Origin of the sequence: Gaetbulibacter saemankumensis DSM 17032, from assembly GCF_000425645.1 — a bacterium.
GTDB lineage: Bacteria > Bacteroidota > Bacteroidia > Flavobacteriales > Flavobacteriaceae > Gaetbulibacter > Gaetbulibacter saemankumensis.
Genome location: NZ_AUDV01000008.1, coordinates 1 through 180,997, shown reverse-complemented (window position 1 = coordinate 180,997; position 180,997 = coordinate 1). Strand labels below are relative to the sequence as shown.

The 180,997-nt window shown below is 34.2% G+C and carries 154 protein-coding genes and 2 other RNA genes; 87 read left to right on the top strand and 69 right to left on the bottom strand.

Translation table 11 applies throughout. The features are described 5' to 3' along the window. The 6 genes from H611_RS0106535 to H611_RS14055 form a co-directional block, all read left to right on the top strand. Window positions 1-502: MaoC/PaaZ C-terminal domain-containing protein (locus H611_RS0106535; RefSeq protein ID WP_211223795.1), on the top strand; the 502-nt coding region annotated here is incomplete at its 5' end. Between the two features lie 32 nt (window positions 503-534). Further along, on the top strand, window positions 535-2,118 hold the full coding sequence (locus H611_RS0106530) for an AMP-binding protein (protein ID WP_157515061.1): 1,584 nt from the start codon (window positions 535-537) through the stop codon (window positions 2,116-2,118). A 74-nt stretch (window positions 2,119-2,192) separates the two neighbouring features. Then, window positions 2,193-2,969, top strand: coding sequence for an enoyl-CoA hydratase-related protein (locus H611_RS0106525; RefSeq protein ID WP_027137600.1), 777 nt, complete (start codon window positions 2,193-2,195; stop codon window positions 2,967-2,969). A gap of 106 nt (window positions 2,970-3,075) precedes the next feature. After that, window positions 3,076-3,834: an enoyl-CoA hydratase/isomerase family protein gene (locus H611_RS0106520; protein WP_027137599.1), complete on the top strand. Its 759-nt coding sequence runs from the start codon at window positions 3,076-3,078 to the stop codon at window positions 3,832-3,834. Between the two features lie 156 nt (window positions 3,835-3,990). Continuing rightward, entirely contained in the window at window positions 3,991-4,620 is a 630-nt protein-coding gene (locus H611_RS0106515; RefSeq protein ID WP_084158154.1) for a MarC family protein, read from the top strand. Between the two features lie 240 nt (window positions 4,621-4,860). After that, window positions 4,861-6,156 (top strand): carbohydrate porin, encoded by a 1,296-nt coding sequence (locus H611_RS14055; protein ID WP_051238750.1) that lies wholly within the window; start codon window positions 4,861-4,863, stop codon window positions 6,154-6,156. 129 nt (window positions 6,157-6,285) lie between these two features. On the opposite strand, the gene H611_RS0106505 is transcribed toward H611_RS14055, so the two are convergent. Then, on the bottom strand, window positions 6,286-10,299 hold the full coding sequence (locus H611_RS0106505; RefSeq protein ID WP_027137597.1) for a hybrid sensor histidine kinase/response regulator transcription factor: 4,014 nt from the start codon (window positions 10,297-10,299) through the stop codon (window positions 6,286-6,288). 632 nt (window positions 10,300-10,931) lie between these two features. Here H611_RS0106505 and H611_RS0106500 point away from each other — a divergent pair. The 20 genes from H611_RS0106500 (at window position 10,932) to H611_RS0106405 (ending at window position 46,581) form a co-directional block, all read left to right on the top strand. Next, window positions 10,932-12,290: a Gfo/Idh/MocA family protein gene (locus tag H611_RS0106500; protein ID WP_027137596.1), complete on the top strand. Its 1,359-nt coding sequence runs from the start codon at window positions 10,932-10,934 to the stop codon at window positions 12,288-12,290. A gap of 148 nt (window positions 12,291-12,438) precedes the next feature. Continuing rightward, complete coding sequence (locus tag H611_RS0106495; RefSeq protein ID WP_027137595.1) at window positions 12,439-15,384, top strand: SusC/RagA family TonB-linked outer membrane protein; 2,946 nt, start codon at window positions 12,439-12,441, stop codon at window positions 15,382-15,384. A gap of 18 nt (window positions 15,385-15,402) precedes the next feature. Then, the gene (locus H611_RS0106490) at window positions 15,403-17,061 is read left to right on the top strand and encodes a RagB/SusD family nutrient uptake outer membrane protein (RefSeq protein ID WP_027137594.1); all 1,659 of its coding nucleotides are present in this window, start codon (window positions 15,403-15,405) and stop codon (window positions 17,059-17,061) included. Between the two features lie 70 nt (window positions 17,062-17,131). Next, window positions 17,132-17,698: a discoidin domain-containing protein gene (locus tag H611_RS0106485; protein ID WP_027137593.1), complete on the top strand. Its 567-nt coding sequence runs from the start codon at window positions 17,132-17,134 to the stop codon at window positions 17,696-17,698. An 82-nt stretch (window positions 17,699-17,780) separates the two neighbouring features. Further along, window positions 17,781-19,577, top strand: coding sequence for a DUF3472 domain-containing protein (locus tag H611_RS14050; protein ID WP_084158152.1), 1,797 nt, complete (start codon window positions 17,781-17,783; stop codon window positions 19,575-19,577). 266 nt (window positions 19,578-19,843) lie between these two features. Then, window positions 19,844-22,648 carry a helix-turn-helix and ligand-binding sensor domain-containing protein gene (locus tag H611_RS0106475; protein WP_027137592.1) on the top strand — a complete coding sequence of 935 codons (2,805 nt, stop codon included), beginning with the start codon at window positions 19,844-19,846 and terminating at the stop codon, window positions 22,646-22,648. A 224-nt stretch (window positions 22,649-22,872) separates the two neighbouring features. Beyond that, entirely contained in the window at window positions 22,873-25,890 is a 3,018-nt protein-coding gene (locus tag H611_RS0106470) for a SusC/RagA family TonB-linked outer membrane protein (protein WP_027137591.1), read from the top strand. A 15-nt stretch (window positions 25,891-25,905) separates the two neighbouring features. Continuing rightward, window positions 25,906-27,450, top strand: coding sequence for a RagB/SusD family nutrient uptake outer membrane protein (locus H611_RS0106465; RefSeq protein ID WP_027137590.1), 1,545 nt, complete (start codon window positions 25,906-25,908; stop codon window positions 27,448-27,450). Between the two features lie 20 nt (window positions 27,451-27,470). Next, on the top strand, window positions 27,471-28,547 hold the full coding sequence (locus tag H611_RS0106460; RefSeq protein ID WP_027137589.1) for a LamG domain-containing protein: 1,077 nt from the start codon (window positions 27,471-27,473) through the stop codon (window positions 28,545-28,547). Window positions 28,548-28,680: 133 nt separating this feature from the next. Then, on the top strand, window positions 28,681-30,048 hold the full coding sequence (locus H611_RS0106455; protein WP_245574777.1) for a glucoamylase family protein: 1,368 nt from the start codon (window positions 28,681-28,683) through the stop codon (window positions 30,046-30,048). Window positions 30,049-30,057: 9 nt separating this feature from the next. Next, window positions 30,058-31,416, top strand: coding sequence for a glucoamylase family protein (locus H611_RS0106450; protein ID WP_027137587.1), 1,359 nt, complete (start codon window positions 30,058-30,060; stop codon window positions 31,414-31,416). 23 nt (window positions 31,417-31,439) lie between these two features. Continuing rightward, window positions 31,440-32,240, top strand: a complete 801-nt coding sequence (locus tag H611_RS0106445) for a carboxylesterase family protein (protein ID WP_027137586.1) — start codon at window positions 31,440-31,442, stop codon at window positions 32,238-32,240. Then, the gene (gene bglX / locus H611_RS0106440) at window positions 32,237-34,555 is read left to right on the top strand and encodes a beta-glucosidase BglX (RefSeq protein ID WP_027137585.1); all 2,319 of its coding nucleotides are present in this window, start codon (window positions 32,237-32,239) and stop codon (window positions 34,553-34,555) included. Before H611_RS0106445 ends, bglX begins: the two co-directional genes overlap by 4 nt. A gap of 213 nt (window positions 34,556-34,768) precedes the next feature. Then, a complete protein-coding gene (locus H611_RS0106435) occupies window positions 34,769-37,003 on the top strand; it encodes a glycoside hydrolase family 3 N-terminal domain-containing protein (RefSeq protein ID WP_027137584.1) in 2,235 nt (744 codons plus the stop codon). Then, window positions 36,996-39,614: a glycoside hydrolase family 2 gene (locus H611_RS0106430; RefSeq protein ID WP_051238748.1), complete on the top strand. Its 2,619-nt coding sequence runs from the start codon at window positions 36,996-36,998 to the stop codon at window positions 39,612-39,614. Before H611_RS0106435 ends, H611_RS0106430 begins: the two co-directional genes overlap by 8 nt. Beyond that, the gene (locus H611_RS0106425) at window positions 39,615-40,502 is read left to right on the top strand and encodes an alpha/beta hydrolase (RefSeq protein WP_027137582.1); all 888 of its coding nucleotides are present in this window, start codon (window positions 39,615-39,617) and stop codon (window positions 40,500-40,502) included. It begins immediately after the preceding gene. After that, window positions 40,499-42,199 carry a sulfatase family protein gene (locus tag H611_RS0106420; protein ID WP_051238747.1) on the top strand — a complete coding sequence of 567 codons (1,701 nt, stop codon included), beginning with the start codon at window positions 40,499-40,501 and terminating at the stop codon, window positions 42,197-42,199. The genes H611_RS0106425 and H611_RS0106420 overlap by 4 nt, the downstream gene beginning before the upstream one ends. Further along, window positions 42,200-44,038 (top strand): family 43 glycosylhydrolase, encoded by a 1,839-nt coding sequence (locus H611_RS0106415; protein WP_027137580.1) that lies wholly within the window; start codon window positions 42,200-42,202, stop codon window positions 44,036-44,038. 22 nt (window positions 44,039-44,060) lie between these two features. Continuing rightward, window positions 44,061-45,746 carry a sulfatase family protein gene (locus H611_RS0106410; RefSeq protein ID WP_169515984.1) on the top strand — a complete coding sequence of 562 codons (1,686 nt, stop codon included), beginning with the start codon at window positions 44,061-44,063 and terminating at the stop codon, window positions 45,744-45,746. Between the two features lies 1 nt (window position 45,747). After that, window positions 45,748-46,581, top strand: coding sequence for an endonuclease/exonuclease/phosphatase family protein (locus tag H611_RS0106405; protein ID WP_027137578.1), 834 nt, complete (start codon window positions 45,748-45,750; stop codon window positions 46,579-46,581). Between the two features lie 12 nt (window positions 46,582-46,593). On the opposite strand, the gene H611_RS0106400 is transcribed toward H611_RS0106405, so the two are convergent. Next, entirely contained in the window at window positions 46,594-47,058 is a 465-nt protein-coding gene (locus tag H611_RS0106400) for an Lrp/AsnC family transcriptional regulator (RefSeq protein ID WP_211223794.1), read from the bottom strand. 168 nt (window positions 47,059-47,226) lie between these two features. Here H611_RS0106400 and H611_RS0106395 point away from each other — a divergent pair, with 168 nt between their 5' ends. Together H611_RS0106395 and kbl are read left to right on the top strand one after the other, a co-directional pair. Further along, a complete protein-coding gene (locus tag H611_RS0106395; RefSeq protein ID WP_027137576.1) occupies window positions 47,227-48,183 on the top strand; it encodes an NAD-dependent epimerase/dehydratase family protein in 957 nt (318 codons plus the stop codon). A gap of 16 nt (window positions 48,184-48,199) precedes the next feature. Then, entirely contained in the window at window positions 48,200-49,387 is a 1,188-nt protein-coding gene (kbl, locus tag H611_RS0106390; RefSeq protein WP_027137575.1) for a glycine C-acetyltransferase, read from the top strand. 21 nt (window positions 49,388-49,408) lie between these two features. Here the strand turns inward: kbl and cydB are convergent, their stop codons facing one another. From cydB to H611_RS0106350, 8 genes are all read right to left on the bottom strand, one after another. Then, window positions 49,409-50,485, bottom strand: a complete 1,077-nt coding sequence (cydB, locus tag H611_RS0106385) for a cytochrome d ubiquinol oxidase subunit II (RefSeq protein ID WP_027137574.1) — start codon at window positions 50,483-50,485, stop codon at window positions 49,409-49,411. A 3-nt stretch (window positions 50,486-50,488) separates the two neighbouring features. After that, on the bottom strand, window positions 50,489-51,820 hold the full coding sequence (locus H611_RS0106380) for a cytochrome ubiquinol oxidase subunit I (RefSeq protein ID WP_027137573.1): 1,332 nt from the start codon (window positions 51,818-51,820) through the stop codon (window positions 50,489-50,491). Between the two features lie 190 nt (window positions 51,821-52,010). Beyond that, window positions 52,011-53,129, bottom strand: coding sequence for a DNA polymerase III subunit beta (gene dnaN, locus H611_RS0106375; protein WP_027137572.1), 1,119 nt, complete (start codon window positions 53,127-53,129; stop codon window positions 52,011-52,013). Window positions 53,130-53,301: 172 nt separating this feature from the next. Further along, window positions 53,302-54,969, bottom strand: coding sequence for a gliding motility-associated ABC transporter substrate-binding protein GldG (gldG, locus tag H611_RS0106370; RefSeq protein WP_027137571.1), 1,668 nt, complete (start codon window positions 54,967-54,969; stop codon window positions 53,302-53,304). After that, window positions 54,962-55,447 carry a hypothetical protein gene (locus tag H611_RS0106365; protein WP_027137570.1) on the bottom strand — a complete coding sequence of 162 codons (486 nt, stop codon included), beginning with the start codon at window positions 55,445-55,447 and terminating at the stop codon, window positions 54,962-54,964. The genes gldG and H611_RS0106365 overlap by 8 nt, the downstream gene beginning before the upstream one ends. Next, a complete protein-coding gene (gene gldF, locus H611_RS0106360; RefSeq protein ID WP_027137569.1) occupies window positions 55,444-56,163 on the bottom strand; it encodes a gliding motility-associated ABC transporter permease subunit GldF in 720 nt (239 codons plus the stop codon). The genes H611_RS0106365 and gldF overlap by 4 nt, the downstream gene beginning before the upstream one ends. A 29-nt stretch (window positions 56,164-56,192) precedes the next feature. Further along, window positions 56,193-56,489 carry a putative quinol monooxygenase gene (locus H611_RS0106355; protein WP_027137568.1) on the bottom strand — a complete coding sequence of 99 codons (297 nt, stop codon included), beginning with the start codon at window positions 56,487-56,489 and terminating at the stop codon, window positions 56,193-56,195. Between the two features lie 10 nt (window positions 56,490-56,499). Continuing rightward, window positions 56,500-57,363, bottom strand: a complete 864-nt coding sequence (locus H611_RS0106350) for an SAM hydrolase/SAM-dependent halogenase family protein (protein WP_027137567.1) — start codon at window positions 57,361-57,363, stop codon at window positions 56,500-56,502. A 241-nt stretch (window positions 57,364-57,604) separates the two neighbouring features. Here H611_RS0106350 and H611_RS0106345 point away from each other — a divergent pair, with 241 nt between their 5' ends. Further along, window positions 57,605-58,558, top strand: coding sequence for a PhoH family protein (locus H611_RS0106345; RefSeq protein ID WP_027137566.1), 954 nt, complete (start codon window positions 57,605-57,607; stop codon window positions 58,556-58,558). Window positions 58,559-58,757: 199 nt separating this feature from the next. After that, window positions 58,758-59,708 carry a phosphoribosylaminoimidazolesuccinocarboxamide synthase gene (locus H611_RS0106340; protein WP_027137565.1) on the top strand — a complete coding sequence of 317 codons (951 nt, stop codon included), beginning with the start codon at window positions 58,758-58,760 and terminating at the stop codon, window positions 59,706-59,708. Window positions 59,709-59,775: 67 nt separating this feature from the next. Here the strand turns inward: H611_RS0106340 and H611_RS0106335 are convergent, their stop codons facing one another. From H611_RS0106335 to H611_RS0106320, 4 genes are all read right to left on the bottom strand, one after another. Next, entirely contained in the window at window positions 59,776-60,072 is a 297-nt protein-coding gene (locus tag H611_RS0106335; protein ID WP_027137564.1) for a chaperone modulator CbpM, read from the bottom strand. A gap of 1 nt (window position 60,073) precedes the next feature. Next, window positions 60,074-60,976 (bottom strand): DnaJ C-terminal domain-containing protein, encoded by a 903-nt coding sequence (locus H611_RS0106330; protein WP_027137563.1) that lies wholly within the window; start codon window positions 60,974-60,976, stop codon window positions 60,074-60,076. Between the two features lie 166 nt (window positions 60,977-61,142). Next, on the bottom strand, window positions 61,143-61,934 hold the full coding sequence (locus H611_RS0106325; protein ID WP_027137562.1) for a carbonic anhydrase: 792 nt from the start codon (window positions 61,932-61,934) through the stop codon (window positions 61,143-61,145). A 137-nt stretch (window positions 61,935-62,071) separates the two neighbouring features. Next, a complete protein-coding gene (locus tag H611_RS0106320) occupies window positions 62,072-63,160 on the bottom strand; it encodes a heparan-alpha-glucosaminide N-acetyltransferase domain-containing protein (RefSeq protein WP_027137561.1) in 1,089 nt (362 codons plus the stop codon). A gap of 258 nt (window positions 63,161-63,418) precedes the next feature. Here H611_RS0106320 and H611_RS0106315 point away from each other — a divergent pair, with 258 nt between their 5' ends. From H611_RS0106315 to acs, 3 genes are all read left to right on the top strand, one after another. Beyond that, on the top strand, window positions 63,419-63,673 hold the full coding sequence (locus H611_RS0106315) for a DUF4212 domain-containing protein (protein ID WP_027137560.1): 255 nt from the start codon (window positions 63,419-63,421) through the stop codon (window positions 63,671-63,673). Next, window positions 63,663-65,390 (top strand): sodium:solute symporter family protein, encoded by a 1,728-nt coding sequence (locus tag H611_RS0106310; protein ID WP_394330424.1) that lies wholly within the window; start codon window positions 63,663-63,665, stop codon window positions 65,388-65,390. Before H611_RS0106315 ends, H611_RS0106310 begins: the two co-directional genes overlap by 11 nt. 132 nt (window positions 65,391-65,522) lie before the next feature. After that, window positions 65,523-67,430, top strand: coding sequence for an acetate--CoA ligase (gene acs, locus H611_RS0106305; protein ID WP_027137558.1), 1,908 nt, complete (start codon window positions 65,523-65,525; stop codon window positions 67,428-67,430). Between the two features lie 7 nt (window positions 67,431-67,437). On the opposite strand, the gene H611_RS0106300 is transcribed toward acs, so the two are convergent. The 3 genes from H611_RS0106300 to H611_RS0106290 are packed head-to-tail and all read right to left on the bottom strand — an operon-like array spanning window position 67,438 to window position 70,654. Further along, a complete protein-coding gene (locus tag H611_RS0106300) occupies window positions 67,438-68,100 on the bottom strand; it encodes a 3'-5' exonuclease (protein WP_027137557.1) in 663 nt (220 codons plus the stop codon). 1 nt (window position 68,101) lies between these two features. Further along, window positions 68,102-70,021 carry a DUF294 nucleotidyltransferase-like domain-containing protein gene (locus H611_RS0106295; RefSeq protein WP_027137556.1) on the bottom strand — a complete coding sequence of 640 codons (1,920 nt, stop codon included), beginning with the start codon at window positions 70,019-70,021 and terminating at the stop codon, window positions 68,102-68,104. 18 nt (window positions 70,022-70,039) lie between these two features. Beyond that, window positions 70,040-70,654, bottom strand: coding sequence for a fumarylacetoacetate hydrolase family protein (locus H611_RS0106290; protein ID WP_027137555.1), 615 nt, complete (start codon window positions 70,652-70,654; stop codon window positions 70,040-70,042). A 140-nt stretch (window positions 70,655-70,794) separates the two neighbouring features. Between H611_RS0106290 and ahr the strand changes: the two genes are divergently transcribed. From ahr to H611_RS0106275, 3 genes are all read left to right on the top strand, one after another. Continuing rightward, window positions 70,795-71,802: an NADPH-dependent aldehyde reductase Ahr gene (ahr, locus tag H611_RS0106285; protein ID WP_035483577.1), complete on the top strand. Its 1,008-nt coding sequence runs from the start codon at window positions 70,795-70,797 to the stop codon at window positions 71,800-71,802. 116 nt (window positions 71,803-71,918) lie between these two features. Further along, on the top strand, window positions 71,919-73,691 hold the full coding sequence (locus H611_RS0106280; protein ID WP_027137553.1) for an ABC transporter ATP-binding protein: 1,773 nt from the start codon (window positions 71,919-71,921) through the stop codon (window positions 73,689-73,691). Window positions 73,692-73,702: 11 nt separating this feature from the next. Continuing rightward, window positions 73,703-74,221 carry a DinB family protein gene (locus tag H611_RS0106275; RefSeq protein ID WP_027137552.1) on the top strand — a complete coding sequence of 173 codons (519 nt, stop codon included), beginning with the start codon at window positions 73,703-73,705 and terminating at the stop codon, window positions 74,219-74,221. 7 nt (window positions 74,222-74,228) lie between these two features. On the opposite strand, the gene H611_RS0106270 is transcribed toward H611_RS0106275, so the two are convergent. Beyond that, on the bottom strand, window positions 74,229-75,437 hold the full coding sequence (locus H611_RS0106270) for a multidrug effflux MFS transporter (protein ID WP_027137551.1): 1,209 nt from the start codon (window positions 75,435-75,437) through the stop codon (window positions 74,229-74,231). Between the two features lie 98 nt (window positions 75,438-75,535). Between H611_RS0106270 and H611_RS0106265 the strand changes: the two genes are divergently transcribed. The 3 genes from H611_RS0106265 to H611_RS0106255 all read left to right on the top strand — a co-directional run bounded on the left by H611_RS0106265 (window position 75,536) and on the right by H611_RS0106255 (window position 77,167). Next, window positions 75,536-76,120, top strand: coding sequence for a Crp/Fnr family transcriptional regulator (locus H611_RS0106265; RefSeq protein ID WP_027137550.1), 585 nt, complete (start codon window positions 75,536-75,538; stop codon window positions 76,118-76,120). A gap of 97 nt (window positions 76,121-76,217) precedes the next feature. Next, window positions 76,218-76,571: a nuclear transport factor 2 family protein gene (locus tag H611_RS0106260; protein WP_027137549.1), complete on the top strand. Its 354-nt coding sequence runs from the start codon at window positions 76,218-76,220 to the stop codon at window positions 76,569-76,571. A 17-nt stretch (window positions 76,572-76,588) separates the two neighbouring features. Continuing rightward, window positions 76,589-77,167: a YceI family protein gene (locus tag H611_RS0106255; protein ID WP_027137548.1), complete on the top strand. Its 579-nt coding sequence runs from the start codon at window positions 76,589-76,591 to the stop codon at window positions 77,165-77,167. A gap of 100 nt (window positions 77,168-77,267) precedes the next feature. Here the strand turns inward: H611_RS0106255 and H611_RS0106250 are convergent, their stop codons facing one another. From H611_RS0106250 to H611_RS0106225, 6 genes are all read right to left on the bottom strand, one after another. Further along, on the bottom strand, window positions 77,268-78,809 hold the full coding sequence (locus H611_RS0106250; RefSeq protein ID WP_027137547.1) for an acyl-CoA carboxylase subunit beta: 1,542 nt from the start codon (window positions 78,807-78,809) through the stop codon (window positions 77,268-77,270). A 6-nt stretch (window positions 78,810-78,815) separates the two neighbouring features. Continuing rightward, a complete protein-coding gene (accC, locus tag H611_RS0106245) occupies window positions 78,816-80,258 on the bottom strand; it encodes an acetyl-CoA carboxylase biotin carboxylase subunit (RefSeq protein ID WP_027137546.1) in 1,443 nt (480 codons plus the stop codon). A gap of 2 nt (window positions 80,259-80,260) precedes the next feature. Continuing rightward, window positions 80,261-80,743 carry an acetyl-CoA carboxylase biotin carboxyl carrier protein subunit gene (locus H611_RS0106240; protein WP_027137545.1) on the bottom strand — a complete coding sequence of 161 codons (483 nt, stop codon included), beginning with the start codon at window positions 80,741-80,743 and terminating at the stop codon, window positions 80,261-80,263. A gap of 86 nt (window positions 80,744-80,829) precedes the next feature. After that, window positions 80,830-81,504, bottom strand: coding sequence for a PrsW family intramembrane metalloprotease (locus H611_RS0106235; RefSeq protein WP_027137544.1), 675 nt, complete (start codon window positions 81,502-81,504; stop codon window positions 80,830-80,832). A gap of 19 nt (window positions 81,505-81,523) precedes the next feature. Beyond that, on the bottom strand, window positions 81,524-82,075 hold the full coding sequence (locus H611_RS0106230; RefSeq protein ID WP_027137543.1) for an NUDIX hydrolase: 552 nt from the start codon (window positions 82,073-82,075) through the stop codon (window positions 81,524-81,526). Between the two features lie 40 nt (window positions 82,076-82,115). Then, window positions 82,116-83,198 carry a M42 family metallopeptidase gene (locus tag H611_RS0106225; protein WP_035483555.1) on the bottom strand — a complete coding sequence of 361 codons (1,083 nt, stop codon included), beginning with the start codon at window positions 83,196-83,198 and terminating at the stop codon, window positions 82,116-82,118. A 206-nt stretch (window positions 83,199-83,404) separates the two neighbouring features. On the opposite strand from H611_RS0106225, the gene H611_RS0106220 reads away from it, so the two are divergent. The 3 genes from H611_RS0106220 to H611_RS0106210 are packed head-to-tail and all read left to right on the top strand — an operon-like array spanning window position 83,405 to window position 85,243. Beyond that, a complete protein-coding gene (locus tag H611_RS0106220) occupies window positions 83,405-84,082 on the top strand; it encodes a DUF4294 domain-containing protein (protein ID WP_027137541.1) in 678 nt (225 codons plus the stop codon). 2 nt (window positions 84,083-84,084) lie between these two features. Further along, entirely contained in the window at window positions 84,085-84,711 is a 627-nt protein-coding gene (gene trhA / locus H611_RS0106215) for a PAQR family membrane homeostasis protein TrhA (protein WP_027137540.1), read from the top strand. Between the two features lie 31 nt (window positions 84,712-84,742). Beyond that, entirely contained in the window at window positions 84,743-85,243 is a 501-nt protein-coding gene (locus tag H611_RS0106210; protein ID WP_051238746.1) for a GNAT family N-acetyltransferase, read from the top strand. Here the strand turns inward: H611_RS0106210 and H611_RS0106205 are convergent. From H611_RS0106205 to H611_RS0106195, 3 genes are read right to left on the bottom strand one after another with little or no spacing between them, the layout of a single operon-like run. Continuing rightward, window positions 85,240-85,668 (bottom strand): DUF4268 domain-containing protein, encoded by a 429-nt coding sequence (locus H611_RS0106205; protein WP_027137538.1) that lies wholly within the window; start codon window positions 85,666-85,668, stop codon window positions 85,240-85,242. The genes H611_RS0106210 and H611_RS0106205 overlap by 4 nt on opposite strands. A gap of 6 nt (window positions 85,669-85,674) precedes the next feature. Next, a complete protein-coding gene (locus H611_RS0106200) occupies window positions 85,675-86,349 on the bottom strand; it encodes a ZIP family metal transporter (protein ID WP_027137537.1) in 675 nt (224 codons plus the stop codon). A gap of 34 nt (window positions 86,350-86,383) precedes the next feature. Next, window positions 86,384-87,115 (bottom strand): class I SAM-dependent methyltransferase, encoded by a 732-nt coding sequence (locus H611_RS0106195; protein ID WP_027137536.1) that lies wholly within the window; start codon window positions 87,113-87,115, stop codon window positions 86,384-86,386. A 214-nt stretch (window positions 87,116-87,329) separates the two neighbouring features. Between H611_RS0106195 and H611_RS0106190 the strand changes: the two genes are divergently transcribed. Then, window positions 87,330-88,487: a THUMP domain-containing class I SAM-dependent RNA methyltransferase gene (locus H611_RS0106190; protein ID WP_027137535.1), complete on the top strand. Its 1,158-nt coding sequence runs from the start codon at window positions 87,330-87,332 to the stop codon at window positions 88,485-88,487. 24 nt (window positions 88,488-88,511) lie between these two features. On the opposite strand, the gene H611_RS0106185 is transcribed toward H611_RS0106190, so the two are convergent. From H611_RS0106185 to rlmD, 3 genes are read right to left on the bottom strand one after another with little or no spacing between them, the layout of a single operon-like run. Further along, a complete protein-coding gene (locus tag H611_RS0106185; RefSeq protein WP_027137534.1) occupies window positions 88,512-89,261 on the bottom strand; it encodes a DUF6048 family protein in 750 nt (249 codons plus the stop codon). Next, on the bottom strand, window positions 89,227-89,772 hold the full coding sequence (locus H611_RS14045) for a DUF6452 family protein (protein ID WP_051238745.1): 546 nt from the start codon (window positions 89,770-89,772) through the stop codon (window positions 89,227-89,229). Before H611_RS14045 ends, H611_RS0106185 begins: the two co-directional genes overlap by 35 nt. A gap of 47 nt (window positions 89,773-89,819) precedes the next feature. Further along, window positions 89,820-91,232 carry a 23S rRNA (uracil(1939)-C(5))-methyltransferase RlmD gene (gene rlmD / locus H611_RS0106175; RefSeq protein ID WP_027137533.1) on the bottom strand — a complete coding sequence of 471 codons (1,413 nt, stop codon included), beginning with the start codon at window positions 91,230-91,232 and terminating at the stop codon, window positions 89,820-89,822. 214 nt (window positions 91,233-91,446) lie between these two features. Between rlmD and rocD the strand changes: the two genes are divergently transcribed. Further along, window positions 91,447-92,691, top strand: a complete 1,245-nt coding sequence (gene rocD / locus H611_RS0106170; protein ID WP_027137532.1) for an ornithine--oxo-acid transaminase — start codon at window positions 91,447-91,449, stop codon at window positions 92,689-92,691. Window positions 92,692-92,741: 50 nt separating this feature from the next. Here the strand turns inward: rocD and H611_RS0106165 are convergent, their stop codons facing one another. Together H611_RS0106165 and H611_RS0106160 are read right to left on the bottom strand one after the other, a co-directional pair. Beyond that, on the bottom strand, window positions 92,742-93,074 hold the full coding sequence (locus H611_RS0106165; RefSeq protein WP_035483552.1) for a CCC motif membrane protein: 333 nt from the start codon (window positions 93,072-93,074) through the stop codon (window positions 92,742-92,744). An 11-nt stretch (window positions 93,075-93,085) separates the two neighbouring features. Then, the gene (locus tag H611_RS0106160; protein ID WP_394330425.1) at window positions 93,086-93,307 is read right to left on the bottom strand and encodes a DUF2752 domain-containing protein; all 222 of its coding nucleotides are present in this window, start codon (window positions 93,305-93,307) and stop codon (window positions 93,086-93,088) included. A gap of 195 nt (window positions 93,308-93,502) precedes the next feature. Between H611_RS0106160 and H611_RS0106155 the strand changes: the two genes are divergently transcribed. Both H611_RS0106155 and H611_RS0106150 read left to right on the top strand, forming a co-directional pair. Beyond that, on the top strand, window positions 93,503-93,694 hold the full coding sequence (locus H611_RS0106155) for a hypothetical protein (RefSeq protein ID WP_027137529.1): 192 nt from the start codon (window positions 93,503-93,505) through the stop codon (window positions 93,692-93,694). Window positions 93,695-93,697: 3 nt separating this feature from the next. After that, window positions 93,698-94,261, top strand: coding sequence for a Smr/MutS family protein (locus H611_RS0106150; RefSeq protein ID WP_027137528.1), 564 nt, complete (start codon window positions 93,698-93,700; stop codon window positions 94,259-94,261). Here H611_RS0106150 and H611_RS0106145 read toward each other — a convergent pair. Beyond that, on the bottom strand, window positions 94,258-95,175 hold the full coding sequence (locus H611_RS0106145) for a hypothetical protein (RefSeq protein ID WP_027137527.1): 918 nt from the start codon (window positions 95,173-95,175) through the stop codon (window positions 94,258-94,260). The genes H611_RS0106150 and H611_RS0106145 overlap by 4 nt on opposite strands. Window positions 95,176-95,278: 103 nt before the next feature. On the opposite strand from H611_RS0106145, the gene H611_RS0106140 reads away from it, so the two are divergent. Further along, window positions 95,279-96,418: a cysteine desulfurase family protein gene (locus H611_RS0106140; protein ID WP_027137526.1), complete on the top strand. Its 1,140-nt coding sequence runs from the start codon at window positions 95,279-95,281 to the stop codon at window positions 96,416-96,418. Here the strand turns inward: H611_RS0106140 and H611_RS0106135 are convergent. After that, a complete protein-coding gene (locus H611_RS0106135) occupies window positions 96,415-97,113 on the bottom strand; it encodes a T9SS type A sorting domain-containing protein (protein WP_027137525.1) in 699 nt (232 codons plus the stop codon). The two genes, H611_RS0106140 and H611_RS0106135, sit on opposite strands and share 4 nt — an antisense overlap. A 168-nt stretch (window positions 97,114-97,281) precedes the next feature. Between H611_RS0106135 and H611_RS0106130 the strand changes: the two genes are divergently transcribed. Continuing rightward, on the top strand, window positions 97,282-98,031 hold the full coding sequence (locus H611_RS0106130) for a hypothetical protein (protein ID WP_027137524.1): 750 nt from the start codon (window positions 97,282-97,284) through the stop codon (window positions 98,029-98,031). Between the two features lie 69 nt (window positions 98,032-98,100). Here H611_RS0106130 and H611_RS0106125 read toward each other — a convergent pair whose 3' ends face one another. The 3 genes from H611_RS0106125 to H611_RS0106115 form a co-directional block, all read right to left on the bottom strand. Continuing rightward, window positions 98,101-99,735 (bottom strand): OprO/OprP family phosphate-selective porin, encoded by a 1,635-nt coding sequence (locus tag H611_RS0106125; protein ID WP_027137523.1) that lies wholly within the window; start codon window positions 99,733-99,735, stop codon window positions 98,101-98,103. A gap of 75 nt (window positions 99,736-99,810) precedes the next feature. Beyond that, on the bottom strand, window positions 99,811-102,273 hold the full coding sequence (locus H611_RS0106120) for a TonB-dependent receptor plug domain-containing protein (protein ID WP_051238751.1): 2,463 nt from the start codon (window positions 102,271-102,273) through the stop codon (window positions 99,811-99,813). A gap of 10 nt (window positions 102,274-102,283) precedes the next feature. Further along, complete coding sequence (locus H611_RS0106115) at window positions 102,284-103,972, bottom strand: M23 family metallopeptidase (protein WP_027137521.1); 1,689 nt, start codon at window positions 103,970-103,972, stop codon at window positions 102,284-102,286. Between the two features lie 176 nt (window positions 103,973-104,148). Here H611_RS0106115 and H611_RS0106110 point away from each other — a divergent pair, with 176 nt between their 5' ends. The 4 genes from H611_RS0106110 (at window position 104,149) to rny (ending at window position 106,544) form a co-directional block, all read left to right on the top strand. Continuing rightward, entirely contained in the window at window positions 104,149-104,439 is a 291-nt protein-coding gene (locus tag H611_RS0106110; protein ID WP_027137520.1) for a hypothetical protein, read from the top strand. A 15-nt stretch (window positions 104,440-104,454) separates the two neighbouring features. Beyond that, window positions 104,455-104,748, top strand: a complete 294-nt coding sequence (locus H611_RS0106105) for a cell division protein ZapA (RefSeq protein WP_027137519.1) — start codon at window positions 104,455-104,457, stop codon at window positions 104,746-104,748. 55 nt (window positions 104,749-104,803) lie between these two features. Next, a non-coding RNA gene (ssrS, locus tag H611_RS14645) (6S RNA) lies at window positions 104,804-104,910 on the top strand. 59 nt (window positions 104,911-104,969) lie between these two features. Then, on the top strand, window positions 104,970-106,544 hold the full coding sequence (gene rny, locus H611_RS0106100) for a ribonuclease Y (protein ID WP_027137518.1): 1,575 nt from the start codon (window positions 104,970-104,972) through the stop codon (window positions 106,542-106,544). Between the two features lie 54 nt (window positions 106,545-106,598). On the opposite strand, the gene xerD is transcribed toward rny, so the two are convergent. Then, complete coding sequence (xerD, locus tag H611_RS0106095; protein WP_027137517.1) at window positions 106,599-107,495, bottom strand: site-specific tyrosine recombinase XerD; 897 nt, start codon at window positions 107,493-107,495, stop codon at window positions 106,599-106,601. Window positions 107,496-107,665: 170 nt separating this feature from the next. Between xerD and H611_RS0106090 the strand changes: the two genes are divergently transcribed. Together H611_RS0106090 and aroQ are read left to right on the top strand one after the other, a co-directional pair. Beyond that, window positions 107,666-108,271 carry a porin family protein gene (locus H611_RS0106090; protein ID WP_027137516.1) on the top strand — a complete coding sequence of 202 codons (606 nt, stop codon included), beginning with the start codon at window positions 107,666-107,668 and terminating at the stop codon, window positions 108,269-108,271. Between the two features lie 82 nt (window positions 108,272-108,353). Then, a complete protein-coding gene (gene aroQ, locus H611_RS0106085; RefSeq protein ID WP_027137515.1) occupies window positions 108,354-108,770 on the top strand; it encodes a type II 3-dehydroquinate dehydratase in 417 nt (138 codons plus the stop codon). 119 nt (window positions 108,771-108,889) lie between these two features. On the opposite strand, the gene lpdA is transcribed toward aroQ, so the two are convergent. Then, entirely contained in the window at window positions 108,890-110,266 is a 1,377-nt protein-coding gene (gene lpdA, locus H611_RS0106080; protein ID WP_035483547.1) for a dihydrolipoyl dehydrogenase, read from the bottom strand. 114 nt (window positions 110,267-110,380) lie between these two features. Here lpdA and H611_RS0106075 point away from each other — a divergent pair, with 114 nt between their 5' ends. Then, complete coding sequence (locus tag H611_RS0106075) at window positions 110,381-111,661, top strand: NAD(P)/FAD-dependent oxidoreductase (RefSeq protein WP_027137513.1); 1,281 nt, start codon at window positions 110,381-110,383, stop codon at window positions 111,659-111,661. A 98-nt stretch (window positions 111,662-111,759) separates the two neighbouring features. Continuing rightward, window positions 111,760-112,686: a nuclear transport factor 2 family protein gene (locus H611_RS0106070; protein WP_027137512.1), complete on the top strand. Its 927-nt coding sequence runs from the start codon at window positions 111,760-111,762 to the stop codon at window positions 112,684-112,686. A 70-nt stretch (window positions 112,687-112,756) separates the two neighbouring features. Here the strand turns inward: H611_RS0106070 and H611_RS0106065 are convergent, their stop codons facing one another. The 5 genes from H611_RS0106065 to H611_RS0106045 all read right to left on the bottom strand — a co-directional run bounded on the left by H611_RS0106065 (window position 112,757) and on the right by H611_RS0106045 (window position 116,982). Further along, on the bottom strand, window positions 112,757-113,014 hold the full coding sequence (locus H611_RS0106065) for a DUF6952 family protein (protein WP_027137511.1): 258 nt from the start codon (window positions 113,012-113,014) through the stop codon (window positions 112,757-112,759). A gap of 28 nt (window positions 113,015-113,042) precedes the next feature. Continuing rightward, window positions 113,043-113,351, bottom strand: coding sequence for a thioredoxin family protein (locus H611_RS0106060; protein ID WP_027137510.1), 309 nt, complete (start codon window positions 113,349-113,351; stop codon window positions 113,043-113,045). A 64-nt stretch (window positions 113,352-113,415) separates the two neighbouring features. After that, a complete protein-coding gene (locus H611_RS0106055) occupies window positions 113,416-114,054 on the bottom strand; it encodes a peroxiredoxin (protein ID WP_027137509.1) in 639 nt (212 codons plus the stop codon). Between the two features lie 140 nt (window positions 114,055-114,194). Beyond that, complete coding sequence (gene nhaC / locus H611_RS0106050) at window positions 114,195-115,664, bottom strand: Na+/H+ antiporter NhaC (protein ID WP_027137508.1); 1,470 nt, start codon at window positions 115,662-115,664, stop codon at window positions 114,195-114,197. Window positions 115,665-115,761: 97 nt separating this feature from the next. After that, the gene (locus H611_RS0106045; RefSeq protein WP_027137507.1) at window positions 115,762-116,982 is read right to left on the bottom strand and encodes an aminotransferase class I/II-fold pyridoxal phosphate-dependent enzyme; all 1,221 of its coding nucleotides are present in this window, start codon (window positions 116,980-116,982) and stop codon (window positions 115,762-115,764) included. A 158-nt stretch (window positions 116,983-117,140) separates the two neighbouring features. On the opposite strand from H611_RS0106045, the gene H611_RS0106040 reads away from it, so the two are divergent. Together H611_RS0106040 and H611_RS0106035 are read left to right on the top strand one after the other, a co-directional pair. Next, window positions 117,141-117,599, top strand: a complete 459-nt coding sequence (locus H611_RS0106040) for an Lrp/AsnC family transcriptional regulator (RefSeq protein WP_027137506.1) — start codon at window positions 117,141-117,143, stop codon at window positions 117,597-117,599. A gap of 1 nt (window position 117,600) precedes the next feature. Further along, window positions 117,601-118,227 (top strand): CPBP family intramembrane glutamic endopeptidase, encoded by a 627-nt coding sequence (locus H611_RS0106035; RefSeq protein WP_027137505.1) that lies wholly within the window; start codon window positions 117,601-117,603, stop codon window positions 118,225-118,227. Between the two features lie 10 nt (window positions 118,228-118,237). Here the strand turns inward: H611_RS0106035 and H611_RS0106030 are convergent, their stop codons facing one another. After that, window positions 118,238-118,939, bottom strand: a complete 702-nt coding sequence (locus H611_RS0106030; RefSeq protein WP_027137504.1) for an RluA family pseudouridine synthase — start codon at window positions 118,937-118,939, stop codon at window positions 118,238-118,240. Window positions 118,940-118,975: 36 nt separating this feature from the next. Beyond that, on the bottom strand, window positions 118,976-119,794 hold the full coding sequence (panB, locus tag H611_RS0106025; protein WP_027137503.1) for a 3-methyl-2-oxobutanoate hydroxymethyltransferase: 819 nt from the start codon (window positions 119,792-119,794) through the stop codon (window positions 118,976-118,978). A 167-nt stretch (window positions 119,795-119,961) separates the two neighbouring features. On the opposite strand from panB, the gene H611_RS0106020 reads away from it, so the two are divergent. Further along, window positions 119,962-120,423 carry a nuclear transport factor 2 family protein gene (locus tag H611_RS0106020; protein WP_027137502.1) on the top strand — a complete coding sequence of 154 codons (462 nt, stop codon included), beginning with the start codon at window positions 119,962-119,964 and terminating at the stop codon, window positions 120,421-120,423. A gap of 2 nt (window positions 120,424-120,425) precedes the next feature. Here the strand turns inward: H611_RS0106020 and H611_RS0106015 are convergent, their stop codons facing one another. The 3 genes from H611_RS0106015 to H611_RS0106005 all read right to left on the bottom strand — a co-directional run bounded on the left by H611_RS0106015 (window position 120,426) and on the right by H611_RS0106005 (window position 123,755). Next, window positions 120,426-121,847, bottom strand: a complete 1,422-nt coding sequence (locus H611_RS0106015; RefSeq protein ID WP_027137501.1) for an L-serine ammonia-lyase — start codon at window positions 121,845-121,847, stop codon at window positions 120,426-120,428. 206 nt (window positions 121,848-122,053) lie between these two features. Continuing rightward, complete coding sequence (locus H611_RS0106010) at window positions 122,054-122,545, bottom strand: hypothetical protein (RefSeq protein ID WP_027137500.1); 492 nt, start codon at window positions 122,543-122,545, stop codon at window positions 122,054-122,056. A 124-nt stretch (window positions 122,546-122,669) separates the two neighbouring features. Beyond that, window positions 122,670-123,755 (bottom strand): BamA/TamA family outer membrane protein, encoded by a 1,086-nt coding sequence (locus H611_RS0106005; protein ID WP_027137499.1) that lies wholly within the window; start codon window positions 123,753-123,755, stop codon window positions 122,670-122,672. 205 nt (window positions 123,756-123,960) lie between these two features. Between H611_RS0106005 and dnaK the strand changes: the two genes are divergently transcribed. Continuing rightward, window positions 123,961-125,868, top strand: coding sequence for a molecular chaperone DnaK (gene dnaK / locus H611_RS0106000; protein ID WP_027137498.1), 1,908 nt, complete (start codon window positions 123,961-123,963; stop codon window positions 125,866-125,868). Between the two features lie 87 nt (window positions 125,869-125,955). Here the strand turns inward: dnaK and H611_RS0105995 are convergent, their stop codons facing one another. Both H611_RS0105995 and H611_RS14040 read right to left on the bottom strand, forming a co-directional pair. After that, complete coding sequence (locus H611_RS0105995; protein ID WP_027137497.1) at window positions 125,956-126,504, bottom strand: hypothetical protein; 549 nt, start codon at window positions 126,502-126,504, stop codon at window positions 125,956-125,958. Window positions 126,505-126,651: 147 nt separating this feature from the next. Further along, on the bottom strand, window positions 126,652-127,353 hold the full coding sequence (locus H611_RS14040; protein ID WP_051238743.1) for a Crp/Fnr family transcriptional regulator: 702 nt from the start codon (window positions 127,351-127,353) through the stop codon (window positions 126,652-126,654). 167 nt (window positions 127,354-127,520) lie between these two features. Between H611_RS14040 and H611_RS0105985 the strand changes: the two genes are divergently transcribed. From H611_RS0105985 to H611_RS0105975, 3 genes are all read left to right on the top strand, one after another. Further along, window positions 127,521-128,750, top strand: a complete 1,230-nt coding sequence (locus H611_RS0105985) for a class I SAM-dependent rRNA methyltransferase (protein ID WP_027137496.1) — start codon at window positions 127,521-127,523, stop codon at window positions 128,748-128,750. 54 nt (window positions 128,751-128,804) lie between these two features. Then, entirely contained in the window at window positions 128,805-129,752 is a 948-nt protein-coding gene (locus tag H611_RS0105980) for an NAD(P)H-dependent flavin oxidoreductase (RefSeq protein WP_027137495.1), read from the top strand. 144 nt (window positions 129,753-129,896) lie between these two features. Beyond that, on the top strand, window positions 129,897-131,324 hold the full coding sequence (locus H611_RS0105975; RefSeq protein ID WP_027137494.1) for a fasciclin domain-containing protein: 1,428 nt from the start codon (window positions 129,897-129,899) through the stop codon (window positions 131,322-131,324). Between the two features lie 196 nt (window positions 131,325-131,520). Here the strand turns inward: H611_RS0105975 and H611_RS14750 are convergent, their stop codons facing one another. Then, entirely contained in the window at window positions 131,521-131,688 is a 168-nt protein-coding gene (locus H611_RS14750) for a hypothetical protein (protein WP_157515060.1), read from the bottom strand. Window positions 131,689-131,796: 108 nt separating this feature from the next. On the opposite strand from H611_RS14750, the gene H611_RS0105960 reads away from it, so the two are divergent. From H611_RS0105960 to H611_RS0105945, 4 genes are read left to right on the top strand one after another with little or no spacing between them, the layout of a single operon-like run. Next, window positions 131,797-132,219 (top strand): PaaI family thioesterase, encoded by a 423-nt coding sequence (locus H611_RS0105960; protein WP_027137493.1) that lies wholly within the window; start codon window positions 131,797-131,799, stop codon window positions 132,217-132,219. Between the two features lie 2 nt (window positions 132,220-132,221). After that, window positions 132,222-133,343 carry a chorismate-binding protein gene (locus tag H611_RS0105955; RefSeq protein ID WP_027137492.1) on the top strand — a complete coding sequence of 374 codons (1,122 nt, stop codon included), beginning with the start codon at window positions 132,222-132,224 and terminating at the stop codon, window positions 133,341-133,343. 51 nt (window positions 133,344-133,394) lie between these two features. Continuing rightward, entirely contained in the window at window positions 133,395-135,155 is a 1,761-nt protein-coding gene (gene menD / locus H611_RS0105950; protein WP_027137491.1) for a 2-succinyl-5-enolpyruvyl-6-hydroxy-3-cyclohexene-1-carboxylate synthase, read from the top strand. Window positions 135,156-135,192: 37 nt separating this feature from the next. Beyond that, entirely contained in the window at window positions 135,193-136,023 is an 831-nt protein-coding gene (locus H611_RS0105945; protein ID WP_027137490.1) for a CvfB family protein, read from the top strand. A gap of 279 nt (window positions 136,024-136,302) precedes the next feature. Here H611_RS0105945 and H611_RS14970 read toward each other — a convergent pair whose 3' ends face one another. Beyond that, window positions 136,303-136,431, bottom strand: coding sequence for a hypothetical protein (locus tag H611_RS14970; RefSeq protein ID WP_262486400.1), 129 nt, complete (start codon window positions 136,429-136,431; stop codon window positions 136,303-136,305). Between the two features lie 176 nt (window positions 136,432-136,607). Here H611_RS14970 and mnmE point away from each other — a divergent pair, with 176 nt between their 5' ends. Both mnmE and H611_RS0105930 read left to right on the top strand, forming a co-directional pair. Continuing rightward, a complete protein-coding gene (mnmE, locus tag H611_RS0105935) occupies window positions 136,608-138,005 on the top strand; it encodes a tRNA uridine-5-carboxymethylaminomethyl(34) synthesis GTPase MnmE (protein ID WP_027137489.1) in 1,398 nt (465 codons plus the stop codon). Between the two features lie 25 nt (window positions 138,006-138,030). Then, complete coding sequence (locus tag H611_RS0105930; RefSeq protein ID WP_027137488.1) at window positions 138,031-138,387, top strand: hypothetical protein; 357 nt, start codon at window positions 138,031-138,033, stop codon at window positions 138,385-138,387. Between the two features lie 20 nt (window positions 138,388-138,407). Here the strand turns inward: H611_RS0105930 and H611_RS0105925 are convergent, their stop codons facing one another. Next, window positions 138,408-139,442 carry a glutaminyl-peptide cyclotransferase gene (locus H611_RS0105925; RefSeq protein ID WP_027137487.1) on the bottom strand — a complete coding sequence of 345 codons (1,035 nt, stop codon included), beginning with the start codon at window positions 139,440-139,442 and terminating at the stop codon, window positions 138,408-138,410. A gap of 89 nt (window positions 139,443-139,531) precedes the next feature. Between H611_RS0105925 and ffs the strand changes: the two genes are divergently transcribed. Both ffs and H611_RS0105920 read left to right on the top strand, forming a co-directional pair. Next, an RNA gene (ffs, locus tag H611_RS14640) (signal recognition particle sRNA small type) lies at window positions 139,532-139,630 on the top strand. Between the two features lie 69 nt (window positions 139,631-139,699). Then, the gene (locus tag H611_RS0105920; RefSeq protein ID WP_027137486.1) at window positions 139,700-140,503 is read left to right on the top strand and encodes an SDR family oxidoreductase; all 804 of its coding nucleotides are present in this window, start codon (window positions 139,700-139,702) and stop codon (window positions 140,501-140,503) included. Between the two features lie 4 nt (window positions 140,504-140,507). Here the strand turns inward: H611_RS0105920 and H611_RS0105915 are convergent, their stop codons facing one another. Then, window positions 140,508-141,929, bottom strand: coding sequence for a TlpA family protein disulfide reductase (locus H611_RS0105915; RefSeq protein ID WP_027137485.1), 1,422 nt, complete (start codon window positions 141,927-141,929; stop codon window positions 140,508-140,510). Between the two features lie 259 nt (window positions 141,930-142,188). Here H611_RS0105915 and H611_RS0105910 point away from each other — a divergent pair, with 259 nt between their 5' ends. Continuing rightward, window positions 142,189-143,814, top strand: a complete 1,626-nt coding sequence (locus H611_RS0105910) for an ABC-F family ATP-binding cassette domain-containing protein (RefSeq protein WP_027137484.1) — start codon at window positions 142,189-142,191, stop codon at window positions 143,812-143,814. A gap of 68 nt (window positions 143,815-143,882) precedes the next feature. On the opposite strand, the gene H611_RS0105905 is transcribed toward H611_RS0105910, so the two are convergent. The 8 genes from H611_RS0105905 to H611_RS0105870 all read right to left on the bottom strand — a co-directional run bounded on the left by H611_RS0105905 (window position 143,883) and on the right by H611_RS0105870 (window position 157,027). Then, window positions 143,883-144,119, bottom strand: coding sequence for a hypothetical protein (locus tag H611_RS0105905; protein ID WP_027137483.1), 237 nt, complete (start codon window positions 144,117-144,119; stop codon window positions 143,883-143,885). 229 nt (window positions 144,120-144,348) lie between these two features. Then, a complete protein-coding gene (gene pheT, locus H611_RS0105900; RefSeq protein ID WP_027137482.1) occupies window positions 144,349-146,772 on the bottom strand; it encodes a phenylalanine--tRNA ligase subunit beta in 2,424 nt (807 codons plus the stop codon). A 111-nt stretch (window positions 146,773-146,883) separates the two neighbouring features. After that, window positions 146,884-147,363 (bottom strand): hypothetical protein, encoded by a 480-nt coding sequence (locus tag H611_RS0105895; RefSeq protein ID WP_027137481.1) that lies wholly within the window; start codon window positions 147,361-147,363, stop codon window positions 146,884-146,886. 85 nt (window positions 147,364-147,448) lie between these two features. Further along, window positions 147,449-149,860, bottom strand: a complete 2,412-nt coding sequence (locus tag H611_RS0105890; RefSeq protein WP_027137480.1) for an alpha-ketoacid dehydrogenase subunit alpha/beta — start codon at window positions 149,858-149,860, stop codon at window positions 147,449-147,451. 189 nt (window positions 149,861-150,049) lie between these two features. Beyond that, the gene (locus tag H611_RS0105885; RefSeq protein ID WP_157515059.1) at window positions 150,050-152,899 is read right to left on the bottom strand and encodes a gluzincin family metallopeptidase; all 2,850 of its coding nucleotides are present in this window, start codon (window positions 152,897-152,899) and stop codon (window positions 150,050-150,052) included. A gap of 76 nt (window positions 152,900-152,975) precedes the next feature. Further along, window positions 152,976-153,665: an LOG family protein gene (locus H611_RS0105880; protein ID WP_027137478.1), complete on the bottom strand. Its 690-nt coding sequence runs from the start codon at window positions 153,663-153,665 to the stop codon at window positions 152,976-152,978. 29 nt (window positions 153,666-153,694) lie between these two features. Further along, the gene (gene uvrA, locus H611_RS0105875) at window positions 153,695-156,526 is read right to left on the bottom strand and encodes an excinuclease ABC subunit UvrA (protein ID WP_027137477.1); all 2,832 of its coding nucleotides are present in this window, start codon (window positions 156,524-156,526) and stop codon (window positions 153,695-153,697) included. Window positions 156,527-156,661: 135 nt separating this feature from the next. Further along, window positions 156,662-157,027, bottom strand: a complete 366-nt coding sequence (locus H611_RS0105870; RefSeq protein ID WP_027137476.1) for a hypothetical protein — start codon at window positions 157,025-157,027, stop codon at window positions 156,662-156,664. A gap of 408 nt (window positions 157,028-157,435) precedes the next feature. Here H611_RS0105870 and H611_RS0105865 point away from each other — a divergent pair, with 408 nt between their 5' ends. Then, the gene (locus tag H611_RS0105865) at window positions 157,436-157,960 is read left to right on the top strand and encodes a hypothetical protein (RefSeq protein WP_027137475.1); all 525 of its coding nucleotides are present in this window, start codon (window positions 157,436-157,438) and stop codon (window positions 157,958-157,960) included. A 7-nt stretch (window positions 157,961-157,967) separates the two neighbouring features. Here the strand turns inward: H611_RS0105865 and H611_RS0105860 are convergent, their stop codons facing one another. Then, window positions 157,968-158,684 carry a hypothetical protein gene (locus H611_RS0105860; RefSeq protein ID WP_027137474.1) on the bottom strand — a complete coding sequence of 239 codons (717 nt, stop codon included), beginning with the start codon at window positions 158,682-158,684 and terminating at the stop codon, window positions 157,968-157,970. A gap of 170 nt (window positions 158,685-158,854) precedes the next feature. Continuing rightward, window positions 158,855-159,457, bottom strand: a complete 603-nt coding sequence (locus tag H611_RS0105855; RefSeq protein WP_027137473.1) for an acyl carrier protein phosphodiesterase — start codon at window positions 159,455-159,457, stop codon at window positions 158,855-158,857. 77 nt (window positions 159,458-159,534) lie between these two features. Between H611_RS0105855 and glmM the strand changes: the two genes are divergently transcribed. After that, complete coding sequence (gene glmM, locus H611_RS0105850) at window positions 159,535-160,923, top strand: phosphoglucosamine mutase (protein WP_027137472.1); 1,389 nt, start codon at window positions 159,535-159,537, stop codon at window positions 160,921-160,923. A 77-nt stretch (window positions 160,924-161,000) separates the two neighbouring features. Here the strand turns inward: glmM and H611_RS0105845 are convergent, their stop codons facing one another. Beyond that, the gene (locus tag H611_RS0105845) at window positions 161,001-161,885 is read right to left on the bottom strand and encodes a lysophospholipid acyltransferase family protein (protein ID WP_027137471.1); all 885 of its coding nucleotides are present in this window, start codon (window positions 161,883-161,885) and stop codon (window positions 161,001-161,003) included. A gap of 62 nt (window positions 161,886-161,947) precedes the next feature. Here H611_RS0105845 and H611_RS0105840 point away from each other — a divergent pair, with 62 nt between their 5' ends. The 13 genes from H611_RS0105840 (at window position 161,948) to H611_RS0105780 (ending at window position 174,435) form a co-directional block, all read left to right on the top strand. Further along, window positions 161,948-162,598 (top strand): rhomboid family intramembrane serine protease, encoded by a 651-nt coding sequence (locus H611_RS0105840; RefSeq protein ID WP_027137470.1) that lies wholly within the window; start codon window positions 161,948-161,950, stop codon window positions 162,596-162,598. 178 nt (window positions 162,599-162,776) lie between these two features. Then, window positions 162,777-165,227, top strand: coding sequence for an endopeptidase La (gene lon / locus H611_RS0105835; protein WP_027137469.1), 2,451 nt, complete (start codon window positions 162,777-162,779; stop codon window positions 165,225-165,227). Between the two features lie 106 nt (window positions 165,228-165,333). Then, complete coding sequence (gene porQ / locus H611_RS0105830; protein WP_027137468.1) at window positions 165,334-166,353, top strand: type IX secretion system protein PorQ; 1,020 nt, start codon at window positions 165,334-165,336, stop codon at window positions 166,351-166,353. Continuing rightward, window positions 166,354-167,052, top strand: coding sequence for a (d)CMP kinase (cmk, locus tag H611_RS0105825; protein WP_027137467.1), 699 nt, complete (start codon window positions 166,354-166,356; stop codon window positions 167,050-167,052). Window positions 167,053-167,286: 234 nt separating this feature from the next. Continuing rightward, window positions 167,287-169,119 (top strand): 30S ribosomal protein S1, encoded by a 1,833-nt coding sequence (gene rpsA / locus H611_RS0105820; protein WP_027137466.1) that lies wholly within the window; start codon window positions 167,287-167,289, stop codon window positions 169,117-169,119. Window positions 169,120-169,373: 254 nt separating this feature from the next. Further along, window positions 169,374-169,751 (top strand): hypothetical protein, encoded by a 378-nt coding sequence (locus tag H611_RS0105815; protein WP_027137465.1) that lies wholly within the window; start codon window positions 169,374-169,376, stop codon window positions 169,749-169,751. Between the two features lie 96 nt (window positions 169,752-169,847). Next, window positions 169,848-170,120 (top strand): T9SS type A sorting domain-containing protein, encoded by a 273-nt coding sequence (locus tag H611_RS0105810; RefSeq protein ID WP_027137464.1) that lies wholly within the window; start codon window positions 169,848-169,850, stop codon window positions 170,118-170,120. Window positions 170,121-170,286: 166 nt separating this feature from the next. Next, window positions 170,287-170,826: a bifunctional pyr operon transcriptional regulator/uracil phosphoribosyltransferase PyrR gene (gene pyrR, locus H611_RS0105805; protein ID WP_027137463.1), complete on the top strand. Its 540-nt coding sequence runs from the start codon at window positions 170,287-170,289 to the stop codon at window positions 170,824-170,826. A 7-nt stretch (window positions 170,827-170,833) separates the two neighbouring features. After that, the gene (locus H611_RS0105800) at window positions 170,834-171,763 is read left to right on the top strand and encodes an aspartate carbamoyltransferase catalytic subunit (protein ID WP_027137462.1); all 930 of its coding nucleotides are present in this window, start codon (window positions 170,834-170,836) and stop codon (window positions 171,761-171,763) included. 5 nt (window positions 171,764-171,768) lie between these two features. After that, window positions 171,769-172,101, top strand: coding sequence for a hypothetical protein (locus H611_RS0105795; protein ID WP_027137461.1), 333 nt, complete (start codon window positions 171,769-171,771; stop codon window positions 172,099-172,101). Between the two features lie 98 nt (window positions 172,102-172,199). Next, complete coding sequence (locus H611_RS0105790) at window positions 172,200-173,105, top strand: ribonuclease Z (RefSeq protein WP_027137460.1); 906 nt, start codon at window positions 172,200-172,202, stop codon at window positions 173,103-173,105. 22 nt (window positions 173,106-173,127) lie between these two features. Then, complete coding sequence (gene pdxH / locus H611_RS0105785; RefSeq protein ID WP_027137459.1) at window positions 173,128-173,775, top strand: pyridoxamine 5'-phosphate oxidase; 648 nt, start codon at window positions 173,128-173,130, stop codon at window positions 173,773-173,775. Window positions 173,776-173,940: 165 nt separating this feature from the next. Next, window positions 173,941-174,435 carry a CAP domain-containing protein gene (locus H611_RS0105780; RefSeq protein ID WP_027137458.1) on the top strand — a complete coding sequence of 165 codons (495 nt, stop codon included), beginning with the start codon at window positions 173,941-173,943 and terminating at the stop codon, window positions 174,433-174,435. 463 nt (window positions 174,436-174,898) lie between these two features. Here the strand turns inward: H611_RS0105780 and H611_RS0105775 are convergent, their stop codons facing one another. From H611_RS0105775 to H611_RS14485, 3 genes are all read right to left on the bottom strand, one after another. Next, a complete protein-coding gene (locus H611_RS0105775; RefSeq protein WP_035483540.1) occupies window positions 174,899-176,815 on the bottom strand; it encodes an OmpA family protein in 1,917 nt (638 codons plus the stop codon). A 15-nt stretch (window positions 176,816-176,830) separates the two neighbouring features. Beyond that, the gene (locus tag H611_RS0105770; protein ID WP_027137456.1) at window positions 176,831-177,751 is read right to left on the bottom strand and encodes a PorP/SprF family type IX secretion system membrane protein; all 921 of its coding nucleotides are present in this window, start codon (window positions 177,749-177,751) and stop codon (window positions 176,831-176,833) included. 13 nt (window positions 177,752-177,764) lie between these two features. Continuing rightward, window positions 177,765-180,997 (bottom strand): gliding motility-associated C-terminal domain-containing protein (locus tag H611_RS14485; protein ID WP_027137455.1); only part of this gene is annotated, 3,233 nt, incomplete at its 5' end.

Here is a 180,997-nt window from a genome sequence, read left to right as displayed (position 1 = left end):
GAGGCCTTTTAGAATAATTAATAACTTAAATAAAAATAAAATGAGTACAGAATCAAAATTTTACGAAGATTTCGAAATAGGTGAGTCTTATATGACAGCCGCAAGAACTATTACAGAAACCGATATTGTTGTACATGCGATGCATTCAGGCGATTGGCAACCGCATCATACGAATGAAGAGTTTGCTAAAGAACAGCCATTTAAGCACCGTATAGCCCATGGTAATTTAACGTTTTGTGTAAGTACCGGATTAATTTTTCAGGCAGGAAAACCAAATCCAAATATCATGGCTTATGGATATAACAAAATCCGTTATCCACATCCAGTTTTTGCAGGTGATACCATTAAAACGGAAGTAAAAATCGCTGATAAACAGCCACACCCTAAGCACAAAACGCACGGATTGTTAACTCAGACTGAAACAACAACAAATCAGCGAGGTGAAACCGTGGCTTTTGTGGAGCATATCCTGTATGCTACCAGAAGAAACCCTGCTGAATAATAAAAAAGTTCTAAACCTATAAAACATCGAATTTGAAAGAGAAACATAATTATACCAAACTTGATGCATTTTATGGTATGGATGTTATCTGGCTGCTTAATCAATGGGTTGAGAAGCAGCCAGATAAAACATTTATTATCTGGGCTCCTTTTGAAGAAGAAGAACAAAAATGGAGCTATGTCGAACTTGCCAATTACTCTAAAAAATTTGCGGCAGGATTGCATGCACGAGGGGTTAAGGCTGGCGATTTTGTGCTTATTCATTCAGATAATTCTCCTTATTTTCTTACGGCCTGGTTTGGCTGTGCCTATGTGGGGGCTGTTCCCGTGACTATAAATACCCGGTCGGTAGCCGATAATGTCAGGTATTTTTCTGAAGAAATGAAACCCTCATATATCATTACGCAACCAGGATATGCTAAAATGGTTCGTGAGGCCTGTGGTGATGAGATAAAAATGATTATTACGGGCGAACAAACTAGTAATGATCTTGTCAAAGACTTGGATTTTGAGCCCTTTAAAAATATTTTTTCTGATGAACCTTTTGAAGCGTTACCACCAGATCCAAAGAAGAATTTTGCGGTACAGTTCACTTCTGGAACTACCTCCCGTCCTAAACCAACGGTATGGACAAATGCAAATGCCCTTTGGGGAGGGAAATCAATGGCTATAAACCTGCGTTTACGTCGTGATGATATTACATTAATTTACATGCCGCTGTTTCATGCTAATGCACAGATTACTTTACTTTCTGCATTGTGGTCTGGAGGAACAGTTGTAGTGCATCCTAAATTTTCAGCATCACGTTTTTGGGATACCTGTGCTAAATACGGTGTGACTTGGGTATCTATGATTCCTTTTGCCTTCAAGGCATTAAAGGGAAGACCGGTACCAGAACACAAAGTACGTGTTTTAATGGGACTGGAGCGTTTACCTGAAGCCGAGAAAGAATTTGGCGTTCAAACTATGGCGCTTTGGGGCATGACAGAAACAGTATCATCATGCATTGTAACAGATGCAGACCAACCCGGACCTGCTGGTAGTATTGGAAGACCTTCTCCTTTTTATGATGTCGAAGTACGCAAGAGAGATGGTTCCTTAGCTGGAGTTGGAGAAGAAGGTTTATTGTTTATAAGAGGAGAAAGAGGGGTTTCTCTCTTTAAAGAATATTATAAACACCCAGAAGACACTAAAAACGCCTTTGATGACAGCGGTGCCTTAGATACCGGAGATGTGGTTCGTATTGATGAGAATGGGTGGATGTACTTCGTAAACAGAGATAAAGACATGCTTCGTGTTGGCGGAGAGAATGTTGCTGCTCTGGAAATTGAAACTGTAATAAATAAAACAGGATTTACCATGGAATGTGCTGTAGTCGCCCAAAAGCATTACATGTTAGGGGATGTGCCTGCTGCCTTTGTTTCATTAAATGATGCTGGAAAAAGTCTTAGCGAGAATGAGGTCGTCGAAAGGATTATGACCCGTTGCCAAGAAGATCTGGCAGATTTTAAAGTACCTAGGTCAATACATATTGTTGAAGACTTTCCACGTTCCACATTAGATAGAATTGCTAAACAAAAGCTTAGGGATAGACTACCTACAATTGAATCAGATTAGTTTCAAGGAAGCACTGTAGCAACTAATAAATCAAAAAAATAATAAAGTAAAAAATAATAAACTAAAAGTGTATTATGAAAGAATATAAGTATATGAAAACTGAGCGTAAAGGAAATGTTGGAATTGTTACTTTCAATCGTCCTGAAGCCTTAAATGCGCTTAACGAGCAGGTAGAAACAGAAGTTACAGATGCTTTAATGGCATTCGATAATGATGATAGTATTGGTTGTATGATTCTTGCAGGTGGCGATAAGGCCTTTTGTGCTGGTGCAGACCTAAAATGGATTGCATCTCAGGATTTTGAAAGCGCTTATCTTACAGATTTGGCTGCGTACATGGATAAGGTTGCGGAACTACGCAAACCTGTAATAGCCGCCGTAAGAGGATATGCCTTTGGTGGTGGTACAGAAATATCGCTAATGTGTGATATTATTATAGCAGACACTACAGCAAAGTTTGGCTTAACAGAAGTTACTCTGGGTGTTATTCCTGGAGGTGGTGGTCCGGCACGTTTATCTCATGCTGTTGGGAAAGCTAAAGCCATGTATTATGTTTTAACAGGTAAAGCCTTTTCAGCCGAAGAAGCGGAACGTATTGGTATGATTACAAAGGTTGTTGAAGAGGGTAAGTTGTTAGATGAAGCTCTTAAGATAGCAACATCGATTGCTAACAATCCCAGATTGGCTGTTTTAGCAGGTAAAGAGGCCGTAAATCAGGAAGCAGAAACACCTCTAATTCCAGGACTAAAAGTAGCGCGACGTCTTTTCCACGGCTTGTTTAGTACACCAGATCAAAACGAAGGAATGGTTGCCTTTGCCGAAAAACGTAAACCTAATTATAAAAAATACTAAAAATACAAATACAACTCCGGTTTAGCGTTAGTCTTTCAGTATATCTCAATACATATTTGAGACTTTATACAAACAAGAATAAATTAATTAATTAAAACGAATAAAAATGGAAAAAGTAATAGTAGAAAAAAAGGGCGGTATCATGTACGTAAAGATCAATCGTCCAGATGTATTAAATGCCTGTGACGGAGACACCTATAACGCGATAGCAGATGCCTGGGAAGAACTGGAAAACGATCCTACTTTACGCGTAGGTATAGTTAGCGGATCAGGTCGTGCTTTTTGTGTGGGTACCGATGTTAAATGGGTAAAATCACCAGAAGCAGATGGCTATGTAGATCGTTTGTATCCACGTATGTTAACCCTTACTAAACCTATTATTACCGCAGTACACGGACATTGTAATGGAGGCGGTTTAGAACAAGCCTTGGCTGCCGATATTCGCGTATGTACTGAAGATGCTCATTTTGGATCAGGTGAAGTAAGACTGGGATGGATTCCAGGAGGTTATGGAACGCAGCGTTTACCTCGTGTTGTGCCTTTAGGAAGTGCTTTAGAGTTACTTTATACGGGTGGTCGTATTGATGCCAAAGAAGCATATCGCATTGGTCTGGTAAACCATGTGGTTTCTACCGAAGAAGAATTAATGGCTAAATGTGAAGAAATAGCAGGCGAGATTTTAAAGAGTGCACCACTTGCTGTACAAAAAATGAAAGCCGTTGTTATGCAAGGTTTAGATATGCCGTTACCACAGGCCGTTAGACTTGAGAAAGAATATTTCGACTGGCTAATGAGAACGGAAGATTCCAAAGAAGGTGCTTTAGCATTTGCTGAAAAACGTGCTCCAAACTGGAAGGCTAAATAGCAAGGTCCAATTTTGCCCCAAATTTTAATAATTTATAAAGTAATCAGAAAATATATGTAAACATATAATAATGAATATGTTGTAAACTTTTTTTTAAGTTATATTTATTGACATGATTGGGAGTCAAAACTAACTAACATTTAAATTTATACCAAAATGAATATCGGAATCTTAGACATACTTATGATACTTTTTATAACTATGGGTCCGCTAAAGCCTGCAATAGTTTATGTCACATTAACAGCAAATTCTGATGCCAGTTTCAAACGGAAGGTAGCTGTAAGAACTGTATTAACCGCTTCCATTGTAGCAATTCTTTTTGTGGTAGCGGGTGAAGTTTTATTAAATGCTTTTCACGTATCAATTCCCGCATTGAAGATGGCAGGTGGACTTATATTGTTAATTTACGCACTAGAAATGGTGATTGGTAAAGAGTCCAAAGGTGACACTCAGGCTATATCAGAGCCATCTGAAAATATTGCGGTATATCCCTTAGCTTTGCCTTTAACGGCTACCCCGCAGGGTCTTGTTGCGGTGACCACTTTTGCGGCTGCAGATCCTGAAACTAGTGATACGATTATGGTTATTATTTTAATTTTAGCTATTATGTTGTTTAACTTTTTCTTTCTATTAGGGGCACATAAAATTCTTAAATTAATAGGTCCTGCTGCACTAAAAGTGGTATCTGTAGTCGTTGGTTTATTACTTGCTGCTTTAGCTATTCAACTTATGATATGGGGATTAACCGATCTTGGTGTAATTGAACCATTTGAAGCCGTAAGTTAATAACAGCTATTAAATTAGACCTAATCTACAAAATTATTAGTTATTAAGTTTAGGTTACAAATATAATTTTTAGTCATTTATTCTTAATGTTTTATAATTAAGAGGTTGGATAAAATTTAAAGGTATAATTAGTATCAGGGGCGACCTCGATATATTTCTAAATTTTTGCTTAGATCAGATTTTCCTTTTTTTATTAACTTTATTAAAATATAGTATAATTTAATTTTAATACCGTCAATAATGCAACTATCAATCAACAATTCGTTAAAAACTATAATGGTTAGTTTTGTCTTAGTGAGTATATCTTTAACGCTTCATTCACAAACAAAAGAAAATAGAGAACAGGATTCAATAAAAAAGTTTTCGGAAATTACCAACCCCGCATCGGTTCATGCACAGGTTAGGGCAGACCGGGAAACTTTTAAATCCGAGCACGGTAAAACAAATCTGCTTAAAAATATTGATGCCAAAAATGCTTCTTTTACAAAAAAAACGGGCTTTACCATTGGAGGAGACTATAACAGTGCCATTCATGGGGGCACCAACACCATTGGAGATGAGTTTGCAGCTAGTGGTGTAGCTCGGTTATATGGACATTGGTATTTTGCAGGTCGAAATAATCCTAATAATGAAGGAGGGATAGTCTTCAAAATTGAAAATCGGCATGCCTACACCGATTTACCTATTCAAATCTGGGGTGCATTAGGTGTTGGATATGCGGGAACCACACTTCCCGTATATGGTGATGACGGATGGTACCAAACTAATTTATATTGGCGGCAATCTTTTATGAAGGGACGCTTGGTTTTTTACGCTGGTTATACGGATATGAAGGATTGGACAGACCTATATGCCTTAATTAGTCCTTGGCAGGGTTTTCAGAATTTAATTTTTGCGACAGGATCTGGTACAACGGGAGCTGGCTATCCAGATGGTTCTCTGGGTATGATGGTATCTGCATTTTTAACGGATGACATTTATGTTGTGGCTTCATTCAACGATATCAATAGAACTAATGATAATGTCTTTAGAGCAACAGGAGACTTCTTTAAAAAGTTCGAGACTATAAAAATTGTTGAAGTGGGTTATCTTCCGGGTGGTAAGAAATCCATTTTTTCTAGAAACTTTCATGTTACATTTTGGCAAGTTGATGAGAGCAGTATTTCAGGCACACCAAATGGCTGGGGCGTTAGTGGTTCTCTGAGCTGGAAACTGGATAATAATTGGATGCCCTTCTTAAGAGGGGGTTGGTCAGAAGATGGAGGCGCCTTATACTCGGCATCTGCATCGGCCGGTGTTGGCTATTTCTTCCCGAACAAGGATGTTTTGGGAATTGGGTTAAACTGGAACCAACCCAGTGCCAGTACCCTTGCACCCGGATTGAGAGATCAGTATGTTTTTGAGACCTATTATAAATGGATGCCAGCTGCTCATATAGAATTAACCCCTGATGTTCAGCTAATTGGAAATCCGTCACTTAATCCCGATGCAGACCTGGTGCTGGTAGGCGCATTAAGATTACGTATGTTTATTTAATACGAGACTTATGGGTAACTATGTTGAATCCGTTTAGTATTAGAAATATAGGAAGTGTAAAAAAATTAGTATTAAATCCTATTTTTTAAGATCTAAACTCCTACCTTAACCTAATCGGGATAGTTTTTTCTAATTGATGTTGTATTTCTCTAAATGCACATTAACGTCTGTCTCCATGGCCTCTTTTTTAAAGTTATTTGGTGTTTTTTTAAATTGCTTTTTAAAACACTTTGAAAAATATTTAGGATCATTAAATCCACACATAAAGGAAGCTTCAGAAATATTATAACCATATTTCGATATAAGAATAGCTGCTTTTTTTAGTCTTAATTGTCGAACATAATCTACTAAACTGTAGCCTGTAAGAGCTTGACATCTTCTGTAAAGTGTAGAGTACCCCATATTCAGGGAGTCAGCCAGCTCTTCCATTTTAAAATTAGGATTATCTAATCTCGAATTTATTTCAGATACGAGGTTTTCCAGAAATAGTTCGTCTTGAGATTTTTCCAGTGTCACTTGAGGCATACTAATGGACTCCTGGCGATATTTAGAAATAATATCTTCGCGTGTCTTGATTATATTTTTAATTTTTAGACGTAATTCGTTGGTGTTAAATGGTTTGTTTATGTATTCAATAGCACCGGATTTAAGACCTTGTAATTTTGAATTTGTTGAATTTTTAGCCGTGAGTAGTACGATGGGGATATGAATCGTTAATGGGTCTTCTTGAAGTTTTTTACACATTTCAAGCCCATCCATTTTGGGCATCATGATATCACTTAATATTAAATCAGGAAAATTACTCTTGGCATAATAAAAGCCTTCTTCACCATTTTCTGCTAGAATGATGTTATAATCAGTTTCGAGCAGGTCTTTTAGAAAACCTTGTAATTCAAAATTATCTTCAACTATTAGTACGGTTTTTTTGGATTTGTCTTCAAGAATTTGTTCAGGCTTTATGTTTGATTTACTCGTAGTATTTTCGAGTTGAACAGTACCTATGTCATCTATAATTATGATTTCTTCCTCATTGTATGCGGCCTTATTAATAGGTATGGTAACAGAAAATACCGTGCCCTCGACAGCATCAGATTTTACTTTAATATCTCCTTTATGCAGATCTACCAGGTCTTTAGTTAAAGCTAAGCCAATACCATGCCCTATATATTTTTTGCCCATTTTTGATTGATAAAATAATTCAAAAATAGAGTCTAGTTCTTGTTTATTTATACCTGAACCTGAGTCGATTATTGAAATTTTAATCTTCTTTTTATTATTGGTTGGAATAACATTTAGTTGAATATTACCATTTTTTGGAGTGAATTTAAAGGCATTAGATAGCAGATTATAGATGATATGTTCTAACTTATCCTTGTCATACCAGGTTTCATCCAGGTTCCTTGGACAATTTATTATAAAATCAATTTGTTTTTTTCTAGCCAACTCTTTAAATGCTAAGACGACGTCTTCAAGGTTTTTATTTAAATTATTTTTAGTGATGTTTAGTTTTATATTACCTGATTCATGGTCTCGAATAAGCGTTAATTCTCGAACTATTTTCGAAAGACGTTTTGTGTTATTGTTTATAATATTTAGGCGCTCTTTTAAAAGTAGATTGCCACTATCTTCTGCATTTTTTAACATGCTTTCTATAGGACCTAAAATTAAGGTTAATGGGGTTTGGATTTCGTGCGACATTTTAGTAAAAAAATTCATTCGCAATTCTGTTATTTCCTGTTCTTTTTTGTGATTGACTTTCTCTAAAAATAACTTTTGTTTCATGCGATACCATAAAACCAAGAAATAAATTACTGTAGCTATAATAAATGTATATATAATATAAGCCCAATAAGTGTTCCAGAAAGGGTAAGCTATACTTACTCCTAATTCTATCGGGGGAATATTCCATTCGCCTTTTTTGGTCCCCGATCTAACTTCAAATGTATAATCGCCAGGAGGTATGTTTGTATATGTGGCAACAGTTTCAGTGGAAACATGAATCCAGTTTTTATCAAAACCTTTTAGTCTATAAGCATAGTAATATTTAGGATTTAAAATATTGTCTATAGCCGAAAATCTAAAACTAAAAGAGGACTGATTGTTTTTTAGATGTATATATTTTGTTTTTACCGCACCATTTTTTACTTGATCAGGGATAAGGTCTCTTGCAGGTTTATTTAAAATTTCAATAGAGGTTAAGAGTAGTTTGGCCGTTGATTTTTGTTTAGATATGTTTTCCGGATAAAAATAGTTTACACCTTCAACGCCTCCAAAATACATCATTCCGGAAGCATCCTTATAGGCACTTTTCGATAAATACATGTTATCTTGAAAACCATCGGAGTTGTAGTATACTTTTGTAATGGAATCCTTTAGGTTTAAATGGATAATACCATTATTTGAACTCAGCCAGATATTATGTTCATTCTGTGGTAAAATGGCCGCAATGTTTTTATCATTTATAGATTGACTTGCACTTAAGTCTTCAACGCTATAGGAAGTTGTATTAAATTTTAAAGGGGTTCCGTTATCATTTACAAGCCATAAGTAGGGAGGTTCGCCCGCAACAAGATATTTTATACCTATTTTAGTATCACGGCTTTTACTTGTTTTATAAAAGCTAAAAGAAGATAGTTTTAAATTGTGTTTATTTTCATTAAATTTAAAAAGTCCGCCATTATACATGCCAATCCAAATGGTGTTATTGAAGTCTTTAGCTACGGATTCCGTAATAGTTCCTTTTAAACCATTTGCATTATTATTAAAACTCGCCAGTTGTTCAAAATCATCTGAAAATATGTTTATACCAACATTACTGCAGGCCCATATGCGTCCGTGATGATCCTTAAAAACTTTCCGTATATCGGAACCCTTTTGATTTTTGGTATTGAATATTTCGATATTAAAAAATTTTGAACTGTTCTTTCTTTTACACCATAAACCATTTTTATAGGTTCCAACCCATAAATTTCCTTGATTATCTTCAGTAATAGATTGTATAAAAAAACCTTTATTAAGCTTGGTGTCGAAAAAATATTGTGATTCTTCAGTATTACCAGATATGTCTGTTATTACTTTTGTTAAGCCATATCCGTCCGTACCAAACCACAAGGCATTGTCTTTACTTTTATAAATACTTAATATGCGTTGCGGTGATTTATTTTTGGAGCCTTCATGGTAAATAATGTTATTATTTACATTAGAAAGAATGTTGAGTTTTCCATAATTTGTAGATACCCAGAGGTTTTTATGATTGTCTTCAAAAATATCTAAAACGGTATTACTACTTAACGAATATTCGTTGGCATATTGTTTAGTAAATAATATTACTTCTCCATTATTTACATTAACTTTATAAAGACCTCCACCATCTGTGCCTCCCCATAAGTAATTATCATTATCATAGAATAAAGTAAGAAACATTTCTTTATGAATATTCGAGGAGTTTGTCTTTAAAAATTCATCTTGAATATATTTTTCTTTATTTAAATCATAGAGAAGCAGTCCTCTGGTTTCAGTACCTATCCAGAGTCTGTTATTATTGTCCATTTGAAGGATTAACTGTTCGGGGTAATCTGTGAATGGACCAACTATGGGCGTTATTGTTTTTAATTCAATATTATAAGTAAATAAATTCCCTTTGTCTGTACTGATATAAATATTGTTTTTATTTGATTCTAAACTGATTATACGACTGGATTTCGGACTAATAGCAGGTAATTTCGTTATGCTATCCATTTTAGAGTTGGCATACCTGTATATAGTGCCTTTGTCTGAAGCTAGCCAAAGAATGTTATTCCTTGATATCATTTTTTTAATAACTTCATTATTTGAATCAAAATCTACATTTTCAAACTGATTGTTCTCGTGATTAAATTTCTTTATCAATCCAAATGAAGAAAGAATCCAGATGTTTTTATCATTATCAATGATTAAATCTTCGATGATGTGGTATTTTTTCTGGTCAGGAAAAATGGTACTGTTATCAATTAAATTGTAATTATTGCCATCGTAAGTTAAAATATTACCTCCGGTAACCATCCATATTAACCCTAAATGATCCTGAATTGTTTTATGAATTATGATGGGTTTATCATTGTATGTAGGTACACGGTGAGTAAAGTTAATATGGCTTTGAGCCATAATAGGCAGGTAAGCAATTAGGTATATAGTAAATAGGTAACATGACCTAATTGAGGGGGATTTATGTGTTTTATATGGTATAAACATATCTAAATTCATAGAAAAACGATTATAACGTGCAAGTAAATAATTAATGCGTATGCCATGTAAAGATATTAATAATAATTGTTAAGCATTGATGATTATTAGGGTTCTAATAGATGATTAGGTGGTCTTATTCTGCAAAAAGGAGTGTAAAGAAGCGTGATGAACTATATCTTAAAATTTAAATCACTTATTCAGGGCAGATTAGGGGGACTATTATTGATTTACTCCTTATAATTATTTTATCAGATAGATTTTCTTTTCTAATAATTCAAATATTCTTTTCAAAATTAAAATCAATATTTGTTCAATAAAAAGTATTGTCGGTAGTTTTTAGACTGGCAGTTTAAATATGTTTGGTCTAATCGGTGACCTTCATATTAATCAAACGCAATAAGAAAATTACCAGGTGTACTATTTCGGCAATAAGGTGTTCAATACAGTATTTATACGACTTAATGCCTAAAATGGATGTCTTGTAAATCAATAATATGGCACATCTTTACAGAAGTTAAATTAATGTAAAAGAAAGGTTAATTAAAATTAAGATGAATTCAAGAAGAAATTTTGTAAAAAAAGCAACCATAGCAGGAGCGGGATTATCTTTAATTCCAGGCTTGTCTTTTGGAAGTAGTAATATATTTAAAGGAGAGAAATTAAAACTTGCATTTATTGGGGTTGGACTTCGAGGTGCGAATCATTTAAGGAATGCCTTACATAGAAAGGATATTGAAATTACAGCAATTTGTGATGTTGATCCAAAACGTATAGAGATTGCCACAAAAATGATTACGGATGCCGGGTATAAAAAACCTCAGGTGTTTGGTGAAAATAACCATGATTACAAAAACCTTTTAGAGTTAAAAGAGGTTGATGCTGTAATTATAGCAACACCCTGGTTGTGGCATACTAGGATGGCTGTAGATGCTATGGAAGCCGGTAAATATACAGGGTTGGAGGTTTCGGCAGCGAATACTTTAGAAGAGTGTTGGGATTTGGTAAACACACATGAGAAAACGGGATCTCATTTAATGATTCTTGAAAATGTAAATTACCGTAGAGATGTATTAGCCGTTCTTAATATGGTAAAGCAAAATGTATTTGGAGAAATGGTACATTTTAGATGTGGTTACCAGCACGATTTAAGAGGGGTGAAATTTAACGATGGAAAAAGTGCTTATGGACTAGGCCCAGAATTTGGAGAACACGGAATTTCTGAATCAAAATGGCGAACACGACATTCCTTACTTCGCAATGCAGACGTATATCCCACACATGGTGTTGGTCCAATGGCCGTAATGTGCGATATAAATCGCGGTAACCGATTCATGTCTTTAACCTCACATGCCACAAAAGCTATTGGTTTACACAAATACATTGTAGATAAGGGAGGAAAAGATCATCCTAATGCTAAATTGAAATTTAAGCAAGGTGATGTTATAACATCTACCATAGATACTGCTAATGGTGAAACTATTATTATCACCCACGACTGTAATTTACCAAGACCTTACTCTTTAGGTTTTAGAGTCCAGGGAGCTAATGGTTTATGGGAAGTCGATGGAAATAGAATTTATGTGGAAGGTGAATCGCCATCTCACCATTGGGAGAAAGATGATGCATGGTTAAAGAAATACGATCATCCGTTATGGCAAAAATATGGTGATTTAGCAGAAGGAGCTGGTCATGGCGGTATGGACTTTTTTGTAATGAATGCCTTTGTAGAGTCTGCAAAAGAGAAAGTGGCCCCTCCATTAGATGTTTACGATGCCGCGGCCTGGAGCGCCGTTACACCACTTTCTGAAGCTTCAATAGAAAATAATGGAGAACCACAGGGTTTTCCTGATTTTACAAGAGGTATGTGGGTAAAAAGAAAACCATATAACTGGATGAAGGAAACCTATTAATTATTCGTCTGGTTTATTTGTTCTGTATCTAAAAATAGAGGTTGTCAATACTCTTATACTTTGATAATAAAAACAAATAAATCAGATGAATTAAAAGATACTCAACAATTAACTCAATAAATATTAATTATTAACTAAACTAAAGCTTATGAAAAATAAGGTTAAAACAATGCTATTTGTTTTACTACTGGGATTTACATACACCATGTATGCCCAGGAAAAACAGGTTTCAGGGACTATAACGGATGCTAATGCAGGCATACCGTTACCAGGAGCCAGTGTCCGTGTAAAAGGAACATCACAGGGTGTGTCTTCAGATTTTGATGGTAATTTTACTATTACGGTCAATGATAATGATGTACTTGTAATAACTTATGTTGGTTATTCGAATGTGGAAATACCTGTAAAGGGAAAACAAACGATTAACATTCAATTACAAGAAGATCAAAATGCTCTAGAAGAGGTGGTGGTTGTTGCTTATGGAACCCAAAAGAAAGAAACAGTTACTTCCTCGGTCGTAGAGGTTAAGGCTGATAAGTTAATGGATGTTACAGTGCCTGAAGTAGCGACTATGTTACAAGGTAAAGTAACGGGAGTGCAAGTGTTACCGAGTAATGGTTCACCTGGTTCTTCTCCAAATATTATTATTAGAGGGCGTTCTTCAATTAATTCAACTAACGCACCTTTATGGGTAGTAGATGGAGTTATTGTAGGGAATTCAGATCCCAAATTAAACCCAAGAGATATCGCTAGTATGTCTGTTTTAAAAGATGCTTCAGCTACCGCTTTATATGGGAACCGAGGAGCTAATGGGGTTATAATTATAACGACTAAACGTGGTACTATAGGTCAAAAGCCACAAATGACCGTGTCTTTAAAAAGTGCCATGAATCAATTTAACCCGGGAAACTTTGAAGTCATGAACTCTAGGCAGTTATACGATTTCCATGAAAGCTTAGGAAATACCAATCCATGGTTTGATGAAAGTTTGTTAGAGCGCGATTTTGATTGGGTTGATGCAACTACTCAGGATGCCTTTGTAAAGGATGCCTCCATTTCGTTTACTGCAGCAACAGATACTCATAATTTATTAATTTCAGGAGGCTATTATAACGAAGAAGGAACAGTTATAGGCAGTGAATTAGATCGCTATACCTATCGTACCAATTTAGATTATAATATTTCAAAAAGATTAACTATTAAACCGAAATTATATTTCGTGTTCGATAGAAGAGAAAATGCTCGAGCAGGAGATTTATATCAGGCGTATACCAATATGCCTTGGGACAACCCATTTAACCAAGATGGTTCTGTGGTAAATGCTCGAGAAGCTAAGGGTGATGATTGGATTGGGCGTGATAATGCTAACTACTTTTATGACAGACAATGGAATTATTCAGACTCGCGTTCGTTTGATTTGTTTGCAAGTTTTGATTTTGAATATACATTACTAAAGAATTTAACCTTCATTTCTACAAACAACTTTAGATGGGGGAACTTTGAAAGTTTTAATTATACAGATCCAAGATCTAACGGAGGTTTATCTACAAATGGATCTATTCAAGATTACACCTATAGAGGGTTATCAAGATTTACAAATCAAATGCTAAAATATTCGAATGTATTTAATGATAATCATACAGTTAATGTTTTAGCAGCCTATGAATATAATGATAGTAGTTCAAGAAATGTAACAACACGTTCGGAAAACATAGTTGTAAACGGACAAGTTCAGAGTATAGGTTTAAAACCGGCTGCAGCCGATGGTGATGCAGGCGAATTTGCGCAACAATCATTTTTATTAGCTGCAGATTATGATTACAAGGGTAAATATTTTGCTAAAGGATCATTAAGAGTGGATGGGGCTTCGTCATTTGCTCCAGATTATCGTTATGGAGAATTTTATTCTATTGCAGCTGGATGGAATATTCATAAAGAAAATTTCTTCAACATAACAGATTTAAATGTTCTTAAATTAAGAGCGAGTCATGGTGCCGTAGGGAACCAACCGGGTGGCTTTGGTTATTTATCTACTTACGATGTTAGATTTCAGTATGCAGGTCTTATTGCTGCGAAGCCTAACCGGTTAGGAACAAAAGATCTAACCTGGGAAAAAGGTATTGAAAGTAATTTTGGTTTAGATGCGACAATTTTTAATGCTGTAGATGTCACTGTTGATTACTACAATAAAGAGAATTCAGGACTATTGTTCTTCAGACGTTTGTCAGATCAAACAGGATTTAGTGGTCGTTACCAGAATATTGGTTCTGTTACTAATCAAGGTGTTGAAATTGCTGTGTCAGCTGATATAATAAACAAAGATGATTTTGGAATTAATGTTGGTTTTAACATTAGTTTTAATAAGAATAATGTAAAAGAGTTACCTGATGGAACAGATATTATAGGTGGCTCCTATATTATTAGAGAAGGTGAGGAATTTGGTTCTTTTTACATGAGAAAATGGTTAGGAGTAAACCCGGCTAATGGGGCACCAGTTTACGAAATTATCGATCCAGATACTGGTGAAAGTTCTACAACTTCTGATTATAACAGCGCGACTTTACAAATTGCAGGTTCTGCTAATCCTGATTATAATGGGGGTTTCAACACGAGCTTTTGGTTTAAAAACTTCACATTAAGTTCAAACTGGACCTTCTCTTACGGAGCCGAGTTATACAATGCGTCTCGCAATTTATTTGATTCAGATGGGTATTATTTACAATACAACCAAATGGTATTACCTGATGGGTGGACTCGTTGGGAAAGACCAGGCGATGTAGCAACGCATCCAAAACCACAGCCAGGAGGCTATGCAGGAAGTAACCAAACTTCTACACGTTATTTAGAAGATGGTAGCTATTTACGTTTAAATAACGTGAGATTATCATACGATATACCTGCGGCTTTTCTTGAAAAAATAGGTGTAAGTAATGCTAATATTTACCTGTCAGGTGACAATTTAGTAACCTTTACCAAGTTTACAGGTGTTGATCCAACTATTAGTGATGGTGTTGGTGGATCTCAATTGGGATATACAAGTATAGGATACCCAGTGCCAAGACGTTTTGCATTAGGATTAAATCTTACGTTTTAATTAAAAAAAAATTAAAAGATGAAAAAAATATTATATACAATTCTATTCTCCGTTCCAATGATGTTTACATCTTGTGATTTAGATAGAAGTCCATTTACAGAAATTTCAGCCGACGATTTGTTTAAGGATCCTGGAGCTGCACAGGCGGCAACCTTAGGGAACTATTTATTTTTAAAAGGAGATAAAGGTTATGATGGTTGGATAGACGATTTACATAGAATGTCTGAGTATTCTAGTGATAATGTAATGATTAGTGGGGGGACAACCGATCCTTTGTACTTCTTTTACAATTATCAAAGAAACCCTAATAATTACAGAGCCGATAGGTTTTGGAGTAATTCGTATAAGGCTGTTGTAGGAGCAAATCGTGTTATTGAAAGTTTAACTGAAGGTAATTCAGACGAAGAAGATCAGGTTATTGGTGAGAACTATTATATCAGAGCTTTGGTATATTTTCAAATGGGTAATATCTTCGGAAGACCATATAATCAAGGAACATCGAACCTGTCAATTCCATTAAAATTAACATCAGATATCAATGAATTACCAGATAGAAATACGGTTGGCGAAGTTTATGACCAGGTAATATCAGACTTGTTAAAGGCTGAGGCTTTAATGAATGAAAATAAAGGAGCATCGTTTGCTTCTAAAGGAGCCGCACAGGCATTATTATCGAGGGTTTATCTGTACATGGAAGATAACACTAAAGCCATTGAGTATGCTGATAAAGTAATAAATGAAGGACCATATGCTTTATTGTCTCCGCAGCGCTTTTCGATAATGAATACGTTACCTCCATTAGATAATGAAGAGGCCATTTTTTCTGTAACTTTAACTAAGGATATTGATATTCCAGGTAATGAAGATTGGTGGACTATAGGTTCGTTTTACGCAACTATTGATGGTGTAGGTTGGGGAGAAATGTATGTCTCTCAACCCTATTTAGAATTATTAAATCAAAGTGAAAAAGATTTAAGAGGTAGCTTTATAGATCCGCAGTATTTATTGGATGAAAACGGTGATAAAATACCTGCTGTATATTGGGTAGAAAATAATGACACATACCAGTTTAGTCGCACTACTGACAACGGCTCTACAATTACTTTTGACTATGAAGGTAACACATACACCTTAATGTCTGAAGAGATTAACGGTAGAACCCAATACTATTTTAATGGTACTAATGGGCGTCAGGATGTGGTGTTCGATTATGATATGGATAAGCGTAACGGATATCCAAAATTCTTTATTCTGAAAGCTTCTCAACAAGAAAACGATTTGCACCTATGGTCACCAACAGTATCTAGACTTGCAGAAATGTACTTAAATAAAGCAGAAGCTTACGCAAAACAAGGAGCAGATCAATTAGCTTTAGATAATATCAATATTTTAAGAGCAAGAGCTCAAGCTGATGAATATACCCTAGCAAATTTACCAGAGGGTAAAACAGTGTTAGATGTTGTTTTAGATGAGCGTCAGTTAGAATTAGCCTTCGAAGGACATAGAAAGTTTGATGTTTATAGAAATGGTTTAACGATGGATAGACGTTACCCAGGAACACACTTAAATAACTCGAATCCGTATCCTCAGATTTTGTCTACAGATAAAGTTATTATTGAATTGATACCAGAACAACAAATATTAATACAACCGACTTTAGAGCAAAATCCATTATAATAAGCAGGCAACAGACCAAGTAACGAATGTAAACCTTGCTTGGTTTGTAAGCTATAAAAAATTAATAATTATGAAAAAATCAAAAACTATAAAACATATTTTATTTTTTCTTGTTGCAATTGTGGTTTTGGCATGCGAACCAGACCAGGTTTTATATAAAACCAATCAGATTTTTAACGATACAAGAATTAAAGTAAATCTTAAACCTACCGCTTGGACTATTGAAAGTTTTAGTTCGGAGGAAACAGCAGGAGAAGGAGCTACAGGACGAGCAGCCGATATACTCGATACTGATTTAGAAACTTATTGGCATTCCTGCTGGACATGCAACCCAGCAGGACAACACCCTCATGAATTAATCATCAATTTTGGATCGGAAATTAGTATAGGCGGGCTTCAGGTAGCACAAAGACAAACGCTTTCTAGAGCTATTAAAGATCTTGAAGTAGAGACAAGTACCGATGGAACCACGTGGACGTCAATGGGAAGTTTCTCATTATCAAGAATTGCCGAATTACAGCAAGTAGATTTTCGTGAAAACAAAACAGTAAAGTATGTGAAATTAATTATAAAGACATCACACGACGGTAGTATTTATGCGGCGTTGGCACAAGTTGGTGGCTATGCATACGAGTAATCATGTCTCAGTATAATTTCCATAAAAACACCTAATAAAAAGGTAAACAGGAAAAGATTATTGAATTATAAATTTAAAAATTATGAATATAAAAAATAATAAAGTGTTAATACTGTTTTTTACGATAGCATTAAGTTTTCTATCATGTGATGGTGATAAAATTGTTTATTTTGAAGATCTAATAGGTGCCGATGCGGCCAATTTAGATTTTAAGCACACGATTCCCATCGGTGCAAACAGCTGGGTTGCGAATAATATAAATCAGAATGGAACCTTAATCTCTACTGAAGGTATTCATAACTGGACTTCTACATCAGATGTAATACATACTTATGTTAGAACTGATGCTGGTAACTTAAATGTAGGTTTAAATATTAAAACATCAGAAGAGGGATCTAAATTTCAGGTAACTGTAAATGGCGTGAGTAAAGAGTTGATAATAACTACAGATGAATATGTTGATTATGGTATAGGTGTTTTTCCTGTTGAAGCCGGATATAATACTATCGAAATTAAAGCATTAAATAAATCAGGAACGTTTGTTGGAGATATTAATAGCTTGCTTTTAGGTGGGTCTGCAGTTGAGGCTGGTGTTGTTTATAATCCAACGGATAATTTCTATTTCGGTAGAAGAGGGCCGTCAGTAAATATTGGTTATAAGACACCTACTGGTAAAGATGTACAATATTTTTATAATGAATTAACAGTAGCAGAAGGAGATGATGTTTTAGGTTCTTTCTTTATGGCTAACGGACATTCTCAAGGTTACTTTGGTTTGCAGGTGAATTCAAGTTCAGAAAGACGTATTTTATTTTCTATTTGGAGTGCTTACAGTACCGATGACCCAAATCAGATTCCAGACGATTATAAAGTAACAGAATTAGGAAGTGGAGAAGGTGTTACGGTTCAGGATTTTGGAAATGAGGGTTCAGGACTTCAAAGTTTTAAAAATATAGGATGGAAAACTGGTGTAACTTATAAGTTTTTGCTTAAAGGTGAGCCTGCTGATGTGGAAGGTTCTACAGATTATACAGGATATTTTTACGATCCTGAAGTTGGAGAATGGGAGCTGATAGCGAGTTTAAGAAGACCTAAGACCTCTACATATTTAACAGGTGCTCACTCATTTTTAGAAAACTTCAATCCATCAACAGGTAATTTAACAAGACAGGGTAGTTATGGAAACCAATGGGTTTATACTACCGATGGTGCATGGAGTGAAGTAACAGAGGCTAATTTTGGAGTAGATGCAACGGCTGCTAATGGGGACAGAATGGATTATTTTGGAGATGCAGATGGTAGCAATTTTATAATGAAGAATTGTGGGTTTTTTAGTGATTATTTAAGTGCTGGATCTACTTTAACCAGAAGTCCAGGTACTAACCCAAATATAGATTTAGAAGCGTTGCCTCAAGTGAAAGTTTTAGGTCCAGCCACAGAACTAGATAGAACAGGATGGACAGTGATTGATTACAGTACACAGGAAGATCAAGGAGGCGAAGGGGCTACCGGTCGTGCAGCAGATGTTCTTGATGGTAATTTAAATACCTACTGGCACTCGTGTTGGTATGGATGTACGCCTGTGGCACCACATCATATTACAATTGATATGGGAGCGAATAAATTGGTTAATGGTGTGAGATTTTATCAAAGACAAAGTACATCGCGTTCGGTTGAGAACTTAGAGCTGCAAATTAGTGCAGACAATGTTAACTGGACATCTATGGGGGATTTTGTTCTAGGAAAAACGGCGGAATTTCAGGATGTAGATTTTGATGCCCCTCAAACGTTTCGATATTTAAAATTTATAGTAAAATCAGGACATGATGGTACAAATAATGCTGCTATGGCTGAAATTATACCGTTTACAAGAGACTAATTAGTTTGCTAAGTTTTCATTAAGGAATATGCTCGTATAGCCTATAGGCTGAGATTTAAACTTAATAATGTATTTTTTGTTTTTAATTAGTTTGTGTTCTTAAGTTGTAGAACCGATAGTTTGTTAGTTAATCCTGTGAATTTTATTCACAGGATTTTTTTTGTTTAATAATTAAGAGTTATACAATGGTGTTACTTAGGGATATAATAAATTAAGGTTTAGTCTAATTTATTAAATTGCTTAGATTTGTATAAATCCCTTTAGTTATGGTTACAATAAATGAAAATTTAAAGACCAGTATCGTATTGTTTCTTGCGTTAATATTATCACAAGTAACAATTGCTCAATTCTCACCATATTTTCAGAATTATTCTTCAACACAATTTAATGGTGGTAATCAGAATTGGGATATATCCTATGCTGATAATGGGAAAGTTTATGTGGCAAATGACAAGGGACTGTTGGAGTTCGATGGGATGAAATGGGGGTTTCATCAATTACCGAATAAAACAACTATTCGTTCTGTGTTAGCCAAAGATAGTCTTATTTATACAGGGTCTTATGAAGAATTTGGATATTGGAAAAAATCAAAGAAAGGAGAATTACTTTATACATCTTTAAGCCATTATGATGAAGATATTACTTCTAAAGACGAAGAATTCTGGCAGATATTGAACATTAACGATACTATTTTCTTCAGGTCATTTTCGAACCTGTATATATTAGATAACAAGGAGATTATTAAAATTAAGCCGCAATCATCTATTATATCGTGTAATGTTATAAATGATGAACTTTATATTGCTACGCTAAGACATGGTGTATTTGTTTTACGAAACCAAAATTTGGTAGCGTTACGCAACACCAATCAATTAGCTAACAAGCGCATTGTTGCTGTGACTCAATTACATGATAGTTTTCTAATTTCAACAGCATTAGATGGGTGTTTTCTCTATAAAAGGGGGAAATTAAAACCTTGGAATACTAAAATAAATGAGTTGGTAAAAAATCATCAGCTTAATCGTGTATTGAAATTGAGAAACGATAGAATGGTTTTTGGTACCATTAAAAATGGTGTTTATATAACGGATTTATTGGGAAATGTGTTATTTGATATCGATAATGAGGATGGTTTACAGAATAGTACGGTTTTAAGTTTATGTGATGCCGATTATAATAAACTTTGGGTTGGACTCGATAATGGTGTTACCCTAATTGATTTAAACAATAATCACTTGTTTTATACGGATAATTCGGGTGATTTGGGAGCTGTTTATGACGTTATTAGTTATAATGATGAAATATATGTGTGTAGTAACACGGGGCTCTTTTATTTAAATAAAAAGGACAATAAATTAAAGTTTATTGCTAATTCTCAAGGTCAGATTTGGGATTTGAAAATTGTACATGGTCAATTGTTTTGTGGTCATAATGATGGGACCTATGTAGTTGATAATTATAAATTAAAAAAAATATCTAATTATACTGGTGGGTGGGTAATTGAAAAAGTGCCTGAATCTCCCAACATTTACATTCAGGGAAGTTATGCTGGTTTAATTAAATACGAATATTTTAACGGAGAATGGAAAGTTACGCATGTGCAAGGAACAACCATTCCTGTAAAATATATGGTATTTGAAGATAATAATACCGCTTGGGTTGCCCACGCATATAAAGGTGTGTTTAGGGTTACCTTTAATGCAGATTATAGTAAAATAATTGATATTAAAGATTATGCTGAAAAAGGTTTGGCGTCTAACTATAATGTGAAATTATATAACTTAAAAAACGATATATGCTTTAAAACTAATGATGGATGGCAGATGTATGTGCCGCTTTTAGATAGCATTGTCCCTAACAATCTTTTAAATAAAACCTTAGGTAAAGACACTTATATAATTTCAGAGACAAACACGGAATTATTAGCAACAAAAAATAAAAATGATGATATAACCTTTCTTTCTATTGAAGGCGGAACTACTAAATTAAATATAGCAAGTAAATTATATCAAAAACGATTAGTTGTAGATGAAGAAAGGGTCTCTCAAATTAACGATTCCATATATGCGCTAAATTTGTATAATGGTTTTATGTTAATTAATCAAACAAATAAAAAGGAGAACGATTCACTGAAAACACCAGTTATAGAAAAAATTAATGTCAATGGTGAATTACTGGATATAACAAAAGAAGATTACGAACTTCCTTTTAATAAAGCGATAAGCGTTTCAGTGTCTTCTCCTAATTATAATAATACACATTATTTTGAATATGCTTTATCAAGTGATTCCAAAGATTTACACTGGATTCGTTTAGACAACGAAAAGTTAGAGTTATCTCGTTTGAGTAATGGAAATTATAAAATACATTTTCGAGCTGGTAATATTTCAGGAGATGTATCACAGGAAAAAGTACTGAGTTTTACTATTTTACCGCCTTGGTATAAAGATGGGTTGTTTTATTTAGTCTTACTGATATTTGTATTTGTCATATCGTATATACTTCACAAGAAAAAGATTGAAAAGGAGCAAAATATACTTCATCAAAAATTTATTAAGGAGCAGGAAGCCTTGTTAAAGGAAAAGGCTATAGAAAATGAAAAGAAGCTTGTGCAGGTTAAAAATAAATCACTGAAGAACGAAGTTACCTTGAAAAGCAAGCAATTGGCTAATACAGCCATGGCATTGGTTAAGAAGAATGAATCATTACTGGATATTAAGAGCGATATAGTTAAAAATAAATCCAGTTTTCAAAGTGCGATGGTATATAGAAAGCTTATTAAAAGAATTGATGACTCGATTGGGCATGAAGATGAATGGGAATTGTTCGAATATAATTTTAATCAGGTGCATGAGGAATTTTTCAAACAGCTAAAGTCACAATTTCCAAAACTAACTCATAAGGATTTAAAAATTTGTGCCTATATTAAAATGAATTTGCTATCCAAAGAAATCGCCCCTTTAATGAATATTTCTATTCGAGGCTTGGAAACTCACCGTTATCGCTTAAAAAAGAAACTAGATTTAGAAAATGATCAATCTCTGGGCGATTTTTTACGAAATTTTAAATAATGATACGTCATTAGTGTTAAAATCAACGTGCTTATGCTACGTCATAACTACGTCATTTCTTTTCGAAACGCTTCATTTTCAAATGTTATTTACCTGATAAATATACGTCAATAAGGCTTTTTGTATGTTTTTTATGGAATGACGTATTTTATGTGCGTTCCATTTTTTGAATGTCTTTCATATACTCGCTATTTTAGTCTAGCTAACAATCTAAATATTTATATATGAAAACAAGACTAACGTTTTTCTTAATTTTTCTTATTTCCGCACATGTTTTTGCGCAAGATATCACAGTTAGTGGTACCATTGTGGATGCCGGAGATAATATACCAATTCCTGGAGTAAATGTCATCGTATCGGAAACAACTCGTGGAGTTAGTAGCGACTTTGACGGTAACTACAGTATTTTGGTAAGTAAAGGTGAAGTACTAGAATTTAGCGCTTTGGGATATAAAACCGTAAAAATTGAGGTTCAGGATCAAACAACTATTAATGTATCTTTAGAGGAAGATGTTGCTACTTTAGAAGAAGTAGTTTTAGTGGGTTATGGTACACAGAGAAAGGCCGATCTTACAGGTTCTATTGTAACTATAAAGCCTGAGCAAATTGAAAAAACACCAGCAGCCAACCCTATGCAGTCTTTACAAGGTAAAGTAGCGGGTGTTCAGGTAGTAAGTTCTGGTTCTCCCGGTGATTCTCCAACCGTACGATTAAGAGGTTTGGGCTCGTATGGAGCAAATACAACACCTTTATTTGTAGTAGATGGCATGTTCTATAATAATATTGACTTTTTAGATTCAAAAGATATTGAATCTTTAACAGTGCTTAAAGATGCATCATCTTCTGCAATTTACGGTGTAAGAGCAGCGAATGGTGTGGTTATTATAAAAACGAAATCTGGTAGAACAGAAAAGAAACCAGTTATAGAGTATAATGGCTATACCGGGGTGCAAATAGCGCATAATATTGTGAAATTGGCTAATGCCGAGCAGTTTACTACTATGGCTTATGAGTCAGGTTCGCAGACGGATATAAACAATATTTTAAATGCCATGCAGCGTTTTGGTAGAAGTGAAATGAACCCGAATGTTCCTGCGGTGAATACAGATTGGTATGACGAGATACTGCGACCAGGATTTATGCAAAGTCATAGTGTTGGGGCCACTGGAGGGTCAGAGAATGCATCTTATGCTTTAGGGATTAACTATTTCGAGCAGCAGGGTATTCTTGATATGAAAAATGAATATGAACGTTTTAATATACGTTCTAAAGTAGATATTAGATTAACTAAAAACCTTAAGATGGGTGTAAACAGTGTTTTTAGTAATGCTACTAAATATAATGCTGAAAACGCTGCTTGGTTTCAAGCCTATTTTGCTGTACCTATCATGCCGGTAATCGATGAGTTAAATACAGAAGCCTTACCTGTTAGATATTCTAATGCTCAGATATTAGGGTATCGAGGTGCTCAGAATCCATTTCCTGTCATGAATTATAGTGATAATCAATTGAAAATTAGAAAGTTATTAAGTAGCGTGTATTTTGAGTTGGATTTCATTCCAGAAAAGTTGAATTTTAAAACCACTTATAATCATGATTTTTCTGCCTTGGATGAACGTTTCGTAAGATTACCATACACCTTAGGTAATAATGTTCAACAAATTTCAAGCATCCAACAAAACCAAAAGTTCTTTTCAAATCAAATATGGGATAATGTGTTAACTTATACCGATTCTTTTGGTGATCATAATTTAACAGTGATGGCTGGTACTTCTTATAGAGACGAGGCGAATCACGAAACAAATGTTATAGGTAATAATATTTCCGGTATTGATTTAGAAACTTCATGGTATTTAAACTTTGCAGAGGAAAGTTCTATTAGACTGGCAGGAGCGGGTGATATAGGTGGAAGGTTATATGGGATATCATATTTTTCAAGAGCTGCTTATAATTATGCTGATAAATATTTGTTCTACGCCACTATACGAGCCGATGGTTCATCGAAATTCACTTTAGACCCCTGGGGGTATTTTCCTTCAATAGGTGCTGGTTGGGTAATTTCTAAGGAGAATTTCATGGACGACGTCGATGCAATTAACTTCTTAAAGCTTAGAGCAAGTTGGGGTAAATTAGGTAATGATAATGTTGCGGCCAGTGCAGGTTCTAATACGATTGATGTAATATCAATTCCTTTAGGTGATGTCCAAACGCCTGGAATTATCTCATCAAGTACCTTTACTAATAATACCTGGGAAGTTATTGAAGAAAATAACTTTGGTGTCAATTTAGAAATGTTTGATAACAGATTCTCTTTAGAAGCCGATTATTATATTCGGGATACCAAAAATGCGATTATACCGGTTTTTGTACCTATTTTAAATAGAAATGTAGATAGAAATGCCGCAGTGATTAGAAACCAAGGTCTTGAAATTGGTTTAAATTGGAATAATACTGTAAATGAAAATTTCAGCTATTCTGTTGGTACAAACTTAACAACATTAAAGAATACAACTCGAAGTGTTGACGATCCGAGAGGCTATATTGATGCTGGATCTGCAGAGTTTTTACAACGTTCTATTGTTGGGCAGCCGATAAAAGCGTTCTTTGGATATGAAACGGTAGGCGTTTATCAGAATGCCGCTGAAATTGCTGCTGATCCGATAGCTGTTGCTAACAATTTGGTGCCTGGAGATCTTAAATTTAAGGATTTGAATAATGATGGGATTATAGATGCTAGCGATCGAAAAGTTTTAGGGTCTTACATTCCTAAGTTTATGTATGGTGGAAACATAGGTATTAATTACAAAGCATTTGATTTTGCTCTTAGTTTTTACGGGCAAACTGGAAATAAAATCCTAAACAGAAAACGAGGTGAAATCATTTTTACCAATGATACCAATATGGATGCCGATTTAGCTATTAATAGATGGCATGGAGAAGGCACTTCTAATTCTTACCCTTCTTCTGCAGGACTTAGAAAAGGTTGGAACCAACGTTTAAGTAACTTCTGGGTTGAAGATGGCGGATTCTTTAGAATTCAGAATATTCAGTTAGGTTACACCCTTAAGGATCAAAAGGTTTTAGGTGACAAATTTCCGGAAATGAGATTTACTCTAACGGCCGACAGACCTTTAACTTTCTTTAATTACAACGGGTTTAATCCGGAAGTACCAGATGGCGTTGATAGACAAACCTACCCGATTCCAGGAGTATACACGTTTGGGGTGAATATTAAACTTTAAAAAAAGACATTGAATATGAAAAATTTAAAATATTATATGCATATAGGTGTTTACTCGCTTATTGTAATGTTTAGTTTTCTGGCTTGCCATGATAAGTTAGATTTACGAGAAGGACAACTTAATACCGGTGATTACGATTTTACTCAAACAGAAAATATGATTCAACCTCTTGTGGGGGCTTACCAACAATTTTACACCAGAGGTTGGGAAGAATTATTATTGTTAAAAGTAAGAGGAGATGATGTTAATGCAGGTGGTTTAGGAGACCAACAACCGTTTGCAGATACTGATATGTTCATTTACGATGATAATTATTGGATGTATAACGCGTTGTGGAATGGCCATTATCAGGATATTATAGGCGTAAATAATGCCGCTTCTTTAATTGAAAATTTTAAAGAATTCGCTACTGGATCTGATGTAGCTAAAGCTGATCAGTATATTGCGGAAACAAAAGTGTTAAGAGGGTGGTTTCATTTAAATTTATCAAGAACCTTTGGAGATATTTTCATTATTAATACAACCATTCCAGATGATGACATTGCAAACGGTGTAGCTACAAAAGATGGAGTGATGCAATATATTTCAGATCTTATGGACGAGGCTATCCCCATGTTGCCAAATGTAAGACCTAATGAGCGAATAGATGTAGAAGGTGGTGTCACTCGATACACGGCTTTGGCAATAAAAGCTATGGCGAATTTAGAGCTAAAGAATTATCAAGGCGTGGCAGATGCCACTGGAGCTATTATTGCTTCTGGTAAGTTTGGTTTATATCCTGATTTTTATCAGGCATTTAAAAAGCCTGGAGAATTAAGTAATGAAAACTTACTTGAAATGCAGTATTCCGATTATGGTAATAGTACAGGAGATACGTTCTATCATTTATACGCTCCATTTGGTTCACAAAACTGGACACCGGCCAGAGAAAATGCAGAAAGTGGATGGGGCTTTTTTGAACCAAGTATGAAGTTTATCAAATTTATGTTAGATAGAGGTGAAACCATACGTTTAGAAACTAGTGTATTATTTACCGACCGAGGTATTGCAGAACTTCAGGAGGATTCAAATTATTCAAATTTACCGGCATTCGTTAATAACACCACTAGGGATGGCGACAGAATAAATGATTATTCCAGAGCTTTATTTGCAAGTGGTAAACATTATTTACCTTCCATTCAGTTAACAGAAAGTAGAAATGAATATGGTGCAGGTAAAAATAATATCTGTATCAGATATGCTGAGATATTATTAATGCATGCGGAGGCTTTAACGAGAGGGGCAAACAGCTCAGCAATGACAGCCGATCAGGCTGTTAATGAAGTAAGACAACGTGCTGGATTATTACCAATTTCTGGTGTAACAGCAGATCAGGTAATGGATGAAAAGTTTGCAGAATTTGCTATGGAATGGGGGATTAGATATTGGGACATGATTAGATTGCAGAAGTATGATGAGTTAAGTTATGATGGCAGAACCTTTACGGCAGACAAAGCTTTATTGCCTTATCCGCAAGCACAACAAGATGCACTGCCATTACCATCTGGAAATGACGAATAATATAAACTAATTAAGAAAGTATGAAAAATATCTTTAAATATATAGCAGGATCATGTATGTTACTTGCGATTGTAGGTTGTAATGAGGGTATAGACCCTATTACTTATGTACCGCCAGGAGATGATCTTTCGGCACCAACAGTATCTTTAACATTTCCTTCAGGCGATTTAAACATCCCGTTTACAGATACAGAAGTAGATCTGGATATAAAATTCAGGGTAGAGGACGATATCAGGATTGATAATGTAAGTGTTGTGCTTGACGGTGAAACAATTCATGATCAATCAGATTTTTTAGATTACAGAATTTATTTAGGAAGTGAATTTTATGAATCTTTAGGACTTGGAGATCATGAAATGACACTTACAGCTAAAGATGCCTCGGGTAAAACGACTACAGAAACATTATCATTTAATGTATCGAACAAGTATTTAACAAAATATGATGGCGAATTATTCTATATGCCATTTGAATTTGGTTTATATACAGAACTCGTTAGTGAAACAGACCCAACTGTGGTTGGTGAACCTGGGTTTGGAGATGGTAAAGTTGGCACCAGTTATAAAGGAGCTGCAGATTCTTATTTAACATTTCCTACGGATGGGTTAATTGGTGAAGAGTTTAGTGCTACCATGTGGTATAAAGTTAATGCCGACCCTGACCGTGGTGGTATTTTAGTAATTGGTCCTCCGGATGATGGTAATCCTTCAGCGCAAAACAATAGAAATAGTGGATTTAGATTTTTTAGAGAAAATGCAGGAGGTATGCAACGGGTTAAATTAAATGTTGGAAATGGAACAGCAGATACTTGGTTTGATGGAGGAGCAGCTGCCGATATTGATCCTAATAAAAATGAATGGGTACATTTAGCATTTACCATTTCAAGCACGGAATGTGTAGTTTATATTAATGGAGAAGTTGTAAGTCAAGGAGATTTTGATGGCGTTGACTGGACTGGTTGCGATATTGTTTCCATTATGTCTGGTGAACCAAGATTTGGAGGATGGGGACATGCTTCAGACTTAAGTAATCTGGACGATTTACGAATTTACAGCAAAGCATTATCCGAAGGAGAAGTAAAAGCTATAATGGAATAAGAGCAAAATAAAAAACTTTACTCATGCACTCTTAGGTTTAAAGTTTGGTTAGTTTTTCTTTAAGAGTTGTTTGTTTAATTAGAAGTTAACTACACTTATTGTTAGTGTAGTTAACTTTATTAATGTCTTTAAAATGACAAAATATCATATGAAATATGTTATCTTTTTTAGTTTGAGCTTCGCTTTCTTAGCTTGTAACAGTAAAAAAGATAAGCAAACTAAAACTAAAGGCAATATACTTGTCGAATATACGGATAATCAATTATTAGATACCATTCAGTTCCAGACATTTAATTATTTCTGGGATGGAGCTGAACCTAACTCAGGTCTGGCAAGAGAGCGTTATCATACAGATGATGTATATCCTACCTCGCCAAAAAATACAGTAACTACCGGAGGAAGCGGTTTTGGCTTTATGGCAATATTAGTTGGTATTGAGCGCGGATTTATTTCACGCGAACAGGCGGTTAATCGATTTACTAAAATGGTCGATTTTCTTGAAACGGCAGATAGATTTCATGGTGCCTGGCCTCACTGGTTAAATGGTGAAACAGGTAAAGTTGTGCCATTTAGTAAAAAAGATAATGGTGGCGATTTAGTAGAAACAGCCTTTTTAATTGAAGGTATGCTTGCGGTTCGTGAGTATTTTAAATCGGGGAATGCGCAAGAACGAGCATTAGTTACTAAAATCGATAAACTATGGCATGAAGTAGAGTGGGACTGGTATACTAAGGGGGGAGAAGATGTTTTATATTGGCATTGGTCGCCAAACTACAAATGGGAAATGAACTTTCCCGTGGGTGGTTATAACGAATGTTTAATTATGTACATTTTAGCTGCGGCATCACCTACGCATTCAATAAGTAAGTCCGTTTATGAAAAAGGATGGGCCAGAAATGGCGCCATTGTATCTAAGGATTCTTTATATAATAAACCATTGGTTCTAAACTATTTTGAGCATAGTGACGATCTTATCGGGCCATTATTCTGGGCGCATTATTCTTATGTAGGGTTAAATCCAAAAGGTTTATCCGATCAATATGCAGATTATTGGGAATTAGTAAAGAATCATGCGCTTATTCATTATGAATATGCCAAAGAAAATCCGTTGAAATTTAAAGGATATGGTGACGATATGTGGGGACTCACATCTAGTTATTCCGTGAAAGGGTACGTAGGACATCGCCCTGGTGACGATCATGGAGTAATTTCGCCAACAGCAGCATTGTCATCGTTCCCGTATACACCAAAAGAGAGTATGAAGATGCTTCGAAATTTATATAAAAATCATGATTCGCTTATAGGTAAATACGGACCATATGATGCCTTTAGCTTTGAACATAATTGGTACACACCAAATTATTTAGCAATAGATCAAGGACCAATTCCGGTCATGATTGAAAACTACAGATCTGGATTGTTATGGGATTTATTTATGGAAAATAAGGATGTCTTGCGAGGTTTAGATAAGTTAGGATTTATTGTTGAACAAAATAACTAATGGAGATTGATGTATAGAATAAGTTTGGGTGTTTTAGTTTTGTTTGTAATGATTTCTTGTAGTTCCGATGGCCCTGGTTATCAACCGCCATATATTCCTGAACCGGAGATTATAGAACCTCTTACCGATGAGGAAATGATGGATTTAACACAACAAGAAACCTTTAAATATTTTTGGGATTATGCTAATACCGAGTCGGGAGCAGCTAAAGAAAGGTATCACCCTAGAAATCCAGAACTTAATAAAAATGTAGTCACTGCTGGAGGTACTGGTTTTGGTTTGATGGCCATTATAGTTGCCATTGAAAGAGGGTATATAACAAAATCTGAAGGTATAGCACGGCTGAATAAAATTCTTAACTTTTTAAACAATGCCGACAGGTTTCATGGGGCATGGTCTCATTGGATTGATGGTGGTTCTGGTAATGTCATACCTTTTAGTCCTAAAGATGATGGTGGCGATCTTGTAGAAACAGCCTTTGTAGCACAAGGACTTATTTGTATAAAAGAATATTTTAAAAATGGTACAAGCGAAGAACAGGATTTAGCAAGTCTGGCGGACGCACTTTGGAAAGGAGTGGAATGGAATTGGTATACTCAAAATCAAAATGTGCTGTATTGGCATTGGAGTCCTAATTACGACTTTGAAATGAATCTCAAGTTACAAGGTTATAATGAAACTATGATTGCCTATATCCTTGGTGCGGCATCACCAGATTATACTATTCAAAAGGAAGTTTATACGCAGGGCTGGGCAAATAATGGAGCTATTAAGTCATCAGATTTTCAATATGGATTGCCATTAATTCTTAATCATGCTGATGGATCGAGATATGGAGGTCCCTTATTTTTTAGTCATTATTCTTTTTTAGGGTTAAATCCGAAAAATTTAAATGATCAGTATGCCAATTACTGGGAATTGGCCGTAAATCATACTAAAATTAATAGGCAATATTGCATAGAAAATCCGAAGAACTATACCGATTATGGTAAAGATTGTTGGGGCTTAACCGCTAGTTATTCAAGAAATTCTGATGGGTCTATTGGGTATTCAGCGCATAGTCCTGTGAATGATAGTGGGGTTATTTCACCCACAGCAGCCATTAGTTCTATTCCATATACGCCTGCAGAATCCTTAGATGTGATGCATTATTTGTATCAAAAGAAAAAGCAAATGTTAGGGGTCGCTGGGTTTTATGATGCCTTTAGTCCACAGTATAATTTTTGGGTAGCCGATGCTTATTTAGCTATAGACCAAGGCCCTCAAATAATTATGATTGAAAATTACAGAACAGGATTAATTTGGAATTTGTTTATGCAAAATGAGGATGTTAAAAATGGTTTAAATAAGCTAGGATTTAACTATTAATTAAAATAATAATAAAAAGGATAATGGTAACACATTTAAGGATTGGAATAATTTGTTTCGTGACTATGATTATGGCACAGTCGGTTTTTGCTCAGCAAAAAGAACTGTACTCAAAAGAAATCTTCGTAAACGGATCTGATACTTTAAAATACAGAATGTTGTTGCCAAAAGATTTTTCTGAAGATAAGGAATACTCTTTATTGATTTTTTTGCATGGTTCTGGAGAACGCGGTAGCGATAATGAGAAGCAATTAACGCATGGAAGCAGGTTATTTACTAATGAGATTAACCGTGGAGCTTTCCCTGCGATTGTTATTTTTCCACAATGTCCGCAAGATAGCTATTGGTCTAACGTTACCGTTAATAGAAATACGAAACCCTTTTCACTGGAATTTCCATTTAATGCTTCACCAACTAAAGCTATGCAATTAGTTATAAGTTTGTTAGACTACCAAATGAGTGAGTCTTACGTAAATAAAGGGAAGATTTATTTAGGAGGACTGTCCATGGGCGGTATGGGTACTTTTGAGTTATTATCCAGAAAACCTGATACGTTCGCTGCGGCTTTTGCAATTTGTGGCGGAGGAAATCCTGAATTAGCAGCAAACTACGCAACGACAACAGATATGTGGATTTTTCATGGCGCTAAAGACGACGTGGTAGATCCTCAGTTATCTATTAATATGGTGAGCGCTATTATTAAAAATGGCGGAAAACCAAATTTTAATTTGTACGCAGACGATAATCATAATAGTTGGGATTCAGCTTTTGCCGAGCCTCAGTTATTGCCGTGGATATTTTCTAAAACTAAAGATGAAATATGAATACATTAATTAAAACCAAAATCGCATTATTGGCGGGTGCTTCCCTATTTATGGTGGCTTGCAATACGACTCATAACAATGCGGCAACGACCACTTCTAGTAACCCTTACGCTAAACAAGTTGATTCTATATTAAACTTGATGACTCTAGAAGAAAAAATAGGACAGTTAAACTTACCATCATCGGGGGATATTACTACAGGACAAGCTAAAAGTTCAAATATCGCTGAAAAAATCGCTGAAGGTAAAGTAGGCGGTTTATTCAATATAAAAACAGTTAAAAAAATTAGGGATGTACAGCGTGTTGCTGTCGAAGAAAGTCGTTTAAAAATTCCTTTACTTTTTGGTATGGATGTTATACATGGTTATGAATCAACATTTCCAATTCCATTAGGTTTATCCAGTTCTTGGGATATGGAGATGATTCAAAAAACAGCTCAGATAGCTGCTCAGGAAGCTTCTGCCGATGGTATTAACTGGACGTTCTCACCAATGGTTGATATCTCACGTGATCCGAGATGGGGTCGTGTTTCTGAAGGTTCGGGTGAAGATCCTTATTTAGGAAGCCTCATTGCTGCGGCTATGGTAAAAGGATACCAAGGAGACGATTTAACAGCCAACAATACCATTTTGGCTTGTGTTAAGCACATGGCATTATATGGCGCACCAGAAGCAGGTAGAGATTATAATACGGTTGATATGAGTGATATTCGAATGTATAACGAATATTTACCTCCATATAAAGCCGCAGTAGATGCCGGAGTACGTTCGGTAATGGCGGCATTTAACGAAATTCATGGAGTGCCTTCAACAGGAAACAAATGGTTATTAACGGAATTATTAAGAGACGACTGGGGTTTTGATGGCTTTGTTGTTACCGATTATACAGGGATTAATGAAATGGTAGACCATGGTATGGGCGACTTGCAACAGGTTTCTGCTTTAGCATTAAATGCAGGTGTCGATATGGATATGGTTGGTGAAGGTTTTTTAACAACCCTGGCTAAGTCTATAGAGGAAGGTAAAGTAACTATGGAGGCCTTAGATACTGCGGTTAGAAGACTATTAACCGCTAAATATGAATTAGGCTTATTTGATGATCCTTATAAATATTGCGATTTAGAGCGACCTGCTAAAGAAGTGTTTTCAGATGAACACCGTGCTTATGCTCGTAAAGTGGGTGCAGAGTCAATGGTATTATTAAAAAATGATAATAATTTATTACCTCTTAAAAAAGAAGGTACAATTGGATTAATCGGACCCTTGGCGAATACAGCAGTTAATATGGCCGGTACTTGGAGTGTCGCTACGAAACAAGATAAATCGAATCCATTGTTAGATGGATTAAAGACAGTAGTTGGGGATAAAGCAAAAGTATTATACGCAAAAGGAAGTAACGTTGATTATGATTTAGAGTTTGAACAGCGTATTACCATGTTCGGAAAAGCTATTCCCAGAGATGGAAGAACAGATAAACAATTATTAAACGAAGCGCTACAAGTAGCGGCAAAATCTGATGTTATTGTTGCTGCCTTAGGGGAACCAGCCGAATTAAGTGGAGAGAGTAGTAGTGTAACGTCACTCCAAATTCCACAAGTGCAGAAAGATTTATTGAATGCCTTATTAAAAACAGGAAAGCCAGTAGTGTTAGTGTTATTTACGGGAAGACCATTAGCCATTGTTGAAGAAAATGAAAATGTACCAGCGATATTAAATGTATGGTTCCCTGGAAGTGAAGCTGGTTTAGCCATTTCAGATGTGTTGTTTGGTGATGTTAATCCTTCTGGTAAATTAACGGCTACATGGCCTATGAATGTAGGGCAGGTGCCAATTTTCTATAACCATAAAAATACGGGTAGACCTTTAGGAAATAAAGAAGGTAAGTTCGAGAAATTTAGAAGTAACTATCTGGATGTAAGAAATGAACCACTTTATCCATTTGGGTATGGATTAAGTTATTCTACTTTTGAATATAGCAACTTAAAACTAAGTAGTAATACCCTGAGTGAAAATGGTTCTATAGAAGTGACAGTCGATGTTACCAATTCAGGTGATTATGATGGTAAAGAAGTTGTTCAATTATATATTCGTGATTTAGTGGGTACGGTTACCAGACCTGTTCGTGAATTAAAGAATTTTAATAAAATAGCACTTACAAAAGGTGAAACCAAAACCGTTTTATTCACGATATCTGAAGAAGATTTAAAATTCTACAATTCAGAATTAAACTTTGTTGCAGAGCCAGGTGAGTTTGAAGTGTACGTAGGTACAGATTCTAACGCTAGTCTTATGGCGTCTTTCGAATTAATAAAGTAATAATTATATAATAATCTGCCTCAATTTTATTGAGGCAGAGTTACAAACTAGCCGCCTCGAATTTTCATTTTTATGGAGTAATCCATTGAAGTATGATTGTAATATAGGGGAGGTATGCCTTTTTTTAAGGTATAGAATAAACTGAATTTTGAGTGAAACCATTTGAATAAACTGCTTAATAACCTTTTATTTTAATTAAATATTTAAAAATTAATGAGATTAACACTTAAAAGCAATTTATTACTCGGGATATCCTGTTTGCTTGGATATACTGGTTTGGCACAGGATTATGAAGCTCAAGTTGAGGCTTTAATGGCAAAAATGACCTTGGAAGAGAAGATTGGCCAAACTGTTATGTACAGTGGTGAGTGGGACCAGACCGGACCCTATGTTGGAACAGATAATATGAAGTATATCCGTGAAGGCCATATGGGGGCTATGTTAAATGCCTTTACCGTTGAAGGAACACGCGATTTACAAAAAGCGGCTGTTGAAGAGTCACGTTTGGGTATTCCGCTGTTATTTGGATATGATGTCATTCACGGTCACCGCACGATATTTCCAATAAATTTGGGATTGGCTGCTAGTTGGGATTTAAAATTGATTGAAGATACTTCTAGAATAGCTGCCGAAGAAGCATCAGCGGAAGGGATTCACTGGACGTTTGCCCCTATGGTAGATATCTCTCGTGATCCACGTTGGGGACGTATTTCCGAAGGACCAGGTGAAGATGTGTTTTTAGGTAGTGAAATTGGTAAGGCTTATGTAAAGGGCTTTCAGGGAGACGATTTATCAAAGTTTAATACCATTTTGGCCTGTGCCAAACATTTTGTGGCTTATGGAGCTGCTCAGGCGGGGCGGGATTATCACACCACGAATATGAGTGAAGGGGAGCTGAGAAATGTTTATCTGCCACCATTTAAAGCAACTATTGATGCGGGTGTCGAAACGTTTATGTCTGCATTTAATGAACTAAATGGAGTGCCAACTTCAGGAAATAAATTCACCCTTCGTGATATTTTACAGGATGAATGGGGTTATAACGGGTTTGTAGTTTCCGATTATACTTCTATAAACGAAATGATTCCTCATGGCTATGCAGCCGATGGAAAAGATGCAGCTCGTATTGGTATGAATGCTGGTGTAGATATGGATATGATGGGGAGTGTGTATAGATTGTATTTAAAAGAATTAATTGAAGAAGGTAAAGTCGATCAAGCCATTGTTGAAGATGCTTGCCGAAGAATCCTGTTGGCAAAATTTAAATTAGGCTTGTTTGAAGATCCTTATAGATACATCGATCAAGATAGAGAAGATACAACTAAATACAAACCAGAATTCTTGGCTAAGGCTCGTGAGGCCGCCGCCTCCTCTTCAGTGTTACTTCAAAATAAAAACAGTGCCCTGCCGCTTTCAAAAAATGCAAAATCTGTCGCGTTTATAGGGCCTTTAGTGAAAGATCATTATGATATTATTGGAAACTGGGCAGCGAAGGGTGATCGTAAAGGTAAAGCAGTGAGTGTTTTTGAAGGCATTTCGGAATATTTAAAAGCCGATCAGATTTTATACGCTAAAGGCTGTGAAATTTTAAAAGACGATGAATCTGGTTTCGAAGAGGCTATTGAAATATCTAAACAAGCCGATGCTATCGTTTTAGTCATGGGAGAAGGGCATCACATGAGTGGTGAAGCAGCTTCAAGAACTAATATCAGAATTCCAGGGATTCAACCTAAATTAATTAAAAAGATAAGAGAGGCGAATCCAGATAAGAACATCACTTTGGTATTAATGAATGGGCGACCATTAAACTTATCGAACGAAGTTGATTTGGTAGATGCTATTTTAGAGATTTGGTTTCCTGGAACTATGGGAGGTGCCGGAACCGCCGACGTGTTGTTTGGAGCATACAATCCATCAGGAAAACTTACGGTAACATTCCCTAGAAATGTGGGGCAGGTACCTATTTATTATAACATGAAAAATACGGGAAGACCAATTCCTGAAACAAATCCTAAAGAAGACTATAAAAGTAATTATATCGATGCTCCAAATTCACCATTATTTGTGTTTGGTCATGGTTTAAGTTATACGTCTTTTGAGTACTCAGACTTTAAATTATCTTCAGATAAATTGACTTTTAATGAAGCGTTAAAAGCTTCGGTTACTATTACAAATACTGGTGATATGGATGGGTATGAGATTGCTCAGTTGTATGTTCACGATGTTGTTGGAAGTGTAACACGACCAGTAAAAGAACTTAAAGGTTTTGAAAAGGTTTTTCTGAAAAAGGGAGAAAGTAAAACGGTGAGTTTTACCATTTCCGCTGAGGATTTAAAATTCTATAATAGCGAAATGATTTATGGTGTGGAACCAGGTACGTTTGAAATTGCTATCGAGCCAAGTTCTGATTTTAAATTCACTAACAGTTTCGAATTAGTAAATGATTAAGTTTAAAAACATATTGAACTGGAATTTAGTTATCTGTTTTGTGTTGAGTATATGGGGGTTGGACTTAAATGCTCAGCACAAAATAATTAATTCCGGTTGGCAATATTCCGAAGATAAAACGTCATGGCAAACGGTAAATATTCCACATACATGGAATTTAAAAGATGCTTTTGATGATACACCTGGATACCGCAGAGGGTTGGGTTATTACAGAAAACAACTATTTATTGCTTCCGAAGAAAACAATAAAATTCATTATTTAAAATTTAATGCCGTTAATCAGGAGGCGACGGTTTTTGTTAACGGAAAGGAAGTTGGAAATCATAAGGGAGGCTATACAGCGTTTAATTTCGATATTACTTCTTACATAAATTTTAATGAATTTAACCTCATAGAGGTTACAGTTGATAATTCTCATAATTTAGATATTCCACCACTTGATGCCGATTTTACTTTTTATGGAGGTATATATCGTGATGTAGAATTGTTGACTTTACCCAAACAGCATTTCGATGTTTCTGATTATGCTTCAGATGGTTTTTACGTAAACTATTATGATGTATCCAAAGAAAAAGCAGGTGTTGAGGTAGCAGCCATTTTGAATAATGTAGATTCTATTGATGTTAGTACAAATTTGAAGTTAAACTTATTTGACGCAGAAGGAAATCTGGTAAAATCCCGAAAGGAGGAATTAAAATTATTCTCCGATACATCGAATGAGTTTGTAATTAAATTACCACTTATTTACGATCCACATTTATGGTCGCCAGACAGTCCTTATTTGTACAAACTTAAAATTGAATTTACAGATGTTCATGGTAATTTGTTAGAAGTTAAGTCGGCGAATATTGGATTCAGATGGGCGTCATTAGATTCTGAAAAAGGATTCTATTTAAACGGAGAACCGATCAAGTTAATTGGAGTGAACCGTCATCAGGATTATAAAGATTATGGTAATGCGGTGCCCTTAGATATTCAGAAAAAAGATATCGAAATCATAAAAAATATGGGCGCCAACGTGATTCGATTTGCTCATTATCCGCATCGTCGTGAATTATATGATCTCTGTGATAAACTTGGAATTATTGTTTGGACCGAAATCCCTATAGTGAATAAGGTTACTAATTCTAAAACCTTTTTCGATGTTAGTATAAATATGCAGAAAGAGCATATTAAACAGTATTATAATTATCCGTCGGTGGTAATGTTTGGTTATATGAATGAAATCTTTTTGAGATTAGCTTTTGATAACAAATCAACTGCAGAAGTGAAAGAAGATTTAAAAGTAACCACGATGGATTTAGCTAATCAATTAGAGACACTTACAAGAACATTAGCGCCAAACCATCTTACGGTCATGGCTTGTCATTTAAACGATATTTATAACGAAACAGGTATCGCCAATTTGCCGATGGTTTTAGGGTGGAATTTATATTTTGGATGGTATGATAAGGGGATTGAAGATTTAGGTATCTTTCTTGATGAGCAACAGTCAAAGTATCCGAATCGTTCCTTGTTGCTTTCAGAATATGGTCCTGGAGCTGATGTTCGCATCTATACGAAAACACCAAAGAAATTTGATTTTTCCACTGATTACCAGGCGAAATTGCATCAGTCGTATTACAAACAAATTACCGATAGACCTTACATGACAGGAATGACGGCCTGGAATTTTTCAGACTTCGGTTCTGAGTTTCGTGGCGATGCTATTCCGTATGTGAATCAAAAAGGGTTGGTACAATATGATCGTACGCCAAAAGACATTTACTATTGGTACAAATCGGTTTTAGATAAGAAACATCCATTCGTACATGTGGCAACAACCCATTTGTCCGGATTGACTTTAATAGATGAAAGCACTTACCCTGTACAACTATATTCGAATCAGCCAAAAGGGGACGTTTATTTGAATAATAATAAGCTACAGGAGTTAAGCTTCGAAAATGGCTTTGCAAGCATGAATGTGCCATTTAAAAATGGGAAGAACACCATTAAAGTGATATCCGGTAACGTATCTGATGAAAAGATAGTTGAGGTAAATAAAATTTCTGCTTTAGATTTCAAACAGTTTAATCGTTTGGGTATTAATGTGGGGTCTCATTTTAATTTTTCAGATGAAGAGCGGAATATTACGTTTGTTCCGGATCAGCCGTATATAAAAGGATGGTTTGGTTATATGGACGGAGAAATGTTTAAATTGAATCCGAATAATCATCAAGGTATTCCCCATAATATTAGGAATTCCAATTCAGAGCCTTTGTTTCAAACCATGTTGGAGGGGTGCACTAAGTATAAAGTAGACTTGCCTAACGGACAATATAGAGTGCATTTGTATTTTGTGGAACCTCAAATTAAATCTACCGAGAATATTTATAATTTATCGAAAGGTGATGATGAAACAATTTTAAAAAAACAACGTGTTTTTAATGTATACCTGAATTCTATTCTCGTAGAAGATCAGTTTAATTTAGCTGAGCAATATCCTGAGAAGTATGGTGTTGAGTTGTCCTCAACAATAACCGTTCAAAATGGAGACGGTTTAAATGTGTATTTAAAATCTGTTGAAGGTAAGCCTGTATTAAGTGGTGTTTTAATAGAGAAAATAGATTAAATGAAAAGACTAACATGCTTATTTTTTCTTTTGCTGTTTGTAATTGTATCAGCTCAAAAAAAAGCGACATATACTTATGCTGTTAAGGGAATAGATACACTTAAATTAGATGTTTATACCCCAAGAAAGATAAAAAAGAATCAAAAACTTCCTGTGTTGCTTTGGATGCATGGCGGTGGTTTTTCGGGAGGGTCCAGAGATTATAGAGACGATGCGGCCTTGTGCAAATATGCAGCGAAGAATGGTTATATAGGTGTTTCTATTTCATATCGTTTGTTACGAAAGGACACCGAAAGCGGTTTTGGTTGTAATTGTCCCAAAGAAGATAAGATGGAAACTTTTAAACAGGCGGCGATAGACTATTTAGATGCAGCTGCTTATTTAGTAAATCATTCGAAAAAGTTACATATTGATACCGATTATATCATAGCAGGAGGAAGTAGTGCCGGGGCAGAAGCAACATTAAACGCCGTATTTATGCGGGAATATTTTATCGACGATTTAGAGAAGTATCAAGATGTAAAATTTGCGGGAATTTTTACAGCGGCCGGAGCTGTTGTAAATGCTGAATATATAACCGCACGGAATGTGATACCAGCTGTATTATATCATGGTACCGAAGACAATTTGGTGCCTTTTGAATCTGAGCCTCACCACCAATGTAGTGTGGACATGCCTGGTTATCTCCTACTTGATGGATCAAAAATTATTGCCGAGAAACTCGACGGTTTAGAAACCTCTTATTATTTCAATATTGTAAAAGGAGCGCGGCATGAAATATCTGCAATTCCTTTTCAGGATTTGGATGTAATATTTCAATTTTTTGAAAAAACGATTATTAAAAAAGAAATCATTCAAACTAAAATTATAAAAACAAAAATACCATGAGATTATTAAATTATCTGGTTTGTATGGCGGTTGTGTTTCAATCTTGCAAACAGAAAGTGGCAGAAAAGGAAGTTAGTGAGATTAAACGCCCAAATATTGTATATATCATGGCGGATGATCATGCAGAACAAGCTATCAGTGCCTACGGGCATCCGGTGAGTAAATTAGCGCCTACACCTAACATTGATAGAATTGCCGATGAAGGGGTCATATTCAGAAATAACTTTTGTACTAACTCCATTTGTGGACCGAGTCGGGCTGTGGTATTAACAGGGAAATTTAGTCATGAAAATGGTTTTCGTATGAATGGTGATGTGTTCGATGCCGGGCAACAAACTTTTCCTAAATTATTACAAAAGGCAGGTTATAATACCGCGGTTATTGGAAAATGGCATTTGCATGGTTTACCACAAGGCTTTGATTACTGGAATATTTTAACCGATCAGGGTAATTATTACAATCCAGATTTTATTTCGGTAAATGAAACGACTAAAAAAGTTGATACGACCCGAATTTCAGGATATGCTACCGATATTATTACAGACGAAGGATTGGCATATATAAAAGAACAAGGAGAAAGCGGAAAGCCATTTATGGTTATGTTACATCATAAAGCACCGCATAGAAACTGGATGCCAGCCTTACGACATGTAAATAAATTTGATGATGTTAAGTTTCCGCTACCTGAAACCTATTTTACAGATCATAAAGGGTCTTTAGCCTCCGAGTCGCAATTAATGACCATTTATCAGGATATGTACGAAGGTCATGATCTGAAAATGACTAAGGAAAAGGGAAGTAATGAACTGGCACATAATCCATGGACTTCCGATTTCGATAGAATGTCAGCTGAACAACGTGCAACATGGGATGCGGCTTATCAACCTAAAAATGATGCCTTTCATGATATGAATTTATCAGGTAGAGCGTTGGCGGAATGGAAAGGGCAGCGTTATTTACAGGATTACTTGGCTACAATCGCATCGGTTGATGAGGGAGTAGGACGCCTTCTTAATTATTTAGAAGAAAGTGGTCTGGCAGAAAATACGATTGTCATCTACACCACTGATCAAGGGTTTTATCTAGGAGAAAAAGGTTGGTTTGATAAACGTTATATGTATGAAGAATCTTTAGCTATGCCAATGGTTATGAAATATCCTGGAGCTATAAAACCAGGAGGTGAAATTACAGCCTTAACTCAAAATTTAGATTTTGCAGAAACCTTTTTGGATTATGCTGGGGTTGAAATTCCTGAGGATATGCAAGGAAAATCGCTGCGTCCTTTGTTAGAGGGAACCATAAGCGATGAGGATTTTAGAGATGCTGTTTATTATCACTATTACGATTATCCGGCATTTCATATGGTGAAAAAGCATTACGGTGTGCGCACTAAGCGTTATAAATTAATGCATTTTTATGATGATATTGATACCTGGGAATTATATGATTTAGAGGAAGACCCAGATGAAATTCATAACCAAATAGATAATCCAGAGTACGATACTATTGAAGCGGAGTTGAAAGCCAAACTTTTGGAATTAAAGGAGCAGTATCAGGTTACTAACGACGAATCGGAGCGTGCTCCAAAAAAACGCGTTGAAAATGCTTATAAAATGTTTGAACGATTGCGAGGCTATGGCACTTCATATGATCCTGTTACAGACACGGATACGCAATTAAACCAAAATAGTAAATAAATGAAAATATATATAATTTTAGGGGTCTTATTATTGGGGTTGTCTTGCGATAATGCAAAGAAAAATGATAATTTGGAAAGTACTGTTTTAAATACAAAAACCTCTAAAAGAAACTTCACGACCTATTGCAATCCAATAGATATTGATTATTCATATATGTCGCATTATCGAGCGAAGAATAAGGTGTCTTACCGTTCGGGAGCCGATCCGGCCGTTATAAATTTTAATGGCCGGTATTACATGTTTGTTACACGATCTCATGGTTATTGGGCTTCAGACGATATGTTAAACTGGAAATTTATTAAACCACAGTCCTGGTATTTTTCAGGGTGTAATGCTCCCGCAGCGGCTGTAAGAAATGGTAAAGTTTTAGTCTATGGTGATCCTTCCGGTAGAGGACCTATATTAGAAACAGATAATCCTGAACTCGGTGATTGGCAGACTAATTATGCCGTTTTAAATCCTCCGGGAGGTATTCAGGACCCAGATATTTTTGTAAATGATGATAATCGAGTTTATTTATATGAAGAGTCTTCTAATCGCTGGCCTATACATGGTGTCGAATTAGATCCTGATAATTATTACGTGCCCATTGGAGAACAAGTTGATTTATTCAATTTGGAGCCGGAAAAAAATGGGTGGGAGCGTTTTGGGCAAGATCATAAATCCGATCTAGATCCATATATTGAAGGTCCTTGGATGATGAAACACGGTGACACCTATTATTTGGAATACGGTGCCCCAGGGACACAATGGAATGTTTATGCCGATGGTGTTTACACGAGTAAGAGTCCATTAGGACCATTTGAGTATGCCCCTTATAACCCGATTTCGTATAAACCAGGTGGTTTCCTGAAAGGATCGGGTCATGGTAGTACGGTGAAAGACAATCATGGTAATTACTGGCATTATTCAACTATGGCAATTTCTGTAAACTTTAAGTTTGAACGACGTATAGGTATGTATCCTGCGGGCTTTGAAGAAAACGGACAAATGTATGTAAATACTGCTTATGGTGATTATCCACATTACTTACCAGATACCGAAGTAGATTTACACAAAGAACGGTTTACCGGTTGGATGCTCTTATCTTATAATAAACTAGTTACTACAAATTCACCTTTGGTTGAAAAGGACATTAACGTTGTAGATGAAAGTGAAAAGGGATATATGTTAGACCAAATTACCGATTTTGGAATTGATAAAATTAACGATGAAGAAATTCGGTCTTACTGGGTATCGGCGGTGAATGATGATACGATAGATGTAACTATGGATCTGGAAAAGAAAATGAATGTAAAAGCTATTCAGATTAATTTCCAGGATTTTAATAGTGATATTTATGGAAGGCCAGATCATTTGAAACAGCAGTTTACAATAGAGGTTTCTGTAGATGGTGAAAACTGGAAAACCATCGCAGATTATTCTAAGAATACTCGAGATATGCCTCATGGTTATATAGAGTTGTATGAATCGGTTGATGCCCGATACGTTAGATATAATCATGTCTATTGTACCAATAAATATTTAGCCATTTCAGAATTTAGAGTTTTTGGAAATGGGTATGAAGCTGTTCCAGATAGTCCTGCTAATTTTAAAGTCGTGAGACAAAAAGATAGAAGAAATGCCGATTTAACCTGGGATAACGATGACAAAGCTCAGGGCTATGTAATTTACTGGGGTATAGAAAAAGATAAACTTAATTTATCAGCACTGATGTACGACGAACCAAATTATGAGTTACGTGCACTTACCACAGACCAGTCTTATTATATGCAAGTGGAATCGTTTAATGAAAATGGTATTTCGGAGAAAAGTGAAATTATTTTTGTGGAATAAATGATAACATAATATGTATTATTTGATTCGAATTTATGGAGCACTTATTTTAGTATTTGTTTTTAGTTGTAGGTCTGAAGCAAAATTAGAGAATAGTAGTTCTGCTATCGATTATTCAAAATTAGAGCTTCCCGATAAACCAAATATATTATGGATTGTAGCGGAAGATTTAAGTCCCTATATTCCAACTTATGGTGATTCTACTGTAGTTACACCCAATATTAGTCGACTGGCTGAAGAGGGGATTGTTTATACAAATTTTTATTCACCATCAGGAGTTTGTGCTCCAAGTAGAGCCGCTATAGCCACAGGTACGTATCCAACAAGAATCGGTGCGCAGCATATGCGTACCGGACCTTGGTTTAGATTTTCAACCACCGATAGGGCATTAGAAAATTATGCGAAGCACGGAAGATTAGCTTATGAAGCGTTACCCGAGACTAACGTGCATATGTTGAGCACTTATCTAAGAAAGCATGGTTATTATTGTTCAAATAACCCTAAAGAAGATTATCAGTTTCGCTGTGAAATAGCTGCTTGGGATGAGAGTAGTTTTCAGGCGCATTATAAAAATAGAAAACCGGGGCAACCGTTTTATGCTATTTTCAATTTAGATAATACTCATGAATCCATGATTTGGCGAAAAGCTAAAGATAGTTTATTGGTTGATGAGAATTTGAATGTTCCAGTGCCACCATACTTACCTAATACGCCAATAGCTTTACAGGATATAAGGCGTAATTATTCCAACATTATTGAAATGGATAATCGTGTAGGTGAAATTCTAAAGGAATTAGAACAAACCGGAGAATTGGAAAACACCATCATTTTTTGGTATACAGATCATGGCGGACCGTTGCCAAGACAAAAGCGAACGGTTTATCAATCAGGAATTCATGTCCCTATGATAGTAAGGTTTCCTAATAAACAATTTGCAGGGCAGATTGATGATCAATTACTTAGTTTTATCGACTTGAAACCAACCGTGATGTCGCTATTAGGTATTGAATTACCTGAAAAAGTTGATGGTAAAGCTTGGTTAGGTAAGCATGCCAACGCTGATGAGCGGCAATATCTTTTTGCAGCTGCTGATAGATTTGATAATGAAACCGATAAGATACGTGCGGTGTTTAATAAGAACTTCAAGCTTATTAAATACTATAATTTAAATCAAGCGTACTATTTACCGGTTAAGTATCGAGAGACCATGCCAATTATGAGAGAACTTTTACGTTTGCGTGATAAGGATAGTTTGAATGACATTCAAAAACAATGGTTTCGGAAAACGAAAGATTCTATTGAGTTTTTCGATTTGGTAAACGATCCTGATGAGATTCATAATTTGGCTAATAAACCAGAATATCAGGAGCAAATTCAAACAATGCATGCCGAATTAGACCAATGGATTAAAGACACTAATGATAAAGGTAAACTCTTGGAAAAAGATTATCTGGAAACAATTTGGCCTGATGGTAATCAACCAAAAACAGAAGATCCAAAGGTTCAAGTAGTTAATGAAAAAATCCAGTTAATGTCTTTAATCAAAGGAGCAAATATAGGTTATCAGTGGGCAGATAGTGAAGAAACATTAACTAATAATTGGGAGATTTACGTCGAGCCTATTAAAATTCAGACAGGTAAAATCCTGTTTGTTATGGCACATAAAATAGGGTATAAGACAAGTGATATTATAGAAAAAACATTTTAATATGAGGGAATTTTGTAAGTTTTTTATTCTGTTATTTATATTACAAGTTGGATTAAGTTTTGGTCAGGAATTAAAAATAATGTCTTATAATGTTAAGTTAGATTACCCAAAAGAGGGTGAGAATAGTTGGGCAAATCGTAAGGCTTTTTTAGTCAATCAGATTAAATTTTATGATCCGGATGTCTTGGGTGTTCAGGAACCTTTACCCAATCAAATGAGGGATATGGATGCTTTACTTGCTGGCTATAAATTTGTTGGAAAGGGACGAGATACCGGAGTTGATGAAGGTGAATATTCAGCTATTTTTTATAAAATTGATAAAGTTGAATTATTAGAAACAGAAACCTTTTGGTTATCTGAAACTCCAGATCAGGTGTCCCGGGGTTGGGATGCTGCTCATAATCGCATTTGTACTTATGCCTTGTTTGAAGACAAACTATCAAAAAAGAGATTTTGGATGTTTAATACGCATTTCGATCATAAAGGAGATGAAGCCAGAAGACAAAGTGCAGTCTTATTAATGGATAAGATTAAGGACCTAAACAAAGAGCATTTGCCAGTAATTTTAACGGGCGATTTCAACATGGAAGATACCCATGAAAGTATTGAGTATATTCTAAAATCATTACAAGATGCTCAAACTACGGCGAAATTGACTTTTGGTCCTCAGGGTACTTTTAACGGATTCTTTTTTCACGAACCCGTAACAAAGCGCATTGATTATATATTTGTAAGTCAAGATGTAACCGTAAATAAATATGCTGTATTGAGCGATTCTAAAGACTGTTATTATCCTTCCGACCATTTACCTGTATTTGCACAAATAAGTTTTTAGGCCGATTTAAAATCAAATTTTATACTCAGAGGTGTGTTTGATTTCTTTTAAAACAAAATAGCTTTCAAGCACACCGATGTTAGATATATTGGACAGTTTTAACCGAACAAAATCATGGTAGTCATCTAAACTTTTCATGTTTATTTTCAAGAAAAAATCCACTTTGCCTGCCATATGGAAGCATTCCTGTACCTCAGGCAACTCTTGTATTTGCTGTTCAAATTTATCTATGAATCCTTCATTATGATAACGTAAAGACACGAGACAAATAGCAGTAACGGGATAGTTTAATAGCTTTTTATCTAAAACAGCAACATACTTTTTAATGTAACCATCATTTTCGAGTCGCTTTATACGTTCATAAATGGGCGAAATCGTCATGTTTAAGGTGCTTGCAATCTCTTTTGTTGTCTTTTTAGAATCTTTTTGTAAGATTCTAAGTATGGTAAGGTCGATGTCATCGAGTTTTTCTATCATAAGGCTTAGATAAATTTTCTTCAAACGGATATTTTAATAATATCCAAAAAGTAATAATATCTTTAAAAATATATTTTAAAAGTTAAATTTACTTTGTTTAATTGTTTTAACAAAATATTTATTTTGATAATTTAAGTATTTAGTAATTTTATCTTATAAATTAAACTAATGAGTAAAGAAAAAATTTTAATAACAGGATCAGGTGGTCAATTAGGGTCTGTACTTACAGAAGCCTTAAAAGACAAGTTTGGAAAAAATGCCGTCATAGCGACCGATTTACGCCAGATGGAAAATTACGAAGGTATTTTTGAATTACTTGATGCCACTGATGCTGTAGCTTTAGAAGCACTGATTGAAAAATATAAAATTACCCAAATATACCATTTAGCGGCAATTTTATCTGCGAAAGGCGAGCAAAATCCCTTGCAAACATGGGACATCAATTTAAAAACACTTTTCAATGTATTAGAAGCTTCGGTGAAATACAAAATAGATAAGGTGTTTTTCCCAAGTTCTATTGCTGTTTATGGTGATATGGCAACCAAAAGTAATACGGCTCAGGATGAGTTTTTAAATCCTTCAACTGTTTACGGTATAAGTAAAGCCGCTGGCGAAAACTGGTGTCAGTATTATTTCTTAAAATATGGATTAGATGTTCGTTCTTTACGTTATCCAGGGGTAATAGGCTATCAGTCATTACCAGGGGGAGGAACAACCGATTATGCGGTAGAAATATATCATAATGCCGTAAAAGAAGAGGCTTTTGAATGCTATTTAAAAGCAGATGCTATGTTACCTATGATTTTCATGGATGATACTATTCGAGCTACCATCGAATTAATGGAAGCGCCTAAAGAATCAATTACCATAAGAACATCCTACAATTTAGCAGGCGTGAGTTTTACACCAGAGGAAGTGGTGACTTCTATTAAAGAGCATTATCCTAATTTTGAAGTGACTTATAAGCCGGATTTCAGACAAGGTATTGCAGAAGGCTGGCCATCATCAATCGATGATTCCTTTGCCAGAAATGACTGGAATTGGCAGCCCAAGTATGATTTAGATGCTATAACGGCTGAAATGATTACGCAATTAAAAAAAAAATATAACTTAATAACCCAATAATAAATTTTATAAAGAAATGTACGGATCGGTTAAAGAACAATTACAACAAGAGTTAAATGAAATAAAGGAATCAGGTCTTTATAAAAAGGAGCGTATTATTACAACACCTCAGGGAGCAGAAATTAATACGACAGCGGGTAATGAAGTTTTAAATTTTTGTGCAAACAATTATTTAGGATTGTCCTCGCATCCGGATGTTGTAGAGGCTGGTATTGAAGCAATGAGAACACATGGATTCGGATTGTCTTCTGTGCGTTTTATTTGCGGTACACAGGATATTCACAAAGAATTAGAGCAGAAAACTGCGGAGTTTTTAGGTATGGAAGACTGTATTCTTTACGCAGCAGCTTTCGATGCTAATGGGGGTGTTTTTGAACCGATTTTAGGTCCTGAAGATGCTATTATTTCAGATGAATTAAATCACGCTTCTATTATTGATGGTATTCGCTTATGTAAAGCCGCACGTTATCGCTACTCGCACAACAATATGGAAGCCTTAGAAGAGCAGTTAAAAGCGGCTTCAGGAGCACGTAGGAAATTAATTGTGACCGATGGTGTGTTTTCTATGGATGGAACCATTGCACAGTTAGATAAAATCTGTGATTTAGCAGATAAATATGATGCTATGGTGATGGTTGATGAATGCCATGCTACCGGATTTGTTGGTAAAACAGGTCGTGGTACTCACGAATACAGAAATGTTATGGGACGCATCGATATCATTACTGGTACTTACGGAAAAGCTTTAGGTGGTGCTTCAGGAGGATTTACGGCGGCTAAAAAGGAAATTGTGGAGATGTTAAGACAAAAATCTCGTCCGTATTTATTCTCAAATACTCTGGCACCTGCTATTGCAGGAGCATCAATTGCAGTTTTGGATAAATTAAAAACGTCAACCGATTTAATTGAAAAGGTTCAGAATAACGCGAAACGTTTCAGAACAAAAATGACAGAGGCTGGATTCGATATTGTTCCGGGAGAGCATCCAATTGTTCCTGTGATGTTATACGATGCTAAATTAGCTCAGGAATTCGCTGCTCAATTGTTAGATGAAGGTATTTATGTAATAGCCTTTTTCTATCCGGTGGTGCCAAAAGAAAAAGCTAGAATTCGTGTGCAACTTTCAGCAGGACACGATACGCATCATGTAGATAAAGCAGTTGAAGCCTTCACTAAAGTAGGGAAAGCTTTAGGTGTTATTTAATTTAATTATACGGAAAGATGTTTAATGTTCCCCATAACCAATATTATCCATCTTTCCTTTAAATACTTTATATTGAATTATAAAGTAAATTATTACCAAAATAGCGGCTACGATAAACCAATTCATTCCTACCGATAGACCGTAATGATCAGCAGCCATATTGTAAAGTGTCAGGTCCGGGTTAATTTTGTTAGTTGAAGGAAGCAATGCGGGAAATATAGAAGCAACCGTTGTAGTAATTCCTCCAAATAAAAACAGAGATGAAAACAAGAATCCTAATCCATCTTTTTTAAATTGATTTATTCGAAATAAACCAGTTAATCCGGTTATTGTAATTATTGGGAATATCCATAACCAAGGCATATCTAAGAAATTCCGAAAAGGTTTGGGGTCTATAATATGCCAGATTAATATGGAAATTATAACTAGAAGTAGTAAGATTAAATTTAAACGATAAACAACTGTTTTTAATTTTAAATTAAGTTCTGAATTCGTTTTAAATATAATCCAGTTGGCACCATGAATGGTAAGTGCTACAACTCCAATAATTCCCAAGAGAATGGTAAACCAGTCGATGATGCCCAAATGTTCGGCATGGGGGCTAAAGCTAGGATTCCACAGAGGTAAGAAAAAATAATGAGCTTCTTGGGTTGAAACTCCATTGGTTACCATGCCTAAATTAACACCACGTACAATATTTCCTAAAGCAATTCCGAAAAACAAAGCTAGTAGTAAGCTAGCTATTCCAAAAGCCTTATCCCATAAGCTTTCCCATAAGTGATTATGAATCTGACCTCGTAACTCCAATCCAATGGCACGAAATATTAAAAGCCATAAAATCATCATGAGAGGTAAATAGAACCCGCTAAAGGATGAGGCGTATAAAGTGGGAAAAGCAAAAAACAAAACCCCTCCTGAGGCTATTAACCAAACTTCGTTAGCATCCCAAAACGGACCTATGGCATTGGTGATGGCCTTTTTGTCTTTTTCGTTTTTAGCAAAAAATAAATGGATGATACCTGCACCAAAATCATAGCCATCTAAAATAACATAGATTGCCAACATCATAATTAAAATAATATACCAGAATAATTCCATAGCTTAATGATTTTCAGTTGAAGGTCCTTGATTAATAATTTTTCCTGCCAAGATCAAGAATAACAGGCCCAATAATAAATAAAGTCCTATAAATCCGAGTAAAGTAAAAAGTGTGTTCCCCGAAGAAACCGTTGGAGAAGCCCCAGCCGAAGTTCGAAGTAAATTATATACTAACCAGGGTTGTCTGCCTAATTCAGCGGTATACCAGCCTGTTGTATTGGCAATGTAGGGGAATGGTAGCATGAATAGTAAACTCCATAAAATCCATTTGGTCTCATAGAGTTTTCTTCTGAAAAGCTGGAAATTCGCAAATGTCATAAGGCCAATAAAGATAGTTCCTAAACCAACCATGATGTGATACGCGTAGTACAATCCCGGAACATTAGTAGGGTATATGTCTTTATCAAATTCGTTTAGTCCTTTTATCTGTGCATCCCATTTCTGATAGGTTAAAAAACTTAAGATATTCGGTACGGCAATTTTATTATCGAGTTTTTTATCTAACATATTGGGTTGTCCAATCAGGACAATTTCAGATCCTCCATCTTCGGTTTCGAAAATACCTTCCATAGCAGCAAAAGTTACCGGTTGATGTTTTACTACATTTTTGGCTACTAAATCTCCTGTTGGAAAAGCTACAATTACGGTTGAAATAAGCCCAAAAACAACTCCTGTTTTAACAAAAAGTCTACCAAAAGAGGCGTGTTTCTTATTAAGTAAATAAAAGGCACCAATTGCCGATACTACAAAGGAACTTGTTACAAGAGATGCCGCCTGATTATGTAAATATGATGGCCATAACCATGGGTTTGAGAATAAAGCACTAAAATTATTTAGAACAAACTTACCATTTTCTAAAATTTCGTAGCCAACCGGGTGTTGCATCCACGAATGTGTAGCAATAATTAGGAATCCGCTGGCCCAAGAACCTAAAAAGACTAAAAATCCTGTAATAAAATGTAGTTTATGCCCTAGTAGTTTTTCTCCAAAAAGAAAAAGTCCTAAAAATGAGGATTCTAAGAAAAACGAGAACATACCCTCCATGGCCAGGGTTTGACCTATGATGCCGCCTGTTAGCTCTGAAAATTTGGCCCAGTTAGTTCCGAATTGAAACTCCATTGGAATACCAGTAACCACACCCATTGCAAAATTGAGTGCGAATATTTTCATCCAGAACTTAGCTGCGTCATTGTAATGGGAGTTATCGGTTTTTAAAAACTTCCATTTAAAATAGACTATCATGAGTGAAAGTCCCATGGTAAGTTGTGGAAATAGGTAATGAAAGGTTATGGTGAAGGCAAATTGCATCCTGTCATAAAAAAGCATGTCTTCCATAGTTGCGGGTCTGTAGTTTTATCAAAAATACAACAGGAATTTATTTTAGTATAATTTATAATGTTATTAAATAAAAAAAAGCATCCCAAAAAAGGGATGCTTTTATGCTCTAAAAGCTAGTTTAGTTTTAGTTTAGTTGTTGGTTTTTGGTTAATTAGCTTTTAGAAAAAGATATTGATAACAATCAATATTAACTATTTAGCATTACAGGCATTACAAGCATGGTTATTTGCTCACCATCTTCTAATCCATCAGCTGGAGTTAGAATACCTGCACGGTTTGGTAAACTCATTTCTAATTGAACATCATCGGCACTTAAATTGTTAAGCATTTCAGTCAAGAATCTTGAGTTAAACCCAATTTGCATATCGTCTCCTTGGTAATCACAGGTTAAGCGTTCCTCAGCTTTGTTGCTGTAGTCTATATCTTCAGCAGAAATATTTAACTCAGCGCCTGCTATTTTTAATCTGATTTGGTGCGTTGTTTTGTTAGAGAAAATACTAACACGACGCACAGAGTTTAAAAACTGTGTTCTGTCAATTACTAATTTATTCGGGTTTTCTTTAGGGATTACCGCTTCGTAATTCGGATATTTTCCGTCAATTAAACGACAAATCAATTCAGAATTTTCAAAAGTAAATTTAGCATTAGAATCGTTGTACTCAATAGTAACATCATCTTCACTACCTGACAGAATACCTTTTAATAAGTTTAAAGGTTTTTTGGGCATAATAAATTCTGCTACTTGATTAGCCTTTATATCTTCACGAGTATATTTCACTAATTTATGAGCATCGGTAGCTACAAAAGTAAGGCCTTGCGTAGAAAACTGAAAAAACACACCACTCATTACAGGGCGCAAATCGTCGTTTCCAGCTGCGAAAATAGTTTTACTAATCGCGGTAGCTAAAACATCGCCCGTAACTACTGTTTTACTGGGGTCTTCTAAAGCCACAGCTTTTGGAAATTCTTTGCCATTAGCATAAGCTAAAGCATATTTCCCGTGGTTTGAGCTTATTTCTACAGTATTGTTATCTTCAACAACAAAAGTTAATGGTTGCTCAGGGAAAGTTTTTAAAGTATCTAGTAATAATCGGGCAGGTATAGCTACACTTCCTTGGCTATCACTTTCAACATCAAGGGTTGAAGACATGGTGGTCTCTAGATCACTTGCAGATACCGTAAGTTTAGAATTTTCTAATTCAAATAAGAAATTGTCTAAAATAGGTAAGGTGTTAGAGCTATTAATAACACCGCCTAAAACCTGTAATTGTTTTAGTAAATAAGTACTTGATACTATAAATTTCATGTGAAAATTTTATTGATTTTTGATCGGCTAATAGTTACAGACCGCACGTCGATTTAAAAATAAAAGGACTAAACTGACTTTGTATCATCTAATTAGCTTCGTTTAAAATTTAATCTTACTTCTTACAAATATATTCTATACAGTTAAATATAGGAAACAAACTTATTAACATTTAGGCAGTATAATGCTTCTTTCTAAAGTAATTAAAAACCATTCCGAAAAGACCTAGTAATACTATTGGTAATAAGATGTTTACGAGTTGCCACTTCGCTTTTTCTTTGGTAATTTTTTGTTGATTTAAAAAGGCAACGGCTATATCTTTAGAACGAATGTTTATAAGTCCGTTGTCATCAAGTAAATAATTTACGGCATTAAGCAGGAATTCCTTGTTACCATAGGTTTGTCCTGTCCATTTATCAAATCCTAATTCCTGAGGTTCGTTTCTAACAACATCATTTTTAATAATATCACCATCGGCAACGATAATCATTTTTGTTTCGTGGCTTTTGTTTTTTAAATTATTTAGTTCCAATGGTTTAATTCGGTTGTTGAAAGCGGAATTAAATTGACCTTCTAATAATACAGCTAAGGTTTGATTTCCTTTGTTGAAAAGTTTTGGATCTTGTTTTTTGGTAACCAAATTTAAATTAACCTCTCTAGGGGTTCCTTCCAGTTTAGATAGAGGGGCGCTTTCTAATAAGACGGTTTTTTTAATGTTGTTTTTTAAAGTGTCTATCTGATTGGCAAAATCGAATTTCACCAAATTTAAATTGTTAACAACGGGATGATTATTATTACTTCCAGCTAGAGGTGAATAGGGCCATTGCAGGTGCTGGAATTGAGAATTACTACCTTCGCCAATAGCCAATGTAATTGGAGCGGAGTATAGGGTGCTAACCATAACGGGGTTGATTCGAACTCCATAATTAAAGAAGAAATCGGTTAAATTTAAATCACGTGTTACAGCAAAATTTCTACCGGAAGCATTATAAAGACTGTCTTTTTCCATGGCAACAGCATCAATAAGCCATAAGCTTTTTCCGCCATTCATAGTATATTGGTCCAGAACTAATTTTTCTTCTTCGGTAAATGGCTCTGTTGGTTTAGCAGCTATTATTAAATCAAAACTTTCAATAGCTTTAAGAGTTTTTTGTGGATTAGAGGAAACACTATCTAATGTAAAAGGAGCAATTAAATAATATTCACCTATTTTTTTAATAAAATCAGCAATATATATATCGTCCAGTTCTTGATTGCCTCTAAGTACTGCAATTTTTTTCGTCTTAGGTGTTGAAAGTTTGCTAAAACCATCAGCAAAGGCATATTCAAGGTGCTGTACTGAATTGGTTACTAATTCCTGCTGGGTGGCTCCAATTTTATTTTTAATAAGCGGAATGATAACGGTTTGGTTATTATAACTTGCTAGTGCCCAAGGGAAAATAATAGCTTGACTAGCTTTTCCGTTTTCTTGAACACTTAGCTGCATGGGGGTTAGACCCCGTACTGATAATTGTTGAATGTTACGATCGCGAGTTGCATCGTCTTCTAATGGATTTATAAAATTGAAAACAATGTTGTTGTTTTTTGAAGTAAACTCTTCTAAAAGCTGCTTGGTTTCTCGTTGTAATCGTCTAAATTCTGAAGGGAAATCGTCCCCTTTTAAGAAAATGTCGACAACAAGAGGAGATTCAATACTTTTAAGAATAGATGTTGTGGCTTCGCTAAGGGTATAACGTTTATCTTTAGTTAGGTCGAAGCGATTAAAAATAAAACTGCTCAGATAATTTATGGCAAACAGTGCGATAAATAAAATTCCTAATTGTTTTAAATGTTTATTCAAACTCTTTTTTTAATTGGTACTGTTTTACTTTAACTACTTTGTTTTTTTCAAAATTCAATTCTAAACATTCCTGATTCATATTAAAGGCTCCAGGCTTGAAGCCTAAATTGTAGTTCCAGATGTCTTTAGAATTTTCTTTTATACGGTCATCCCATCCATACCATTCACTTTTACCAAGTAATGCTTCAATTTGTTGTTTGTCTTTTCCAAGGAAAAGTTCTTCTTGAATAATTTCATGACTCATTTCATAGCGCAATGCAGGACTATTTTTCCAATTTTTAACATTGAAATGTTTTTCATGATGATAGCTACTAAAAATATTCATTAGCGGATATAGCACATAAAAATAAACAATAGGTGTTAAAACCAAACTAATTAAAAAACTTAACCATTTCCGTTTATCAATGGTATTAGCAAATAGCCAAACCAGGATAAAAACAATTATTAATATGATGATAAGACTGGGCTTGAAAATCATTTTTTTTCTTTATTGAGGTTTAATTTTGTTAGTATTAGAAAGAAAGCGGTGATACTGAGGAAATATATAATATCTCGGGTATCTAAAACACCACGACTTATACTTTTATAGTGCGAACTCATGCCAAATTGATCTATAACACTACTAGAGGTAAATTCAGCAACACCTTCGAAACCAATGTAAAATGCGAAGCAAATAAATACAGAGGTAATAAATGCCACGATTTGATTATCAGAAAGGGTAGAGGTGAAAATTCCGATAGATGTATAAGATGCTATTAAAAATAATAAACCGATATAGGAACCTATGGTACTGCCTAAATCTAAGTTACCTATTGGGTTTCCAAGTTGATATATCGTATATACATATATAAGCGTTGGTACTAAAGCGATGAGTATAAGGATAAAGGCTCCTAAGTATTTTCCTAAAACAATTTGAGCGTGCGATATGGGTTTAGTTAATAATAACTCCAAGGTTCCTTGTTTCTTTTCATCTGAAAAACTACGCATAGTTATAGCAGGAATTAGAAAAATAAGAATCCAGGGTGCTAATAAAAAGAATGATGACAAATCTGCAAAGCCATAATCCAATATGTTAAACTCGCCTTTAAACAGCCACAAAAACAATCCGTTAAGAATTAAAAAGATGGATATAACTAAATATCCAATCGGGGAAGCGAAAAACGAATTTATTTCTTTCTTAAGGATGGCTAGCATTACAAATATTTACATTAATTAAGCTTGTACTAATTTAAACTGACTATTTTTTCAACACTCCAGGCTTCCGGTTTTCTATCGAATAAAGGTTTCGTTTTACTCCAGACATTTTTAAACAAATCAGATTGTCGATACTTATCTAAATCAGTTTCATTTCTCCAATAACTATAGGTGAAAAATATATTTGACTCTTGTTTGTCTTGATATAACTCTAAAAAAGTACAGCCTTCAAAAGCTCTGATTTTTTCTCTATTAGCATCAAAATTACTAAGAAAAGTACAGATGTGTTCTTTATAAAATCCCATTTTTACAATTCTTATTAACATATTCAAATTATTAATTTTCAAAGCCTTTAAGTAATACAGGTTTCGTAATAAAGCTAACACTTACCGTGTCCATTAGATTTAATCCCATAAGTGTCGAAGCACTGCCAACAGTGGCACTGTTACTTTTGTAAACGGCAATTTCTAAGAAATCTCCAGAATTAAAAACCACTAATCCACGTCCTTCATCATGGCGTTGGTCTTCAGGCTTATCGAAGTTTACGACATCACTATATTTGCTGTAAATTTTCTTGAACTTATAATTGCGTGCCGATATTTGATATTCACGTCCTTTTTGAAGTGATTCAAAAAAGTTACGTTTTATGTTTGTTACTACATTTCCGTAATTATCAATGTAAATCACACTGCCAATAATTTGAGTCTTATCCTCATTGACATATGGCATAATGTTTTTTATCGGTTTTATTTTTGAGATTGTTTTTCCTATAACTTCAAGTGTTCCACCACGTGCAATATGACAAGCCACTTTAACAAACACATCTAATACAGAAAAACTGGTACTTATTTTGTCGTGAATATTAATTTCAACAATTTTTTCAGGAGCAATTTCAGAACATATCATACTCATAATGCCATTGTTGGCACAAATAAAATAATGGTCATCTAGCTTTAATGCGATATGTTTGTTTTCAGTATTTAATTCAGAATCTATACCAATGATATGGATGGTATCCTTCGGGAAATTTTTATAAGCATTCTGAATAATATAAGCCGCTTCTAAAATGTTAAAGGGTGAAACATTATGTGAGATATCAACAATTCTAACATCGGGTAATTCACTATAAATAGCGCCCTTTGTCGCGCCAGCAAAGTGATCTTTTACTCCAAAATCAGTTGTTAAAGTGATAATCGCCATGGGCAAAATTGTTGATATGTTTTTAACGTTTGGTCACTCAAATTTATGTATTTTTGAGTAGAAACAAGGATTGAGCAAACCTACATAAATTTTTTGTTTTCGTTTTTATTTTTTAACTGAAAAATGTAGATTTACGAAGGTCTCTATTAAAGAAACTGAAACCAGTTAACAAAGCCATTAACTTATATAATGGTAAGTTAATAATTAACCAGTCATTTATTAATTAACTAAAAAAACGCCTTTGAACGAAATCATTATTGAACTTGAAGAAATTACTCCAAAAGAATTTTTTGGAGCCCAAAATGTTAACATTGAACTCCTGAAAAAATACTTCCCGAAGCTTAAAATAGTAGCGCGAGGGAATAAAGTAAAAGCATATGGTGACGAAGAACTATTAGAAGAATTTGATCATCGTATAACCATGCTTTTAAAGCATTTTGGAAAATACAACAAACTAGACGAAAATGTTATTGAACGCGTGCTTACCAGTAATAGCAGCGAAGATTATAATACATCAGCACAAAGCGGCGAAGTAATAGTGCACGGTGTTAGTGGTCGCCTTATAAAAGCACAAACGGCTAATCAGAGGAAATTAGTAGAAAGCATGCGTGCCAATGATATGGTTTTTGCTATTGGACCGGCAGGAACAGGAAAGACCTATACGGGCGTAGCATTGGCAGTTCAGGCTTTAAAAAACAAAGAGGTTAAACGAATTATTTTAACACGACCTGCGGTTGAGGCCGGGGAAAATTTGGGATTTCTTCCCGGTGATTTAAAGGAAAAATTAGATCCTTATATGCAACCGTTATACGATGCTTTACGTGATATGATTCCTGCTGAAAAGTTAGCTCATTATATTGAAAATGGCACCATTCAAATAGCCCCATTAGCCTTTATGCGCGGTAGAACATTGGATAACGCTTTTGTAATTCTAGATGAAGGACAAAACACCACACATGCCCAGATGAAAATGTTTTTAACCCGTATGGGAAAAAATGCCAAATTTTTATTAACTGGAGACCCTGGGCAGATCGATTTACCAAGACGCACTATTTCCGGACTTAAAGAGGCTTTACTTATTCTAAAGAATGTAGAAGGGGTAGGGATGATCTTTTTGGACGATAAAGATGTGATTCGTCATCGTTTGGTTAAAAAGGTGATAGAAGCCTATAAAAGTATAGAAAATCGCGATTAAAAGTGTTTTTAGGATTTGTTTCCTGTGTAAAACCGATATAGTTTTTCTCTTTTAATAAGAACGTATGTGTTTTTATACTAGATCAGGACGCCTTAATAGAATTAATGTTTATTCTTGTGATATAATTATATAAATTTGCGAAAAATTTAGAATCATAAGAGTGGTTTACACCAAGTGAAATGCTCAAAATAAATAAAGAATGAGTAATACAATTACAGATACCAATTTTAATTTTCCAGGACAGAAAAACGTTTATAAAGGAAAGGTTCGTGAAGTTTACAATATCAACGATAAAGAATTGGTAATGATTGCTACCGATCGTTTATCGGCTTTCGATGTAGTGATGCCAAAGGGAATTCCTTATAAAGGGCAAATATTAAATCAGATAGCGACTAAGATGATGGCGGCTACAGAAGACCTAGTGCCGAACTGGTTAACTGCAACTCCCGATCCTAATGTGGCAGTCGGGCATTTATGTGAACCTTTTAAAGTAGAAATGGTTATTCGTGGCTACATGTCTGGTCATGCCGCACGTGAATACAAAGCAGGTAAACGTTTACTTTGTGGTGTACCAATGCCGGAAGGTATGAAAGAAAATGATGCTTTTCCAGAACCAATCATTACACCAGCAACAAAAGCCGAGCAGGGTGACCATGATGAAGATATTTCCAGAGAAGATATTTTAAAAAAAGGCATTGTATCGGAAGCAGATTATGTGGTTTTAGAGGATTATACTCGCAAACTATTTCAACGTGGTACCGAAATTGCTGCGTCAAGAGGATTAATTTTAGTAGATACCAAATACGAATTTGGAAAAACTAAAGATGGAAAAATTGTTCTGATTGATGAGATACATACTCCGGATTCATCACGTTATTTCTATGCAGATGGTTATGAGGAAAGACAGGCAAAAGGAGAATCTCAAAAGCAATTGTCAAAAGAATTTGTGCGTCAATGGTTAATATCTAATAACTTCCAAGGGTTGGAAGGACAGACCTTACCGGAAATGAGTGATGAGTACATCGAGTCGGTTAGTGAACGTTATATTGAATTATATGAAAATATTACAGGAGAAACCTTTGTAAAGGCGGATGTAAATAATATTCAATCGCGAATTGAAACCAATGTTTTAGAATATTTAAATAAATAGTTTTAGACATTATAAAATAAAAAAGGACCTTGTAACAAGGTCCTTTTTTATTTTGAGTTAATTGTGATTAATCATTTTCATAAAGATTTAAACGACTTTTTAGTTGATGCAATTCGTTGTGTAGCTCATCTACTTTGTTTAATAAATTAAGGACCACATCAATACCTTCTATATTAATATCAAGGTCGTTATGTATGCGCATTATTTTTTCAAAAGTATGCAGATAATCCTGATGTAAACAGGTTGTTTTTTCAATAGTAATAAGTTCTATTAAGCCTTCATTGTGCAGCTTTTCAAAGAAAGCCATTTCAATCGTATAGTGTTTACTTAATTTAGCAATGGGAATATATTCTGGAATAGCCATGTTATCTTAGTTTAGAAAGTTCTTTAAATAATGCTTTTTCTCGCTCGCTTAGCTTTTTAGGTAGCTCTATATTATAAGTAATGTATAAATCACCAAATTGACCTTCTTTTTTGTATTTAGGAAATCCTTTGCCTTTTAATTTCACTCGATTGCCATTTTGGGTTTCCGGAGCAACTTTTAATTTCACCTTTCCTTTAAAAGTATCAACTGTGATTTCACCACCCAGCATAGCAGTGTAGAGATCAATATTTTTCATAGCGTACAGGTTATCTCCATCACGCTTGAAATTGGTGTTATTTATTATTGAGAATTTTATATGTAAGTCACCTTTGGGACCGCCATTGATACCTTCGCCTCCATAGCCTTTAATTTTTATAACCTGACCATCTTTAATTCCTGCCGGAATGGTTAAACGTATGTTTTTACCATTAACAGTAAGTGTTTGTTTGTGGGTTTCGTAAACATCTTTTATATTTAGTTGTAACTCTGCATTGAAATCTTGTCCTCTAAATTGAACTTGTTGTCCGCGCCCTCCAAATCCACCCTGTGCACCACCGAACATAGAACTAAAAAAATCCGAGAAATCTTCCTCACTATATCCACCACTTCTACCACTGTAATAATTTTGTTGTGATTGGTGTTGCCGCTGTTGTTCTTTCGCTTTTTCAAATTCTTCGGCGTGCTTCCAATCTTTACCATATTGGTCGTATTTAGCTCGATTTTCTTTGTGGCTTAATACTTCGTTGGCTTCATTAATTTCTTTGAATTTTCTTTCAGCCTCTAAATCATTTGGGTTTACATCGGGATGATATTTACGAGCCAATTTCCGATAAGCTTTTTTTATTTCAGCTTCGGTTGCATTTTTTGATACGCCTAAAACTTTGTAATAATCTATATATTCCATAATTAATGGCAATCGTTAAATTAAATGTATGCTGTGTTATGCTAATTTAAGGGTTTTCTTCTTGAAAATCAATAATGCAAAAGATATTGAGTCCTGATTTTGGAAGTCGGATTTACTAGAGTTTTTTTAGTAGTTCTGACTGGTTTTTATTTATGTTTTTTATTGATTAATAGTTAAACGTAACGATTCTGTTATTTAAAGGTTGTTCGTTACGGTAGTTATTGATGGGCATGTTGTTTCTTAGTTTTTCTACCTCATCTACAGAGAGAATAATAGGTTCTTTAAATACAACCCAATTAACCCTTTCCCAGCATGGAGGCGTTGTAAGTGAACCTGTATAGGAGTAAAAATGCTTTTCGTTTAAGAAAAAACTAGATAAATCAATATTTTTATGAATGTCTTTACTTTCTCCATTTTTTAGCGGAAGGAAACTTTCTAAAAATTCGAACACCTGACTTTCTTCACCCTCTTCACCAAGAATACTTAAAACCGTAATATTTCCAGACTTGTTGAGATGAACTAGGTGTGTTTCAATGGGGTATATTATTCCATTTATTTTATGTTCAGACGGTTCGTGAAAGTGAATTTGTTTTAAATAATGGGTGTCTCCTAAATAGGAAATGGAATCCCCAGATTCAAAGTCGAACTGTATGGTGTGCCCATTATTTATAACTTTTTTGATGAAAGTTTGAGGGGAGTATAGAATGTTTAGATGGTTTTTCGTTGGGGTTTCAACCACGTCTTTTGTGATGATGTTTATGGGTGATTGGTTATGGCCATCACAGTCGGAGCCTTGTTCGAGTTCTGCCCAGTGCTCGGGAGCAGTTTCTCCAGAATAACTCCAATGCGTAGCTTCCGTTAAATGGTGGTTAGATTCTTGGGTAAGTTTTTTATTTGAGTCTTTACAAGACGTAAAAATTATAAGAATAAAGCCGTAGATATAATAATTTAATTTCATTTTATACGAGTTTATTAGATTAGTTTGAATTGATATTCAAAATTAAATTTAACCACGTATTGAAAATAGAACTTTTGTTAGTTTTTTAATTTTTACAAAAAAATGTTGGTTAACTGTAAATTAATAAATATTTAAAATTACCGTTTAAATTTGGTGATAATTTTATGCATTATAGAATAAATGAAATGGTTGGTTTTCGCATAATGGAAGGATATAAAGCAAACCATTAAAATAAAGAATAAAGCACCTATAATAACTTCCGCAGGGTCTAAGGATTTATTCCATAAGCGTTTCAGACCATAGCCTGTAAAACTTCCATACAATAGGATGAAATGAATAACATATATAGATAATGTTTTCTTTCCAATTTTAGTTATGATGGAATGTTTAAGGTAGTGTTCAAAGGTATAGAACAATCCAAATAATACAAACACATTTCCAAGTCTAATGAATAAATAGTTGAAATTAGCACACTGTATCAGCAAATCCCAATGCGTCCAGTTATACAATATTGTTAAGCCCCAAGTGGAATGGTAAATTAAAATGTAACCAACTATAAAGAAAGTGATAATGGTTAGGTGTTTAAACTTAGTTCGATGCGAATGCCTGAAAAATACAGTCGAAATAAATGCGCCTAATACAGTATAACCGAACCAAGGTAGTATAGTAAATACCGAACCGTTTGCTTTGGTCATATAATTAGCAAATACCAAAGGTACATTAGTAAATGCCAAATTGCGATAAATGGGCTCAGAAATAAAACACAAACAGCCAATAACTAATAACACTGCCGAATAAATGTAAGAGTGTTTTTTCAATAGGGAATGTAAACCAATTAAAAGTATAAGAGATAAGCCAATACATTGCAATACATCAACAACTAAAACATAGCTGCTGAAATGTCCTGATAACCATCGTAATATATTTATCCGAAGACTGTAGCCTATAAGAATAAGAAGTAGCCCCCTAAACAAACCTCTTTTTAGACGTTCGCGATCATTTCCTTTTTCATGAGCTCTTAAAAGTAAGTAGGCAAATACCAAGCCCGATATAGTGAAAAAGGTAGGTGCGGTAATTCCTCTAAAATAAGTCCATATATCGTATAACATGTTACCTTCGATTCGATAAATGGGATTGATTAAGGTGTCTATAAAATGACCTTGGAGCATCATTAAAATAGCGAATGCTCGAACGGCGTCAATAAAATATAATCTTTGTACTTGCAATGAAAAAGGTATTTTAAAGGGGATAAATATACTTCGAAAACTTTAATCACTGACCAATAGAATTCTTTAATGTGTAAGGTTTTAGCGTAATTACTAAATTATTGTAATTGTATTTCTTAGTCTAAATATTATATTAGCAATAATTATAGTATTTTTTTAAGGTAAATTGATTTCTGTATGTTGATTTTTTATATACATCTTTTAAAATTCTATTTAAATTAAATGACCAATTTTAAAACCAACTAAATAAATAATATTATGACCAAAAGTAATGCAAAGGCTTATTGGAAAGAAAATATTAGATATCTGCTCTTTCTTTTAGCTATATGGTTTATAGTGTCTTATGGAGCTGGTATCCTATTTAAAGACATCTTAAATGAAATAAAAATAGGAGGTTTTAAATTAGGATTCTGGTTTGCTCAGCAAGGGTCTATTTATGTTTTTGTTATTCTTATTTTCGTTTATGTGCGCCTTATGAATAAGCTGGATAAAAAATATGGTTATGATGAATAATATATTTTTGATTGAAACTATTGGTGTACAGAATTGGACTTATATTTTAGTAGGGGTAACATTTGCTCTTTATATTGGAATTGCTATCTGGTCGAGAGCAGGGTCAACTAAAGAATTTTATGTAGCAGGTGGTGGTGTTTCTCCATTAGCAAATGGCATGGCCACAGCAGCAGATTGGATGAGTGCAGCATCATTTATATCTATGGCAGGAATTATTTCTTTTGCAGGCTATGATGGCGCTGTCTATTTGATGGGGTGGACAGGTGGTTATGTTTTATTAGCATTACTTTTGGCTCCATATTTAAGGAAATTTGGAAAATTTACAGTTCCCGATTTCATTGGAGACAGGTACTATTCAAAAACAGCGCGACTGGTTGCTGTGTTTTGTGCCTTATTAGTTTCCTTTACATACGTGGCTGGACAAATGCGTGGCGTTGGTTTAGTATTTTCACGATTTTTAGAAGTTGATATCAATACAGGTGTTATCATCGGTATGATTATCGTGCTTTTTTATGCGGTCTTAGGTGGTATGAAGGGGATTACCTATACGCAGGTGGCACAATATTGTGTGCTCATTTTTGCTTTCATGGTACCAGCTATTTTTATATCTATCCAGATGACAGGTAACCCTATTCCACAGTTCGGCTTTGGAAGTAAGCTAGCTGATGGGTCGGGTATGTATTTGTTAGATAAATTAGATGGCTTAAGTACAGAGTTGGGCTTTAATGAATATACGGAAGGGTCTAAATCTGTTGTAGATGTATTTGCAATCACCTTGGCTCTTATGGTTGGAACAGCAGGGTTGCCGCATGTAATTGTTAGGTTTTTTACCGTGAAGCGTGTACGCGATGCACGCAAGTCGGCTGGACTGGCTCTGTTATTAATTGCTATTTTGTATACGACTGCTCCGGCAGTATCAGTATTTGCGAGAACCAATTTAATAGAGACAGTTTCTGATAAATCATATGTCAATGTCCCGGAATGGTTTAAAAAATGGGAGAAAACAGGCTTAATAACATTTACAGATAAAAATGAAGACGGTCGTATTCAATATCTAGCAGATACTTCTCAAAATGAATTAGTAGTGGATAACGACATCATGGTATTGGCTAATCCTGAAATTGCTAATCTCCCAGATTGGATTGTCGCCCTGGTGGCTGCAGGTGGTTTGGCGGCAGCATTATCTACTGCAGCAGGGCTATTATTGGTAATCTCGGCATCTGTTTCTCATGATTTGATAAAGAAAATGATTAATCCAAAAATTTCGGAACAAGGAGAGTTAATAGCAGCACGTTTATCGGCAATCGTTGCAGTTTGCGTAGCTGGTTATTTTGGTATTAACCCACCCGGATTTGTTGCGGCAACAGTGGCTTTAGCATTTGGACTGGCAGCAGCGTCATTTTTCCCCGCAATAATTTTAGGAATATTTTATAAAAAAATGAATAAAGAAGGAGCTATTGCTGGTATGGTAGTCGGGATAATAGCTATGTTACTTTACATGGTGAAATACCGATTAGGATGGTTTGACGAGGTTACTCCGGATAAAAGTGAATGGTGGTATGGTATTTCACCAGAAGGTTTTGGTTCTGTTGCTATGGTTTTAAATTTTATAGTATCTATTTCAATTATGAAATTCACTAAAGAACCACCCGAAAATGTTCAGGATATTGTTGAAAATATTAGAATACCAAGCGGAGCAGGAGAGGCTACGCATTAATATAATTAATTAAGGTATTGGTCTATATTTTCTAGTTGTACAGATAATATATTCATTAAAACCACTCAATATTATATATTTTAGCAAACATATTAAATCAAATAAACATACTACAAAAATTAAACATTAAGAATGAGTAATTATCACATTAAGCATTTAGAAGAATACTATCAAGTTTATAGGAAATCTATTAGGGAACCTGAAAATTTCTGGGAAGAGGTAGCGGAAGAACATTTTATGTGGCGCAAAAAATGGGATAATGTATTAAGTTGGGATTTTAGCAAACCAGAGGTAAAATGGTTTGAAGGCGCTCAATTAAATATTACGGAAAACTGTATTGACAGGCATTTGGTAACGCGTGGTGACCAAACAGCTATCTTATTTGAACCAAACAACCCTGATGAACCTGCAGAGCATATTACTTACAAACAATTGTATGCGCGTGTAAATAAATTAGCAAATGTTTTAAAAGAAAAAGGTGTTAAAAAAGGAGATAGGGTATGTATTTATTTACCTATGATTCCTGAATTGACTGTTTCACTTCTGGCATGTGCACGCATAGGCGCGATTCATTCGGTTGTTTTTGCGGGATTTTCTTCATCAGCTTTATCTACAAGAATAAACGATAGTGATTGTAAATTAGTTATCACTAGTGATGGTTCTTACAGAGGGGCAAAAACTATAGATTTAAAAGGAATTGTTGATGATGCTTTAGAAGACTGTCCAGGTGTCGAATCTGTTTTGGTAGTGAAACGTATCAATTCTGAAATTAATATGCAAGTAGGTCGAGATGTTTGGTTGCAACCACTTTTAGATGAGGCCTCAGATACTTGTAAAGCGGAGGTAATGTATGCGGAAGATCCATTATTTATTTTATATACTTCAGGTTCAACAGGAAAGCCTAAAGGAATGGTGCATACTACAGCGGGTTATATGGTTTATACGGCTTATACGTTCAAAAATATATTTCAATATAGAGAACACGATGTATATTGGTGTACTGCCGATATAGGTTGGATTACCGGTCATAGTTATATCGTTTATGGACCTTTAGCTAATGGAGCAACTTCCCTCATGTTTGAGGGGGTGCCAAGTTACCCGGATTATGGACGCTTTTGGCAGATTATAGAAAAGCATAGAGTAAATCAGTTTTATACAGCCCCAACAGCAATACGTGCACTGGCCAAAGAAGGAGTAGATCTTATAGAAAAACACGATTTATCTTCGTTGAAAGTATTGGGTTCTGTAGGTGAGCCAATAAACGAAGAGGCATGGCATTGGTATAACGATAATATTGGAAAGAAAAAAAGTCCGATTGTAGATACATGGTGGCAAACTGAAACTGGAGGTATTATGGTAAGCCCGATTCCTTTTGTAACACCAACTAAACCAACCTATGCAACCTTACCATTTATTGGTATACAACCAGCATTAATGGACGAGAATGGTAAAGAATTAAACGGAAATCAAGTAGAAGGACGTTTGTGTATAAAATTCCCTTGGCCTAGTATGGCACGGACCATTTGGGGAAATCATCAGCGATATAAGGACACCTATTTCTCAGCTTTTGAAAATAAATATTTTACAGGTGATGGTGCATTACGAGATGAAGTGGGATATTACCGTATAACTGGTCGTGTAGACGATGTTATTATTGTATCAGGACATAACTTAGGAACTGCTCCAATTGAAGATGCGATAAATGAGCATCCTGCGGTTGCAGAGTCTGCTATTGTAGGCTTCCCTCATGACATTAAAGGTAATGCTCTTTATGGTTATGTCATATTAAAAGATACTGGTGAAAGCAGGGATCAGAATAATTTACGTAAGGAGATTAATCAAATTATAACAGAGCATATTGGGCCTATCGCCAAATTAGATAAGATTCAATTTACAAAAGGTTTACCTAAAACGCGTTCGGGTAAAATAATGCGTCGCATATTAAGAAAAATAGCTTGTAAAGATATTAGCAATTTGGGAGATACCAGTACTTTATTAAACCCTGAAATTGTTCAGGATATTATTGAAAATGCCTTATAGTCGCTTGTTATTTATTGAGTAGATACCCCCAGTTTAGATGTTTTCTTTTATCTAAACGAGATAAGATTTTTAGAAAAACTAAAGCAGTAATAAGCGCATCGCCAGTGGCGGTGTGCCTATCTACTGTAGGAACATTGAGTTCAGAGCATAAAAAATCTAAAGTATAAGGCTTACTGTTATTTTGATATATTATATGTAGCGCTTTTTTGTAAAGAACGCCCGTATCGATAAATTTATTTTTAAGAGGTTTTAAGCCATGGCGTATGAGCATTTCATTAATCATGTTTTTATCAAAATTGGCATGATGCGCTATAAGAACCGAGTCTTTAATGTAATCTAAAAATAATTTTATAGCCTCAAATTCTTGAATTTTATCAATAGAATCATTTTTCAATAGGCCATGTATTTCAACGGTTTCGGGTCTGAAAACGTCCTGTTGTAAATACAGTTCTAAACTATCATTTACATTAATGGTTTTTCCTATTATGGATACTGCACCAATGGATAATACGCGATCGTCTTTTATTCTGAAACCCGTAGTTTCTGTATCGAAAGCCACAAACCTAGTTTCTTGAATTTCAGTTATAGGCTTGTTTTTAAAGCAGTTTAAATATGCCATGAAAAAGTCCGGATAATCAGGTGTTTTGCGTTTAAACCAATTAAGCGTCATGTTATACAAAGTTTTTTAAATCGAATTTAATTTTTAGAGCTTCCTGAATATCATTTAATGGTTTAAAGCAACGACGTAATTTTAGCTGTTCTTCTTTTGTAAGCGTTTGAAGTTCTATGTATTTTCCAGAGTTGTTATGCGCTATACCTTGTTTTGTTTTAAATTTCGAAAGGGCTTTAAAGGCATACGAACAGGATTCGTAAAGTTCTTTGTTGGATGGTTCTATTTCGGCAAGTTTTTCAAATCGTTCAGCAGTATTGTTGATGCCTTTCACTTTGTAACGGAGTATAAGTAACCTTGCGGCGTCGATGAATGGCATAAGTGCGCGGCTTTTTATATTGAATAAATCTTTTTGTTCTCCATTTTTTTCAACTAAAAATTGCTTAAAAAAACCAAGAGGTGATGGGTTTTTTAATGCATCTCGACCTAAAAATTTGAAAAAGATTAATCCCTCATCTAAAGTGTTGTAGATTGAATCAGTCAGAGCATCAGTTAATGATTTATCTCCATATATGAAGTTGAAATCAAAAAATATGGAGGATAATAAAATAGCTTTTTCATCCGGATTTAAAATCCAATCATTAAATTGATTTTTCCAATCTGATAAGGATTTGCACCATTCCGGGTTATTTGCCATCATGTCGGCCTCACAGTATTCAAATCCAATTTTATTTAGCGATTTAGTAACATATTTTCCTAGTTTTAAAAAATAGTCTTGTGTCTCTTTATCTAATTCTGGTTCAACATTCTGATATATGATAGCATTATCTTGGTCGGTAAACAGTAATTGTTCCTTTCTGCCTTGGCTTCCAAGTGCAATCCAAGCAAATGGGACAGGAGGCTTGCCATCCATTTTTTTTAGGGCAATCTCGATGGCTCGAATAGTAACGGCATCATTAATCTGAGAAATTAATTTTACAATATGTGAGAGTGGTATATTCTGCTCTAGATAACTTTTTATTAAGTTATTTGCCTTAAGCCTTGCTGCGCGTAGTTTTTTTGTGCGCTTTGCTCGCTTTATTTCTTTTAAAATTACGGCAGGATTATTTCCTAAACTAACTAATACATCATGATGTGTTAAAACACCTAACAGGCGCGAATTTTCAGTACCATCTTTGGTAATACATAAATGACCAATATTATGTTTTATCATTTGAAGTTGTCCATCCGCTACAGTTAGATTTTTTTTAGCGGTGAAAACCGGAGAACTCATGATGTTGGTTACTTGGGTTTCTATGGGGAATTTACCAGTTGCAATTTTATTCTTGATGTCACTATTGGTGATGATACCTACAGGATGCTTTTGTTCATTCACAACAATAATGCAGCCTATTTTATGTTTACTCATTAGTAAGGCAGCTTTTTTTAGGGAAGAATTTATGTCACAAGTAACCGGGTTTTTAGTGTACTTAGCTGTTTGAAAATTGGCTATATCTTGAGTGTTAGTCGGTAAATAATCGACAAATATTTTATTGGTGGCCTCGGCGGTATATGGGTCGTAAGAATTAGTAGCAAAGGCTGTTATTAAAAATTTAGAAACCTTGGCATTGTTTTCTGTTACAGACCGAAATATATTAATAGGAATGGCATATACAATAGATTCTTCGTTAGCGGTTGCAGTTAGTTTATAACGTTCCTTGGCTATTAGTGGTCTTACTCCAAAAATATCTCCTGCATCACTGATATTGATAATTTCTTCTATGTCATCATTAATAGCATGAAACAGATTCACCGCACCATTTCTAACAATGTAAAAGTGTTCATGGAAATTATCACCTCTTTTAAAAAGCGTATCGCCCTTCTCCATATATATTATAGATACCTGGGTGGAAATTTTTAATAAACTATCGTTATTTAGAAGATTAAACGGAGGATATTTAGTTAAAAAGTCGTTAACTCTATCGGCGATGGAATTTTTCATTTAGTATCAATAATATGTTTAAACTAGTTTAAAATCTAAGAGTAATTCACCTTCAATGGATGCTTGAAGGTGGTCTCCTTTTACATTTTCACCAGCACCACTCGCTGGAGTGCCCGTAAATATTAAATCACCTGGTTCTAAAGTCATAAAACTCGATACATAACTTATGATTTCGGCAAAATTATAAATCATGAATTGGGTATTTCCAATTTGCCTTTGTTCACCATTTATTATTAAATCAAAATTAATATTATTTAAATCTGGGAAATCTGAAATTTGTTTAAAATCTGATACAGGCGATGCACCATCAAATCCTTTTGCTAGTGCCCAGGGACCTTTACTGTCTCTGCTGGCATTTAGAACATCTTTCGCAGTATAATCAATCCCTATTCCAATTTCTGAGATATACGAAGCTGCGTCTTTCTCCCTGATATCTTTACCTTGTTTTCCAATTTTAGCTACAAGTTCAACCTCATATAATAATTGATTTGTAATTTTTGGGAATTCAATATCTTTATTTCCCGTAACTAATGTAGATTCTGCTTTTAAAAATACGGTCTGTGATCCAGTTTTTAATGCTTTAACTTCAGACTGATCATTCACGTAGTTTTTGCCAATACCAATTATTTTCATAATCCTTTAGAAGGTTGTTTTTATCGGAAAGTAAATGTAATAAATTATGATGGTATTTATATTGTAATTATATACGAGAATATGTATAATACTTCTTGTTTTTACGTATCTTCAAGGTTCTTCAAAAAAAAATCTTGATTATGAAAACGATTAAAGCATATGCTGTAAAAGAAGCTGGTGGTAAACTGGAAAAATTTAAATATGAATTAACAGATCTTGGTAGGGAAGAAGTTGATATTAAGGTACACTACTGCGGTATTTGTCACTCCGATTTAAGTATGATAAAAAATGAGTGGGGCATGAGTCAATTTCCATTAGTACCAGGCCATGAAATTGTAGGCGAAGTTCTGGAAGTTGGTAATGAAGTGAATGGATTGAAAAAAGGTGATATGGTTGGTTTGGGTTGGTATTCTGCATCCTGTATGCACTGTAATCAATGTTTAGATGGTAAACAGCATTTATGTGGAGGCAGTGAGGCTACTATTGTTGGTCGTCATGGTGGTTTTGCCGATATAGTAAGAGGACATTGGTCTTGGGTAACGCCACTTCCAAAAGGTTTGGATATCGCAAAAGCGGGTCCCCTGTTTTGTGGAGGGATTACGGTTTTTAATCCAATTGTTATATCGGGGGTGCAACCAACAGATAAGGTTGGAGTTATTGGAGTTGGAGGTTTAGGCCATATGGCCATTAAGTTTTTAAAAGCTTGGGGATGTGAAGTCATTGCATTTAGTTCTAACCCGAATAAGGAAGAGGCTATTTTAAAAATGGGAGCTCATAGGGTTATAAATTCTACCAATTCTGAGGATTTAGAGAGCATTGCAGGATCCTTAAATTTTATATTAAATACGACTAATGTTACTTTAGATTGGAATGCCTATCTTGGTGTTCTAGCACCACAGGGAAAATTACATAATGTTGGAGCTGTACTTGAACCTATGGCTATACCCGCATTTAGTTTATTAACGGGTGAAAAATCTATTGGAGGAAGTCCTTTAGGAAGTATAGCCCTTACGCGTAAAATGTTAGAGTTCTGCGTGCGTCATGATATTTATCCAACAGTAGAAGAATTTGCCATGGAAGATGTTAATGAAGCTATCGCACATTTAGAGTCTGGTAAGGCGCGATTTAGGATAGTACTGAAAGCCTAAAACAGTTATAAATATTACAAAATAAAAACCACATTAAATGTGGTTTTTATTTTGTATAGCCCTTACTGTAAACAGGATTAATAACTATTTTTACGTAATAACTTAGAAGTATATAAATGAAACATCTGCAAACAACGAACGATAAAAAAGATAAAAAGGCCTCAAAAGTAACTATGAAACAAGCCTTTATCGATATAATTTGGCCTAGGAGAAAATTAGTTTTTATAGGTTTATTTTTAATTGTAATTCGTAGTGTTGCCGGACTAATTTTACCTTGGCAAAGTAAAGTTTTACTTGATGAGGTCGTTCCCGACAAAAATTACAGGCAATTATATGGTTTAATAGCTATTGTATTGACAGCAATTTTAGCACAGGCAGTAACTTCTTTTTTATTAACTAGAATATTAAGCGTACAAGCCCAGTATTTAATTAGTGAATTACGTGCACAGGTTCAAAAGAAAGTATTATCGCTACCTATTAGCTTTTTTGATAATACAAAATCAGGAGCTTTGGTGTCGAGAATTATGACAGATGTTGAAGGTGTTAGAAACTTGATTGGTACAGGGTTGGTGCAGTTAGTAGGAGGCACTTTTACAGCTATATTATCTTTAATTATTCTAATAAATTTAAATCCTTGGATGACACTTTTTGTGTTCGTTCCATTGTCTGTTTTTGGATATATAGCGTTAAAAGCTTTTAAATATATTCGGCCTATTTTTAGAAAACGTGGTAAAATTAATGCCGAGGTAAAAGGGCGATTAACAGAAACTTTGGCAGGGGTAAGAGTGATAAAAGCTTTTAATGCAGAGGCTCAGGAAAACCATGTATTTGAACAAGGTGTTTATAAGCTTTACGAGAATGTAAAAAAGAGTCTCACAGCTACTGCTTTAATGACTAGTTCTTCCACTTTTTTAATAGGTGTTGCTACAACAGGTATCATGGGGATTGGAGGCTATTACATGATGCAAAATGAAATGACCACGGGAGATTTTCTGTTTTTCACCTTAATACTCGGATTTATGATAGCTCCTATAGTGCAAATGAGTAATATAGGAAGTCAGCTAACGGAAGCCTTGGCTGGTCTTGATCGAACTGAGGAGTTAATGAATATGACTGCAGAAGAAGACAATCAAGAGCGGATATTGGAATTGGCAGATATTAGGGGAGATCTTACTTTTAAGGATGTCAATTTTGCTTATGAAGAAGGTAAGCAAGTTTTGCATAATATTAGTTTTAAGGCACCTGCTGGTTCAGTCACCGCTTTGGTAGGAAGTTCTGGTTCCGGAAAATCGACTATAGCTGGGTTGTCTGCTACATTTTTAACCCCCAAGTCAGGCGTGGTAAGTATCGATAATCACGATTTGTCTAAAGTAAAGTTAAATTCATATCGGAAGTATTTGGGCGTCGTGCTGCAGGATGAATTTCTGTTTGAGGGTACTATAAGAGAAAATATTCTGTTTCCAAGACCAAATGCGACTGAAGACGAGTTACAAAAAGCGGTAAAAGCGGCTTATGTAAATGAATTCACGGACCGATTTGAAGATGGTTTAGAAACCGTGATTGGAGAACGCGGTGTTAAATTATCTGGTGGACAGCGACAACGTTTAGCTATAGCCAGAGCTATACTTGCTAATCCAAAAATGATTATCTTAGATGAAGCAACTTCCAGTTTAGATACGGAGAGTGAAGCTTTAATTCAGAAGAGTTTATCTGAGCTAATAAAAAACCGAACCACCATTGTGATTGCGCATAGATTAAGTACTATTAAAAAGGCCGATCAAATTTTGGTAGTTGAAGATGGACATATCGTTGAGCGTGGTACACACGATGAACTTATTGGTTTAAAAGGGCGGTATTATAATTTATATACTTATCAGGCTAAAATTTAAAAGACCACTTTATGAAAATTACAGATTTAAAACCGGAAGAGTACAGCGAATTCTATCAAAATTATATTAATTTGATTTCAAAGAATAAAGATTTAAAGGATGCTTTTAAGGACGATACAGCAGAGGTTAATAGGTTTTTTAAAAGTCTTCCTGCCGTTAAGCTTAATTATGCTTATGCAAATGCCAAATGGAGTGTTAAAGAGGTGTTTCAGCATTTAATAGATACCGAACGAGTTTTTCAATACCGCTGTTTTAGAATTGCTCGTCGTGATACAACGGCTTTGGCTGGTTTTGAGCAAAACGATTATATCGACCCTTCTAGAGCTAATGAGAAAGCCTTAGAAACACTGTTGGATGAATTTACTGTAGTTCGTCAAAGTTTTATATCATTATTGGGAAGTTTAACTCAGGAGGATTTAAAGTTTATTGGCAATGCTAATAATAGTTCAATGTCTGCCAGAGCGGCGGCGTTCATTGTTTTAGGACATTATAAATGGCATATGGAAATTATTAAGCAGCGCTACCTCTAATGCTATTTTAAACTGTTGCAGGACTAGATGTTTTACTTTTTAGCATGTAAAAAACAATAACCGATAAGATGCCAAATATTGAAAACCCTATAAAAAGGGGGAGCACTGATGTTTTTACAAAGCCACCGATGTAATTTGCAATGGGTACGGCCATGACGGTTGAAATAAAGCCATTTAAGGCGGCTCCAATTCCAGCAATATGACCAACAGACTGCATGGCTAAAGCTCTTAAATTTCCAAATAAAAAGCCAACTGCGAAGAACTGTAGTGCAAAAAATGTTATAAGAACATAAATGCTCGGATTGTTTCCAGAGAAAAATAATAGTACATATAGAACCGAGATTAATGAGTAAGCAATAGAAGAAATAAAGGCAATCCGCCACATCCCAAATCGAACAACTAGTGTACTGTTCAAAAAAGTAGCTAAGCCTATAGATATGGATAAGCTGGCAAAGATGTATGGGAACATTTCGGCCATGTTATATTGCTGTTCAAAAATCTGTTGAGACGTACTTAAATATACCATAAAGGATCCTGTAATAAAACCAGACACCAAAGTAAAAGCAACAGCTTCAGGGTATTTTATAAATTCTTTAAATCCATCTAAGTATAAATGTGAAGTAAATGGAATGCGATTTTCAGATTCTAGCGTTTCTGGTTGTCGCTTCCAAAACCAGAATATAATAATCAATCCAAAAATAAGGTTAAAATAAAATATGGCTTTCCAATTAAACAAGTGTATTAAAAAAGTTCCTAAGGTTGGGGCTATAACAGGAACCAATATAAAAAACATAACTACTATCGATACTATTTTGGCCATGTAGTCGCCTTCATAAGAATCGCGAATCATAGAAATAGTTATGGTTCTTGGAGCAGCTAAACCTATGCCTTGTAATACACGCCCAACAATCATAATTTCAAAACTCTTAGTTATCAGGCATAAGGCGCTAGCCATTATAAATATTATAAAACCGACATATACTATAGGTTTTCTTCCGAAGCAATCGGATAGTGGTCCTAAAATTAATTGCCCAAAACCAATTCCTAAAAATATCATAGTAATAAGTAATTGGTTGTCATTAGGATTTGTAACACCTAAAGATGTACCAATTTCAGGAAGTGCTGGTAATAGCGCATCAATGGTAAGGGCGACGATTGACATTAGGGATGCCATTAAGGCTACAAATTCAAACTTTAGGTGCGTGGTTTTTTGCATCTAGCAAAAGTAATTTATTAAAATACGTTAAAAATCAATTTCTAGTTAATAAGCATCCTTTTATTGTTAAATTTGTTTTTTGACCTATAAAAACAAACATGAACATAGCTCCTCTATTAAATAATATTACCAAATATATTAACCTTACAGATGAAGAAATTGAGTTCCTAAAATCAAAAATTATTGTTAGAAAGTATTTAAAAGGTCAATATATTGTACAGCAAGGCGACGTGTGTAAGTATGAATGTTTTGTGCTCTCAGGTTGTACTAAGACTTTTTATATAGACAAAGAAGGGCAGGAACATATTGTTATGTTTTCTATTGAAGATTGGTGGACTTCCGATATGGGAAGTTTTATTACTCAAACCCCGGCCGATTTTAATATACAGTGTCTGGAAAATTCTGAATTGGTTATGTTTTCTATCGATGTTATAGAAGATTTATATGAAGGTATCCCTAAATTAGAACGTTTTTTTAGAAAACTTGTAGAGAGGGCTTTTGTTGCATCTCAAAAGCGAATTGTTAGAAATTTTAGTCTTACAGCCAAAGAGCAGTATTTGTTTTTTAGAGAACAATATCCTAAAATTGAACAGCGTATTCCTCAATATATGATTGCTTCCTATCTGGGAATTACTAAAGAATTTCTTAGTAAAATTAAGAGTCAACTGATTCTTGAGCAATAAAAGTTAATCTAGTTTAACATCATTTAATAAACTACTTCATTTTATAAGTTGTATATCTTGGCAATCTTTGTACCATCATATTTAATCACGTAAATATATGAATACATTGATTGAAAAAATAAGTGATGTTAACGATTTAATTCTTCAGGGAAAGGCTTTAGAAGCTTTTGAAACTTATTATCATGATGATGTTATAATGCAGGAAAACGATCATGCTGCGTGTGTGGGGAAATCATTAAATAGAGAAAGAGAAAAGGCCTTTTTTGATGCTATTGAAGAATTTAAATGTGCTAAACCTTTAAAAGTTACTATTGGAGAACAAACAACCATGGTAGAATGGGAACTACACTACGTTCACAAAGAATATGGTGAAAAACGTTATTCACAAGTAGCTGTCCAAGAATGGAGAGAAGGAAAAATTATAAAAGAAAAATTTTATTACGGATCATAAATTAAAAACAATTAAACATGAAAAAAACAATTAAAAATTTAGCTATTGTAGCCCTAGTGGCATTTGCAACACAATCTTTTACAAAAGTTGATGTTGAGAAAAAGGAAATTAAAATTGAAGAAAGTACTTTGGTTTGGAAAGGCTATAAAGTAACAGGTTCTCATGAAGGAACTATCGATATTAAATCAGGACATTTATCATTCGATAATGATAAATTGGTAGGAGGAGAGTTTGTTGTAGATATGCAAACACTTGTTAGTACAGATATGGAAGGTGAGTACAAAGGTAAATTGGAAGGACACTTAAAGTCTGATGATTTCTTTGGTGTAGAAGAACACCCAACATCTACTTTAGTTTTTACAGATGTAAAACAATCTGGTAAAAATGCTTACGACGTAACGGCTGATTTAACCATTAAAGGAAAAACAAATCCTGTGTCGTTTAAAATATCAATCTACGGAAGTAAAGCAACAGCTTCTTTAAAAGTTGATAGAGCAAAATATGATGTACGTTACGGATCTACTAGTTTCTTCGATGGTTTAAAAGATAAAGCCATTTACGATGAGTTTGATTTAGTTGCAGATTTAGAGTTTTAATTTAAATTTAATTAGATTAATAGCAACAGAGTGACTAATTCAATAAAAAAAGCGTTCCATTGGGAACGCTTTTTTTTATGATTTTTTATAGATTTTTGTTTTATAAGGGAATGTTTCCGTGTTTGCGTTTTGGTATATCGACTATTTTGTTTTCCAGCATGGCAAAACCTTTAATGAGTTTTCTTCTCGTTTGTGAAGGTAGAATAACCTCATCAATAAATCCTCGACTAGCAGCCCGATATGGATTTTCGAATTTTTCGGAATATTCGCTTACTTTTTCAGTTAGTTTCTTTTCTGGATTATCGGATTCTGCAATTTCTTTTTTAAATATAATTTCACTGGCTCCTTTGGCTCCCATAACCGCAATTTCAGCTTCTGGCCAGGCGAAATTCAAGTCAGCTCCTATATGTTTTGAATTCATAACATCGTATGCACCACCGTAAGCTTTCCTAGTTATTACAGTTACTTTAGGAACGGTTGCTTCACTCAGTGCGTATAATAATTTAGCACCATGAACGATAATTCCATTCCACTCCTGATCGGTACCTGGTAAAAAACCTGGCACATCTACTAAAACAAGTATTGGTATATTAAAACAATCACAGAAGCGGGTAAAACGTGCTGCTTTTTTTGAGCTATTTACATCTAAAACACCAGCTAAAAATTTAGGTTGATTAGCTATAATACCAATACTTCTTCCTCCTAATCTGGCAAATCCTACAATAATATTTTCAGCATAATCTTTATGAATTTCGAAAAACGAAGCCTCATCTATAATTCCTGAAATAACGTCATGCATATCATAAGGTTTGTTGGCATTATCAGGTATCACATTGTTCAATTCATTTCTAATTTCATCTTTAGGAATAAAATCCAGTTTACTTGCCGTTTCCTTGTTGTTTTGTGGCAGATAGCTAAGTAATGTTTTAATGCTTTCTAGACAGGCTACATCGTTCGCTGAAGTGTGATGTGCCACGCCCGATTTTGTGGCATGGGTGTGGGCGCCCCCTAACTCTTCCGAAGTTACATTTTCATTGGTCACCGTTTTAACTACATTCGGTCCAGTGACAAACATATAACTTGTATTTTCTACCATAAAGGTGAAATCGGTCATGGCAGGTGAATACACAGCACCACCAGCACAAGGTCCCATAATGGCTGATATTTGAGGTACTACACCAGAAGACTGCACGTTGCGATAAAAAATATCAGCATAGCCTCCTAGTGAACGAACACCTTCCTGGATACGAGCGCCACCTGAGTCATTAAGTCCAATTATAGGAGCGCCAACCTTTACAGCTAAATCCATTATTTTGCATATTTTTTCAGCATGAGTCTCAGATAAGGCACCACCGAAAACGGTAAAATCTTGGGCGTAGACATAAACTAATCGACCTAGAATTGTGCCATAACCAGTAATAACGCCATCACCATAATAAATTTCATCGGTCATACCAAAATCGGTGGTTCTATGGGTTACCAATAGACCAATTTCTTCAAAAGAGCCTTCATCTAATAAATACGCAACACGTTCACGAGCAGTTAATTTTTTCTTAGCGTGTTGTTTATCAATGCGCTTTTTTCCGCCACCTAATTTTGCCAGTGCTTCGAGTTCTTTTAACTGTTTTATTTTTGAATCCATAGATGCTTATTGGTTAGGTAATCTTAGTTTGTTCTGATCTTCCAAATATTGTTTCAAGGCTACTAGAGCTGCAATTTTAGCTTCTTGTTCTATTTCTTTTTTAAGTAGATGAGCCTTGTAATATTGTTTTATAAAATGCGTGTCAAAATTTCCAGATCGAAAAGCTTCATGTTCACAGACAAATTTGCCAAAAGGAAGGGTTGTTTTAATGCCATCAACTTGATAGTGTTTTATAGCTTCTAAGAGGATTTGAATGGCTTCCTCACGTGATTTACCATATGCTATTAATTTAGATAGCATAGGGTCGTAATAGATTGGGATTTCCATTCCTTCTTCATAACCATTATCAACTCTAACACCTCGCCCATGAGGTAGTTTGTATATATTTAAAGTGCCCACGCTCGGTAAAAAGTCGTTTGCAGGGTCTTCCGCATAGACTCTTAATTCTATAGCATGTCCCTTTATTTTTAAATCTTTCTGAATAATATTTAAAGGCTCTCCACGTGCAATTCTAATTTGTAGTTCAACCAAGTCTAAACCTGTAATTAATTCGGTTACGGGGTGTTCTACCTGAAGTCGGGTGTTCATTTCTAAGAAATAGAAATTACGATTGGCATCCAATAAAAATTCGACGGTTCCCGCGCCTACATAATCACAAGACTTAGCTACTTTTACAGCGGCTTCTCCCATTATTTGACGTAGTTCGGGTGATAAGATTGATGAAGGTGCTTCTTCAATAACTTTTTGATGACGACGTTGGATACTGCATTCTCGCTCGAATAAATGAATAATATTCCCGTGTTGATCTGCCATAATTTGAATTTCTATATGCCGAGGAGAGGTCACATATTTTTCAATGAAAACAGATCCGTCACCAAAGGCTGAGGTTGCTTCACTAATAGCACGGTTCATTTGAGATTCTAGTTCTTTGGATGATTCAACGATACGCATCCCCTTACCACCGCCACCTGCTGAGGCCTTAATAAGAATGGGGTATCCTATATCTGAAGCAATTTGTAGCGCCTTTTCAGTGTTGATTATGGCTTTTTCGGTACCCGGAACCATAGGAATATTATATTGTTTTACCGCTTCTTTTGCAGCTAATTTACTTCCCATAATTTTTATGGATTCCGATTTAGGACCGATAAATGTTATATGATTGGTTTCGCATAATTCGGCAAAATCTGCATTTTCACTTAGGAAACCATAACCCGGATGGATGGCGTCTACGTTGAGTTGTTTCGATACTTCAATTATTTTTTGAGCATTTAAATATGATTTATTTGAAGGAGCCTCACCAATACAGATAGCTTCGTTTGCATATTTTACGTGAGGTGAATTTCGGTCTATTGTGGAATAAACAGCAACGGTTTTAATTCCCATTTTATGTGCTGTTTTCATGACACGAATAGCAATTTCTCCTCTATTAGCAACTAATAATTTTTTCATAGTTATTCGAACTCAATAAGTAGTTGATTTTTATCAATAGATTTTCCTGTACTAACTGCAATTGATTTAATAATACCATCTCGAGGTGCGGTAATGATATTTTCCATTTTCATAGCTTCAAGAATTAATAAGCTGTCATTTTCATTTACCGAATCACCTTTTTTAACGTGAATATCCAGAATGAGCCCTGGCATAGGTGCATACACAGCTTGAATATGTTTTGTTGAACCAAGATCAAACCCCATGTCTTTTATAAGTAAATCTAAGGAGTCCGCTATTTGTACTTCGTAGTGATTATTATTAACTGATACTGTATATCGTTTTTTATTAAAATCAGACCGTACAATTTCAGATTGAAGAGATTTGTGGTCTAATAAAATATGTAAACCATTTTTATTAGAAATGGCATCAAGATTTAAAATATCCTCAGAAGAAATTTTAAAATGAAAACTATTATTCACTTCAACTTCGAACGATTTACTCATAATTGGTAGAATTGCTTTGTAGTAAATATAAGAATTTATCTACTCAATCTTAAAGACTAATTGTGCTTAGAATTTATAAGTACCAACTAAACCTTAAAATTCGAATTTTCCTGATGTTTAATAATGGCTTTATGCGATAATATTAAAGCTATGCCAAGAGAAATAAAGGCACCTACCCATATGCCGGGAACAAAATCGATAAACAGAAAAAAGTCATAAATACCATGAAATAATATAGCTAAAAGAAGTCCGATGAAGTTTAATAGGATACGCTTGTTTGAGAACTTAGCCTTACCCATGTAATACCCCATTAAAATACCGAATGACGCATGAGCGGGAATGGCCGTAAAGGCTCTTAACAAGGCTGCTTCGTAACCACCTTGTAATACGTAGAAAAAATTTTCGGTTGCCGCAAATCCCATAGAAACCATAACGGCATAAACAATACCATCAAAAGGTTCGTTAAATTCCTGGTTTGTCTGAGCGTAGTATTTAATAATGATGTACTTACTAAACTCCTCGGTAAATCCAACAACCAAAAAGGCCTTTAGAAATTGTTGCACAATGTTGGTGTGTTCTGTGATAGGTAAAACGTAATCAAAACAAAAATACAGGACAGTAGTAATAAAAATGCTAACAATGGCCCCTAACAAAAAGTTATAAAATAGAAAACGTTTAGGTTCTTTCTCATGTTTATCCTGATGGTAAATGTATAAAACAACTATTACTATGGGTACAATTGAAAGTAGAATTAAATTCATGGCTTATTTTTTTTCAAAATTAAAATTTAATGTTTTTAATTTTGTCAAGTACAAATTCGTAGTACGCTTTATTTGATGGTACAAAATGGTTATCCATACCAATGTGGTCAATTAAGTATTTAAAATACTCTATACTAACTAATTTCAAGGCTTCAACCTCTTCTTCTTGAGGAATTAATATGGTTATTGGTTGTTTGAGTTCACATATGAATGTGTTGTGAAACTCATTGTCTATAATACCATTTGGGTAGGATTGAAAACATTTAAACACACCAATTTTATGAAGTGTATTTTCAGAGATATCTAAACTAATTTCTTCTTTGGTTTCTCGAATGGCAGCCTGTATTATAGATTCTCCCGCATCAATATGTCCAGCAACAGAGACGTCCCACATGAGCGGACAAATACTTTTTTGAGCCGAGCGCTGCGATAAAAGAATTTCACCTTTGTTAGTATAAAACCAAATGTGAACAGTATTGTGCAAATAGCCTTTTTGGTGAATCACCGATTTTAATTCACTGCGTCCTGTGGGAACAGCATTTTCATCTACAATATCTAAATATTCATCCATAGTGCAAAAAGAAAAGCCTCAGTGAAGAGGCTTTTTTATATTATTGAAAATAGCTAAATGTTTCGCCGTCTTTAATGTTTAATAAACTCTCGTAAATTAATTTAATAACGTTTTCAACATCATCTCTGTGTACCATTTCTACGGTTGTATGCATATAGCGTAACGGTAAAGATATGAGTGCAGATGCCACACCGCCATTGCTATAAGCAAAAGCATCGGTATCTGTACCAGTGGCACGAGAAAGAGCACTACGTTGGAACGGAATTTTTTTAGCTTCGGCCGTATCGGTAATTAAATCACGTAATTTTTGTTGTACCGCTGGTGCATAAGCAATAACAGGCCCCTTGCCAATTTCTAAATCACCCTGAACTTTTTTATCAATCATCGGTGTTGTGGTATCATGAGTTACATCGGTAACGATGGCGGCATTAGGTTTAATGGTATGGGTAATCATTTCTGCTCCTCGTAAACCAATTTCTTCCTGTACTGCATTTACAATATATAATCCGAAAGGCAACTCCTGCTTATTTTCTTTTAATAATCGCGCTACTTCGGCAATCATGAAACCACCCATGCGATTATCTAAAGCGCGACATACAAACTTGTCTTCGTTTAGAATATGAAATTCGTCTGGATAGGTAATAACGCAACCCACATGAACGCCTAATTTCTCAACTTCTTCTTTGGTTTTGCAGCCACAGTCGATAAAAATATTATCTTGTTTTGGAGTTTCTTCTTTAGATTTATCGCGCGTATGAATCGCAGGCCAACCAAAAACACCTTTAACAATGCCATTCTTGGTATGGATGTTTACAACCTTACTTGGTGCAATTTGGTGATCGCTACCGCCATTTCTAATCACGTAGATAAGTCCATTGTCTGAAATGTAATTAACATACCATGAAATTTCATCTGCATGCCCCTCAATAACAACCTTGTATTTAGCATCGGGATTTATTACACCAACAGCAGTTCCGTAGGTATCAGTAATAAACTCATCTACATATGGTTTTAGATAATCCATCCATATTTTTTGGCCACTCCATTCGTAACCGGTTGGGGCCGCATTATTTAGGTATTTTTCTAAAAAATCGATTGAATTTTTATTTAAAATGCTCTTCATAGTCGTGTTTAAAAATTTTCCACTAAAATAAGAATATTAATAGAATTGAATGAGGCTATATTAAATATTATAGGCGCTTTTAATAAATATTTGAGATTTTAGTAAAGCTGGATGTTTTAAGGTGCGTTAGCGATTATTAAGAATGAAAAAGTGATTAGCAATTTTTAAATTAGTAATTTTGAATCGACTTTTGCTCCAGTATTTTTATGAATAGAATTTTAGCATATATACTAATATTTTTCCCTGCTTTATTGCTTGCACAGATTAACGACCGACCTAAAGATTCATCTGAAGTTACTTATGTTATCATAAAAGGTGATTCGGTCCCACATACCACAATAAATTTAGAAGAAGTTATACTTTTAAATAAATTGAAATTCGATGATCGCGAATCGCGTCGTCGTTATCTTATACTTAGACGAAAAACCATAAAAGTGTATCCTTATGCTAAAATGGCTGCCGAACGTTTAGACTCTATGAATAAAATCATGAAAACTTTAAAAAGAAATAGAGATAAGAAACGTTATACTAAACGAGTTCAAAAGTATATTGAAGGCGAGTTTTCAGATGAACTTAAAAAAATGACGCGTACCGAAGGTCAGATTTTAGTAAAATTAATTCATAGGCAAACGGGGACAACCGCTTTTGATCTGGTGAAGGAACTGCGCAGTGGTTGGCGTGCCTTTTGGTATAATACAACAGCCAGTATGTTCGATATTTCGTTAAAACGCGAATTCGATCCTTTAAATGAAAAGGAAGACTATTTAATTGAAGACATACTTCAGCGGAATTTTCAAAGTGGTATTTTAGAGCGTCAGGAGCCGGAGGTAAAATACAATTTTTACGATTTAAGTAATAAGTGGCTCAATCAGGAAAACCCATAATAATGCGTAATCAGACGCCTTTTGAAGAAAAGTTAAATGCCATATCCCATGGCATTGGAGCCGTATTTGGTATCGCAGGGTTGGTGTTGTTAATTGTTTTTAATTCTAATAAAACCCCCTGGAGTTTATTTAGTGTTATTGTTTATGGGCTTTCTATTGTTATATTGTTTTCGGCTTCAACTTTGTATCATGCGGTTCGTCATGAGCAGAATAAATATTACTTCAGAATTATAGATCATATTGGTATTTACTTATTAATAGCAGGCACTTATACACCGGTACTCCTAATTACTTTAAAAGCTAGTTTAGGTTGGTCTTTATTCTGGATTGTTTGGGGTATTGCCGCATTTGGTGTAGTATTAAAAATATTCTTTACAGGTCGTTTCGGGGTATTTTCAACCTTATTATATCTGGTAATGGGGTGGCTTATTGTGTTTGATTTTAATAGTTTAAGTCAAATAATGGCTAGCAATGGTATATTGTTGCTCTTTGCGGGTGGACTTGCTTATACCTTAGGAATAGTATTTTATGCTATAGAACGAATATCCTATAATCATGTTATTTGGCATTTATTTGTGCTAGCTGGTGCCGTATGCCATTTTCTAATGATATTCTTTTATGTAATTTAGAGCTTCAACTTTTACATTATAACTTTCAAGCATGGATAAAATTAAAATGGTTCCTGTTATTATGAGGCAGGATTTTGAAGTTATTGAACGTTTAGCTAATAAAATTTGGATTAGTCATTATACACCAATTATTGGTAAAGATCAGGTTGCTTATATGCTTGAAAAGTTTCAGTCTGTTAAAGCCATGCAAGACCAGATTATGGAAGGGTTCAAATATTATATTATAACATTAAAAGGATCTTCCGTTGGTTATATTGCTCTAAAACCAGAAATTGATACGCTGTTTCTCAGTAAAATTTATGTTTTAGACACTCATAGGGGGAAGGGAATAGGTCGTGATGCTATGGCTTTTGTTGAAAATAAAGCTCATATTTGCAAGTTAAAACAGATTCGTTTAACCGTGAATATTCATAATACGAAGGCTATTAATGTTTATGAAAACATGGGATTTCACAATAATGGACCTATTGTAGCTGATATAGGGAATGGGTTTGTTATGGATGATTATGAGATGATTAAAGTTATTAATTAACTTTTGATGATATCCTTGTACTCTTCAAAGAATGTTTCGAATAAAATCATGTTTTCATTAAAAAATTCCATAACATCGCGCCAAGTATTTTTATTATGAATAGAAACTTTTTGGTCTAAAGGCACATATATTCTAGAAATCTCCTTCTCATTATCCAGAATATATTCTTCTTCATAAATAGCGTCGGGTAAATACTCTTCTAGAAGAATAGTCTTTAAGGCAACTAATTTTTCCCAGTAATTAATTCGGTTTTCTAGGTCGTCTTCTAAGTCGAGTGCGATAAGCGCGTTTTTATTGTCGAAATAAAATTTAAAACTAAGTCCCTTCATTTTAGTATCGTATAAAATCCATTTCCTAGGAAAGGATTTTCCGAAACTGGTCCAAAATTCTTGTCGTAAGCGCCTAGATTCTTCTTTAGAGAACATATATTATTAAATTAAATAGGCTACACAAACACCTAAAATAATAGAAACAAATTTCGATAAATTGAATTTATGCCCATCGCCACTTTCAAATAAAATAGTAGTAGAAATATGGAAGAATATCCCAATAACAAAGGCATTTATTACCTGAGAATAGGTGGTAAGTACTTCAGAAGTATGGGAAATAAAAGTTCCCAGTGGCGTCATCATCGCAAATAAAATTAAAAACACGGCAATTTGTAGTTTCTTGTAACCCGACTGAAATAAAAACATGGTGATTAGAGTTGCAATTGGAATTTTATGAACCAAAACACCATAAACCATATCGTTGTGGTCGTGAATAGCAAATCCTTCTAAAAAGCTATGAATACACAAACTTATAAATAGCATCCAAGGAAAAGCCGTTTCGTTTTTATGGATATGTACGTGACCGTGTTCGGCACCCTTAGAAAAAAGTTCTAAAATAATTTGAAGCATAATACCTCCCATAATATACACCCCTGTGAGTTTCCCTTCTAGATGTTCATACACCTCGGGAAGCAATTCAAAAAGTGTTAAGGCTAATAGGAACGAACCACTAAATGAAAGTAAGAGTTTGGTGTTAATAGACTTTTGTTTTTTAGTGATTGTTGCTAAAATAAAACCTACAACAACAGCTATAATGGGAAAAATAAATTTATTCATTTTGAATTTAAAATACCTATTTGTTTAATATATGCTATTTAAAAATCATGACTAAGCGTTCCGACGTTTTTGGACGAAATTTATTCAGTTTATAATCACCAAAAACGTCTAATAAAAATACTCCAGCTTCTTCAAATAATGCTTCGAAATCTTTTAACGTAAATGCTTTTACACGCTCCTGATAGCTATAAACATCACCATAAGCAGTAAAGTTAATGTCTTTTATAATATAGTCATCTTTTACGTAGCGTTGTAAATGAAACTCAATATTATCAATAGTTTTAACCTCTTTAGGAACCAAATTTTCAATAACGAATTCACTATTCATAAAATCAATAACACCGAATCCAGTTTCATTCAAATCAGCTTTTATAGCTTTAATAGTTCTTAAGTTATCTGCGTCGTCTTCGAAATACCCAAAACTAGTAAACAGATTAAAAACCGCATCGAAAGTTTTACCAAATGGTTTGCACATATCGTGTACATCAAAATGAAGCCTGTGATTTTCAAACTTCTTGGCAAAGGCAATACTGTTTTCGCTTAAATCAGCACCAGTGACATCGTATCCAATTTTATTTAAGTAGCGAGCGTGTCTACCTTTTCCACAAGGTAGGTCTAATATGGTTCCGTGTTCAGGAATGTTTAAATACTGGGTAAGGGTTTCCATAAAATGTTGCGCCTCAACCTCATTTCTATCTTTGTATAATGTGTGATAAAATGGTGTGTCAAACCAAGAGGCGAACCATTTAGTGTTATTTTCAGTCATATATATGTTTGGAGGTTCCCTTATATTGGTTATCCAATATAAGGCCAGGCTTTTGCTATATCTTTTATCTGTATTTTCGGCGTTACACTTGCAAACCCAGATAAAAGGATGCCGCTGCAATCCTTAACCTAATTCAGATTAACTTTAATATTACGGCAAAATTACGCTATTTTTGCATTCTATTAAAGCGAACCCCTTAAGAGAATAGGAAAAAATGCAAGAAAATTTTACCATGGTAGCCAAAACCTTGTTTGGTTTTGAAGATCTTTTAGAAAAAGAATTGTTACAACTAGGTGCACAAAATATTAAAAAAGGGGTGCGAAGTGTCTCATTTGTTGGAGATAAAGGGTTTATGTATAAGTCAAATTTAGCTCTGAGAACGGCCATTAAAATATTAAAGCCTATAAAAACTTTTCGGGTAAATAATGAGCAGGATTTGTATAATAAAATCTATGCGATGGATTGGAGTGCGTATTTAAAACCAACAGGATCTCTGGCTATCGATGCGACCATACATTCCGATTTATTTAAGCATTCCTTATTTATAGCTCAAAAAGTTAAAGATGCCATTGTCGATAAATTTAGAGATACCGATGGTCAGCGACCAAATGTAGATTTAAAATTTCCTGATTTAAAAATTAATGTGCGAATCGATAGAAAAGAATGTACAATTTCGTTAGACTCTTCTGGGGATTCTCTTCATAAACGAGGGTATAAGTTAGCCACCAATATTGCTCCTATTAATGAAGTTCTGGCAGCCGGGCTTATTATGTTATCGGGTTGGGATGGCCAATCTGATTTTATGGATCCTATGTGTGGAAGTGGTACTATGTTAATTGAAGCGGCTATGATTGCCTGCAATATTCCACCAAATTTAATGCGTAAGGAATTTGCCTTTGAGCGTTGGCATGATTGGGATGTCGATTTGTTTGAAAAGATTGAAGAATCCCTGTTAAATAAAACGCGAGATTTTCACCATACTATTACAGGTTATGATAAAGCCCCTAGTGCGGTTACTAAAGCAAAAGAAAATGTAAAAAATGCCCAGTTAGAGGATTTTATTACTATAAAGCATGAAGACTTTTTCAAAACCCAAAAAGGAGGAGAAAACAAATTACATATGGTGTTTAATCCACCTTACGGAGAGCGTTTGAACATCGATATGCAGGAATTCTATAAAAATATAGGAGATACTTTAAAGCAAAATTATGCCAATACCGATGCCTGGTTTATAACCAGTAATTTAGATGCTTTAAAGTATGTAGGTTTACGTCCGTCACGTAAAATTCAACTTTATAATGCGAAGCTGGAATCACGTTTAGTTAAGTATGAAATTTATGCAGGGAGTAAGAAAGCGAAACATATGGAGTAGGAAATATAATTAGTAATGGAATTATTACTTGTCTTCACCCTTAGGTTTGTCAGCTCTTTTATATAATGGTATTCTATAAGAAATGTAATAGCTGTAACCAGCACCTATGCCACTACTATCGTAAGTTTTATAAAAACCAGGAATGAAGACGTTTTCAAAATTTTCAGGGTTGGTTTCTGTGGCTAAGAATTTTAATTGAGCATTTATTCCAAGAAAAAGATTGTTTAAAACTTCAACTTTTAATCCTAGAATCAATTCTGCCCAAACTGCATTTAGTCCCTTATATTCACGTAAGTCATTAGATGTCAGTACCTGCCAGTAAGGAAACTTATTGTAAATGGTATAGCTGTTTAAATTATGACTAAAGGTGCTGGCCCCGATTCGAAATCCGGCAAATATTAAATTATCCATATCCAGCCAGTTGTCATACATATTATAATCAATACCTGCTTTTATATAACTCCCTTTTGTTGTAACATCTAAATAATCGTTAACCGTGTTTTTATCATCAAAACCAAGTTCGGCAGCTATGTAAAGGTCTTCTTTAATTCTATAATCAGCAGCAATTTCAAATCCACTATATTCATCGTCGATGAATGATCGGGTTAATTTAGCTAAATCGACACCTACACGAAGACCGTATTTATGTTTAATGACATTAGAATCATCGAAAGTATTGCTTATACTGTCGTTTTGTGCTTGAACGGAAACAGAAAACAACACTATTAAAATAAGCGAATTAGTGATATATGTTGAAATGCGTTTCAGTTTCATTTTCTACAGATTGGTTATCATTTAAAGGCTGGCGGGCTTTAATCCAGTTATCGTTGTCCGGCTCAATATTTAGAGTCACATTTTCGAAAATAGTTTTGTATCCACAGGCACGTGAAACGTATATTTCACGTCTGCTATAGCTAATACTTATGATATCCTGATTACCTTCTAAGAAATCATCGTCTGGGTTGTCAGGTGTTCCATTATCATTAATTTCCGCATCCTTTATTAGGCGGTATTGCGTCGTGTTAACGTCGGTTTTTAATGGAAGTAATAGTTTGTTCTTGGCTACAAAAGCGTAGCCATCTAATATATTTTCATTATCAACACCGACAATTAATAAGCTAGGAATGCTTTTTAGGTTTTCCTGATTAGAAACATCGTAAGCTTCTATAATTAGTCGGGGAGTGGTAGATTCACTATCTGGACAAATATCATCACTTTCGCAACTTATAATAAAACCTATAAGTAAACTAAGTGAGGCAATGACAGTAATTTTTAAATATTTCATGTTATATTTTTAAATCAGCGGGGCATTCAATTTGATTTATAACAAAACTAACGTTTTTCCAAAAGTACAACATTTTCTACATGAAAAGTTTGTGGAAACATATCGACTGCCTGTGTTTTAATTATTTTGTACTGTGCATCCATTAAAGCTAGATCTCGCGCTTGGGTAGCACTATTACAACTAACATAAACTACTTTTTTTGGTGCAATATTTAAAATTTGTTGTACAACATCTTTATGCATCCCATCGCGTGGAGGGTCGGTAATTATAACATCCGGATTGCCATGCATATTAATAAAATCGGCATTGAATACGTTTTTCATATCACCAACAAAAAATTCTGTATTTGTAATATTGTTTAATTTCGCATTCTCTTTTGCGGCTGTAATAGCATCGGGAACGGCTTCAACACCAATTACCTTTTTAGCTTGTTTAGAAACGAATTGTGCAATGGTACCTGTTCCGGTATATAAATCGTAAACCAGTTCGTTGCCTGTTAAACCGGCAAATTCACGGGTTATTTTATATAATTCGTAAGCTTGATCTGAATTTGTTTGATAAAATGATTTCGCATTAATTTTAAATTTAAGACCTTCCATTTCTTCAAAAATGTGATCTTCTCCTTTATAACAAATTACTTCTTGATCGTAAATAGTATCATTAGCTTTACCATTAATGACATATTGTAAAGAACTAATCTCAGGGAATGTGTTAGCAATATAATCTAACAATAATTCACGTTTCGATTTATCTTCTTTAAAAAACTGAACAAGCACCATAATATCTCCAGTACTGGAAGTACGAATCATCATAGTTCGTAATAGGCCTGTTTGGTTTCTAGTATTAAAAAATTCTAAGTCATTCTCAATGGCAAATTTTTTAACGGTGTTACGAATAGCATTAGAAGGGTCTGCTTGCAGGTAGCATTTTTTTAAGTCGAGAATTTTATCCCACATGCCTGGAATATGAAATCCTAAGGCGTTTTTGTCTCCAAGATCTTCATCAGATTGAATTTCTTCTAAAGTTAACCATCGGCTATCACTAAAAGAGAATTCCATTTTATTTCTGTAAAAATACTGCTCTTTAGATCCCAAAATCGGGGTAACTTCAGGAAGTTCCAAATGCCCAATGCGGGTTAAGTTGTTTGTAACTTCTTTTTGTTTGTAAAATAGTTGATGCTCGTAACCCATATCTTGCCATTTACAACCACCACACACACCGAAATGCTCGCATGCAGGCTCGGTACGTTTATCTGATTTCTTATGAAAAGTAGTAGCCTTACCTTCATAATAAGCTTTACGCTTTTTAAAGGTTTGTACATCTACAATATCTCCAGGTACGGCATTGGGCAGGAAAATTACCTTTCCGTCTGGGGCTTTAGCAATAGTTTTGCCTTTGGCACCAGCATCAATAACCTCTATATTTTCAAAAACTTGTTTTTTCGATTTTCTTCTTGACATGCTGCAAAAGTAATTTCTTTTTCTGTTTTTGTTATGAGCGACTTGTTAATTTTTTCAGTAAATATGTAGAGAACTAAGATTTTTTGAAGCCGTTAATATTTTGTAATTTGCGGCCTCTTAGGGATGATTTCTCTCCCACGCTGAATTTTCGAATTCTTCGAAAGGATAAAGGTACAGTAGGAATGGTTATTTTATCAATTTAAATTTTATTAAAATGGCTGTTTTAGAACAATTAACATCACAGCAAGCAATCGATTTAGAAAACAAGTATGGAGCTCATAATTACCATCCACTACCCGTTGTTTTAACCAAAGGGGAAGGCGTTTACGTTTGGGACGTTGAAGGAAAAAAGTATTACGACTTTTTATCGGCTTATTCTGCCGTAAACCAAGGACATTGCCATCCGAAAATTGTGGGTGCCATGGTAAATCAAGCACAAACATTGTCGTTAACCTCCAGAGCATTTTATAATGATGTGCTAGGGAAATATGAGAAATTCGCATGTGAATATTTTGGTTTCGATAAGTTACTGCCGATGAATACAGGGGCTGAAGCTGTTGAAACGGCTTTAAAGTTATGCCGAAAATGGGCCTATGAAGTTAAGGGGATTGCAGAAAATGAAGCTGAGATTATTGTTTGTGAAAACAATTTTCACGGAAGAACAACAACCATTATTTCTTTTTCAAATGATCCTGTAGCTCGCAAAAATTTCGGACCATACACTAAAGGATTTATTAAAATTGAATACGACAATTTAGTAGCTTTAGAAGAGGCTTTAAAGAATAATTCTAATGTAGCTGGGTTTTTAGTAGAACCAATTCAGGGCGAAGCGGGTGTTTATGTGCCTAGCGAAGGTTATTTAGCGCAGGCAAAGGCACTATGTGAAAAGTACAACGTGTTGTTTATAGCCGATGAAGTACAAACAGGAATTGCGCGTACGGGAAAATTACTCGCTGTAAATCATGAAAATGTAAAACCTGATGTATTAATATTAGGAAAAGCTATTAGTGGCGGTGTGTATCCTGTTTCAGCAGTTTTAGCAGATGATGCTATTATGCAAGTAATAAAACCAGGAAATCATGGCAGTACTTTTGGTGGTAATCCAGTGGCTGCCGCAGTGGCTATTGCAGCTTTAGAAGTGGTACAGGATGAACAATTGGCTGAACGCGCAGAAACCTTGGGTCGTTTATTTAGAATTAAAATTAACGATTATATTGCGACAAGTAGTATTGCTAACTTAGTACGAGGAAAGGGCTTGTTGAACGCTATTGTGATAAATGATTCTGAAGAAAGCGATACAGCTTGGAATATTTGTTTAGCATTACGTGACAATGGTTTGTTAGCAAAACCAACCCATGGCAATATTATTCGTTTTGCTCCACCATTAGTGATGACCGAAGCGCAACTTATGGATTGTGTAAATATTATTATTACGACACTTAAACAGTTCGAAAAATAATTTAAAATATTAATAGAATAAAAAAGCGACCAATAGGTCGCTTTTTTATATTATGCCGATTCCAATGCCTCTTTGTAGGATTCCATGAATTGATCTATTAGATCTTGACGTTGTTCCCAGCCACCTGTGGCTAAATCATATAAGTTCATAAGTAAAAATACGCCGCATATAATTGTCACAACTAAAGCAAAGGTTTTAGCAGTTTTCATAGCTTTTAGATTACCTTCATAAGCTTCTGGATGTAATTCAGCGTCCTTTATTTTTTTATTCGCCATATAAAATGCTGGCCCAGAGAATAGAATTCCGAGACCACCAAAGCAGCAGCAGAGTAGCCCTAAAATGGTTAAAATATAAATAACCGTTGTGTTGAGATTTTTTTTCATGATGGATTAAGTTAGTATAGTTTTTTAATTAAAAAGCTAATTACAATAATACTTATAGAAGTGATAGCTAAAAAATTAATTAGTTTTTGTGAGTATTTAAATTTTACGAAGAAAGATAATAATATAGTACTAAATAAAGGTATTAAGGTGTATATGGCAGGATACATAAAAAAGGCTTCTATAAATTCTCCCTTAAGTAATAGCGAAAATGCACGTTGAAATCCACAGCCCATACACTCAAACCCAAAAAACTTTTTGTTTAAACAGGGAATCATCAAATCATCTATATTCGTCATAAAATTTGCTTCATTAATTTCAAATTTATATAATTTATGAGGAAAGGTCTAATAGGAATGCGATTAATTTGTGGTGAAAGTCGGAATTTAAGTTATAATTCGATTAGTTTTGTAGCCTAAAAATTAAATGCAATGAAATATCTTAATTATATTCTTATATTAATTGGAGCAATTGTAGCGGTTTATGCTAAAGCGGAGGCAGACCAAAACCAGTTTATATTAATTTTAGGTATCGTATTACTTATGATTGGTGTTTATAGAATATCTAAAAAAGTACCAAGTAGAACTAAAGAAGAAGAAAATCAAGATATCGATAACGTATAATTTATGAATTTCACAATAGGTGATAAGGTATATGTGCTAGATGAAGCTATTTCAGGGGTTGTAACTAAAGTAGTTAAGGATACGGTTTCTATTGAAACAGAAGATGGTTTTGTACTTGACTTTAACTCTTCTGAATTGGTTAAATCATCATCGCAAAATAGTTTGAAAAAGGAGTTTCTTTCCATTCCTAGTGCGCTCAATGTGATATCAGAAAAAGAAGAATCTATTCGTCGTAGGCAAAATAAGAAACGTGCCAAAGAGCGTTACGAACCTACTATGGAAGTCGATTTACATATTCACCAATTGGTTAAATCTTCCAGAGGGATGTCTAATTATGATATGTTAACCCTGCAACTAGATACAGCACGCAGACAGTTGGAATATGCCATGTCTAAACGCATTCAAAAAGTGGTGTTCATTCATGGAGTTGGAGAGGGTGTACTAAAGGTAGAATTGGAGTATCTATTTGGTAGATATAATAATGTTAAATATTATGATGCCAATTATCAAAAGTACGGTCTTGGTGCTACCGAAGTATATATCTATCAGAATGCAGAAAGAATTTAATTAAATGCCGGCGTTTCTTTTCTAAAGTTGTTTAGGCGACTATCTTTCAGAAGCCCAAAATTGAACTCATCTAAAGAAATAATATCTAAATCGAAATCAAATATCGTTAACGTAATTAAATAGGTTTGATTAATAGTGTGTTCTCTATAAGCCGTAGCATTAACTACCGTAAAAACAGTCGGATTTAAGTAGTCTGGACCTACTTCTGGGTCAGAAATATCATTGGCAGGATTTTGGTCTTGAGACTCGTTTTCTTCATCTCTGGTATTTACACCATCGCCATCATCATCGGTGTCTAAATAATCAGGAATACCATCACCATCAGTATCTTGTGCATCATCTAATACGCCATCTTTGTTAGGATCTGGTTTTTCGTCTATAGTGCGTATGTTATCGCCATCATCATCAAAATCTAGGTAATTAGGAATGCCATCACCATCAGTATCATCATCATCTAAATTTCCGTTCCCATTTATATCTTCTAATTCGGCTGGAATACCATCGTTGTCATCTTCCGCTAAAACTGTGCTAATTTCAACTTTACCACTTGTGCTTTCGTAGTCGTCTTTTATTTTTAATTCAGCATTAGGTACGTCGTTACAAAAAATGCTGGAAGGTAACGAGGTATTGAAATAGGTTCTGTAATTAAATGGGTTTGAATTGCTTAAGTTAAAGGTTTCTAAATATGTATTATCTTCACCAACTTGTAAAATGTCTTCTAATTTTACCCCTGATATTTTAACGGATAAAGTTTCAGAAGGATTATCTTTTGCTTTCGAAAAAACCAAATCATTTATACCACAAACTTGAAAGGTATCATCGAAATCGAATTCAACAGTTAAGATATCCCCATCATCACATGATAAATTGAAAATTAATGTAGCAGCAATAAAAAAGTAAAATATTTTACGCATGGTAATTATTGATTTTAGGGCAAAAATAATGGAATTGTTATTTATAACGTAGCTTATTGATAATAATTTTATTCTGACTAATTTTGTAGTAGAAAATAATTTTATGAAACAGGTATATTTTGATAATGCAGCTACTACGCCGGTAAGAGAAGAGGTAATCGATAAAATGCATAACGTGTTGAAGAATAACTTTGGAAATCCTTCATCTTCATATAGTTTAGGTCGATCTTCTAAATCACTTGTCGAAAAATCAAGGAAAGCTATTGCTTCATGGTTTAATGTATCTGAAGGCGAAATTATATTTACTTCGGGAGGCACCGAATCGGATAATTTAATATTAAGAAGTGCTGTTAGAGACTTAAAAGTTGAACGTATAATTACCTCTAAAATTGAACATCATGCGGTTTTAGAAAGTTTAGAAGCTCTTAAAGTTGAATATAATATTTCTGTTGAATATGTGCAGTTAGATGCTAATGGCGTTGTAAACCTGATGCATTTAAAAGAATTGTTAGATTCTGAGCAAAAAACCTTGGTTAGTTTAATGTATGTCAATAATGAAATTGGCAATTTATTAGATTTAAAATCTGTAGCCAATATATGCCAGGAACATAATGCTTTATTTCATACCGATGCCGTTCAGGCTATTGGTCATTACAATATTGATTTACAAGAAATTCCTATTGATTTCCTGGCTGCTTCGGCCCATAAATTTCACGGACCTAAAGGAGTTGGTTTTGCTTTTATAAGAAAGAATTCAGGCTTGAAACCAATAATTATTGGAGGTCAACAGGAGCGTGGGCTTCGAGCAGGAACCGAGAGTGTTCATAATATTGTTGGGTTAGAGACCGCACTAAATCTTGCTTATAAGAACCTCTCTGAAGAATCTGTCTACATAACAGCCTTAAAGGATTATTTTATAAAATCTATAACACGTGAAATTCCTGGTGTGACATTTAATGGTACTTCGGCTGATTTGAATTCCAGTATATATACCATCGTAAATATTTGTTTACCTATGGCGGCAGATAAGGCCGGAATGATTTTGTTTCAATTAGACTTAAAAGGAATTGCCTGCTCAAGAGGGAGTGCTTGCCAAAGTGGAAGCACAAAATCATCACATGTACTTACAGAAATATTATCTAGTGAGGACCTCTTAAAACCATCCTTACGATTTTCATTTAGTATTTATAATACTAAAGAAGAGGTCGATTATGTAATCGAGGTTTTAAAAGGGGGATTTTAATATTTTACAACTTTATGAGTAACAAAAGCGTTCGTTTTGTTATCGGTAATATGCAATAAATAGGTGCCTGAAGCTAAGTTTTTAAGATTTATTTCTTTATGGTTAGTTTGTTTAATCTTTCTGCCAATACTATTATAAAGAGTGGATGTAATATCTGCTTTACTATTTAAATAAATGATAGAATGAGTAGGATTAGGATGTATTTTAATGTTATTTAAAGTGAGATTGTTCAATGAAAGTGTAGCACTATCACCTCCAGTGATTCCTGAAAAACTTACTGGTGAAATAAAATTATAAGATAAACTATTATTTACAGCATCAATGGTTGATGTATAATTAGTCCAAATATCAGATTCATTTTTTAGTTGCAATTCTAAATTATTCTCCGAAATACCATTCAATTCGAAATCTTCATAAAATAGAGTAATAATACCTTGAAAATTATCTATTGGATTTTGAGTTGTTATTACTCTGCTTATACTGTTGCTATTTATAGGTGTAGATGTTGTTGAAATTGCATTTTCAGAAGTAATTAAGTAATCTGTACTTGGAGTGAGTGTAAGACCGTTTACATAAAAATTGGTATTACTAATTAACTGGATATCTTCACCATTTTTTAAAACAAAATCTTGAGAAAACCCGATAGTGGTAAATAATAATACGAAGCTAACATATAGTTTGGTAATAAGTTTCATAAGGTAATTTTAAATTAATTAGTGTCTGAATGCTATTTTTTTGACTATCCAAATGTATGTTAAAAAAAAATAAAAAAAAATAAAATCATGCATTTTATCTGTATTTTTTGCATTTAATCGATAATTGTATATATTTGACGCTGTGAATTGTTAAAAATATCTAAAAACATGAAAAAATTAATTTTCCCTTTCCTTTTATTAGTGAGCCTATTATTAGCAAAAAATGTTGAGGCTCAAGTAGGTATCGGTACTACCTCTCCAGATGTTTCCTCTATTTTGGATGTATCTTCCACAACACAAGGTATTCTAACCCCTAGAATGACTTCAACTCAAAGAAGTGGTATATCCAGTCCGGCAGATGGTCTTTTAGTGTACGATACCGATATAAAAGCATTTTATCATTATAATGGTGGTAACTGGGTAAAACTTATTGGTGAAAATTCATTAAATGATTATACGGGATGGGCTGACTATACAGATGGTGTTTATACCTCTAGCAATCCATTTACGTTAACAGCTAATAATAAAGTGACTTTACCAAATGCCGCAAATACCGTAAGAGATAGCCAAAAACCAATAGATATAACTGAATTTTATGATGCCACTAATTCTGTAATTACAGGTAGAAATGGTGATGGAATAAATGTAGTTATAGAATTTAAAATAAGGCCAACCGTTAATCAGACTACTAAAATAACTGTTGCTATAGATATTGGTGGAGCTGTTGGAGAAATATATAAAAGAGATTTCATAACCTCAAAAGGTTTGAATGTAGAGCATTATTATGTCAGTTCATTTGACGCTTATACACTAGATACTTGGGAAACCAATGGAGGAATGGTTAAAATAGTTTCCGACTATTCTGCTGAAATTTATGATATCAGGTATATAATCACTCGCACACATAAAGCTAGGTAATTTAAACATTTAGAGTTGTATAACATGTGATTTTAGATAGATATCAATGTGCATATGTTTAAGTGTTATTTAATCAAGAATAAGTAATATTCTTGTATTTAATCCATTAGCTATCCCTAATTGATTGGCTGCATTTGTTCTAATATATCGATAATTAAGACTCAGCATCATTTGATTTGTTAACCACCAATTAAGGCCAGCTGAATAAATATTCATATTACCGGCCTTAATATCATTACTGTTTAAATTATAATTAGAATAGCGTAAGGCAAACTCTACAGCTCCCCAACCACCATGGGTTACCATGTTAGAAATTTCTATAGGGTTTACTGTTCCATTCCTGTAATTATAACTTCTGTGTTCTCCAGTAAGTACCCAGGAGCCTGTGATTTGAAACGAATTGAAGCTGTAATTATAATCGCTTGTTGCGTTTACATAATTCCAATTGTATTCTGAAAAGAACCAAAAGGGCCCTCGTAAAAAACTAATTTCGGGGGCTAACAAATTTACGAAGTCTCTTTTTATTAGTCCTGTTTCTAAAAAAGGTATTGATTTTTGAAACTCAGGTTTTATTCTGTAGTTTATGTCTTGTCCTCCCAAACCAAACCTATTACCTAAACCAATATGAACTAAGGTACTATACTGGGTTTTATCATAAACTACACCGGTGAGTCTTGAAATGAAGGCCGTTTCATTTTCACTAAAATTTCCCGAATTTTCAAACCAAGAGTTATAGGCTCCAATAATCCATGACATTTTATTTCCTAACATGTTTCCACTTAACTGTACACCAATATTTCGTGAATTTAAAAAGGCATCTGAAACACGTTCCTGCATAGGTACAAATAAAGAAGAAGGAATGCGTCCAAAAGAAATAGGTTCTTTTTGTTTTCCAATACTTAAGGTGTATTTATCAAACAAAGGTATATCTAGACGATAATCAAATAGAATAAAATTTTTCAAATTTCCAGATTCAAAATTTTTATCATAGGCATTTGATGCGATAAAAAAAGTATAGCTCCAAGGGGTTTTAAATGTTTTTATTTTACCTAGCAATCCTAGTCTAAACCCACGGACAGTTCCTCCAGCGTTTGAATTTAGATTACCTATTTGGTCTTTACTTGAATTATTTTGAGACAACCAGTATAATCGATCTAAACCTAAAGCCGAAAAAAACAAGGTGCTAAAATATTTCGTATCCAAATAGTTCCATTTTTTAGAGTTCGAATACGATAAGGGTAGTGATACTGGAGGAGGTTGGTAAGCAAGCCATTTTATTGTTTCAGAGGGCGTTTTATCGTTAGTTGTGCCGTAGTCTTTATTTAGGCGGTTTCTATGAATAATACCACCTTCAATAGCAAAAATCGTATTCGATTCGAATGATATTAATACTCTAAAGTTTTTTCTAGGATCCTGTTTTAATATAACAAACCTTGGGCTTTCATTAATTACTAAATGACCTAAAAGATATCCGCCTCTCGCGTCTAACATATAAGTATCTTTTAAGTTTAAACGTTCTCGAGAAACCAGTTTAACGATATTATCTTTTATAAAAATAGAAGCTTCAACATAAGTGGTGTCAGAAGTATTTGAAATAATTCTAACATTATTAATAATTAAATTATTAGGATCTATTTTTTGTGCAAAAATAGAGTAGTGGTAAAATAAAAATAAGATTAATGTCGCGTGAATAGAGATTTTCATACCTTAAATTTAAACAAATATTGTAAAGAATAACGAGGTTATCTACTTTAAATATAAGGGTTTTATTAGATATGATTAAAATTTCATTGTAGTTCTTAGGTTAAAAACACGCGGGGTTAAATAGTTTGGTATAGCATATTGCCTTTTAGTATATACATCGCGCACCCAGGTGTTGGTAATGGAATTTTGAACATCGAACATATTGTACAATTCAAATCCTAAAGAAAGATATTTAAAAGGTTTTCTCCAGCCATGATTGTAAATTTTATTATCGCCTACCAAAACTAGCTGCAAACCTAAATCAGCTCGTTTATAATCTGGGAGTCTGTTTTGATACTCATAAGAATCGGCATAACTGGGAGAGCCTCCAGGTAAGCCTGTATTGTAAACCAAATTCAAATACACTTTTAAGTTGGGTACGTTAGGAATGTAATCTTGAAATAATGCCGCAAATTTTAAACGTTGGTCAGTTGGGCGTGCAATATAACCTCGGTTATCAATATTTTCTTCAGTTTTAAGATAACCAAAACTAAACCATGATTCTGTACCGGGCACAAATTCTCCATTCAATCTCATATCTAAGCCATATGCATAGGCTTTGGCATTATTAGACGCACGGTATCTAATTCGAACATTCTCGAGAGTATAAGTGTTAACATGACTCAGCTTTTTATAGTAAACTTCAGATGTTAACTTAAATGGTCGGTCCCACATTTTAAAACTGTAGTCATTTCCCAATACAACATGAAACGATTTTTGAGCTTTCACATCCGGTTGAATCGTGCCTGTTTCGTCTCTAAGTTCTCTGTAAAAAGGAGGTTGGTAGTATAGACCTGATGCTATTCTGAAAAGCATATCTTTTTCCCATTCCGGTTTTATAGCGAATTGAGCTCTTGGGCTAAAAACAGTCTGATTTGTAGAAGATATGTTTTGACCATCTGCCGTCCAGTTATGAACTCTTACACCTGCATTATACCAAACATCACTAGAACCAATAGAAGCACGTTTGCTCCATTGGGCATAAGCTTGAATACGATTTATTTGTGTGTTGTTCAATGTTCTTACATTTCGAAAAGGTTCAATAGGTCCACTATAAGGTATATAAGGTTGCTCATTTATAGGGGTAAATTTTGGCGGTCTAATGGAGAAGCCTGCCGAGTCAATAACTTCCCATTCTATTAATCGATCTCGAATATCTTCATGGGTGTATTTTATGGCCCATTCTATGTGGTTGTCGTTAATTCTAAAATCACCTGTATGCTCAATGTTAGTAATTAAAGCATCTAAATCATTTCGTCCATGATTTAACTGGCTTCCTACACCTTCACTAAATTCTACTTCTCCTAGATTTTCATCACCAATGTTTGAATTAACATCTCCTAATCGGTATTGGGCAAGAATATCGAAATATTCTTCTTCAGTGGTATGATACGTAGAAGCGGTTAGTTTTAAAGTTAAGTCATCACTTGCAAAATAGGTTCCTTTAAAAGCACCGAATAATGTTTGATATCGGTCTTTTTCTTGACCTTCATAAAAAATGAGTAATGCGATAGGATCACTTAAAGTTCCGAAGTTCGTTTGTCGGGTAATAGGTTGGTAGTCATATTTGTTCAGTGACGCATTGCCTAAAAAGCTTAAATGAAATTTACTAGAAAATTTATAAGTAAAATATCCCTGTATATCCGCAAAAGCAGGTTTGAAATTAGTTTCGGTTTCTTTAGCTTTAACCAGTAAGCTATTGTCTCTATAGCGCATTCCTATAATACCTGAAAATTTAGAATCTTTACTAATTCCTTCTACAGAAACACTTGCGCCTAGAAGACTCAAGTCGGCATTGGTTTCAAATTGATAAGGTGTCCGGTAGGTTATATCTAAAACCGATGATAATTTATCACCGTACTTAGCCTGAAACCCCCCAGCTGAGAAATCGACGTTCTGTACTAGATTGGTGTTTACAAAACTCAGTCCCTCTTGCTGACCACTGCGAACAAGAAAAGGGCGATAAACTTCAATCCCATTCACATACACCAGGTTTTCATCGTAATTACCTCCACGAACAGAATATTGGGTACTAAGTTCATTGTTGTTACTGACACCAGGAAGTGTTAAAAGTAAATTTTCAACACCGGCATTGGCTCCCGGAATTTTTCTTATGGCCTCAGGTTCTAAAGAAATAATGCCTTCAACCTCTTTCTGTTTAGATGATTTTATGGTTACTGTGGCAATCTGCTCTATTGTGGTACTCATTACAGGGTTAAATTCAAAACTTTCTCCATTTTTTAAGTTGAATACACTAATAATGCGTTTGTGAGAAATATGTGTGAATTCTACAGATATATCTTGATTAGCCGGGATGTTTAATGAATAAAATCCATTGCTATTAGTTATGGTTCCATTATTATTAGCTTTAATGTTAACATTGGAAATGGGAGTGTTTAATTCATCTAAAATAATGCCCTTTATAGTAGCGGTTTGACAAAAACTAAAATATGATGTGCCAATTAGAGCTATGATAAGAGCTAAATATTTTGCTTTCAAAAGAATAAATTTATTTTCGATAGAACTCAGATTCAAATGTAGTACTATTTCCCACATTATCAGTAACAATTACTTTTAAATTATTTTTTACGTCTGTAACGATTCCATCATGAAAGTCATGTGTTAGCGTGTTTGTTTTGTAATCATATTCCATTAAAATCCATTTGCCATTTACGGTTGCACGATAGTTTGAAATACCAGAATCTTTGTCATCAATTTTCAACTTTAAATACCTGTAATTACTTATCCACTGTCCGTTTTTAAAATTACGGAATTTTATAGTTGGAGGTGTCGAGTCGACTGAAAGAGCATAGGTTCCCAATGTTTTTGTATTTGTGGAAATCATATTTCCTTTAATTTTAGATCCAGAATATACCGGATAGTTTTTTTTGTATCCCACTAATCGTGAAATAAACAATTTACTTTTGTCTTTATCTAGATACTTACTAATATCGAAGGTTATGGTAAAATTACGTTTAGTAGGTAAAACGTCATCATGTAACTTAAGCGTATCGTTATAAACTTCAAAATCAATATAAAAATCTTCATAAAAAGTATTTCTATAAAAATCAACAGAAACATTTCCGGCTTTTAAATTTGTGGGCTGATTGGCTAAGATATGATATGGAGTGGTTTTTTCTTCATAAGGAATGTTTAACTCACTATGTTTTCCTTCTATATTAATTGTTATTGTCGTTTCGTTATCTTTGTAATCTTTAACTTTAATTTTATATACAGAATTGGTGCTGTCCTGAATATTTAAAAAACCATCATTTATAGCTAATTTGTATAAACTAAGATCGTTATTTATTTTAAATAATTTTTGAATTCGTTTTTTAGATTGGGTGTAATGTCCATAATCAATAAGTTGATTGATGTGAGATGATTCGTCGAAGGAGAATTTTTTGAAATCAATTTCAAAATTCTGAGTGCCGTTAAAAAAAGTTTGAATGTTGTCTACACCATTTGAATTTGGAGCATAATCTTGACGGTCGTTAGCTTCAATACCGAATCCTATGTCTCCAATGGCTTGAATACTTTCTGTGGTGTAATCACCATTTTGTAAAGGAATTAATCTTATTTGCTGTCTACTATTGGAATTATTAACAAATGAACTGTCATTTAAAGCATAGGCATAAATAGATTTAATGTGAGGTTTAGTCGTGTCTTTAGCATCAATTCCAAAAAGCATGGGGTTCATGGGGTGCTGATTTTGATCCCGAATTTCAAAATGTAGATGCGGACCTGCAGAGCCACCAGTATTTCCACTGTAAGCAATAAGTTCGTTTTTATTTACTGGTAATTCTTCAGCTCTTGGAAATAGTTCAATCTCAAAACTTTCGGCTGCATACTGACGTTTCTTTACATAAGCTTCAATCTCAGGTGAAAATTTTTGTAAATGAGCATAAACGGTAGTATATCCGTTTGGGTGCTCAATATAAAGAGCTTTGCCGTACCCATAATGAGATACTTTAATGCGACTAACAAAACCATTTGCAGAGGCATTAACTTTTAAGCCTTCACGTTGTTGGGTCTTTATGTCTAAACCAGAATGAAAATGGTTCGAACGTAATTCGGCAAATGTTCCGGCTAATACGGGAGTAATTTCTAATGGAAAGCTAAAATAATCCTGAGGTAAATTATTTTGAGCTTTGCAAAAAATAGTGGTAGTAAGTAAAAAAAATAGGGCTCTTTTCATAACTAAGTAGTTGCGGCTAAAATATTAATTAGTAATCACAATCCCAAGATTAAAGCAAAATTCGAGCCATTTCGTTGATTTTTAGCAATAAGCGATACAATAAAATTTTATGAAAAAACAATTGTTATTTCAGGGTGGGTATGTTAACTTTGTGAGATAAGTATTGAAATTTGCAAATGAGTAATATTGAAGACATTGTAGATTCTTTAGAAAACAAAATTAGCAAACTGTTACGCAAATTAGAACTTTTAAAAATTGCTAATTTAAAATTGAATGAAGAATTGGAAGCTTCAAAGCAAGAAATTCTAAGCCAAAAGAAGCACATTGCAAATTGGGAAGAAAAGTATGAAGCTCTAAAAATTGCGAATTCAATGCTTGGTAGTAACGATAATAAAAGAGAAGCAAAGCTTAAAATAAACGCATTAATTAGAGATATTGATCATTGTATAACACAGTTATCTGATTAGTGTAAACAGAAGTAAATGTCAGAAAAGCTTAAAATAAAGCTATCTATAGCTAATCGCGTGTATCCATTAACTATTGATCCGAGTCAAGAGGAGGGGTTACGTAAAGCAGCGAAGAATATAGATGTAATGATTAGGCAATTTGAACAGAGCTATTCTGTTAGAGATAAGCAAGATGTACTAGCCATGTGTGCCTTACAATTTGCAGCACAAGTGGAACAGAAATCTATAGATAAAGCGAACGTTAATGAGCATGTAGAAGATAAATTAAAGGCTCTGGATAAATTATTAACATCGCATTTGGTCTCTTAAAACGTTCTTTAAAATAAATAAAGTTACTGCCTACATTGGTTATTTTTTTTGATAAACTCAACGTTAATTCTTTAAAAAGGGTGAGTTTAAATTGTAAAAGCACGCTGCCTTGAGCAGATCCTTGATCAGTTTGTTAGCCCTAAACTTGTTTTTAAGGAGTTTATACAAAACTTTATGCTGGTGTAGGCTTTTTTATATATAAATATTAACTAAATTTAATAATGGATAACTCAATTATATTAATTGCAGGAGGTGTAATTTTAGGAGTAGTAATAGGGATTATAATCGCGAAAACCCTGGAAAAACAAAATGCTTCTAAACTATTAAAAGAAGCTAAAAAGAATGCGACATTAATACTTAAAGAAGCCAGAAGCGAAGGCGAATCGATAAAAAAAGATAAAATACTTCAGGCTAAGGAGAAGTTTATAGAACTCAAGTCTGAACATGAAAAAGTAATCTTATCACGTGATAAGAAAATGGCAGAGGCCGAGAAACGTACAAGAGATAAAGAATCTCAGGTATCAAACGAATTGTCAAAATCTAAAAAATTAAACGAGAATTTAGAGATTAAAATTAAGGACTATAATCACCGTTTAGATGTATTAGAGAAGAAACAAGAAGAGATAGATAAACTTCACAAAAACCAAGTACAACAATTAGAAATTATTTCTAGTTTATCGGCGGAAGAAGCTAAAGAACAGTTAGTTGAATCGCTTAAAGGTGAGGCTAAAAATGATGCTATGGCATTCATTCAGAGCTCTTTGGAAGAAGCGAAATTAACAGCCGAGCAGGAGGCTAAGAGAATTATCATTAATACGATTCAACGTATTGGAACGGAAGAAGCGGTTGATAACTGTGTATCTGTATTTAACATAGAATCCGATGATGTAAAAGGTCGTATTATTGGACGTGAAGGCCGAAACATACGTGCTATTGAAGCGGCTACTGGTGTTGAAATTATTGTAGATGATACCCCTGAAGCTATTATCCTATCATGTTTCGATTCTGTAAGGAGAGAAATTGCTCGTTTATCATTACATAAATTAGTAACCGATGGTAGAATTCACCCTGCTAGAATTGAAGAAGTGGTTCAAAAAACACAGAAGCAAATAGAGCAGGAGATTATTGAAGTAGGTAAACGTACCGTTATCGATTTAGGAATTCATAATTTACATCCAGAGCTTATTAAGATGGTTGGTAGAATGAAGTACCGCTCATCTTACGGACAAAACTTATTACAGCACTCGCGTGAAGTAGCAAAACTTTGTGGTGTGATGGCTGCGGAATTAGGATTGAATCCGAAATTAGCGAAGCGTGCTGGGTTACTACACGATATTGGAAAAGTGCCGGATGCCGAAGTAGATATTGAAACACCACACGCTATTTTAGGTATGCAATGGGCTGAGAAATATGGGGAAAAGGACGAGGTATGTAATGCCATTGGAGCTCACCATGATGAAATAGAAATGAAATCATTATTAGCACCAATAATTCAGGTTTGTGATGCTATTTCAGGAGCACGCCCAGGAGCTAGACGCCAGGTACTAGATAGTTATATCCAACGTTTGAAAGATCTTGAAGATATCGCCTTTGGATTTACTGGTGTTAAAAAGGCCTACGCGATTCAAGCAGGTAGAGAGTTGCGAGTAATTGTGGAAAGTGAAAAAGTTGATGATGACAAAGCAGCAGATTTATCATTTAGCATTTCTCAAAAAGTACAAACTGATATGACCTACCCAGGTCAGGTTAAAGTTACTGTAATTAGAGAAACAAGAGCTGTAAACATAGCTAAGTAAACAACTTAATATATTAATAAAAAATCCAGCTTATTAGCTGGATTTTTTTTGAGCTTATTTTCTTGGGTGATATTTTTCAACCACATCTGTGAGGTGCTTTTTGTCTAAATGCACATAGATTTCGGTAGTTGTAATACTTTCATGCCCGAGCATAAGTTGTATTGATCTTAAATCGGCTTGATTTTGTAATAGATGCGTAGCAAATGAATGTCTAAAAGTATGCGGGGAAATGTTCTTGTTTAACCTAATAGATGCAGCTAATTGCTTTATAATAGTGAAAATCATTGCTCTGGTTAATTGTTTTCCACGACGATTTAAAAACAAAGTATCTTCATGTCCGGGTTGAATAGTTAGGTGGTTTCTAATTTCATTTATGTAAATGTTAATGTACTTTTGCGTAACACTTACAATGGGTACAAAGCGCTGTTTATTCCCTTTTCCATCGACCTTAATAAAACCTTCTTCGAAAAATAAATCCGACAATTTTAAATTAATTAATTCACTTACGCGTAGACCACAACCATAAAGCGTTTCCAGCATAGCTCGGTTACGTTCACCTTCGGGTTTACTTAAATCTATGGCGCCAATAAGTTGATCAATTTCTTCTTCGGATAGCGTATCGGGTAATTTCCGCCCAATTTTAGGAGATTCGATTAAATCTAAAGGATTTGTTTGTCTGTAGTCCTCAAAAACTAAATAATTAAAGAAACTTCGCAAACCGGAAATGAGTCTTGATTGCGATCTTGCGTTGACTTTTTTGGCAGTGTCATAGATAAATTGCTGTATACTTTCATTAGAAATATCGACAGGTGATATGGCATCGTTATGAGCTTCTAAATACTTAATAAGTTTTTTAATATCTAACGAATAATTGGCGATAGAATTATCGGATAAACCGCGTTCAATCCTGAGGTAATTTTGGTAATCTTTTAAAGCGTTTTCCCATTTCATATAGGTAAAAGTAATGAAATTTAAGAATAAGATTCTCCTAATAAATATTTAATAGATAGCATAAGTTATTGTATAAATGACTCACTATATTTTGTTAAAATAATATTCAACTTTAAAATTATAAATGAATTAATTAGTTGTACCTTTAAATAAACCAATTAACTATTAATATGAAAAAACTATTATTCTTTACTGCTATTGCGGCATTGACTTTTACAGGGGTAAGAGCTCAGTCCGACAAAGGTGATTTTACAATTGCGCCACAGATAGGTTTGAATTTATCAAACTACACCAGTTCTGAAGATTTAAGTAATAAAGTAAGGACAGCATTTAACGCAGGTGTTATTGTGGAGTACTATTTCAATGATCGCTGGAGCTTAAGATCTGGATTACTTTATGATTCTAAAGGAACTAAAATTACGCAAGATGGAGATGACTATGTTGAGAAGTTAAACTATATTTCATTACCGGTAAATGCTAATTGGCATTTTGGACGAAACAGAAATTGGTTTTTAAATTTCGGCCCAAATCTAAATTTTTTAGCTAGTGCCAAAGCCGATTACTTAGGGGAGGAATTTGATTTTAAAGATGACTTAGATAGCACTTTTGATATTGGTTTAAATATAGGTATTGGATACAAATTTGTGATTTCAGATAATACTGAATTGTACATTCAATATCAAGGCTATGGTGGATTTATAAGTATCATTGATACAGATTTTACTTTGTTAAATTCTACTTCAGCAATAAATTTAGGTCTTGTATTTGAGTTGTAGTAAAATAAGTCATTTATAAATTAAAAAAACCGATGTAATATTACTTCGGTTTTTTTATGCCCTTTTTTAATATATTTATGGCATGAAAAAACTAATCATCATAAACGGCCCTAATTTAAATTTATTAGGAAGGCGTGAACCAGAGATATATGGTAGTTTAACTTTTGAAGATTACTTAGACGGTTTAAAGAAGAAATTTAAAAATGTAGAACTTAAATATTATCAGTCTAATGTAGAAGGCGAACTCATAAATAAAATACATGAAGTAGGGTTTAGTTATGACGGTATTATTTTAAATGCTGGAGCCTATACGCATACCTCAATAGGGTTAGGTGATGCGATTAAGGGAATTGAAACCCCGGTGGTAGAGGTTCATATTTCAAATACTTTTGGTCGAGAAGCATTTAGACATCAGTCGTATATTTCGCCTAATGCCAGAGGAGTTATTTTAGGCTTTGGTATGAAAAGTTATGATTTGGCGATTCAGAGTTTTCTATAAAGATCAAAACTACTGGTAACTTTCAATATAATAGTTTAATTTCTTTAAAAGAGATTATAAAAACAAAGGCGATTCATACAATGAATCGCCTTTGTTTTTTATAAAGAAAACTTATTTTCTTATATGTGGATACATTCATCGTAAGCATCGGCTACAGCTTCCATAATAGCTTCACTCATGGTAGGGTGTGGATGAACTGCTTTTAATACTTCGTGTCCTGTAGTCTCTAGTTTTCTGGCAACTACCGCTTCAGCAATCATATCGGTTACACCGGCCCCAATCATATGACAACCTAACCATTCACCATATTTAGCATCGAAAATTACTTTTACGAAACCATCTTTATTTCCTCCGGCACTAGCCTTACCAGACGCCGAGAATGGGAATTTACCAATTTTAATATCTAAACCTTTTTCTTTTGCTTGTTTCTCTGTTAATCCAACGCTAGCAATTTCAGGAGTAGCATATGTACAACCTGGTATATTGCCATAATCTAAAGGTTCTACATGTTGTCCTGCTAATTTTTCTACACAAATAATACCTTCAGCAGAAGCAACATGTGCTAAAGCTTGCCCAGGTGTAACATCACCAATTGCATAATAACCAGGGATATTTGTTTGGTAGAAATTGTTTACTAAAATTTTATCTCTATCTACAACGATACCTACATCTTCAAGACCTATATTTTCGATGTTTGTCTTAATACCTACGGCACTTAAAATGATATCAGCTTCTAAAATTTCTTCACCTTTTTTTGTTTTTACCGTGGCTTTTACACCATCGCCAGAAGTGTCAACTTTAGTTACTTCGGCCGATGTCATTATCTTTATACCATTCTTTTTGAAAGAACGTTCTAGTTGTTTAGAAACATCTTCGTCTTCAACAGGAACTATATTTGGTAAATATTCAACAACGGTAACTTCAGTACCCATAGAATTATAAAAGTATGCAAACTCAACGCCAATAGCACCAGAACCAACAACAATCATCTTTTTAGGTTGTTTTGGTAAAGACATAGCTTCTCTGTACCCAATTACTTTTTTACCGTCTTGAGGTAAGCTTGGTAATTCACGTGATCGCGCTCCAGTTGCAATAATAATGTTATCTGCACTATACTCGGTTCCATCAACGTCAACTTTTTTACCAGGTTTCAGTTTACCGTACCCATTAATAACGTCAATTTTGTTCTTTTTCATTAAGAATTGAACACCTTTACTCATGCCTTCAGCAACACCACGACTACGTTTTACAACGGCTTCAAAATCGTGTTCGGCCTCCTGAACTTTAAGACCGTAATCTTCTGCGTGTTTAAGATATTCAAATACTTGAGCAGATTTTAATAATGCTTTTGTAGGGATACAACCCCAGTTTAAACATACACCACCAAGATTTTCTTTTTCAACAATAGCAGTTTTAAAACCTAATTGTGACGCTCTGATTGCCGTTACATAACCTCCAGGCCCACTTCCAAGAACAATAATATCGTATTTACTCATGAGAATTTTTTAATCGTTATTTCAAGCCACGAATTTACGAAACCTTATTCGAATAAAGAATTTACAGTCTTAGAAATTTATAACTTTTATTACCTTTGTTTTAACACATACTTTATGAATATATCTAGGACTAGTTACCCGAGAGTCGTTATTATAGGTGGAGGATTTGCCGGTATTTCATTGGCAAAAAAGCTATCGAAACAGGAAGTACAGGTGGTATTACTCGATAAGAATAATTATCATACCTTTCAACCTTTATTATATCAGGTTTCCACCGGTGGTTTAGAGCCTGATTCTATTGCTTACCCTATTAGAAAAATTCTTAAAGATTTCCCTAATTTTCATTTTCGTTTGGCAGACGTAACCAAAATAGAACCTGCAAGCAGAACCGTTATTACTGATATCGGAGAATTGAAGTATGACTATCTAGTGGTAGCTTCTGGTTCGAAAACTAATTATTTTGGTAATGAGTCGATTGAAAAGCATAGCATGGCTATGAAAACCATTCCGCAGTCTTTAAATTTACGTAGTTTAATTTTGGAAAATTTTGAAGAGGCTTTACTGACTTCGGATTTGAATGAGCGTAATGCCTTAATGAATTTTGTTATTGTTGGTGGAGGCCCTACAGGTGTTGAATTAGCGGGTGCACTTGCTGAAATAAAAAAAGGCATTCTACCTAAAGATTATCCTGATTTAGACACGCGTTTGGCACAAATTCATATAGTACAATCTGGTAACTGTCTATTAAAAGGAATGAGTGATAAGGCGTCCACTAAAGCCGAAGATTTTCTGGAAAAGTTAGGCGTAAATATTTGGAAAAATGTGCGTGTTACCAATTACGACGGTAAAACAGTAACAACCGATAGTGATTTAACTTTTGAAACAGCCACGTTGGTATGGGCAGCTGGCGTAAAAGGAGCCACGATTAATGGTTTAGATGCTGAAAACTTGGTAACACGAGGGAATCGATTATTGGTGAATGAATTTAACCAACTAATTGGATTCGAAAATATATTTGCAGTTGGCGATGTGGCTTGTATGGTTACCGATTCTTTTCCAAATGGTTTGCCTATGATGGCGCAGCCGGCAATTCAACAGGGAGAACAATTAGGAGATAATTTATTAGCATTAACAGAAAAGAAACCGATGAAACCTTTTGAATATCATAATAAAGGTGTCATGGCGACCATCGGAAGGAATAAGGCGGTGGTTGATCTTCCTAGGTTTAAACTTCAGGGTGTTTTTGCCTGGTATGTCTGGATGTTTGTGCATTTATTTTTTCTTATCGGCTTTAGAAATAGAATGGTGGTTTTTGTTAATTGGGTATATAATTATATTCGTTTTGACCGAGAAGCAAGGCTAATTATTCGGCCTTATAAAAAAACAATTCGGTAACTGTCAATTTATTCTTATTAAAATAAAATGACGTAAGTGATTTAATATCAGTTATTTTGATTAAATTTAGAAGAATTAACCACCAAAATTTAATCAAAATGAAAAAGTACGCTTGTATTGTCCTGATGATGTTTTCTATCATCATGTATTCTCAAACCAAAAAAAACGGAACCGTTTACCTTGAACATCCTGCAATTGAAGCTGTCGAGGCTATGCAGCAAGCAGATATTGCTGGCGATGTGGACAAGGTCGCTTCATATTTAGCCGATGATTTTAAAGCCTATAGTGGAACTACTCTAAAAAAAGATGACAAAGGTACTAATAAGGAGGATTACTTAAAGTGGGTAAAAAACAGAAAGGACTGGACCGCATACAGAACATTAACCCGTCATGGAGAAGCTTACCCGGATGCCATTGAGTATAAAGATGGTAAAATTTGGGTGCAAACTTGGAATTATTTAAAAGGAGTTCACGATAAAACTGGGATAAAAATAGAAATGCCCTTGCATAATTTATATCGTTTTAATGATGATAACAAAATAGACTTGGAAATATATTATAATCATCCTGTTGGTCAGAACATTAGAGAAGCTTTTAATGCAAGAACTAATGGTACCATTTATAATGAGCATGAATACATAAATAAGGTGCGTAGAATGGTAGCGGCCCTAGAAAATAGTGATGTTGATAAAGGGTTTAGTTATTTTACAGAAGATGCTGAATTCTATAATTTAGATATGGGGTTCGATGAATCTCATTCACTTGAAGAAGAGAAAAATGGCTTCACTGAAATGTTAAAATCTTGGGATATTGAAAGCATTGATGTGGTTGGCTATCCAGATTATTTAGAATATGAAAAAGGAGGCGCCAAAGTAGTTCAATCTTGGTGGGATTTTAGGGTGAAAAGAAAATCAGATGGAAAACAAGTAAGAATTCCTGTTATGCTCACTCATGATTTTAATGATGATGGGATGATTACTCGTGAGATAGGTTATTACACTACACGAAAAATGGAAGATAAATAAAAACACTATATGGTGTATATAATAAAAACCACTTCTTTGAAAGTGGTTTTTCTTTATATAGAAAAATGTATTATTTATCGATAGCCCCTAGAACACGAGACATAAAACTGTTTAATGCTTCTTTTTTAGGCGTCCCATCTTTTATCATTTTGTTCACTTCAATAGCACCATACATATTCGAGATAAGCTCCCCTATAACATCAAGTTCTTCATCTTTTATAGAAGGGACTTCCGTTAATGCTTCCAATGTTTCTATGGTTTCAATGACAAAATCTTCATCGTTGTCCTCTATAAATTGTGTTAAGTGTTTTATAACAGGTAGTTTCATAAGGCAAAATATAAGTTGAATGTAGAAACTAAATCGTTTCAGCTACTAATTCTTTTAAAACTTCAAATTTGTTTGTTTGCACTTGGTTTACAAATTTCCCATCTTTAAACACAGCGAAGGTAGGTAAATTGTCAACGGTTGCTAGCTTGCGACTTTCCGGGAATTTTTCAGCGTCAGCTATTACAAATGAAGCATTTTCATTTTCGGTTGCCATGCGTTTAAATTTAGGCTTCATAATCCTGCAGTTACCACACCATGTTGCAGAATATTGAACAACCACCATATTGTTTTCTGAAACGATTTCTGCCAAATTATCTTGTTCTAATTCTTTTACCATATATAAGTTTTTTAAAATTGCGAGTAAAGCAATTAAATCTTTACTCGCAATAAATAATTTGTTTTTAGTGAGAAGCTAAATAGTCTGCTACACCATTTCTGTTAGCATTCATTGCATCTTTACCTTCTTCCCAGTTTGCTGGACATACTTCACCGTTAGTTTGTACATGAGTTAAAGCATCTATAAGTCTTAAATACTCATTTACATTTCTACCTAAAGGCATGTTGTTAATGCTTTCGTGTTGTACTAAACCATCCTCGTCGATTATGTATGTTGCACGGTAAGTAACGTTATCACCTTCCACTTGAACAGTTCCGGTTTCTTCGTCGAACGTCTCATTTGTAATATCTAAAATACCTAAAATACTAGATAAGTTTCTGTTGCTATCTGCTAAAAGAGGGTAAGTTACACCTTCGATTCCACCGTGATCTTTTGCGGTATTTAACCAAGCAAAATGTACTTCAGGAGTATCACAAGAAGCACCAATTACAATAGTGTTACGTTTTTCAAATTCAGCTAAAGCTGCTTGAAACGCGTGTAATTCAGTTGGGCAAACAAAAGTAAAATCTTTTGGGTACCAGAATAATAATACTTTTTTCTTGTTGTTGATCGCTTCTTCTAGAACGTTTACTTTAAAAGTATCGCCCATTTCATTCATTGCGTCAACGCTTAAACTTGGGAATTTTTTTCCAACTAATGCCATGTGTTTTATATTTATTATTTATTAATTTTCGACAGTGCAAATATAAAACAGTAGCATAGTTTTTTTCGTTAATAGAATTTTAATTATTTATATGACTATAACATTTTGTTATTGTGAGAAACATTAATAATAGTATTTGTTTATTTTTCAGTAAGTTGCTTAATTTTTATAGAAAGTGCTGCAAAAAATAAAGTTGTAAATGGACTTAACCAATTAAAAATAGCATAACCAAAATAATGAAAAGTATCTACACCTAAAACACTACTCTGATAGGCTCCACAGGTATTCCAAGGGATTAACACTGATGTTACTGTGCCGCTGTCTTCTAAGGTTCTGGATAAGTTTTCTGGGGCTAAATTACGATCCTCAAAGGCTTGTTTAAACATTTTACCAGGAATGACAATGGCAAGATATTGATCGGATGCAATAGCATTTAACCCAAGGCAGCTAATAACAGTACTTGCAAACAAACCAAAAATACTGTGTGCTAATTTCAATAATTCCTTGGTAATTCTAGCCAGAGCTCCGATACCATCCATAATCCCGCCAAAAAACATGGCCGATAGAATTAGTAGTATCGTCCATAACATGCCTTGCATGCCACCTGCAGAAAATAAGTCGTTAAGCTTTTCATTAGGTGTATTTATTTGGGTTTCCGTAAATATTGATTGAACTATGGCTCTTATTTTTGACGATTGCAGTGCTGTTAAGACCTCGGCTTGAAATATAAATGCGAATAAAACCGCACACAATACACCAACTGACAGGGCTACTAAAGGTTTTGCTTTAAAAAGTATTAAAATCAAAACAGCAAGGGGTACTATAAATAACCAGGGTGTTATATTAAAAGTTGATTTTATTGAATTTAATAGTGCTCCCAAGTCAGCATTTCCTGTGGGATCAATATTAAAACTTATAATTGAAAAAACAATAAGCGTAATTATAATCGTTGGTACCGTGGTGATAGTCATATATCGAATATGCGTAAACAAGTCGGTTCCAGCCATAGCAGGAGCCAGGTTAGTGGTGTCGCTTAATGGCGACATTTTATCTCCAAAATAAGCTCCTGAAATTACAGCTCCGGCAATCATTCCTGAAGGAATGCCTAAAGCGCTGCCAATACCAATTAAAGCGATACCAACGGTAGCTGAAGTGGTCCAAGAGCTACCAGTAGCAATTGAAATTAAGGCGCAAATAATAACTGTAGCTGGTAAAAAAATAGAAGGATTAAGGGCTTGCAAGCCGTAATATACCATAGCAGGGATGACCCCACTAACAAGCCATGTGCCAGCTAATGCTCCAACAAGAAGCAAGATTAATATTGGAATAAATACACTTTTAAAGTTTTCCCAAACTTCAGTAAACATGGCAATAATAGATACTTTGTTGAAAACACCCATTAGTAAAGCAATAAGGCCTCCAAAAACAAGAATAATCTGATTTGTATAAGTTCCAAACCACTCTTGTCCTTCAACAAAAAAGATGTTATACGCTAACATCCCCATGAGTATTATTACGGGAATAACTGCTTCCCAAATATTTAGTTCTTTATTATTAATAATATTTTGGTTTTCTATCTTAATCTTGGAGCTGTTTTTATTGTCTTGCATTCTACATTTTTTGAAATGTAATGTTACGATTTTAGCCGAATCTATGCAAATAGCAACAAAAAAGCCAAAATTTATACTTTTTGGCCTTTTTACAGTTTTATTTAGATATCATTTTAGGTTTTAAAATATCAAGTTTTTCCATACAGTAACGCATTTTTAAATACGTTCGGTCTATATCGGCATCGAGGCCAATGGAAAAACGTATTAATCCGTCTGTTAAGCCCATCTCATTCTGTTCTTTTTCAGGTATTTCTGAAGATGTTGATGTGCCTGGAGCGCTAAATAGTGTTTTATAAAACCCAAGACTAACTGCCAAATATCCTAGGTTATCATTTTGCATGAGTTCCATAAGCTGGTTTGCTTTCGCTAAAGAACCAACATCAATAGTGAGCATGCCTCCAAATCCATATTCTGAATTCATCATGCTTTTAAATAAATTATGTGATGGATGAGATTTTAAGCCAGGATATACTGTTTTTATGCCGTCTTGTTCAAATTTAGATGCGAGGTATTGGGCATTTTTACTATGCTGTTGTATTCGAATGTGAAGGGTTCTTAAGTTTTTTAAGATGGATGATGCCCTTAAACTATCCATGGTAGAACCAAGAAGCATGGATGCTCCTGTGTTGACATTTCTTAAACTATTAATAAATTCATGTGAACCACATATTACACCACCTACGGTATCGCTAGAACCATTAATAAACTTAGTTAAACTATGTATAACGATGTCGGCACCTAATTTGGCTGGGGATATGGATAAAGGAGAAAACGTATTATCTACCACTAGTGTTAGGTCGTGTTTTTTTGCAATTTTAGAGAGTTCCTTAATATCTGCAACTTCCAAAAGAGGGTTGCTCACAGATTCGCAATATAAAACTTTGGTTTTAGGTGTAATGGCAGCTTCAACCAAATCTAATTTTGTAATGTCTACAAAAGAAGTGTTGATATTAAACCGGGGTGTGAAATTTTTTAAGAAGGCATATGTTCCGCCATAAATGGTTCTACTAGAGACTATGTGATCGCCGGATTCACATAATTCTAATAAAACGGGTGTGATTGCTCCCATTCCCGAAGCAGAAACATTAGCTGTTTCGGTACCTTCCATAGCTGCTAATGCTTCCCCTAAATATAAATTAGACGGAGAGGAATGTCTTGAATACAAGTAGCATCCATCGGCGTTGCCCTCAAAAGTATCAAACATGGTTTTTGCCGATAAAAAAGTGTAGGTGGATGAATCTGAGATGGAAGGGTTAACGCCTCCAAATTCTCCAAAATACTGTAAATCTTGAATATTATTAGCAGGTTTAAAAGCCATAGTTTTAGGTTTTTGTTTTATTCAAATTTCATAAAATTTAGATAAAAAATCAATAGGTTATATTTGTATTAGATAATAAATCTATAAAATTGTTATTTTGTAGAAATAATTTTATTAACTTTAATAATTTATAATGCTTTAATGATTATTTTTCACTTATGAGTTTTGATGTCATAGATAAAAAACTGTTAAAATACTTACAAGAGGACAGTAAGCAAACCAATAAAGAGCTTTCAAATAAGTTGAATTTATCGGTTACGGCCGTTTATGAACGTATTCGCAAATTGGAACGCGAAGGTTTTATAGGTAAGTATGTTGCCTTGGTAAATAAAAAGTTAGTAAATAAGGATTTTGTGGCTTTCTGTCATGTGAAACTAACGCGACATTCTCAGGATTATGTCATGAAATTTGAAAAAGAAGTCACCAGTTTATCGGAAGTATTGGAATGCTATCATTTAAGTGGAGATTACGATTATTTGTTAAAAGTAATGGTTCAGGATATGAATTCATTTCGCGAATTTATGGTCAATAAATTAACATCTATAAATCATATAGGTAGCACACATAGTATGTTTGTTATAAATGAAGTAAAGCATACCACTGCAATTAGCTTATAAAATGAAATCTGCGTATTATAAAAGTGTTGAATTTTTTATAATCTATATATTATTTCCAATTGGTTTGATTTTACCTCTACCGGTTTGGTTAAAGATTGGATATTGTACTTTTGGTTTTGCTTATATACTTTATATATTATTAAAAGTTGAAAATATTCGATTGAATTTTTCTAAAAAGGTTCTCTGGCCTGTTTTTTGGAAAGAAACCATGCTTAAGTTTGTAGCTATTAGCATTATAACCGGGAGTTATGTTTATTTAACTCAAAGAGAGATGTTGTTTCATGTGGTCATTAGTAAACCTAAATTATGGAGCATCATACTTATTGTATATAGCCTGTTTTCTGTGTACCCGCAGGAATTAATTTTTAGGACGTTCTATTTCAAAAGGTACAAAGATTTAATTCAGAACGATAATTTATGTCTGTTTCTTAATGGGATAGTCTTTTCGTTAGCTCATTTAATTTTCAATAATGCATTGGTGAGTGTAATCACTTTTTTTGGTGGATTAATTTTCGCTAGAACTTATCAAAAATCAGAATCTACCATTATGGTTTCTATTGAGCACGCTATTTATGGGTGTTGGTTATTTACTGTGGGGATGGGAGGGATGCTCGGATTTCCAGTTTAAAATTAAATAGTTAGTCAACGCAGGCATCCCAAATAGGTTCTTTGGGTAATGGTGCTGTAATGCTTAATTTTTCCTTTTTTACTGGATGAATAAAGGTAATGTGTCTGGCATGTAAATGAATACTTCCATCGGGATTACTTCGGTTAAAACCGTATTTCAAATCACCTTTTATAGGGCTTCCAATATAACTTAATTGTGCACGAATTTGATGATGACGCCCAGTTTCTAAATTCACTTCCAAAAGGGCATAATTATCTAAGTTTTTTATTAATTTGTAATGTAAGACCGCCTTTTTACTGTTTGCTACTTCTTTATTAAATACTGATGCTTTATTATTTTTAGGGTTTTTACGTAACCAATTAGTTAATGTGTCCCGCTGTTCTTTAGGATTGTTTTTTACTACTGCCCAATATGTTTTTTCTATATCTTTAGAAACAAATAGAGCATTTAATCTGGGAAGTACTTTGCTCGTTTTTGCAAATATTACCAATCCGGTGGTTGGTCTGTCAAGCCTATGAACGACACCGAGATATACATTGCCAGGTTTGTTATATTTTTCTTTTAGATAAGATTTAACAACATCACTTAAAGGTTTGTCTCCAGTTTTGTCGCCTTGTACAATATCGCCAGCCCGTTTATTAATTACAATTATATGATTGTCTTCATATAGTACCTGAAGATTCGATTTGCCTGATATTGTCTTGTTCGCCACTAGTTATAAATAAGATTCTAAAATTAAATAGAATGCTTAGTATTGTTCATTTTCATTCGGGAAATCAACCGATTTGACGTCATCTACATATTGAGAAATAGCCTTGGTCATGTCTTCATATAAATTCATATATCTGCGTAAAAAACGCGGATGAAATTCATGAGTCATGCCTATCATATCGTGAAGTACTAAAACTTGTCCGTCCACGCCATTACCAGCCCCAATACCAATAATTGGAATGCTAACACTTTCTGCAACTTGTTTGGCAAGATTTGCGGGGATTTTTTCAAGAACAATCGCGAAACAACCAATACGTTCTAACATTTTGGCATCATTTATTAAACGATTGGCTTCTTCTTCTTCTTTAGCACGAACGGTATAAGTTCCAAATTTGTATATAGATTGTGGTGTAAGTCCTAAATGTCCCATAACAGGAATACCAGCGTTTAAAATACGTTTAATAGACTCCTTAATTTCTTTACCTCCTTCTAATTTAACAGCATGCCCACCACTTTCTTTCATAATTCTTATGGCAGAACGAAGTGCTTCTTTGGGGTCACTTTGGTAGCTTCCAAAAGGCAAGTCGACCACAATTAAAGCTCTGTCTGTGGCCCGTACCACCGAAGAGGCATGGTAAATCATTTGGTCTAATGTAATGGGGAGGGTGGTTTCATGGCCAGCCATGACATTACTGGCCGAGTCGCCTACAAGAATAACATCTACGCCTGCTTCATCTACTATTTTAGCCATGGTATAATCGTATGCTGTAAGCATGGATATTTTTTCTCCATTAGCTTTCATATCCACTAAGGTTTTTACGGTAACGCGTTTGTATTCTTTCTTGGCTGTAGACATTATCGAATAAATTAAAATTGAAGTACAAAAGTAGTAAAACAATTTTGTTTGTTACAGAAAAGAACAAAGTCTTCACCTTGAGATAGACCATTTATGAAGTGTTAAATTTATTTTAAATATGTAAATACTTACGATATAGGTAGTAACTTTAAGGAAACTAATCATTTATGGCTCGTTTAATTTTATATTTAATTTTGCTTTTAACAAGCATGCTTTACGGACAGGAAGATGAGTCTGTAAATACTAAAGCGACGATCAATACATTTTTTGAAGGTTTTCATAAGGGAGATACAACTTTAATGAAGTCTGTTATGATGGATAATATTATTCTTCAAACGACTTACACAAACAATGAAGGAAAATCGATTTTGGTAACTGAGAGTTCAGAAAAATTAATGGAAGTAATTTCAAATAGACCTCAACATCAGAAATGGGATGAACGCTTATTGGATTATAATATTCAAATTGATGGCATCTTGGCTAATGTTTGGGTGCCTTATGAATTTTGGTTAAACGACACTTTTAGTCATTGTGGTGTAAATAACTTTCAGCTGTTTAAAGACAACGGTACATGGAAAATAATTCACTTAATCGATACTAGAAGAAAGCACGGCTGTCAAGAAGGTTAATCTTAACAATCTACCAAATTCACCCCAACAGCCAATCCACCTTCTGAGGTTTCTTTGTATTTAGAGTTCATATCTTTAGCAGTTTCCCACATCGTTGAAACAACCTTGTCTAAGGGTACCTTAACGTTTTCCGGATTGGTTTCTAAAGCTAATTCCGCAGCGTTAATCGCTTTTATGGCTCCCATAGAATTACGTTCTATACAAGGAACTTGAACCAAGCCACCTATAGGGTCACAGGTAAGTCCGAGGTGGTGCTCCATTGCTATTTCGGCAGCCATCAATACTTGCTCTGGTGTTCCGCCCAGTAATTCTGTTAATGCTCCCGCAGCCATTGCTGAAGAAACACCAATTTCAGCCTGACAACCTCCCATGGCCGCCGAAATCGTTGCTCCTTTTTTGAATATACTACCAATTTCGCCAGCCACTAATAAAAACTTTTTAATTGACTCGAAATCGGCATCGTGATTTTCAATCACCATATAATACATAAGTACTGCTGGAATAACACCGGCGCTTCCGTTAGTAGGGGCGGTTACAACACGGCCAAGAGAGGCATTAACTTCATTAACGCTCAAGGCAAAACAGCTAACCCATTTTAAAATTTGCCTGAATTTCACTTCCGTTTTACGAATAGTTTCCAGCCATTCTTGAGGGTTGTTATAAGTGAGTTCTCCTTTGAGTTTGTTATGCATGTCATGTGCACGACGTCTTACATTTAATCCTCCGGGTAAATTTCCTTCAGTATGGCAACCTATATACATGCATTCAAGCATGGTATTCCAAATACGCTTTAATTCAAAATCAATATCATCTTCATTACGAATGGATTTTTCATTTTCTAAAACAAGTTCAGATATAGGTAAATTGAGGTTTTTACAATGCTCTAATAATTCGGTACCTAATTGAATTGGGTAAGGAAATGTTTTAAAAATTTCCTTGTTTTTCTTTGAGTTTTTACGCGTTTCTTCCACAACAAATCCACCACCTATAGAATAGTAGGTATGTTTTTTAGGTTTTCCATGAATGATAGCTGTAAATACTAAGGCATTTGCATGAAATGGCAAGAATTTTTTATTGAAAACTATTTGTTCTTTAATATCAAAATCTAACTCAATTTCATTGTTGAAATTAATTTTTTTAGAGGTTTTAATAGTTTCTATAATACTATTGATAGATTCAACTGGAACATATTCGGGATCAGCACCACTTAAACCCAACATAACGGCTAAGTCGGTAGCATGTCCTTTACCTGTAAGTGAAAGCGAGCCGAATAGGTCTACTCGAATCGTTTCAACTTTATCAAAATTATTTGCTTTTTTAAGTTCTTTAATCCATAATTCGGCAGCACGCCAAGGACCTAATGTATGAGAACTTGAGGGTCCAACCCCTATTTTAAGCATATCAAAAATTGAAATACATTCCATTTACGAAAACGTTATAATTGCGCGCAAATATACAAGAAGTTTTGAGAGATTAGACTTCTGTAGGTTTTTCAAAATGTTAAAAATATAGTTGGAAATAAGAGGGGATTACAAATGAATTATATTAATAATTGATATTGAGATGTTTGTGAATATTTAAAGAGGCTTCATCTTATTTTTAATAAGATATGATATGTAAATGATTTAATTTATTTTGTTTTAAATGATTGAATATTTAAAGTTTCAATCACATTATTGTAATCGTTTAAATCTACAGCATCCACGTTATCTGCAGGGATTACTACTATTCTAAAAACTTGATTTTGAGTCCACCCATCATCAAGTAAACTAAAATCTATATCACCATCTAAAAATAGGCGAACATCATCTTGTGTGAAATCAAAATTATAGGTTAAAGTGCCTTCATTAAAAATGGTGCTTTGTGGTAGTGGTCTCCAAATATCCTGACCATTATCTGTTGCCCAAGAAATATAAGCCATAACCACATCGTACGGATAGACCTGAAAGCCGTACGCTTCAAAATGCTCGTAATTATTATTTGAATTAAAATTGATTTCAATCTCAAAAGCATCAGAAACGATTAATCCTCCATCTCTACCTGGTGGGCCTGGAGGACCCTGTGGCCCCTCACATGCCATAAAGATTAATGATAGTGTAATTATTTGAATAAGTTTTTTCATAGCAAAGCATTTAAGTGATATTAAATGTACGAATTCTTTTTTGATTTAGAATTTGCCTAAATCTACTAAAGTAAATCTCAAATTTCTTTTGTTTTTTCAAAAATATTAAAGTGTGTGTTATGTTTTAGAATGCTTCACCAATTCTAAAATAAATGCCCCAATCGTCTTTTCCAACGGCTGCATCAATACCAATATTAAATTTTACCTTTTTAAAAGCGGCATACCTATAACCAACACCGACACCTGGATAAGCCTTCCAATCAAAATCTTGATTATCGGAACCATAAATAGTTGCTAATGCTGCGAAACCTACTAGCCCCATATTATTGTCAAAATTGTAACGGTATTCTCCTTGTAAGGCCATTAAACCATCGCCACGATATTTGCCCTCAGAGTACCCTCGAATATCTTTTCCTCCAATTACAACTTGTTGTTCGAATACAATATCGCCTAATCCAAATAGCCCTGAAAATCGGGCGGCCACCACATCTTTTTCTTTTCTGGTTGAGAAATACATATTGTATTCGGAAAGTATTTTTGTTGCTTTAATATTATTACCTAACCATTCTGGATAAGTAACATAACGTAATCTGGTGTTAATTCCTTTAGTTGGGTAATATTGCGCATTTCTAGAATCGTATAATAGGTTTAATTGAAGTGAATTTGTTTGGTTAGATGTAGGCGGTCGGATGTCGTTTTCAAAATCAGTATCGAATTGAGCGTAAGTATAGTTTATTCCTCCATAAAATTTTTGAATTATTTTACGTTGAATACCTACATTAAGTACTGTTGCCTTTGTACCATAGTCATAAAATTCTGGATTTTCGTTGCCCTCCATGAAAAACTGAGAATTTAAGTTGCCTATCCCACCAAAGATTGTAGCGCGCCAATTATCTTCATTGAAGTACAATTTATTAAAAAAAACAATAAAGTAAGATTTGTTTGTTGTATAAACAGCTGCTAAACCTGATAATGATTTTGGAGAAACTTGATCTTCTGAATCCAAATTATACATAACCATAGGGATGGCACCTATCATAAATTCCAGATTTCTATCATAACTTAAAAATGGCATGACATTAAAATTAGCTTTTTTGGTCTTTGTGCTATCGTTTTCTGAGACTGATTTTTGTTGAATTTCCTGAGCATGGAGGTTGAAGAAAGAAAAAATTACGCAAAACGCTAAGCTTCTAGGTATAAATGATTTCATAGGAGAGAAAGTCTTGTTAGTTCATCAATTATAAATATACTGTTAAAATGTTTAATAGTTTAAATCTTTATAATTTTATTTTGAATGTAAGCAAAGCTCTTGATAGCATTATGACACGTTGTCAGTATTTATTGATTGGCACAGTCATTGACCTTAGTATGCTGAATTTAAAATAGAACTTTCAACACAATTAATAAAAAATATTATGAGTAAAATTATTGGAATAGATTTAGGAACAACAAATTCTTGCGTTTCCGTAATGGAAGGTAACGAACCTGTTGTAATCCCAAATGCGGAAGGTAAGCGTACTACACCATCGGTTATTGCTTTTGTAGAAGGTGGTGAAATTAAAGTTGGTGATCCAGCCAAGCGTCAGGCAGTAACGAACCCAAATAAAACTGTTTATTCAATTAAACGTTTTATGGGTAATAAATATTCTGAATCTCAAAAAGAAGCAGAACGCGTACCATATAAAGTAGTAAAAGGAGATAACGATACACCTCGTGTAGATATCGATGGTCGTTTATATACACCTCAAGAATTATCTGCTATGATTCTTCAAAAAATGAAGAAAACGGCAGAAGATTACTTAGGTCAGGATGTAAGTGAAGCAGTAATTACTGTACCAGCTTACTTTAACGACTCACAACGTCAGGCTACAAAAGAAGCTGGAGAAATTGCAGGATTAAAAGTTCGTCGTATTATTAACGAACCTACGGCTGCAGCATTAGCTTATGGTTTAGACAAAAAAGGAACAGACCAAAAAATTGTAGTATTCGATTTTGGTGGTGGTACACATGATGTTTCTATCCTTGAGTTAGGTGACGGTGTATTTGAAGTATTATCTACGGATGGAGACACACATTTAGGAGGTGATGATGTAGATGAAAAAATCATCAACTGGTTAGCAGATGAGTTTAAAGCTGAAGAAGATATGGACTTACGTAAAGACGCTATGTCTTTACAACGTTTAAAAGAGGCAGCTGAAAAAGCTAAGATTGAATTATCATCTTCTGCTCAAACAGAAATTAATTTACCTTATATCACAGCAACAGCTTCAGGGCCAAAGCACTTGGTACGTACATTAACACGTTCTAAATTTGAGCAATTAATCGACGATTTAGTAAAACGTACTATCGCGCCATGTGAATCTGCATTAAAAGCTGCTGGATTAAGTAAAAGTGATATCGATGAAGTAATATTAGTAGGTGGTTCTACTCGTATTCCTGCAGTACAATCGGCTGTTGAGAAATTCTTCGGTAAAGCACCAAGTAAAGGTGTAAACCCTGATGAAGTTGTTTCTTTAGGTGCAGGTATTCAAGGTGGTGTATTAACTGGTGATGTAAAAGATGTATTATTACTAGACGTTACGCCATTATCTTTAGGTATTGAAACTATGGGTAACGTAATGACTAAGCTTATCGAAGCTAATACAACCATCCCTACTAAAAAATCACAGGTATTCTCTACGGCTGCAGATAACCAGCCATCAGTAGAAATCCATGTGTTACAAGGTGAGCGCGCTATGGCTGCCGATAACAAAACCATTGGCCGTTTCCACTTAGATGGTATTCCACCGGCAAAAAGAGGAACACCTCAAATTGAAGTAACATTCGATATTGATGCGAATGGTATTATTCACGTAACAGCAACAGATAAAGCGACAAATAAAACGCAGGATATTCGTATTGAAGCATCTTCAGGATTAACAGAAGAAGAAATCCAGAAGATGAAGCAAGAAGCAGAAGCAAATGCAGAGGCAGATAAAGCAGCAAAAGAAAAAGCTGAAAAATTGAATGCAGCAGATGCGATGATTTTCCAAACAGAAAGTCAGCTTAAAGAATTTGGTGAAAAATTATCTGATGATAAGAAAAAACCAATTGAAGAAGCGCTTGAGGAATTGAAAAAAGCTTACGAAACTAAAGATGTAGCTGTTATCGATCCGGCTTTAGAAAAAATTAATGAAGCTTGGAAAGCTGCCAGTGAAGAAATGTACAAAGCACAAGCTGAATCACAACAAGGTGGTGAATCAGAGCCTGGACCGGATGCTAGTCAAAATGGACAGTCTGAAGGAAGTGATGTGGAAGACGTAGATTTCGAAGAAGTGAAATAAATCTAGTTTCTGAAAATTTTCAGAATGCATAATTAAAAAAACGCAATCATTAGTTTGATTGCGTTTTTTTGTGAACTAACTCAAAACTTAAATAATATTTCCTTTAGTATCAATTTTAACAGTTTCTTTTTTTCCATTATGATCTATTTTAACCTTGTAAAATTCAAGAACACGTTTATTCTCCGAATAAGAAAGAACATACAAATTGGATTGTATAATCGCACCTGGAAAATTAGAATTTATACAACTTCTTATGATGCGAGGTAAGCGAATGTCGCAAAACCGTTCATTTGTTTCTATTAGCTTGCCAACTTTGTCATATTTAGCAATAATCTGTCCTTTGTAGTTCTCATTTTCTTTAAAAACTACCGTGTAAGATTTTTTTGGATTTTTAAAAACGGGTTGTTTGGTAATATTAAATTGAGCCACTTTCTTTTCTAAAAAAGTTATACGTTTACAATCTTTAAAAGCGGCTGTGGCTTTAAAATAATCAATGTGAGCTACATTGGTTACAGCTCTATAACTGATTTCTCTTATATGATTGTAATAAGGTGATGGATCATGATTGTACGCAATCTGAGCGTGATTTAAGAGAGTGTAAGCGAAAGCAATTACACAGATAATAATGTGTTTCATAATAATAAAATTTAATTAGTGAGGGTTAAGCAAATGATATTATTAGGAAGGGAGAAAAATTATTACTTTAAAATTATAATAGAGACAGGAAATAAAATGCTACTAAAGTAGCATTTGTTAAATTAACTCATTGATTGTTAATAACTTTTAGAAGTTGTTTATTTTGTCAAGAAGCCTGAACATGTTGGTAATTTCTATGTTTTTATGTTTGATATTAATAATGCCTTCTCGTTTAAATTGTTGTATTTCACGATTTATAACGGCTCGAGTGGTTCCAATAAGTTGAGCTAGTTCTTTATGAGGAAGGTTGTTAATGTGTTCAATTTTATTTGTAGAACAATTTAAATTATTTAGAAGTAGTCGAGCTAATTTGGTTGATGTATCGTCGGTACTGGAATAAGCAACATATTCCTCAAGAGCCTTAAGTTTTGTTGTTGTGTAAAGTAAAAGCGATTTGTAAAAACAAGGGTTTTTTAACATCCATTCTCTCAAAATTAGTGTAGGTATACAAATAAGGTCGGTTTTATCTAATGTTTCATAGAATACCGGCTTCGAATGGTCAGGTAATTGTAATAAATTATGAACATCGAAAACATCATTCTTGGTTAGTAGGAAAAGGGTTATTTTTCGATCTTTTAAATCGTTAAAATAATATACTTTAACACGTCCTGCTAATATAATATGAAAATGACAATTTGTTTTAGAAGCATTTAAAATACAGGTTCTTTTAGGCAAGTTATTAAGTATGGAAGATTTAATTAAGACACGAAGATTATCTTCAGAAATCTCACTAAACAAAGAATTTCTTTTCAGTATTTGAAATAAATAATCTTCATTTTTTACAACCATAATATATTAAATGGTGTTACCAATTATTATTAGTAAAGATTATTAGGGAGAGTTCATGTGTTGAATACATTGTAATATAATGAATTTTGACGGGAGATTCTAATTAAAATACATTTTATTACAATAAGCGATTTAATTAAAATACTTTTGACGTATTAATTAAAGCTATGGAATTTTCTAATAAAATTAAATCTACATATACCGTAAAGCGTTTGGCTGTAAAACTGAATGCTAAAGGAGAACTATATGTATCTCAAGGGCATCCTTGGGTGTTTTCAAATAATATTATTAAGATTAGTGATAATGCTAAATCTGGAGATTTGGCTATAATATTTAGTAAGAATAAAAATAGAGTAATAGGTGTTGGACTTTATGATGCAAATTCACCAATTAGAATAAAAATGCTTCATAGCGGTATTGATAAGGTTGAAATTAATTCTAGATATTTTGAAGGGAAGATTGAAGAGGCTTTTGCTAAGCGGTATGACTTATTACAGACCAAAACGAATAGTTATCGTTTAATTTTTGGTGAAAATGACGGATTTCCTGGTCTTATTGCAGATGTTTATGATAAGGTCTTAGTCGTTAAAATATATTCGGATATCTGGATGCCATATCTAGACACCATGGTATCTAAGTTACAGGAAACTGCTGAAGCGAAGACCGTAGTTGTTCGATTAAGTCGTAATGTGGAAAATTTAAAAGGGCATCGACTAAAGAATGGTGATGTAATTTATGGTGAATTGGAAAATGAAGTGGTTCAATTTGTTGAACATGGAGTTCATTTCTCAGCTAATGTTATTAAAGGACATAAAACGGGTTATTTTTTAGATCATCGAGCAAATCGTAAACAAGTTGGTGAATGGAGTAGGGGGAAGACTGTTTTAGATGTTTTTAGTTATGCCGGTGGTTTTTCTGTTCATGCACTCAGTAACGGAGCCAAAAGTGTAACTAGTTTAGATATTAGCAAACAAGCGCTTGAAATTGCTGTTGAGAATGGAAAACTGAATAATTATTCAGGCACCCATTACACTATTGCTGGTGATGCCTTTGAAGAGTTAAACAAGCTAATTAAAAATAATGTCACTTTCGATGTGGTGGTTATAGACCCTCCAAGTTTTGCTAAACAGGCTTCCGAAATAGATTTGGCTAAAAAGAAGTATGCCCAGTTGGCTGCATTAGGAGAAAGGTTAACAGCTAAAAATGGGTTGTTGGTTTTAGCGTCTTGTTCTTCACGTGTTACTTCTACTGCGTTTTTTGATATAAATACCCAAGTATTAAATGCTGCTGGACGTTCTTATAAGATTATTAAGTCAACGACGCACGATATTGATCACCCAGTAAGTTTCCCTGAGGGGGCATATTTGAAATGTGGTTACTATAGGTTCAGAGATTAATACTTGTATTATGCATGCATAATATTTGGTATATTTGAATAAATCAAAAAAATTATGCCAAAAAAATTAACCGAAATACTTCAGATTAAATATCCTATTATTCAGGCGCCTATGTTCTTAGTTTCAAATACCGAAATGGTGATTGCAGCGATGAATGAGGGAATCGCAGGATGTATTCCGGCTTTAAACTATCGGACTTTAGAAGAATTAAAGCAGGCCATAATGGAACTTAAAAGTGCTAAACCAAAAGGAGGTTCGTTTGGATTTAATTTAATCGTAAATAAGTCAAATATTAAATATAAAAATCAGTTAGATATACTTTGTAAAGAAGGTTGTGATTTTATTATAACTTCTTTAGGGAGTCCAGAGGAAACTATTAGGCGTGCTCATGAGGTTGGTATTAAAGTGTTTTGTGATGTGGTTGATTTAAAATATGCAAAAAAAGTAGAGGCCTTGGGTGCGGATGCTTTGATAGCGGTTAATAATGAAGCAGGTGGTCATCGAGGCGAATTAAGTCCAAAAGAATTAATAACAGAATTGGTTACTAATTGTAAAATTGCGGTAATTTCTGCGGGAGGTGTGAGCAGTAAAGCAGATGTAGATAGAATGCTGAGTTATGGAGCCGCCGGTGTTTCTGTAGGAAGTCCTTTTATTGCTTCAGAAGAAGCCGGTGTTACTGATGAATATAAACAAGCCTGTGTGGATTATGGTGCAGAGGATATTGTAGTAACCGAACGAATATCTGGAACACCATGTACGGTTATAAACACCCCATATGTTCAAAAGGTAGGAACTAGGTCGACATGGATAGAACGGGTTTTGAACAAAAATAAGATATTAAAGAAGTGGATTAAAATGCTACGTTTTTCTATTGGTATGGCTGCAACGAAAAAAGCAGCTACCGAAGTTACTTATAAAACTGTTTGGGTGGCCGGGCCCAGTATAAAAAATACCAATGCTATTTTGCCTGTTAAAGAAATCATTAAAAAATTAATTAGTTAAAAAACAATCTGTTACAAATATCTCTATGTAGCACGTCGGTAAAATATGTATTTCATCTAAATTGTTTAAAAAAATGCAAAAAAGTTTAAACAAAATATATTGTTTATAGTATATTTGAAAAAGTTAAACAAAAAAACACAAATCATGAAATCAAAAATTTTATCTCAAAGCCCCCAGTTTTTGACCTACAAATTATTGATATCTCTTTTCTTTTCTTCCTTATTAATTTTGGTATCGTGTAATAATGAATCTATAGATGGTAATGAATATGAGGCATCTAAAGGTAATATTGTTGCAGTACTTAAATCTTTTGATACTAATTCAGAAGTAGCAAGTAAAACTATTAATGGAAAGCGAGGAAACGAAAAACCAACATTTAAAGCCTTAACCGTTGCCCTGGCTAAAACGGGTTTATCAGGTATTTATTCCTCAAATCAATTAACAGCTTTTGCGCCAACAGACGCAGCCTTTGAGAAGTTGGGATTAAACCATCAAAATATAGCAAGTGTACCTAATCTAGCTAGTATTTTGCTTTATCATGTAGTAGTAGGGAAAGTATACAGTACAGATTTACAAAATGGTTTTGTTGAAACTCTTAATGGTGCTTCTGTTGAAATTAACTTAGGCGATGGTGTCATGGTAAATATGGCAAATGTAGATTTGGCATATGTTGATATTGAAGCTCGTAATGGTGTTATTCATGCTATTGATTCAGTTTTATTTCCACCCGCTGGAAATATTGTAGAGGTTGCTAGTAGCTTCGATCCGGAATTTACTAGCTTATTGAAGGCTGCTACTATTGCAGGACTGGCCGATGTTTTAATGATGGAGGATATGTATACTGTATTTGCTCCAACAAACGAGGCTTTTGAAAATTTAATCTCAGGTTTAGATGGGTTCAATTCCTTAGATGATTTTGATTCCGAAGATGAAATTGAATTATTAAGAAAGATTGTGCTGTACCATGTCGTGCCAGGAAAAGTGTTTTCTACAGATTTAAGTGATGGTTACACGCCTACAGCGAATGGAGCGGCAGTTATGGTGAAAATAGATGGTAACGTTTATATAAACGATGCTATGGTTACTGCAGCAAATGTTCAAGCTACTAATGGTATAATTCATGTTATTGATAAAGTGTTGTTGCCTCCAATGCAAAACCTTAAAGATTTAGCGATTAGTGCTTTTGGTATTGATTCTTCTTTAGTTCAAGCCGTAATAAAAGCCGGGCTGGTAGATGCTTTAGAATCAGGAGGACCATACACCGTTTTTATTCCAACCGAAGAAGCTTTTGTTAATTTAATTGGAGAATTGGATGGTGTAGAGTCTTTAGATGATTTAGACGCAGCAACCCTAGAAGCTGTTTTAAAATATCATATCGTGGAAGGGCGAGTGTACTCCAGTGATTTAATGAGTGGCTGGGTAGAGACATTAAATGGTACATTCAATATTGATGTAAACACATTAGAAATTACAGATAATAATAATCGTGTTGCTATGTTAGATGCTGCAAGTTTAAATATTCAAGCTACAAATGGCGTAGTGCACATAATTAATAAAGTTTTATTACCTTAAAATAGTTGGTTGATTTGTTTATTTAACAAATTTATTTAGTTAGTTGTTGAGAAGGCGCAGAATAATAACTGTGCCTTTTTTTATTATTTTTAAGTTCAATTATTTTAAGAAATTTTGATATCTGACCATGCTTCTTTAATGCTGCCATAGCTGCAAGTGTTACGTCTAAATCCATCGGTCATAACGGTGTCTTTTCTTAAGATACTTTCTGAACGTAGGATTTAAGGTCGGCAGGTGAGTCAATTTTACTTGGAGTGTATTGTAGTAAATTAGGTTCTTGTGCAACATTTATTAGGTGTTTGTCATTGCTTAAATCTAACAAATTAAGTTTGACATATTGGTTTTCTAGGGACGGTATTTTCATAAGTAATTGACTTTACAAATAGAATTGGTTTTAAATTCAGGTTAAAGTTTAGTGCTTTCATGAAGCATTTTGTACTTTTACTTGCTATAATAAAAATACAATATTTCCATGCATTTATCTAAAAGTGAGATTTTAGAACGGGCTAATGCTATTACAAGAAACACCTTAATGGAAACCCTAGAAATTACCATGGTTGATTTTGGGGACGATTTTGTAGTGGGACGTATGCCAGTGAATAATCGTGTTTACCAACCTGATGGTGTGCTTCATGGTGGGGCTACCGTGGCTTTAGCTGAAACGACAGGTAGTTTTGCAGCCGAATTGCTATTGGATACTAAAGCGTATTTTGTTCGTGGAATTGAAATCAGTGCCAATCACATAAAGAGTGTACGGTCGGGATATGTTTATGCCAAGGCTAAGTTTGTTCACAAAGGAAAAACCACTCAATTGTTCGAAATTAAAGTCACCGATGATGATGAAAATTTAATTTCTATATGTAAACTTACCACGATTTCACTGCCTAGAAAATAATAATGACCATAGAAGACGCCTTAATTCGTATTGAAAATCAATACAAGGATAAATTACCGTTTGTTGTTTATAGAAAACCTAAAGAAGTAATCATAAATGCCTTGCTTCAAAAGGATGATATAGTTTATTCTGCCATATCTTTCAAAGAGAGCGGGTTTGTTTTCTCTCCTTTTGAAAATATAGATGAGACTGTATTAATTCCTAAGGAGCACTCAGAAATTATTCAACTACATCATCAGCAGAATTTCGAAGTAGATAGAACTTTAAGAGTTGATAATTCAGTTCAGGATGAAACGGAAAAGAAACATCATATCGCTCTTGTAAAAAAGGGAATAGAAACTATCAAAGCACACAATTTGGAGAAAGTTGTTCTATCCCGACAGGAAAAAGTTGATATTACCGTTGATAATCCTATTCATATTTTAAAGGAATTATTAAATGCGTACCCTTTGGCTTTTGTTTATTGTTGGTATCATCCTAAAATAGGTTTATGGTTAGGTGCTACTCCAGAAACCTTAATTAAAATAGAAGGAAATCGATTTTCTATTATGGCATTAGCTGGAACACAAGTGTATAAAGGTACCTTAGATGTGGAATGGCAGTATAAAGAGAAAGAAGAACAGCAATATGTTACCGATTATGTTATAGATAGTTTGCAACCATCTGCAGAGCAAATTAAAGTATCTGATACAGAAACCGTTCGAGCTGGTAATTTGGTTCATTTAAAAACTATGATATCGGCCAGGTTAAAAGCAGGAATAGGTCTTAAGGAAATAATCACGACCATTCACCCAACTCCAGCGGTTTGTGGATTGCCAAAAGCAGCATCGAAACAATTTATTCTAGAAAACGAACCTTACAACCGTTCATTCTATACTGGGTTTTTAGGTGAATTAAATTTTGAAAGTACTAAAGCACCGAGAACAGGTAGGCGCAATATTGAAAACAGAGCCTATGCAATTAATAGAAATGCTACGCAATTGTATGTGAATTTACGATGTATGCAATTACAAGATTCTCATGCTATAATTTATGTGGGAGGAGGAATAACAAAAGATTCCAATCCAGAGAGTGAATGGCAGGAAACTGTATCTAAATCTCTAGTTATTAAAAATGCCTTGTAATTAGGGAATTTTAAGAGCTATCGTTACTTTTGTATTTATATTATGTAGTATATGATTTATTCAAAAATACCACTGGCTCAAACCGTGGTGGAATTGTGCAAAGTTAAAGGTATTAAACATATCGTTATCTCTCCAGGAAGCCGAAATGCTCCTCTAACAATTGGGTTTACAAACGATTCTTTTTTTAAATGTTACAGTATAGTAGATGAGCGTTGTGCCGCATTTTTTGCTATGGGAATTGCCCAGCAAATACAAAAGCCAACGGCTGTGGTATGTACTTCAGGAAGTGCTTTGTTAAATTATTATCCGGCAATTTCAGAAGCTTATTACAGTCATATACCTTTAGTTGTTTTGTCGGCCGATCGCCCTAAACATTTAGTAGGTATTGGTGATGGACAAACCATAAACCAGAAAAACGTTTTTGAAAATCATATTTTATATTCAGCAAACTTAAAGCTTGACATAAAAGATGAAAAGAACATTCCTGGGAATGAAGACTTACCCATGATCAAGAATATTGAAGATAAGTTAGAACGTTTTTTAGGACTTCAGAAGGATATTCAAAGTTTTAATGAGGAAGCTATTAATACTGCTATAAACTTTTCGATTTTAAAGAAGGGGCCAGTTCATATAAATATACCTTTTGATGAGCCTTTGTACGAAGTAGTAGATAAATTATCGATTTCCCCAAAAGCCACAGCGGTAGTTTCAAAGAATAAACAACTTGAGAATTATACTATTCAGGAATGTTTAGAAGAATGGAATGCGGCTTCCAAAAAAATGGTTTTGGTAGGGGTTAATGGTCCTAACGAAATAGAAAAACAATGGCTTGACGAATTAGCGAATGATGATAGTGTTATTGTTTTTACCGAAACGACATCAAACCTATATAATCAGAGCTTTTTACCAAGTATCGATCAAATCATTGCTCCGCTTTCTGAAGATGAAAAGAAAGCATTACAGCCAGATATTCTTCTAACCTTTGGAGGTCTAATTGTTTCGAAAAAAATAAAAGCCTTATTACGTAAATATCAACCTAAGCATCATTGGCATATCGACAAAAAAGAAGCGAATGATACTTTTTTCTGTTTAAGTAATCATATTGAATCGACACCGAACGAATTTTTTGAAACGTTTCTACCAAAAATTACTCATTATGTAAAAAGTCAATATGGACCGTTCTGGGGAGCTGTAAAACAAAGACGTCTTAAAAAACACAATCAGTATTTAAATGACATACCATTTTGTGATTTTAAAGTTTTTGACATGGTTTTAAAAGCTATTCCAAATAATTACATACTTCAAGTAGGGAATAGTTCGGCCATTAGATATACGCAGTTATTTACTATAAATAAAACGCTTGATGTTTATTGTAACCGTGGCACAAGTGGCATTGATGGAAGCACTTCTACAGCTATTGGGTGCGCTGTAGGAGCTAAAAAACCAACCGTATTTATTACAGGAGATTTAAGTTTTTTATATGACAGCAATGCGTTGTGGAATAATTACATTCCTAATAACTTTAGAATTATTGTAGTGAATAATTCAGGAGGAGGTATTTTTAGAATTTTGCCTGGTCGTAAAAACACGGATAATTTTACCACGTTTTTCGAAACCACTCATAACCTAACGGCTAAACATTTATGTGCTATGTATAATATTGGCTATAAATCGGCTTCGACCACATCGGGATTAGAAACTGCTTTAAAAGCTTTTTATACTGAAAGTGAGCAGCCTAAATTATTGGAAATATTCACACCTAATGAAGTAAATGATGAGGTCTTATTGAATTACTTTGAGTATTTAAAGTAAATCGAAAAATCTTGCTAAATATTAGTACTTTTGCTGCATGATAAACATAGGACGAGTAAATACATTAGAAATACTACGTGAGACCGATCACGGAGTTTATTTGATAGATGAAGAGGATAATGAAGTACTATTACCAAATAGGTACGTTCCTGAAACGTTTAAGATTTGGGACAAGATAGATGTATTTGTTTACTTAGATAATGAAGAACGTCCTGTGGCGACTACCGATATGCCTTTTATCCAGTTAAACGATTTTGCATTATTGCGATGTAATGAAGTGACTGAATTTGGTGCATTTCTAGACTGGGGATTGGTAAAGGAATTATTTTGTCCATTTAAAGAACAAGCCTTTAAAATGAAACCTAAAGGCTGGTATCTGGTATATTGTTACTTAGATGAGAAAACAGGACGATTAGCTGCTTCTAGTAAAACTAATCACTTTTTAAGTAATAAAGAACTAACGGTAAGTCAGTTTGATGAGGTAGATATTATTGTGTCGCATCCATCAGATATTGGTATGAATGTGATTGTAAATAAAAAGCACACGGGTTTAATTTATAATGATCAAATATTTACTGATTTAAGTGTAGGTGATAAGCTCAAGGGGATTGTTAAAAAGATACGACCAGGTAATAAACTTGATATTTCTTTGGGGCAAATTGGTTATAGAAATATAGAACCTAACGCCGAACGTATATTAAAGGAACTAGATGATAATAGTGGTTATTTAAATTTAACCGATAAATCTAATCCTGAGGATATAAAGGAAATGTTACAGATGAGTAAAAAGAACTTTAAAAAAGCAGTTGGGAATCTTTATAAGCAGAAAAAAATAGTAATTAAATCAGATGGGATTTACCGTCTTTAATTTGTTGATTTTTATTGCCGTTTTACTCCAAATTACTGCATCTTCAAGGTTACTGAAATTTTTATAATTGAAATTAAAAAACAGTTTCTCTATTTCAACAGCACTGCGGGCTTGAAAAGTATAAGTTACCGTAGCGCAACTAATTAAATTTGGGAAAGTATCTGATATGCTTTGACCATCAGTACAGTTTATTGAATAAGAGTTTTTTCGATTGCTTATGTAGCCAAAATTCTTTTTACCGTAAAAATCTTTAATAATTTTTATGCCATCCTGAAAACCTTAGAAAGTAAAGGTGACCCCTTCTTTATATTCGGCAATAACAAAATCTTCAAACAGGAACAGATGACCTAACTTTATAATTTCATAGCTTATAATGTCGTTAAATTGAGGGATGTTAAATAAGGGCATAACTAAAATTAAAACAGCAAAAATAACTTACAAATTGAGTTTTAATTGATAATGAAAAGTTAATTAGTAAGAATTTATGTATTTTAAGAACTAATTAAGAAGCATACTTGGGAAAGTAATTTTTCGAATTTTGAATTAGCAGTAAAGAAACACTAACTATTTGCTATTTTTGCAGCATGATTAATCAAGATACCATTGTAGCATTAGCGACTCCTTCTGGGGCAGGAGCTATAGCTGTTATTCGTTTGTCTGGTAGAGAGGCAATTACCATAGCAGATTCCTGTTTTAAATCAGTAAGAGACAATAAATCCTTGTCAGGACAGAAGACACATACCATTCACTTAGGTCATATTATTGATGGGGTTAAAACCATAGATGAGGTTTTGGTGTCAGTTTTTAAAAATCCTAATTCTTATACGGGCGAAGATGTTGTTGAGGTATCTTGTCATGGATCAAATTATATACAACAAGAAATTATTCAGTTATTTCTTCGGAAAGGTTGTAGAATGGCATCGGCAGGAGAATTCACATTGCGTGCATTTCTTAATGGTAAATTAGATTTAAGTCAGGCAGAAGCTGTGGCGGATTTGATTGCTAGTGATAATGAAGCCTCTCATCAAATAGCAATGCAGCAAATGCGTGGAGGTTTTTCATCTGAAATAGCCAAACTTCGTGAAGAATTAATGAACTTTGCCTCGTTAATTGAGTTGGAACTTGATTTTGCTGAAGAAGATGTTGAATTTGCTGATAGAACAAAGTTTAAAGACCTCATTGAGCGCATCAGTTTTGTGTTAAAGCGTTTAATAGATTCTTTTGCTGTTGGTAATGTGATTAAAAATGGAATTCCCGTAGCCATCGTTGGTGAGCCTAATGTTGGTAAATCTACCTTGTTAAATGCGTTATTAAATGAAGAGCGTGCTATTGTTTCTGAAATTGCAGGTACAACAAGAGATACTATAGAGGATGAAATTTCGATTGGAGGTATAGGATTCCGATTTATCGATACCGCCGGAATTCGCGAAACAAAAGATGTTGTTGAGAGTATTGGTATTAAAAAGACCTTTGAGAAAATAGAGCAGGCGCAAGTGGTGGTTTTCTTAGCTGATAGTACTAACCTAAAAGAAGAAAGTTTTATTAAATCCTTCAAGATTGAAATAGAAAAAATCAAAAATAAATATCCTCAAAAGCCGATTATAATAATTGCTAATAAAATTGATAAACTTTCAGATTTTGAGGTTAAAACTATAATGACTCAGTTTTCAGATCTTCATTTATTATCAGCTAAAACAGGATTTGGAGTGGAAGAGTTAAAAGATAAATTACTAAGTTTTGTTAATACAGGCGCACTTCGTAACAATGACACAATAGTAACAAACACAAGGCATTACGATTCATTGCTTAAAGCGTTAGATGAAATAGATAAAGTTAGGCATGGGTTAGAGATAGGGTTGTCTGGGGATTTATTAGCGATAGATATTCGCCAGGCGTTGTATTATTTTGGTGAAATAACAGGTGAAATAACTAACGACGATTTACTAGGAAATATTTTTGCTAATTTCTGTATCGGAAAGTAATAACTACTTTTGATAATTTTAAAGTATGGAAGTTAGAGAGTTAGTAGGGAAATACAATGTTGTTGGAACCAATCAGGATTATGAAGAAACTAGTTATGAAGGTTTGCTTCAAATTGACTTAGATCTAAATGATAGGATTATTGCAAGATGGTCTATAGGTAATCACCAACAATCAGGAACCGGTTTTTTTAAAAATAATATCTTAGTGATTAATTTTAGATATAAGGGGGCTGACAACAAAATATTTAAAGGTGTCGTTGTATATAAATGCTTATCTAAAGATCTTTTGGATGGTTTTTGGTCTGAAAAACATGGTGATCCTTCGTATTTAGGCAGTGAACAATGTTTTAGAATAAATCCGAAGGATACATTGATTAATTAATCAAAAATAAAGAGATAGTCTTATTTTTCGATAATTTCTACTTCGAAAAGTTTGTCCCAATGTTTACCTGTAACAAATAAAGTTTTGGTTTCTGTATTGTACGCTATACCATTAAGAACATCTAATCCTTCGTGTTGTTTTACTAATCTTTTTAAAGGTGAAAAATCAATAACACCAATTACAGCACCATTTTCAGGATTTATGATAGCTACACCATCTTTTTGATATCTGTTGGAGTAAATAACACCATTAACCCATTCCATTTCATTTATGCCTATTATTTTTCCTTTATTAGTGTAGACCTGAATATGATCCTCTTCGGTTAAAGTTTCAGGATTTAGTAACCAAATGTTTTCTGTACCGTCACTTTTATATATTGTTGATCCATTGTTACACAAACCCCAGCCTTCTTTACTTTCGTTGTATTTAAAGCTGCTGGTTTTTTCAAAAGAATTAATATCGTAAATAAATCCGATGTTTTCTCTCCAGGTTAATTGGTAAATTTTGTTGTTTAAAATAGTTATACCTTCACCAAAATATTCATTAGGTAAATCTTTGTTTTTTAATACGTTGCCGGTTTTGAAATCGACTTTTCTTAACTTAGAAAATTTGTATTGTCCTGTGCTTTCATATAGGTCTCCATTATGAAATTCTAATCCCTGAGTATAAGATGTAATATCGTGAGGATATTCATTAATTATTTTGTAAGTGTATACTTTAGGGCTTTCGCTATGGAGTATGGTAATGGAAGTCGTACACACTTCTTTAGTTTCGTTAAAATATACTGTTGCTTCAATAGCATGTTTTCCTAATTTAAAATCAGAAAGTTTTGTGTTTGCACCAATTTTTCTTCCGTATATAGAATAAACTATTGAATCTATTTCGTGTTCTTTTTTGTTAATCAAACTTAAATTTAGAACACTATTGTTAGAAATGTTGCCCTTGTCAGTGTTGGTTTTTATAGAAAAGTCATTCTTTTTTTGTCCGTTACTTGATCCACATCCGGAAATTAAAATGGATAAAAATATGATAGTGAAGCACTTAATTGTATTCATGATTTGGTGATTAATTTTAGGCAAGATATTTATTAAAAATCAGAGAAAAAAATCATTGTAAAACTTTTAAAAGGTTGTATATTTGCACCCGGCAAGTCCTACACAACCAGCTCCTGTTGAATCCTCCAGGGCGGGAACGCAGCAAAGGTAAATGGTCGTAGCGGTGTGATGTAGGTAGCTTGCCTTTTTTTATGCACTTTTCTTTCCTAAAAAGCATTTACAATAGTACCTTTACAGCCTTAAAAATAACACAAAATATGTCTAAAGTAGTTTTAATTACTGGTGGATCTTCTGGTATTGGAAAATCGGTTGGGGAATACCTAACAGATAATGGATTTAAAGTTTATGGAACCAGTAGGAATCCTGAAAAATACGGTAAGAGTAAATTTCCTATTTTAGAGTTGGATGTTAAAAATACACAAACTATTCAGCAAACGGTAAGCTATATTATTAGTGTGGAAGGACGTCTAGATGTCCTTATTAATAATGCGGGTGCTGGTATCACCGGACCTATAGAAGAAATTCCGGAAGCTGAAATTAAGGCTAATTTTGATACTAATTTTTTTGGACCCATAAATGTAATAAAAGAATGTTTACCACAGATGCGGAATCAGCACTCTGGACTTATCATTAACATTACTTCAATAGCTGGTTATATGGGTTTGCCTTATCGTGGTATTTATAGTGCTAGTAAAGGCGCTTTAGAGTTATTAACAGAGGCATTTAGAATGGAATTGAAGGACTTTAATATTCACATGACTAATATTGCGCCAGGTGACTTTGCAACAAATATAGCGGCAGGAAGATACCATGCACCTTTACTTGAAAATTCTCCATATAAAAAGCCTTATGGAGATACTTTAAATTTAATGAATGAGCACGTAGATTCAGGTAGTGATCCATTAATGATGGCTAAAGCCGTTTTAAAGGTAATTCAGACCGACAAACCTAAAATTCATTATAAAGTAGGGGAGTTTATGCAAAAATTCTCTGTAATATTAAAAAGTATATTGCCGGATAAGGTTTACGAAAAACTTTTAATGAATCATTACAAACTTTAAAGGGTTACCTATTTAAAACACCTAATAATTGTTGTTCAAAGTTTGAAGAAAAGATGTTGGTATGATTATTGGCAATTTTATTGTTTTTGTCTACAATAAAGGCTTTAGTCATTGGTCGAATAGCTAGTGTCTCGTAAGCTTTGGTAGGTCTTCGGAATTGGTATTCATCGGTAGTAGGAAATCCATTTGCACGTAACGATTTTTTAGCTTTATCAATACCGTAATTATCTATATTAATAGATAAAAAGTTAACTTCTGGGTATTTGGATTTTAAATCTTTAAGTAAATAATGACTTTTTTTGAAGTGTTCGAAGAAAACATCAGACCAGAAACAGATAACGGTAGGTTTATTGAACAAACTGTTCAATGCAATGGTCTCATTATTGTAATTAACAACTTCTAAATCTGGAAAAGGTGCACCAACTTCTAAAGCATTTAAAGAAGATGTGAAGTTTTTCATCATTTCTTTACCCTTTTCATTGGAAGAAAGTATTAAATAGGTATTTAAAATTGCGCTATTAGCTTCTGTATTTGGGCTTTTAGATAAATAATTCAAGGCAAAATGATGCAAGAGTTCATTCTTAATGTTCACGTTACTTACTAAACTATCTGTCAACTTCATTAGGTCAATATTGAAGCATAATGAACGTCTGTTAAAAACCGTGTCTTCATGATGATCGATATGCTCTTGTAGTGCTAAATTATTAAGGCTGTAGCGTAAAAATGAATTATAATAATGGTAATCCTTAAGTAGGGTGTCATTATAATTTACTTCTTTTCTGTAATTATAGAAATCTTTAGGCAAAGAGTTTAAAATTTCCGCTTTGTTATATCCATAATGGACAAATGGGTACACTTCTTTGCTGGAATAATAGTTGTAATTAATATTTGCTAAGGCTAAATCTTCAAAAAGGGCACTAACCTCATAACGATTTTTGAAATTATTAAAGCGCTTAATTTTTAAAGATTTTATAGAGTCTATTTCATTTTCATACTGGTCTGGATCTAATTGGCAATATTTGAAAATTTTCTTTTCTTGAGTTTCGTTTTCTAAAAACTCTCTTATAAGATAATTATTTTTATTGTCACCAATACCAGTAAAAACTAGTGATTCATCAAATTCTAAAGTATTTAGCCTAAACAATAAACTGTCTTTAGGTTCTAAAAATACCATTTGAATTTCACCTCCATGAAGAAAAGTGTACAAGCCGGCATTTAAATTTTCAATTTTATGGAGAAATCTATTTCTATAATCTAGAGTAATGGTATCTATAACTTGTCCGGCTTGAGAAAGTATCACAACGTTGTCATTTGGGTTTATAATTTCACCACCCAAGTAAGCATAATTATCATTAACCTGATTATTGTCAAACTTACAACCAAAAACCAATAACAACAGGAAAAGGCCAAAACCATATAATTTCATAATTTGCCGACTAAATACGTTTATATACAAAAATAGACCTTGTTAATTTAAAGTGTTGTTAATGGGCTGTTAAAGTTACTAGTACTAAAAACCACTAATATAGGGCACTTAGAAAAAATAGCAATATATTTTTAAAATAAAATCTCTTGGTTTCCTTGTCCGAAAGGAATTTTCTACTTTTGCACAAATTTTCAATTAGGTTTGTGTCAAGGAGTAAACCTATTAAAATAATATCTGAGTTAAATAAAAAAATACATTTATGTTATCAGTATCGAATCTTTCAGTGCAATTTGGAAAACGCATATTGTTTGATGAAGTAAATACAACATTTACATCAGGTAATTGTTACGGGATTATAGGGGCTAATGGAGCAGGTAAATCTACTTTTTTAAAAATACTTTCAGGGAAGCAAGATCCAACATCGGGTCGTGTACATTTAGAGCCTGGTAAGCGTATGTCTGTATTAGAGCAGAATCATAATTTATATGATGAACAAACAGTTTTAGAAACGGTTTTAATGGGAAATAAGCCATTGTTTAAGATTAAATCTGAAATGGATGCCTTATATGCAGATTATACTGATGAAAATGCTGAAAAAATAGGAGAACTTCAGGTGAAATTTGAAGAGATGAATGGTTGGAACGCAGATAGCGATGCAGCAGCTATGTTATCAAATCTGGATATTAAAGAAGAATTTCATTATACATTAATGAAAGATTTGGATGGTAAACAAAAAGTACGAGTGTTATTGGCTCAAGCGCTTTTTGGAAATCCAGATGTGTTAATTATGGATGAGCCTACCAACGATTTGGATTACGAAACCATTTCTTGGTTAGAGAATTTTTTAGCGAATTATGATAACTGTGTGATTGTGGTGTCGCATGACAGACACTTTTTAGATGCTGTATGTACACATATTTCAGATATCGATTTTGGTAAGATTAATCATTTTTCTGGAAACTATACATTTTGGTACGAATCATCTCAATTAGCAGCCCGTCAGCGAGCGCAACAGAATAAAAAGGCTGAAGAAAAGAAAAAGGAATTGGAAGAGTTTATCCGTCGTTTCTCTGCAAATGTTGCAAAAAGTAAACAAGCAACCAGTAGAAAAAAAATGATTGATAAATTGAACATCGATGATATTAAGCCTACTAGTCGTCGATATCCTGCAATTATTTTCGAACGCGAAAGAGAAGCAGGAGATCAAATATTAAATATTCAAAACTTGGCAGCTTCAATCGATGGTGAAGTGTTATTTAAAGACATCGATTTAAATTTAGCTAAAGGAGATAAAGTTGTGGTGTTCTCTAAAGATTCACGAGCAACAACGGCTTTTTATCAAATTTTGAATAATAAGCAAGAAGCAGATGCAGGTACTTTTGATTGGGGTGTAACGACAACACAGTCTTATTTACCTTTAGACAATGATGAATATTTCCAAAATAATTTATCGCTGGTAGATTGGCTTCGTCAGTGGGCAAAAACAGAAGAAGAACGCGAAGAAGTTCATATTCGAGGTTTCTTAGGGAAAATGATTTTTAGTGGTGAAGAAGCTTTAAAAAAATCGAATGTGCTTTCGGGTGGAGAAAAGGTGCGTTGCATGTTAAGTAGAATGATGATGACAAGGGCTAACGTATTAATGTTAGATGAACCAACAAATCACTTAGATTTGGAGAGTATTACAGCATTTAATAATTCATTGAAGAATTTTAAAGGAACTATATTGTTTACGACTCATGACCACGAGTTTGCTCAAACTGTTGCAAATAGGGTAGTAGAGATTACACCTAATGGTGTTATTGATCGCTATACCACCTTCGATGAGTATATGCAAGATTCAAAAATTAAAGAATTACGAGCAAAAATGTATGCGGTTACAGCATAGTTTTAAAGTGTTGTAATAAATAAAAAAAGCGACTTATTTAAGTCGCTTTTTTTATTGTTTTTTATGACTTAAGCTTCTAATTCAGAGGTGAATCCATCTATGGCTTTGATGGCTGCATCAAATTCATCCTTATGAACAAATATTTCCTGATAATCTCTGGAGCCTCCAAACATACCTGGTTGTAAACCAGATTCTGATTGTTCCTTAACTACCGGACTAATGTCTATTTTTTCTAATTCAGCTATAATACGTCTTGAGCTAATAAGACTTCCAGTAAATACTTTTATGTAATTAGAGTCTTTCATGGCCGTTTAATATTGGTGTTTACCTAAATATACAAAATTTTCTAACATATAATGCTAAAGATTTATGATTTTATTAGTTAGAGATTTTATCGAATTAATACTAAGAAAACAGCTCGAAAAGAATACAAACATTAATAACTGAAAGTAGAAGAATTTATGAGAATTAAAGAAATAAAAAAAAGCCTCGTTTATAAATGAACGAGGCTTAAATTTTTAATTAAAAAAGAACTTATCTTAATTCAGCACCCAGTTGGTTTTCAAACTGAGATTGTAAATTTCTCATAATTTTATCTATTTGCTTGTCGTTAAGGGTTTTGTTTTCATCTTGCAATGTAAAACTTACCGCATAACTCTTCTTGCCTGCTGGAAGGTTTTTTCCTTGGTAAACATCGAACAGATTCACACTTTTAAGTAGATTCTTTTCCGTTTTTTTAGCTATCTTATAAATAGCATCAAAAGTGACTGCATCGTCTAATAACAAAGCAAAATCACGTCTAACTTCTGGGTATTTTGGAATGGGCTGAAAAGTGATTTTATTCTTCTTGATTAGAGTTAAAATAGTGTCCCATTTAAAATTGGCGTATAAAACTTCTTGAGAAATATCGAATTGTTTTAAAATTGGTTTTTTAACTAATCCGAATTCAGCTAATGTCATTTTTCCTAAACCAACACTAATACCTTCACTAAACAAATCGTTTTGAACAGGACTTTCATTAAATCTTGAAATACCTAGTCGTTCTAATACTGAAATAATATGTCCTTTAAGAAAGAAAAAATTACTTTTCTCATTGGTAGCACTCCAATTTTCAATTTGTTTGTTTCCTGTTATAAACAAAGACAAATGTTTAAATTCTTCGCGCTTTTCATTGTAAGCATGGTAAGTTTTACCAAATTCGAATAATTTTAAATCAGACCTTCTTCTGTTAATATTGAAGGAGATAGCTTCAAGTCCCGAAAATAGCATAGATTGTCTTAAAACAGATAGATCGTTACTTAAAGGATTTAACATAGTAATATTATGTTCTTCCTTTAATTGCTCGCTTAATGCAGCGTAGTTTGGTGTAGTAAGCGAGTTAGACATGATTTCGAAAAAACCTTGTGAGGCTAATTGATTTCCAATTATATTCTGAACTTTATGGTCTTCTAATCGTGTTGAATTCGCTACCGATGCATTAAACTTCTCGGCTGTTTTTATATTATTATAGCCGTAAACACGTAGAATTTCTTCAATAATATCTGCTTCACGTTGTACATCATTTCTATATACCGGTACAGTTAAACCAAGTCCTGCTTCAGTAACGTTATTTACTTTAATTTCTAAAGAAGAAAGAATACGTTTTATTGTTTCTTTAGGGATTTCTTCTCCAATCAATTTTTTGGCATTTTCAAAACTTAAACGTACTTGAAAATCTTCAATTTTGTTTGGATAAAAATCTATAATATCGCAGGTGACTTCACCTCCAGCTAATTCTTGGATTAAAAGTGTGGCACGTTTCAGTGCGTATTCGGTAATATTAGGGTCGATACCGCGTTCAAAACGGAAAGAAGCATCAGTATTCAGTCCGTGGCGTTTTGCAGTTTTACGAATGCTAACAGGATTGAAATAGGCACTTTCTAAAAAGATATTGGTTGTATGTTCAGTAACTCCAGAATCTAATCCCCCAAAAACACCGGCAATACACATAGGCTTTTCGGCATTACAAATCATTAGATCATCTTCGTGTAATTCGCGTTCAACACCATCTAATGTGATAAATTTAGTACCAGCCTTTAACGTTTTTACTTCAATTTTATTGCCTGAAATTTTGTTAGCATCAAAAGCATGGAGTGGTTGTCCAAGTTCATGAAGGACATAGTTGGTTGCATCCACTATATTGTTAATAGGACTTAATCCAATAGCTTTTAAGCGATGTTGCAGCCAAGCCGGGGATTCGGCTACTTTAATACCAGAAATAGTTACTCCGCAATAGCGAGGTGCTAATTCTTTATCAACCTCTACATCTATTTTTAGTGTTCGGTTATCAGTGTGAAATGCGCTTACTGAAGGAGTAATTAATTCTAAATTAATATCTTTTTGCACCAAACCAGCTTTTAAGTCACGCGCTGTACCATAATGACTCATTGCGTCGGCACGATTTGGCGTTAACCCAATTTCGAAAATCTGATCGTTTTCAATCTCAAATAAATCGGCACATGGTGTTCCTACTTTAATTTTAGCATCTAGAACCATAATGCCATCATGTGATTTTCCAAGACCAAGTTCATCTTCGGCGCATATCATTCCAAAACTTTCCTCACCTCGTATTTTTCCTTTTTTTATAGTCCACGATTCACCTTCTTCAGTGTATAAAGTGGTGCCAATTGTAGCCACAGGTACTTTTTGTCCGGCGGCAACATTAGGTGCTCCACATACAATTTGAAGCGGCTCATTAGTGCCTATATTAACTGTTGTAACTTTTAGCTTGTCTGCATTTGGGTGTTGTTCACAAGTAAGCACTTCGCCTACAACAACACCTTCTAAACCACCTTTTACAGATTGATAAAGGTCTATGCCTTCTACTTCTAAACCTAAATCTGTTAATAATTCACCAGTTTGCTCGGCAGACCAATCAATCTTAATAAATTGCTTTAGCCAATTGTATGAAATCTTCATAAATCTATTACTGTTTGAGTGTGCAAACCTACATATTTTTTTTCATTTTTCCTTTTGAAAACGTTATGGAAAATGGGAGTTTTGAAAGAATTTTACAGGGTTATGTTAAATTTAGAAAGCTTCTAATTCTTCAATGGTTTCGGTGAATTCAAATTGCAAATCTTCGTGCAGTTTGGAAACAATCTTTTTGCTTAATGAAAGTTGCCGTTGAAACATATTATCTAATTGCTGACTTTTTTTTATACTAGGCTTAAAGTCTTTCAGTTTATAGCAAAAATAGAGTAGAAGTTCAACTTCGGTTTCTTTTTTAAGTGAATAACGAATGTATTTCTTTATGTTCCGAAGGATTTTGCGTATGCTCTTTCGAATATAGAAGTAACTGTCTTTATTAATGGATTTTAATTCATTGTCAATATAGCTTTTTATCGTGTCGATGTAAGCGTCTTCATTGTGGGATTCGAATAATAGATAGGTGAGTAGTTCTTTATTTTCCTGTTTAAATCGAGAAAGACGCAGGCATAGCTCCTGAAGCTCCTGTGTTGAAAGCGTATTTAATTCTGTTTTAATGTCTCGAAGAGATGCGGCTTTCATAGGTGTGGTTTTAATTTTTATAAATATAAAAAAACCACCGAGAATGTCGATGGTTATAAAATATGCTGTTGTATACTACTATGATTTATCTTAATTTAGGATATTCTACAGGATCTGTTTCATGCATTACGGCATAAACTCCTTCGAAGATATCTTCGGCCGATGGTTTTGAGAAATAATCACCATCATTACCATAGGCTGGTCTGTGAGCATGAGCAGTAATAGTTTTTGGTTGACTATCTAAATATTGAAAAGCATTTTGAGTATTTAAAATTTCATTTAAAATGTAAGCTGAAGCCCCACCAGGAACATCTTCATCTATAATAACAACGCGATTCGTTTTTTGAATACTTTTAACGATGTCGTGGTTTAAATCGAAAGGTAAAAGAGATTGAACATCTATAACTTCAGCATCAATACCAACCGCTAGTAGTTCCTTAGCAACTTGTTCAACAATACGAAGGGTTGAGCCGTATGATACCAGTGTAATATCTTTACCTTCTTTAAGGGTTTCTACGACACCTATTGGTGTTTTTAAAGACCCCAGATTGTTTGGCATGGTTTCTTTTAAACGATACCCGTTTAAACATTCAATAACAATAGCTGGATCATCACCTTGTAATAAAGTATTATAAAATCCTGCTGCTTTGGTCATGTTTCGAGGAACTAATAGATTAACACCACGAACCAAATTTAAAATACCACCCATTTGGGATCCTGAATGCCAGATACCCTCCAATCTATGGCCACGGGTTCTAACAATTAAAGGCGACTTTTGTTTTCCTTTAGTTCTATAATGAGTCGTTGCTAAATCGTCACTAATGATTTGCAGAGCATACATTAAATAATCTAAATATTGAATCTCTGCAATTGGACGTAATCCACGAAGTGACATACCAATACCCTGACCTAAAATGGTAGCTTCACGAATACCTGCATCTGCAATTCGAAGTTCGCCGTATTTTTCTTGTAAGCCTTCAAGTCCTTGATTAACATCACCGATATTACCTGTGTCTTCACCAAAAATTAGCGCTTCTGGATATTTACTAAAAATAGCATCGAAGTTGTCACGTAAAATAATCCGACCATCCACTTGACTGGCATCGGCATCGTATGTTGGTTTTACTTCTTTAATTAAGATGTTAGACTGTTTCGTTTCTGAATATAGGTGAGAACTGAAATTTGGTTGAACAACTTCAAAGATGTTATTAATCCAATTTTCTAAAACGGTTTTTTCTGAAAAGGTTTCTCCAAGAGTCAGACGAAGTGTTTTACGTCCAGCTGATAAAATATCTTTCCTTGTTGGTTCATCTGTAGTAGCCAGTGAATCAATTAATTTATTAATAAACACACCATTTATACTTTTTGAGGCCACTTTTTTTAGAATTGAGATTAATTCTTGTTGTTCCTCTAAAACGGGTCTTAAAAAGGTGTTCCAAGCATTTTTCTTGGCTTCACGAACTTCTCTTTTTAATGTTCTTTCAATTTCCGTTAGTGTTTCATGAGTAGCTATTCCACTTTCTATAATCCATTCACGCATTTTGGTGTTACAGTCATGTGCTTGTTCCCAAGCTAAGCGCTCGGCACTTTTGTAACGTTCGTGCGATCCAGAAGTTGAATGTCCTTGAGGTTGTGTTAATTCAGAAACATGAATTAAAACAGGAACATGTTCTTCTCGGGCAATGGTACTAGCTTCCTGATACGTTTCTATTAAGTTGGCATAGTCCCAACCTTTAACGCGTAAAATTTCGTACCCCTTATTATGTTTATCACGTTGAAACCCTGAAAGGATTTCAGAAATATTTTCTTTCGTGGTTTGATGTCTGGCGTGTACAGAAATACCATATTCATCGTCCCATACACTTATAACCATTGGGACCTGTAATACACCTGCGGCATTTATTGTTTCGAAAAACAACCCTTCGCTTGTACTTGCATTTCCTATAGTTCCCCAGGCTACCTCATTGCCGTCAACAGAGAATTTACTCGTGTCAATGCCTTTTACATTTCTAAAAACTTTAGAGGCTTGAGCTAAACCAAGCAACCTAGGCATTTGGCCTGCTGTAGGTGATATATCAGCACTTGAATTGTACTGTTGCGTTAAATCTTTCCAGCTACCGTCTTCATTTAAACTGTGTGTTGCGAAGTGACCTCCCATTTGGCGTCCAGCGGACATAGGCTCTTCTTTTAAATCGGTATTGGCATATAGTCCAGCAAAAAACTGTTCTGGAGTTAATTCTCCAATTGCCATCATAAAGGTTTGATCACGGTAATACCCCGAACGCCAATCACCTTTTAAAAAGGCTTTGGCCATGGCTAATTGAGGCACCTCTTTACCATCACCAAAAATTCCGAATTTAGCCTTACCTGTAAGTACTTCTCTGCGCCCTAGTAAGCTACATTCTCTACTTTTTACGGCTATTTTATAATCGTTTAGGATTTCGGTTTTAAAATCTTCAAAGGAAATATTGTCTTTCAATTCTGGAAAACTTTGCATAGTGGGAATGCTTTTTTGCTTTTGCAAAAGTAGTTAATCTTTATGATTTAAACAATAAATAAATAAAGTATAAAATTGATAATATTTCAAAAAAAATAATTTAAACTCTAATATTTTAAATTTTTCAAACTCAAACACTCTTTTTAGTGAGAATAATTAAAATTAAATGCTTTGTCTTAGCTTATTAATTTAAAACCAGCGTCTTCTAAAAAGCCCTAATAATACTTGCGGATCTACTGTAAACTTAAAACGTATTTTTTGGTCGTACCTGGGCTGACCCATTTCCCATCCTAAATTGGAATATACAGGGAGGTATATTTCGAAATAATCGGTAACCAGATTAACGCGAATACCAGAATCATAAACAAATTTCGGATTTTCATATTTATTTTTTACTAAACCAATATCTCCATATAATAAAATATATCTCCAAAGGGTAGTGCTTGAATTCATAGTGGTTATCCATTGATTTGCGTAGGGTGTGTCTAATTTAGATTTAAATCCCCCTTCGGCTTCAATATATTGCTGACTAAAAATACCAGAAGATTCTGATCGACCCAAATAAGGATATTCAAATAAATAATCAGTAGGGCGGTCTAAGGCAAAACTAAAATAATCGGAAGTCGGGTCATTCCTGTTTTCTAAAAAAGTTCCTCCGTAAAATCTTAAATTAAGTTGTCGGTTGTTTTCAAATAAATGTCTGTATTCATAATTAAATGATAATTTTGAGAATTTTTGAGCTATTTGTACATCGAAATACCATTTATTAAAATTAATTAAATTATCGTTAGAGAATAAGTAACGAGCATTAAAGACTCCGTAATTAGGGTCACTAGTGGTTAGTATATTCGATTCGTCTTTATCTCGGTGGATATCTACGTAACGGAAAATAACAAATTGCCTTTTGTTCGACCTAAAGTCATTGTCTTCACGAAAAAGTAAGGTTACCGATGGTGTTAGTCTACGAACAAATAAATCTTCAGCAAATGAGGAGTAACTTCCAGACATCCCATAATTTAAATAATAAAGATTGCTGTTTCTAAAATAGTGTGTTTTTGAAATTGCAGCCGAACCGGTTAATGATCGCGATTTAAAGGCATATACAGGTTTTATTTTATAATCGAATAATTTCCTTAACACTGTTTTATTGTAGGCGTTTATACCTAGTATAAATCCGTCATAAATATTGTTAAATTCAACTATAGGCATAAAAAACACCTGATTATAATAGGGATCTTCAATGTCTTTAAATAATCTAAATTGTAAAGGTTTATTATTAAAAAATATGCCCTTAAGTGATTTCCAATTATCTCTAATATTATATTCTGGTATGACTTTTTCGTAATTTAAAACGAGTTTGTTGGCGTCATTTCTAGGGATTGTGAGTGTTTTAAATTTTGATACGTTTTCAACCCATGTTTTAGAAATAATACTGTCATTATTAAGGCTGTATAACGAGATTGGCATACTTGTATTATGCTTGTTTTTTATTGTAAGGGTTATGGAGTCTTCAGTCTTTGAAACATTTTTAATTTTATAATCAATAATCTTTCGTGAACTTAAATAGTCTGTGAAAAACCAATCTATATCCTTAGTAGTTTTCGATTTTATAAAAGCCTCAAATTCTGAAGTTGTGGTAGTTTGTAATTTGTTGTTCTTAAGAAAATCTTCAATAATTTGTTCCACAGTGTGATTGCTATTAATGAAATCGTCTAAATAATTTAAACCTATTCCTGCTTTGTATTTATTTGCGATGTTGGCATTAAATTTCAGTAAAGAATCTTTAGCCATGCTCAATGGTTGATCTCTATTGGTTCGCGCCATAAGCATGTAAGCTAAAGTGTATTTATCGTTATATGCCATGTCTGCGGCATGAAAGGAACGCACCCCCCAAATGTTAGCAATGTCACCTAGGAATTTCATTTTAGGGTAATATTCGTCAACATAATTCATTAGAAAGAAAATTTCGATTCCATCAAGCAGCCATTGTTCCTTTCTTGGGTTAAGAAATAAAGTGTTTTCTAAATAATTATGAATTGCTATTTTAACAAGTTTAAGTTCATAGTTAAAATGGTTAGGGTAGGGCTTTAAAAATTTTGGAAGAATATTAAGCCCGTAAATAGGATTTTTATCATAATCTATCTGACTTAATAAGAGTTTGTCATGTGGATATTCGCCAAAGTTCTCAAAGATATATTTTGAGACACGACCCAAAATAAGGGCTTTTTCTAAAACCTCAAGTCCTTCATCATCAATATTTGAGATTAAAGTGAAGTCTCTGGTGTTCATCCGTTCAAAAGTCGCCCTCTTACTTAAGAACAATTTGTCATTTATACGATTTTTACCTTGTAATTTTATAATCTTATTGGACCCAATGGTTTCAGATCTAACTAAATCTAAATCGGTTGTTAAATGATAATTACCTGGAAATTCAAGTTCCATTGAAATATCTGCAGCCGGAACAAACATGTCATCTAGGTCTTTATTACTGTAATATTGCCATGCGCCATCATATATGGCAGGACTAATTCGCCAATATCTTAGATTTAAATCTCCATTAACATCAACGCCATACTTTGTGAATTTATCGCTTGGTATTTGAATAATATATTCTATCTGAATGTTATAAGAACTCTTAGGTTGTAACGCTGTGTTTAACTCAACTTTAATAATATCATTTTGATTTTTTAATTGTTGAAACACAAGGTCTTGTCCATTCTGCTTAATGGAAGTTATTACAGAATAACCCCGCTCGTTATTCTTGGCCAGATGAAATTCGTTTTTGTATTCTTCGGCAATGCGTTTAGCCAGAGGTGTTGTTTTGGTTGAAAAACTGTTTCCCCAATCGTTTAAGTAAATCGTTTGAAGCTCATCATTTGTTGTATTTTGATATTGAATGGTTTGACTAATTTTAATCTGTTTCCTTTCAATATTAAAATGGGCTTTTAATTCTATTTTATTCTGGCTAAAGCCACTTAAATAGAATAGTACAACAATAAGAGTATATAAAAAATGTGGTTTCAAAAGATTCTTAAACATGTATAATTGATAGCTATTAAAAAGCAATTGCAATATAGCAAAATATCGATGCCTTCAAGTAATTTGAAACGTTTGTCTAGAAATTAGGACTTAAAGATGATACTTTATAGAAAGAATCTAGAATGTTGATCACTTCTTCATCGGTATCTACCAAATGAATTAAGTCTAAATCTTTAGGGCTAATATTTCCATACCCCTCTAAAAGGGTTGACTTTATCCAATCTATAAGACCTTTCCAGAAATTTGTTCCGACAAGAATGATAGGGAACTTTTCAATTTTATGCGTTTGAATAAGTGTTATGGCTTCAAAAAGTTCATCTAAAGTTCCAAAGCCCCCTGGCATAACTACAAATCCTTGAGAATATTTTACAAACATAACTTTACGCACAAAGAAGTAATCGAAATCTAAGTTTTTATCTGGATCGATATAAGGGTTATCATTTTGCTCAAAAGGTAAATCTATATTAAGTCCAACCGAGGTGCCTCCGCCAATGTGTGCTCCTTTATTTCCAGCTTCCATTATACCTGGACCTCCTCCGGTAATTACACCGTAACCAGCCTCAACAATACTTTGTGCGATTTTTTCAGCAAGTTCATAATATTTATCTTCTGGTTTTGTTCTCGCCGATCCGAAAATAGATACACAAGGACCTATTTGACTCATCTTTTCAAAGCCATTGACGAATTCTCCCATTATTTTGAAGATGGCCCATGAATCATTAGTTTTTATTTCGTTCCAGCCTTTATGATGATGTTCTGTAACCATATACGTATAGTTTATTTGAGGTTGTTGTTTTAGTTTAATTCTTTCTTTAAAAATTTAGCGGTATAACTTTTTTTGTCTTTTGCCACTTCTTCAGGTGTTCCTTTCGCTACGACTTTACCACCGCCTTTACCACCTTCGTAGCCAATATCAATAATGTAGTCAACGGTTTTAATAACATCTAAATTGTGTTCAATAATTAAAACCGTATTGCCTTTATCCGTTAGCTTATTTAGAACTTGCATTAGTACACGTATATCTTCAAAATGAAGACCTGTTGTAGGTTCGTCTAATATATAAAAAGTATTACCAGTATCTCGTTTACTAAGTTCGGTAGCGAGTTTGATACGCTGGGCTTCTCCACCAGAAAGGGTAGTGCTTTGTTGTCCTAGTGTAATGTATCCAAGACCAACATCCTTGATGGTTTTGAGTTTACGATGAATTTTTGGAATATGTTCAAAGAAATCGACAGCTTCATTAATGGTCATATCCAATACATCGCTTATAGATTTTCCTTTGTATCTAATTTCAAGGGTTTCCCGATTAAATCGTTTACCTTGGCAAGTTTCACATTCTACGTAAACATCTGGAAGAAAATTCATTTCAATAACACGTAACCCTCCTCCCTGACAGGTTTCGCATCTACCACCTTTCACATTAAAACTAAATCGACCAGCTTTATAACCACGAATCATAGCCTCGGGAATTTTTGCAAATAAAGCTCTGATTTCACTAAAAGTTCCCGTATAGGTAGCAGGATTGCTTCTAGGAGTTCTTCCAATCGGCGATTGGTTTATGTCGATAACTTTATCGATATGTTCTAATCCCTTTATGCTTTTGTAAGGCATGGGTTTTTTAACGCCATTAAAATAATGAGAATTCAAAATAGGATAGAGGGTTTCATTAATTAAGGTTGATTTACCACTTCCAGAAACACCTGTAATACCTATCATTTTGCCTAATGGAAACTTTACCGATACATTTTTTAAGTTGTTTCCAGTGCAGCCTTTTAGTTCTAAGAAATTCCCATTGCCTTCGCGACGTTTTTCAGGTATTTCAATACTCTTGGTATTGTTAAGGTAATCGGCCGTTAGAGTATGATGCGTTAAAAGTTCCTTAGGCGACCCAATGCTAATAATTTTTCCACCATATTTGCCAGCTTTTGGTCCAATATCAATGACGTAATCGGCGCGTTCAATCATGTCTTTGTCGTGCTCTACAACAATTATCGAATTACCTATATCACGTAAAGAGATCAATGAATTAATAAGTTTTTCGTTATCACGCTGATGAAGACCAATACTTGGTTCGTCCAAAATATAAAGTACTCCCACAAGTTGCGATCCTATTTGAGTAGCAAGGCGAATACGTTGGGCTTCACCACCTGATAATGATTTTGAGCTTCTGTTTAAAGCCAAATAATCGAGACCTACATCCAATAAAAATTGTATTCTGGATTTTATTTCTTTTAGAATTTCTTCTGCAATCTTCAGTTGTTTTTCTGAAAGGTGATTATGTAAATCTTCAAACCATTTAGAAAGATCAACAATATCGGTGTTTGCTAATTCTGCAATATTTTTGTTGTTAATTTTAAAGAAAAGCGATTCTTTTTTTAATCTACTGCCATGGCATTCAGGACATTCAATTTTATCCATATAATCTTTTGCCCATCGTTTTAAGGAAGTAGATTCAGCTGTTCTGTATTGGTTTTCAATAAAATTAGCAACACCTTCGAAATCAATTTTGTAATCTCGGGTAACACCTAAGGTTTTACTTTCTACTGAAAATTTTTCGTTACCCCCAAAGAGGATTATTTGTTTTGCCTCCTCGGGAATATCTTTATAGGCATCGGTTAATTTAAAATTAAAGCGTTGTGCGATAGTTTCAAGCTGTTTGAAAATCCAACTTTTCTTTTCTGGCCCATGAGGCGCTAATGCGCCATTTTTTATAGAAAGTGTATCGTCTGGAATTATCTTATTAATATTAACCTGATATAAGGTGCCAATGCCATTACAATGACTGCAAGCGCCTTTGGGTGAATTGAATGAAAAATTATTGGGCTCAGGGTTTGGGTATGATATTCCAGTTGACGGACACATGAGGTTTCGACTGAAATAACGTGTTTCGTTGCTATCTTGGTCTAACACCATAAGCACGTTATCACCATGGTACATTGCGGTATGTATAGATTCGGTAAGGCGTTTGTCGTTATCGGTTGAATCATCAATAACCAATCGATCAATTACAATTTCAATATCATGTGTCTTATAACGATCAAGTTTCAGGCCTTTTGTTAAATTTTGAATAGTACCATCAGTTCTAACTTTTACAAATCCTTGTTTTGCTATTTGTTCGAATAATTCACGATAATGACCTTTTCGAGAGCGAATTACAGGTGCTAATATGTTTATTCGTTTTCCTTTAAAATGATTAACTATCAGTTCTTTTATTTGTTCATCATTATAACTAACCATTTTTTCTCCGGTGTTATAACTATAAGCATCGCTTGCTCTGGCATATAAAAGTCTGAGGAAATCATATATTTCAGTAATCGTACCTACGGTAGAACGTGGTGATTTACTGGTTGTTTTTTGTTCGATAGCAATGACTGGTGAGAGTCCATCAATTTTATCAACATCAGGACGTTCCAATCCTCCTAAGAATTGTCTCGCATAAGCAGAAAATGTTTCGATATAACGACGCTGTCCTTCAGCATAAATCGTATCAAAAGCTAAAGAGGATTTACCGCTACCGGACAGACCTGTAATTACTACTAACTTTTCACGGGGAATCGATACGTCGATATTCTTTAAATTATGAACTCGCGCTCCTTGTACTTCAATAAATTCGTCAAATTGGCTCATATATTGGGAAAAGGGTAAAGGTACAATTTTAGACTTTAAAAGGAAGTAAAGTTAATTTCAGATTTTATTTTTTAAATAAAAAAAAGCTGCACAATTATGTGCAGCTTTCAATACTATGTTAGGCTTGTAAAAGTCTTAATTTTTAACTGATAATTCACCAGAATTTAATGAGGCTTCGTAATCGGCTTCAACCGAAGTTAAATATCCAAAAAATTTACTACCATCTTTTTTTTCTAGAACGACGGTTGTTTTCCCGTTTTCAGCGTTTACTTCTTTTATTACCACTTCATTACCATGAACCGTTTTGTATGTAGCCAAACCTCCACGTTTAACAATGAAGTTTAATTTAGGGAAGTTAACATGATTATATTTTATGTTTGATACAGCATTGATAATTAATTCATCGCCTATTTGTGGCGTATCTTGTGAATTTACTGGATTATTGTTATTAGCAAATGCTAATCCTGATACGAAAAGTAATAAAAAAAGTACTTTTTTCATGATTTATGTATTTAAATTGTTATTAATTTTTTATCAAATATATACATAAAAAGTGTTGATTTTAAAGGTGTTTAGAAAGTTTTAACCATTTAGAATCTAGGTGGTAAACACATCAATCCTATAGGAATAAGGGGTGGTTAATTGGGGTTGTGTAATTTTTTGTCCTAGGAGTTCTTTTTTTAAGGGTATAAATAGGAAAAATATGTCTTAAATTAAGATTAGTATATGAAAAAATAGGGGGTGTTTTAAATATGAAAAAATGATGTTTAACTTTAATTTAAGAAAACTTATTCTTTGATTTTTAAGAATATTTTTCCGTTTTTACTTGAAATCTATTTGTCTTGTGTTTGTTGTAAAAATATTTTTTATGTTTTAGATTTGGAATATGAATAAATTAAATGATAAATAATGAGATTATTAGGAATAGGTTCTAGAATTGAACATGCAACATATGGTAAAGGGGTAGTTACAAATGTGACTTCTCAACATTATTGGGTTACTTTTATAGAAAATGGTTTAGAAACTATAGATTTGGATAGTGAATTTGAAATTATTGAAGCCACAGACGGTGATGTAGATGCCGTAAGTTTTTCGGAAGTAGAGCAAAGTTTGGTTCAGATATTAAAGAAATGGAGCGATGTAAGTGAGGTGGTTCCTATTGCTGATAAATTTAAAGGAGGTACTCTTATATTACAACCTGCAGATGAAAGTTTGAAACCGTATGAATTACCTATCGATAAGTTTTTTCATAAAATAATCATGGTTAGAGATCGTTTGCGGGTTATGGAGCAAAGAATAAATGCCAGTGATTTAGATGAGCAAGGAAAAATAGATTTGCAGCAATACATTACAAGGATATATGGAAGCTTAACGAGTTTTAATATTTTATTTAAATCTAAAAGTCATCAATTTGTTGGCCAAAGAAGTAAATAGGGATTTTTTAAAATTCTGTTTTTAAATAGTCAATTTCTAGACCTAAGATGAATAGCTTGTGAAATGTGGGCAATATAGCGCCAGTTTCAGTAGTTTCCCAATCGTTCCAGGAGGCGGTTAATCCGTTAAAAGGCAGTTGGGAGGTCCACATTTTAAAAGCTTTCGGTTTTCCATCATCATCAAAAAACCAAAGATACGAATCGTTTGTCTCATCCTGCTCTTTTAAGTAGGTGACTAAAAGCCCTAGATTGTTGTTTTCTAATTCTACCACTTGGCGTAGTGTGTTCTTGTCGAACACCTGATAAGGTGCTACTAACCAGAAGGAATCGTTTTTAAAATAATCTAAGGCTTTAGTTTTGAGATCTTCCCCAGCTTTACTGTCAACATTAAAACTATGTATATAAGCTTTACTATAGGTGTGATTATTTAGGTCTAAGGTTACTTTGTATTCTTTCCAATATACGTCACACATATTATTTTTTTTGTCCCATTTATAATGACGACGTTTTTTAAAACTCCATTCAATGGTATTTGTGTTTTGATATGCTTCATGATTTAAAGCAACAAGCATAGCATGAGCTAAAGAGTCTGCTTGTTTACCTTCTATTCCTTTTGGTAAATCTTCATTGTATTTAAAATAAACGAAACTGAAAAATAATATACTGGGTAGGGTCAAGAAAATAAATAGACCTAAAGATATTCTAATAATTTTTTTCAATTTCATGTTGTAAAATTTCGCGTCTAAATTAGCTAATGTGTTTTGCTAAAATATTAATAAAGAGTATGTTAATCAAGTTATATAGTTGAAAACCGATGATTGTATGTGCTAAATCGATTACAGGTTGTTACTTGTGTATTTCATCTTTGAAATAGGACTATTAAGTATGTCTTTTATTATTCTAAAATGTTTTTAGAATGCTCTAGGAGTCTTAATTCTGAAAACTGCTTTAGGTCTTCAAAAAACAGGAAAAATTCATTTTCAAATTCTGTGTAAAATGTTTCTAATTCTTTTACGGCTTCATTCATGCCTGATTTATATTTTGTTCGTCGGTTCATACCTTCTAAAACTTTGGAAATACCATCAATAGAAGCATAGCTTACTAGCCAGTTATCTTGTAACATATAAGGGAGCATGTTTTTAATTTTATCTGGTAAAATGTCGTAATGAGTTTGTAAAGCCTCATAAAATTGGGTAGTGTAATCACTAAGTGGTGTGTCACAATATTTATTCCAGTATTTAGCTAAAAAATGATCGTAAAAAATATCAACGATAACACCTGAATAATGACTGTATTTATTATGAAGACGTTTAGTGCTTTGCCTTACTATGGGGTGTGAGTCTGTGTAGGTGTCAATATTTCTATGCAATAGTATGCCAATTCGAAAATCTCTAGGGTAGTTTAGGTAAGCTTTTCCTTTAATGCCATCGGCTATAAAATTTCCAATTGAGATTAAATCATTATCTCCAGACAGATAGATGTGGGCTAAATAGTTCATTCGAGAAATTTACGAATTCCCTTTTAAGAAATACAATATTGTAATTGTATATTTGTTTTAAATTTTAAAAATTAACCATGACATTAATAAAATCAATCTCTGGAATTAGAGGAACTATAGGAGGAAATGTTGGAGATAACCTTACGCCAATTGATGCTGTAAAATTTGCAGCGGCTTATGGGGTTTGGATAAAGCAACAAAGAAATAAAGACAATCATAAAGTTGTAGTAGGTAGAGATGCTCGTATATCGGGTAAAATGATCCAGAATTTGGTTATGAATACTTTAATTGGGTTGGGAATTGATGTCGTGGATATTGGTTTATCTACTACACCAACTGTTGAAGTCGCAGTTCCAATGGAGCAGGCCGATGGAGGTATTATTTTAACTGCCAGTCATAATCCAAAACAATGGAATGCGTTAAAACTATTGAACGCCAAAGGGGAGTTTTTAGATGGTGTAGAAGGTGCAAAAATATTAGAGATAGCAGAAGGCAATACTATTAATTTTGCAGATGTAGATAATTTAGGGAGAATTACTAAAAATAAGGCGTATATAGATTTACATATTATAGAGGTTTTAGATTTACCATTAGTAACAGTAAAACCTATAGAAGAAGCACGTTTTAAAGTAGTTGTAGATGGAGTGAATTCTTCAGGTGGAGTTGCAATACCATTATTATTAGAGCGTTTAGGTGTTGATGTGATAAAGCTGTATTGTGAGCCTAATGGACATTTTCCGCATAATCCAGAGCCATTAAAAGAGCATTTAACGGATTTGTCTGAAGCTGTAAAAAAACATCATGCCGATTTTGGTATTGTTGTAGATCCTGATGTGGATCGCTTAGCCTTTATGGATGAAAATGGGGATATGTTTGGTGAAGAATATACGCTGGTGGCATGTGCAGATTATGTGTTGAGTAAAACTCCTGGAAATACTGTAAGTAACATGAGTTCGACCAGAGCGCTTCGTGATATAACTGAAAAACATGGAGGAAGCTATGAAGCTAGTGCTGTAGGTGAAGTGAATGTTGTTAAGCTTATGAAAGAAAATAACGTGGTTATTGGAGGTGAAGGCAATGGTGGTATTATATATCCAGAATCTCATTACGGTAGAGATGCCTTAGTAGGTGTGGCCTTGTTTTTAAGCTTATTAGCCGAACGAAAAATGACGGTAAGCGAGTTAAGAAAAACCTATCCAAATTATTTTATGAGTAAGAAGAAAATAGAATTAACACCAGATTTAGATGTTGATGCTATTTTAAAAACTATCGAGGTTCGTTATCAACATGAACAATTAACCACTATTGATGGTGTTAAGATTGATTTCCCTGAGAGTTGGGTGCATTTACGAAAAAGTAATACGGAGCCTATTATTAGAATATACACCGAGGCTAAATCGCAAAATGAAGCCGATGCTTTGGCTGATAAATTTATTGAAGAGATTGTTGATATAGCAAAAGCTTAATAGCGCTTTATAAAAAGAGTAAAGGGAAACTATAATTAATTATAGTTTCCCTTTTTTTATGATTAAAATATAAAAAGTTATGCAGTATGTTTCTTGCCAAGGTGTTTCCAGCGTTTATGAGTCCAGAAGTAATATTCAGGAGCTTCTCTAATTTGTTCTTCCACAATTCTCAAAAACATATCTGTAAGTTCGAAATCTTTATAACCTTGAGTGTTATCAGCCAGTGTTATAAATTCGGCTTCATAATAACCGCGTTTTACCTTTTTAATTTTTAAATAAGCAATAGATAAATCTAGCTTTTTAGCAATTCGTTCGGCACCTGTAAAACAAGGCACTTCAACACCCATAAATTTACTCCAGTAAACATCTTTGCTAGGACGAGGCGATTGGTCACTTAAAAAAGCAGTAACACTTTTTTTTCCTAAGCTTTCATTTTCATTAATTGTACTTATAGTTTCTTTGGTGCTAATTAATTGTGTGTTAAACTTAGAGCGGATTTTTCTAACCAAACTATCAAAGTATTTATTGGCTAGTTTTTTATATACTGCGAATCCGGTATATTTAAGGTGTTTTTGTACGGCAATAGACCATTCCCAGCTGGCATAATGTCCAAACATTAAAATGATACTTTTGTTTAAAGATTCAATGCGCTTTAATTCTTTTGGATTTGTGATTTTAAAGCGTTTTTGTAAAGTGGCATCAGAAATAGTCAGGGTTTTTGCCATTTCTAAAAACATATCACATAAATGGTGATAGAATTTTTTCATAATAACCTTTACTTCAGCTTCGCTTTTTTCAGGAAAAACCAATTGTAAATTAGCTTTAACAACTTTTTTTCTGTAGCCAATAAGATGGTATATTAAAATAAACACGCCATCAGATAAAAGGTAAAGTAAACGAAAAGGCAGAATGGAAATTAACCATAAAATAGGATAAACCAGAATATATGCTAGAAATTGCATGAATAAATTTTAGATTTGTAAGCGCAAATATATGCTAATTTGAAATTAAACTTTTACACATGATGGGCAATTTAGATATGATTACTATAATAATGATTGCGGCAAACGTAATAATCTCGTATAAAGGGTTTGGTGATTTTAGCTTTTTTGAACAATATAAGTTTCAGGTAGGAGCAATACAACGTGGAGAGAAAATCAGATTGTTTAGTGCCGGTTTTTTACATGTCGATACACAGCATTTGTTGTTTAACATGCTAACATTATATTTTTTTGCCCGCCCTGTCTTTACAGACGTCGGTACCGTGGGATTTTTATTTATTTACATCGGAAGTTTGTTTGTTGGTAATTATTTATCGTTACTATTTCATAAAAATGAATATCATTATAGTGCAGTTGGAGCCAGTGGTGCTGTAACAGGTGTTTTATATTCGGCTATTTTATTACAACCTGGTATGAGCTTGTATTTGTTTTTTGTGCCAATTCCTATTCCTGCTTATATTTTTGGAATTGGCTATTTATTGTATTCTATATATGGAATGAAAAATAGAATCGGAAATATAGGACACGATGCTCATTTTGGTGGGGCTATTGGAGGTTATGTCATAACCTTGGTTTTGGTACCTTCACTTTTTGCTACCAATTTGTTAATGATTGTTTTATTGGCCTTGCCGATTGTGTTACTTTATATTTTGAAGAAAATGGGTAAAATGTAAAGTTGCAACTGTCCTATTATCTTGAGCATCAAATTATGGCATAAGTATTGACCATTAATATTGAAGAGTTATTTATAGTTGCTCTTAAATTATTGATATATAAGTAATTGTTGCTTTTGAAGCAGATAAAACTAAAAGAAATGATTTGTCTTTATGACAGATTGACCTAAATAGATCTATGAAAAAAAATAATTTTTTAAGCCTTGACAGTTTGTCATTACAGGATTTTGATGAGAATTCAGAATTAATTCCGCTAATGACACCCGAAGACGAGGAGGAAATAAATAATGAGGAATTACCCGAAACGTTACCTATTTTATCATTAAGAAATACGGTTTTGTTTCCAGGGGTGGTTATCCCTATTACAGCAGGTCGTGATAAATCAATTAAGTTGATAAACGATGCTAATAAAGGTAGTAAGGTGATAGGGGTTGTAGCACAAAAGGATGAGGCCGTAGAAGACCCTTCTGCTAAGGAGATTCATGTAATTGGTACTGTTGCAAAAATTCTACGTGTACTTAAAATGCCTGATGGAAATGTAACCGTTATTATTCAAGGTAAAAAACGTTTTAAGGTTGCCGAAGTGTTAACAGAGGAACCATATATGAACGCGACGATTCGCGATTTGCCTGAGGCAAGACCGGCGGTAAAAAATAAGGAGTTTGCTGCCATTATTGATTCTATTAAAGATTTAGCATTAAGCATTATTAAGGAAAGTCCAAATATTCCAAGTGAAGCCTCTTTTGCTATTAAAAATATTGAAAGTAATTCGTTTTTAATCAATTTTGTGGCTTCTAATATGAATTTAGCAGTTTCAGAAAAGCAATCTCTTTTAGAAATTGATGATCTTAAAAAACGAGCGCTGGCTACTCTAAAGTATATGAATCTTGAATATCAAAAGTTAGAACTTAAGAATGATATTCAGTCTAAGGTACAAATGGACATGAGTCAGCAGCAGCGAGAGTACTTTTTGCATCAGCAAATGAAGACTATTCAGGAAGAGCTTGGAGGTGTAAATCATGATCAAGAAATAGAAGAAATGCGCAAGCTTGCTGAAGAGAAGCAGTGGGATGAAAAGGTAGCTAAGCATTTCGAAAAAGAGCTGGCAAAGATGCAGCGCATGAATCCTCAGGTTGCTGAATATTCTATTCAAAGGAATTATTTAGAATTGTTTTTAGACTTGCCTTGGAATGAATTCAGTGAAGATAAATTTGATTTAAAACGTGCAAAAAAGATTTTAGATCGTGATCATTTTGGTTTGGAAGATGTAAAACGTCGTATTATCGAATATCTTGCCGTATTGAAACTGCGTAACGATATGAAATCGCCAATTCTGTGTCTTTATGGACCTCCAGGTGTTGGTAAAACCTCCTTAGGAAAATCGATAGCAGAGGCATTAGGTCGTGAATATGTACGTATTTCGCTTGGTGGTTTGCGTGATGAGGCTGAAATACGAGGGCATCGAAAAACTTACATTGGAGCTATGCCGGGCCGAATTATTCAAAGTTTAAAAAAGGCAGGTACTTCAAATCCTGTATTCGTTTTAGATGAGATTGATAAGTTGTCTAATTCTAATCAAGGAGATCCTTCGTCAGCTATGTTGGAAGTATTGGATCCAGAGCAAAACAGTGAATTTTACGATAATTTCTTAGAGATGGGTTTCGATCTATCAAAAGTCATGTTTATTGCTACCTCCAATAGTTTGGCAACCATTCAACCGGCGTTACGTGATCGTATGGAAATTATAAACGTAACTGGTTATACCATTGAAGAAAAGGTTGAAATTGCTAAGCGTCATTTGTTGCCAAAGCAATTAAAGGAGCACGGAATGAGTGAAAAGGATTTGAAAATAGCTAAACCACAATTAGAAAAAATAGTTGAGGGTTATACAAGAGAATCTGGTGTACGTGGTCTTGAAAAACAAATTGCCAAAATGGTTCGCCATGCGGCTAAAAATATTGCTATGGAAGAAGAATATAATATCAAAGTTACAAACGAAGATATTATAGAGGTTCTTGGTGGTCCAAAATTAGAACGTGATAAATACGAAAATAATAATGTTGCAGGGGTAGTAACAGGTTTGGCGTGGACCAGTGTAGGAGGCGATATATTGTTTATTGAATCGATTTTATCTAGTGGAAAAGGACTTCTTTCCATAACTGGAAATCTTGGAAAGGTTATGAAAGAATCTGCTACCATTGCTATGGAGTATATTAAGTCTAATGCTGAAGCTTTTGGAATTAATCCAGAAGTTTTCGACAAATACAATGTACATATTCACGTTCCAGAAGGCGCCACACCTAAAGACGGACCAAGTGCGGGTGTAACGATGTTAACCTCGTTAGTATCACTTTTCACGCAGAAAAAGGTTAAGAAAAGTTTAGCCATGACAGGGGAGATTACCCTTCGAGGAAAAGTCTTGCCAGTAGGGGGAATCAAAGAAAAAATATTAGCAGCTAAGCGTGCTAGAATTAAAGAGATTTTATTGTGCGAAGAGAACCGTCGTGATATAGAAGAAATAAAACCAGAATACTTAAAGGGCTTAACATTTCACTATGTCACCGAAATGCGTGAAGTCATAGATATAGCTATTACGAATCAAAAAGTAAGTAACGCAAAGAAGCTTTAAAAAATTAAATAATTTAAAACCTCGATATGTAGTCGAGGTTTTTTATTTAAAATAAAAGCTGGATACTATCGTTTTAAGATAGATTTATTTACTTTGTATTGTAAATATGTTAAAGAAAACAATTGCTGCTTTTTGCTTATTCTTCGGAATTAATGCGAACGCCCAGGTTGGCGGCGAATCTACCTATCAGTTTTTAAACCTTGTGTCTTCCCCACGACAGGCAGCATTGGGTGGTAAGGTATTGACTAATGTGGATTATGATGTTACTCAGGGTTTGTTTAATCCTGCTACTATAAATGCTGATATGGATAATCAGCTGGCTCTGAATTATACCAGCTATCTTGGAGGAATTAGTTACGGAACGGCTACCTATGCTTATACAGTAGATAGACATACACAAACCTTTCATACGGGTATTACATACATAAATTACGGAAGTTTCGATGGTTATGATGAAGATGGTAACTCAACCGGAACTTTTTCGGGGAGTGAAACCGCCTTATCGCTTGGATATGCTTTGCAAATAGATTATAGTGATTTTTATTTTGGAGCCAATGTAAAATTGATAACATCAAAATTAGAACAATATAATTCTTTTGGAGGCGCTGTCGATTTAGGTTTGATTTATATTAATGAGGATATTGATTTTAATGCTGCATTAAGTATTAGGAATTTAGGAACACAGTTTACAACATATGCAGGACTTCATGAAAAATTACCTTTTGAAGTTAATTTTGGTATGTCTCAACTCATGGAGAATGTACCTATTCGCTGGCACATTACCCTAGAGAATTTACAAGAATGGCCTATTTCTCGTCCAAATCCTGCACGTGAAGAAAGTGATTTAAGTGGTAACAGATCGAGTGAAAAAATAGGTTTTATAGGTCAGGTAATGCGACATTCTATTTTTGGAGCTGAAATTTTTCCGGAGGGAGGATTTAATATTCGTTTAGGGTATAATTTTAGAAGAGGTGAAGATTTACGGATATTAGAGCAACGCAATTTTTCAGGTTTATCGGCTGGATTTTCTATTAAATTAAATAAAATGCGATTTAGTTATACGCATGCTAAATATACAAGCGCAGCCAATTCAAACTTTTTTGGTTTACAATTAGATTTACAATAAATGACTAATAAAAAAATAACTATCGCAATTGATGGATATTCATCAACAGGAAAAAGTACTGTTGCTAAACAATTAGCAAAGCATTTGAGTTACACCTATGTTGATTCTGGTGCTATGTATAGAGCTATAACTCTTTATGCGATGCAACAAGGATTTATTAGTGATTCTTTTTTAGATAAAGATGGATTAGTTTCTAAATTAAATGACGTTTCTATTTCCTTTATTTATAATGAAGGGCTGGGGTTTTCAGAGGTTTATTTAAATGGAATTAATGTCGAGAAAGAGATTCGCACCTTGAAAGTTTCTCAATTGGTGAGTAAAATAGCAGCTATACCGGAGGTAAGAATGAAGCTGGTAGAACAGCAGCATGCTATGGGAATAAATAAAGGTGTGGTCATGGATGGCCGTGATATAGGTACCGTGGTGTTTCCCGATGCAGAATTAAAAATATTTATGGTAGCCTCGGCAGAAACAAGAGCTCAAAGACGCTTTAAAGAATTAATAGAAAAGGGAGAGGTTGTAAGTTTTGACGATGTGTTAAAAAATGTTCAGGAACGTGATTATTTAGATACAACCAGAAAAGATTCTCCGCTGGTAAAAGCTGAAGACGCTATTGAAATAGATAATTCAGAGTTGTCTTTGGAAGAACAATTCCATAAAATTGTTAAACTTGCCGAAAAGATTATCTCTAAAGCTTGACCTTTAATTGTTTAAATTTTAGGTATGTTTGGTTAGTATGAGTTCAGTAGTTTTAATGAGAGTTATTTTATTAATTCATTTTTAGGTAATTAGAATTATATTTCATAATTTTGCACTCCTTTTAGCGGCGTAGGTAAGGTAAAAGGGATGAAACTCAATTATTTAATAATAACTTCTGTATTGTTAGCTGCATGACTTTCCTAAGCAAACAGAATACAAATTTTTAATCAGCAAATGGCTGAAAACACAAAACAAGCTGAAGTTGAAGCAACTGAAGCACAAACTACTGAAACTCCTGTAGTTTCTGAAGCTCAAGCAAATCCTGAAAAATTCTTAAAAGAATTTAACTGGCACAATTACCAAGAAGGTATTGATGAAGTGGATGAAAAGCAATTAGAGGAATTTGAAAAATTAGTAGCTGAGAATTTCGTTGACACTTTAGATGATGAAGTTGTTGAAGGTACAGTAATCCACATTACAGATCGTGATGCAATTATCGACATCAATGCTAAATCTGAAGGTGTTATTTCTTTAAACGAATTCCGTTACAACCCTAATTTAGCTGTTGGAGATAAAGTAGAAGTATTAATTGATGTTCGTGAAGATGCGACTGGACAATTAGTATTATCTCACAGAAAAGCTCGTGTAATTAAAGCATGGGATCGCGTAATTAAGGCTAACGAAACTGGCGAAATCGTAAATGGTTTTGTTAAATGTAGAACTAAAGGTGGTATGATTGTAGATGTATTCGGTATCGAAGCATTCTTACCAGGTTCTCAAATTGACGTTAAACCAATTAGAGATTACGATCAGTACGTAAATAAAACAATGGAATTCAAAGTTGTTAAAATCAACCACGAATTTAAAAACGTTGTGGTTTCTCATAAAGCACTTATCGAGGCTGATATCGAGGAACAAAAGAAAGAAATTATTGGTCAGTTAGAAAAAGGTCAAGTATTAGAAGGTGTTGTTAAAAACATTACTTCTTACGGTGTATTCATCGATCTTGGTGGTGTAGATGGATTAATCCATATTACAGATCTTTCTTGGTCAAGAATTAATCATCCAAACGAGATTGTTGAATTAGACCAAAAACTTAACGTTGTAATCCTTGATTTTGATGAAAACAAATCAAGAATCCAATTAGGTCTTAAACAATTATCTAAACACCCTTGGGAAGCTTTAGCTGAAGAGGTAAAAGTTGGTGACAAAGTAAAAGGCAAAGTTGTTGTAATTGCAGATTACGGTGCATTTATCGAAGTTGCTGATGGTGTTGAAGGATTAATTCACGTTTCTGAAATGTCTTGGTCTACACATTTACGTTCAGCTCAAGATTTCGTTTCTGTTGGAGATGAAGTTGAAGCAGTTATCTTAACTTTAGATAGAGAAGAGCGTAAAATGTCTCTTGGTATTAAACAATTAACTCCAGACCCATGGACAGATATTACAGGTAAATACCCTGTAGGATCTAAGCACACAGGTATTGTACGTAACTTTACAAACTTTGGTGTATTTGTTGAATTAGAAGAAGGTATCGACGGATTAATTTATATCTCTGATTTATCTTGGACTAAGAAAATTAAACACCCAAGTGAGTTCTGTCAAGCAGGTGACAAATTAGACGTTGTAGTATTAGAGTTAGATGTTGAAGGACGTAAATTAAGTTTAGGTCACAAACAAACAACTGTGAATCCTTGGGATGCTTACGAAAAAGATTTTGCTTTAGAAACTGTTCATACAGGTGAAATTTCTGAAATCGTTGACAAAGGTGCTACTGTAGCATTCAACGAAGATATCGTAGCATTTATTCCTTCTCGTCACTTAGAAAAGGAAGATGGAAGTAAACTTAAGAAAGGTGAAACTGCAGAGTTTAAAATCATTGAGTTTAATAAAGAGTTTAAACGTGTTGTAGCATCTCACACTGCTATCTTTAAAGCAGAAGAAATTGCTAACGTAAAAGCAGCAGCTAGAAAAGCTGAAGCTCAAGCAGCAGAAGCAAAACCAACTTTAGGTGATGCAAATGATGCTTTACAAGCTCTTAAAGATAAAATGGACGGTAAAAAATAATTTTTACTTCCTGAACTCAGGAAACCATTAATAAATTAAAGCCTTCAAAGATATTTGAAGGCTTTTTTTATGCATAGTCATAAGTTACCATTCATCGAAAACCTCTTTATTTGTAAGAAAAAACTATTTTATTTTCATAAGTTTAGTACAACTAAATAAGACTTTCTTTCGTTTTTATGTAACGTGTCTCTCATATAGTAAGTCCTTACAGAAGTAATTAAAAGAACTAATTTTTTAATTTAATATATATTTATATGAGAACAAATCTACTTTTTATCGCAATTTTAAATGTAAGTTTTTTATTTGCCCAATCGGGTAACGATATAGCTAATGCTATTCCGATCGAAGGAACCTCGGTTAGTGTTAATACACTAGATTACAATTCTGCGACAGCTTCAGGACTAATTCCAAGCTGTGGTGCAACAGAAGATGTTTTTTATAAGCATGATGTATCAAGCGGTGATAACAAAATTACCATAGGTATGGCAAGTGCCGCCATACTTGTTGCAACCAATATAGAGTATCAAATTTTAAGGGCCATTAATGGTGATGTTAATAATTTAGTCGAAATAGCATGTAGTTCTTATGATGTTGTTTTACTTGCTGGAGGCAGTTTTGAAGAAGTTATATAGGGTGTTAGCGATACTGATGACTATTATCTACGTGTATACAAACCAAGTGGTTTAGGAGCAGCATTAGGTGATTTATTAAGCGGAACTACTATTACTATGGACAGTGCTTTTGACGTAACTCTATCTAATACTACAATAGAAACCGAAAAACCAAAAATAATAGCTAAGACAAATAGTTTAGAGGTTTCAAATACTATTAGAGAATTTAAGAGCTATACTATTTATAGTGTTTCAGGAAAAGCAGTAAGTCAATCACAACAGCAATTTAATATGGCTCAAATTGATATTTCTGCATTAAGTAGCGGATTTTATATTCTTAATTTAGAAGGAACAAATGGACAACGTTTTCTACATAAGTTTGTTAAATAATTATGATGTCAAATCTAAGTTTTATAAGGAAGAAGTTCTCCGGAACTTCTTCTTTTTTATATAGTTATAATAGATATCTTATGTGTGCTTTAATTCTAAGTTAAATTCATGCAAGATGCATTGTTTTTTTAATTACTTTTGTAAACCAAACACGTTTGGATAGTATATGAGTCAAAAAGTTTTACTTAACGCAAAAGAGGTAAACATCATTCTTCATCGATTGGCTTGTCAACTTATTGAAAAACATAACGACTTCTCGAACACGGTACTTATTGGTTTACAGCCGCGTGGGGTGTTTTTAGCGAATAGAATTGCTAAAATACTGGAAGAAGATTATAACGTTAAAAACATTCAATTAGGGCAGTTAGATATTACATTCTTCAGAGACGATTTTCGTCGTGGTGATAAGCCATTAGAAGCCAATTCAACTAAAATTAATTTTTTAGTAGAGGACAAAAATATTGTTTTTGTTGATGATGTTTTATATACCGGAAGAAGTATTCGAGCAGCCTTAACTGCCATACAGTCTTTTGGAAGACCAAATGAAATTGAGCTACTAACACTTATCGACAGGCGTTTTAGTAGGCATTTACCTATTCAGCCAGATTATAAAGGGCGTCAGGTAGATGTTATAAATAATGAAAAAGTAAAGGTAAACTGGAAGGAACAAGATTTGGAAGATTCAGTTTATTTAATTGAAAAATAAAGTACCCATGAGCGAATTAAGTGTCAATCACTTATTAGGAATTAAGTATCTAAATGAACAAGATATTCAATTAATTTTTGAAACGGCCGATCATTTTAAAGAAGTGATTAACCGTCCTATCAAAAAAGTCCCTTCGCTAAGAGATATCACCATAGCTAACTTGTTTTTCGAAAATTCTACAAGAACAAAATTGTCTTTTGAATTGGCTGAAAAACGTTTATCTGCCGATGTTATTAATTTTTCTTCGGCACAATCTTCTGTGAAAAAGGGGGAGACCCTCATTGATACAGTAAACAATATTTTATCGATGAAAGTCGATATGGTAGTGATGCGTCACCCAAACCCAGGAGCGGGTGTATTTTTATCCAAACATATTAAAGCGAGTATTGTTAATGCAGGTGATGGTGCTCACGAGCATCCTACACAGGCTCTATTAGATTCTTATTCCATTAGAGAAAAATTAGGTGATGTTAGTGGTAAAAAAGTTGTAATAGTTGGAGATATTCTTCACAGTAGAGTTGCGCTTTCTAATATATTCGCATTGCAATTACAAGGAGCCGAAGTTATGGTGTGTGGTCCAAAGACTTTAATTCCTAAATATATTCATGAATTGGGTGTTAAGGTAGAAACGAACCTCACAAAAGCCCTTAATTGGTGTGATGTGGCTAATATGTTGCGCGTTCAGAATGAGCGTATGGATATTAGTTATTTTCCTTCTACAAGAGAGTATTCACAACAGTTTGGAGTAACTAAAGATTTGTTAGATTCTTTAGATAAAGAAATAACCATTATGCATCCTGGGCCAATTAACCGTGGGGTTGAAATAACCAGTGATGTAGCCGATTCTAAACAGTCAATAATTTTAGATCAGGTACAAAATGGTGTGGCAATTCGTATGGCAGTAATTTATTTACTAGCTTCAAAAATTAAACAGTAAAAGTTATGATTTTAGATCAAGACGGGAATATTTCAATTATTACCCAAGAAAAGGCAACCATAGTTGAGTTGGTTAAGAAAATTCAAGCAATATATCCTAAGTTTAAAAACAATAATATAATTGTTACATTAACTTCTTTATCACCATTGGGTTTGCAAGATATATTAGAGTTTTTAGAACTTTCAAATAGGCACCGAGCTACGAAACATTCTTTTGTTATTGTTTCAGATAAAGTGAAGTTAGAGGATGTTCCAGATGAAATTGTTGTAGTGCCTACAGAACAAGAAGCCTATGATATTATTGAAATGGAAGAAATGGAACGTGATTTAGAGTTTTAATGTTTTAAACTATTGCTAAAGCAGGTTTAACTTATTAAAATGTTTAAAAATGACGTGTTCAACATCTACCTTATTTTCCAATTAACAGCTCTTGACTTATGAAACTTACTATTTTAGGCTGTTATAGTGCAACCCCAAGAACTTTAAATAATACTACATCTCAGGTATTAGAAATAAATAATCACATGTTTTTAATAGACTGCGGCGAAGGTACTCAGGTACAACTTCGTAAGCATAAAATTAAATTCAATCGTATAAAACACATATTTATTTCACATTTACATGGCGACCATTTTTTTGGTTTGGTTGGACTCATTTCAACTTTTAGATTACTTACACGCGAAGCAGATTTACATATTTATGGACCAAAAGGTATAAAGGAAGTGGTAACGCTACAAATGAAACTTGCCGATTCATGGACCAATTACAATCTGTATTTTCATGAACTAACATCCAAAGAGTCGGAGTTAATATTTGAAGATGAAAAGATAGAAGTATACACAATTCCTTTAAATCATCGCGTATATACAAATGGATTTCTTTTTAAAGAAAAGGAAGGAGATCGTAAACTGGACATTGGTAAGGTGGAAGATGCACATATCGATGTAGCCTATTACAGAAAGCTAGTAAAAGGTTTCGACGTAGTAAATGAAGCTGGTGAGCTCGTAAAAAATGAAACTGTCACGCGACCAGGACCAAAACCAAAAAGTTATGCATTTTGTAGTGATACTATGTATAAGGAGGATATTGTTCCGATTATTAAAGATGTAGATGTATTATATCATGAATCTACTTTTTTAGAGCAGCATGCACAATTAGCACCACAAACAAAGCATTCAACAGCTAAAGAGGCGGCTACCATAGCGAAAAAGGCAGATGTAGGAGTTTTGCTGCTAGGGCATTATTCTACTCGCTACGATAGTTTAAAAGGCTTTAAAAAGGAAGCTAAGGAGGTTTTCGATCATGTGGAACTTTGTGATGATGGAAAAACCTTCGAATTTTAAAATTTTCTTGTAAATTGATACTATGGAAAAAGATTTAAGCAATTATAGAAAATCTTATGAAAAAGGAGAATTACTATTAAAAGATGTTCCTGAAAATCCTTTAGAACTCTTTCAAAAATGGTTTTATGAGGTGGATAAATATTTTGAACAAGACGAAACCAATGCCATGACTGTATCCACTCTGGGTTTAGATGGGTATCCAAAAAACCGGGTCGTACTTTTAAAGCGTTATACCTACGAAGGATTTATTTTCTATACGAATTACAATAGTGAAAAGGGTATGGCGATAGATAAGAATCCCAATGTATGCTTATCATTTTTTTGGCATGGTGCCGAACGTCAGGTAATTATTAAAGGGAAAGCAGAAAAAATAGCTGAAAATTTAAGCGATGGTTATTTTGAATCTCGTCCTAGAGGTAGTCAGTTGGGTGCCGTAGTTTCAAATCAGAGTGACGTTATACCCGATAGGTCTTTTTTAGAGGATAAGCTGAGTTCACTTGAAAAGGAATATGAAAATAAAGAAATCCCTAGACCAAAATTCTGGGGTGGATATTTGGTAAGACCTGTGGAAATTGAGTTTTGGCAGGGTAGAGCGAATAGATTACATGATAGAATTCGTTATAAACTTCAATCTGATTATAACTGGAAGATAAATCGACTATCTCCGTGATATCAACGATGAAATACATGTGTTTTGATTGAAAACCGTCATTTTATCGATTAAAAACAAATAATAACGTTAAAATACACGTCGTTAATCGAATTTAACATTTCTTTAACATATACTTCGAAGTAGGCTGCTAAATTTACAGAACCAAATCTAAATTACCTACTTATGAAGTTATTAGCTAAACTGCCATTATTGGCAATGTTGCTAGTTATGTCGTACTCTTGTACCACAGACAGCCTTGATGACAAAGCCCTTGAAATTGAACTTAATTTAACAACTCCTGTAGTAAAACCTATTGAAGTTCAAATCTTAGAATTAATTAATAATCATCGATTATCTCTAGGTCTAAATCCATTAGAAGATATGACTTTAGTGAAGTCGGTGGCATTTTCACATACCGATTATATGGTTGTTAATGGAGAAGTATCTCATGCAAACTTTTTTAAGCGTAGTGAGTATTTAAAAAGTAATGCAAGCGCTATTAAAGTTTCAGAAAATATAGCTTACGGTTATAGTTCGGCCGAATCGGTAGTTAACGCTTGGTTAAAAAGCGAAGGGCACAGAGCTACTATTGAAGGTGATTTTACTAACTTCGATATAGCCGCAGAAGAAAATTCAGAAGGTAAATGGTATTATACTAATATCTTCATTAAAAAATAATATCCAATAATTATTTATTGTATAACGAAATAGCCAGATAGGTAATCTGGTTATATTAATAACTTCATTGTTATTGAATTTAGCTTTAGGTATAAATCCTCTCAATTTTGAGAGGATTTTTTGTTTACTAACATAAAGAATATGCAATTCTAATATGAGCTAGTATATCAATCAAATGAATAAGCATATAACGTTTTAGAAGTGTTTTACGCTATTATGACTAGAATTGAATGTCTGTGTTCCTATGTAGCATTAACTAGATATAATGAGCTAAGAAATATAAAAAATCTTTTTGGTAAACGTTTTCAAAGAATGTTTTTACGTAGTGCTCTTAAATTCATTTAATGATATTCTTTCATTTCTTAGTTAAATCTGTACTCTATGAATACCTAAGTATTAAATGATAAAAGCCACCAAGATAATATGTCTTGATGGCTTTTATTTCTATTGAATTTAGCTATGCTTATTGCATTTTAATAATTATAAATTCGGTACGTCTGTTTAACTGGTGTTTGTTCTCTTCACAGTTCACGCTACCATCGCAGCCATTTGTTAATCTACGTTCACCAAATCCTTCATAGGCCGTAATTCTTGAAGAGTCTACACCTTGAGAAATTAAATACTCATAGGTTGAATTAGCTCTGTCGATTGATAGTTTATCATTGTAAGTTAAAGATCCTCGGGAATCGGTATGAGATTCAATTCTGATAACCATTCCAGGATAATCTTCATTCATCATCTTGACAATTTTATCCAGTTCTTTAGCTGCGTCCGGACGAATGTTGTGTTTGTCGAAATCGAAGTATATAATTCCAAGGTCTGCAAGTTTTACAACATCACGAACAGGTGTTAATTCTAAGTCAACAGTAATAGTTGTAACGGTTGTTTCAATATTTTTAGAAGTAAAGCTTTTGGAGTCGTTTTCGTATTTTTTCTGACTTGCCGTAATGTTATAATCTACATTTCTATCGATATTAATTTCATAATAGCCTTCATCGTCAGTTTCCATATAGGCGATTTGTTTACCATTACCATCTAACAAGGTAATAATAGCATTAGGTACTGGTTTTTTATTTATAACATCGGTTACAACACCTTCAACATTTAAAAGAGGTATTCTGTTATAAGCATAGATATCATCATCACCTTTACCGCCTTTTCTATTTGAGGCAAAATAACCTGTTAATCCATCTTCATTCATAAAGAAAGAGAAGTCATCTTTACTCGAATTTACTGGAACACCCAGGTTAATGACATCTACAATATCGCCATCTTCATTAGAAATGGTTCCAAAAACATCTAATAATCCTAATCCAGGATGACCATCTGATGCAAAGAAGAGTGTTCCTTCATTGTTAATAAAAGGCATGCCTTCCGCACCATGGGTATTGATAATATCTCCAAGATTTTCAGGTTCACCTAAGGAACCATCCTCATTAATATCTACCACATAGATGTCTGATCCACCTTGACCACCTGGCCTGTTTGATGAAAAATATAATTTTTTATTATCTGGGCTCAAGGCAGGGTGCTGTGTGGTATATTCTTTATTATTAATGGATAAATCTTCGACATGAGTCCAAACACTATCTACTAAAGTAGCACGGTAAATTTTCGTATTATTAATGCCTTTAGAATCTTTATCCTTAACATTATTAAGGAAACTATTTCTGGTGAAGTACATGGTTTGACCATCCTTTGTAATAGCCACTGGACCATCATGATACATGGTATTAATATCACCTTTAATTTTGTCTTTAAAATCTACCGGTTTCTTAGTTTCCTTATCAATCACATAGACATCTAAAAATGGTTGTTCATTCCATCCGTATAGGTGTTTGATTGAAACTCCTTCATCACGCGTAGAGGCAAAGTAAATTTTACCATCTTTCTCGTAGGCACCAAAATCACTGAATTTTGAATTGAAATTTACTTTCTTTAAAAAGTATTGTTGCTTCGCATTGAAAATATTCGTTAAGAAACTTCCATCTTTTAAGAACTTATTTTTGTTAACAACACCACCTGAATCTTTATAGCGCTTTAACCACTCCTTGGATTCATCATATTTTTCAATACCGCTTAAAGCCTGAGCATAGCTGTAATAATATTCTATTGGAATGTTTTCTTGCTCCACAGCCTTTTTATAATATTTGGCTGCATTTTTCGGGTCACGCATATAGGCATAACAATCGCCTAAGCGCCGGGTAGCATAATCAGCGTTATAATCTTTTTCTATAAGCTCTTTATAGATTTCAGAAGCTTTTACAAAGGAGAACTTGTTAAATAAAGTATCTGCTTTTTTTTGCTTTCCGTATTGGGCAGAAGCACTTAAACTCACCAACAATAGGATACAAACTAATATGTAATTTTTTATTTTCATGGGTGATTATTTTTATTAGAAATATCTAGGTGATTTTAATTTATTACTCATAAACTTGAATTCATACATTAACAAAACTTCGTGTGTTCCATTAGTATATCTTGAAATATCGGATATTGGTTTTTCATAGGCATAACCAACTCGTAATTGTCTGGAGATTTGAAAATCTATAATACCGCCAATCGCTCCAGTAGCTTCATTAATTCTATATGAACCACCTAACCACAACTTTTCATTGAAAAGGAAATTAGCGGTTAAATCGTAAGATAGAGGAGCTCCATTCGTTGCTTTAATCATAAAGGCCGGTTTAAATTTTAAAGTTTGACTTAACCCAAAGACATAACCTCCGGTAAAATAATAACTCAAGCGCTCTAAAGCTTCATAACCTTCTTCGGTGTTTCTATCGGTGTTTAATACTCTCGGTGTCGATAATCCTAAATACCACTTATTAGTACTCCAGTAAATTCCTAACCCAATATTAGGAGACCAGCGATTAGCAATGCCATATATTAAAGGATCCTGACTTTCTGATTCTCTGAAATCGGAATCTAAACTGTATTGTGTAAATCCACCTTTAACACCAAAAGCTAATTTACCATCTTTTCCCGTGGGAATAGCATAGGAGAAATCGCCATATAAATAGGTGAAGTTTTCAGGACCTAAATCGTCTTCAATAAAAGATAAACCTAACCCAATTCTGTCATTTCTTAAGGGGGAATGAATGGATAGTGTTTGGGTAATAGGACCACCATCAAAACCAACCCATTGGCTTCTATGCAATCCAACAATGCTTAAGGCTTCTCTGCTACCAGCGTAGGCCGGATTTACAGAGATGGTGTTATACATATACTGTGTGAATTGTGGTAACTGTTGTGCTACCGAAACAGTACATGCTAACAACGCTATAGCTAATATGTTATATTTTATACGTTTCATAGGTTAAATGGTTTTATTTGGTTCCTAAATAAACTGGTCCTGTAAATGGAGCCAATCCACTGTCTTTTAATGTTATTATATAGTAATATGTTCCGTTAGGAACTCTCTCGGCGTTACCTATGGAAGATTTATGAGCTCTACCATCCCAATCACCTTGATTTTCTCCTAATTGATAGTTATCAGATTTATATACTTGAGCACCCCATCTGTTAAAAATCTGAACTTGAGTTTCGAATCCACATAGTTCAATTCCCTTGATATCGAAGGTATCATTAAATCCATCACCGTTAGGAGTAACTGCTTTAGATATTTCAATATCATTTTCAGAACAAGGTAATACAATACAATCAGCATTAATATTCAATGATACTTCATACACGCTAACACATCCTTCTTCGGCTACGGTATATTCAAGAACATAATCGATACCACCATCATCTGGTAAAAAGTCTTCACCAACTTCTAATTGGGTTGGGTTAAATACTTCCCCTTCCAATGTAGAGACTGGATTACCAGAAATTATTCTCCAGGAACCATTTAAACTTTGAATTCCTGCCACCTGACTAAATAAATCGATAGCACCATCGTCGTAACATCTTGTTCCTGCATCCAATGGTATAACGACTTCATCCATAGTCACTGCGATTTCCTGAGTAAAGACTTCTTCATTGTCACAGGTATCAGTAACAATCCATGAACGAACAATGTTGTAGTCTGCAATAACGCCTTCTACGTAAGTAGATGATTCTGTGTATTCAACTTTGATATCATTAGAACAAGCATCCTGGAATTTTAAATCTGGCACGGCTGGAATATCGGTACAGCTGGCAGAAACATTACGTGGGAACTCAGTAATTAATTCCGGAGCTGTGGTGTCCACTACCGTGATAATTTGATTCGCAGAAGTTGAATTACCACATTCATCTGTAGCAGTCCAAGTTCTTGTAATTGTTTTAGAATTGCCACAGTCTATTACAACGGCATCACTTTCGGTAATAGTTACATTACCACAAGTGTCACTTGCAGTAGCAATACCATTTGTAGCACTAGATTCGTCGGTAGAACATTCGATCGTTACATCAGCGGGTACAGTTAATACCGGCGGCGTTGTATCTTGAACGGTTATAGTCTGAGTACCAGTAGTGGTGTTACCGCACTCATCCGTTGCAGCCCAGGTTCTTGTAATTACTTTAGTATTTCCACATGAAGCAATTTCAGAGTCGCTTTCAGAAATAGTTACGTTTCCACAAGAGTCTGTAGCAGTAGCTAAACCATTGGTGGCACTTGTTATATCTTCAGTACATTCAATAGTCACATCAGCAGGTACCGTTAACACTGGAGGTGTTGTGTCTTCTACAGTAATGGTTTGTACAGCACTTGTTTCATTACCACATTCGTCAGTAGCTGTCCAAGTTCTACTAATTACTTTACTGTTTCCACAAGAAGCAACTTCTGAATCACTTTCAGTGATAGTTACGTTTCCACAAGTGTCAGTAGCCGTAGCCATGCCATTGGCCGCACTTGATGAATCTTCAGTACATTCAATAGTTACATCAGCAGGTACCGTTAATACCGGTGGTGTAGTATCTTGCACAGTTATGGTTTGAGTATCAGTAGTGGTGTTACCACATTCATCTGTAGCTACCCAGGTTCTTGTAATTAATTTAGTATTTCCACATGAAGTAACTTCAGAATCACTTTCTGTAACAGTTACAGATCCACAAGTATCGGTAGCAGTAGCCATACCAGTATTAGCACTGGTTTCGTCGTTAGTACATTCAATCGTTACATCCGAAGGTATGGTTAATACTGGTGGCGTTGTATCTTGAATGGTTATGGTTTGAGTATCAGTAGTTGTGTTACCACATTCATCTGTAGCTATCCAGGTTCTTGTAATTACTTTAGTGTTTCCACAAGAAGCCACTTCAGAGTCACTTTCGGTAACAATTACAGTACCACAAGTGTCGGTAGCAGTTGCTACACCTGTGTTAGCACTGGTTTCATCTTCAGTACATTCTATCGTTACATCAGAAGGTATCGTTAATACTGGCGGCGTTGTATCTTGTACAGTTATGGTTTGTACAGCACTTGTTTCATTACCACATTCGTCAGTAGCTATCCAGGTTCTACTAATTACTTTACTGTTTCCACATGAAGCAACTTCAGAGTCACTTTCTGTTATGGTTATAGAACCACAAGTATCGCTCGCAGTAGCTACACCTGTATTAGTACTGGTTACATCTTCTGTACATTCAATAGTTACATCGGCAGGCAATGTTAATTCAGGTGCTGTAGTATCTTTGATATTAAAAGTTGCAGTTGTTTCATTAATGTTACCGCAAGCGTCAGTAGCAGTAAAGGTTACCGTAGCAGAGCCTGTGTTGCCACAGTCATCACTTAAGGCTGTAAAATTATTAGACCAACTTACAGAAGAACAGTCATCTGCAGCCATAGCTCCTCCATTATTAGCTAGCCAATCGGTTAGTTCTTGTAAGTTTCCGGCACCATCACATTCAGCGGTATAATCAGAAGCTGCAGTTGTTATACTAGGCGGTATATTATCTTGAATATGATATATGGCAGTTGTTTCGGAGAAATTACCGCATGCATCAGTTGCTGTGAACGTAATGGTAATACCCTTTCCTTCTTTACATTTCACACTAGTATCTTGACCATAATCATTAGACCATGTTACTGCACCACAATTATCTGTAGCGGTTGCACCGGCATGATTATCTAACCAATTTTGTAAAGCATTTGGATCGCTGACACCACATTCGATTGCGATATTTTGGGTACTCGAATTATCTATTATTGGTGAAATATTGTCATCTAAAGTATATGTATATGTCCAATTATGAGAATTGCCCTCACAGTCAGTATAAGTCCAAATATATGTTTTAATACCTTTACAAAACGGATCTGTACTTACAGTTGGTCCAACCGGTGTAATAGCATTTCCACAAGCATCATTAACGCTAGGAGGCGTTGGTTGTACCTGAGCATCTACAAGACAATTAACCGTACTAGCACCGTCAGCAGGTAAAGTAAAGTCAGGGATGTCTATAGTGTATGTATAAGACCAGTCATGAGAGTTACCTTCACAATCAGTATAAGTAAACACCCATATCATATCACCATCACACGCAATGTTGTTAGGAGTAGTTTTAAGAACCGGTGTAATAGCATTTCCACAAGCATCATTAACACTAGGAGGCGTTGGTTGTACCTGAGCATCTACAAGAC

Bases quoted from the DNA above. Each gene is read 5' to 3' on its own strand.
- H611_RS0106525 (WP_027137600.1), top strand. From the start codon at position 2,193: ATGAAAGAATATAAGTATATGAAAACTGAGCGTAAAGGAAATGTTGGA.
- H611_RS0106520 (WP_027137599.1), top strand. From the start codon at position 3,076: ATGGAAAAAGTAATAGTAGAAAAAAAGGGCGGTATCATGTACGTAAAG.
- H611_RS0106515 (WP_084158154.1), top strand. From the start codon at position 3,991: ATGAATATCGGAATCTTAGACATACTTATGATACTTTTTATAACTATG.
- H611_RS14055 (WP_051238750.1), top strand. From the start codon at position 4,861: ATGCAACTATCAATCAACAATTCGTTAAAAACTATAATGGTTAGTTTT.
- H611_RS0106505 (WP_027137597.1), bottom strand. From the start codon at position 10,299: ATGGCTCAAAGCCATATTAACTTTACTCACCGTGTACCTACATACAAT.
- H611_RS0106500 (WP_027137596.1), top strand. From the start codon at position 10,932: ATGAATTCAAGAAGAAATTTTGTAAAAAAAGCAACCATAGCAGGAGCG.
- H611_RS0106495 (WP_027137595.1), top strand. From the start codon at position 12,439: ATGAAAAATAAGGTTAAAACAATGCTATTTGTTTTACTACTGGGATTT.
- H611_RS0106490 (WP_027137594.1), top strand. From the start codon at position 15,403: ATGAAAAAAATATTATATACAATTCTATTCTCCGTTCCAATGATGTTT.
- H611_RS0106485 (WP_027137593.1), top strand. From the start codon at position 17,132: ATGAAAAAATCAAAAACTATAAAACATATTTTATTTTTTCTTGTTGCA.
- H611_RS14050 (WP_084158152.1), top strand. From the start codon at position 17,781: ATGAATATAAAAAATAATAAAGTGTTAATACTGTTTTTTACGATAGCA.
- H611_RS0106475 (WP_027137592.1), top strand. From the start codon at position 19,844: ATGGTTACAATAAATGAAAATTTAAAGACCAGTATCGTATTGTTTCTT.
- H611_RS0106470 (WP_027137591.1), top strand. From the start codon at position 22,873: ATGAAAACAAGACTAACGTTTTTCTTAATTTTTCTTATTTCCGCACAT.
- H611_RS0106465 (WP_027137590.1), top strand. From the start codon at position 25,906: ATGAAAAATTTAAAATATTATATGCATATAGGTGTTTACTCGCTTATT.
- H611_RS0106460 (WP_027137589.1), top strand. From the start codon at position 27,471: ATGAAAAATATCTTTAAATATATAGCAGGATCATGTATGTTACTTGCG.
- H611_RS0106455 (WP_245574777.1), top strand. From the start codon at position 28,681: ATGACAAAATATCATATGAAATATGTTATCTTTTTTAGTTTGAGCTTC.
- H611_RS0106450 (WP_027137587.1), top strand. From the start codon at position 30,058: ATGTATAGAATAAGTTTGGGTGTTTTAGTTTTGTTTGTAATGATTTCT.
- H611_RS0106445 (WP_027137586.1), top strand. From the start codon at position 31,440: ATGGTAACACATTTAAGGATTGGAATAATTTGTTTCGTGACTATGATT.
- bglX (WP_027137585.1), top strand. From the start codon at position 32,237: ATGAATACATTAATTAAAACCAAAATCGCATTATTGGCGGGTGCTTCC.
- H611_RS0106435 (WP_027137584.1), top strand. From the start codon at position 34,769: ATGAGATTAACACTTAAAAGCAATTTATTACTCGGGATATCCTGTTTG.
- H611_RS0106430 (WP_051238748.1), top strand. From the start codon at position 36,996: ATGATTAAGTTTAAAAACATATTGAACTGGAATTTAGTTATCTGTTTT.
- H611_RS0106425 (WP_027137582.1), top strand. From the start codon at position 39,615: ATGAAAAGACTAACATGCTTATTTTTTCTTTTGCTGTTTGTAATTGTA.
- H611_RS0106420 (WP_051238747.1), top strand. From the start codon at position 40,499: ATGAGATTATTAAATTATCTGGTTTGTATGGCGGTTGTGTTTCAATCT.
- H611_RS0106415 (WP_027137580.1), top strand. From the start codon at position 42,200: ATGAAAATATATATAATTTTAGGGGTCTTATTATTGGGGTTGTCTTGC.
- H611_RS0106405 (WP_027137578.1), top strand. From the start codon at position 45,748: ATGAGGGAATTTTGTAAGTTTTTTATTCTGTTATTTATATTACAAGTT.
- H611_RS0106400 (WP_211223794.1), bottom strand. From the start codon at position 47,058: ATGATAGAAAAACTCGATGACATCGACCTTACCATACTTAGAATCTTA.
- H611_RS0106395 (WP_027137576.1), top strand. From the start codon at position 47,227: ATGAGTAAAGAAAAAATTTTAATAACAGGATCAGGTGGTCAATTAGGG.
- kbl (WP_027137575.1), top strand. From the start codon at position 48,200: ATGTACGGATCGGTTAAAGAACAATTACAACAAGAGTTAAATGAAATA.
- cydB (WP_027137574.1), bottom strand. From the start codon at position 50,485: ATGGAATTATTCTGGTATATTATTTTAATTATGATGTTGGCAATCTAT.
- H611_RS0106380 (WP_027137573.1), bottom strand. From the start codon at position 51,820: ATGGAAGACATGCTTTTTTATGACAGGATGCAATTTGCCTTCACCATA.
- dnaN (WP_027137572.1), bottom strand. From the start codon at position 53,129: ATGAAATTTATAGTATCAAGTACTTATTTACTAAAACAATTACAGGTT.
- H611_RS0106365 (WP_027137570.1), bottom strand. From the start codon at position 55,447: ATGATTTTCAAGCCCAGTCTTATCATCATATTAATAATTGTTTTTATC.
- gldF (WP_027137569.1), bottom strand. From the start codon at position 56,163: ATGCTAGCCATCCTTAAGAAAGAAATAAATTCGTTTTTCGCTTCCCCG.
- H611_RS0106355 (WP_027137568.1), bottom strand. From the start codon at position 56,489: ATGTTAATAAGAATTGTAAAAATGGGATTTTATAAAGAACACATCTGT.
- H611_RS0106350 (WP_027137567.1), bottom strand. From the start codon at position 57,363: ATGGCGATTATCACTTTAACAACTGATTTTGGAGTAAAAGATCACTTT.
- H611_RS0106340 (WP_027137565.1), top strand. From the start codon at position 58,758: ATGAGTAATACAATTACAGATACCAATTTTAATTTTCCAGGACAGAAA.
- H611_RS0106335 (WP_027137564.1), bottom strand. From the start codon at position 60,072: ATGGCTATTCCAGAATATATTCCCATTGCTAAATTAAGTAAACACTAT.
- H611_RS0106330 (WP_027137563.1), bottom strand. From the start codon at position 60,976: ATGGAATATATAGATTATTACAAAGTTTTAGGCGTATCAAAAAATGCA.
- H611_RS0106325 (WP_027137562.1), bottom strand. From the start codon at position 61,934: ATGAAATTAAATTATTATATCTACGGCTTTATTCTTATAATTTTTACG.
- H611_RS0106315 (WP_027137560.1), top strand. From the start codon at position 63,419: ATGACCAAAAGTAATGCAAAGGCTTATTGGAAAGAAAATATTAGATAT.
- H611_RS0106310 (WP_394330424.1), top strand. From the start codon at position 63,663: ATGATGAATAATATATTTTTGATTGAAACTATTGGTGTACAGAATTGG.
- acs (WP_027137558.1), top strand. From the start codon at position 65,523: ATGAGTAATTATCACATTAAGCATTTAGAAGAATACTATCAAGTTTAT.
- H611_RS0106300 (WP_027137557.1), bottom strand. From the start codon at position 68,100: ATGACGCTTAATTGGTTTAAACGCAAAACACCTGATTATCCGGACTTT.
- H611_RS0106295 (WP_027137556.1), bottom strand. From the start codon at position 70,021: ATGAAAAATTCCATCGCCGATAGAGTTAACGACTTTTTAACTAAATAT.
- H611_RS0106290 (WP_027137555.1), bottom strand. From the start codon at position 70,654: ATGAAAATAATTGGTATTGGCAAAAACTACGTGAATGATCAGTCTGAA.
- ahr (WP_035483577.1), top strand. From the start codon at position 70,795: ATGAAAACGATTAAAGCATATGCTGTAAAAGAAGCTGGTGGTAAACTG.
- H611_RS0106280 (WP_027137553.1), top strand. From the start codon at position 71,919: ATGAAACATCTGCAAACAACGAACGATAAAAAAGATAAAAAGGCCTCA.
- H611_RS0106275 (WP_027137552.1), top strand. From the start codon at position 73,703: ATGAAAATTACAGATTTAAAACCGGAAGAGTACAGCGAATTCTATCAA.
- H611_RS0106270 (WP_027137551.1), bottom strand. From the start codon at position 75,437: ATGCAAAAAACCACGCACCTAAAGTTTGAATTTGTAGCCTTAATGGCA.
- H611_RS0106265 (WP_027137550.1), top strand. From the start codon at position 75,536: ATGAACATAGCTCCTCTATTAAATAATATTACCAAATATATTAACCTT.
- H611_RS0106260 (WP_027137549.1), top strand. From the start codon at position 76,218: ATGAATACATTGATTGAAAAAATAAGTGATGTTAACGATTTAATTCTT.
- H611_RS0106255 (WP_027137548.1), top strand. From the start codon at position 76,589: ATGAAAAAAACAATTAAAAATTTAGCTATTGTAGCCCTAGTGGCATTT.
- H611_RS0106250 (WP_027137547.1), bottom strand. From the start codon at position 78,809: ATGGATTCAAAAATAAAACAGTTAAAAGAACTCGAAGCACTGGCAAAA.
- accC (WP_027137546.1), bottom strand. From the start codon at position 80,258: ATGAAAAAATTATTAGTTGCTAATAGAGGAGAAATTGCTATTCGTGTC.
- H611_RS0106240 (WP_027137545.1), bottom strand. From the start codon at position 80,743: ATGAGTAAATCGTTCGAAGTTGAAGTGAATAATAGTTTTCATTTTAAA.
- H611_RS0106235 (WP_027137544.1), bottom strand. From the start codon at position 81,504: ATGAATTTAATTCTACTTTCAATTGTACCCATAGTAATAGTTGTTTTA.
- H611_RS0106230 (WP_027137543.1), bottom strand. From the start codon at position 82,075: ATGGATGAATATTTAGATATTGTAGATGAAAATGCTGTTCCCACAGGA.
- H611_RS0106225 (WP_035483555.1), bottom strand. From the start codon at position 83,198: ATGAAGAGCATTTTAAATAAAAATTCAATCGATTTTTTAGAAAAATAC.
- H611_RS0106220 (WP_027137541.1), top strand. From the start codon at position 83,405: ATGAATAGAATTTTAGCATATATACTAATATTTTTCCCTGCTTTATTG.
- trhA (WP_027137540.1), top strand. From the start codon at position 84,085: ATGCGTAATCAGACGCCTTTTGAAGAAAAGTTAAATGCCATATCCCAT.
- H611_RS0106210 (WP_051238746.1), top strand. From the start codon at position 84,743: ATGGATAAAATTAAAATGGTTCCTGTTATTATGAGGCAGGATTTTGAA.
- H611_RS0106205 (WP_027137538.1), bottom strand. From the start codon at position 85,668: ATGTTCTCTAAAGAAGAATCTAGGCGCTTACGACAAGAATTTTGGACC.
- H611_RS0106200 (WP_027137537.1), bottom strand. From the start codon at position 86,349: ATGAATAAATTTATTTTTCCCATTATAGCTGTTGTTGTAGGTTTTATT.
- H611_RS0106195 (WP_027137536.1), bottom strand. From the start codon at position 87,115: ATGACTGAAAATAACACTAAATGGTTCGCCTCTTGGTTTGACACACCA.
- H611_RS0106190 (WP_027137535.1), top strand. From the start codon at position 87,330: ATGCAAGAAAATTTTACCATGGTAGCCAAAACCTTGTTTGGTTTTGAA.
- H611_RS0106185 (WP_027137534.1), bottom strand. From the start codon at position 89,261: ATGAAACTGAAACGCATTTCAACATATATCACTAATTCGCTTATTTTA.
- H611_RS14045 (WP_051238745.1), bottom strand. From the start codon at position 89,772: ATGAAATATTTAAAAATTACTGTCATTGCCTCACTTAGTTTACTTATA.
- rlmD (WP_027137533.1), bottom strand. From the start codon at position 91,232: ATGTCAAGAAGAAAATCGAAAAAACAAGTTTTTGAAAATATAGAGGTT.
- rocD (WP_027137532.1), top strand. From the start codon at position 91,447: ATGGCTGTTTTAGAACAATTAACATCACAGCAAGCAATCGATTTAGAA.
- H611_RS0106165 (WP_035483552.1), bottom strand. From the start codon at position 93,074: ATGAAAAAAAATCTCAACACAACGGTTATTTATATTTTAACCATTTTA.
- H611_RS0106160 (WP_394330425.1), bottom strand. From the start codon at position 93,307: ATGGGCTGTGGATTTCAACGTGCATTTTCGCTATTACTTAAGGGAGAA.
- H611_RS0106155 (WP_027137529.1), top strand. From the start codon at position 93,503: ATGAAATATCTTAATTATATTCTTATATTAATTGGAGCAATTGTAGCG.
- H611_RS0106150 (WP_027137528.1), top strand. From the start codon at position 93,698: ATGAATTTCACAATAGGTGATAAGGTATATGTGCTAGATGAAGCTATT.
- H611_RS0106145 (WP_027137527.1), bottom strand. From the start codon at position 95,175: ATGCGTAAAATATTTTACTTTTTTATTGCTGCTACATTAATTTTCAAT.
- H611_RS0106140 (WP_027137526.1), top strand. From the start codon at position 95,279: ATGAAACAGGTATATTTTGATAATGCAGCTACTACGCCGGTAAGAGAA.
- H611_RS0106135 (WP_027137525.1), bottom strand. From the start codon at position 97,113: ATGAAACTTATTACCAAACTATATGTTAGCTTCGTATTATTATTTACC.
- H611_RS0106130 (WP_027137524.1), top strand. From the start codon at position 97,282: ATGAAAAAATTAATTTTCCCTTTCCTTTTATTAGTGAGCCTATTATTA.
- H611_RS0106125 (WP_027137523.1), bottom strand. From the start codon at position 99,735: ATGAAAATCTCTATTCACGCGACATTAATCTTATTTTTATTTTACCAC.
- H611_RS0106115 (WP_027137521.1), bottom strand. From the start codon at position 103,972: ATGAAAAGAGCCCTATTTTTTTTACTTACTACCACTATTTTTTGCAAA.
- H611_RS0106110 (WP_027137520.1), top strand. From the start codon at position 104,149: ATGAGTAATATTGAAGACATTGTAGATTCTTTAGAAAACAAAATTAGC.
- H611_RS0106105 (WP_027137519.1), top strand. From the start codon at position 104,455: ATGTCAGAAAAGCTTAAAATAAAGCTATCTATAGCTAATCGCGTGTAT.
- rny (WP_027137518.1), top strand. From the start codon at position 104,970: ATGGATAACTCAATTATATTAATTGCAGGAGGTGTAATTTTAGGAGTA.
- xerD (WP_027137517.1), bottom strand. From the start codon at position 107,495: ATGAAATGGGAAAACGCTTTAAAAGATTACCAAAATTACCTCAGGATT.
- H611_RS0106090 (WP_027137516.1), top strand. From the start codon at position 107,666: ATGAAAAAACTATTATTCTTTACTGCTATTGCGGCATTGACTTTTACA.
- aroQ (WP_027137515.1), top strand. From the start codon at position 108,354: ATGAAAAAACTAATCATCATAAACGGCCCTAATTTAAATTTATTAGGA.
- lpdA (WP_035483547.1), bottom strand. From the start codon at position 110,266: ATGAGTAAATACGATATTATTGTTCTTGGAAGTGGGCCTGGAGGTTAT.
- H611_RS0106075 (WP_027137513.1), top strand. From the start codon at position 110,381: ATGAATATATCTAGGACTAGTTACCCGAGAGTCGTTATTATAGGTGGA.
- H611_RS0106070 (WP_027137512.1), top strand. From the start codon at position 111,760: ATGAAAAAGTACGCTTGTATTGTCCTGATGATGTTTTCTATCATCATG.
- H611_RS0106065 (WP_027137511.1), bottom strand. From the start codon at position 113,014: ATGAAACTACCTGTTATAAAACACTTAACACAATTTATAGAGGACAAC.
- H611_RS0106060 (WP_027137510.1), bottom strand. From the start codon at position 113,351: ATGGTAAAAGAATTAGAACAAGATAATTTGGCAGAAATCGTTTCAGAA.
- H611_RS0106055 (WP_027137509.1), bottom strand. From the start codon at position 114,054: ATGGCATTAGTTGGAAAAAAATTCCCAAGTTTAAGCGTTGACGCAATG.
- nhaC (WP_027137508.1), bottom strand. From the start codon at position 115,664: ATGCAAGACAATAAAAACAGCTCCAAGATTAAGATAGAAAACCAAAAT.
- H611_RS0106045 (WP_027137507.1), bottom strand. From the start codon at position 116,982: ATGGCTTTTAAACCTGCTAATAATATTCAAGATTTACAGTATTTTGGA.
- H611_RS0106040 (WP_027137506.1), top strand. From the start codon at position 117,141: ATGAGTTTTGATGTCATAGATAAAAAACTGTTAAAATACTTACAAGAG.
- H611_RS0106035 (WP_027137505.1), top strand. From the start codon at position 117,601: ATGAAATCTGCGTATTATAAAAGTGTTGAATTTTTTATAATCTATATA.
- panB (WP_027137503.1), bottom strand. From the start codon at position 119,794: ATGTCTACAGCCAAGAAAGAATACAAACGCGTTACCGTAAAAACCTTA.
- H611_RS0106020 (WP_027137502.1), top strand. From the start codon at position 119,962: ATGGCTCGTTTAATTTTATATTTAATTTTGCTTTTAACAAGCATGCTT.
- H611_RS0106015 (WP_027137501.1), bottom strand. From the start codon at position 121,847: ATGGAATGTATTTCAATTTTTGATATGCTTAAAATAGGGGTTGGACCC.
- H611_RS0106010 (WP_027137500.1), bottom strand. From the start codon at position 122,545: ATGAAAAAACTTATTCAAATAATTACACTATCATTAATCTTTATGGCA.
- H611_RS0106005 (WP_027137499.1), bottom strand. From the start codon at position 123,755: ATGAAATCATTTATACCTAGAAGCTTAGCGTTTTGCGTAATTTTTTCT.
- dnaK (WP_027137498.1), top strand. From the start codon at position 123,961: ATGAGTAAAATTATTGGAATAGATTTAGGAACAACAAATTCTTGCGTT.
- H611_RS0105995 (WP_027137497.1), bottom strand. From the start codon at position 126,504: ATGAAACACATTATTATCTGTGTAATTGCTTTCGCTTACACTCTCTTA.
- H611_RS14040 (WP_051238743.1), bottom strand. From the start codon at position 127,353: ATGGTTGTAAAAAATGAAGATTATTTATTTCAAATACTGAAAAGAAAT.
- H611_RS0105985 (WP_027137496.1), top strand. From the start codon at position 127,521: ATGGAATTTTCTAATAAAATTAAATCTACATATACCGTAAAGCGTTTG.
- H611_RS0105980 (WP_027137495.1), top strand. From the start codon at position 128,805: ATGCCAAAAAAATTAACCGAAATACTTCAGATTAAATATCCTATTATT.
- H611_RS0105975 (WP_027137494.1), top strand. From the start codon at position 129,897: ATGAAATCAAAAATTTTATCTCAAAGCCCCCAGTTTTTGACCTACAAA.
- H611_RS14750 (WP_157515060.1), bottom strand. From the start codon at position 131,688: ATGAAAATACCGTCCCTAGAAAACCAATATGTCAAACTTAATTTGTTA.
- H611_RS0105960 (WP_027137493.1), top strand. From the start codon at position 131,797: ATGCATTTATCTAAAAGTGAGATTTTAGAACGGGCTAATGCTATTACA.
- H611_RS0105955 (WP_027137492.1), top strand. From the start codon at position 132,222: ATGACCATAGAAGACGCCTTAATTCGTATTGAAAATCAATACAAGGAT.
- menD (WP_027137491.1), top strand. From the start codon at position 133,395: ATGATTTATTCAAAAATACCACTGGCTCAAACCGTGGTGGAATTGTGC.
- H611_RS0105945 (WP_027137490.1), top strand. From the start codon at position 135,193: ATGATAAACATAGGACGAGTAAATACATTAGAAATACTACGTGAGACC.
- H611_RS14970 (WP_262486400.1), bottom strand. From the start codon at position 136,431: ATGCCCTTATTTAACATCCCTCAATTTAACGACATTATAAGCTATGAA.
- mnmE (WP_027137489.1), top strand. From the start codon at position 136,608: ATGATTAATCAAGATACCATTGTAGCATTAGCGACTCCTTCTGGGGCA.
- H611_RS0105930 (WP_027137488.1), top strand. From the start codon at position 138,031: ATGGAAGTTAGAGAGTTAGTAGGGAAATACAATGTTGTTGGAACCAAT.
- H611_RS0105925 (WP_027137487.1), bottom strand. From the start codon at position 139,442: ATGAATACAATTAAGTGCTTCACTATCATATTTTTATCCATTTTAATT.
- H611_RS0105920 (WP_027137486.1), top strand. From the start codon at position 139,700: ATGTCTAAAGTAGTTTTAATTACTGGTGGATCTTCTGGTATTGGAAAA.
- H611_RS0105915 (WP_027137485.1), bottom strand. From the start codon at position 141,929: ATGAAATTATATGGTTTTGGCCTTTTCCTGTTGTTATTGGTTTTTGGT.
- H611_RS0105910 (WP_027137484.1), top strand. From the start codon at position 142,189: ATGTTATCAGTATCGAATCTTTCAGTGCAATTTGGAAAACGCATATTG.
- H611_RS0105905 (WP_027137483.1), bottom strand. From the start codon at position 144,119: ATGAAAGACTCTAATTACATAAAAGTATTTACTGGAAGTCTTATTAGC.
- pheT (WP_027137482.1), bottom strand. From the start codon at position 146,772: ATGAAGATTTCATACAATTGGCTAAAGCAATTTATTAAGATTGATTGG.
- H611_RS0105895 (WP_027137481.1), bottom strand. From the start codon at position 147,363: ATGAAAGCCGCATCTCTTCGAGACATTAAAACAGAATTAAATACGCTT.
- H611_RS0105890 (WP_027137480.1), bottom strand. From the start codon at position 149,860: ATGCAAAGTTTTCCAGAATTGAAAGACAATATTTCCTTTGAAGATTTT.
- H611_RS0105885 (WP_157515059.1), bottom strand. From the start codon at position 152,899: ATGTTTAAGAATCTTTTGAAACCACATTTTTTATATACTCTTATTGTT.
- H611_RS0105880 (WP_027137478.1), bottom strand. From the start codon at position 153,665: ATGGTTACAGAACATCATCATAAAGGCTGGAACGAAATAAAAACTAAT.
- uvrA (WP_027137477.1), bottom strand. From the start codon at position 156,526: ATGAGCCAATTTGACGAATTTATTGAAGTACAAGGAGCGCGAGTTCAT.
- H611_RS0105870 (WP_027137476.1), bottom strand. From the start codon at position 157,027: ATGAAAAAAGTACTTTTTTTATTACTTTTCGTATCAGGATTAGCATTT.
- H611_RS0105865 (WP_027137475.1), top strand. From the start codon at position 157,436: ATGAGATTATTAGGAATAGGTTCTAGAATTGAACATGCAACATATGGT.
- H611_RS0105860 (WP_027137474.1), bottom strand. From the start codon at position 158,684: ATGAAATTGAAAAAAATTATTAGAATATCTTTAGGTCTATTTATTTTC.
- H611_RS0105855 (WP_027137473.1), bottom strand. From the start codon at position 159,457: ATGAACTATTTAGCCCACATCTATCTGTCTGGAGATAATGATTTAATC.
- glmM (WP_027137472.1), top strand. From the start codon at position 159,535: ATGACATTAATAAAATCAATCTCTGGAATTAGAGGAACTATAGGAGGA.
- H611_RS0105845 (WP_027137471.1), bottom strand. From the start codon at position 161,885: ATGCAATTTCTAGCATATATTCTGGTTTATCCTATTTTATGGTTAATT.
- H611_RS0105840 (WP_027137470.1), top strand. From the start codon at position 161,948: ATGGGCAATTTAGATATGATTACTATAATAATGATTGCGGCAAACGTA.
- lon (WP_027137469.1), top strand. From the start codon at position 162,777: ATGAAAAAAAATAATTTTTTAAGCCTTGACAGTTTGTCATTACAGGAT.
- porQ (WP_027137468.1), top strand. From the start codon at position 165,334: ATGTTAAAGAAAACAATTGCTGCTTTTTGCTTATTCTTCGGAATTAAT.
- cmk (WP_027137467.1), top strand. From the start codon at position 166,354: ATGACTAATAAAAAAATAACTATCGCAATTGATGGATATTCATCAACA.
- rpsA (WP_027137466.1), top strand. From the start codon at position 167,287: ATGGCTGAAAACACAAAACAAGCTGAAGTTGAAGCAACTGAAGCACAA.
- H611_RS0105815 (WP_027137465.1), top strand. From the start codon at position 169,374: ATGAGAACAAATCTACTTTTTATCGCAATTTTAAATGTAAGTTTTTTA.
- H611_RS0105810 (WP_027137464.1), top strand. From the start codon at position 169,848: ATGGACAGTGCTTTTGACGTAACTCTATCTAATACTACAATAGAAACC.
- pyrR (WP_027137463.1), top strand. From the start codon at position 170,287: ATGAGTCAAAAAGTTTTACTTAACGCAAAAGAGGTAAACATCATTCTT.
- H611_RS0105800 (WP_027137462.1), top strand. From the start codon at position 170,834: ATGAGCGAATTAAGTGTCAATCACTTATTAGGAATTAAGTATCTAAAT.
- H611_RS0105795 (WP_027137461.1), top strand. From the start codon at position 171,769: ATGATTTTAGATCAAGACGGGAATATTTCAATTATTACCCAAGAAAAG.
- H611_RS0105790 (WP_027137460.1), top strand. From the start codon at position 172,200: ATGAAACTTACTATTTTAGGCTGTTATAGTGCAACCCCAAGAACTTTA.
- pdxH (WP_027137459.1), top strand. From the start codon at position 173,128: ATGGAAAAAGATTTAAGCAATTATAGAAAATCTTATGAAAAAGGAGAA.
- H611_RS0105780 (WP_027137458.1), top strand. From the start codon at position 173,941: ATGAAGTTATTAGCTAAACTGCCATTATTGGCAATGTTGCTAGTTATG.
- H611_RS0105775 (WP_035483540.1), bottom strand. From the start codon at position 176,815: ATGAAAATAAAAAATTACATATTAGTTTGTATCCTATTGTTGGTGAGT.
- H611_RS0105770 (WP_027137456.1), bottom strand. From the start codon at position 177,751: ATGAAACGTATAAAATATAACATATTAGCTATAGCGTTGTTAGCATGT.